This is a genomic window from Rhizobium sp. ZPR4, assembly GCF_040215725.1.
Classification (GTDB): Bacteria; Pseudomonadota; Alphaproteobacteria; order Rhizobiales; family Rhizobiaceae; genus Rhizobium; species Rhizobium rhizogenes_D.
Map to the genome: position 1 here is coordinate 804377 of NZ_CP157969.1, position 230686 is coordinate 1035062.

The 230686-nt window shown below is 58.9% G+C and carries 195 protein-coding genes and 4 pseudogenes (2 of these 199 cut by a window edge); 87 read left to right on the forward strand and 112 right to left on the reverse strand.

The genetic code is table 11. The features are described 5' to 3' along the window. The 4 genes from ABOK31_RS31430 to ABOK31_RS31445 form a co-directional block, all read right to left on the reverse strand. A protein-coding gene (locus tag ABOK31_RS31430; protein ID WP_349961548.1) for an adenine deaminase C-terminal domain-containing protein crosses the window boundary here: on the reverse strand, window positions 1-1709 show its 5' portion. It extends 70 nt beyond the left edge of the window; only the first 1709 of its 1779 coding nucleotides appear in the window; it begins with the start codon at window positions 1707-1709; its stop codon lies off the left edge, out of view. Beyond that, complete coding sequence (locus tag ABOK31_RS31435; RefSeq protein WP_349961549.1) at window positions 1699-2697, reverse strand: LacI family DNA-binding transcriptional regulator; 999 nt, start codon at window positions 2695-2697, stop codon at window positions 1699-1701. Before ABOK31_RS31435 ends, ABOK31_RS31430 begins: the two co-directional genes overlap by 11 nt. Window positions 2698-2833: 136 nt before the next feature. Next, window positions 2834-4666, reverse strand: a complete 1833-nt coding sequence (locus tag ABOK31_RS31440) for an ABC transporter ATP-binding protein (protein WP_349961551.1) — start codon at window positions 4664-4666, stop codon at window positions 2834-2836. Between the two features lie 32 nt (window positions 4667-4698). Then, window positions 4699-5895 carry an aminotransferase class V-fold PLP-dependent enzyme gene (locus tag ABOK31_RS31445; protein ID WP_349961553.1) on the reverse strand — a complete coding sequence of 399 codons (1197 nt, stop codon included), beginning with the start codon at window positions 5893-5895 and terminating at the stop codon, window positions 4699-4701. A 192-nt stretch (window positions 5896-6087) separates the two neighbouring features. Between ABOK31_RS31445 and ABOK31_RS31450 the strand changes: the two genes are divergently transcribed. Next, window positions 6088-6825, forward strand: coding sequence for an IclR family transcriptional regulator (locus tag ABOK31_RS31450; protein ID WP_349962836.1), 738 nt, complete (start codon window positions 6088-6090; stop codon window positions 6823-6825). A 10-nt stretch (window positions 6826-6835) separates the two neighbouring features. Here the strand turns inward: ABOK31_RS31450 and ABOK31_RS31455 are convergent, their stop codons facing one another. The 5 genes from ABOK31_RS31455 to ABOK31_RS31475 form a co-directional block, all read right to left on the reverse strand. Beyond that, window positions 6836-7333: a RidA family protein gene (locus tag ABOK31_RS31455; protein ID WP_075855065.1), complete on the reverse strand. Its 498-nt coding sequence runs from the start codon at window positions 7331-7333 to the stop codon at window positions 6836-6838. 34 nt (window positions 7334-7367) lie between these two features. Next, on the reverse strand, window positions 7368-8576 hold the full coding sequence (locus ABOK31_RS31460; protein ID WP_349961555.1) for an amidohydrolase/deacetylase family metallohydrolase: 1209 nt from the start codon (window positions 8574-8576) through the stop codon (window positions 7368-7370). After that, the gene (locus tag ABOK31_RS31465) at window positions 8577-9455 is read right to left on the reverse strand and encodes an ABC transporter permease (protein WP_174177312.1); all 879 of its coding nucleotides are present in this window, start codon (window positions 9453-9455) and stop codon (window positions 8577-8579) included. Beyond that, complete coding sequence (locus tag ABOK31_RS31470) at window positions 9455-10396, reverse strand: ABC transporter permease (RefSeq protein WP_349961557.1); 942 nt, start codon at window positions 10394-10396, stop codon at window positions 9455-9457. The genes ABOK31_RS31465 and ABOK31_RS31470 overlap by 1 nt, the downstream gene beginning before the upstream one ends. A 183-nt stretch (window positions 10397-10579) precedes the next feature. Beyond that, a complete protein-coding gene (locus ABOK31_RS31475) occupies window positions 10580-12106 on the reverse strand; it encodes an ABC transporter substrate-binding protein (protein WP_349961558.1) in 1527 nt (508 codons plus the stop codon). A gap of 179 nt (window positions 12107-12285) precedes the next feature. Between ABOK31_RS31475 and ABOK31_RS31480 the strand changes: the two genes are divergently transcribed. Continuing rightward, the gene (locus ABOK31_RS31480; protein ID WP_349961560.1) at window positions 12286-14706 is read left to right on the forward strand and encodes a glucan 1,4-alpha-glucosidase; all 2421 of its coding nucleotides are present in this window, start codon (window positions 12286-12288) and stop codon (window positions 14704-14706) included. A gap of 40 nt (window positions 14707-14746) precedes the next feature. Continuing rightward, window positions 14747-15487, forward strand: coding sequence for an ROK family protein (locus tag ABOK31_RS31485; RefSeq protein ID WP_349961562.1), 741 nt, complete (start codon window positions 14747-14749; stop codon window positions 15485-15487). Window positions 15488-15552: 65 nt separating this feature from the next. On the opposite strand, the gene ABOK31_RS31490 is transcribed toward ABOK31_RS31485, so the two are convergent. Both ABOK31_RS31490 and ABOK31_RS31495 read right to left on the reverse strand, forming a co-directional pair. Then, complete coding sequence (locus ABOK31_RS31490) at window positions 15553-16431, reverse strand: hypothetical protein (RefSeq protein ID WP_349961564.1); 879 nt, start codon at window positions 16429-16431, stop codon at window positions 15553-15555. A 210-nt stretch (window positions 16432-16641) separates the two neighbouring features. After that, window positions 16642-17568: a LysR family transcriptional regulator gene (locus ABOK31_RS31495; RefSeq protein ID WP_174177324.1), complete on the reverse strand. Its 927-nt coding sequence runs from the start codon at window positions 17566-17568 to the stop codon at window positions 16642-16644. Between the two features lie 54 nt (window positions 17569-17622). Between ABOK31_RS31495 and ABOK31_RS31500 the strand changes: the two genes are divergently transcribed. The 6 genes and pseudogenes from ABOK31_RS31500 to ABOK31_RS31525 all read left to right on the forward strand — a co-directional run. After that, the gene (locus ABOK31_RS31500; RefSeq protein ID WP_234910293.1) at window positions 17623-18240 is read left to right on the forward strand and encodes a chromate transporter; all 618 of its coding nucleotides are present in this window, start codon (window positions 17623-17625) and stop codon (window positions 18238-18240) included. Next, window positions 18237-18767 carry a chromate transporter gene (locus ABOK31_RS31505; protein WP_174177326.1) on the forward strand — a complete coding sequence of 177 codons (531 nt, stop codon included), beginning with the start codon at window positions 18237-18239 and terminating at the stop codon, window positions 18765-18767. The genes ABOK31_RS31500 and ABOK31_RS31505 overlap by 4 nt, the downstream gene beginning before the upstream one ends. A gap of 8 nt (window positions 18768-18775) precedes the next feature. Then, the gene (locus ABOK31_RS31510; protein WP_174177328.1) at window positions 18776-19045 is read left to right on the forward strand and encodes a hypothetical protein; all 270 of its coding nucleotides are present in this window, start codon (window positions 18776-18778) and stop codon (window positions 19043-19045) included. 77 nt (window positions 19046-19122) lie between these two features. Continuing rightward, complete coding sequence (locus ABOK31_RS31515; RefSeq protein ID WP_174177330.1) at window positions 19123-20019, forward strand: sensor domain-containing diguanylate cyclase; 897 nt, start codon at window positions 19123-19125, stop codon at window positions 20017-20019. A gap of 165 nt (window positions 20020-20184) precedes the next feature. Next, window positions 20185-21603 (forward strand): LLM class flavin-dependent oxidoreductase, encoded by a 1419-nt coding sequence (locus ABOK31_RS31520; RefSeq protein WP_349961566.1) that lies wholly within the window; start codon window positions 20185-20187, stop codon window positions 21601-21603. 214 nt (window positions 21604-21817) lie between these two features. Beyond that, window positions 21818-22087, forward strand: a pseudogene (locus ABOK31_RS31525) (BA14K family protein); the annotation flags it as partial. Between the two features lie 104 nt (window positions 22088-22191). Here ABOK31_RS31525 and ABOK31_RS31530 read toward each other — a convergent pair. The 6 genes from ABOK31_RS31530 to ABOK31_RS31555 all read right to left on the reverse strand — a co-directional run bounded on the left by ABOK31_RS31530 (window position 22192) and on the right by ABOK31_RS31555 (window position 28340). Continuing rightward, window positions 22192-22773 (reverse strand): NAD(P)H-dependent oxidoreductase, encoded by a 582-nt coding sequence (locus tag ABOK31_RS31530; RefSeq protein ID WP_174177333.1) that lies wholly within the window; start codon window positions 22771-22773, stop codon window positions 22192-22194. Next, the gene (locus tag ABOK31_RS31535; RefSeq protein WP_349961569.1) at window positions 22770-24179 is read right to left on the reverse strand and encodes an FAD-binding oxidoreductase; all 1410 of its coding nucleotides are present in this window, start codon (window positions 24177-24179) and stop codon (window positions 22770-22772) included. Before ABOK31_RS31535 ends, ABOK31_RS31530 begins: the two co-directional genes overlap by 4 nt. A 1-nt stretch (window position 24180) precedes the next feature. Beyond that, complete coding sequence (locus ABOK31_RS31540) at window positions 24181-25494, reverse strand: cytosine deaminase (RefSeq protein ID WP_349961571.1); 1314 nt, start codon at window positions 25492-25494, stop codon at window positions 24181-24183. Next, window positions 25494-26354, reverse strand: coding sequence for an ABC transporter permease (locus tag ABOK31_RS31545; RefSeq protein ID WP_349961572.1), 861 nt, complete (start codon window positions 26352-26354; stop codon window positions 25494-25496). Before ABOK31_RS31545 ends, ABOK31_RS31540 begins: the two co-directional genes overlap by 1 nt. Further along, complete coding sequence (locus tag ABOK31_RS31550; protein WP_349961574.1) at window positions 26354-27178, reverse strand: ABC transporter ATP-binding protein; 825 nt, start codon at window positions 27176-27178, stop codon at window positions 26354-26356. Before ABOK31_RS31550 ends, ABOK31_RS31545 begins: the two co-directional genes overlap by 1 nt. 145 nt (window positions 27179-27323) lie before the next feature. Continuing rightward, complete coding sequence (locus ABOK31_RS31555; protein WP_174177343.1) at window positions 27324-28340, reverse strand: ABC transporter substrate-binding protein; 1017 nt, start codon at window positions 28338-28340, stop codon at window positions 27324-27326. Window positions 28341-28524: 184 nt separating this feature from the next. On the opposite strand from ABOK31_RS31555, the gene ABOK31_RS31560 reads away from it, so the two are divergent. Continuing rightward, the gene (locus tag ABOK31_RS31560) at window positions 28525-29493 is read left to right on the forward strand and encodes a LysR substrate-binding domain-containing protein (protein ID WP_349961575.1); all 969 of its coding nucleotides are present in this window, start codon (window positions 28525-28527) and stop codon (window positions 29491-29493) included. On the opposite strand, the gene ABOK31_RS31565 is transcribed toward ABOK31_RS31560, so the two are convergent. The 3 genes from ABOK31_RS31565 to ABOK31_RS31575 all read right to left on the reverse strand — a co-directional run bounded on the left by ABOK31_RS31565 (window position 29481) and on the right by ABOK31_RS31575 (window position 34753). Then, complete coding sequence (locus tag ABOK31_RS31565; protein ID WP_349962839.1) at window positions 29481-30278, reverse strand: creatininase family protein; 798 nt, start codon at window positions 30276-30278, stop codon at window positions 29481-29483. The genes ABOK31_RS31560 and ABOK31_RS31565 overlap by 13 nt on opposite strands. Window positions 30279-30447: 169 nt before the next feature. Further along, entirely contained in the window at window positions 30448-31371 is a 924-nt protein-coding gene (locus tag ABOK31_RS31570; protein WP_174177345.1) for a response regulator, read from the reverse strand. Next, window positions 31364-34753 carry an ATP-binding protein gene (locus tag ABOK31_RS31575; protein WP_349961578.1) on the reverse strand — a complete coding sequence of 1130 codons (3390 nt, stop codon included), beginning with the start codon at window positions 34751-34753 and terminating at the stop codon, window positions 31364-31366. Before ABOK31_RS31575 ends, ABOK31_RS31570 begins: the two co-directional genes overlap by 8 nt. A gap of 230 nt (window positions 34754-34983) precedes the next feature. Here ABOK31_RS31575 and urtA point away from each other — a divergent pair, with 230 nt between their 5' ends. The 8 genes from urtA to ABOK31_RS31615 all read left to right on the forward strand — a co-directional run bounded on the left by urtA (window position 34984) and on the right by ABOK31_RS31615 (window position 46320). Further along, the gene (gene urtA / locus ABOK31_RS31580; protein WP_174177349.1) at window positions 34984-36273 is read left to right on the forward strand and encodes an urea ABC transporter substrate-binding protein; all 1290 of its coding nucleotides are present in this window, start codon (window positions 34984-34986) and stop codon (window positions 36271-36273) included. Between the two features lie 121 nt (window positions 36274-36394). Next, window positions 36395-37963 carry an urea ABC transporter permease subunit UrtB gene (urtB, locus tag ABOK31_RS31585; protein ID WP_349962841.1) on the forward strand — a complete coding sequence of 523 codons (1569 nt, stop codon included), beginning with the start codon at window positions 36395-36397 and terminating at the stop codon, window positions 37961-37963. Further along, on the forward strand, window positions 37960-39120 hold the full coding sequence (gene urtC, locus ABOK31_RS31590; protein ID WP_349961581.1) for an urea ABC transporter permease subunit UrtC: 1161 nt from the start codon (window positions 37960-37962) through the stop codon (window positions 39118-39120). The genes urtB and urtC overlap by 4 nt, the downstream gene beginning before the upstream one ends. Window positions 39121-39124: 4 nt before the next feature. Beyond that, window positions 39125-39880 (forward strand): urea ABC transporter ATP-binding protein UrtD, encoded by a 756-nt coding sequence (gene urtD / locus ABOK31_RS31595; RefSeq protein ID WP_174177356.1) that lies wholly within the window; start codon window positions 39125-39127, stop codon window positions 39878-39880. A 1-nt stretch (window position 39881) separates the two neighbouring features. Continuing rightward, window positions 39882-40577: an urea ABC transporter ATP-binding subunit UrtE gene (gene urtE, locus ABOK31_RS31600; protein WP_349961584.1), complete on the forward strand. Its 696-nt coding sequence runs from the start codon at window positions 39882-39884 to the stop codon at window positions 40575-40577. 279 nt (window positions 40578-40856) lie between these two features. Beyond that, window positions 40857-41057, forward strand: a complete 201-nt coding sequence (locus ABOK31_RS31605) for a hypothetical protein (RefSeq protein ID WP_174177360.1) — start codon at window positions 40857-40859, stop codon at window positions 41055-41057. Between the two features lie 849 nt (window positions 41058-41906). After that, a complete protein-coding gene (locus ABOK31_RS31610; RefSeq protein WP_349961587.1) occupies window positions 41907-43154 on the forward strand; it encodes an efflux RND transporter periplasmic adaptor subunit in 1248 nt (415 codons plus the stop codon). A 10-nt stretch (window positions 43155-43164) separates the two neighbouring features. Next, the gene (locus tag ABOK31_RS31615; RefSeq protein ID WP_349961589.1) at window positions 43165-46320 is read left to right on the forward strand and encodes an efflux RND transporter permease subunit; all 3156 of its coding nucleotides are present in this window, start codon (window positions 43165-43167) and stop codon (window positions 46318-46320) included. A gap of 124 nt (window positions 46321-46444) precedes the next feature. On the opposite strand, the gene ABOK31_RS31620 is transcribed toward ABOK31_RS31615, so the two are convergent. The 7 genes from ABOK31_RS31620 to ABOK31_RS31650 form a co-directional block, all read right to left on the reverse strand. Beyond that, the gene (locus ABOK31_RS31620; protein WP_349961591.1) at window positions 46445-47149 is read right to left on the reverse strand and encodes a hypothetical protein; all 705 of its coding nucleotides are present in this window, start codon (window positions 47147-47149) and stop codon (window positions 46445-46447) included. 215 nt (window positions 47150-47364) lie between these two features. After that, window positions 47365-48420, reverse strand: coding sequence for a sn-glycerol-3-phosphate ABC transporter ATP-binding protein UgpC (gene ugpC, locus ABOK31_RS31625; RefSeq protein WP_349961593.1), 1056 nt, complete (start codon window positions 48418-48420; stop codon window positions 47365-47367). Between the two features lie 21 nt (window positions 48421-48441). Then, a complete protein-coding gene (locus ABOK31_RS31630) occupies window positions 48442-49296 on the reverse strand; it encodes a sugar phosphate isomerase/epimerase (protein ID WP_349961595.1) in 855 nt (284 codons plus the stop codon). Window positions 49297-49327: 31 nt separating this feature from the next. Next, window positions 49328-50566: an ROK family transcriptional regulator gene (locus ABOK31_RS31635; protein WP_349961597.1), complete on the reverse strand. Its 1239-nt coding sequence runs from the start codon at window positions 50564-50566 to the stop codon at window positions 49328-49330. Between the two features lie 42 nt (window positions 50567-50608). Next, window positions 50609-51451, reverse strand: coding sequence for a carbohydrate ABC transporter permease (locus tag ABOK31_RS31640; RefSeq protein ID WP_349961599.1), 843 nt, complete (start codon window positions 51449-51451; stop codon window positions 50609-50611). Then, on the reverse strand, window positions 51448-52377 hold the full coding sequence (locus tag ABOK31_RS31645; RefSeq protein WP_174173750.1) for a sugar ABC transporter permease: 930 nt from the start codon (window positions 52375-52377) through the stop codon (window positions 51448-51450). The genes ABOK31_RS31640 and ABOK31_RS31645 overlap by 4 nt, the downstream gene beginning before the upstream one ends. Window positions 52378-52445: 68 nt before the next feature. Continuing rightward, window positions 52446-53744: an extracellular solute-binding protein gene (locus ABOK31_RS31650; RefSeq protein ID WP_174173749.1), complete on the reverse strand. Its 1299-nt coding sequence runs from the start codon at window positions 53742-53744 to the stop codon at window positions 52446-52448. 277 nt (window positions 53745-54021) lie between these two features. Here ABOK31_RS31650 and ABOK31_RS31655 point away from each other — a divergent pair, with 277 nt between their 5' ends. Continuing rightward, window positions 54022-55068 carry a Gfo/Idh/MocA family oxidoreductase gene (locus ABOK31_RS31655; RefSeq protein ID WP_349961603.1) on the forward strand — a complete coding sequence of 349 codons (1047 nt, stop codon included), beginning with the start codon at window positions 54022-54024 and terminating at the stop codon, window positions 55066-55068. A 15-nt stretch (window positions 55069-55083) separates the two neighbouring features. Here the strand turns inward: ABOK31_RS31655 and ABOK31_RS31660 are convergent, their stop codons facing one another. Next, the gene (locus tag ABOK31_RS31660) at window positions 55084-56220 is read right to left on the reverse strand and encodes an ROK family transcriptional regulator (RefSeq protein ID WP_349961604.1); all 1137 of its coding nucleotides are present in this window, start codon (window positions 56218-56220) and stop codon (window positions 55084-55086) included. A gap of 212 nt (window positions 56221-56432) precedes the next feature. Here ABOK31_RS31660 and ABOK31_RS31665 point away from each other — a divergent pair, with 212 nt between their 5' ends. Next, window positions 56433-59459, forward strand: a complete 3027-nt coding sequence (locus tag ABOK31_RS31665) for a glycoside hydrolase family 38 C-terminal domain-containing protein (RefSeq protein WP_349961606.1) — start codon at window positions 56433-56435, stop codon at window positions 59457-59459. 54 nt (window positions 59460-59513) lie between these two features. On the opposite strand, the gene ABOK31_RS31670 is transcribed toward ABOK31_RS31665, so the two are convergent. From ABOK31_RS31670 to ABOK31_RS31680, 3 genes are all read right to left on the reverse strand, one after another. Next, window positions 59514-60536, reverse strand: coding sequence for an ABC transporter permease (locus ABOK31_RS31670; RefSeq protein ID WP_349961608.1), 1023 nt, complete (start codon window positions 60534-60536; stop codon window positions 59514-59516). Beyond that, a complete protein-coding gene (locus ABOK31_RS31675) occupies window positions 60520-62040 on the reverse strand; it encodes a sugar ABC transporter ATP-binding protein (RefSeq protein WP_349961610.1) in 1521 nt (506 codons plus the stop codon). The genes ABOK31_RS31670 and ABOK31_RS31675 overlap by 17 nt, the downstream gene beginning before the upstream one ends. 150 nt (window positions 62041-62190) lie before the next feature. Beyond that, window positions 62191-63177, reverse strand: a complete 987-nt coding sequence (locus ABOK31_RS31680; protein ID WP_174173743.1) for a sugar ABC transporter substrate-binding protein — start codon at window positions 63175-63177, stop codon at window positions 62191-62193. Window positions 63178-63505: 328 nt separating this feature from the next. Between ABOK31_RS31680 and ABOK31_RS31685 the strand changes: the two genes are divergently transcribed. Then, the gene (locus ABOK31_RS31685) at window positions 63506-64513 is read left to right on the forward strand and encodes a LacI family DNA-binding transcriptional regulator (RefSeq protein ID WP_349961612.1); all 1008 of its coding nucleotides are present in this window, start codon (window positions 63506-63508) and stop codon (window positions 64511-64513) included. Window positions 64514-64662: 149 nt separating this feature from the next. Here ABOK31_RS31685 and ABOK31_RS31690 read toward each other — a convergent pair whose 3' ends face one another. The 15 genes from ABOK31_RS31690 to ABOK31_RS31760 form a co-directional block, all read right to left on the reverse strand. Beyond that, window positions 64663-65988, reverse strand: a complete 1326-nt coding sequence (locus tag ABOK31_RS31690; RefSeq protein WP_349961614.1) for an AraC family transcriptional regulator — start codon at window positions 65986-65988, stop codon at window positions 64663-64665. Window positions 65989-66751: 763 nt separating this feature from the next. Continuing rightward, on the reverse strand, window positions 66752-67249 hold the full coding sequence (locus tag ABOK31_RS31695) for a DUF995 domain-containing protein (protein WP_174173741.1): 498 nt from the start codon (window positions 67247-67249) through the stop codon (window positions 66752-66754). A 30-nt stretch (window positions 67250-67279) separates the two neighbouring features. Then, window positions 67280-68227, reverse strand: coding sequence for a glycosyl hydrolase (locus tag ABOK31_RS31700; RefSeq protein ID WP_174173740.1), 948 nt, complete (start codon window positions 68225-68227; stop codon window positions 67280-67282). 17 nt (window positions 68228-68244) lie between these two features. Next, window positions 68245-68781, reverse strand: a complete 537-nt coding sequence (locus tag ABOK31_RS31705; protein ID WP_174173739.1) for a DUF995 domain-containing protein — start codon at window positions 68779-68781, stop codon at window positions 68245-68247. Between the two features lies 1 nt (window position 68782). Continuing rightward, a complete protein-coding gene (locus ABOK31_RS31710; RefSeq protein ID WP_349961616.1) occupies window positions 68783-70195 on the reverse strand; it encodes a UDP-glucose/GDP-mannose dehydrogenase family protein in 1413 nt (470 codons plus the stop codon). Window positions 70196-70233: 38 nt separating this feature from the next. Next, window positions 70234-72063 carry a glycosyltransferase family 2 protein gene (locus ABOK31_RS31715; protein WP_349961618.1) on the reverse strand — a complete coding sequence of 610 codons (1830 nt, stop codon included), beginning with the start codon at window positions 72061-72063 and terminating at the stop codon, window positions 70234-70236. Then, window positions 72060-73046: a UDP-glucose 4-epimerase GalE gene (gene galE / locus ABOK31_RS31720; RefSeq protein ID WP_349961620.1), complete on the reverse strand. Its 987-nt coding sequence runs from the start codon at window positions 73044-73046 to the stop codon at window positions 72060-72062. Before galE ends, ABOK31_RS31715 begins: the two co-directional genes overlap by 4 nt. Continuing rightward, window positions 73046-74059, reverse strand: coding sequence for a UDP-glucuronic acid decarboxylase family protein (locus tag ABOK31_RS31725; RefSeq protein WP_349961622.1), 1014 nt, complete (start codon window positions 74057-74059; stop codon window positions 73046-73048). Before ABOK31_RS31725 ends, galE begins: the two co-directional genes overlap by 1 nt. Before the next feature lie 577 nt (window positions 74060-74636). Further along, entirely contained in the window at window positions 74637-74975 is a 339-nt protein-coding gene (locus tag ABOK31_RS31730) for a hypothetical protein (protein WP_075855018.1), read from the reverse strand. Window positions 74976-74992: 17 nt separating this feature from the next. Beyond that, window positions 74993-75547, reverse strand: a complete 555-nt coding sequence (locus ABOK31_RS31735) for an ATP-binding protein (RefSeq protein ID WP_349961624.1) — start codon at window positions 75545-75547, stop codon at window positions 74993-74995. A 4-nt stretch (window positions 75548-75551) separates the two neighbouring features. Then, window positions 75552-77912 (reverse strand): SpoIIE family protein phosphatase, encoded by a 2361-nt coding sequence (locus tag ABOK31_RS31740; protein WP_349961627.1) that lies wholly within the window; start codon window positions 77910-77912, stop codon window positions 75552-75554. Then, window positions 77909-79084 (reverse strand): methyltransferase domain-containing protein, encoded by a 1176-nt coding sequence (locus ABOK31_RS31745; protein WP_349961629.1) that lies wholly within the window; start codon window positions 79082-79084, stop codon window positions 77909-77911. Before ABOK31_RS31745 ends, ABOK31_RS31740 begins: the two co-directional genes overlap by 4 nt. Continuing rightward, window positions 79081-79590 carry a ubiquinone biosynthesis methyltransferase UbiE gene (locus tag ABOK31_RS31750; RefSeq protein ID WP_174173731.1) on the reverse strand — a complete coding sequence of 170 codons (510 nt, stop codon included), beginning with the start codon at window positions 79588-79590 and terminating at the stop codon, window positions 79081-79083. The genes ABOK31_RS31745 and ABOK31_RS31750 overlap by 4 nt, the downstream gene beginning before the upstream one ends. A 44-nt stretch (window positions 79591-79634) precedes the next feature. Beyond that, on the reverse strand, window positions 79635-81338 hold the full coding sequence (locus tag ABOK31_RS31755) for a bifunctional diguanylate cyclase/phosphodiesterase (RefSeq protein WP_349961632.1): 1704 nt from the start codon (window positions 81336-81338) through the stop codon (window positions 79635-79637). A gap of 412 nt (window positions 81339-81750) precedes the next feature. Next, window positions 81751-82938, reverse strand: coding sequence for a glycosyltransferase (locus ABOK31_RS31760; protein WP_349961634.1), 1188 nt, complete (start codon window positions 82936-82938; stop codon window positions 81751-81753). Between the two features lie 367 nt (window positions 82939-83305). On the opposite strand from ABOK31_RS31760, the gene ABOK31_RS31765 reads away from it, so the two are divergent. The 4 genes from ABOK31_RS31765 (at window position 83306) to ABOK31_RS31780 (ending at window position 90013) form a co-directional block, all read left to right on the forward strand. After that, complete coding sequence (locus ABOK31_RS31765) at window positions 83306-84589, forward strand: polysaccharide biosynthesis/export family protein (protein WP_234910187.1); 1284 nt, start codon at window positions 83306-83308, stop codon at window positions 84587-84589. A gap of 29 nt (window positions 84590-84618) precedes the next feature. Further along, window positions 84619-87876: a GNVR domain-containing protein gene (locus ABOK31_RS31770; RefSeq protein WP_349961636.1), complete on the forward strand. Its 3258-nt coding sequence runs from the start codon at window positions 84619-84621 to the stop codon at window positions 87874-87876. Window positions 87877-87880: 4 nt separating this feature from the next. Further along, window positions 87881-89188: a glycosyltransferase family 4 protein gene (locus ABOK31_RS31775; RefSeq protein ID WP_349961638.1), complete on the forward strand. Its 1308-nt coding sequence runs from the start codon at window positions 87881-87883 to the stop codon at window positions 89186-89188. A gap of 132 nt (window positions 89189-89320) precedes the next feature. Beyond that, a complete protein-coding gene (locus ABOK31_RS31780; protein ID WP_174173726.1) occupies window positions 89321-90013 on the forward strand; it encodes a sugar transferase in 693 nt (230 codons plus the stop codon). Here the strand turns inward: ABOK31_RS31780 and ABOK31_RS31785 are convergent. Continuing rightward, complete coding sequence (locus ABOK31_RS31785; protein ID WP_350019307.1) at window positions 90003-90137, reverse strand: hypothetical protein; 135 nt, start codon at window positions 90135-90137, stop codon at window positions 90003-90005. The genes ABOK31_RS31780 and ABOK31_RS31785 overlap by 11 nt on opposite strands. A gap of 281 nt (window positions 90138-90418) precedes the next feature. Here ABOK31_RS31785 and ABOK31_RS31790 point away from each other — a divergent pair, with 281 nt between their 5' ends. Continuing rightward, a complete protein-coding gene (locus ABOK31_RS31790) occupies window positions 90419-91963 on the forward strand; it encodes an oligosaccharide flippase family protein (protein ID WP_349961641.1) in 1545 nt (514 codons plus the stop codon). Between the two features lie 39 nt (window positions 91964-92002). After that, window positions 92003-92839, forward strand: a complete 837-nt coding sequence (locus ABOK31_RS31795; RefSeq protein ID WP_349961643.1) for a methyltransferase, TIGR04325 family — start codon at window positions 92003-92005, stop codon at window positions 92837-92839. Window positions 92840-92926: 87 nt separating this feature from the next. Here the strand turns inward: ABOK31_RS31795 and ABOK31_RS31800 are convergent, their stop codons facing one another. Next, the gene (locus tag ABOK31_RS31800) at window positions 92927-94645 is read right to left on the reverse strand and encodes a GMC family oxidoreductase (protein ID WP_349961645.1); all 1719 of its coding nucleotides are present in this window, start codon (window positions 94643-94645) and stop codon (window positions 92927-92929) included. Between the two features lie 213 nt (window positions 94646-94858). Here ABOK31_RS31800 and ABOK31_RS31805 point away from each other — a divergent pair, with 213 nt between their 5' ends. Further along, window positions 94859-96043: a DegT/DnrJ/EryC1/StrS family aminotransferase gene (locus tag ABOK31_RS31805; protein ID WP_174173722.1), complete on the forward strand. Its 1185-nt coding sequence runs from the start codon at window positions 94859-94861 to the stop codon at window positions 96041-96043. Window position 96044: 1 nt separating this feature from the next. Continuing rightward, entirely contained in the window at window positions 96045-96782 is a 738-nt protein-coding gene (locus tag ABOK31_RS31810; protein ID WP_174173721.1) for a 4'-phosphopantetheinyl transferase superfamily protein, read from the forward strand. Here ABOK31_RS31810 and ABOK31_RS31815 read toward each other — a convergent pair. From ABOK31_RS31815 to ABOK31_RS31835, 5 genes are all read right to left on the reverse strand, one after another. Then, entirely contained in the window at window positions 96752-98353 is a 1602-nt protein-coding gene (locus tag ABOK31_RS31815; protein ID WP_349961648.1) for a hypothetical protein, read from the reverse strand. The two genes, ABOK31_RS31810 and ABOK31_RS31815, sit on opposite strands and share 31 nt — an antisense overlap. 64 nt (window positions 98354-98417) lie before the next feature. Beyond that, window positions 98418-100901 (reverse strand): condensation domain-containing protein, encoded by a 2484-nt coding sequence (locus ABOK31_RS31820; RefSeq protein WP_349961650.1) that lies wholly within the window; start codon window positions 100899-100901, stop codon window positions 98418-98420. Next, complete coding sequence (locus ABOK31_RS31825; RefSeq protein ID WP_349961652.1) at window positions 100898-108982, reverse strand: amino acid adenylation domain-containing protein; 8085 nt, start codon at window positions 108980-108982, stop codon at window positions 100898-100900. The genes ABOK31_RS31820 and ABOK31_RS31825 overlap by 4 nt, the downstream gene beginning before the upstream one ends. Next, on the reverse strand, window positions 108979-110892 hold the full coding sequence (locus tag ABOK31_RS31830) for a non-ribosomal peptide synthetase (RefSeq protein ID WP_349961654.1): 1914 nt from the start codon (window positions 110890-110892) through the stop codon (window positions 108979-108981). The genes ABOK31_RS31825 and ABOK31_RS31830 overlap by 4 nt, the downstream gene beginning before the upstream one ends. A gap of 293 nt (window positions 110893-111185) precedes the next feature. After that, complete coding sequence (locus ABOK31_RS31835; protein ID WP_349961656.1) at window positions 111186-112151, reverse strand: glycoside hydrolase family 16 protein; 966 nt, start codon at window positions 112149-112151, stop codon at window positions 111186-111188. Window positions 112152-112178: 27 nt separating this feature from the next. Here ABOK31_RS31835 and ABOK31_RS31840 point away from each other — a divergent pair, with 27 nt between their 5' ends. The 4 genes from ABOK31_RS31840 to ABOK31_RS31855 all read left to right on the forward strand — a co-directional run bounded on the left by ABOK31_RS31840 (window position 112179) and on the right by ABOK31_RS31855 (window position 116771). After that, window positions 112179-113603 carry a hypothetical protein gene (locus ABOK31_RS31840; RefSeq protein WP_174173715.1) on the forward strand — a complete coding sequence of 475 codons (1425 nt, stop codon included), beginning with the start codon at window positions 112179-112181 and terminating at the stop codon, window positions 113601-113603. Next, a complete protein-coding gene (locus ABOK31_RS31845) occupies window positions 113600-114820 on the forward strand; it encodes a polysaccharide pyruvyl transferase family protein (RefSeq protein WP_349961657.1) in 1221 nt (406 codons plus the stop codon). The genes ABOK31_RS31840 and ABOK31_RS31845 overlap by 4 nt, the downstream gene beginning before the upstream one ends. 253 nt (window positions 114821-115073) lie before the next feature. After that, window positions 115074-115745, forward strand: coding sequence for a Crp/Fnr family transcriptional regulator (locus ABOK31_RS31850; protein ID WP_162747797.1), 672 nt, complete (start codon window positions 115074-115076; stop codon window positions 115743-115745). A gap of 258 nt (window positions 115746-116003) precedes the next feature. Further along, window positions 116004-116771: a response regulator transcription factor gene (locus tag ABOK31_RS31855; protein ID WP_069615132.1), complete on the forward strand. Its 768-nt coding sequence runs from the start codon at window positions 116004-116006 to the stop codon at window positions 116769-116771. Between the two features lie 468 nt (window positions 116772-117239). On the opposite strand, the gene ABOK31_RS31860 is transcribed toward ABOK31_RS31855, so the two are convergent. Genes ABOK31_RS31860 through ABOK31_RS31870 form a run of 3 tightly spaced genes read right to left on the reverse strand, consistent with a single transcriptional unit; the run spans window position 117240 to window position 118550 of the window. Continuing rightward, entirely contained in the window at window positions 117240-117665 is a 426-nt protein-coding gene (locus ABOK31_RS31860) for a hypothetical protein (protein WP_174173713.1), read from the reverse strand. A 5-nt stretch (window positions 117666-117670) separates the two neighbouring features. Further along, window positions 117671-118081: a helix-turn-helix transcriptional regulator gene (locus tag ABOK31_RS31865; RefSeq protein WP_174173712.1), complete on the reverse strand. Its 411-nt coding sequence runs from the start codon at window positions 118079-118081 to the stop codon at window positions 117671-117673. Next, window positions 118065-118550: a hypothetical protein gene (locus ABOK31_RS31870; RefSeq protein WP_075854996.1), complete on the reverse strand. Its 486-nt coding sequence runs from the start codon at window positions 118548-118550 to the stop codon at window positions 118065-118067. The genes ABOK31_RS31865 and ABOK31_RS31870 overlap by 17 nt, the downstream gene beginning before the upstream one ends. A 326-nt stretch (window positions 118551-118876) precedes the next feature. On the opposite strand from ABOK31_RS31870, the gene ABOK31_RS31875 reads away from it, so the two are divergent. From ABOK31_RS31875 to ABOK31_RS31895, 5 genes are all read left to right on the forward strand, one after another. After that, on the forward strand, window positions 118877-119950 hold the full coding sequence (locus ABOK31_RS31875; protein WP_174173711.1) for a hypothetical protein: 1074 nt from the start codon (window positions 118877-118879) through the stop codon (window positions 119948-119950). A gap of 27 nt (window positions 119951-119977) precedes the next feature. Next, window positions 119978-120406: a curli-like amyloid fiber formation chaperone CsgH gene (csgH, locus tag ABOK31_RS31880; RefSeq protein WP_349961659.1), complete on the forward strand. Its 429-nt coding sequence runs from the start codon at window positions 119978-119980 to the stop codon at window positions 120404-120406. Next, entirely contained in the window at window positions 120388-120915 is a 528-nt protein-coding gene (locus ABOK31_RS31885; RefSeq protein ID WP_349961661.1) for a hypothetical protein, read from the forward strand. Before csgH ends, ABOK31_RS31885 begins: the two co-directional genes overlap by 19 nt. A 40-nt stretch (window positions 120916-120955) precedes the next feature. After that, the gene (locus ABOK31_RS31890; RefSeq protein WP_349961663.1) at window positions 120956-121264 is read left to right on the forward strand and encodes a curli assembly protein CsgF; all 309 of its coding nucleotides are present in this window, start codon (window positions 120956-120958) and stop codon (window positions 121262-121264) included. Between the two features lie 164 nt (window positions 121265-121428). Further along, complete coding sequence (locus ABOK31_RS31895) at window positions 121429-122301, forward strand: CsgG/HfaB family protein (RefSeq protein ID WP_349961665.1); 873 nt, start codon at window positions 121429-121431, stop codon at window positions 122299-122301. 17 nt (window positions 122302-122318) lie between these two features. On the opposite strand, the gene ABOK31_RS31900 is transcribed toward ABOK31_RS31895, so the two are convergent. Further along, complete coding sequence (locus ABOK31_RS31900; protein ID WP_174173707.1) at window positions 122319-122609, reverse strand: hypothetical protein; 291 nt, start codon at window positions 122607-122609, stop codon at window positions 122319-122321. A gap of 195 nt (window positions 122610-122804) precedes the next feature. Then, window positions 122805-123146, reverse strand: a complete 342-nt coding sequence (locus ABOK31_RS31905; RefSeq protein WP_174173706.1) for a hypothetical protein — start codon at window positions 123144-123146, stop codon at window positions 122805-122807. Between the two features lie 283 nt (window positions 123147-123429). On the opposite strand from ABOK31_RS31905, the gene ABOK31_RS31910 reads away from it, so the two are divergent. Further along, complete coding sequence (locus ABOK31_RS31910; RefSeq protein ID WP_174173705.1) at window positions 123430-123939, forward strand: invasion associated locus B family protein; 510 nt, start codon at window positions 123430-123432, stop codon at window positions 123937-123939. Window positions 123940-124156: 217 nt separating this feature from the next. On the opposite strand, the gene ABOK31_RS31915 is transcribed toward ABOK31_RS31910, so the two are convergent. Beyond that, window positions 124157-125059: an alanine--tRNA ligase-related protein gene (locus tag ABOK31_RS31915; protein ID WP_349961667.1), complete on the reverse strand. Its 903-nt coding sequence runs from the start codon at window positions 125057-125059 to the stop codon at window positions 124157-124159. Between the two features lie 327 nt (window positions 125060-125386). Here ABOK31_RS31915 and ABOK31_RS31920 point away from each other — a divergent pair, with 327 nt between their 5' ends. Further along, window positions 125387-126007: a hypothetical protein gene (locus tag ABOK31_RS31920; protein ID WP_349961669.1), complete on the forward strand. Its 621-nt coding sequence runs from the start codon at window positions 125387-125389 to the stop codon at window positions 126005-126007. Window positions 126008-126186: 179 nt separating this feature from the next. Here the strand turns inward: ABOK31_RS31920 and ABOK31_RS31925 are convergent, their stop codons facing one another. Then, window positions 126187-127086 (reverse strand): DMT family transporter, encoded by a 900-nt coding sequence (locus ABOK31_RS31925; RefSeq protein ID WP_349961671.1) that lies wholly within the window; start codon window positions 127084-127086, stop codon window positions 126187-126189. 242 nt (window positions 127087-127328) lie between these two features. Between ABOK31_RS31925 and ABOK31_RS31930 the strand changes: the two genes are divergently transcribed. The 3 genes from ABOK31_RS31930 to ABOK31_RS31940 all read left to right on the forward strand — a co-directional run bounded on the left by ABOK31_RS31930 (window position 127329) and on the right by ABOK31_RS31940 (window position 128836). Then, a complete protein-coding gene (locus ABOK31_RS31930; protein WP_349961673.1) occupies window positions 127329-128057 on the forward strand; it encodes an MgtC/SapB family protein in 729 nt (242 codons plus the stop codon). A 65-nt stretch (window positions 128058-128122) separates the two neighbouring features. Then, window positions 128123-128674: a BON domain-containing protein gene (locus ABOK31_RS31935; protein ID WP_174173700.1), complete on the forward strand. Its 552-nt coding sequence runs from the start codon at window positions 128123-128125 to the stop codon at window positions 128672-128674. A 21-nt stretch (window positions 128675-128695) separates the two neighbouring features. Further along, window positions 128696-128836 carry a hypothetical protein gene (locus ABOK31_RS31940; RefSeq protein ID WP_349962871.1) on the forward strand — a complete coding sequence of 47 codons (141 nt, stop codon included), beginning with the start codon at window positions 128696-128698 and terminating at the stop codon, window positions 128834-128836. A 10-nt stretch (window positions 128837-128846) separates the two neighbouring features. Here the strand turns inward: ABOK31_RS31940 and ABOK31_RS31945 are convergent, their stop codons facing one another. Together ABOK31_RS31945 and ABOK31_RS31950 are read right to left on the reverse strand one after the other, a co-directional pair. Next, window positions 128847-129134 (reverse strand): hypothetical protein, encoded by a 288-nt coding sequence (locus ABOK31_RS31945; RefSeq protein ID WP_349961676.1) that lies wholly within the window; start codon window positions 129132-129134, stop codon window positions 128847-128849. A 73-nt stretch (window positions 129135-129207) separates the two neighbouring features. Next, window positions 129208-129525, reverse strand: a pseudogene (locus ABOK31_RS31950) (hypothetical protein); the annotation flags it as partial. A gap of 292 nt (window positions 129526-129817) precedes the next feature. Here ABOK31_RS31950 and ABOK31_RS31955 point away from each other — a divergent pair. Further along, window positions 129818-130174, forward strand: a complete 357-nt coding sequence (locus tag ABOK31_RS31955; RefSeq protein WP_349961678.1) for a hypothetical protein — start codon at window positions 129818-129820, stop codon at window positions 130172-130174. A 113-nt stretch (window positions 130175-130287) separates the two neighbouring features. Here ABOK31_RS31955 and ABOK31_RS31960 read toward each other — a convergent pair whose 3' ends face one another. Beyond that, a complete protein-coding gene (locus ABOK31_RS31960) occupies window positions 130288-130545 on the reverse strand; it encodes a DUF2934 domain-containing protein (RefSeq protein WP_174173695.1) in 258 nt (85 codons plus the stop codon). 142 nt (window positions 130546-130687) lie between these two features. Between ABOK31_RS31960 and ABOK31_RS31965 the strand changes: the two genes are divergently transcribed. Further along, complete coding sequence (locus ABOK31_RS31965; protein WP_349961680.1) at window positions 130688-131149, forward strand: YbhB/YbcL family Raf kinase inhibitor-like protein; 462 nt, start codon at window positions 130688-130690, stop codon at window positions 131147-131149. Here the strand turns inward: ABOK31_RS31965 and ABOK31_RS31970 are convergent. From ABOK31_RS31970 to ABOK31_RS31985, 4 genes are all read right to left on the reverse strand, one after another. Then, the gene (locus ABOK31_RS31970; RefSeq protein ID WP_349961683.1) at window positions 131137-131508 is read right to left on the reverse strand and encodes a hypothetical protein; all 372 of its coding nucleotides are present in this window, start codon (window positions 131506-131508) and stop codon (window positions 131137-131139) included. The genes ABOK31_RS31965 and ABOK31_RS31970 overlap by 13 nt on opposite strands. Further along, window positions 131490-133865 carry a phosphoketolase family protein gene (locus ABOK31_RS31975; RefSeq protein ID WP_349961684.1) on the reverse strand — a complete coding sequence of 792 codons (2376 nt, stop codon included), beginning with the start codon at window positions 133863-133865 and terminating at the stop codon, window positions 131490-131492. The genes ABOK31_RS31970 and ABOK31_RS31975 overlap by 19 nt, the downstream gene beginning before the upstream one ends. A gap of 19 nt (window positions 133866-133884) precedes the next feature. Beyond that, window positions 133885-135057, reverse strand: coding sequence for an acetate/propionate family kinase (locus tag ABOK31_RS31980; RefSeq protein ID WP_349961687.1), 1173 nt, complete (start codon window positions 135055-135057; stop codon window positions 133885-133887). A gap of 105 nt (window positions 135058-135162) precedes the next feature. Further along, on the reverse strand, window positions 135163-135861 hold the full coding sequence (locus tag ABOK31_RS31985; RefSeq protein ID WP_349961690.1) for a DUF4336 domain-containing protein: 699 nt from the start codon (window positions 135859-135861) through the stop codon (window positions 135163-135165). A gap of 61 nt (window positions 135862-135922) precedes the next feature. On the opposite strand from ABOK31_RS31985, the gene ABOK31_RS31990 reads away from it, so the two are divergent. Continuing rightward, entirely contained in the window at window positions 135923-136501 is a 579-nt protein-coding gene (locus ABOK31_RS31990; protein WP_349961692.1) for a TetR/AcrR family transcriptional regulator, read from the forward strand. A gap of 36 nt (window positions 136502-136537) precedes the next feature. Here the strand turns inward: ABOK31_RS31990 and ABOK31_RS31995 are convergent, their stop codons facing one another. Continuing rightward, window positions 136538-136915: a hypothetical protein gene (locus ABOK31_RS31995; RefSeq protein ID WP_174173689.1), complete on the reverse strand. Its 378-nt coding sequence runs from the start codon at window positions 136913-136915 to the stop codon at window positions 136538-136540. A gap of 197 nt (window positions 136916-137112) precedes the next feature. Then, complete coding sequence (locus tag ABOK31_RS32000; RefSeq protein WP_349961695.1) at window positions 137113-137337, reverse strand: hypothetical protein; 225 nt, start codon at window positions 137335-137337, stop codon at window positions 137113-137115. Between the two features lie 422 nt (window positions 137338-137759). Here ABOK31_RS32000 and ABOK31_RS32005 point away from each other — a divergent pair, with 422 nt between their 5' ends. Beyond that, window positions 137760-139400, forward strand: a complete 1641-nt coding sequence (locus tag ABOK31_RS32005; protein WP_349961697.1) for an FAD-binding dehydrogenase — start codon at window positions 137760-137762, stop codon at window positions 139398-139400. Between the two features lie 770 nt (window positions 139401-140170). Here the strand turns inward: ABOK31_RS32005 and ABOK31_RS32010 are convergent. The 4 genes from ABOK31_RS32010 to ABOK31_RS32025 form a co-directional block, all read right to left on the reverse strand. Further along, entirely contained in the window at window positions 140171-141904 is a 1734-nt protein-coding gene (locus ABOK31_RS32010; RefSeq protein ID WP_349961700.1) for a phospholipase D-like domain-containing protein, read from the reverse strand. Between the two features lie 101 nt (window positions 141905-142005). Next, window positions 142006-142680, reverse strand: coding sequence for a DUF2278 family protein (locus ABOK31_RS32015; protein ID WP_349961703.1), 675 nt, complete (start codon window positions 142678-142680; stop codon window positions 142006-142008). Window positions 142681-142697: 17 nt separating this feature from the next. Then, window positions 142698-143249 carry a histidine phosphatase family protein gene (locus tag ABOK31_RS32020; RefSeq protein ID WP_349961704.1) on the reverse strand — a complete coding sequence of 184 codons (552 nt, stop codon included), beginning with the start codon at window positions 143247-143249 and terminating at the stop codon, window positions 142698-142700. Window positions 143250-143274: 25 nt separating this feature from the next. Further along, the gene (locus ABOK31_RS32025; protein WP_349961706.1) at window positions 143275-143493 is read right to left on the reverse strand and encodes a hypothetical protein; all 219 of its coding nucleotides are present in this window, start codon (window positions 143491-143493) and stop codon (window positions 143275-143277) included. Window positions 143494-143679: 186 nt separating this feature from the next. Between ABOK31_RS32025 and ABOK31_RS32030 the strand changes: the two genes are divergently transcribed. The 10 genes from ABOK31_RS32030 to ABOK31_RS32075 all read left to right on the forward strand — a co-directional run bounded on the left by ABOK31_RS32030 (window position 143680) and on the right by ABOK31_RS32075 (window position 152536). Continuing rightward, a complete protein-coding gene (locus ABOK31_RS32030) occupies window positions 143680-144726 on the forward strand; it encodes a LacI family DNA-binding transcriptional regulator (RefSeq protein ID WP_349961708.1) in 1047 nt (348 codons plus the stop codon). A gap of 83 nt (window positions 144727-144809) precedes the next feature. After that, a complete protein-coding gene (locus tag ABOK31_RS32035; RefSeq protein ID WP_349961709.1) occupies window positions 144810-146417 on the forward strand; it encodes an ABC transporter substrate-binding protein in 1608 nt (535 codons plus the stop codon). Window positions 146418-146427: 10 nt separating this feature from the next. Beyond that, window positions 146428-147396, forward strand: coding sequence for an oligopeptide/dipeptide ABC transporter ATP-binding protein (locus ABOK31_RS32040; RefSeq protein ID WP_174173782.1), 969 nt, complete (start codon window positions 146428-146430; stop codon window positions 147394-147396). Beyond that, complete coding sequence (locus ABOK31_RS32045; RefSeq protein WP_349962842.1) at window positions 147389-148255, forward strand: ATP-binding cassette domain-containing protein; 867 nt, start codon at window positions 147389-147391, stop codon at window positions 148253-148255. Before ABOK31_RS32040 ends, ABOK31_RS32045 begins: the two co-directional genes overlap by 8 nt. An 11-nt stretch (window positions 148256-148266) precedes the next feature. Continuing rightward, the gene (locus ABOK31_RS32050) at window positions 148267-149193 is read left to right on the forward strand and encodes an ABC transporter permease (protein ID WP_349961712.1); all 927 of its coding nucleotides are present in this window, start codon (window positions 148267-148269) and stop codon (window positions 149191-149193) included. Between the two features lie 25 nt (window positions 149194-149218). Then, window positions 149219-150109: an ABC transporter permease gene (locus ABOK31_RS32055; RefSeq protein ID WP_349961713.1), complete on the forward strand. Its 891-nt coding sequence runs from the start codon at window positions 149219-149221 to the stop codon at window positions 150107-150109. Between the two features lie 39 nt (window positions 150110-150148). Then, window positions 150149-150946, forward strand: coding sequence for a glycerophosphodiester phosphodiesterase family protein (locus tag ABOK31_RS32060; protein ID WP_349961715.1), 798 nt, complete (start codon window positions 150149-150151; stop codon window positions 150944-150946). Window positions 150947-151030: 84 nt separating this feature from the next. Continuing rightward, window positions 151031-151354 carry a metalloregulator ArsR/SmtB family transcription factor gene (locus tag ABOK31_RS32065; RefSeq protein ID WP_174173676.1) on the forward strand — a complete coding sequence of 108 codons (324 nt, stop codon included), beginning with the start codon at window positions 151031-151033 and terminating at the stop codon, window positions 151352-151354. Beyond that, entirely contained in the window at window positions 151351-151782 is a 432-nt protein-coding gene (locus ABOK31_RS32070; RefSeq protein WP_349961717.1) for an SRPBCC domain-containing protein, read from the forward strand. The genes ABOK31_RS32065 and ABOK31_RS32070 overlap by 4 nt, the downstream gene beginning before the upstream one ends. 133 nt (window positions 151783-151915) lie before the next feature. Further along, window positions 151916-152536, forward strand: coding sequence for a YdeI/OmpD-associated family protein (locus ABOK31_RS32075; protein ID WP_174173674.1), 621 nt, complete (start codon window positions 151916-151918; stop codon window positions 152534-152536). 184 nt (window positions 152537-152720) lie between these two features. Here ABOK31_RS32075 and ABOK31_RS32080 read toward each other — a convergent pair whose 3' ends face one another. Both ABOK31_RS32080 and ABOK31_RS32085 read right to left on the reverse strand, forming a co-directional pair. Further along, window positions 152721-154280: a glycosyltransferase family 39 protein gene (locus ABOK31_RS32080; protein WP_349961719.1), complete on the reverse strand. Its 1560-nt coding sequence runs from the start codon at window positions 154278-154280 to the stop codon at window positions 152721-152723. A gap of 660 nt (window positions 154281-154940) precedes the next feature. Further along, complete coding sequence (locus ABOK31_RS32085; protein ID WP_349961721.1) at window positions 154941-155861, reverse strand: LysR family transcriptional regulator; 921 nt, start codon at window positions 155859-155861, stop codon at window positions 154941-154943. 73 nt (window positions 155862-155934) lie between these two features. Between ABOK31_RS32085 and ABOK31_RS32090 the strand changes: the two genes are divergently transcribed. Both ABOK31_RS32090 and ABOK31_RS32095 read left to right on the forward strand, forming a co-directional pair. Next, window positions 155935-156378: a VOC family protein gene (locus tag ABOK31_RS32090; RefSeq protein WP_349961723.1), complete on the forward strand. Its 444-nt coding sequence runs from the start codon at window positions 155935-155937 to the stop codon at window positions 156376-156378. Window positions 156379-156532: 154 nt separating this feature from the next. Beyond that, complete coding sequence (locus ABOK31_RS32095) at window positions 156533-157750, forward strand: MFS transporter (protein WP_349961724.1); 1218 nt, start codon at window positions 156533-156535, stop codon at window positions 157748-157750. A gap of 67 nt (window positions 157751-157817) precedes the next feature. Here ABOK31_RS32095 and ABOK31_RS32100 read toward each other — a convergent pair whose 3' ends face one another. The 4 genes from ABOK31_RS32100 to ABOK31_RS32115 all read right to left on the reverse strand — a co-directional run bounded on the left by ABOK31_RS32100 (window position 157818) and on the right by ABOK31_RS32115 (window position 164669). Next, window positions 157818-158402: a YigZ family protein gene (locus ABOK31_RS32100; RefSeq protein WP_174173669.1), complete on the reverse strand. Its 585-nt coding sequence runs from the start codon at window positions 158400-158402 to the stop codon at window positions 157818-157820. A 535-nt stretch (window positions 158403-158937) separates the two neighbouring features. Further along, window positions 158938-161034: a carboxy terminal-processing peptidase gene (locus tag ABOK31_RS32105; protein WP_349961726.1), complete on the reverse strand. Its 2097-nt coding sequence runs from the start codon at window positions 161032-161034 to the stop codon at window positions 158938-158940. Between the two features lie 420 nt (window positions 161035-161454). Then, the gene (locus ABOK31_RS32110; protein ID WP_349961728.1) at window positions 161455-162516 is read right to left on the reverse strand and encodes a porin; all 1062 of its coding nucleotides are present in this window, start codon (window positions 162514-162516) and stop codon (window positions 161455-161457) included. A 680-nt stretch (window positions 162517-163196) separates the two neighbouring features. Next, window positions 163197-164669: a nucleobase:cation symporter-2 family protein gene (locus ABOK31_RS32115; RefSeq protein ID WP_174173666.1), complete on the reverse strand. Its 1473-nt coding sequence runs from the start codon at window positions 164667-164669 to the stop codon at window positions 163197-163199. 342 nt (window positions 164670-165011) lie between these two features. Between ABOK31_RS32115 and ABOK31_RS32120 the strand changes: the two genes are divergently transcribed. The 3 genes from ABOK31_RS32120 (at window position 165012) to ABOK31_RS32130 (ending at window position 167949) form a co-directional block, all read left to right on the forward strand. Beyond that, on the forward strand, window positions 165012-165344 hold the full coding sequence (locus tag ABOK31_RS32120) for a hypothetical protein (protein ID WP_349961730.1): 333 nt from the start codon (window positions 165012-165014) through the stop codon (window positions 165342-165344). 294 nt (window positions 165345-165638) lie between these two features. Continuing rightward, a complete protein-coding gene (locus ABOK31_RS32125) occupies window positions 165639-167267 on the forward strand; it encodes a thiamine pyrophosphate-binding protein (RefSeq protein ID WP_349961732.1) in 1629 nt (542 codons plus the stop codon). Between the two features lie 241 nt (window positions 167268-167508). Then, entirely contained in the window at window positions 167509-167949 is a 441-nt protein-coding gene (locus tag ABOK31_RS32130) for a Fur family transcriptional regulator (RefSeq protein WP_174173664.1), read from the forward strand. 80 nt (window positions 167950-168029) lie between these two features. Here the strand turns inward: ABOK31_RS32130 and ABOK31_RS32135 are convergent, their stop codons facing one another. Genes ABOK31_RS32135 through ABOK31_RS32150 form a run of 4 tightly spaced genes read right to left on the reverse strand, consistent with a single transcriptional unit; the run spans window position 168030 to window position 171548 of the window. Next, window positions 168030-168875 (reverse strand): metal ABC transporter permease, encoded by an 846-nt coding sequence (locus tag ABOK31_RS32135; protein WP_174173663.1) that lies wholly within the window; start codon window positions 168873-168875, stop codon window positions 168030-168032. After that, the gene (locus tag ABOK31_RS32140; RefSeq protein WP_349961735.1) at window positions 168872-169732 is read right to left on the reverse strand and encodes a metal ABC transporter permease; all 861 of its coding nucleotides are present in this window, start codon (window positions 169730-169732) and stop codon (window positions 168872-168874) included. Before ABOK31_RS32140 ends, ABOK31_RS32135 begins: the two co-directional genes overlap by 4 nt. Beyond that, window positions 169729-170634, reverse strand: a complete 906-nt coding sequence (locus tag ABOK31_RS32145) for a manganese/iron ABC transporter ATP-binding protein (RefSeq protein ID WP_349961736.1) — start codon at window positions 170632-170634, stop codon at window positions 169729-169731. Before ABOK31_RS32145 ends, ABOK31_RS32140 begins: the two co-directional genes overlap by 4 nt. After that, on the reverse strand, window positions 170631-171548 hold the full coding sequence (locus ABOK31_RS32150; RefSeq protein WP_349961737.1) for a metal ABC transporter substrate-binding protein: 918 nt from the start codon (window positions 171546-171548) through the stop codon (window positions 170631-170633). The genes ABOK31_RS32145 and ABOK31_RS32150 overlap by 4 nt, the downstream gene beginning before the upstream one ends. 177 nt (window positions 171549-171725) lie before the next feature. Between ABOK31_RS32150 and ABOK31_RS32155 the strand changes: the two genes are divergently transcribed. Then, window positions 171726-173030 carry an Nramp family divalent metal transporter gene (locus ABOK31_RS32155; protein ID WP_349961738.1) on the forward strand — a complete coding sequence of 435 codons (1305 nt, stop codon included), beginning with the start codon at window positions 171726-171728 and terminating at the stop codon, window positions 173028-173030. 128 nt (window positions 173031-173158) lie between these two features. On the opposite strand, the gene ABOK31_RS32160 is transcribed toward ABOK31_RS32155, so the two are convergent. Then, window positions 173159-173443, reverse strand: coding sequence for an acyl carrier protein (locus tag ABOK31_RS32160; RefSeq protein ID WP_174173659.1), 285 nt, complete (start codon window positions 173441-173443; stop codon window positions 173159-173161). 97 nt (window positions 173444-173540) lie between these two features. On the opposite strand from ABOK31_RS32160, the gene ABOK31_RS32165 reads away from it, so the two are divergent. Continuing rightward, window positions 173541-174755: a beta-ketoacyl-[acyl-carrier-protein] synthase family protein gene (locus ABOK31_RS32165; protein WP_349961740.1), complete on the forward strand. Its 1215-nt coding sequence runs from the start codon at window positions 173541-173543 to the stop codon at window positions 174753-174755. A 113-nt stretch (window positions 174756-174868) separates the two neighbouring features. On the opposite strand, the gene ABOK31_RS32170 is transcribed toward ABOK31_RS32165, so the two are convergent. Further along, on the reverse strand, window positions 174869-175975 hold the full coding sequence (locus ABOK31_RS32170; RefSeq protein ID WP_349961741.1) for an LLM class flavin-dependent oxidoreductase: 1107 nt from the start codon (window positions 175973-175975) through the stop codon (window positions 174869-174871). A 127-nt stretch (window positions 175976-176102) separates the two neighbouring features. Between ABOK31_RS32170 and ABOK31_RS32175 the strand changes: the two genes are divergently transcribed. Together ABOK31_RS32175 and ABOK31_RS32180 are read left to right on the forward strand one after the other, a co-directional pair. Continuing rightward, window positions 176103-176660 carry a winged helix DNA-binding protein gene (locus ABOK31_RS32175; RefSeq protein ID WP_349961742.1) on the forward strand — a complete coding sequence of 186 codons (558 nt, stop codon included), beginning with the start codon at window positions 176103-176105 and terminating at the stop codon, window positions 176658-176660. Between the two features lie 134 nt (window positions 176661-176794). Then, entirely contained in the window at window positions 176795-177580 is a 786-nt protein-coding gene (locus ABOK31_RS32180; protein ID WP_349961745.1) for a methyltransferase domain-containing protein, read from the forward strand. 95 nt (window positions 177581-177675) lie between these two features. On the opposite strand, the gene ABOK31_RS32185 is transcribed toward ABOK31_RS32180, so the two are convergent. Continuing rightward, window positions 177676-178899 carry an MFS transporter gene (locus tag ABOK31_RS32185; protein WP_349961747.1) on the reverse strand — a complete coding sequence of 408 codons (1224 nt, stop codon included), beginning with the start codon at window positions 178897-178899 and terminating at the stop codon, window positions 177676-177678. 135 nt (window positions 178900-179034) lie between these two features. Here ABOK31_RS32185 and ABOK31_RS32190 point away from each other — a divergent pair, with 135 nt between their 5' ends. After that, window positions 179035-179628, forward strand: coding sequence for a TetR/AcrR family transcriptional regulator (locus ABOK31_RS32190; RefSeq protein ID WP_349961748.1), 594 nt, complete (start codon window positions 179035-179037; stop codon window positions 179626-179628). Between the two features lie 16 nt (window positions 179629-179644). On the opposite strand, the gene ABOK31_RS32195 is transcribed toward ABOK31_RS32190, so the two are convergent. Together ABOK31_RS32195 and ABOK31_RS32200 are read right to left on the reverse strand one after the other, a co-directional pair. Further along, the gene (locus tag ABOK31_RS32195) at window positions 179645-180295 is read right to left on the reverse strand and encodes a glutathione S-transferase family protein (protein WP_349961749.1); all 651 of its coding nucleotides are present in this window, start codon (window positions 180293-180295) and stop codon (window positions 179645-179647) included. Between the two features lie 141 nt (window positions 180296-180436). Further along, window positions 180437-181363, reverse strand: a complete 927-nt coding sequence (locus ABOK31_RS32200; protein WP_350019320.1) for a LysR family transcriptional regulator — start codon at window positions 181361-181363, stop codon at window positions 180437-180439. Window positions 181364-181498: 135 nt separating this feature from the next. Here ABOK31_RS32200 and ABOK31_RS32205 point away from each other — a divergent pair, with 135 nt between their 5' ends. Next, window positions 181499-182209, forward strand: a complete 711-nt coding sequence (locus tag ABOK31_RS32205) for an SDR family NAD(P)-dependent oxidoreductase (protein WP_349961753.1) — start codon at window positions 181499-181501, stop codon at window positions 182207-182209. Window positions 182210-182388: 179 nt separating this feature from the next. Next, window positions 182389-182655, forward strand: a complete 267-nt coding sequence (locus ABOK31_RS32210) for a WGR domain-containing protein (RefSeq protein WP_349962844.1) — start codon at window positions 182389-182391, stop codon at window positions 182653-182655. Window positions 182656-182714: 59 nt separating this feature from the next. Here the strand turns inward: ABOK31_RS32210 and ABOK31_RS32215 are convergent, their stop codons facing one another. Continuing rightward, on the reverse strand, window positions 182715-182918 hold the full coding sequence (locus tag ABOK31_RS32215; RefSeq protein ID WP_047631453.1) for a cold-shock protein: 204 nt from the start codon (window positions 182916-182918) through the stop codon (window positions 182715-182717). Window positions 182919-183255: 337 nt separating this feature from the next. Here ABOK31_RS32215 and ABOK31_RS32220 point away from each other — a divergent pair, with 337 nt between their 5' ends. Both ABOK31_RS32220 and ABOK31_RS32225 read left to right on the forward strand, forming a co-directional pair. Further along, window positions 183256-184914, forward strand: coding sequence for an acetolactate synthase large subunit (locus tag ABOK31_RS32220; RefSeq protein WP_349961755.1), 1659 nt, complete (start codon window positions 183256-183258; stop codon window positions 184912-184914). Beyond that, entirely contained in the window at window positions 184904-186295 is a 1392-nt protein-coding gene (locus ABOK31_RS32225; protein WP_349961756.1) for an aldehyde dehydrogenase family protein, read from the forward strand. Before ABOK31_RS32220 ends, ABOK31_RS32225 begins: the two co-directional genes overlap by 11 nt. Before the next feature lie 156 nt (window positions 186296-186451). Here the strand turns inward: ABOK31_RS32225 and ABOK31_RS32230 are convergent, their stop codons facing one another. The 6 genes from ABOK31_RS32230 to ABOK31_RS32255 form a co-directional block, all read right to left on the reverse strand. Further along, entirely contained in the window at window positions 186452-188386 is a 1935-nt protein-coding gene (locus ABOK31_RS32230) for a methyl-accepting chemotaxis protein (RefSeq protein WP_349961758.1), read from the reverse strand. A gap of 540 nt (window positions 188387-188926) precedes the next feature. Next, complete coding sequence (locus ABOK31_RS32235; protein ID WP_349961760.1) at window positions 188927-189907, reverse strand: ABC transporter ATP-binding protein; 981 nt, start codon at window positions 189905-189907, stop codon at window positions 188927-188929. A 3-nt stretch (window positions 189908-189910) separates the two neighbouring features. Next, window positions 189911-190735, reverse strand: a complete 825-nt coding sequence (locus tag ABOK31_RS32240) for a carbohydrate ABC transporter permease (RefSeq protein ID WP_349961761.1) — start codon at window positions 190733-190735, stop codon at window positions 189911-189913. Further along, entirely contained in the window at window positions 190732-191595 is an 864-nt protein-coding gene (locus ABOK31_RS32245; protein WP_349961763.1) for a sugar ABC transporter permease, read from the reverse strand. Before ABOK31_RS32245 ends, ABOK31_RS32240 begins: the two co-directional genes overlap by 4 nt. A gap of 56 nt (window positions 191596-191651) precedes the next feature. Further along, the gene (locus ABOK31_RS32250; protein WP_174173643.1) at window positions 191652-192929 is read right to left on the reverse strand and encodes an extracellular solute-binding protein; all 1278 of its coding nucleotides are present in this window, start codon (window positions 192927-192929) and stop codon (window positions 191652-191654) included. 68 nt (window positions 192930-192997) lie between these two features. Next, the gene (locus ABOK31_RS32255; protein ID WP_349961764.1) at window positions 192998-195331 is read right to left on the reverse strand and encodes a family 78 glycoside hydrolase catalytic domain; all 2334 of its coding nucleotides are present in this window, start codon (window positions 195329-195331) and stop codon (window positions 192998-193000) included. Between the two features lie 140 nt (window positions 195332-195471). On the opposite strand from ABOK31_RS32255, the gene ABOK31_RS32260 reads away from it, so the two are divergent. The 3 genes from ABOK31_RS32260 (at window position 195472) to ABOK31_RS32270 (ending at window position 198033) form a co-directional block, all read left to right on the forward strand. Further along, entirely contained in the window at window positions 195472-196491 is a 1020-nt protein-coding gene (locus ABOK31_RS32260) for a LacI family DNA-binding transcriptional regulator (protein ID WP_349962845.1), read from the forward strand. Window positions 196492-197153: 662 nt separating this feature from the next. Beyond that, the gene (locus ABOK31_RS32265) at window positions 197154-197531 is read left to right on the forward strand and encodes a lysozyme inhibitor LprI family protein (RefSeq protein WP_349961765.1); all 378 of its coding nucleotides are present in this window, start codon (window positions 197154-197156) and stop codon (window positions 197529-197531) included. Further along, window positions 197521-198033: a recombinase family protein gene (locus ABOK31_RS32270; protein ID WP_349961767.1), complete on the forward strand. Its 513-nt coding sequence runs from the start codon at window positions 197521-197523 to the stop codon at window positions 198031-198033. Before ABOK31_RS32265 ends, ABOK31_RS32270 begins: the two co-directional genes overlap by 11 nt. A gap of 15 nt (window positions 198034-198048) precedes the next feature. Here the strand turns inward: ABOK31_RS32270 and ABOK31_RS32275 are convergent. The 3 genes and pseudogenes from ABOK31_RS32275 to ABOK31_RS32285 all read right to left on the reverse strand — a co-directional run bounded on the left by ABOK31_RS32275 (window position 198049) and on the right by ABOK31_RS32285 (window position 201033). Beyond that, window positions 198049-199145 (reverse strand): annotated as a pseudogene (locus ABOK31_RS32275) (IS1595 family transposase). 96 nt (window positions 199146-199241) lie between these two features. Further along, window positions 199242-199856 (reverse strand): outer membrane protein, encoded by a 615-nt coding sequence (locus ABOK31_RS32280; RefSeq protein ID WP_174173640.1) that lies wholly within the window; start codon window positions 199854-199856, stop codon window positions 199242-199244. 262 nt (window positions 199857-200118) lie between these two features. After that, complete coding sequence (locus ABOK31_RS32285; protein WP_349961769.1) at window positions 200119-201033, reverse strand: LysR family transcriptional regulator; 915 nt, start codon at window positions 201031-201033, stop codon at window positions 200119-200121. A gap of 151 nt (window positions 201034-201184) precedes the next feature. Between ABOK31_RS32285 and ABOK31_RS32290 the strand changes: the two genes are divergently transcribed. The 4 genes from ABOK31_RS32290 (at window position 201185) to ABOK31_RS32305 (ending at window position 203922) form a co-directional block, all read left to right on the forward strand. After that, window positions 201185-202033, forward strand: a complete 849-nt coding sequence (locus ABOK31_RS32290; RefSeq protein ID WP_349961770.1) for a class III extradiol ring-cleavage dioxygenase — start codon at window positions 201185-201187, stop codon at window positions 202031-202033. Continuing rightward, window positions 202030-202401 (forward strand): glutathione S-transferase N-terminal domain-containing protein, encoded by a 372-nt coding sequence (locus tag ABOK31_RS32295; RefSeq protein WP_349961772.1) that lies wholly within the window; start codon window positions 202030-202032, stop codon window positions 202399-202401. The genes ABOK31_RS32290 and ABOK31_RS32295 overlap by 4 nt, the downstream gene beginning before the upstream one ends. Window positions 202402-202431: 30 nt before the next feature. Beyond that, window positions 202432-202854: a DoxX family protein gene (locus tag ABOK31_RS32300; protein WP_174173636.1), complete on the forward strand. Its 423-nt coding sequence runs from the start codon at window positions 202432-202434 to the stop codon at window positions 202852-202854. Window positions 202855-203022: 168 nt separating this feature from the next. Continuing rightward, a complete protein-coding gene (locus ABOK31_RS32305; RefSeq protein ID WP_349961775.1) occupies window positions 203023-203922 on the forward strand; it encodes an NADP-dependent oxidoreductase in 900 nt (299 codons plus the stop codon). A 143-nt stretch (window positions 203923-204065) separates the two neighbouring features. Here ABOK31_RS32305 and ABOK31_RS32310 read toward each other — a convergent pair whose 3' ends face one another. From ABOK31_RS32310 to ABOK31_RS32340, 7 genes are all read right to left on the reverse strand, one after another. Further along, the gene (locus ABOK31_RS32310; protein WP_349962847.1) at window positions 204066-205088 is read right to left on the reverse strand and encodes a LacI family DNA-binding transcriptional regulator; all 1023 of its coding nucleotides are present in this window, start codon (window positions 205086-205088) and stop codon (window positions 204066-204068) included. A gap of 108 nt (window positions 205089-205196) precedes the next feature. After that, window positions 205197-206204, reverse strand: coding sequence for a zinc-dependent alcohol dehydrogenase family protein (locus ABOK31_RS32315; RefSeq protein WP_349961776.1), 1008 nt, complete (start codon window positions 206202-206204; stop codon window positions 205197-205199). Window positions 206205-206214: 10 nt separating this feature from the next. Further along, the gene (locus tag ABOK31_RS32320; protein WP_349961778.1) at window positions 206215-206985 is read right to left on the reverse strand and encodes an L-iditol 2-dehydrogenase; all 771 of its coding nucleotides are present in this window, start codon (window positions 206983-206985) and stop codon (window positions 206215-206217) included. Between the two features lie 27 nt (window positions 206986-207012). Continuing rightward, a complete protein-coding gene (ugpC, locus tag ABOK31_RS32325; RefSeq protein WP_174173632.1) occupies window positions 207013-208125 on the reverse strand; it encodes a sn-glycerol-3-phosphate ABC transporter ATP-binding protein UgpC in 1113 nt (370 codons plus the stop codon). 9 nt (window positions 208126-208134) lie between these two features. Further along, entirely contained in the window at window positions 208135-208968 is an 834-nt protein-coding gene (locus tag ABOK31_RS32330) for a carbohydrate ABC transporter permease (protein WP_174173631.1), read from the reverse strand. 12 nt (window positions 208969-208980) lie between these two features. After that, window positions 208981-209889: a sugar ABC transporter permease gene (locus tag ABOK31_RS32335; RefSeq protein ID WP_174173630.1), complete on the reverse strand. Its 909-nt coding sequence runs from the start codon at window positions 209887-209889 to the stop codon at window positions 208981-208983. Between the two features lie 152 nt (window positions 209890-210041). Beyond that, window positions 210042-211355, reverse strand: coding sequence for a sugar ABC transporter substrate-binding protein (locus ABOK31_RS32340; RefSeq protein ID WP_174173629.1), 1314 nt, complete (start codon window positions 211353-211355; stop codon window positions 210042-210044). 284 nt (window positions 211356-211639) lie between these two features. Here ABOK31_RS32340 and ABOK31_RS32345 point away from each other — a divergent pair, with 284 nt between their 5' ends. The 3 genes from ABOK31_RS32345 to ABOK31_RS32355 all read left to right on the forward strand — a co-directional run bounded on the left by ABOK31_RS32345 (window position 211640) and on the right by ABOK31_RS32355 (window position 215267). Next, window positions 211640-212629, forward strand: a complete 990-nt coding sequence (locus tag ABOK31_RS32345) for a sugar kinase (protein WP_349961781.1) — start codon at window positions 211640-211642, stop codon at window positions 212627-212629. Continuing rightward, window positions 212626-213894 (forward strand): D-tagatose-bisphosphate aldolase, class II, non-catalytic subunit, encoded by a 1269-nt coding sequence (locus ABOK31_RS32350; RefSeq protein WP_349961782.1) that lies wholly within the window; start codon window positions 212626-212628, stop codon window positions 213892-213894. The genes ABOK31_RS32345 and ABOK31_RS32350 overlap by 4 nt, the downstream gene beginning before the upstream one ends. Window positions 213895-214469: 575 nt before the next feature. Further along, window positions 214470-215267 carry a hypothetical protein gene (locus ABOK31_RS32355; RefSeq protein WP_349961784.1) on the forward strand — a complete coding sequence of 266 codons (798 nt, stop codon included), beginning with the start codon at window positions 214470-214472 and terminating at the stop codon, window positions 215265-215267. 78 nt (window positions 215268-215345) lie between these two features. Here ABOK31_RS32355 and ABOK31_RS32360 read toward each other — a convergent pair whose 3' ends face one another. Beyond that, window positions 215346-216785 (reverse strand): sulfatase-like hydrolase/transferase, encoded by a 1440-nt coding sequence (locus tag ABOK31_RS32360; RefSeq protein WP_349961785.1) that lies wholly within the window; start codon window positions 216783-216785, stop codon window positions 215346-215348. A gap of 1 nt (window position 216786) precedes the next feature. Beyond that, window positions 216787-217836 carry a LacI family DNA-binding transcriptional regulator gene (locus tag ABOK31_RS32365; RefSeq protein ID WP_350019308.1) on the reverse strand — a complete coding sequence of 350 codons (1050 nt, stop codon included), beginning with the start codon at window positions 217834-217836 and terminating at the stop codon, window positions 216787-216789. Between the two features lie 150 nt (window positions 217837-217986). On the opposite strand from ABOK31_RS32365, the gene ABOK31_RS32370 reads away from it, so the two are divergent. From ABOK31_RS32370 to ABOK31_RS32395, 6 genes and pseudogenes are all read left to right on the forward strand, one after another. Further along, on the forward strand, window positions 217987-219423 hold the full coding sequence (locus tag ABOK31_RS32370) for a sulfatase-like hydrolase/transferase (RefSeq protein WP_349961788.1): 1437 nt from the start codon (window positions 217987-217989) through the stop codon (window positions 219421-219423). Further along, window positions 219420-220436, forward strand: a complete 1017-nt coding sequence (locus tag ABOK31_RS32375) for a formylglycine-generating enzyme family protein (RefSeq protein WP_349961790.1) — start codon at window positions 219420-219422, stop codon at window positions 220434-220436. The genes ABOK31_RS32370 and ABOK31_RS32375 overlap by 4 nt, the downstream gene beginning before the upstream one ends. A gap of 68 nt (window positions 220437-220504) precedes the next feature. After that, window positions 220505-221239: an ABC transporter permease gene (locus ABOK31_RS32380; RefSeq protein ID WP_349962850.1), complete on the forward strand. Its 735-nt coding sequence runs from the start codon at window positions 220505-220507 to the stop codon at window positions 221237-221239. Beyond that, window positions 221236-222028: pseudogene (locus tag ABOK31_RS32385) on the forward strand (ABC transporter ATP-binding protein); the annotation flags it as partial. The gene ABOK31_RS32380 and the pseudogene ABOK31_RS32385, both read left to right, overlap by 4 nt. Window positions 222029-222037: 9 nt before the next feature. Continuing rightward, entirely contained in the window at window positions 222038-223015 is a 978-nt protein-coding gene (locus ABOK31_RS32390; protein ID WP_349962851.1) for an aliphatic sulfonate ABC transporter substrate-binding protein, read from the forward strand. Between the two features lie 297 nt (window positions 223016-223312). After that, window positions 223313-223657, forward strand: a complete 345-nt coding sequence (locus ABOK31_RS32395; RefSeq protein WP_349961793.1) for a hypothetical protein — start codon at window positions 223313-223315, stop codon at window positions 223655-223657. Between the two features lie 11 nt (window positions 223658-223668). Here the strand turns inward: ABOK31_RS32395 and ABOK31_RS32400 are convergent, their stop codons facing one another. The 5 genes from ABOK31_RS32400 to ABOK31_RS32420 form a co-directional block, all read right to left on the reverse strand. Next, window positions 223669-224130, reverse strand: coding sequence for an N-acetyltransferase (locus ABOK31_RS32400; RefSeq protein WP_349961794.1), 462 nt, complete (start codon window positions 224128-224130; stop codon window positions 223669-223671). A gap of 95 nt (window positions 224131-224225) precedes the next feature. Then, window positions 224226-224759, reverse strand: coding sequence for a tail fiber protein (locus ABOK31_RS32405; protein WP_174173620.1), 534 nt, complete (start codon window positions 224757-224759; stop codon window positions 224226-224228). A 27-nt stretch (window positions 224760-224786) separates the two neighbouring features. Next, window positions 224787-225317, reverse strand: coding sequence for a tail fiber protein (locus ABOK31_RS32410; RefSeq protein ID WP_349961795.1), 531 nt, complete (start codon window positions 225315-225317; stop codon window positions 224787-224789). 36 nt (window positions 225318-225353) lie between these two features. Next, window positions 225354-225884 carry a tail fiber protein gene (locus ABOK31_RS32415; RefSeq protein WP_349961797.1) on the reverse strand — a complete coding sequence of 177 codons (531 nt, stop codon included), beginning with the start codon at window positions 225882-225884 and terminating at the stop codon, window positions 225354-225356. A 702-nt stretch (window positions 225885-226586) separates the two neighbouring features. Next, a protein-coding gene (locus ABOK31_RS32420; protein ID WP_349961798.1) for a putative Ig domain-containing protein crosses the window boundary here: on the reverse strand, window positions 226587-230686 show its 3' portion. The gene runs 1234 nt beyond the window's last position; the window shows 4100 of its 5334 coding nt (coding positions 1235-5334); its start codon lies beyond the right edge, outside the window — the gene reads right to left on this strand; it ends in the stop codon at window positions 226587-226589.

Sequence of the window (230686 nt, forward strand, 5' to 3'; positions counted from 1 at the left end):
ACGTGCGGGCCGGGATTGCAGGCAAGGCTTGCCCCGACGACTGCCTTGAAGGTGCGAATGGGCGGCATCCAGTCGGCGATTTCATCGGCTGCCGTGCGCAGCCTGGCGAAGTCGTTGGCCACCTCCCGTGCGGGCGCATCCGACAGTAAGCCGCAGACGGGCAGAGGCAGCACCGCGGTGACCTTACCATTGGCAGCCGTTGCCATGCCGCCGCCGGCTTCGATAACGGCATTGGCCGCCGCCGCCATATCCGTGGGGTCGCGGCCGAAGACGGTAAGGTTATGGCTGTCATGCGATATCGTCGTTGCCAGAGCACCGCGCCAATGGCCCCAGTCCTCCAGTATGCCGATGACGGGCGCCGGCTCTTTTCTGCCATGACGATGGATAACGGCCATCAGAAGCGTATTGTCAGGCAGGACGAGCTTGTCATCTTCGACCTTGACGATCGCCTCGCCCCATTTCGTGAATCGCGGGCTGACAACAGTGTTGACACGAGCCTCCGTCATGCCTGGCAGAGTGACGGTGAAGTCGGCGGCAGAAAGCTTTGTGAGCTTTACGGTGTCGCGATAGGCATCCGAGGACACGCTCTTGCTGCTTCCAATAAGGTTGCCACCTCTTGCGACCTCACGCCCCGATGCATAGACGCGGTCGACCACGATCTTTTCGAGATCGGAGAGAATGACGATATCGGCTCGGCGACCGGGTGCTACCAGCCCCAGATCATAGCGGTTCAACCACATGGCGGCGTTGAGTGTGGCGGCGCGGATGGCATCGACCGGCTTCATGCCATAGCCGACAAGGCGCCTGAGAACCGATGACATCGCTCCATCGTTCACGAGATCGTCGGGGAAGACGTCATCGGTGCAGATCGTCAATGTTTGCGGCAGATGCGGCAGCTTTTTCAATGCTTCGATCACACCCGGCAGGACATAATCATGGGAGCCGCGCAGCTCAATGGTCAGGCCTGCCCGCAATTTTGCAAGAAGGTCCTCGCCCGAGGTCAGCTCGTGATCGGATTGAATCCCAGCGGATACGAAGGCCTGCAATTCCGCGCCTTCGAGGCCGCGAGCATGGCCGCAGACACGCTTGCCGCTCGCAAGCCCGGCTTCGACGATGCCGCGCATCGGCTCGCTTCTCTCAAGGATCCCGCGCATGTTCATCACTTCGGCAACGCCGGAAATCTGCGGCCAGCTCAGCATAGTTGCCATTTCGCCTGAGCGGAATTCTGCGCCGGCAAGCTCCAGGCCAGGCGCCGAAGGCACGCAGGATGGCGCCAGGGTCAGGAAGCGCAGCGGCAATTGCCGTGTTTCCTCAAGCGCCCATCGAATGCCGTCGAGGCCGGCGACGTTGCCGATTTCATGCGGGTCCCAGCAGACCGTCGTCGTGCCCTGGGGAACGACCGTTTCGGCATATCGCCTTGGCGTCACCATCGAGCTTTCGACGTGCATATGCGTGTCGATAAATCCGGGTGCGATGAATTGTCCCGAAGCGTCGATGATCTGGTTTGCGTCCTTCCTCGTCCCGGAGGGATGAACGCTCGCAATCAAGGGGCCGACAAGGCCGATATCGGCCGACCTCGTTTCCGAGGTCGCGACATCGACGAGCGCCCCGCCGATGATAAGTACATCGAACGGCTCAAGCCCCAATGCCGCCCGCACGGCGCGATCGCGCAGCTCGGATGAATGGAGGTCATGGGGTTCATTCGGCATGTCTGCCTCCCTTGGCAAATGCGGATGGGCGCGCGGTTGACTGTCGCACGACGAGTTCCGTCGGGAATATTCCGCTGGTCCCGGTTTCCCCAGCAACGAAGGCGAGCGCATGGTTCGCCACCGCTTCCAGATCCTGCCGGACAGTGGTGAGCGGTGGAGAGACGATTTGCGCCCACATCAGATCATCGAAACCGGTGAGCGACATGTCTTCCGGGATGCTGTAGCCCCTGTCTTTGACGGCAATGGCAAAGCCGATGGCGAGAGCGTCATAGGCGGCTGCGCAGGCTGTAAAGTGCTGTAGATGAAGCTCGCGGCCGAGGGCGCTGCCGGCGTCGAAAGTTGCATCGCTATGTCGCAATGTCGGTTCGACGCCTGCTTGACGGAAAATTTCGCACATTCCCCCGACGCGCTCGTGCGCCACCAGCGAATTCTCTGGGCCGGCGAGGATAAGAAGCCGGTCATGACCGAACTCGAGCAGATGGCGGGCGATGAGACGTCCACCCTCGCGGTGATCGCTGGCGGCGACATTGCCTGTTGTGGCGGCGCTGTCGATGACGGCGACCGGCACCGTAACATCCTCGGGCATAACGGTCGTGCCGCGCGTCGGGATCACGATCAGCGCATCGACGCCGCGGGCGATCATGGTTCTGATTTCGAAATCCTGCTGCCGGGCGTCGCCTTGGCTGTCGCCGATCAGGACGGCGAGATCGCGCTGCTTTGCCGCGCGTTCGATGGCCTGGGCAAAGGCAGGAAACAGGGGTTGCCCGATGTTCGGGACCAGCAGGCCGACCGTATTGCTCCGGCCGGTGCGCAACGCGCGCGCCGTATGGTCAGGCACATAGCCGAGCCTGTCTGCTTCCAGACGAATCTGCGCCGCAAGGGCTGAAGACACCCGCCCCGTACCGCGAAGGGCATTGGAGACCGTCGCCGTGGAGACACCCAGCTTGGTTGCGATTTCGCGAATGGAAGAAGGACGTGCCTGGCTCATTCAAGAGTCCACTCTGATTTCTTTGATTAAACGATTAATCAAAGCGGTGTGCTTTTGCAAGAGTATCTTTGCAGTGCGTGGATAAAGCACGGTCTGCCGTGCTGGCGGCTGCTCAATTTACGGATGACGAAGGGCGTCAGAGCGCGACCAGATGATTGGGAGAGACGGTTCGATATTCGCGCGGCTTGACCAGGTAATCGACCGGCCGGATCGGGCTCTTCAGCTCATCGCTCGCCGCCATGCGCTTTTCGCGCCGGCGATCGGGGTCCGGTACCGGAACGGCCGCCATCAGCTTCTTCGTGTAGTCGTGCTGCGGATTGCCGAAGACGGCTGCGCGCGGGCCGATCTCGACGATTTCACCGAGATACATGACGGCAACCCGATGGCTGACGCGCTCGACCACGGCCATGTCGTGGGAGATGAACAGGAAGGAAAGGTTGAGGCTCTGCTGCAGGTCGAGCATCAGGTTGATGACCTGCGCCTTGATCGACACATCGAGCGCGGAGACGCTCTCGTCGGCGACGATCACCTTCGGCTGCAAGACCAGGGCACGGGCGATGCAGATGCGCTGGCGCTGGCCGCCGGAGAATTCGTGCGGGTAGCGGCTGGCCATATCGGGCGTCAGGCCCACCTTGCGCAGCATGTCGGCGACGACCTCTTTCGCCTCCCTTGCCGTTCCCATTCTGTGTTCGAGATAGGGTTCGGCGACCGCCTGTCCGACCGTCATGCGCGGATTGAGCGAGGCGAACGGGTCCTGGAAGATCATCTGCACGGATTTGCGCATCTCGCGCATGTCGCGCTTGCCAAGCGAGAGCATATCCCGGCCGTCAACGATGACGGAGCCCGACTGCGGCTCGATCAGCCGCATGATGGCGCGACCGGTGGTCGACTTTCCGCAACCGGATTCGCCAACGAGCGACAGTGTTTCGCCGGCAAAGAGATCGAACGAGACGTCTTCGACCGCATGCACGCGGCCTCTGAGCTTTCCGAAGAGGCCTGAATGGATGTCGAAGCGCTTGGTGAGGTTTTTCACCTGCAGGATCGGCTTTTCCTTTGCCACCGTATCGGGCACCTCGACCGGTGTGTCGGATTCTCCCGTTGCCGTATTGACGATGGGGAAGCGCAGCGGCCGTTCATATGTCTGCATCGAGCCGAGCACAGGCACCGCCGAGAGCAGTGCGCGGGTATAGGGATGCCGGCCGCGATGGAAGATGTCGGCCGTCGCACCCGTCTCCACCTGCTCGCCGCGATACATGACGACGGTACGGTCGGTGATCTCCGCGACCACGCCCATGTCGTGGGTGATGAAGAGGACCGAGGTTCCTTCCTCGTCCTGCAGCATCTTGATGAGGTCGAGGATCTGGCCCTGGATGGTGACGTCGAGCGCCGTCGTCGGCTCGTCGGCGATCAGCAGCCTCGGTTTCGAGGCAAGCGCCATGGCGATCATGACGCGCTGGCGCATGCCGCCGGAGAAGCGGTGCGGATATTCGTCGAACCGCGAGGCGGCCGAAGGGATGCGGACCTTTTCCAAGAGCCGGATCGTCTCGGCCCTGGCGTCCGCCGCCGACATGTCCCTGTGGCAGAGCAAGGCTTCGGAAATCTGGTCGCCGATGGTGAAGAGCGGATTGAGAGAAGTCATCGGCTCCTGGAAGATCATCGAGACATCATTGCCACGCACCTTGCGCATCTCATGCTCGGGAAGAGAAAGCAGGTCGCGACCGCCGAGCATGATCTTGCCCTCGATGCGGCTCGAATCGCTCTGCAGCAACCGCATGATCGAAAGCGACGTAACGCTCTTGCCCGAGCCGCTCTCGCCGACGATCGCCACCGTCTCACCCGGCGCGACCGAGAAGGAAACGTTGCGCACAACAGGCTTCCATGCGCCGTCCACCAGGAATGAGGTGGTGAGGTTCTCGACGGAGAGGATAGGTTCGACGGTTCCTGCGGCTTTTGCCTGTGACATGCTCATGCTTGTTCCCTTCTCGCGTTCCCTGCCACAGCTCAATCGGGCCAGTTCAGCATGCCATCGAAGCGATGCCGGCTGCGGTTTTCGATCGGCGTTGCGATGATCTCGTTCGAGGCGCGCGCTTTGTCGAGTTCCTCGGCAAGCCGCGTTGCGACGATCGTCTCCTGGCCGGGATGCAGGTTGCATGGGTCGAGATAGAAGTAGTGATGCTCTACCTCATGATCCCGTACGATGATCGGCGGGTTGCCGCGGCTGAGTGCTGCGGCGAGATCCCAGGCGCTGATATGCGCCTCGGGCGCCGAGATGATGACTCGCATGCGGTCGAGCGGGTTGTCGGTGGGGTCAGGCTCGATCAGGGCGGTAACGCCGGGACGGCCGTCGAGAGTCCGCTTCCACAGGTTCAGATAGCCGGTCTCGCGTTCGCGGATGCCGGCGTCATCGCGCTTTTCCCAGGCCTCCAGCGCCGCCATGGTGCCATAGATACTTTCCTTGCCGACCTTCATGCCGCGGCCGATGCCCATGTTCTGCAGGAAGGCGTTGCGCACCAGCTCCTTCTTGCCGGCGACGATGCCGGAGGTCGGGCCGCCGAGGAACTTATGGCCGGAATAGAGCACGATGTCGGCACCCTGAGCGAGAAAAAGCTCGAGGTCATATTCCGAAGCCGCATCGACGATGACGGGAACGCCCTTGGCATGGGCGATCTCGACGAATTCGGTGAGGTGCAGCAGGCCGTAATCGACCACATGATGAGATATGACATAGACGGCGGCGGCCGTTTTCTCGGTGATGGCGTTTTCCATATGGAAGCGGTGCGTCGACGTCGCCTGACCGATCAGGACGACCTTGCCGCCGGCAAGGCGGATTGCCTGATCCACCGGCGCACCGTAGCTCACCACATGGCCCATCTGCACGATGACTTCGTTCTTGTCCGGAGCGATATCGGGTAGTTTCTCGATGGCGAGAAGGTTGTTGCCGGTAATGGCGCCGGCGACTGCAAGGCTGATGCCCGAGGAGCAGGATGCCGTCACGAAGCCCGCCTCGCCACCCGTCAGCCGCGCGATGACGGCGCTTGCCTTGCGCTGGAGATCGTTGACCTCCACGAATTGCGGCAGGATTGCTGCCATTGCTGCAATGGCTTCGGGCACGACGATCGACGCGCCGAGGCTGGTCATGGTGCCTGATACGTTGATGACGGGCCTCAGGCCGATTTTGCTGCGGATATCATCGGACATTCTATCTCTCCAAAGTGACGACTGACTGCCGATTGCCATCGACAGCTATACCATAGTAATGTAATAGCTTCTCGAAATCTCACGAGGAGCGTTGATTTGGACGCCAAGACTCTACTCGCCGCACTCCCTGAAGACGTCGATTCCCCGGGGGAAACGGAAGCCAAAGGCGTACGCCGTTCGCGCGTAAGCGGCATCGACCGCGCGCTGCAGGTGATCGATTATCTCTATGAAACCGGCGCACCGGCTGGAGCCTATGCGATTGCCAAGGCGATCAAGGCGCCTCTTTCTACTGTCTATGTGATCATCGACGATCTGGTCGAAAAGAACATGCTCGGCCGCAATGCCGACGGCTCCGTCTGGCTCGGGGCGCGTCTTTATCATTACGGTCTCGCCTATGCCCGGTCGTTGGATTTCATGAGCGTCGCTACCCGCGAAATGCACGACCTTTGCCGACAGGCGAGCGAGACGGTGCAGGTCTGCGGCCGCGACGGCGACAACATGCTTGTGCTGGCGATGGCGGACGGACCAAGCCATTTCCAGGTCGCCTCTCGCGTCGGAACGCGCGTGCCGCTCAACTGGACGGCCTCCGGCCGGCTTCTCGTCGGCCACTTGCCGGAAGACGAGAGGATCGAGCTTTTCAAGCGCTGTGCCCGTACCTCGCCGACCGGCCGGGCCGAGGTCGATGCCGGTGTACTCTCCGATGCCGCGGGCAAGGCTTTTGAAGAGCGCTTGTCGGTTCAGGTGGCGGAGTCCGATTATGCGGTTGCCTGCATCGCCTCGCCGGTCGTGGACCGGGACGGCCAGTGTGTCGCGACCATTTCGATCGTGCTGCCGGAACAGAAAGTCTTTTCCGACGGCAACCATTATGGCGAGCAGGTACGCGCGGCTGCCGAGCGGATCGAAAAGTTGATGGGCTGGCGCAACCACTGAACACGTCTCCTCAGTCGTTAAGCGAGACGATCGCTTCGATTTCGACCGTGATGTTGCCGGGCAGCGAGCCAAACCCAACGGCCGAGCGGGCATGCTGGCCCGCTTCGCCGAAGACCTCGATAAACAGGTCTGAGCAGCCGTTGATGACGCTTGGATGATCCTCGAAATGCGGCACGGCGTTGACCATGCCGAGCAGCTTCACCACCCGCTTCACCCGGGAGAGATCGCCGAGCGCGCCGTGCATGACGGCAAGCAGGTTGATGCCCGTCAGCCGTGCGTGCTGATAGGCCCGGTCGACGCCGACGTCACCGCCGACCTTGCCGGAATGAAGATGGCCGTCCAGCTCCCGTGGCCCCTGGCCCGATAGATAGAGTACGTTGCCTTCACGGACATGGGTCACGAAGTTGGCGATCGGTGGCGGCGGCGGTGGAAGCTCGATCCCGAGCGCAGCCAGTCGCTGGTAAGGTGTTTGCGCTGCTGAAGCGGCCTGTGTTGGGGACGTGTTCACGTATGCTCCTGCTATGCGATCCTTGGTGTTTCGATTAGCGCCACGAATAACCGTGGCTGTGGCGGACAAGCTTGCGCGCGCGCGGTATGTAGCGGCTGGCGGCAATCGCCTCCGCGCCGATCACTGCGTAACGCGGCTCGAACAGCTTGCTCAGGCGCGAGACGTCGCCGTTTGAATCGGTGGCTTCTAGATCCGCATCCACCAGGTCGAAGATGGTGAAGTCGGCGCGCTCGCCGACCGACAGCCGGTTTTCCATCGAAAGCTTGATGACCGAGGCCGGCGCATGGGTGACGGCATCCACAACCTTGTCGAACGGCATGCCGACCGAGAGCAGCTTGGACATGGTGGTCGCGAGATCCCAGACCGGGAAGTTCATCGAATGCCCGTGGAGGTCGGTTGAGATCGAATAGGGCAGCAGGCCGCGCTTGATCGCCGCTTCCGCGACCTTGAAGGAGAAGGAGGCGCCTCCATGGCCGATATCGAGCCGGATGCCTTCGCCGGCGCAACGTTCGGCGAGATTGTAGAGGTCCTCGTCCTCCATGATGCTCGAACCGGCCTTACCATTGAAACAGTGCGTGACGACGTCGCCCGGTCCAAGGATTTCGAGCACTTCGTCGTAGAGCGCCGGCGGCTCGCCGACATGCACCATCATCGGCACTTTCAGGATCTTGGCGATCTTCTTGCCGAGCTTGACGGGCGTTACCCCCCAGGAGCCGGTGATGACGTGGCTGGCACGGACCTTGATGCCGACGATGTGCTCGCTGTTCTCAGCATAGCATTCGAGGATGCGGTCGAGGTCGATATCCTTGATATCGCGCAATTCTGGAACGCGATTGCAAGCAACGAGGCCGATCGAACCGAGATTGAGGAAGGCCTTGATGCGCTCCCTGGAGGGTTCGATGATATATTCGCGGAAACCATGAAAATTGGCTTCGCCGGCAGAACCTGCATCGACCAGTGTCGTGACGCCGCGCTCGGCGCCGCATTCGGACGGGCGGATCGAGATATCAGTGCCGCCATGCCAGATATGGACGTGCAGGTCGATCCAGCCGGGCGAAACCCAGGCACCCTTGCCATCGACGCGCTCGACATCGCCGGGAGCGGCGAGCTGCGGGCCGACAGCTGTGATCTTGCCGTCGGCGCCGATGAGGATGTCGATGACGCCGGTCGGCGTATCACTGCCGAAAGCCATAGGCTTTACATTGGTGAGGAGGAGCGGCTTGCCCGCTTTTTCACCGGTCATTTACAGGTCCTTTCGAAGTCTTGGATCGAGCATGTCCCGCAGGCCGTCACCGACCATTTGCAGCGAGAGCACGGAGAGAATGATGGCGAAGCCCGGGAAATAGGTCATCCAGTCGGCCTGGCCGATATATTGGCGGCCCGCGGCGATCATGGTTCCCCAGGTCGGGATTTCGGGGCTGACGCCGAGGCCGAGGAAGGAGAGCCCGGCTTCGGCCAGCATCGCGCTGGCGAAGAGAAACGAGCCCTGTACCAGGATTGGCGACAGGAGGTTTCTAAGGACGTGCCGCGTCATGATGTGAAACGTCGAGATGCCGAGAGCCTTGGCTGCCTCGACGTAAGGAAGCTCGCGGATAACAAGCGTCGAGGCGCGGACGATGCGGGCCAGCCGCGGCGCGTACACGATCGACAGCGCGACGATGACCGTCGTCAGCGATGGTCCGAGGGCTGCGACAAGCGCGATGGCAAGCAGGATGTCGGGAAACGCCATCATCGCATCGATCAGACGGGCGATTGGCGTGTCGAGCCTCTGGAAGAAGCCGGCGAGCAGGCCGAGCGTGACGCCGATCGCTGCCGACAATGCCACTACGGCCGCCCCGACGAGCAGCGACAGCCGTCCTGCATAGATGGTGCGGGAGAAGATATCGCGGCCGAATTCGTCGGTGCCGAACCAGTAGATCTGGCTTGGCGGCTTCAACCTGTTGACGATCGAAAGTTTCGAGGGCGAGTAGGGTGCGATCCATGGGGCGAGGATGGCAAGCAGCACGAAGATCGTCAGCACGATCAGGCCTGCGGTGACCGTCTTGCGCTTCAGAAGCCGGCGAAGGAACTTGCTCCGCTCGCTCGGCGCCTGTTTCTGTGTATCGGTTGCGATATCGGCCATCAGTAGCGTACCCTCGGATCAACCAGCAGGTAGAGCATGTCGATCGCAAAATTGATCAGGACATAGAGGCCGGCGATAACGAGCAAAGCCCCCTGGATCACCGGATAATCGCGGCGCAGCACCGCCGAGACGACGAGGCTTCCGACCCCCGGCAGGCCGAAGACGGTCTCGGTGACGACAGCGCCGGAAATCAGGACTGCGGCGGTCAGCCCAAGGACGGTGAGAATTGGAATGAGCGCGTTCTTCAGCGCATGTTTGAGGACGACGCGGCGCTCGATCAGCCCTTTCGCGCGGGCAGTGCGGATATAGTCGTCCCCGAGTACGTCGAGCATCGATGCGCGTGTGAAGCGCAAGATCAGCGCGGAGGAGACGAGACCGAGTGCGACTGCCGGCAGCGTCAGGTGATACATGCGGTCGAGGAAGCTTGCGCCCGGTCCGCCATAGCCGGACACCGGGAAGATCCCCAGGCGCACCGCGAAGAACTGCATCAGGATGAGGCCAAGCCAGAAGCTCGGTATGCTCGCCGCGAGCATACCGATCGCCATCGAAGCCTGGTCGACGAGCGATCCGCGCCGATAGGCGGCATAAATGCCGATCGGCAGCGCGATAACGCCTGCGATGAGAAGCGAGAACAGCGTCAGGAAAAAGGTCGGCTCGGCGCGTTCAAGAAGTGCGGAGGAGACCGGAATATTGAGAAAGATCGACTGACCGAGATCGCCCTTCAACAACTGCCCGACATAGAACAGGTATTGGATGAAGATGGATTGGTCGAGGCCAAGCCGGGTGCGAAGTTCGGCAATATCCTGCGCGGTCGCATCCGGGCCGAGCATGACGGCGGCCGGATCGCCAGGGGTCACGCGCACGATCACGAAGACGATCGTGACGACGAGAAACATCACGACGATCATGCCCGCAAGACGTTGAAGAATGTAGCGTATCATTGCGTCGGTTCCCAGAGTGGTTCCGCTTTTCTTCGAATCGCGGAACCACTCTATTTCTTTGTTCTCTCGCAATTCCGGACGGAAAACCGCTGCACACTTTTCCTGGAATAGCTCTAGGTCCGCAAACGGACAGGATCGGTAACGGGCGCCGGCCGTAGCCGGCGCCCGAGCGCCTTGGGAGGCTTATTTCTTGATCGATGCATTCCAGAAGTAGGGCCATGGCGCCGGGTCGACGCCTTGAAGCTTGGTGGAGATCGCCGCAACGGCGTTGAAGTCGCCGATCTTCATCATGGGAGCTTCGTCATAGATGGTCTTTTGAACGTTTGCCCAAAGCTCGATACGTTTCTTGGGATCGACCTCGGTGTTGAACGCGTCGATTGCCGCCTTGCTTGTCGGCGTCGTCCACCAGCCGGGAGAACTTGGCGACAGCGTGCCGATCAGCGCCGGTTCCGGCAGGAAGGGGCTGTGGCTGATGTAGATGTCCCACAGCGCCTTGTCGGTGCGGCGCTGGGTGAGTGTTGCCCAGTCGACCACTTGAAGGTCGACCGTGAAGCCCGCCTGTTTCAGATATTCGGCCGCGACCTGCGCCATCTTGTAGTGGAATTCGTATTGGCGGCTGGTCAGGATGCGGATCGGTTCGCCCTTATAGCCCGCGGCCTTGGCGGCAGCGGCAGCGCCTTCCGGATCGGCGATGTTGTAGTTGCCCTTGACGCCGGCATCCGTGCTCCAGGTATAGGGGGCAGGGTACATATTGCCGTCGACTGTATAGAAATTCGTGCTGCCGAAGGCCGCTGCCAGCATATCCTCCATGCTGAGCGCCTGACGGATCGCCTTGCGGATCGCGATATTCTTCGTGATGCCGTCGGCGGTATTGAAGACGAAGACCGGATAGCCAAACGGCTTCAGGAGCAGCGGCTGGGTTGCCGAGGAGGACTTCAGCTTGTCGAAGGATTCGACCGGAAGACTGTCGATGTAGTCGTACTGACCGGAAATGGCCGCCTCGACGCGGGTATTGGCATCGGGAACCGGAACGAAGCGGATTTCGTCGAGATATTGATGGCGGGCGCCGCCGTAACCGTTGCTTTCGCCATCGCGCGGTTTGTAGCCGTCGAAGCGCACCAGCTGGATATATTGGTCGGGCTTGCGCTCCTTCAGCATGTAGGGGCCGGTGCCGATGAAGTCGGTCATCGTGTCCGCCTGCTTGCTGGCCGGAATGATGATGGCGGCGGAGTTGTTGAAGGCAAGCAGCGAGGTGAGCGGGGCGTAGGGTTGCTTCAGCTTGATGATGACAGTTGTCGGATCCTGGGCGGTGATCGATTCAATGAAGCCGCCCGCCTGCTTACCGCGCGACGCCAGCTTGATCCAGCGGTTGAGCGAGGCGACCACGTCGTTGGAGGTCATGACGCTGCCGTCGTGGAACTTGATGCCGGTTCTGAGCTTGATCGTGTAGGTTTTGCCGTCGGCGCTGATCTCGGGCAGACTTTCGGCAAGCAGCGGCGTGACATTCCAGCTCTTGTCGAAGGTGTAGAGCGTTTCGAAGATGTGCTGCGTGACGATTCCGACGAGATCGGCCGTGGAGGTCATTGGATCGAGCGTCGGCGGCTCGCCGATCGTTGCGACGTTGATGACGCCGCCTTTTTCCTGGGCCATCAATAGCGAGGGGGCTGCAATCAAGGCAGCCGCAATCAGCAAGCTGGCACTTAGCTTCATTGATATTCTCCCATTTATGTTCCACAGTTATGTTATATAGAATTTTATAACAGAATACAGGACACGCGCGGGCTGTCAATGGCAGCAAAAACAAGACCGCATAGGCTCGAATGCAAACAGGTTCAGTCTTGCCGAAATACTTTGGTCGGAGCAGATTGCAGCGATAGAGGAGATAGTGCATGGCGCTTTACGATGCTTCCGGCTCTAACGTGAACGGTATCGAGCCTCGCTGGACGTCCAGCGCAAAGAGTGGAATTGGCACAGCACTTTCGCCAGCCTGCCGCATCTGGTTCACACTCAGTCATGGCATTCTGAACGAAGTCTACTATCCCCGTGTCGACAGCGCCTGTACCCGCGACATCGGATTGATCGTCACAGGTCCCAACGGTTATTTTTCGGATGAAAAGCGCGATACGGAGAGCGTCGTCACGACTGTCGAGGACGGCGTTCCGGCCTACCGGTTGATCAATACCGCAATCGACGGTCGTTACCGGATCATCAAGCGCATCATCGTTGATCCGATGCGCAGCAGCTTGCTTCAGCAGATATCATTCGAGCCGCTTGAAGGAACGATCCACGATTATCGTCTCTATCTGCTTGCCGCTCCGCATCTGGTCAACGCAGGTTACGGCAATACGGGCTGGGTGGGAGACTATAAGGGCACGCCGATGCTTTTTGCGACGGGCACAGGCGGCGTCTCGCTTGCACTTGCCGTCAGCGGCGGCTGGCGGACAGCCTCTGCCGGCTATGTCGGCATTTCCGACGGATGGCAGCAGTTGCGGAAGGCGGCTCAACTGGACACGTCCCTTGCGCGCGCCGCCGATGGTAACGTCGCATTGACCGGCGAAATCGATCTGACCGGTGGCAGCGACACCGTCGTCGTATCGCTCGGCTTTGGAAGCCACGCCAAGGAAGCCGGCTACAATGCTCTTGCCAGTCTGCAGGCCGGCTATGAGAGCGCCGAGCGCAGCTATGTTTCCGACTGGCGGACATGGCAGGATGGCTTGCTGGCGCTCGACGAACCGAGGGCACCGCCGCCCGAGCTCAATCGCTATCGGATATCGACAGCCGTTCTGGCAACGCACCGGCCTCTCTCCTTCGAAGGTCCCGCTGTGGCCTCCCTCTCCATTCCATGGGGTTTCGCCAAGGGAGACGAGGATCTTGGAGGATATCATCTGGTGTGGCCGCGCGATCTGGTCGAGACCGCCGGCGGCTTCCTGGCCGCGGGCGCCTCGCAGGATGCGCTGCGCATTCTGGCCTATCTGCGCGTCATCCAGGAGGAGGATGGGCATTGGCCGCAGAATTGCTGGCTGGACGGTGAGCCTTACTGGACCGGGATACAGATGGATGAGTGCGCTTTCCCGATCCTGCTTGCGGATGCACTGCGTCGCGAGGGAGCGCTAACGGGCAAATTGCTCTTGTCCTATATGCCGATGGTCGAACGTGCCGCGCGCTATGTGGTCATCAACGGCCCCGTCACCGGTGAGGACCGTTGGGAAGAGGATGGCGGCTTTTCTCCCTTCACGTTGGCGGTTGAAATCGCCGCCCTGCTGGCGGCAGCCGACATTCTGGAAATTGCCGGGCAAACGCACAATGTGGACTATTTGCGGCAGACTGCCGATGCCTGGAATGACCAGGTCGAGCGCTGGACCTATGTCAGCAGCGATGCGGAGAGCTCGGGCCTCGGGGTCAAGGGCTACTATGTCCGTATTGCGCCTCCGGAAATAGCCGATGGAACCTCGCCGGCCGATGGTTTCGTGCCGATCAAGAACAGGCCGCCTGCCGAATCCTTTTTGCCGACCGCCCGCGTCGTCAGTCCCGATGCCTTGGCGCTGGTACGCTTCGGGTTGCGTGCCGCCGACGATCCCCGCATCCTCGACACCGTCAGGGTTATCGACGCACAACTCAAATGCGACCTGCCGCAGGGCCGGCTATGGTACCGCTATACGGGTGATGGCTATGGCGAGCATGAAGACGGCGGGCCATTCGACGGCACCGGTATTGGGCGCCCGTGGCCGCTGCTTGCAGGCGAACGAGCCCATTATGAGCTCGCGGCCGGTCGACCGGAAGTCGCTTTGGAGCTGCTCAAGACACTCGAGCAGTCCGCAGGGGAGGGCGGGCTGTTGCCCGAACAGGTGTGGGACCAGCCCGATGTCCCGGAGCTGGGTCTTGTCCTCGGGAAACCTTCCGGCAGCGCCATGCCGCTTGTCTGGGCTCATGCCGAGCATATCAAACTCTTGCGCTCGCTGAGAGACGGGGCCGTTTTCGACATGCCGCCGCAGGGGGTCGAGCGCTATGTGAAAAACAAGGTTACGGCACCCTTCGTGCTCTGGCGTTTCAACAATAAGCTGTCGCAGCTTTCCATTGGCAAGCGTCTGCGGGTCGAGGTCATGGCCCGTGCCAGCGTTCGCTGGAGTCTCGATGGCTGGGCTAGCGTCAACGATACCGAAACGCGCCAAAATGGCTTCGGCATACATGTTGCGGAGCTGTCATGCGAGCGCCTGGCGAAAGGTGCGGTGATTGCCTTTACCTTTTACTGGCCCGACACCGACCATTGGGAAGGAGAGGATTTCTCCGTCTCGGTCTTTGAAACGCCATAGTACGAATTGTGCCGATCACGGATAGAAAGTGTGGACGAAGATGAGCCAGGTAACAGAGAGCCGCAAAGCAAACGCAAAATCGAAGAAAACCGTGGCTCCGGCTGCGACGGAAGATCTCGTCGTCTTGGCAATCGATCTCGGCGGTTCGCATGTAAAGATGCGTCTTAGCTCCGGCGGTGAGCGCCGCGCGGCGGTTTCGGGCCCAACCATGTCGGCAAAGGAGATGGTTCAGGCCGTCAAGAAGCTGACGGGCGATTGGCAATACGATGTTATCGGCATGGGATATCCAGGTCCGGTTTCGAACAACAGACCGGCGGCGGAGCCGCACAATCTCGGACCTGGCTGGCAGGATTTCGATTTTTCTTCCGCCTTCGGAAAGCCGGTCAAGCTCGTCAATGATGCCGTGATGCAGGCAATCGGCAACTATAAGGACGGCAACATGCTATTTCTCGGCCTCGGTACCGGGTTGGGTTCGGCTATGATCGCCAATCATGTCTGCCTGCCCATGGAACTCGCACACCTGCCCTACAAGAAGCGCGACACTTTCGAAGATTTTATCGGCGAACGCGGGCTTGAAAAATACGGCAAGAAAAAATGGCGCCAGTCGGTCGAGGAGATCGTGGAAAGGTTGCGGGCCGCGTTGTTGCCGCATGAAATCGTCATTGGCGGCGGCAATGCCGAAAAGCTCAAGGAGTTGCCCCCAGGTTGCCGTGTCGGCGAGAACGAAAATGCCTTCTTTGGGGGGTTCCGTCTCTGGCAGGATGCAACACTGAGCTTCTAAGCCTGCTTGTATCCTTTTGTCTTGAATGAGGCGCCGCCACTGTGACATTGACGGAGCGGCTGCCATCAAAGCTTCTTGTCGCGAATGGTCACGACCCCGAACGGATTGAATTTATATTCATCTTCGTCATAGCGGGTGTCGTCGGATAGAGTGGCCCGACGATCCGACAAAGACGCATCAACGCCTTCCCGCATCATTTGATCGCCGATCTCGTCAATCAGAGCGGCGATTTCAAGTTGCTCCTCATTGGTCGACGGTTGCCGATCGTCTTTCCGGATAAAGGTAACGAGTACATCGGGCAATCCGACCAGATGGTTCCCGACGCTTGCCATGCCCTCGGCATCGTCGCCGATGGGCCGGCGTGCAAAGGCCAGACGGCAGGTCTTGGCAAGTGTCAGCAGATCATGGGAATCGGCTGCACTGCGCCCCTGCTCGGAGAGCTCTTTCCATCGCCGTACGCCGTGGGCCACGCCTGCGGTCTCGCCCTTTACGGCAATCGCACCGTGATCGAGCATGTATTGCACGAACATCAGGGCTTTTGCAGATGTCGCAACGGCCGTTTCGGCCGCCATGGGCGGGCCGAGCACATAAAGGACGGATCCGTGCGTGGCGACGGCATCCTCGTCGGCCTCCTGATAGGCATTGGGGTCCACGCGGTCCCAGCAGATATTGAACGAACGGACCATGCGGTCGTCCGGCTCATTCTGCGAACCGTCTTCATCGGCGGTGAAACCATCGCCTAATTGGGCGATGGCGGCACGGGCATTCTGCAGGAGCGCCGCAAGACCATTTTCTTCGCCGAGAAAGCAGAGCACATGACGCGGTTTATAGCTGGAACGGGAGGCTGCAAACGCCGACGGCTGGCTCGAAGCTTGGCTGGGAGACGGTCTACCCAGAATGAGACTGCCGAAGAATGCAAGAATGCCGCGCCGCATCGAATTCATTCCGGTGTCCTCATGGTTCAAATCGGCAGAGTTGAAGGCATTCACAACGACAGGGCTACGCGCGCCATATCGCATTCGTTTTGTTTTCGTTGCAACCCGATTTTACTGCCATTTCAGCATCAGCGATTCTTCCAGCTCAGGAGCATGGCGTGAAGTTCGCGCATTGTGGGACAGGCTGCCCGATCTTTGCTCGTAAATGGGATAGCCGGCTCATGGGCTGTATTTCAACGACACTTTCTCCCGATGGACGATGTCGGCAAACAGCCGCAGCGCGCCACTTGGTTGTTCATCGCGCTGCGCAAGATAAAGTGGCGCTATGAGATTGGTGTGAGGGTCAAGCCTTAGATAGGCGATGCCGTTCGTTTCCAGTCGGGCGATCGATCCTGGAATGATCGAAATTCCGAGCCCGGCGGCAACCAGGCTGAGCGTTGACAGCAACCGGGGAGCTTCATGCCGTATTTTCGGGCTGAAGCCGGCGGCAAGGCAGGCAGCTATGATGCCGTCATATAGTCCGGGGCCTGATGGGCGCCGGTAGAGGATGAAGGCTTCGTTCGCGAGTTCTGACAATCGAATAGGTCGTGGCTTTTCGCTTTTCGCCATCGCGATCGGATGACGATCGGGAAGAGCGACCAGCATCTCTTCATCGAGAATTCTTGAAATTATCAGCCCGCTCGACTGTGCAACGGGAGAGCGCACGAATGCGACATCGAGAAGGCCGGAATGCAGCATGGCGATCAGATCGGGCGTACTGGCTTCCTCAAGCTTTAGCGTAACATCGGGTGACGTCTCGCCGAGTGACCGGACAGCCGAGGTGACCAGCGGATGAAATGCAGCCGAACTGGTAAAGCCGATGGCGAGGCTTCCCTCCTCTCCGCGGGCATTGCGTCTCGTCGCTTCCATCGCAAGGTCGACGTCATGCAGGATGGCCCTTGCCCTCTCCACGAAGGTTCGGCCCGCATCCGTCAGCTCGACGCCTCTCGGCAGACGTCTGAAAAGCGATGCACCGACGATCGCTTCCAGCTTGGCTATCTGCTGGCTGAGCGGCGGCTGCTGGATGCCGAGCCTTTCCGCAGCTCGGGTCATATGGCCCTCGTCGGCGACGGTTACAGCATAGCGAAGATGTCGAAGCTCGATCATGGCATATCTCAAATATATGAATACCAGTTAATCCATATATTGGACGCATGGTCGATGAAAGCCTATTTTGCCGCCTTGTTCGACATGAAGCACATAGGCCAAGATATGGACGCCATTTCCCCTCACAGCACCGTTCAACGCGAAAAGCCAACAGTCGCCGAACTCTTCTTCGGTTTTTTCAAACTCGGCCTCATCGGCTTTGGTGGGGTCTTGCCGCTCGCGCGCCGCATGGTGGTCGAGGATCGCAATTGGCTGACCGGAGAGGAGTTTACCGAGCTGCTTGGGCTCTGTCAGTTCCTGCCCGGCGGAAATATCATCAATATGTCGGTTGCGATCGGCTCGAAATTTCAAGGTGTGGCGGGCGCTTTTTCAGCTCTTCTCGGCCTGATTGTCGCGCCGACGGCGATCGTGATCGGTCTCGGCGTCATTTACGATCAGTTCAACAGCGATCCGCGCATCCAGCACATGTTTGCCGGCCTTGCCGCAGCCGCAGCCGGCCTGCTGATCTCGATGGCCGTCAAGATCGTCCTGCCGTTGCGTCGCAGGCCCGTTGCCCTGGTCATTGCTGCGATTTGCTTTGCTGCCATCGCCATCGTCGGATTGCCCTTGCTGCCGACCATGCTGGTTCTGGCACCTCTCAGCATCATCGCCACTTGGAAGCTTGAATCATGACCACGACCCTGCTCGCTCTCGCAATCATTTTCACGCAGCTTTCGCTGCTGGCCTTCGGCGGCGGTAATTCCATCCTCCCGGAAATGCACCGACAGGTCGTCGACGTGCAGCATTGGATGACGGCGCAACAATTTGGTGCGCTGTTCGCATTGGCGCAGGCAGCTCCAGGCCCGAACCTGATGGTTGTGCCTCTGGTCGGCTGGCATGTTGCCGGATGGGCGGGTGTGCTCGTGACTTCGGTGGCAAAGTTCGGTCCTTCTTCGGTTCTGACCTATCTGGTGCTCCATCTCTGGAACCGCTTCAAGGACAGGCCGTGGCGAAGGATCGTCCAGGCCGGGCTGGTGCCGATGACCGCGGGGCTCGTCACCGCCAGCGCGGCGGTCATTACCGAGGCATCAACTCAGGGCTGGATTCTGGCGGTGATTGCGGCCGCTGGCGCGCTTGTTCTCACAACGACGCGCGTCCATCCGCTCGTGGTTCTGGGCATTGGCGCATTGATCGGGCTGAGTGGCGTCGGCCAGGTATGAGCAGGTAGATGCCGGTGTCAGAATTGAGGCAAACACCTGTTCTGATTGCCGAGATTCATTTTAGCGAAGGGTGCGTTGCGCCCGTCGGTTGCTCCATGTATTCGCAAATACGTCTTTTGCTTGAAATAACCCCTTCTTTGGAGGCTCAGTCGCAAATTAGAGCTGTTGATATCGGCGATAATCGCAGTGCTCGTGCTTTTAGAAACCAAAATGCAAACAATCCATGCAATATTCCAGCGGGAAAGATTGCCGGCAATAAAGCCGCGATAATCTTTTGATCAGCTGGTGAGGGCCTCCAGTGTCTTGCGATGGAAATGCAATACTCGATCCACAGGCAATCGGCTCCCGCGAGTTCATGCATTTGCGTGAATTGTTTGATCGATCGTTCAAGGCCGCGCGCATCGGGGTATGGGAATGCAGCCTTCCCGACCAGACGCTCAGCTGGACGGATATGGTCTACGAGCTCTTTGATCTCGCGCCGCAAACGCCGCTGACAAGGGACGAGATCCTTAAACTTTATACCCCGGAGACCCGAAAACGCCTCGATGAGGTGCGCGAGAAAGCAATTCGCACCGGCGAGGGCTTCAGCCTGGATGCACAGATCATTACCGCAAGGGGTAATCGTCGATGGATCAGAATAACCGCCTGTGTCGAGTTCGCGAACGGAGCTGCGACTAGAATTTTCGGGATGAAACAGGATGTCACCGCCGAGAAGACGATGGTCGAGCAGCTTCGTCAATTGGCCGAGTATGATATGCTCACCGGGCTGACATCCCGTACCAGATTTGAAACGTTCTTCAACGAAATATGTGCAGCCGAGGGCCGAACCGGCAGGGCACTCCTGCTGGTGGATCTCGACGGCTTCAAGTCCGTGAACGATACTCTCGGGCATCAGGCGGGGGATGATTGCCTCAAAGCGGCAGGGCGCAGGCTTTCGCGCGCGGTGCCCAAGGCCAATATGGTGGCGCGAATTGGCGGCGACGAGTTTGCCGTTATCCACGAATGCCTCTCGATCGAGCATCTTGCAAAAATTGCCGATCGCGTTGTCAGGGGATTGAACTGGACCGTCTCCACGCCGGCGAAGACCATTCGCATCGCAACCTCCGTTGGCGCGGCGATAATCGTGCCCGGCCATTCGTCCAAGGACATATTCGCGAAAGCGGATCGTGGTTTGTACGAAGCGAAGTCGTCGGGGAAGAATGGCTTCCGGATCGCGCCGCCGACATGGCCCGCATACAAAGCTGCTCTTTAGATCGAGCCCGCCAATCGCTCACCATTCACAAGCATCGAATAGCGAATTGTCGGCAAGCGATGGGAAAAATATTTCTCCATAGAGTATATAGACATTATGCAATTACTTTTCGAGTAGCATTGCTGCCCGTAGCTTGATCGCCGGTCTAATTCGTCCGGAGCTGGCATGACAAGGCATATTCGATTCAACGCGTTCGACATGAATTGCGTCGCGCATCAGTCCCCCGGACTGTGGAGACATCCGCGCGATAAGTCGTGGAAATACAAGGATCTGGACTATTGGCAGGATCTGGCGCGGACGCTGGAACGCGGCATTTTCGACGGCATATTCATCGCCGACGTCATCGGCTACTACGATGTCTACAAGGGTTCGAACTACCATGCGATCGAGCAGGCCGCGCAGATACCGGTCAATGATCCGATCCAGCTCGCGGCGCCGATCGCGCTTGCGACCGAACATCTCGGTATAGGAATAACCGCCTCCACCTCCTTCGAGCATCCCTATACGTTTGCTCGCCGGCTCGCCACCGCCGATCACCACACCAAGGGCCGTATCGGCTGGAATATCGTAACCTCCTATCTCGAGAGTGGTGCCAAGAACATCAGTCAAGGCGGCTTGAAGACCCATGACAACCGTTATGAGATCGCCGCCGAATATGTGGAGGTTCTCTACAAGCTTTTAGAAGGAAGCTGGGAAGAGGGCGCCGTGCTGCGCGATGCCGAGCGCGGCATCTTCACCGATCCCACCAAGGTCCACGAGATCGGTCATAAGGGCAAGTATTTCGACGTTCCGGGCTACCATCTCTGTGAGCCGTCGCCGCAACGGACGCCGGTGCTTTATCAGGCAGGTGCATCCGGCCCTGGCAAGGCCTTTGCTGCCGGCCATGCTGAATGCGTATTCGTCGCTGCGCCGACGAAAAACCTGCTACGCGCCTACGTCGCCGATATCAGGCAGAGGGCTGCGGCGGCTGGCCGCGATCCGCGGAAGGTGCTGATCTATAATCTCTCGACGCTGATCATCGCGGAGACCGACACGAAGGCGCAGCAACTCTTCGAGGAGTATCAGAGCTACGCGTCCTATGACGGCTCGCTCGTATTCATGTCCGGCTGGAGCGGCATCGATTTCGGCCAATATGCGCCGACCGACGAGTTGAAGAAGGTCGAAACCAATGCCATCGTCTCGATGATCGAGCATTTCGGCGGCAAGGACCGGACCTGGACGGTCGAGGAACTCGCCAAATGGGGTGGGATCGGCGGAACCGGGCCGGTCTTCGTCGGCTCACCCTCGACTGTCGCTGATATCCTGCAGGAATGGGTAGAAGAGACCGATGTCGATGGTTTCAACCTCGCTTATGCCGTGACGCCCGACAGTTTTGAGGCGGCGGTCGATCTGCTCGTTCCGGAACTGCAGAAGCGTGGAGTGTATCCGACCGCCTATCGTCCGGGTACCCTGCGCGAAAAGCTCTTCGGCGAGGGACCTTATCTGCCGACGACCCATCCGGCCAATGCCTATCGCGATATCGAGGTAGTTAAGCGTCGGGATGCGGAACTGGCCACACCGTTGCGCCAGTCGGCCGGCGTCTAGGCTTTGCCATATCACCGATTCGGTTGAAGTATGCGCATATCCGGCCCGTTTTTGACGATGCCCTCAGGGCTGACGGGCCGGATTGATCCGAGAGATATTCCGCGCAGTCGGCTATTTAAAGTAGCAGCAGATTAACGCTCTGTTCACCTTAAGATTACTAAGGTTTCCTGATGAAAAGGAAGGAAGCCCAATGAAAAAGATCTTTGTTCTCGCCATGGCTGCGGTAACGCTGGCAGCGCCCCTTGCCAACGCGCAGGAATGGCCCCGTCATCATCGCGATCGTCCCGACGAAGTTCATCGCAAGATGCCGCCGCGGGGACCGGGACGTCCTGGATGGGGACCATATCGGGGTAAGGACCGTTCGGGTTACTATCACGGCTACAGAGGTTACCACGATCGCCGCCCGGGCTATCGCCGTCACAGCGATGGTCTTTGGTATCCTGCCGCAGCCTTCGCACTCGGTGCCATTATCGGCGGCGCTTTGAACAACTAGAGTTCTTCCGCTTTTCTAAGAATTGCGTGAAAACAAAGAGATAGAGCGGTTCAGAGATTCCGTGAAGAGCTGAACCGCTCTAGAAAAGGCCGCTTTTAAAACCGCTCCATCTCGCGGCCGACCTTTGCCAGAAATTCCTTACGGGACACGTCAGTTGAGCGGTTCATGTCGTAATGGGCGAGGAAGACGACCGGCGCGAAAGGCTTGATCTGGGCGCGGAGCACGCGCTTGACGATCTTCTTCGGCGGATTGCCGGCGACGAAGGCGCGAAATGGATCGGCGCCATAGGTCAGGACCGCACCAAGCTTGCGGATATGTTGCAGCTTGGAGCGTACCTTGCCATTTACGAGTTCGAAGGAAACGCCTGGAAGCCAGACCCGATCGAAATAGCCCTTGAGGATCGCTGGGAAGCCGAAGTTCCAGACCGGAGTGACGATCACGAGGGCTTCGGTACGCTCCAGCCGTTCGACGTAGGATTTCAGCGCATCGGTGTTTTCGGGATAGTCATGGTAGATGAGCCGATCATGGCGTGACAGGACGGGGTCAAAGCCTTCGGCATAGAGGTTGCAGTCATCGACATTGTGGCCGGCTTGCTTCAGACTTTCGATTGTTTGCCGATGCAGCGCGCCGCCATAGCTTTCCTCGACTGGATGGGAATGAAGGACGAGAACCTTCATGAAGCCTCCATCAGATCAGCAAGGCCGGGGAAGAGATAATTTTTACCCGATTTGAAGTCGAAATTCGGATCGTCCCACGCAATCATCTTGCCGGGATTGAGCAGCCCCTTCGGATCTGTCTCCTTCTTGAAGGCGAGCTGGACGGCATCCGTCTGCTTCATGCCACCTTCCTCCAGCGTATAGCGGTGCGGGTTGAAAATCGGGCAGCCGTGGTCCTGGTGAATCTTGATGATCTCCTCGAGCCGCGCCTCCGATGTATAGCGCACCAGCGGCAGGCCGGCGCATTGGATCTGCCCGTCGAACTTGATGAATTCGAGATGGCCGGGTACCTCGTCGCCGAAGATTTCTACCATCTTCTGGACCTTGGCGACATGATCCGGTCCTGGATACTGCACCTGCAGATAGGTGATCGACGGATCGACCTTGAGGGCGCGCAGCGTCGTGTGGTTCCAGGCGAGTTCGTACGCATGAGGGATGCCCTTCATGCTTTCCACCTTGTCGGAGCGGAAGGTGATCTCGCCTTTCTGCTGCCGGGTGAAGGCGATGAAGGGGTCCATCGCATGCGGTGCGATCATCAGCGCGACGATCGATTGCCCCTGGCGGATATAGGGCTTGTGGCGGGCAAAATAGTCTTGCGGAATGGGGGCGGCGATCGGGGCGATCTCCTTGACCAGAATGCCGTTGCATTTGGCGAGCGCATCGGAAAAGCGCACGGCATCCATGAAATCGTCGTATCCGACCAGCACGTCGACCCAGTCATAGGCCGGCGCCAGCGGCATTTCGATCTCGGTGATGATGCCGTTGGTGCCGTAGGCGTGGCTGACCTTGGTCAGATCCCAGCCGGTGAGATCGAGAACGCGCGGTTCGGCTTCCATCGTCACGACGCGTAGCCGCAATATATTGCCGAGATCGCGCAGGCCGCCCCAGGTAATCGAGCCGACACCACCCGAACCGCCGGCAATGAAGCCGCCGATCGTTGCCGTCTGCGCCGTCGAGGGATGAAAGCGCAGTTCCTGGCCGGAATGGGCCTTGGTCTGGCGGTCGAGTTCGGCAATGACGATGCCGGGCTCGCAGATGACGCGGCCGGGATGGATCTCCTTGATCTTGTTCATCGCGGCGAGGTTAAGCACGATGCCGCCGGAAAGCGGCATCGCCTGGCCGTAATTGCCGGTGCCGGCGCCGCGCGGGGTGACGGGCACGTCATGCGCGTAGGCGACCTTCAGCGTGCGGATCACCTCCTCTTCGGTCTTCGGGGTGACCACGAGATCGGCGGTGACATTGTCGAGCTGGGCTTTCAGGATCGGCGAATACCAATAGAAGTCGCGGCTCTTCTGGCGCACGAGCGCCGGATTGTCTTCGACGGCGATACCTTCGAGTTCTTTCTTGATGTGCTGATAATCCGGCATGTCAGGCTCCCATGACGCTGTCGAGTTCACGATAATCCGGCAGGCTGCGGTCGATCACCTTGCCCTTGCGAAGGACGACGCGGTCAGACTGTGGACGGGAAAGGAATTCGCTCCAGCGCCGGGCGCTGAAAAGCACGAGATCGGCCGGGCTGCCGACGGCGATATGCCCGATATCCGGGCGGCCAACTATCTCTGCGGGCGAGGTGGTAATGACCCTTGCGGCCGTATCCAGCGGATGGTCGAGATGCAGGATGCGCACGCTTTCCCGGAAGACTTCGACCGGATCGAGATCGCCATAGGCATAGAAGGGGTCACGGGTATTGTCGGAGGCAACCGCGGTTGGCACGCCGGCCTTGGCAAGCTCGTGCAAAAGCGTGACACCTCGCCAGCGTGGCGTGCGGCCCGCGTGGCGGTCCTGCAGATACATGTTGCACATCGGCAGCGAGACGATGGAAATCCCGGCCCTTGCGACGAGATCGATGGTCGCGCGGGCGACATCCTCGTCCTGCCGGGCAAGCGAGCAGCAATGGCCGGCGGTCACCTTGCCGGTGAAGCCGTTGCGAAGCACGGCTTCGGCGAGTGCTTTCAGCGTCAGCACCTGCTTGTCTTCGGTTTCGTCGACATGGAGATCGACGTCGAGGCCATTGTCGGCGGCAGCGCGCAACAACTTGTCGAGCTGAGCGTCGATATCCGGGTTCATCTGCGTGACACCGCCCATCAAGCCGCCGGCATCGCGCACGACGCCGAGCAGGTCGGCGAAAAAGGCATCGTCGACCATGCTGTCGAGCGGGAAAAGCGCGACGGCCTGCAGTGCGATCTTGTCCTTCCAGGCCTCGCGAACAGAAGTGAAAACCTCGAAGGAAATGCGATGCTGCGGCGCCAGCGAATCCAGATGGGTGCGGATCAAGCCGGTGCCATGGGCGTAAGCCGAGCGCAGCGAGAATTCCATGCGCTTGCGCACATCCTCGGCTGACCAGTTGGCCTCGCGATCGGCGCGCACTGCATCGAGTGCGCCCATGAAGCTGCCATCCGGGTTGGGTCGCCGCTCCCAAATGTGCCCCTTGTCGAGATGGGTGTGCATGTCGGCAAACGTCGGCCAGACCATGCCGTCCCGCATATCGACCTTGGCATATTCGACCGGTGCTGCGCCAGGCGCGAGAATGTCGCTGACGAGGCCATCGGCGACGACGATGTCGGCCTTGACGAGCCCCTCGCTGGCGGGCGCCTGAAATCCGGCGAGGGTCACGGCCGGGATGGTGGCATTGCTCAGCACGAAGCGGGCGGCATTCGGCGGCGACATGAAGGCGTGGGACATCAATTTTCCCGCTTGAGGCTGCTCTCATGCCAGCGATGCAGGCTCAGCCATGAGATGAAGGAGGTGAAGGCGAAGATGGCGACGCCGAGCGCCGAGAGCAGAAGCAGGGCTGCGAAGAGCCGCGGCATGTTCTGGCGGTATTGTGCTTCCAAAAGGCGGAACGCCAGACCTGAATTCGGACCGCCGGAGCCGGCCGCGAATTCGGCGACGACCGAGGCGATCAGCGACAGGCCACCGCCGATCCGAAGCCCTGTCATGAAATAAGGCTGGGCGGCCGGCAGCTTCAGATGCAGCAAGGCCTGCCAGCGCGAGGCGCCATAGAGATCGAAGAGATTAAGGAGATTGTGATCGACGCTTTTCAGGCCCTGCACCATGTTGGACAGGATCGGAAAGAAGGCGACGAGGAAGCCGCAGATTAAGAGCGCCGCTTCGCGCGTCGGCGCGTATATCAGGATCAGCGGCGCGATCGCGACGATTGGCGTTACCTGAAGGATGACGGCCAGCGGATAGAAGGCAAGCTCGATCCAGCGGGACTGCACGAGGAAGATCGCAAAGCCGACGCCGCCGATCAGCGCCAGGATCAGCGATATGAATGTGATTTCCGTCGTCACCCACAGAGCAGGCCACAGGATGCTCCAGTCGGAAACGAGTGCCTTGGCGACGGCAATCGGGCTCGGCAGGATATATTGCGGAATGCTGGCGCCGACGACCAGAAGCTGCCAGAGGATGAGAAGCACGAGAACGGTCAGGATCGGCACGAAGATGCCGAGGACACGCTCGAAATTGCGCTGCCTAGCGGCAGCGGGCACATCGACCGGTTCAATAGACAGAGTGGCGGGCAGGCTGGTGCTGTCGCTCATCAATGGGCCTCCGGCCAGCCGATGGCCTCGATCAGGGAGAGGGACACTTTTTCGCACACCTGCCGGTATTCTTCGGATGAGCGGTAAAGGGGATCACGCTCGCCGCTGGTTTCCAATGGAAAGTCGGTATGGACGCGGCCTGGCCGCGCCTTCATGACGACGATACGATTGGAGAGATAGGCGGATTCATAGACGGAATGGGTGACGAAGATGACGGTGATCCCCGTTGTCTGCCAGAGGCGCAAAACGTCGTCGTTCAGCTTCTGGCGCGTGATTTCGTCGAGTGCGGCAAAGGGTTCGTCCATCAAAAGCAGTTTCGGCTTCGTTACCAGGGCGCGGGCGATCGAAACCCGCATCTTCATGCCGCCGGACAATTCGCGCGGATAGGCCACGGCAAAGTCCTGCAGACCGACCGTGGCCAATGTATCCATGATCTGTTCGTGTGCCGCCGCCTTCGATACGCCCAACAGTTTCAACGGCAGATGAACGTTGCCGAAGACGGTCTTCCAGGGCAGCAATGTCGGCTCCTGGAAGACGAAGCTGATGTCGCCCTCCGGCAGGCCCTTGGCGTTGATGCGTGAACTCGGCCAGTCGATCCGGCCACCCGAGGCGCCGCCAAGGCCTGCGATGATGCGCAAGGCCGTCGATTTGCCGCAACCGGAAGGGCCGAGCAGGCTGATGAACTCGCCGCTTTCCACATTGAGCGACATGCCCGATAGCGCCAGCGTGCCGTTGGAGAAGATCTTGGAGACCTGCTCCATGACGACAAGCGGTCGCTTGCGCTTTTCCGTTCGATCCGTTGCAATGGTTTCCGATAGTGTCATCGTTCGGCTCTTTGTTGATCCACCCTCCCTTGAGGGGGAGGGTCGGAGCGAAGCTCCGGGGTGGGGTGATCCTCGTAATCTTCAGGTGTCACCCCCACCCGCCGCGTAGCGGCGACCTTCCCCCTCAAGGGGGAGGTGCAGGGACTTACTTCTTCAGCGACATCCCGACGCCCTTGCAGACGAACTGCGTGTCGAAGGCCTTTTTGTAATCGATGTCGGCATCGAAAAGCTTGATCTGCACCATCTCGTCGAAGAACTTCTTGTAGTGCGCCTCGGTGATGCAGCCGATACCCTTGTCGAGGGCATCGCCGGATTCGATGATGCCATATTCCTTCATCTTGGCGATGGAATAAGCGATCTGGCCATCCGTCATATCGGGATTGTCCTTCTTGATCAGCTCGTTGGCCGCCTTGTTGTCGCCGTAGAGGTAGTTGTACCAGCCCTCGATCGAGGCGCTGACGAAGCGTTGCACGAGATCGGGGTTTTTGTCGACCAGTGCTTTCTGCGCGGTGATCATCGTCGAATAGGGCGAATAGCCGGCGTCGGCGATCAGGAAGACTTTCGGCTTCCAGCCGGCCTGCTTCTCGATCTCATAGGGCTCGGAGGTTACGTAGCCCTGCTGTGCGGACTGCTTGTCGGCGAGGAAGGGAGCCGGGCTGAAATTGTACGGCTTGAACTGTTCATCCTTGAAGCCCGGGAAGTTTGCCTTCATCCACTCGAAATAGGTGATGTAGCCATCCTTGCTGAGGAAGAGCGTCGGCAGCTTAGCGAGATCCTCGAATTTTTCCACGCCGGCATCCGGGTGGGCAATCAGCACCTGCGGATCTTTTTGGAAGATCGCCGCGACATCGACGATCGGAATACCCTGCTTGACCGCATCGATCTCCTGCTGCGGTCCGCCCATGTAGAAGTCCAGCTTGCCGGAGACGAGCAGTGCCTGGTTGGCAGCGTTGGGGCCGCCCTGGACGATGGTGACATCAAGGCCGTATTTTTTGTAAGTGCCGTCGGCGATGGCCTGGTAGAAGCCGCCGTGCTCGGCCTGCGCAAGCCAGTTGGTGCCATAGGTGACTTTGTCGAGCGCATTTGCGGGCTCGGCCGCCATGATCGCGGCGGCCAGCCCCATGGCGGCGAAGAATGTTTTTGTTTTCAGAGCTTTATACATGGCTGACTGTTCCCTTTATCTGCCATGGGACGTCGTTGTTGGCGCCCATTTCCTGCATTTGAGCGGTTGCCTTGCTCTTTGAAAAGCATCAAAATTCGTGCGCATTGATGCCTTTTCGGCATCTGTTCCCGGGTCTGTGCCTAAATTGTGCGGCCTGGGCAAAAATTAAGCAATGGGAACGCGCATGCTGCACTCAAGACGGCTTCTCTACATCAACGAAATCGCCCGTTGCGGCTCGATCCGCAAGGCGGCGGCGCGGCTGAACGTGGCCTCATCGGCGATCAATCGGCAGATCCTGGCACTGGAAGAGGAAATGGGCGCCCCGCTCTTCGAGCGCCTGCCGCGCGGCCTGCGGCTGACGGCGGCCGGGGAACTCTGCATCGAGCACATCCGCGAGGTATTGAAGAATTACGAGCGGCTTGAGGGTCGCATTCGCAGTCTCAAGATGCAGCAGGCCGGCAAGGTCAGGATGGTCGCGACGGTCGGCCTTACGGGCGGTCCCTTGCCTGAGATCATCGCGCGCTTTCTCTCCGAACATCCAAGGGTCTTCATCCAGCTGCGCAATGATGCCGGCTCGACGACGATTGCGCCGGTGGTCTCGGGCGAGGTCGATATCGGGCTTGGTCTTAACATCCCGGCGACACCCGGCATCCGCTCGCTGGGCAATTTCGACATACCGATCGGCGTCGTGCTGCCGCCCGGTCACCCGTTGATCGGGCCGGGGCCGATCAACCTTGCCGACGTCGTCGAGGAGCGGCTGCTATTGGCGCAGCCCGGCACAAGCCTTAGAGATGTCATCAACCTGACGCTCGCCCGTCTTGCCGTCCAGGTCGAGCCGGTTCTGGAGAGCAATGCGTCGGAGATGCTGAAGCAGATGGTCAAATGCGGGGCGGGGCTGACGCTGCTCAATCCGCTCGATGTCATTACCGAATGCCGGCGCGGCGAGCTGGTATTCCGGCCGATCGCCGAGCCGCATTCGCGGCCTCAGCCGATGAAGCTCTTCGCTCGCACCCGAGCACCGCTCGATGCCGCTACCAGCCTCTTCGTCGAATACCTGCTTGCGGAGTTGGCCGGGATAGTCGAGGAACTGCAGGCGAAGGGGCATATCATCCCGCCGTCCGAGCGCCGCCGCGCGGACGCCTATTTCGAATAGAGGTTGGCAAGCGGATAGTCGCGCAGATCGCGTAGCATCTCGATGAAGCCCGCGACCTCATGACGGCAGATAAGCGCGCCCTTTTCCGCCGTGCCGTTGGCCGCATTGCCGACGACGCCGTTCGGATTGAGGTCGTGCGCGATCCAGGCGAGCGAATGCGGCGGCAAAGGCTGCAGATATTTTGAATGCTCCTTCATCCACTCGGCCTTGGAGGCGAAATTCTGAGCCTTGTCCATCCGCACGAGCTCGGGCCGGAAATGGAGCATGAGCGAGGTTTCGACATCACCGCCATGGATGCCGAAGCGCTGTTCATGTTCGTCGATCATACCATCGGGCGTACCGAAGCGGGTCCATTGCGTGGCGACCACGGCCATCCGGTAGCGTACGCGCAGCTCGCGCGCGACGATGCCCATGATATCGAGGTTTCCGCCATGGGAGTTGACGATGACCATCTTGCGGATGCCGGCCTCGGCCACCTTGGCGCCGATGGCGGTCCAGACCGGGATCAGCAGCTCTGCGCCGAGCGACAGCGTGCCGGGACCGTAGATGTGCTCGTTGGCCTTGCCGATCTCCTGCAATGGCAGGACGAGGAAATCGAGATCGTCCGGGCGTTGGACCTTCAGCTCCGCCAGCATGCCCTCAGCGATCGCGACATCGGTTGCGATCGGCAGGTGCGGACCGTGCTGTTCCGTCGAGGCGATCGGCAGGATCGCAATCGTGGTATCGGGCGAGAGACCGGCGAAATCATAGGTGTTGAGTTCATTCCAGTAGAAGGGCTTCGCCATTGCCATGTCCTCTCGTCAGCGTCTCGTATCATCAACGGATACGGCAAGGATGATGGCGGTGGAAAGCATCAATTTGCGGCCGTGCCGCTGCCTTTTTGCGTACGCTTGAGGCGCAATCGCCAAACCGGCTTTTTGCCGCTCCGACGGTCATCGGGCTTCGGCTTCATCACTAGGGCCTATGCAGGACGTGGGCCGCCTTCACCGCCGCGGATGCCCGGTTCTCGACGCCGAGCTTCACATAGATCTGTTCCAGATGCTTGTTCACCGTGCGGGCCGAAAGCCCGAGGATCTCGCCGATGTCGCGGTTCGACTTGCCCTTGGCGAGCCACAGCAGCACCTCGGACTCGCGCTGCGTCAAGGCAAAGCTCTGACGCAAGGTTTCATCGTCGGCGTTCTGATTGCTGGCCGTCAGGCGGAAGAGGTATTCGTCGGCCCCGATCGCGCCAAGGAAAGTGAATTGCAGGGCGGCCTGGCGGCCATTGCTGATCGAAAGAAGATTGTCGCGTGCCGGTCCGAGCCGTTCGCGTTCGAGCATGAAGGCAGCAATATGTTTGGACGCGAGCTCAAGGCCGTCGTCGCTGCCCGTGGCGGCATTGATGAGGCGGGTTGCCTGCGGCGTCGACCAGTGGATGGCACCATTGCCCTTGACCGCCAAGAGATGACGCCCGGCGGCATCAAGCGCCACTCTGGCGCTCTGGGCGGAACGGGCATTGCGCAGGTGCACACGGATGCGGGCGCGCAGTTCGTCGACATTGATCGGCTTGGTCAGATAGTCGACGCCGCCAGACTCCAGAGCATGCACCACATGCTCGGTCTCGGTGAGCCCGGTCATGAAGACGACCGGGATCTGGGCAATGCCGGCATTGGCTTTCAGCCGGCGGCAGGTCTCGAAGCCATCCATTGCCGGCATGACGGCATCGAGCAGGATGAGATCGGGCGTGATGCGTTCGACGATGTTCAGCGCCGCCAGTCCCGAGGTGGCGATCAGCACGGAGAAGCCGGATTGCTCGAGCGCGTCTGTCAGGAAGCCGAGCGCCTCCGGTGAATCGTCCACCAGCAAGACTATGTCGCGGGGATGCGTGGGCTCAGCCAATCTGTTCTACCTTTTCAGTATCGAAGCTGTGCAGCACATTCAAGAAGCCGTCGAGATCGAAGGCCTGGACATGGGCGCCCAAGGCATCGGTGAAGGGTTTGTTTTCTTCAAGCTTTGCAAGATCCGCAAGCTTTGCCTCGATACCCCTGACATAACCGATCTCGCCAAGCCGCAGCAATTCGCGGACATGCTCGATACCGGGGCTTTTCAGGGGTGGCGGCGGCTTCGGCGCGGCCGGGATGGAGGCATCGGCATAGAGCCATTTCAGCCCGAGATGCAGTGCAAGCTTGTCGCGAAGCTGGCGGATGTCGACCGGTTTGGAGATGGCGTCATTATGGCTGTCGTCGCTGTCGGTCGCCGCGGCGGCATCGCCGATATTGGCCGACAGCATCAGGATCGGCGCGGCCTGGCCGTTCTCTCTGAGCCGGGAGACAAGCTGCCAGCCGTTCATGCCGGGCATGGAGATATCGACTAGGAACAGATCGGGCTTGATGCCCTCGATCAGCGTTAGGCAGTCCGGCCCGCCGGCGGCGGTGAGCACGATGAAATCGAGTGGCGACAGGATTTCGCGCATCAGTTCGCGATGATCTTCATTGTCATCGACGACGACGACGGTGCGCCGCGGCCCCTCGTAGCCGACGATACGCTGTTCCTGCGCCGGCGGCTTCATCGGCCGGATCACGGCAGATAGCATCAGGCGCACCTTGAAGGTCGAGCCGACATCCTTCTCGCTCGTAACCGAGATCTCGCCGCCCAGTGTGTTGGTCAGCAATTGCGTGATGGTCAGGCCGAGGCCGAGGCCGGGCATCGGCCTGACACTATCGGCCTCGCCGCGCTGGAAGGGCTCGTAGATGCGGGTGATATCCTTGGTCGCGATGCCGCGGCCGGTGTCCGAAACCGTGAAGGTCGCGACCTGGTTTCGGTAACCCACCTCGAAGCGGACGGTGCCCGCATCGGTAAACTTGATGGCGTTGGAGAGCAGGTTGACGAGGATCTGGCGCAGCCGCTTCTCGTCGGTGCGGACATAGTCGGGCAGGCCGGACGAGCGCTCATGGATGAAACTCAACCCTTTCGCCTGTGCCTGCGGGTGAAACATGTCGACGATCTGGTCGAGGAAGTCGTGAATATTGATCTCGTTGGAATAGACCTGCAGGCGGCCGGCCTCGATCTTCGATATATCCAGCAGCCCGTCGATCAGACCAGACAGATGCTCAGCGCTGCGCCGGATGACTTTGAGGGAGGATTGCCGGGGTGCCGGAATGGTCTCGTCGCGCTCGAGGATTTGCGCATAGCCGAGCACGGCGTTGAGCGGCGTGCGCAATTCGTGGCTGAGGCCCACGACATAGCGGCTCTTGGCGCGGTTTGCCGCTTCGGCCGCCTCCTTGGCGCCCTGCAGGGCAGCGTCCGTCTTCTTGTGGGCGGCGATTTCCTTCAACAGTAGCGTGTTCTGGCGCGAGGACTCCTCCTCGGCGACCACGCGGCTGTCATGGGCAAGAACATAGAACCAGCAGGCGACACCGGCGATCACGGCAAAGACGAAGAAGACAATCAGGATCGTTCGATCGACGACAGCTGCCGTTTGGGGAGAGGCCGCGCCGACCTGATGCGCGATCATTGCGAGGATCGCACCCATGGCGGTCAGCGCCACCGCAACGGCGATGCCATAGCGGCCGAGGCGCGTGGCGAGCTTGGCGACGATGCTTTCCGGCAGCAGGGTCTTTGCGACCGTTCCGACCTGCGTATTGAGCCGTGCCTTCGGCTTGCACATGTCATGGCAGCGGCTGTCGAGCGAACAGCAGAGCGAACAGATAGGAGCGGCATAGGCCGGACACCAGGCCATGTCCTCCGGCTCGAACGGATGTTCGCAGACCGAGCAGGTGATGGTGCTGAGGTTCTTCCAGCTCTGCCGCGGCTTGCGGGCGAGATAATATTTGCCCTTGGTGGTCCAGGCGATGGCCGGCGAGGCGATGAATGCCACGATCAGGGTGATGTAGGGCGCAAGCGATGCCGCGACCGTGCCGAAAGCGCCGAAATGAGCGATGAGGGCTGTGGTCGCCGATAGTGCCATGGCGCCGAGGCCGACCGGATTGATGTCGTAGAGATGGGCACGCTTGAATTCGATGCCTGATGGAGCCAGCCCCAGCGGCTTGTTGATGAAGAGGTCGGCGGAGACGGTGCAGAGCCAGGCCATGGCGATGATCGAGAAGATGCCGAGCGTTTCTTCCAGCAGCCGGTAGATGCCGAGTTCCATCAGAAGCAGGGCAATGGCGACATTGAAGACCAGCCAGATCACGCGGCCGGGATGGCTGTGCGTCAAACGCGAAAAGAAGTTCGACCAGGCGAGCGAGCCGGCGTAGGCGTTCATGACGTTGATCTTCAGCTGCGAGATCATCACGAAGGCGGCCATCAACAGCAGCGCGGCATTGTGCCAGGGGATCATGTAGCCGAAGGCGGTCAGGTACATCTGTGCGGGATCGGCGGCGCGGTCGGCCGGCACGCCCGAGGTCAGCGTCAGGACGACGAGGAAGGAGCCGGCAAGCAGCTTTGGGGCGCCGATGATGACCCATCCCGGTCCGGCAAGAAAAACGGCGAGGCGGTGGCGCCATTTGCGGTGGCCGTCCGGCGGCAGGAAGCGCAGGAAGTCGGCCTGTTCGCCGATCTGCGACATCAGTGCCAGGATGACGGCGGAGGCGGCGCCGAACTCGATCAGATCGAAGGGGGCGGCGGTGCCTGATGCGCTCGCGGGATGATGGATGCCCGCAAACGCCCGCCACAGATCGAATTTTCCCCAGTCGGCAAAAGCGATGAAGACGAAGGGCAGGATGTTGAGAACGATCCAGAACGGTTGCGTCAGCAACTGGAACCGGCTGATGAGACGTACACCATGGGTGACGAGCGGGATCACCATGACGGCGCTGATGATATAGCCGATCCACACCGGTATGCCGAGTGTCAGTTCCAGCGCTCCCGACATGATCGAGGCTTCGATCGCAAACAGCATGAAGGTGAAGCTGGCATAGATCAGCGAGGTGATGGTCGAACCGATATAGCCGAAGCTCGCGCCGCGCGTCAGGAGATCGATATCGACGCCGTGGCGAATGGCATAGCGGCTGATCGGCAAGCCGACCGAAAGCATGACGATGCTCGCCACGATGATGGCGTAGAAGGCGTTGGTCGTGCCGTAGGAAAGCGTGATCGCGCCGCCGATCGCCTCCAGCGCCAGGAAGGAAATGGCGCCGATCGCTGTTTGCGAGATGCGCTGCGAGGAAAATTGCCGCGCGCTCTTGGCGGTGAAACGCAGGGCGTAGTCTTCCAGCGTCTGGTTCGCGACCCAGCGATTATACTCCCGTCTTACTGGAATGATGCGTTGCCGCGCAGCCATGCTTACCCTTCAGCAGTCCCGCCATTGTCACTCCGGCAGTTCAAAGACGTCGTAACATGGATCGATACGGTGCTTAAGGGCATGAGGATGCCCAAAGCTGCACATTTCGCCCCGGCGCCTACGTCATTTTACGTATGTGGTTTCGCAAGAGGCGGCCGGATAGTCGCTGAAGGCAACGGTTAATCCTTGTTTACCGGCCGTTGCGGCAGACAAAAAGAGGGGAACCACGGATGAAATTCAAGACTCTCGTCTCCGGCGCGCTGCTCGGCGCCATCATGTCCACCACAGCATTCCACGGCGCTTTCGCAGCGGATGACACCATCAAGGTCGGCGTCCTGCATTCGCTTTCCGGTACGATGGCGATCTCGGAAACGACGCTGAAGGACGCCATGTTGATGCTCATCGACGAGCAGAACAAGAAGGGTGGCGTTCTTGGCAAGAAGCTCGAGCCCGTCGTCGTCGACCCGGCCTCGGACTGGCCGCTCTTTGCCGAAAAGGCGCGCGAACTGATCCAGAAGGACAAGGTTTCGGCTGTCTTCGGTTGCTGGACCTCGGTGTCGCGCAAGTCGGTGCTGCCGGTCTTCAAGGAACTGAACTCGATCCTGTTCTATCCGGTTCAGTTCGAGGGCGAGGAGTCCGAGCGTAACGTCTTCTACACTGGCGCCGCCCCGAATCAGCAGGCAATTCCTGCCGTCGACTACCTGATGAAGAACGAAGGTGTGCAGCGTTGGGTGCTGGAAGGCACCGACTATGTCTATCCGCGCACGACCAACAAGATCCTCGAAGCCTACCTGAAGTCCAAGGGTGTCAAGGACGAGGACATCATCATCAACTACACGCCGTTCGGCTTTTCCGACTGGCAGACGGAAGTCTCCAAGATCAAGGCTTTCGGCTCGGCCGGCAAGAAGACCGCCGTCGTCTCCACGATCAACGGCGATGCCAACGTTCCCTTCTACAAGGAACTGGGCAACCAGGGCGTCAAGGCCGAGGATATTCCGGTCGTCGCCTTCTCGGTCGGCGAAGAGGAGCTTGCCGGCGTCGACACCAAGCCTCTGGTCGGACACCTCGCAGCCTGGAACTACTTCCAGTCGGTCGACACGCCGGCCAACGCCGCCTTCATCAAGGAATGGCACGCCTATACGAAGGACGACAAGCGCGTCACCAACGACCCGATGGAAGCCGCCTATATCGGCTTCAACATGTGGGTGAAGGCCGTCGAGAAGGCCGGCACTACCGATCCGGACAAGGTCATCGACGCACTCGTCGGTGTTTCCGTTCCCAACCTCACCGGCGGCACCGCCACCATGATGCCGAACCACTACATCACCAAGCCGGTCCTGATCGGTGAAGTGCAGGAAAACGGCCAGTTCGACGTCGTCTCGCAGACCCCTGCGGTGGTCGGCAAGGAATGGTCCGACTACCTGCCCGACAGCAAGGACCTGATCTCGGATTGGCGCATGCCGATGAACTGCGGCAACTTCAACGTCACCACCGGCAAGTGCGGCGGCAAGGGCTCCTGATATCAGCCGACGTAAGACCGCCGCGGGCAGGCTTTTCTGCCCGCGGCAGTTCGAGGGGACAACAATGTTCGACAAATTCGTTTACCGCATGGCCATGGCGCTGGTCGCCGGCTTCTGCCTGATGCTGGCGCTAACGGTTACAAGCCTGCGCGCCCAGGAGGACGCGCACGGCCTGATCAATTCGCTCGGCCAGGCCAATTTCCAGAAGGCTGGCGATATCGTCCAAAGTCTTGCGAAGACGGGCGATCCGAAAGTGGTGCCGGCATTGCAGGCCTTTTCCGACGGTGATCTTTATATAAGAAAATCGGACAATCAGGTTTTTATCGCCAAATCCTCCGGCGACATGATGGATCTGGTGGATCCCTTGACCGGGCAGGCGGCCGGCCAGGAAGCCAAGGACAATCTCGGCAAGATCAAGATCAACAACAATTTGCGCCGTGCGGTTCGCGCGGCTCTCGGCGGTCTGACGCTGATGAGCCCGGATCGTGCGACGCGGCTTGAGGCGGCGCAATCCATTCTGAAGGCGCCGAGCGCGGATTCGCTGGATGCCGTCGAGACCGCGCTTCAGAGTGAAAAGGATGCGGAAATTCGCGGCGTGCTCGAAAGAGCAAGGGCCGTTGCGATCCTTGGCTCCGACCGACCCGCAGAAGACAAGAAGGCGGCGATCGAGACGATCAAGAACGAAGGCGGGCGCGATGCGATCGGCATTCTATCTTCGGTTTCCGTGGATGACAGCCTCAAGCCTGAGGTCGCAGCTGCCATTGCCGGCATCCAGGAGCAATTGAAGTTCTGGGATGCTGTGCAGAATGTCTGGTACGGCCTGTCGCTCGGCTCGGTGCTGCTTTTGGCCGCCATCGGCCTTGCGATCACCTTCGGTGTCATGGGCATCATCAACATGGCGCATGGCGAGATGGTGATGCTCGGCGCCTATTCCACCTTCATGGTACAGAGTGTCATACGCAGCTCTTATCCGGAGCTTTTCGATTGGTCGCTGGCCATTGCCCTTCCGGTCGCCTTCATCGTCACCGGAGCTGTCGGCCTTATCATCGAGCGCGGCGTCATCCGTTTTCTCTACGGTCGGCCGCTGGAGACGCTGCTTGCCACCTGGGGCATTTCGCTGATCCTGCAGCAGGCGGTGCGCTCGATCTTCGGACCGACCAATCAGGAGGTCGGCAACCCCTCCTGGATGTCCGGCTCCTTCGATCTTGGCTATCTCTCCATCACCTGGAACCGGCTCTGGATCATCGTCTTTGCGCTCGGCGTGTTCGTCGCGCTCCTACTCCTTCTCAAGCGCTCGGCTTTCGGCCTGCAGATGCGGGCGGTGACGCAGAACCGGCGCATGGCCTCCTCGATGGGGATCCGCACATCCTGGGTCGATGCCTTCACCTTCGCGCTCGGGTCAGGTATCGCCGGCATGGCGGGTGTCGCGCTCTCGCAGATCGACAACGTCTCGCCGAATCTCGGCCAGAGCTACATCATCGATAGCTTCATGGTCGTGGTGTTCGGCGGTGTCGGCAATCTCTGGGGGACGCTCGTCGGCGCCTTCTCGCTCGGCATTCTCAACAAGTTCCTCGAGCCCTATGCGGGGGCAGTGCTCGGCAAGATCCTTGTCCTCGTCCTCATCATCCTCTTCATCCAGAAACGTCCGCGCGGCCTCTTCGCGCTCAAGGGAAGGGCGGTGGAAGCATGATCACGGCCTTTATCCTCCGCTCGCTCGACCGCCGCATCAGCATCGCCATTTCGATCCTGCTTGCCGTCGCGGTGCTCGTGCCCCTGTCGAACTTGGCTCTGCCGGAAACGAGCGCGTTGCATGTGCCCACCTATCTCATGTCGTTGTTCGGCAAGTATCTGACCTATGCGCTGCTCGCTTTGGCGCTCGATCTCGTCTGGGGCTATTGCGGCATTCTTTCGCTCGGCCACGGCGCCTTCTTCGCGCTCGGCGGCTATGCGATGGGCATGTATCTGATGCGGCAGATCGGCTCGCGCGGCACCTACGGCAATCCGATCCTGCCCGACTTCATGGTGTTCCTGAACTGGAAGGATTTGCCCTGGTTCTGGTACGGCTTCGATCAATTCTGGTTCGCGATGCTCATGGTCCTCGTCGCGCCAGGCCTACTTGCCTTCGTCTTCGGCTGGTTTGCCTTCCGTTCCCGCGTCAATGGCGTCTATCTGTCGATCATCACGCAGGCGATGACCTATGCGCTGCTGCTTGCCTTCTTCCGCAACGACATGGGTTTCGGAGGCAATAACGGCCTGACCGACTTCAAGGATATTCTCGGCTTCAATATCCAGGCGGATGGCACCCGCGCCGTGCTTTTCGCCGTGACGGCGGTGTTTCTCGCCCTCGCCCTGATGCTGTCCTCGGCCATCGTGCGGTCGAAGTTCGGCAAGGTGCTGGTGGGCGTGCGCGATGCCGAAAGCCGTACGCGTTTCCTCGGCTATCGCGTCGAGCATATGAAGCTCTTCGTTTTCGTCGTCTCGGCCATGATGGCAGGCATTGCCGGCGCACTCTATGTGCCGCAGATCGGCATCATCAACCCCGGCGAATTCGCGCCTGCCAATTCGATCGAAGTGGTCATCTGGACGGCCGTCGGAGGGAGAGCGACGCTGATCGGACCGATCATCGGCGCCATCCTCGTCAATGGCGGCAAGACTGTTTTCACCGGCCTGTTTCCCGATTTCTGGCTGTTCGCGCTTGGCGGCTTGTTCGTCGCCGTAACGCTATTCCTGCCGAGGGGCATCGTTGGCACCATCGCGCACTATCTCGGCAAGAAACGCCGGCCGGCAAGCCCGCCGCCGAAGGCTGCGAAGGATGACGCCCAGCAATCCGTACAGGCTGCGGAGTAGGACCATGATTCCGGACATCAAACCCAACAGCATGCTCTATCTCAACAATGTCTCCGTTTCCTTCGATGGCTTCAAGGCTTTGAACTCGCTGTCGATCGTCATCGAGCCGGGCGAGCTTCGCGCCATCATCGGCCCGAACGGCGCCGGCAAGACCACGATGATGGATATCATCACCGGCAAGACGCGGCCTGACGAGGGCGAGGTGTTCTTCAATGGCCAGATCGACCTGACGAAAAAGGACGAGGCCGATATCGCCCAGCTGGGCATCGGCCGCAAATTCCAGAAACCGACCGTGTTCGAAAGCCATACGGTCTGGGACAATCTCGAACTGGCGCTCAATCGCAATCGCGGTGTCTTTGCGACGCTCTTCTACCGCCTGACGCCTGCCGATCGTGATCGCATCAAGGAAATCCTCGAGACTGTGCGCCTGTCGCATCGGCGGGACGAGCTGGCGGCCAATCTTTCCCATGGCCAGAAGCAGTGGCTGGAGATCGGCATGTTGCTCGCTCAGGAACCGAAGCTGCTTTTGGTCGACGAGCCGGTGGCGGGCATGACGGATGCGGAGACGGCCGAAACGGCGGTGCTGCTGAAAGAGATCGCCAAGACACGCTCGGTGGTGGTGGTCGAGCATGACATGGGCTTCATCCGCGATCTTGGCGTCAAGGTCACGTGCCTGGCGGAGGGGTCGGTTCTGGCGGAAGGATCGATCGATTTCGTCAGCAGCGATCCGAAGGTGATCGAGAATTATCTGGGGCGGTGAGATGCTGACAGTCGAAAACGCAAATCTGCATTATGGCGCCGCCCAGGCGCTGCGCGGCATCTCCGTCAAGGCGGAGATGGGCAAGATCACCTGCGTCCTCGGGCGCAATGGTGTCGGCAAGAGCTCGCTCTTGCGTGCTGTCACGGGACAGCATGCGCTATCGGCGGGTACCGTGACCTTCAATGGTGTCACGCTGAACGGCATGGCGCCGTTTGCGCGCGCCAAGCAGGGGATCGGCTATGTGCCGCAGGGACGCGAGATCTTTCCGCTCCTGACCGTGAAGGAAAATCTCGAGACGGGTTATGCGCCGCTTTCCCGCCGTGACCGCAGTATTCCCGACGACATCTACAGCCTGTTCCCGGTGCTGAAATCCATGCTGTCGCGCCGTGGCGGCGACCTTTCGGGCGGCCAGCAGCAGCAACTGGCGATCGGCCGGGCGATGGTGACACGGCCGAAGATCCTGGTTTTGGACGAGCCGACCGAGGGCATCCAGCCGTCGATCATCAAGGATATCGGCCGGGCGATCCGCTATCTCAGGGATTCCACCGGCATGGCGATCCTGCTGGTTGAGCAATATCTCGATTTCTGCCGCGAGCTTGCTGACTACGTCTATATTATGGATCGCGGCGAGATCGTGCATGAGGGGGTGGCGGAGACGCTGGATACGCCGGAGGCCCGCCGCCATCTGACCGTCTGAGCAGGGATATTGCTCACGGCCAGTGTTCTGTATTGCCGACGGCTGCCGCTGCAGTTTCGGGGCGCATGTGGGCGGTTCCCCGCGGCTCTATCTCTCAGGCGACTTTGCTGAGGATCGTATGGACTATTTCGTACGATGATATCTGCTTCCATGGAAGCGACCCTCACGCATTTGTGACAGTTTCCCGAATTCCTGGGATATCTTTGCGACAAATCGCGACTAAAGTGCTGGCAGTCGTTCTATCTCTTGAAGGCGCCCAGACTTTTGAAAGAGAATCCCATGCAGCAACGTAAAAGCGTATCGGTCGAAGAACTCCCGGAAAATACAGCGCTTGCTATATATGAGCTAATCGGCGGTACGTTCCGCAACTATTCCGAGATCCTTTATATTCGCGTACCGGATGTGACGGATGACGGCAAGTCCATGGGTGGAATCGAAATTACCATTCGCAAGACAGCTTCTGCCACACCACTGCAATGAGTGCGGCTGAACGCATATAACAAACCTCTTTTCTCAGGTGAAATCCGGGCGTGTGCCAACGGTAGTGCAATGGTCATGCACAACTGGTTTCCAGCCGCATTGAAAGTATGCATCGACAGATGAATGGTGTGATCATTAACCCATGATCGCGCATGCATAAATGTCGATGCTTATGCGGTGATGCACATGAATAAGATTGACTAGATGATGATATGAAAAACCATATATCCTGACACACTTTGACTACATTCCGGCAAAGCTATGCGACAAACCAAGAGTAATCATACCGTCGGAGCGTACCAGATAAGGAGTAAGGCGGTGATCATCAACTTCATATCGAACCATCAGATATACAAGAAATTCAATTCAATCATAGGTAGTTATGACAGTATGCCCGCGATTCATTCATCCATTCTCTGTGATGTTGATGCAAGAATAACGGCAGAAATTGCCGATACTAACACTAACGTGATCACCCATGTGTTTGATCCAGGTACAGATTTTTGCTCAGATAGATCGGATCGTCACGAGAATATGTTCATTCAGCGAGAGCGATGAAAAACGTGAATCGCGGTCGATCCGCTGACTACACCATTATGGTCAATGGATTAAGAGCTTACGGTACAGGAGTGGCAGTCGCGAATGCAATTCGCAATCCAAGCAGAGCCTGGGCGGGAAGCTATCTGATCGCGCTAGACAAGCTGCTTTATGCCCTATCCGAGCAGACTTGACGATAACTTCTAGCCGCAGCGCGATGGTCGCGAATTTGCGCGGAGCCATGTCGCCAGGAAACAGCCCTTTCGCTCCCTCCTTCCCTTCAGATTTAGATCCGCACGCAACGAGGAATATATGAAACGACATCTAACGCGGGCCGTGGTTTCGGGATTCGTGGTCACATTGTTGGCTGGCTGCAACCAGCAACCGGCAGCACAGAATGGCGGCAGAACCGTGAAATCCGAGGTCAGTGCGATGACATTGCATCCGCAGTCGGTCGCGATCACCGCCGATTTACCCGGTCGCATCAGCGCCAATCTCGTCGCTGAGGTTCGGCCGCAGGTTGGCGGTATCATCCGCAGCCGCAATTTCAAGGAAGGCAGCGAGATCCGGAAAGGTGATGTGCTCTACGAGATCGATCCGGCCCCCTACCAGGCATCCTACGATAGCGCTGTTGCCGCTCTGCAAAGGGCGGAGGGTGCCATTCCCAATGCTCAGGCCCGGTTAGACCGCTACAAGGGTCTGAGCGCACAGAACGCCGTCAGCCAGCAAAATGCCGATGATGCACAAGCCACGCTGGTGCAGGCCCGAGCGGATGTGGCTTCCGCCAAGGCGGCACTGGAGACCGCTCGTATCAACCTTGATTATACAAAAATCCGGGCGCCGATTTCCGGGCGCGTCGATGCATCGACGGTGACGGTCGGTGCGCTTGTCACTGCCGAGCAAACGACGGCGCTGACCACCATTCGCCAGCTCGATCCGATCAATGTCGACGTGACGCAGTCGAGTACGAACCTCCTGCGATTCCGGCGTGCGGTGGAGGAGGGGCGCCTGAAGACAAGCGGAGACAATGTTTCGGTCCGTCTGACGCTTGAGGATGGCACCCAGTATAAGGAAACCGGCAATTTGGAATTTGCCGAGGCGGCCGTCGCTGAAACTGTCGGAACGCTTAATGTCCGCGCCATCTTCCCCAACTCGGAGCGTGTTCTGTTGCCGGGCATGTATGTTCGCGCGACTATTCAGGAAGGCATTGCCGAAAACAGCTTCCTGGTGCCGCAGCGTGCCGTGAGCCGCAACACGAAGGGCGAACCGATCGCATTCTTCGTCAATGCTGACGGCAAGATCCAGCAGCGTGTTCTGACCGTTCAGCGCAGCATCGGTAACAGCTGGCTCGTAGGCAATGGAGTAGGGGAGGGAGATCGCGTTGTCGTCGAGGGCATACAGCGCGTGCGTGATGGCCAGGAGGTAAACGTCGCGCTGGTGACGGTCGATGATGCCAGCGGAAATCTTGAACAGGCATCGGCGGCCGGCGCATCCCAATCCGGCCAGCAGAGCAAGGCCGACGGCACCGACAGGGGCGCTGTCACCGGTTCGACGAATTGAGGGGTAAAAGATGTCTCGCTTCTTCATTGACCGGCCCGTCTTTGCCTGGGTGATCGCCATCGTCATCATGCTGGCGGGTGCACTTTCAATCCTCACCCTGTCGGTTGCGCAATATCCCCAGATCGCGCCAACGACGGTGCGTATCACCGCCACATACGCCGGGGCTGACGCCGCAACCGTCGAAAACTCTGTGACCAAGGTCATCGAGCAGGGCATGACCGGCATCGACAATCTCGACTATATGGCCTCGACATCGACGGCGACGGGCCAGGCCTCGATTTCTCTCACCTTCACCAACAAGGCCAATCCCGATGTCGCGCAGATGCAGGTGCAGAACAAGCTGCAGCTCGTCACCGCTCAGCTGCCGCAAGTCGTTCAGAATACCGGCATCACCGTCTCGAAATCGACCAGCAGCTTCTTCCTGGTCGCGGCGTTCGTCTCGACGGATCGCAAGCTTATGCCGACCGATCTTGCCGACTATATCGACAGTACCCTCAACGATACTTTGAAGCGCGTTCCGGGCGTTGGCGATACCACGCTCTTCGGTGCGCGCTATGCCATGCGCATCTGGGTCGATCCGGACAAGCTCGTCAAATACCAGCTGATGACTTCGGATGTCGTCTCCGCCATCCAGGCGCAGAATGTTCAGGTCTCGGCGGGCCAATTGGGCGCCCTGCCGCAGCTCGGCGGCCAGCAGCTCAATGCGACTGTCACGGCTGGAAGCCGCTTCCAGACGCCGGAGGAATTCGAGAACATCATCCTCAAGAGCCAGCCTGACGGTTCCCTGGTGCGCGTCAACGATGTTGCCACGGTGCAATTGGGCGCCGACAGCTATGTCACGTCAGGTGTTTATAACGGCATGCCAGCGGCCGGCCTCGGCATCAGCCTTGCGACCGATGCAAATGCCATCGATACGGCAGCGAGGGTCGTGGCGACGATCGATAGTCTGCGCAATACGCTGCCGCCGAATGTCGAGATCGTTTATCCCTATGATACGACACCCTTCGTGAAGCTGTCGATCGAAGACGTGGTCAAGACGCTGTTCGAAGCCATCGTGCTCGTCTTCATCGTCATGTTCGTCTTCCTGCAGAACATCCGCGCCACACTGATCCCGACGCTCGCCGTCCCGGTCGTCCTGCTCGGCACCTTCGGCGTGCTGGCATTGTTCGGATACTCGATCAATACATTGACCATGTTCGGCATGGTGCTCGCCATCGGCCTGTTGGTCGACGACGCCATCGTCGTCGTCGAGAACGTCGAACGCGTGATGGAGGAAGAAGGATTGTCGCCGCGCGAGGCGACGATCAAGTCGATGCAGGAAATCACCGGCGCGCTGATCGGCATCGCCACCGTGCTGTCGGCCGTGTTCATTCCGATGGCCTTCTTCTCCGGTTCGGTCGGTGTCATCTACCGCCAGTTCTCGGTGACGATCGTTTCGGCCATGGTGCTCTCCGTCATCGTCGCTCTCATCCTGACCCCAGCCCTTTGTGCCACTATTCTGAAGAGGCCGGCGCACGGCGCAAGAGAGCGCGGCCTTTTTGGCTGGTTCAATCGCAACTTCGAACGGGGAACACGAGGTTATCAGCGAACCATCCATGGCATGATCCGCCGCGGCGCCGTCTTCCTGGTGATATTCGTTCTGATCGGCGTCGGCGTCGGTTATCTCTTCAATCGTCTTCCGAGTTCCTTCCTGCCGGAAGAGGACCAGGGGCGCCTTCTGACCAGTATTCAGCTTCCCCCTGGTGCCACGGCCGAGCGTACCCGCAAAGTGCTCGATCAGGTCATGGATTATTATCTCAACAACGAGAAGGATTATGTGGACGGCGTGTTTGGTAGCGTCGGTTTCAATTTCAGCGGTCAGGGCCAGAATGTTGCCGTTGCCTTCGTCGACCTGAAGGACTTCGATCAGCGCCGGACGCCGCAATCCTCGGCCCAGGCGATCGCCAGGCGCGCGATGGCGGCTTTTGCCAAGATCAAGGACGGGAATGTCTTCGCGCTGGCCCCGCCGGCAATCCCCGGCTTCGGCAACAACAGCGGCTTTGATTTCTTCATCAAGGACATCAACGGTTCCGGCCACACCTCATTGATCGCCGCCCGCAACCAGTTTTTGGGAGCGGCATCGGGGAGCACGAAGCTGAGCGGAACACGCCCGAACGGGCTGGACGACACGCCGCAATATTCGATCCATATCGATCAGGAAAAGGCCCGCGCCTTGAACATCGATCTGGCTGATATCAATGCAACCTTGTCGACGGCCTGGGGCGGCAGCTATGTCAACGACTTCATCGACCGCGGCCGCGTCAAGAGAGTCTATGTGCAGGCCGACCGCAAGTTCCGCATGCAGCCGGAGGATTTCGATCGTTGGTATGTGCGCAACTCCAGCGGCGACATGGTGCCGTTCTCGGCCTTCGCCTCAGGTATCTGGACCTTTGGTTCGCCGCGCCTGGAGCGCTATAATGGTGCTTCCGCCGTTGAAATTCAGGGGGCAGCGGCTCCCGGTGTTTCGTCCGGCGATGCCATGAACGAAATCGACAGGATCATGGCAACCCTGCCGCCCGGCTTCAGCCATGAGTGGACCAGCCTGTCGGCCCAGGAAAAGCTTTCCGGCAACCAGGCAAGCCAGCTCTATGCCATCTCGATCCTGGTCGTCTTCCTGGCGCTCGCCGCCCTTTATGAAAGCTGGTCGATCCCACTCGCCGTCATGCTGTCGGTACCGATCGGCATCTTCGGCGCGCTGCTGGCCGCAACCATCTTCGGCCAGTCGAACGACGTCTATTTCAAGGTCGGTCTGCTGACGACCATCGGTCTGGCGGCCAAGAACGCCATCCTGATCGTCGAATTCGCCATCGAACAGCAGAACCACGGCAAGGGTTTGATCGACGCCATGCTGGAGGCGGCCCGTCAGCGCCTGCGACCGATCCTGATGACGTCGTTCGCCTTCATCCTCGGCGTGCTGCCGCTGGCGATCGCCAATGGGGCCGGCTCCGGCAGCCAGAACTCGATCGGCATCGGCGTCATGGGTGGCATGATCTCGGCGACCGTCCTCGGCGTCTTCTTCATCCCGCTGCTCTTCGTTTCCGTCCGCCGTATCTTCAAGGGCAAGAGAGCGATCGATGCGACGGGACAAGAACCGAATGTTGCAGCCGCAACGCCGGATACGCGGTGAATGAGCATGCAAACAGGCCCAGCGATAAGCTGGGCCTGTGCAGCACGACGAACGCCTCACGAGAGCGGCCTGTGTCAGGAATACGGAAGGCCGGCAAGGCCTTCGGCTCAATCGGCTTCGGTGGCTATTTTGCTTCGAGAGCGCAAAGCACCCCGCACTCGCCATGTTCGAAGGTCGATTTGAACATGAGCGCTTTCGCGCGTTCTGGTCCGGTCAGAGCTGGCAAGATTGCCTCGGTTTGGGCGACCAGAGCCGCCCTGTCGGCGCGAGGGGTTGAAGCGGCCATGACCGAGGCGTTGTCTGCAAGCGCGCTCAACAGGATGCCTCGGTTGGCAGGGTTCAGACCCGGCGAGCGTACCATCAACGTCACGCTCGTCATCATCTCATTTATACCGAGGCGTACTTGCTGCAATCCTGCCCGGCGTGGCGCGGTCATTTCGGCGGCGGGAAGCGTGCTGACAAAGTCAGACATCGCCTCGAGCTCGGCTGCTTGAACCTTTAACAGATAGGCCGCGGCCCGCGAGACTTCGTCCTGATACTTCGAGGTATTGGCGGCTGTATCGGGCAGGGTTCCGGGCTGAGGTGCAAACAGCAGATAGGTCTTGTAAAGTGCGCTGGCGCGATCGCCGATCGTCAGAAGCGCCGGGACGTCGGACGATGTGTAGGGTGGGCTACCCAGTGTCGCCGTCACGTTCCAAAAACGTTCGAGGACCTTGGCGTGATCTGATATCGACCAGCGCGGCAGATCACCGTGCGCGCGGGTCTGGCGCGCGAGCGCATCAAGCTCTTGATATGAGGCCGCCGCTTCAGCCTGGTTTGACGGCGACATGCTTGCAGAGCCCGGCGTTGATAAAAGGCCACACCAGATTGCGACGAGAAGTGTTGGGAAGGCGTATCTCAAAAAATCACCCTGACGGTCTCGATAATATTGGTCACCTCGATATATGTTCGTATAAGTAGTGCGATCGTGATCCGCGACAACCGACGCCGGTCATGTGTTTGATGCCTTGTAAGCCGTTGTAACAAGCCATCCCGCCACGGCGGCTACCGAGTGTTCCCATCACCTATGCGCTGTCCGCTTTCGTCGAAGAGATGGACGGCGTTATGAGCCGGGGCGATGCGCAGGATATCGCCAGGCGCCGCCCTGATCCGCTCGCGGAAAACGCAAGTGATCGTCTGTGCGCCGAGGCGGGCGATGACCATCGTTTCGGATCCCGTCGGTTCGACGACGATGGTTTCCACTTCGATGCCGTCGGCAACCAGCTTGATGTCCTCGGGGCGAATGCCATAGGTGACGGCCGTTGGTGAGTTTTGTTCGCTCGGCAGCAAGAGCCCGTCGGTCGTGCGGAAGCCCTCGTTCGTCATGCTGCCCTTGATGAAATTCATCGCTGGAGAGCCGATGAAGCCCGCAACGAAGAGATTGGCCGGCCGGTCGTAGAGATCGAGCGGCGACCCCGACTGTTCAATCAGGCCGTCCTTCATGACGACGATCTTGTCGGCCATCGTCATCGCCTCGATCTGATCGTGCGTGACGTAGATCGTGGTGGTCTTCAGCCGCTGGTGCATTTCCTTGATCTCGGATCGCATCTGGACGCGGAGTTTGGCATCGAGATTTGACAAAGGCTCATCGAAAAGGAAGACGGCGGGATCGCGCACGATCGCGCGGCCCATGGCAACACGCTGCCTTTGCCCGCCCGACAATTGCTTCGGATATCGCTCGAGAAGAGTTTCGAGGCCGAGGATTTTGGCGGCATTGCCGACCCGCTGGTCGATTTCCGACTTTGGCATCCGCTTCAACCGCAAAGAGAAGCCCATGTTCTTGGCGACCGTCATATGCGGATAGAGGGCATAATTCTGGAAGACCATCGCAATGTCGCGGTCCTTTGGCGCGAGATCGTTGACGATATGCTTGCCGATCTGGATATCGCCTGACGTGATCCCCTCAAGGCCGGCGATCATTCTGAGCAGGGTGGATTTTCCGCAGCCCGAAGGGCCGACGAGCACGACGAACTCGCCGTCGCGAATATCGACAGACACGCCTTTGATGGCTTTGAACGCGCCATAATCCTTGCGTGCGTCATGCACTCTAACATGGGCCATTTCCGTCCTCCCCAATTGCTGCTAAAGCGCGTTCAAGACGCTTCTGAGGTAATCGAGACCAAGGCGCTCGCCTTCTTGCCGTTGGGCAAGATCCTTGCCCGGCCAACCGAAAGCGGCATCCTCATGCTCGATCGAAAGCGTGCCGTCAAAGCCGTCCGTGCGCGCCTGACGCAGGAAGCGCGGCCAATCGAAAAGGCCATGGCCCGGCAGCTTGTACTGCCACCACCCCTTGCCGTGATAGCCGACGGCCTGCTGAACGGCTGCATCGATCGCCGTATCCTTGGCATGAAGGATGGCAATGCGATCCTTGACCGCTTCCATGGCGACATAAGGATCGACGCCGATGCGGATGAGATGGGAAGGGTCGAATTCAAGGCCGAAACGTCTGTCGGGAATTCGCTTGAAGAGCTCCTGCCAGCCCTTCGGCGTGGTCCCGATGAAATTGTCTTTTGGGCCGGGCCAGTTCTCGATCGCGAAGATAAGCCTGCTCGAGGTCGCCCGGGCGATCAGCCGGTTGGCGAAGTCGGCGAAATCATCATAGTTGGTATCCTCGTCGGCACTGTCGTCGCGGCCGGGAAAGATTATGAAGATCGGCACGCCAGCTTCGCCGATTGCTTCGGCGAATTCCTCGGTGATGGCCCGAAGCTCGCCGCGTTTGGCGCGATCGGCATCGAGCTGATTGCCGAAAAAGGCAATCGAGGAGACGAAGAGGTTGCGATCGCGAGCAAGGGCGACTGCTGCCTGCACCTTGTCCGGTGTCTTGATATGGCCGCGGACATCGATTTCGATCGCATCGAAGCCGGCGGAGGCGGCGAAATCCACCACCTCCTCGAATGGCCTGTCATTGAACGTCGAGGTATAAAAACCGATCCTCATCAAAATCCTCCCTGCGGCCGTGACAGCCGGCTCAGTTGTTCAGGCGGTCCATGAATTTGAGTGGTGAACGCGTGCGCTGGACCTCGTCGGCCGAGGCGAGCATGAGCGCCGCCGCCATCGGCATGGCCGCGGCACCGATCGCGCAGGCGTCCTCGCCAAGCGAGGCACGATGGATCGATGGTAGCGCCGTATCCTCCATATCGAGATGCTCGTGGACATAGCGCAGCAGCTCATCGATCATGCGGATGGGCAAACGGCCGCCAAGGATGATGGCATCGGGATCGACGATCATGCCGATGTGCTTGACCGCGACGGCGAGATGCGCGCTCATCCCCTTCAGCCATTGCGAGACCAGCTTCCTGCCACGAGCATCCAGCGTGAGGAGGTCCGAGGGCACGCTCGTCTTGATCCCATGCTCTCCGAGAAACCTGTAGAGAAAGAAGAGCGAGAATATTTCGCCGAGAAGCTCGACCTTCTGGGTCCCTTTGTCCTGAGGATCGGCGATCGGCAGCCAGCCAATCTCGCCGCTCAAGCCCATGGCACCGCGATGACCATTGCCGTCGAGCACGAGCCCGCCTCCAGGGCAGGCATTGATCGAGATATAGAAGAAGCTGCGGCTTTCGGCGCCAAGCCCGAAATCGAGTTCCGCGAGCGCTGCCGCATTGGTTTCGTTTTCGATGAAGACAGGGTGCTGCGTCAGGTTCTCCAACGCGGCCCGCACGTCGAATTCCATCCATTCCCAATAGTCGTCAGGCTTGCCCATGAAGGCGATCTCGCCGAGCCAGTCCGGCATGGCAAGACCGATGCCGGCGAGATGCGCGTCGTCGATCAGACGGCTTCGCTGGAAGTGCGATATCGCATCGGCCGTCAGCTGCATGAATTCGCCCGGCAGGATGTAGCGCTTTTCGTGGTGGACGCGGGCGCGCACGTTGCCGACGGCATCGACGGCGAGGATGGTCAGATGATCGCGATCGATATTGATGCCAACAGCAAAGAAGGCGTCGGGGTTGATCTCGAGCTCGATCGCCGGCTGTCCCCTCAGGCCATGGCGCCGGCGCGCTTCAATGATCAGGCCTTCGTCGAGCAGGCGATCGACGATGCGGGCGATCGCCGGCTTGGTAAAGCCTGTCTGCCGTGCAATCTCGGCCCGCGAAATCGGCGCCTGGCGATGGATGCAGCGCAGAACGATGGCTCGATTGTGCTCGCCCGCATCCTCGACATTGGCTCCCGTCAGGTCGGGAGACAGTTTGACGCCGGTCGTTTGGTTCATCGTCGAAATCCCTTAATCAGCCACGGGCGCGTAAATCCGGCCTCATCCCTTTACCGAGCCGCTGGTCATGGAACCAAGGATCAGTCGCTGCAGCGACAGGAACGCCACGATCGCCGGTACGACGGAGATGAGGCAGGCAGCGGCCAGCAGCTGGATGGACGAGTCGGTTTGCATGCCACGGAAGTTAAAGATCCCGACGCCGATCGGCATCAAATTGTTTTGCGTGAGCAGCAGAAAAGGCACGAGGAACTGTGACCAGCCGGCAATGACCGTGATGATGAATACGGAGGCGATGCCCGGTGCCGACAGCGGCAAGACGATCCGCCAGAAGACCGAAAAGCGGTTGCATCCGTCGATCATCGCGGCTTCGTCGAGGCTACGCGGAATGCCGTCCACCGTGCTCTTCAAGAGCCATGTCGCAAGCGGCACGCCGAGTGCGATATAGACCATCGTCACGGCGAAATGCGTATCGAGCAGGCCAAGGCGGTTCATGTAGCGATAGAGCGGCACCATGATGACCAGCGGCGAGATCATCTGAAAGAGCAGAAGTCCCATCATCGACAGACCCTTGCCGCGGAACTGGAAGCGCGAAAAGGCGTAGGCAGCTGGCATGGCGACGATCAAAACACCGAAGCCACTGAGAGCCGCAAGCTTCAGACCGTTCCAGAGATAGAGCGGAAAGTAGCTGTTGTTGAGCACGGTGATGAAATTGTCGATGGTCGGATTGTGCGGGATATAGCGCGCCACGCCGCGATAAATCTCGCGTTTGTCGCGCAGCGCCATCGATAGCAGGTAGGTGAGCGGACCGGCGAAGAAAACGAACATCGCCAGCATCAAGAGATAGCTCAGGAAGTCGCCGAAGCGTGTGCCGGTGCGCCTGCTCATTGCTCGTCCTCCTTCGGCAGGAATGACGCATAGACGACGGCCAGTCCGAGGCTGATGATCAGCATCAGCACGGAAAGCACACTTCCGCCGGACAGATCGTAATTGCGGAAGACGATGTTGAAGACATAGAGCGATATGACCTCGGTCGCGCGCCCAGGCCCGCCGCCCGTCAGCGTGATGATCGCGTCGAAGGTGTTCAGCGTCATGATGGTGATGAGGATCATGTTGACGAGGATTGCGGCGCGCAGTTGCGGGATGGTGATGAAGAAGAACTGTTGCGAGCCTGTCGCGCCATCGACCTCGGCTGCTTCATAGAGCGAAGGGTCGATAGATTTCAGCGCGGCATACATGACGACCATCGAGAAGGCCGTTCCGCGCCAGATGTTCGAAATGAGAGCCGACCAAGGAGCGATGGCGGGATCGGAGAGCCATGCGACCGTCGGCAGGTGCATGAGCCGCAAAATGCTGTTCAGTGCGCCATAGGGCGCCTCCGAAAACAGCATCTGCCAGATGATGCCGCCGGCAATGCCGGGCACGACCCAGGCGATGAGCGCCGTGGTTCTCAGGATCGTCGTGCCGAACAGGCCGCGCTTTTCGCCGCGAACGACGACCACCGCGACGGCAAGGCCAAGGATCTGCTGGCCGATGACGCTTCCGCCGACGAAGACGAGGGTTGCCCAGAGGATATCGGGAAGCTGCGGCGAACTCAGCATGTTCGCAATCGAGGCGAGCGTGTAATCCTGATTGTCGCCGATCAGCGTCGCGTTGGTGAAAGACAGACGGAAGACGTCGATCACCGGATAGAGATAGAAAATGCCGATGACGATGATCACAGGCATGATCCAGGGCAGCGGCGCCCCGGCGAAACGGCGCATGAACGATCTGCTGTGCGGCCGGCTGGCAGCCTCGATGGCGATTGGGGTCATTGGGCTTCTCTGTCCGGGTTTGACACTGTCGGCGGCGCCCGCAAGGGGCGCTGCCGCGATCACAATCGTTAGAGACGCTTGTAAGCCTCCATCGTTGCCTTGAATGCCGCGTTCAAGGCCTCTTCCGGCTGCTTGGTTCCCGACAGGACGTCGCCCATCATGATCTGGATCTGGTTGGAGATTTCCGGATAGATCGGTGCGCCGGGACGGGCCTGGCCGTTGGCGAGAGCCTCGGCAAAGGTCTTGTTGGCTTCGGTCGCGAAGACCTCATACTTGTCGAAGAGCGACTTGCGCGTCGGCAATTGCTGCTGAAGCGCATTGCCCGGCCCCATATAGATGTCGCGGGCAAGGTTGGCGCACATCTCGACCTTGTCTTTGTCCTTGCTGAAGGAGGCGATCGTCCAGCCGCCGGTTCCGGTCGAGCGCTGATCGGCCGTCGGGCCGGGGATCGGCGAGAAGGTCCAGTTGGCGAATTCGTCCGGGTCCAGCGTCGCCTTCAATTGGGCGAGCTGCCAGTTGCCGCCGATGAAGAGCGCCGTGGTTCCGGCGGCCGCGGCTGCATTCAGGTCGTCATAGTTGCCGATCGTGGTCACGCGCTTGGGTGCGGCGCCGGAATCGACGAGATCCTTGTAATAGGTCAGTGCCTTGAGGAACTTCTCCTTGTTTTCGCCCTCGCCGAAGACAGGCTTGCCGGTATCGTCGACGAGCTTGCCGCCGAGCGCCCAGTAGTTCGCAAGCCAGTCGAAAGTCGAACCCTCATAGCGACCGGCATTGAAGAGAATGCCCTCCATGCCTTCCTTGACGGAGGCGACACCGGCCTTCTTCAGATCATCCCAGGTCTGCGGTGCATCGGGAACGATGGACTTGTTGCGGTAGAGCACGCGAAGGTCGGTATCCCACCACCAGGCACGGATCGTCTGGTCCTTATCGGTGATACCGTTGCGGATGAAGGGGAAGAGGTCGGCTATCTCGTCTTTCGAGAAATAGGGTGTGAAGTCGGCAAGCACATGGTTGACCATGAACTGCGACAGGACGAAGGAGTCGACGGCGGCGCAATCCGGAGCATTGCCGGCCTTCGCCTGTTCAAGCATTTTTGCCTGTTCGGTACCGATGTCAGCAGACATGAACTGCATCTGCAGCTTCCAGTCTGGATGTTTCTTGATGAAGTCGACGAAGAGCTTCTGATAGCCCTGTGCGATCGCCGGATCGGCATTGTTCTGACTATCGTTCGTGAGTCGGACAGTGAGTGTTTTCGGTGCGTCGGCAAGGCCGATCCTGTCCTTTGTCGCCAGTTCTTGGGCAAATGCGGCAGGCACTGAAAACAACATCGTGCTCAGCGCTAGCGCGCTGACGAACGCTCTCTTCATGTTGGGTCTCCTCCCCATTTTAAACGGATACAGCATGGTGGCCAGTTGACCTCTCCTCATTTCCATGCTGCATTAATTAGATTAAGTTACTTTGGTTTGATGTCAAGCCGCAGCTTGGGAGGATTAAGATGCTGGCGACATTCAACAGCAGCTAGCGGCCCCAAGCCGTATTTCCCGATCGCATAATAGTCGAGCCATTGCGGGTATCCGCGATGGGTGGCTGGGTTTTGCCCTGGCCGGCGGACGCTGGCCGAACTGGACATCTACGGAGGATCAGATGCGCCTACTCATTCTCGGCACTGGCGGAATGGCCAATAAGCATGCGGCAAGTTTCAAGGAGATCGAGGGTGTCAGCGTCGTGGGCGGCGTTGACGTTGTGCCCGAGCGATTGGCCGCCTTTTGCTCGGAGCATGGCATTCCCAATCATTTCGGCTCGCTCGAAGAAGCGCTTGCCTGGGGCGAGTTCGATGCCGTCGCCAATGTGACGCCCGACGCTGTTCACCATTCGACGACGCTGCAGGCGGTTGCGGCCGGCAAGCACGTCTTCTGTGAAAAGCCGCTCGCGACCGATGCGATCAAGGCGATGGAAATGACCGAGGCCATCGAGAAAGCGGGCAAGGTCGGCATGGTGAATTTCACCTATCGCAATTCGCCTGCCTTGCAGAAGGGTCGGCAGATGGTGCTTGCCGGCGAGATCGGCAAGGTGAGGCATGTCGAAGCGTCCCATCTGCAGAGCTGGCTGGTTGGCAGGCATTGGGGGGACTGGAAATCAGAGAGCAAATGGTTGTGGCGCCTGAGCAAGAAGCATGGTTCGAACGGCGCGCTCGGCGATATCGGCATCCATATCGTCGACTTTGCCTCCTATGGCTCCGGGCTCGACGTTGCCCATGTCTTTGCGCGGCTAAAGACTTTCGACAAGGCGCCGGGTGACAAGATCGGCGACTATGATCTCGATGCGAATGACAGCTTCACGATGAACGTCGACTTCACGACGGGAGCGATCGGCACGATCCAGGCGACACGCACCGCCGCGGGGCAGATGGATCAGCTGCGCTTGAGGGTCTATGGCGCGACGGGTTCGATCGAGATGATCTACGACACGGGAAAGTCGACGCTCCGCGCCTGCCTCGGCGAAGATGTCCACACGGCAACGTGGCGCGATATTCCCTTCGATGATGTGGAGACGAACTACCAGCGGTTCGTCCAGGCCGTCAGGGCGGGTAAGACGCAGGAGCCCTCGTTCCGCCGCGCGGCAAACATACAGAAAGTCCTGGACAAGGCACTCGCCTCGGACATCAGTCATAAAGACGAGGCACTTGCCTGAATCCGTCGGCAAGATTCAGCCGGAAATCGGCGGCAGCAGGGTATTGAGGAAAGGCAGGAGTGCCGCCCCCAGCGCCACGCCGCCGCCGCTGAAGCTTGCGGGCTTCATCGGTGAAATCCAGGGCGTCAGGAAGGGCCGCTTCGACGTGTCGCGGCGCTCGACGGAGAGCTGATGGATCAGCGCTTCAATGACGCCGCGCGGCAGGTCGCCGCCGATCATGATCACGCTCGGTGCGATGAAGCCGGCAATCGCGATGATAGGGTCGAGCAGGTGGCTTGCCGCCTCGCGTATCCACTGCGTCAGCAGCGGAGAAGCCGGCTCTTCGCCCTCAAGAAGGCGGTTGAATTCGTCATCGCTCACCAATCTGCGCAGCGCACCGAAGCCGACGACCGTGTTCAAACGGATATTGTCGGGGCCGGTGCGCATGTCGCCGATATTGCCCGCGCGTCCATGAACGCCCGAATAGGGAATGCCGCGAACGAGGAAACCGGCCTGGACATCCTCGTCGATAATAATCATCGCGAGGCCACCTCTCGGCGCCGATGTGCCGATCGTGCGCTCGGCGAGCAGGCTTGCCGTGCACTCGTTTTCGATATAGCTGCGCGGGAGTCTCGATGCGGCATCCAGCTGGTCGCTTTCTTCCGGGCTCCAGTCATTCGAGCCTATTCCCAAGCCGATGATCGGCAGGTCAGCGTGACGACTGATCATACCTTCGATGGTCGGTAGGATCGATGCGACCCTCGTTGTCCGGATGAGGGGAAAATAAACGCGGTCGTGAACCTGGCCGCTGAGATCGACGAGAACGGCTTCGCCGCGGCTTTGGCGGACCCTGACGCCGATCGAGAAGGCTCCTTCGGGCCGCAAGGCAAATTCCGTCGATGTCGCGCCGCCGCCCGCGCCGTTGCGCCGGTGCGATGTCACCAGACCCTCATCGCCAAGGCGGCGCAGAATGTTGGTGATACCCGGTCCGGTCAATCCGGAATGCTTGCCGAGCTCCATACGGGTCAACGGCCCGTGGCGTCGAATTGCCTCCAATATGACGCGGATATTTCTATCGGCGATTTCTCCCGACCGCAGACCAAGTGTCTTACCCCGCGTAACGTCCGTCTCCTCCGGCTGATGCCGCCGTGGCCCAGATCGAAGATACCGCATAGCCGATTTCCTTGCGTATCTTGACGCTTGTGTATCACGGACAAAACTCTCGCAACTTATTTCTTGTGTGCTTGACGCCAAAACAAAGTTACTTAATCTAAGTCGGGCTATGCGATCCGCTTGGAGGAGATGGGGCGCAGGGCCTGCGACCTATTTGCGCTGATATGTTCTCTCCTCCGCCGTCAGTTGCCGATTTTCCGATAGGACCCGCCATGTCTCTCACTATTGCCCAACGCCTTGATCGCCTGAAAGTCCGCACTGCAGAGCTTGCGCATTGGCGCGACAGGTACAGCCTCGCGATCGACGGTTGGACGTTTGATGGGGAGCCTATTGCGCATCATCAGGATTGGCCACACCGCAAGGGAACGGTTCACTTCGCTGCCAAGGCAACGGCGCCGCGGGACTGGCCACTCGAGCAGATCCGCCTGCAGCTTGATCTTGGCGGCGAGAGCCTGCTGACACTGCGTTATCCTGATGGCCAAACGGAGACGTTCGGCCTCGACCCCTATCATCAGGAGTTTCCGCTCAAGGGTCGGGACTTCCAGATCACGACCGAAAGCGTGGCGCGCTTTCCGTTCGGGGAGCCGAACAGGGCGCCGAAACTGAACAAGGCGCGATTGATCTGGCTGGACGAACCGGTCCACCGGCTGCATCTCCTGCTGCAGCAGATCTGCGAGGCGGGGGATATCCTCGACGGCCATGAAGCTGTGCCGCATCTGATCGATGCCGCCGAACAGGCGCTGCGCAGCATCGACTGGCCCTCGGACACGTCAGCCTATATTTCGCGCACGGCCGCCGCGGCGATGCAGCAGAAGATCTGGGAGCTGCCGGAACTCGAAGGAAACCCCGCCGGTCTTACCGAAACACAGAGCGCTTCGGCCGCCGCTGCTTACGATCACCTGCTTGCACAGCTGAAAGAGCTTCAGAAGCGCTTTCCGCAAAATGGCGAATTGCTGCTGACCGGCCATGCTCATATCGATCTGGCGTGGCTTTGGCCCTATGGCGAGACCCGTCGCAAGATGCGCCGCACCTTCAATACAGCCCTTTCGCTGATGGAACGCTCCGACGACTTCCGCTTCAATCAATCGACCGCCCACTACTATGCGCAGATGGAAGAGGATGATCCGGAACTGCTTGAGCGGATCAAGAAGAAGGTGGCCGAAGGCAAGTGGGAAACCGTCGGTGGCATGTGGGTCGAGCCCGATACGAATATGCCGACAGGCGAGAGCCTCGTGCGTCAGGTCCTTTACGGCCAGCGCTATTTCGAAAAGCATTTCGGCCTGCGCCATAGCGTCTGCTGGCTGCCTGACTGCTTCGGCTTTTCAGGCGCGCTACCACAGATCCTGCGGCTTGGGGGCATCGACAGCTTCTTCACCATCAAGGTGAACTGGAGCGAGACCAATCACATTCCATCCGACCTCTTCTGGTGGAAGGGGCTCGATGGCAGCAAAGTTCTGACCCATACGTTCGACAATCCCATGCAAGGCTATAATGGTTTCGTGCAGCCGGATTGCTTCGTACCGACATGGAAGAATTTCCGGGGCAAGACGGAGCATGACACCTCGCTGCTGGCCGTCGGCTATGGCGATGGCGGCGGCGGCGTCACGCCGGAAATGGTCGAGCGCGAAGTGCAGCTGCGGGACTTTCCTGCGATCCCGAAGGCACGCTGGGGCACGGTAAAGAGCTATTATGAAGGGGCTCATCGCGCTGCGGCGCAAAAGGAGCTGCCGGTCTGGGATGGCGAAATCTACCTTGAACTGCACCGCGCGACGCTGACGTCGCAAAGCGGGGTCAAGCGCAAGCACCGCCAGGCCGAACGCGCCCTGATAACGGCGGAGACGCTGGCCTCGCTTGCCCATATGCTCGGTGCTGCCAAACCTCAAAGCCTCGAGGCGGATTGGCGTGTCGTTCTGAAGAACGAGTTTCACGATATCCTGCCAGGCTCCAGTATTCGGGAGGTCTATGTCGATGCCGAGCGGGAACTCGATGGGGTGATCGACAATGCCAAGGTGGAGCAGGCAAACGCTCTGAAGGCGCTGTCGGCCCATCTTCCGGCGGGCGCCATTACGGATGCGCTTGTTGTCGTCAACCCGTCGCTTTCGCCGCGCCCGCTCACCGCAAGCCTATCGGATGGAACGGTCCTGGCTTCGGCCGATTCCGTCGCGCCTCTTTCCGTCGCGGTTTTCGATCGCAAAGCGCTGAAGCCCGCCGGTGGGCTCAAGGCCGATACCCATCATCTCGAGAACGAGCATCTGTCCGTTACCATCGGCAAGGATGGCGCCGTATCGAGCCTTGTTCACAAGGCGACGGGACGAGAAGCGGTTGAAGGAAGTGCCAACCAGCTCTGGGTCTATCCAGTCGACAAGCCGCGCAACTGGGATGCCTGGGACGTCGACGCCGACTATGCCGAGAAAGGCATCCGGCTCGATAAGCCGGAGAGCATCACTCTGGTCGAGGAGGGACCGCATCGCGCCGCGATCCGCGTCATCAATCGATACCGCAACTCGAGTGTCACCCAGCTTTATGTTCTGACGGCCAATGCCCGCAGGCTCGATATCGAGACGACGATCGATTGGCACGACCGGCGCACCCTGCTTCGGACCCTGAACCCGGTTGCCGTGCGGTCGCGCACCGCGACTTTCGAATGCGCTTTCGGCATTGTCGAGCGGCAAACCCACACCAATACGTCCTGGGAGCAGGCGATGTTCGAGGCGGCTGCACATCGCTTCGTCGATCTGAGCGAGCCCGGCTTCGGCGTCGCCCTGCTCAACAACGCCAAATACGGCCACAGCGCCCGCGGCAATATCATCGGCATGAGCCTTGTTCGGTCGCCGATCTATCCCGATCCGCTCGCCGACGAAGGCCAGCAGAGCTTCACATATGCGCTAATGCCGCATGAAGGCGCCTGGTATGAAGGCGGCGTTCTGCCGGAGGCGATCGATCTCAATCAGCCGCTGGTCAGCATAGAGGCAAGCGGTCTTGCGACCGGCACCTTGTCACCGCTTGGCATCGAAGGCATACCGGTCGCCTTCTCGGGCCTGAAGCCGGCAGAGGAAGGAGAGGGCCTTATTCTGCGACTTTACGAGCCGGCCGGCCGGCGTGGTCGTCTGTCGCTGATCTTGCCGTCGGGATGGCAGGCATCGGGGCCGCTGAACATCCTCGAAGAACCGATCGAGCGCAGCGGATCCGCCGACATCATGCCGTTCGAAATCCGGACCTGGAAGTTGCAGCGGGCCTGACGGCAAAGCTCGGTTTTGATGGACTGCACAGCCTTGCTCCGAAGAGCCGCTTCGTCAGCGGCTCTCCAATATCCGCATCAGCCGGCCGCGATAGCTGTCGAGAATGACGGCGAGCACGATGACGGCGCCGATGACGATCGGCTTGATATTGTCGTCGGCGCCGAGTAGCTGCAGCCCCGTGGACAGCACCTGCAGAATGCAGGCGCCGACCAGCGTCCCGATGATCGATCCCTTGCCGCCCGAAAGGCTTGTGCCGCCGATGATGACGGCCGCGATCGCGTTCAATTCATAGCCGATCCCGGCGACAGGGCTTCCGACATTGAGGCGGAGCAGGTAGACCATGGCCGCGATGCCGGCGGTCAGTCCGGAAATGGTGAAGACCGCGATCTTGTATCGCTTCGGCTCATGACCTGACAGCCGCACAGCCTCCTCATTCGTCCCGATCGCAAAGACGAAACGTCCAAACACCGTGTAGCGCAGCACGAACCAGCCGATGAGGACGACGACGATTGCGATCAGGAAGATCGACGGAAAGACGCCCCAGAAAATCAGATTGCCGAAATCGACGAAGGGTTGCGGCAGGCCGGTGATGGTGGAGTTGTCGCTGACGACGCGCGCGAGGCCACTTGCGACGTTGAGCATGCCGAGCGTGACGATGAAGGATGGAAGTTTCCACTTCTCGCAGATCCATCCGTTGATGGCACCCAGGACCGCGCCAGCACCCATCGAGGCGAGCGATGCGAGCGCGATCGCCTGCCAGGGAGAAAACCTCGGGTCGATCATGATCGTCGCGCCGATGACCGTGCAAAGGGCAAGCAGCGATCCGACCGAAAGATCGATGCCGCCCGTCAGAATGACGAAGGTCATGCCGGCGGCAAGCACCGTATTGATGGCGATCTGCACGAAGATCTTCAGGAAGTTCTCCGGCGTCGCGAAATAGGGCGCCGTCAGCGAGAAGAAGATCAAAATCAGGACGAGGGCGATGGTGACGCCGGCCTCTTTCATCGAGATCCGGATGAGCTTGTCCCAAGTGCTGGTCTCTTTCGCTTCGCTCGTCTTTTCAATGTTGCCGGACACGACTGTACTCCTTGTAGGCGAGTGAGAGGATCCTGCTCTCGTCAAATTGCTCCCGAGGTATTTCCCCGGCTATCTTGCCGTCCGAGAAGACGATGATGCGGTGGCAAATGCCCATGAGCTCCGGCAAATCCGAAGACACGACCAGGACGCCTTTTCCCTCGGCGGCGAACTTCCAAAGAAGCTCGTAGATCTCCGCCTTGGCACCGACGTCGATGCCGCGCGTCGGCTCGTCGAAGATCAGCACTCTGGGGCCGCGAAACAGCCACTTGGCGATGACCACCTTCTGCTGGTTGCCGCCCGAAAACGTCCTGACGGCCTGATGGATGGAGGGTGTCTTGATCCTGAGTTCGCGCACCAGGCGTTGCGAATGGCCGTCTTCCAGCTTGCGGATGATCAAGCCGTTGCGGGAGACCTTGCCAAGATCGGTTATGGTGGTGTTCTCGGCGCAGCTAAGGTCGAGCATCAACCCTTGAATCTTGCGGTCTTCCGTTGCCAGGCACAGTCCCGCAGCGACCGCATCCTTCGGCGACGTGATATCGATCGTCTCGCCGTCCACACGGATTTCACCGGCAGCCTTGGCGTCGGCACCGAATATGGCGCGAACCGCCTCGGTGCGGCCGCTGCCAACAAGCCCGGCAATGCCGACGATTTCTCCCTTGGCGACGGAAAATGACAGTTCCGGGCTGTTGCGCGTCACCTTCAGGCCGGAGACGCCAAGCGCCTCGCCGGATATGGTGCTGTCGCCGCGGAAGGCGTCGTGCTGGGCGAGTTCGCGCCCGACCATGAGTTCGACGATTTTCGGAATTCCGAGCCCTTCGAGCGGCCGCGTGATCACGTGCTGTCCATCGCGCAGGATGGTCACATTGTCGCCCACCTCGAAGATTTCCTCGAGCCTGTGCGATATGTAGAGCGTGGTGACGCCGCGCGCCTTCAGCCGCTTCAGAATCTCAAAGAGGCGATCAACTTCCTTGGAGGTCAAGGTCGCCGTCGGTTCATCGAGGACCAGAAGCTTGCTTTCGTTGGAGAGCGCCTTGGCGATCTCGAGCAGCTGGAGCTGGGCGACGCTCAAGCTGCTGGCAGGCGTCGTCGGCGCCACGTTGAGGCCGACTTCCGCCAAAAGTTCCGCCGCCCTGGCGTTCATCTGCTTGTAGTTCACCAGGCCGTATCGGCGCGGCAGATGCTCGAAAAGCAGGTTCTCGGCGACAGTGAGATTGGAAAGCGGATGCAGTTCCTGATGGATGACCCGGATGCCCGCCTTGAATGCCTCCAGCGGCGAGGACGGATGATAGGCTTCGCCGTCAAACAGGATGCGGCCGTCGTCCGGCTTGAAGACGCCGCCAAGCAGATTGATCAGGGTCGATTTTCCGGCGCCGTTTTCGCCGAGAAGAACGTGACCCTTGCCGCGGCCGATCTTTATGGAAACATCTCTCAGCGCCACGACACCCGGAAAGCGCTTGCCTATTCCTTCCAGCTTCAGGATGGAATCATCTGCTGTCTCTGGCATGTCCACCTCATGCGCGTTTTTGTTTCGAATTGGAGAGGGCGACCTTCCTCGCGCTGCCGCTCATCCTGAGCGGCCGGCAGGAGACCGATCGCGAAGCGGATGCGCCGGCATTTGCCGACGCATCCTTGTTCGCAAGACCGATAGTATCGGCTATTTGAGATCCTTGGCGGTGACGAGGGTGACATCCGTCTTGACCCAGCCGGTGAACTTTTCTCCGGCATATTCGCGAAGGCCGTACTTGATGCCCATGGCCGCCATTTCCGCGCCATACTGCTCGACGGTGGCAAGCATCTTGCCGTCCTTGATCAACGGCTTGACGGACGGAATGTTATCGAAGCCGACGACCTTGATCTTGCCCGCCTGACCTGAGGCATCGAGCGCCTTGACGACGCCGAGGGCCATCGAATCATTGGCGGCCATGACGCCCTGAATATCCTTATATTTCGTCAGGAAATTCGTCATGACGGTATTGGCTTCTTCGGTTTCCCAATGGGCGGTCTTGCTATCGAGAAGCTGAAGCTTGCCGGCCTTGATGGAATCCATGAAGCCTTCCTTGCGCTCCTTGGCGTTGTCGGCCTCAGGATTGCCTTCCAGGATTACGACTTTTGCGCCGGGACCCAGATCCTTGGCAAGCGCATCGCCGGCAAGCTTGGCGCCGGCAGTGTTGTCGGGGCCGAAGAAGGCGAGGTCGATACCGGCGGCCTTCTTGGCGTCGGCATCGAGCGGCACGTCGATGTTGATGACCTTCACGCCGGCCTTCACTGCCTTGGCAAGCGGCGTTGCCATCGCCTTGGAATCCGCCGGTGCGACGACGATGATGTCGTATTTCTGCGTCACGAAGTTCTCGACGGCATCGACCTGCGAAGCGAAGTCACGCTCGTCCTTCATGCCTACGGCCTTGAAGTCGAACTTGTCCTTGTTTTCGGCGGCATACTTGTCGGCGCCGGCCTTCATCTGCTTGAAGAACTCATTGGACAGAGACTTCATGATCAGCCCGACCTTGGGCTTGCCGGCCGCAAAGGCAGGCGACACGCCGCAGGACAGCGCAAGCACCAGGGTGCCGGCAAGTCCGAGTTTCAGCGCCGCACGCCGCTGCGCATTGATGAAGGCGGATTCATGCTTTTTGGAATTGGACATTTCTCTCCTCCCGAACGGTTCTGGGCTCAGCTCCACCTGAGTTGTCTGCGACAATGAACCGTTTCCACACATATTGGGTAGCATGCCATCGGGAATTGTCAAGGCGCCGTGATATGTGCTGAAAGCCAGCTGAAATTGTAACTTTACCAGTATTGGAAGATAGGTATGATGAACCGTTTCCATTTGGCGCAGCATTGTTCTTGCGCCGTGGAGGATCAGCTTGAGATGAAGCCCTTTGACTAAGGCGGGAGAGACCATTAGCTGAGTGCCTGTATCAGGCGCTTCCAAGGTGTCTCGGAAGGTGAAATGAAGGGATATTGGTTCCGTTATGCCAAAGGTTGGAATTCGAGACGTTGCCAAACTGGCGGGAGTTTCCACCGGGACCGTTTCACGAGTTTTGAATGACCATCCTTCCGTGACGGATGAATTGAGGGCGCGGGTCAGAGGCATCATCGAAGAGCTCGGTTATATGCCTGACCCATCTGCCAGAAGCATGCGCAGCAAGGTCAGCCGCCTCATCGGCATCGTCATTCCCGACCTCACCAACCCGTTTTTCTCGGAACTCGTCCAATTCACCGAACAAGCCGCGGCGCGACACGGCTACAACATCATCGTCATGACCTCCTTTGACCATGCGGCCAAGGAGGCGGACCGGATCGGCCAGCTGACAAGTCGGAAGGTGGATGGCATCATCCTTGTTCCCAGCAACGATTTCCATACGCTCAAGCTGCCGAAGGGACTGCCAATCGTCATTGTCGATCGCCTCCTGCCGGGATATTCCGGCATCGCCGCCGATCATCGCAGTGGCGTGCGTCTCGGCGTCGAGCATCTCGTGAAGCTCGGCCATCGCCGCATCGGCTTCATTTCAGGTCCGAAAGACTCCGTTCCCGCCAATGATCGTCTCCAAGGCTATCTCGATGCGATGAAATTGGCCTGCGATGGCGAACAGAATGCGGTGCCGCTGATTGCCGAAGCGGCTTTCGACTATGAAAGCGGCCGGTCCGCCGGAAACTATCTTCTCGCGCGCGCGCGCCACGAGCGCCCAACCGCCATATTCGCAAGTTCCGACCAGCAGGCGATCGGCTGCATGCGAGCAGCCCATGATTTGGGAATCCCAATCCCGGCTGCCCTCTCCATCGTCGGCTTTGATGGTATTCCGCTCGCAAGCATGACAACGCCACGCCTGACCACCGTGAAGCAGCCGATTCGGGAAATAGCAGCAGCGGCGGTCGCTGTTTTGTTGAGCAAGCAGGATGCCCCGGGACTCGGCAAACCACTCTTGTTGGCCTGCGAGATTTCGGCAGGGGAAACAACGTCTTCACCGCAGCCGGATTAAAAGGTGGTGATGTCGGTGATTGTAGATGGCATCACATCTGAATATTGATGAGCTGCATGCATCCTTCTATCCGCATGTATTGCCGCGGATATATCTTCAGCACTCTCTGAACGTGTCGAACTGTCTTGCCGCTGCGTAGCTTGTACCGGTCAAATGCCGAGTGTGTTAAGCCAGCCGCTGAAGGTGGATGTCTCCGTCATCCGTGGTATATGCTCCACCTTGCATTCTCCGGTATGCCTGCGGACTTCGCTTGGGCTGTAGCCGAACTCGTGCGTGAAGGCTCGGCTGAAGTTGGCTGCCGATTCGAAACCGAGATTGCTGGCGATATCTGCAATTTTCTGACCATTGCTCAGGTCGGCAAGTGCTGCGCGTGCAGCAAGAAGTCGTCTTCTGCGCACGTAGTTCAACACACCACCCGATGCCTGGAACAGTTCATAAAGCCTGGTTCGGGAGATTGCCAATTCACGGCTTAACGCTTCCGGAGTTAGATCCGCTGATCCGAGATTGCTCTGGATAAAGCGACGAGCTTTCGTCATCAGTCCGATCTCGGAGCTGCGATCGCCGGTCGCATGACCATCCACCAGCGGCGTGACGCTATGAAATATCATCTCTTGCAGCTGGTTGCGTACACCGTGCAGATCGTCCCTTGTCAAACGATCGAGGTTCGCTTCGAGAAAAGCGATGTAGTCAGCCAGCAGCTTGACGCGTGTGCCCCCCAGGACAATGTTGTTGCTTGCTCCGGGCAGCCCGCCGTGATCGGCAAACAGATCGCAAGGTAGAATGAGGGAGACGGATTGCGCGCTAATGGTGCGGCCGTAAAACGGGCAGCCCAGCGCCCGGATTTCCATCATGCCAGGCTCGTTTTCCACCACATGCCCATTGACGCTGGTCCATGTCTTGCCGGTGCGCAGGAAGGTGATTTGCCAATGATCTATGGCGCTGAAGCGGACTTTCTCCGGAGAGCGTTCATAGCTGAAGGCTGGCGTTTGTTGCTGGATGAGAAGCGCCCCTTCAAGATTCCAGACGGTTTGACTTGCTGCAAAACCATCTCCACCCTGAGCGCTTTCGGGAAGATAAGCGTCAATCAGTGGTGCCATACGCTCTTTCCAGGCCGAAAATTGCCGACCTGGAGCCTCGTTGGAGGTGGAAAATGGCAGCGAGACCAGCTCCGGCAGGTCAGTGGCGTTGCCGCAGAGCGGAGCCTCGGAGATGCGAGGCCACCGTCGCCGTTCGACAAAGGCTGGTTGCTCGGAGGTCGTCCCGGTCTTATTCCAAATCATCGCGGTGGCCTTTCGACAAAGCATGCCGGATTGGCTGATGGAGCTCGCGGCGTCCGTGCCGTAGGCGAGCATAAGCGCCGGTACCCGTTGGGGTCGAGCAATGCGGCGCAAAAGCGGGCCATGCGCGGAAAACGCAAGCCCCTGTCGTTGGCCGTTTTCTCCAAACGTCGCAAAACAGCCCGAATTTGAGTCCATCCGACCGCGCGTAGATCAGTGGATAGACGTAAAGGAAGCCACCGCACGGTATCGTGGGACATGAATTCCGGCTTGTAGCGTATGTCGGCCGACGAACCAAAGAAGTCTGTGGATGTCTGAGCGAAGGCTCTGTGCATCCGTGGAATGTCGCGCCAAATTATAACCGCTGCAGGCCGCATTGTTGCAGATCCCCGCCCGAAGGCCGTGAGGGGAAATTAAGCAGATTTCGTTAATATTTTCAAGATATTTATAGAAGTCGCTTAAATATTTTCCGCTGAAATACACGAAGCAAACTTGTCAAGGAGAGTAACTTATGGGTTTTAGGAAAAACTCTTGCAATCTATCCATTCGCAATCGTCGGATTGGTGTTTTTTTATCGTCAATACTTGCAATTGCATCTTCGGTAGTCATGGCTGAAAATGCAAATGCTACCGAGAATGCACATGTAAAGAATAAGACTGTTCAGCTGTATATGAAGAAGTATCAAAAGAACAACGTCGTCTTCTATAGCGGAAGTTCGCTTTCCAAAACGACTTCGATTTCCGCCGAAGATTACTTCAAGGGTTCTCCCTATATCTGCACGCCAAGCGGATTTGGAAGAACGTCGCATTGTTACAATCGCAGCGCATTTTGAGCTGAGCTGGCCAATGTCGCGCAGTGCGCGCGGCAAAGAATAGGGGCTTTCCCAGATAGCGGTTCGACGAACAGGTGAGACGCATGCCGCCCGCTATCCAAGTAAAAGCCCCTATGTTAGTATTCGACTTCAACCGGGCAAATGTCTGCGAACATAGTCGCCCGGCCGCAGTTTCAGAACTTCGTCATCGTGTTTAATCGGATTATGACGGAACACATACCATTTTCCGCCTGATGCTCGTTTCTGATAGATGATCCCGGCCTTCTTGCGATGCAGGAAGCAGGATACGTTGGGTGCGGCACTTTTCTTGCTGTACCAGACGGCGCTCATGCAGAGCCTACCGCGATCGGTCGCATACCAGATGCCCTTGGCGTAGGATTTTTGAGCGCCCGTGTGCGACCAGGCCGTAAATCGACGGTGATGACGAGAAAAGAAGCCGGCCCCGTCCTTCCATATCCAGGAACGTCCCGAGTAGAGCTTTTTCAGTTCCTTGGCGCTCATCGGCATGGCTTGATGTGCCGCACGCGCCGTCATGCGATCGATTTGATGTTGCGTCGCCGCGCTCGCGGTGCCGACCAGCAGCATCGCGAACATGGCATTCAGGATGATGAAACGGAACCAAGACATGTGTTTCTCCTCAACCTTTCATCATCACGGTCAATTCAAGAGGGGCGGTGTGGCAACGCGCCAATCCGGCCTGCCCAGACCATCCGGCCAGGGGTACACTTCACGGTCGTTGAAGTAGACCACCGCTTGCAGGTCAGGGAATTCGGAATGCGGCTTGTTGGCTTCTTCGGCCCATGCGTGAACGTAGGCCTCATTTCCCTGGTAGCCCAATTCCGCGATCACGATGGGTTTCTTGAAGCGCTTCACACGATCGTAGCCGGGTTTGGTCGCTTCGACAAAAGTCGAATCCCGCCCGAGCTTGTGCTGATCGAACGGCTGGTAACCGAAGACCGACAGCCCGACGACGTCGACGAATGAATCCCCGGGATAGTAAGCCTCGAGCCCGTCCTTGCCCATCGGCGACCACATGTATTTTGCCGTGGGAAGGCTCTTGCGGCAGACGGTGACGGCGTGCCTATAGGCTTTCACGTAATCATCCGCTTTCCAGTAGGCCCAGGTGAACTGCCCGTTCTTCTCGTCCATTTCCTGAGCCCAGCGAATGGTGACGGGCGCATTGAGCTTGGCGGCCGCAGAGCAGATCGCCGTCATGTTGGCATCGTAGTGACCTGCCAGAATTCCGTTGAGAAGATCGGTCGGTGTGACACGCCAGTTGCGGGCCCATGACCAGGGCTCGATGGTAATCAGCAGTGAACGCCCGCGCTTGCGAGCATAATCGTCTGCCGTGCTCAGCGTCGACAGATCGACATCTTCCCAAGGCAGGAAGAGGTGTTCGATCTTCGGATTGGGGTCATTGGAAAAGTCCCCGTTGGGATCATAGGCACCCGCCGGCAGCGATTGGGGTGTGATGATCGGCCTTTTGTCGTTGAAGAGAGGCCGGGTCTCGGCCCTCGCGTCCAGACCGTTGCTGGCAGCGTATACGCCTCCGCAGAGGGCGCCAGCCGCAAGCAAGGCCGTCGTTAGTTTTGATAGAGTTTTCATCGCATTGCCTCCTTCCTCTATTCGGTCTTGCGGACGGTCAAAGAGGTCTTCAAGGCCTCCAGTCGTTGTGAGACCAGATCATCGGCGATCAAGTTTGTCGCCTCATCGGTTTTCTTGGTGATGGGATGGCGAAACACGAACCATGCTCCGCCAGTCTCGCGTTTCTGATAGATCGTTCCATCGAGAATGCGATGGATGAAGCACGTCTTGGCCGGAAACTGGCCGTTTGCAGCATGCCAGGTTGCGTCAAGACATAGGCGGCCGGTGTCTGTCACGACCCAGCGGCCCTCGGCCCAGGACTGTCCGCCGGTACCATCGACCCAGGCTGAAAACCGTCGGTCGGTATTCTGCATTCGGCCCGCGCCATCGGGCCACCGCCAGCTTTTGTCGTGATAGAGCATGTAAAGCTCGGTTGCCGTCATCGGCCTTGCGCCGTCAGGCACCTTGGTGGTTGTCGCGGCTGCGGCCGCATTGCTCCCCGCTGCAAGTCCAAGCACGATCGCACATGCCAGCGATGCTGCAAGGACTGGGGAGGTCTTCCTTGATGGTTCCATATTATTTCTCCCGCATTGTGACTGGGACGAGCTTTGGCGTTGCCGCCTTCACGGCTCGCTGTCGGTTTCGTCGTTTGGCAATGTCACGCAGGCTGCTATGCGTGCTTGCCGACTTGCCTATGGCACAGACGCGAAAGCCGATCTGCCGGGCGGCCTCCGTGTCCAGCGCATTTCGCAGATCTATGAGAACAGGCTGGCGCAGCTTCTGCTTGAGCTGGGCCAGGTCGATCTTTCGGATGGCGTCCCATTCCGTCATGACGACGACGGCATCCGCATTTCTTGCGCATTCATAGAGGTCCTCGTAGAAATCGACGCTGCTGAGGACCTTTGCCGCATTCTCGATGCCGACAGGGTCATATGCCCGGATGTGGCCGCCCAGCCGCTGCAGAGTTTCGATGAGCGGCACGGACGGCGCATCGCGCATGTCATCGGTATCGGGCCGGAAGGTCAGGCCGAGAACGGCAATCGTCAGGCCTTCAATATCGCCGCCGAGTGCCTTGGTGACCTTGCGTGCCATGCGCCGCTTGCGCGTCTCGTTGACGGCAAGAGTTTCTTCGACGATACGCAGCGCCACGCCATGGTCCTGCGCCGTCTGCAATAGTGCGAGCGCGCTTTTGGGGAAGCATGAGCCGCCATAGCCGGGGCCGGCGGCAAGGAGGCTTGCCCCGATGCGCTTGTCGAGCCCCATGCCGAGAGCCAACTCTCCGACATCGCTGCCCATCTCCTCGCAAAGATCGGCAAGCTCGTTGATGAAGGTGATCTTCGTGGCGAGAAAGGCATTGGCAGCATGCTTGATCAGCTCAGCAGTCCGACGCATCGTGACGATGACAGGCGTATTCTGCCGCTCGAGCGGGACATCGTAGAGCTCGACAAGCCGCTTGCAGGCCCACTCTTCCTCCACACCGAGAACGATGCGGTCCGGAACTAGAAAATCGTGCACCGCAACGCCTTCGCGCAGAAACTCCGGATTGGAGGCGACGGCGAAGGTGCCTGCCGTCCGGGCCGAGCTGATGATCCTGTGCACGGCGTCGCCGGTTCCGACCGGCACCGTCGATCTTATCACCACAACGCTATCGGTCGAGATAAGCGCAGCAAGCTCGCGTGCTGTCTGGTAGATGAAGGAAAAATCAGCATCTGCTTGGCCTGGATGCGGCAGAGCAGCGATCGCTATGAAGACGATAGCTGCGCCTTCGACTGCCTTTGCGATGTCGCAGGTGAAGTCCAGCCGTCCTGCGGCATAGTTTCGTTCCACCAATTCGTCGAGACCCGGCTCGTAGATCGGCATCCTGCCGTGACGAAGAGCGGCGATCCTATCGACGTTCTTGTCCACACAGACGACACGGTTGCCCCATTCGGCGAAGCATGTGCCGCTGACCAAGCCCACATATCCGGTTCCAATAACAGCTATCTTCATGTGCGTTCCCGCCAATAGCGTCCTTCCCGTCATGAACCTCAGTTGTCCGTGTCACTCACGTGCCAGTGTGGATTGAGCACCATTCTGTGCAGTCCACGCCCGCCAATTCCTGCGCCCGCCACCGAAAAGCGGTTGTCGAACAAGACGTAGCCGTCGGTGTCCCAAATCAGTGATTGTACTCCGGCACGGCCATGCTCCATGATGCCGACAAATGGCAGGGCAGTCAGAGCAAGCAGAGCGCTGGCGAGCGCCGGCCGATAAAAGCGCTTGTTTGTGCTGAGCGTGTTTTCACGCGCATGCTGGACGATGATGACCAGCAGCAGCAAAGTGTAGATGGCGGCGTTCATCGTCGCGAAGATATAAAAGCCGCTACTCTCTTCCGCGCTGACGGACAACACCGGCAAGATGGAGATGAGAGAGAGCATGGCATAGGGTGCAAGGACCCGGAACGGTAGCGGATCGACATCCGACGTACCTTTCGGCGTGACACGGAAATCCACGAATGATCCGGTCGCCCAATCGCGAATGGCCGCTAAAGCTCCCACAAGCGCCCACGGCCAGCGGGCAAACAGGAACAATGTCATCTCCCAGCTCAAGATCCTGGCATCGACCGGTCTGAACGTATGCGTGCTACGCCAGCGATAAGCGAAGAGGATCAGCAGAACGGATTGCGGCACAAAGTGCAGCAGGAAGTCGGGATAAGAGACATCGACGAAGGTCTTGCCTCTGCCAAGCGCGATGATCGGCATGATGAACATCAGCGCCATGAAGAGCGAGAAGAGGGAATACCAGAGCTGCGAAAACAGGAACTGTATCTTGAGGCGCAGAGGCAGCCGTTTGATCAAGTTCGGCGAATATTGCAGCAGGATCATCATCAGGCTGCGCGACCACTGAAACTCCTGGGTGATGAGATCGGTAAAAGTGCGTGGGCCATCGCCATGCGCAATGGCATCGAGCGCATGAATGCCACGCCAGCCATGTGCATTCATCATCAGCGTGGTGGAGTGGTCTTCCGCCAGCTCTGGCCCCAGCCCACCAATGCTCTTGAGAGCCTTGGTGCGAACGGCATAGTGCGAGCCGATGCAAAGCGGCGACAGCCCGTGATTGAAGCCGGCCTGAAGCGATCCGTGCATGCTGGCTTCCGCATAGAGACGGCCGCGTGCAGACCAGCTTTCACGGGCATTTTGATCGCAGATGCTTGGCGCGGATACATAGCCGACCGCCGGATCGGCGAAAGGGCGAAGCATCTGGAAAAGATAGCCTTGTTCGGGCACGTGATCGGCATCGAGCTGCACGACGTAATCATAGCCTTCATAGCCATAGTGATCGTAGAAGAAGGCAAGATTGCCTTCTTTGCAGCGGGTGCGCCGCGGCCAGGTCTGGCGGTGATAATCTTCCCGTCCCTTCCGGGTGGAAACCTGGACGTCATGCTTGCGGCACCAATCGAGCGTCGACGGTGACGGATCTTCATCCGCGAGCCAGGTGTCGTGCGGCACCTCCTGTGCCAGCATGGCACCCAACGTCCGGGCCACCACGGCAAAGGGCTCCGATGGTGCCTTGGTTACCACCATGGCGATGCGGCTGCCGGCGGGTAGCCGCAATTGTCCTGTCGGCTTTTCGGCGCGAAAGAAGACGATGATGAAATAGGCCGGAATGATCGTCACCCAGGCAAGCACCAGGGTCAGCAAGACCGATCCCATGGGGTCGACATGGTGTGCGGGCGTAAGCCACCAGCTCCAGAAATAGACAAGTGCCGCAAGCCACAGGGTGGCACAAACGATATATTCCGCGCGCTGGCGGCCCTGCAGGATGGGCGTCATCAGCGCCCTGTCCTTCATTGCTTCAGTCCGTGTCCGGATCGATGTCATGCTCGCATCTCCAGCCCGAAGAAGGGAGCTGCGGTCCGGATGATCGTTTCGATGTCCGAATGCAGAGCGCGGAAGCCGAGCTTTTCGGCAGCAAGATCCGAAGCGGCATAAAGGGCAGGCGGATCGCCCGGTCGCCGCCTGCGCATGGAGACAGGAACCTTGCGCCCGCAAACGCGCTCGATCGCGCCGACGATCTCCTTGATCGACGTGCCGTGCCCGGTCCCCAGATTGACAGCGAGATTGTCGCCGCCAGCCAACAGATATTCGACTGCCAGGACATGCGCCCTGGCAAGATCCAGCACATGGATATAGTCGCGCACACAGGTGCCATCCGGCGTGTCGTAGTCGTCGCCATAGACTTCCAAGGTTTCGATCGCGCCGGCTGCCGCCAGCAATGCGCGGGGAATGAGATGTGTTTCGGGATCATGCCATTCGCCGAGCTCCCGCTCCGGATCGGCGCCAGAGGCGTTGAAGTAGCGCAGCGCCACATAGGAAAGCCCGTAGGCCGCCGAATAGTCGCCAAGCATATATTCGGCAATCAGCTTCGTTCTGCCGTAGGGATTTATCGGTTGAGGCGTCTCGCATTCGCGGATCGGCAGTCGGGCCGGAATTCCGTAGATCGCGCAGCTCGATGAAAAGATCAGCTTATCCGCTTGCGTGCGGCGGCATGCCTCCAGAACCGACAGCGTGCCGTTGACATTGTTGGTGTAGTATTTCGCAGGATTTTCGACGGACTCGCCGACATAGGCCGAGGCGGCGAAATGTATGACTGCCGCGGGCCTGTGGTCCTCGATCGCCTCAACAAGACGGGGCGTATCGAGAATATCTCCTTCCACAAAAGGCCCCCAGCGCACGGAGGTCAGGTGGCCCGTCGAGAGATTGTCATAGACGACGGGCTCGAAGCCCTGGCGATGGAGAAGTTTCGCGGTGTGGCTGCCGATGAAGCCGGCGCCACCCACGACGAGTATTTTTTGCCTGGCCATCACGCAACCTCGAAAAGCTCACTGCTTGGACGAACCAGCTGGCGTTCGAAGTAGGCGATGGTGGACTTGAGCCCATCCGCCAGGGCGACTGATGGTTCCCATCCCAGTTCGCGTTTTGCGATGGTGATGTCGGGCCGGCGCTGGCGCGGATCATCGATCGGCAAGGGTTTATGGACGATCTTTGAGTTGGAGCCGGTGATGGCGATGACCTGTTCGGCAAGATCACGCACGGTAAATTCCGCCGGATTGCCGAGATTGACCGGCGTATGGATGGACGTTTGGTCGGCCATCAGGCGAACGAAACCATTGATCAGGTCGGCAACATAGCAGAACGAGCGCGTCTGGGAGCCATCGCCATAGACGGTGATATCCTGGCCCTTCAGTGCCTGGACGATGAAATTGGAAACGACGCGGCCGTCGTCGGGGCGCATGCGCGGCCCATAGGTGTTGAAAATGCGGGCAATCCTGATGTCGACGCCGTGCTGGGCGTGAAAGTCACGGAAAAGCGTTTCGGCGGAACGCTTGCCTTCGTCGTAGCATGAGCGGGGGCCGAAGGAATTGACGTTACCCCAATAGTTCTCCGGCTGCGGATGCACCAGGGGATCTCCATAGATCTCCGAGGTCGAGGCCTGGAAGATGCGCGCTTGGTGAAGTGCTGCAAGCTCCAGCAGATTGAGCGAGCCGAAAACGCATGTTTTCATCGTGTGGATCGGATCGGCCTGATAGTGCGGTGGAGATGCCGGGCAGGCCAGATTGTAGATCTCGCTGACAGGCAGATCGAGGGACGCTATGACATCGTGGCGGATAAAGCTGAACGTATCGTAGCGAAGCAGGTGCCATAGATTATCCATCCGCCCGGTTGAGAAATCATCCACGCAGATAACTTCGTGACCATCCTGCAGAAGTCGGTCGCAGAGGTGTGAGCCGAGGAACCCTGCGCCTCCCGCAACAAGAATCGTACGTCTCTTCGTATTTTTTGGAGCTACACTTGCAGATTTGAACGCTATGCCCATCAAACCCTCCCGGTAATTTAGACACGCAGCCGAGTATTCAGGGCGAAGTAAGACTTCCGCCCCTGTGCAAGGCTTTTACAACTGGGAATTATTGCTGCAATTTACAGTTATAGTTTACTAATGTTTAACTATGCTGTCGTTATCAGGGAATGCAGAAGTTTTACATTCTGTCCATTTTTATGGGCGCAAGTATAAGTGCGGAAGACGAAAATAATATACGTTAAATTATTTGGATATCCGTCAATTATTATTCAGAAATTGATATATACTTTTATATTTGAAGATAGATAGAGTATATTTTTGAATATTGTAATTTATGCTCGCTCGGAAAGGCCGATAGGCGTAAGGGGGAGCTAACCGAAATCCGGTTTCCAACAACCCGCGCAATATGTTGTGCCACGACGCGCCTCTTTTCCAGCAAGCTTTCGTTGCCCGAGCGCGGCGCAACAGCGACAAAAGCGCAGTGGCTTATCTGAGATTTTGTAGGCGGATATCCCCATAAGCCGAATGTCCGAGCGGATGAACTCTCGGACACCCTGAGGGAGCACCCAGGATCAGCGGCGTGAGCGTTTGCGGCCTAGGTCAGGCGCAAATCCAGGCGTGGATGCAGCTTTTTCAGGTTTGGCAACGATTTCATCTGCCAGGGAATTTGCGAGGAGCCACAGACGGTGAGGTGGATATCCGGATGCTTGCGTGCCTCTATCGTCAGTTTGGCAAGCAGGTTGATGCCGGAAGAATTCAAGAATTGCAGGCCGGTCAGATCGAAAGTTGCTTTGCCTCCACCCCCATGAAGGATCGTTCTGGCCAGATCATAGACCGGCGCATAGGCGTCGGGACCAGCCAGACGCATGGTGCCGTCAAAATATAAAGTACTGCCTTCGGACCAGACGCGGAATGCTTCTTCTTTGATTTCCATAAAGGCCTCTCGCGGGTTCACGCCGATGAAATCGCCATCGCGGCATAGGTTTGCAGTCTAATCCGCTTGTGCGGACCATCCTCATCGAAATGCCAGGCCAATTGAACCTGGTAGTCGCTCATCAAGGTCAACAGTCCTAACCCGGATGCATCGTCGCCGGCAAGAACGCTTGCCTCGATCTGCTCTATCAGGAGATCGCCGGGATCACCGGCCGTAACCCTAAGCAATAATTGCTGGAAACGGTCAGTCGCTTCACGGTCGATCAGGTTCACGATCCGCATCCTGAAATGATGGGCATCTCTCAGCGCTTCGATAAGGATCTCGCCCGAGGCGCGGAACTTGATGGAATTTTCGATGAGCTCATTGGTCAGATAACCGATGTCGTGCCGCACCGTCTTGTATTGGCGCTCCGAGTCACGGAAACCGAGCGCCATCGTCTCCGCGATAAAGTCGGATGTCATGGCCGAATGGCGCCATGCCAGATGAAGGGGGCCGTCGAGCAGGCGAATGCGAAGGGCATTGGTGCCGTCGAACGAAACCAGATGTTCCTTGCCGAAAGTTGCTGTTGTCATCTCCTCACCTGTGCCGCATCACCACAAGGGTAATATCGTCATGGATCTTATGGGTCCCGATGTAAGCCATCAAATCGTCGAGTATGCCCTCGACGACTTCTTCCGCAGTCCCGCCATGCAGGCGGCGGGCATCCTCCAAAAGCCTATCGAAGCCGAACAGTTCACCCTTTGAATTTTCCGCTTCGGTGACGCCGTCGGTATGCAGGACAACCATGTCGCCTTTTTCGAAGGGTATTTGCCGCGTATCGATAAAGGGGGCTATGTCAGGCTCGAGGCCGACGGGAAGACCGAGATCGCCGGTGTCTATCCGCTCCACCTTGCCGTCCTGGCGAATGATGATCATATCCTCGTGCTGGCCCGATATGGTCAATCTCTCGCCGTCATAGTCGAGGAAGGACAAGGTAAGATGCTTATCCGTCCTTGTCCGTTCGATGTTCTTGAAGATCGCGCGGTTGAGATCGGTCAGGAATTTTGCCGGGTCCATCTCGCCTGCTTCCTGCAGGGCGCGGGCGATCGATTGCACCATCAGCATCAGCACGCCGCTCTCCAGCCCATGGCCAGTCACGTCGCCGATGCCGATCTTGAGGTTGTTTCCGTTCTGCAGAACATCATAGTAATCGCCGCCGACTTCGTCGGCCGGGCGCATGTAGGCGGCTATTTCCAGATGCTTGATTGCCGTCAGTTCCTTGGCCCGCGGCAGGACCATGAGCTGGATTTGCTTGGCGACATTGAGCTCGGCACCCAGCCGCAGGTTTTCGTTTTTCAGCTGGTTGTTGAGGGTCGAAATCTCCTCCTTGGCCGCCTCGATCTCCTTGGTTCGGTCCGAAACGAGCTTTTCGAGGTTTTCGGTGTGAAAGCTGATATCCTCTGCCATCCGGTTGAATGCAACGCCGGCCTCGGCCACCTCGTCCCTGGTCGAGATATCGACCCTGACCGAATAATCCTTTGCCTGTATGCGCTTGGCAGCGCTCGCCAGCGCACTGATGCCGCTGGTGACGCGCTTCGAGGCTGCGAAGACCGCCGCCGTGACGATCATCAACGACACCAGGACAGCCATGATCTGGTAGAGCAGGATGCGGTTGGTCGCCCGCGATATCTCATCTTTGGCGGCAATGAGCGAGGCATAGATCTCGCGCTCTGGAACGACTATCCCGAGCGACATGACTTCGCGTTGAACCGGCCCATCCACCCAGAGATTGGTCGGGTGCAATTGCTTGACGACCACGAGGTAGGGAACGTCCTCTCCCCCTTCGCTGAGGGTGATATGTTGAATTACGCCATCGGCATCGAGCGGCAGCTTGGTGATCGCCGTTTGCGTACTGTTGCGCAGGGATCGATCGACGCCGGTGACGCCCTTGGCGGCAGCATCGTTGGCGGCGCGCAAGCCGATGACCTTCTCGCCCACGGGATTGATTGCGACGACATTGCCATTCGACATGGCGAGGAAGCCGAACCCGGTCTGGGCGACTTTCACATGCTCAACGATTTCGGCAAGTTGTGTGAGCGTGATATCGGCGCCGGCCGCACCGGCTACATGATGCCGATCCGGCGTCCAGAGCGGATGAAAAAAGCTGACGATCAGCTTGCCGGTGATGGCGTCGGTATAGGGAGCCGTCTGGGTGATATAATCGGCAACAGGGCGCGATGACGGGTTGGAGGCCCATTGCTGCCAGGATTCGTAGAGGCCGGGAAAGAAGAATGTCCAAAAATCAGAACTGTTGTGGCCGGGATAGAGCCGGTCGAACGTCTGGGCCTGCGTCGTATAGGGCGCGGTCCGGAAAATCGGACGTTCCCTTGGGCCGATATAATACATCTGAAGCTTCGAGGCGCCATTATGCAGCAGGGAAGGGGCGACCAGATCAAGCACGGCGCTCCATTCAATGTCGGCCTGTACCTGAGGCAGGGGGCGGTGATCCTTGTCCAGCAGGTAACCCCAGACGCTGACGACCGAGGGCGTTCCGGGTAGGTTTTGCGCCCATTGGCCGGTCGGATCGTAGGTCACCGTTACAGCGCCTGGAGAAGCCTTGCTCATGGCGGCGCCGACATCGCCGCTCCTTGTCGGATTGTCGATCTGCCCCTGCAGCACGCCCGCCAGCGCCTTCACATCGGAATGGACCTGGTCGATCAGCAAACCGGCTTCTGCAGCGGTCGAATCCGCATAGGAGCCGATGTAATCCTGGCTCGCTTTCTCAAGGCCTTGTCCTACCTCCGTCGTGGCATTGCGCGAAAGACGCTGGACGTTCCACAGCGCGAGGCCGCCGCTGACGAGCAGGTCGAAGAGAACGGCTCCTCCGACGACGAGCAGAAATTTGGCGCGAAAGGAGCGTAGGCCCAGCCGTTGCTTGGCGATTGGCGCGTCTGTCATAGCGGTTTCTGTCCCGAAGAAGCCCAGATCGGCCAGCCGGCATAGCCTCTTGGATGGAGCGCGGCAAAAATATGATCGGCAAAACCTTGCTTGAACCGCTCGATAAATGCGGCCGAATCCCCTCTTCTGACCGCCATTTCATCGGCATAGACATTCTGCCATGCCGTGATGATGTCGGCGAAATCCTGGGGATCGCCATCGAGATTGGTGACCATGAAGCTTTCCATCCGCACATCCTTGAAGCCGGCATCCAGCAGCATGCGGCGGCCCTTGGGACCCATTTCGACATCCATATCGAAGTGAGCGAATAGCTTCGCGACCTCGTTATAGGTCCATTGGATGCTGTCGGCTCTGGGCTCGCCAAGACAATGGGAGTTCTTCTCGTTGGTGATGTAGACCCTGCCGCCCGGCTTGCAGATGCGATAGAGCTCCCGAAGCAGAACATCCGGGCGGTCGAAGATCTGCAGTGAATGCCGGCAAGTCACGAAATCGAACTGGTCGCTGTCGAACAGCATCTGGGATGCATCGCCATAGGTATATTCGATGTCCTGGACGTCGAAATCATCAGCGACTTTGCGGGCATATTCCAGGCTGGGCACCGAATGGTCGAGGGCAACGATCCGCGCCGGTTTGAAATCCTTTCGCAGCAGCATGGCGAAATCGCCGATGCCGCAACAGATGTCGGCAACATGCAAACCCTCGCGAAGGCCGTGCCGCGGCAATATCTCGCGCTCGTGCCGCCAGGTCATTTTCGTCTGGGTTCGGAGGATCGGGATGAAGCTCTGGTTCTCTACGAAGGTCTGTCCGGGATAGAAGGCGGAATCGTAGATCTCTACGATGATGTTGGGCGACAGATCGCTCAAATGGCGAAACAGTCGCGATGCCCATGCAACGACGCTCGAGGCGATGACTGTCAGTTTGAGATCCGGCCTCGACCGCGTGGCATCGAGAAGGACATGCGTCAGGGCACGGAACGCCGTATTGTTCATGTGGGTGACGCGCTTCAGATTGATGTAGCAGACGCCGTTCACCGTCTCGATGCCGTTGCGTAGCAGGGCGAGATCATCAGCAAGCTCGGCAACCGAGTGCGGTCTGAGGACTCCCGACAGGGAGAATTCCTGATTATTGGCATCGAATTGCGCCGTGAAACGGCTAACGGAGAGGTTGCTCAATTGAGTAGCCTTTCGAGCGCGAGATCCACCACGAAAGTCATCATTCCTCTATCCTGACCGGACAGCTCGATATTGGCATCGTAATTGACGGCAAGGCCTAAAAGGATCGCATGCTCGGCACGCGCGGCATCATCGGTGATGACATCGAGATAGTTCGTAAGCGCCTGGCCGTTTCCGATGCGCTTGACGATCGCCTCATATGAGTTGCATTGCTCGGCCGAGCAGGGAAAGGTCAATTCGATCCGCTCGGTCGGGCCGTTTCGATAGAAGCGGCAGGTAAGAGCACCGTCGCTCTCTCTGGTGTGGAACGACATCTCGAAGAGTTCGTTCAAGGCTGCCGAAAGCAGGTTGGCATGGCGGATGGGATCGTGGCGATCGTGGCTGACCATGCGGGCCACATAAGCGGCGCATTGGTCGCAATGCGACCAGTCCGCCACCAGGGTTGCCATCTCCATCTGCAGTTCAAGCAATGGCTTGAAAGCCGCGTCCACTTGCACCTCCTCCATGGTAACCCCTCGAGAAATTCCCGAATGAAACGCGCTTCAGAAACTCACGGACTGGCGTGATATTCGTCGAATGTCGCGGCCGATTGACTGCGCGCACCCTGCCTTATGAAATCATCGAGCTTGTCGGCGCTGAGCGGAGGGCTGATGCTATAGCCCTGCAAGCGGTCGCAGCCTTCCTGCTGGAGCCAGGCCGCCTGCTGCTGCGTTTCGACACCCTCTGCGGTCACCCGCATGTCCAGACCGTGGGCGAGGCCGATCACGGAGCGCACGATGGTTTGGCTTTTGCTATCCTGCAAAAGATCCCTGATGAAATAGCGATCGATCTTGATCGTATCGAAGGGAAAATTCTTGAGGTAGCTGAGCGAGGAATATTCCGTGCCGAAATCATCAAGGGAAATCTGGATGCCGAGCACGTTCAGCGTGTTCAGCGTGTCCAGATTGTTGGTGGTGCGTTCCAGAAGCACGCCTTCGGTGATTTCCAGTTCCAGGCGTTCGGCCGGGAATCCGACGATATCAAGCGTTTGAGAGATGCGATCGGTCAGGCCTGGCGTCAGGAACTCCGCCGGAGAAAGGTTGACCGCAAGCGTATAGTGGGCCGGCCATGCCAGGGCCTCGCGGCAGGCTTCCTCCAGCATCCACTGGCCGATTTCGCGCATGAGGCCGTCGGCTTCCGCCATGGGAATGAAAGCGGCCGGCGGAATGATCCCGAGGGTTGGATGCCGCCAGCGCAGCAGCGCTTCGAAGCCGACCACATTGGACGTTGGCTCCACCAGCGGCTGATATTCGATGAAGAACTCGTCACGCTGCAGCGCGACGCGCAGGCTGCGCCGCAGAAGCTCCCTTTGTTCGACCACGATCAGCATGGCCGGATCGAAAGTCCGCGCCCGTCGTCGTCCCTCTTTCTTGGCGGCATAAAGGGCGACATCGGCAGCCTTCATCAGCTGCTCCCCCTCATTGCCGTCGCGCGGCGCGATTGCGATCCCCACGCTGACACCGACGAAGAGGGAGATGCCGTTGACCGTGAACGGCTTCTTGAATTCGGCCACCAGCGCATCCGCCAGCCGCTCCGCCTCGAAGGCCCGCTGTGGACCGACCTGGATGATGGCGAACTCATCGCCGGCGAGACGGTAGACAGTCCCGCGATGGCCGAGTGCTTCCTTGATTCTTTCAGCCGCGAGCTTCAGCACGATGTCGCCGGCGCCGTGGCCCAGAGTGTCGTTGACGGGCTTGAAGTCATCGAGGTCGAGCTGCATCAGCGCCGGCCCAATCTTGCCGCTCGCCGGCAGCAATTGCGCCAGCGCCGCGCTGAATTGGCGGCGATTGGGCAATCCGGTCAATGCATCGTGCGTTGCCTGATGGATGAGCCGCGCTTTTTCATTGTCTTCGGATGGTTGGCTCTCATTCGTGCCTGCTCCATTGATTTCGACAATCAGGAGCCCCACCCGGATATAGGAGACGAGGAAGTTGCGTTTTCCACGCCTTGGATCGTCGAGCGGGATCGTGCGCGGTTCCCCCGTATCGATTACCTGATGGATGAGCTCGGCAAGCGCCGGTTTTGCAAGCGCCGGGTAGGCCTCCCACAGAGTCACCTCGTTCCGGGGCGGAAGGCCGATATGATCTTTGAAGCTCTTGGAGGAATCGAGCAGCTTGAGATCGAGATCCCAAAGCGAAATCACCGCCTCTAAACCGGTGTCGGATTCGGACTCATATGGAATTCGCTGCGACCGATCCACTCGGTTCTCGGGCATATGGCCTCGTCCTCCCCAAGCCGGCCACGCAAAATCCGGCCATTGTCCAGTTTGAACTGGTCCGTTCGCATCGGAGCATGCATATCAACGATCGCAGTCTCATCGAGCGTGCGGGCGCAAGTCATAACTTACCAGAAGGCGACAGCCGCTTTAAGCGAATATATTACGAGATCTTCATATTTAGCAATGATTGCTAAGACATGTGCAGATTAAATCGACCGCGGCGACATCATCTGTTTCATTCCGAGCGCAAGAAGATTGTATTCCTGGAATGGAGGCAGTGCGGCGGTTGTAGCGCTTCCGTTGGGTGGTTTCGATTGCTCCGTGGTTGATTCGCGGACCATGCCTCGCCGTCAGCGCTTCTTTTGCGGTTCGTTTCCGATCGAGGCCGGGTAGCCGGTGCCCCAGGCTTTTACTGAAGCGTCCTGCTGTGCGGCTCCATCGCAAGTACTGGCAATTGCGTTTCGCGACCTGTTTGAACGGCAGGGTGGCTCCGCAGCCTTGCGGCCTTGCGGATCAGCAGCTCCTCATTGATGATCGCTTGCATGGCTGCGATGAATTTGCGCTGGCTGAACTGTTCCGCATGCGATTGCAGTGTTTCCGGGTGAAAGCGGTGCTGTATGGCCTCGAAATCGATCACCGCCTTGATCAGGGCGTCGACAGACTGCTGATCGAAGAGAATGCCGGTCACCCCCGGTGCGACGGTTTCCAGCGCTCCGCCGCTTCCGTAAGCGATAACGGGCCGCCCGCTTGCCATCGCTTCCACCGGAACCATGCCGAAGTCTTCCTCGCCGGGGAAGATCAGTGCACGGCAGCGCGCAAGCTTTTCCTTCAATATTGGAAATGGGGTCCTGCCGAGGAAAGTGATCGAGGGACCGGCGATGCGCTTCAACCCCTCTGCTTCGCTGCCTTCGCCGATAACGACCAGCTGGCGATTCATCCGGGTAAAGGCCTTCACCGCCAGATCGATCCGCTTGTAGGGAACCAGCTGGCCGGCGCAGAGATAAAAATCCTCGGTCGATGGCGCCGGCATGAAATCATCGACATTGACGGGCGGATAGACCACCGTCGCGGGCCGCCGATAATATTTGCCGATGCGGTCGCAGACATGATGCGAGTTGGCGACGAAGCGGTCGACCCGCATGCTCGTATTGACGTCCCAGGAGCGCAGCAACGGCGCCAGCATCGGCAATAAGAGCCGGGATGCTAGGCCCGCATGGGATCGATAGAAGTGATAGTGATCCCAAAGATAGCGCATGGGGGAGTGGCAATAGCAGACATGCGTTGCCCCCGGCGGCGGGATAATGCCCTTGGCCGGGCCTGATTCGCTGGAAATGATCAGATCGTAGCCGGTAAGGTCGAAGCTCTCCAATGCGAAGGGCATCAGCGGCAGCAGCGATTGGTAGGTCTTGGCGGCGCCCGGAATCCGCTGAAGGAAGGAGGTGAAAATCTTGTGTCTGCGGATCTTCTCGGAGACACGGCTTTCATCATAGACGAGAGTGAAGATATCGGCGTCCGGATACATGTCGCAGAGAGCCTCGACCACTTTTTCTCCGCCCCGCATCGACACCAGCCAATAATGCACGATCGCTACCCGCATTGCTCTTCCCTCCATGGGCCGAAACAACATTGGGCAGCCGGCAACTTTTGCGACAGGGCCTACATCGGTTCACTGCGGCATACAAATGGCCGAAGGGAGTAGCCAAAAGATTTAGCCGCCGGTGCGCGCCTGCACACAAGGATATGCCCATCCGACCAAGAGACGGCAGCGTCGCCTACCTCCCTGCCAGAAATGATAAGCCCTGTTGCTTCGGTAGGGGATTTACACGTTATGCGTTCAGCTGCTGATCTCGCTGCATGGCGCCTTGTTCCGCGTGATGGCGCAAGCGATCAAGAAAGCGAGATTTCGACTCATGTCTAGAGTGTGCGCTTCAGCTTACCATTCCATCTCCAGGCCGTCTCGGCTCATGGCGCCCTGGTTGTTGGCGTTGCTTCTTTCCGGCGTGGCCATGCACGGCATAGCGAGCGCCGCGGCCAACGACGTCTATCGTGTCGGGCCTCAGGCGCGGATCAAGGTCGCCATCGTCGAATGGATCGCTGCAACAGGCGAATACAAGGAATGGACGGCGCTAAACGGCGAATATGTCGTGTCGCAATCGGGTTCGATCTCAATCCCGATGATTGGAGAAATGCAGGTCGGCGACAAGACCGTCGAAGACATCAGTGCCGATATCGGCGAGAAGCTGAAGCAGATCACCGGTCTGGCGCTTGCGCCGACTGCCTCGGTCGAGGTCGTCAAATATCCGATGATCTATGTGTCCGGTGCTGTCGAAAAACCAAGCGAGCTGGAGTTCAGGCCCGGCCTGACGGTGAAACAGGCCATCGCCATGGCGGGTGGGCGGGAGCGTCGGTCCAGTCAGACCGGCGACTACTCGGAGGCGCAGCAGGTCAGCTATGCCGGCGAGATCAGCCGGATGGAGCTGCAGCTGAAACAGCTTGGCGCCCGGCGGGCCCGCCTCATGGCCGAACTCAACGATCAGCCGGCGATTTCATTTCCGCCCGAGATCAAGGCCGCTCCCGAGGGATCGGCCGTCTCGCAGATCATGACGAGCGAAGTCGACCTGTTCAATGCCAGGGCGGATGCTTTGCGTCAGCAACTCGCCGCCGCCGCGGATCTGGAAGTGCTGTTGCGTAACGAAATCAACATTCTTGATGAGAAAATGTCGTCGCAGGACGAGCAGGTGAAGATCGCGCAGGACGAGTTGAGCGACATTTCCAAGCTGGTCGACACCAAAATCCTGACCACCTCGCGGAAGACCTCGCTGGAGCGGATCGTCGCTGAGATGCAGGCAGGCAAGCTGGATCTTGTCGTTGCTTCGATGCAGGCGAAGCAGAAGCTGAGCGAGACCCAGCGCGATGCGCTCAATCTCACGGGTCAACGCAAGACCGATGCTGGCCAGCAGCTGCAGACTACCGAGACCGAAATCGAGGATACGAAACTAAAGCGAAACACGACGTTGCAGCTGCTGCAGCTTTCAGGCGCTTCGCTTTCGAGAAGTCAGAGCATGAAGGCGCTCGATCTCCAGCCGATGGAATACTGGATCACCCGCAACGGCGACGAAGCCAATGCGATCAAGGCATCGGAAGCGACGGCGCTACAGCCGGGAGACGTTCTGGACGTGCGCTACAACATTTCCGGAAGCCTGGACGGCACGGCGCTTTCATCCGCCGACACCGGCCAATCTCAATAGTGATAAGCGAGCAATGTGGGGCGACAATCATGGCAATTCACGAGATCGGTAAGGGCTTGCGCAGCATTCCTTCGAGCGCCAAAGGTACAGGGGGCAGCGAATATATCTCCTTTCGCGACGTCTGGCGTTTCCTGCAACGCCACTGGATGATCTTCGCACTGTTTACGGGGGCGGGTCTCGGTATCGGCGGCTTCTATATGGCGACGACCCAGCCGGTCTATTTGGCGACCACGCGGCTCGTCATGGATCCCGACCAGGGGCGCATCGTCTCACAGGATGCCTTCACCGGAACGGTCATCATCGAAGCGGCGGAAATTGCGAGCCAGGTCGAGATCGTCAAATCCGAGGCGATTGCGCGCGCGGTCGTGCAGAAACTCAATCTCACAGAAGATCCGGAGATCGTAGGCGGCATGTCCTGGCAGGCTACGCTGCATGACAAGCTGCGTGCAATCTTCAGTTTTTTCAAGCATGGCGATGATGGCAGCGCGAAAGCGGAAACCACAGAAGATGACCTCATGCGCCGCACCATGGCCTCCTTCCTCTCCAGGGTCGAAGTTACTCGCGTTGGTCAATCTTACATTCTTGAGATCGGATATAGTTCGGTCGACCCGCAAAAGGCAGCGGACGCGGCGAATGCGATTGCAGAGGCCTATATCAGCACCGGTCTGTCGGAACGGGCTTCCGCAGCGCAGAGCGGAGCCAAATGGCTGGAGACACGTTTGATCGAAGTCGGACGGCAGGCACGCGAGGCCGCGATGAATGTCGAGGAGTTTCGCGCCAAAAACGGCATCATGGAGATCAGCACGTCGTCCTCTCTCGATCAGCAGCAACTATCGGAGATCAGCAGTCAGGCAGTTGCAGCAAAGGCGCAAACGGCAGCAGAATCGGCCAAGCTCGAAACGCTCAACCAGCTGATGTCGGGTGGCAAGATCCAAGGCGACGTCGACGAGACGATGAACAATCCGCGCATACAGAAGCTGCAAGAGGATCTTGGAACTGCCACAATCAAATTGAACAATCTCACCAGCAGATATGATGCCGACAATCCCGCCATTATTGCTGCCCAGCAGGAAATCGATCGAATAAAGGGAGATATGCGCAAGGAGTTCGAGCGCATCCAGGCGGTATACAAGGCAAATCTGGAAGTTGCCAAAACCCGCGAAAAGCTCCTCAGCGACGAGTTGGCCTCTCTGAAAGACGCGGGAACGGACAAGAATCTGGCAAGGGTGGAGCTGTCGGAGATGGAAAGCCGCGCCACCACCTATCGACGGATGTATGAAAGCATCCTGCAGCAGCTGATTGGCGCGCTGCAAAAGGAATCGTTTCCGCTTGGCAATGTCCGCGTCGTGACCGCGGCCGCCGTGCCGCTGGCAAAGACCTGGCCGAAGTCCTCCTTCGTCATGCCGTTCACGGCCATGCTCGGCCTTGCAGCCGGCGTCATGGCAGCGCTTTTGCGGGATGGCCTGGACCGCCGCGTCAGTTCCAGCGAAAAGTTGCGGCGGGAATTGGGGATCAGTTCTCTCGGCCACGTGCCCGTCTACATGAGCCCGTCCTTCCTGCCGGGGCGCATGGCGGTCGCCAATGCTGGCTGGCGACGAACGATGCTGCCGTTGAGATCCGTGCTCGATACGCCCTATTCGCAATTTTCCGAAGCCTTGCGTGGCGTCAAGCATTCGATCGATTCCGCCTTCCCGCCGAACGCACCCATGGTGATCGGCATCACCTCGGTCGGTACCGGCGAAGGCAAGACCACGATCGCAACCAATCTCGCACAGCTCTACCAGCACGAAGGTGCATCCGTTGTGCTCGTCGACGCCGATTTCCTCAATGCGAGACTGAGCTGCGTGGTGACCGAAGCCGGCACCGATTTCGGCATGGAAGCCTTGAGCATCAACGATGTGCCGCGCCGCTATGCCGTCGCCCATGAGGGTGGCCTGCTTGTTGCGAAGGCCGAGCACGAGCCCGAGGCGGAAGTCATGCAGGCCCATGGCGGCGTTCCGGTCGTCACCGTCGACGAGACCGAAAAATCCGTTACCGCTTTTCAGCGCTATGGGCATCTGCCCGCACTGAAGGCTGAGATCGACTTGTTGCGCCGGCGATACAAGGTCGTCATCGTCGACATGTCCGCTTTCGAGGATTCTGCCGATACACGTGTCATCTGCACCTATCTCGAGGGCATTGTCGTCGTCGTCGGGCAGACGAACAAGATGACGGTGGAGAGGCTGTCGGACGCACTGGCAAGCTTCGGCACGACCACGATCAATATTCTCGGCATCATCGCCAATCGCAGCCACGAAAGGCGCCACCACCAGGATAAGCGTCTTTGGCGCCGCAGGCAGGATCGGCGCCAGGTGCGTGCATCCGCAAGGCGGCTTACGGGTGGCGTAGTGGGTCGTCCCTTGAAGGTTACGCTTGGTATCGCAAGCTCCGGCCGCCGCGATATCCTATCGTCCATCCTCCCGCATGTTGCCAGCCAGACCCGGAAGCCGGACGAGATCGTCGTGTGCCTTTCCTCGCCGGAAGACATCGATCCGAGTTGCCTGCGAAATCTCGACATTCCGGTGCGCGTGCTTATCAGCGAGCGCGGGCTTTGCCGTCAGCGCAATCGCATCCTCGACAGCGTTCAGGACGCGGATATCGTCCTTTTCCTCGATGACGATTTTCTGATGACGCCTGCCTATATCGAGGAAACGGAACGGCTGTTTCAGCTGCAGCCGGATGTCGCCATGTGCACCGGAACGGTCTTGGCTGACGGTATTACAGGACCAGGTATTTCCGTTCGTGATGGCTTACGCTTGGTCGATGCGGGACGCCGGCGTCGCTCCGAGCCCTCAATGCAAATCCGATCTGTTTACAATGCCTATGGCTGCAACATGGCGATCCGCATGGCCATCGTCAAAGCCGCGGCCCTGCGTTTCGACGAGAACCTGCCCTTCTATGGCTGGCTCGAGGATGTCGATTTCAGCAGGCTCGTGGCCCATTATGGCCAGGTTGTCAGCGTCAAACAGCTCGAAGGCGTTCATCTCGGCACGAAAGGTGGCCGATCGGGTGGTGTCCGTCTCGGCTATTCGCAAATAGCAAATCCACTTTATCTCATGCGCAAGCGCACGATGAGCGTGCCGCAGGCAACGATGCAGATCGGCCGCAATCTTGCAGCCAACCTCGTCAAGGTCTGGCGACCGGAGCCCTGGGTCGACCGCAAGGGTCGCCTCAGAGGCAATGTCATCGCGCTTCGTGATCTGCTCAAGGGCAGGTTGGCACCGCAGAACATCGAAGCATTGGAATAGTCCGGTGGCGCGCTCCTCTGGCCTCGATCGCGTTGTCGTCATCAACGACCGCTCCGCCAAGATAGGCGGAGCGTCGAATCTGGCGATACTTTCAGCCACTTTGCTGCAGGAAGCCGGGGTCGCCGTGACCTACTTTGCTGGCGACAGCGCAGGTTCCGAACGGCCGGCATCCGACACCATCAATCTGGCAGCGCAGCCGCTGATGCAGCAGCCGCGTCTCAGCGCGCTTGCCAGCGGCCTTTACAGCCGTCAAGCCTATGACGGCCTGAATGCCCTCATGTCGCGCGTCGACAGCCGGGGCACCATCTATCACGTTCATGGTTGGTCGAAGATCCTGTCGCCGTCGATTTTTCGCGCCTTATGGCCGGTTCGCGACCGGGTGGTCTTGCACGCTCACGACTATTTCCTCTCCTGCCCGAACGGAGGATTTGCCAATTACCGCAGAAGCCAGGTCTGCCCCTTGACGCCGATGTCGCTCGGCTGTCTGGCGACAAACTGCGACAAGCGCGGCTACCATGAGAAGATCTGGAGATCGGCCCGCCATATGGTGAGGGAGCATTATTATCCCATCCAGCAATTTGCAGCCAATATCATCGTTGTGCATCAACGCATGAGTGAGTATTTCGCCCGCGGGCAGATCGACATGGGCAACATCGAGACAATTCGCAATCCGGTTGAACCTTTCCTCGCCCATCCGACGGAACCCTGGAAGAAGCGTGACTTTTTCTTTGTCGGTCGGCTGGAGCCGGAAAAGGGATTTGAAGATGCCGCGATCGCGGCACGGCTCGCCGGTGAGAAGCTACACGTCATAGGCGATGGTGCCGGCCGCGCTCGCCTGGAGCGGGACTTTCCGGAAGTCGTCATTCATGGCTGGAAGTCCAAGGGCGAGATGCGGGACATCCTGTGCGATGCGCGCGCGCTCGTCATTTCCTCCCGAGTGCCCGAGCCTTTCGGGCTGGCGGCGTTAGAGGCCGTGACCAGCGGCATACCAGTGATCTTGCCGGACACGGCGCTTCTCGGCGACGAGCTTTCGATGCTCGGATGCGGATTGACCTTTCAGGGCGGCAAGGTGGAAACGCTCGCAAGCGGAATACGCCGGCTTGCCAGCGATGACATGCTGCTTCGCCTCATGAGCGTGAATTGCCTCCGCCGGTCAGGCGAGCTGGCGCACACACCGGTCTCATGGCGTGACGCATTGCTCGCCCTATACGATCGCGTTCTCGACCGTGCAAACGCCGCCGGCATGAACTTGCGGTCGACCCTGAATGACGACTTTTCAGCCGCCCATCGACTGATCGACGAGGCAGGCTGAGGCTTGTGGGTAGCTCTGTGTCCGGCTCTCTACGCCAATGGGACTAAGCCAATGTCCGCAGGGTCAATTGTCAAGGATTGGGGCAGCTGGCAGCCTTTGAAGGGAGCATGATAGTGGTGAGGGGTCTGGAAGATGTTATCGACTTTTGACAGCATTGCCCATCGCGAGCGATCTCGCCGTGAGGCGAGGCGAACGGAACGGCTCGGACGGGCCAAGCGTATTGTCGACCTTGTTCTTTCCGGGTTCGGGCTGTTGTTTCTTGCGCCGGCGCTGCTTGTCATCGCGATTGCATTGCTTCTGGTCGACGGCCGGCCCATCATCTACCGCCATACGCGCGTCGGCCGCGATGGACGCCCGTTCGATTGCTTGAAATTCCGCACGATGCGCAAGGATGCCGATCGGCAGCTGGCGGAGCTACTGGCGCGTGACGAGATGCGAAAGCAGGAATGGCTATCGACGCAGAAGTTGACGAACGACCCGCGCGTCCACTGGTTGGGGAAGTACCTGCGCATGAGCAGCGCCGATGAGCTACCACAATTGGTGAACGTTCAGCGCGGTGACATGAGCCTGGTCGGACCCCGACCCGTCGTCGCCGCCGAGCTCGATCGCTACGGAGCCAATCTCTATTGCTATCTGGGGCTGCGGCCGGGGATCACGGGTCTCTGGCAGGTCAACCGCCATGCCGATACCACTTACGAGGAGCGTATCCAGTTCGATCTGGACTACTTCCACAGTCGTTCATTGCGCACCGACTTTGCAATTCTCGTAAAAACGGTCGGCGTCGTGCTGCTCGCACGCAACGAAAAAGAACGTCTCACCAAATGAAAAAAGCAGCGACGGCCATCCAAACGATAAGGCAGAAGATCACCAGAATCCAACGAAGCAACAATTTCTGGCGCAATCCACCTGGCTGTCCCGAGGCGATGCGATCTTGGTTCTCGTCTTTCATAAGCGGCTCTGCGTGGTGTTTCATGACAATTGCCGGCAAGCCCCCCTTCTATTGCCGAGAATTTCGATCGGACCCTGACGTTCAGGGTAATAACTTCTCTGAAACAAAATCGAACAATTCCGGCACACCCCGCTTGCAGGCAGCGTTTCATTACACGGAATCATGTCCTGAATGGGAACGCTATAGACTTTATCTGGTGCAAGGCTGGAAACAACTGTGGATTATCATGTTATTTTTCAACGGAATTTCTCAACCGGGCGATGCGAAGGCCGGATTTGCTCGTGTTTACTTACCGCGACGGTGCGCTGATGGATAGCTTTCCGCTTCGCCCCAAGCGCACTGTCTGGACGAGCCTGCGTCATTGGCTGCGCGCCCGCATGCCCGCGATCATCGGTGACGGAGCCTCGACGCTCGTTTCGAAAGTCGTATCGCAGGTCGTCCAGCTTCTCATATTCCTCGTCGCCGCCCGCGTGTTGGAATCGGCCGAATTCGGTCTCTATGCGTTCAGTTCCGCCATCGTCGTCATGCTTGTCGTGATCTCGGAAGGGGGATGGGGCGAGTTCGTCATGAAGGCCGAGTGCACGGATCGGGAGCTCGACCAGATCGGCACGATTTCGATCATCGCCGGCGTGCTGGTCACGATCGTCGGACTGATGGGTGCCGCCATTGCCTGGCTCGTTTTCGGCCGGCAGCATGAGGCGCTTCTCCTCGTTCTTTTCAGCTGCTGGTTTTTGCCATCGTCTCTTTACGCGGTTTACGATGGGTTGTTGGTCGCGCGCGGCCTGCTGCGCAAACAAGCCGCTATTCGGATAGCCAGCGAAATTGCCGGGCTCTGCGTTGCGATGCTGGGGCTGTGGCTTGGCTGGAACGTGTTTTCGCTCGCGGCCGGTCGGCTCGTTTCGCAACTGGTCTGTCTTGCCGGCTCGGTGGCCGTGCTCGCCTGGCGTCCCAGGCTGCATCTCACCTGGCCTTTCGCACGCGAGATTCTCGAATTTTCGAGCCATATCCTGTCGAACCGGCTGATCCTCTTTCTCCGCTCCTATTCCGGAACGCTTGCGATCGGCAGCTTTCTGGGCCTTGCGGAGGCGGGCTATTATCGCGTCGCGGAACGCATCGTCGCGGCATTTTCCGAACTTATCGGCGAACCGGCGCGAATGCTGGCCTGGACGTTGTTTCGCCGTGCGGCGATCGTGATCGGAGTGGACGGTAGGCAGGTTCGCGACGCCGGCCCCTCCGCAACCGTCTTTATGACGGTTCTCATGGCAATCTCCACGCCGATCTATCTCGGCCTTTCGCTGATATCGTCCGATTTGATCGACATCGTGCTCGGCGAAAAATGGGCGTCAGCGGCAATTCTCGTCGCGATCCTGTCGGTGAAGCAGATCCTGTTGATGCCGGGCTACGTCACGGAAGCCCTTCTATCCCTGTCGGGCAACATCAGGCGCATGCCTCGCACCCTGCTGCTGAATGCGGTGGTCTCCGTCTCCCTGATCCTGCTTCTGGCGCCTTTCGGTGTGGTCGCTGCCGCCTGGGGACAGTGCCTGGCGTCGCTGATCTCCTTCTTCACGTCGATGCATCTGCAAAAGAACTATGGCGGCCTTCGGTGGGGACGCGTGCTGCGCAAGAGCGGTTATCTGGCCGTTGCCGTCGCGTTGATGGCGTCAGCGGTTTATGGGCTCGGCTATTTCGCCGGATCGCTCAGCATGCAGCGCGTCCTGACTGTGTTGCTGCAGGTGGTCTCGGGCGGTGCAATCTATATCTGCACGCTTCTGGCTCTGGAGAAGATGAGTGGAGGCGCGGTTTCGATTCTTTCGGGCAGGCGATGATCGGCGACGACAGGATAGATACGGATAGGGGGATGCAGGATGACGGCTTCGGTACAATCCAATTTGTCATGGTCGGCGCATGCACGCTCGGTTTTGAAGAGCGCCGCACAGACGGCCGCCCAGGGGCTTTCGCCACTGCGCCTGGCCAGAGGGCGGTTGAACTATCTCTTGCCCTTTCCACGGCGGTTTACGGGCGCCTATGGCACCTATGAGGCTGCCATGGCTGCCGCCCGCAGGCAGACCATGGCCGGCTATGATCACGATGAGATCGCGACCGTTGCATTTGCCAAAATGTGTGAGGTGGCGCCCTGGGACTATCCGGTGTTGTTCTGGGTCCGCAATTTGCTGCACGAGATCGATGGCCTCGTCGACGCCGGTGGGCACATGGGCACGAAATATCGGGCCTTCCGTCCTCTGCTGCCGCTCGACGGCGCATTTCGTTGGGTCGTCTACGATCTGCCGGCCATCGTCCGCGCCGGACAAAGCCTGGCCGAGAAGGAAGGCCTGACGAGCCTGTCCTTTGTCGATCGGATGGGAGATGCAGGTGAGATGCCATTGTTGCTCGGATCGGGGCTGATGCAATATCTCGATATGCCGCTGTCCGGGCTGCTGTCGCAAATGCCCTCCCGGCCGCGGCACCTGATCCTCAACAAGGTTGCGCTCCGCAAGGGCAGCACGGTCGTCACACTCGAACGTATCGGCAGGTCCTATGTCCCCTATCACATGCGCGACGAGGCGGACTTCATCGATGATATTGCAAGGCTCGGCTACAAGCAGGTCGACCGCTGGTCCATTCCCTCTCTGTCGCACGCCATAGATACCCACCCGGAGCTCGGCCGTAGCGAGAGCGCCGGTTTCTATTTTCGGCTGGGCTAGGGCAATTCCAGGAAAGGTGCATGGCGGTTTTCCGTCAGGAATTGCATAAAAAAGGCCGGAGCATTTTCGCGATACGAGCGGGAGGCTCTAGCCATGAAGGAGCGATAGGCCCGGCTCGCTCCGATGCTGCTGCCTGTGCAATTGAGTGGCCGCGTGTCGTTGCTTGAGGTGATCGGCAAGGCGGATAGACAGGGCGAGTAGCATCAGCGTCGGATTGGCGTGGCCCGGCGTCGGAAACACGGAGCTGCCGGCAACAAACAAGCCATCGATGCCGTGAACCATGGCGTCGGTGTCAACGACGCTCGTTCGCGGATCGGTCCCCATGCGGGTGGTGCAGGACGGATGGGCCATATCCATGAAGACGGGCAGGGTGTTCTCCCTTGCCGCAATCCAATCCGGCAGGGCTGGATTCGGTAAGCCAACGCGAACGAATTCGTCCGAAATCAATCCTGCAAGCCGTTTGACGCTGGCTATTTCGCGCCGACCAATCTTCCAGTTGATCCGCGGCAATGGTTGACCGAAGCGATCGCGCTGCTGCGTGAGCGTGATGCGGCTCTCGGGATTGAGCTGTTGTTCGACCATGACGTCGAAGCGCAATTCCGTCGAGCGATGCGGCAGGCCGCGCTTGCGCACGAGGCGTTGGTAGAGCCCGGAGGTGATCATATCAGCCGATTTTGCGACCGTCGCAAGATCTCCCATGACGGTATTGCCCGCGCCCTTCGTCAAGCGCTTCAGCGCCGCCCAGGGATCATCCGGAGCGTGGATCTGCACCGGATAGGCGGCGCAGTTGGTAAGGCCTTCGCGCGCTTGAATTTCCGGGCTCAAGGACAGGCCCCTGAGATAGAAATGCGTGTGTCCGCCGTGGCTGAGGCCATAGAAATTGAAATGCCGTGCGATGACGTCGATGTCATGCCTCGCAAAGTGGCAGAGCGATGTGCGGGGATGGTCGCAGAGATAGCGGCCGACAACGTCATGCCTATTGCCTAGGCCCGCCGGCAGCAGCGAATTGGATGCGAGCATCAGGCGTGCATTCTCGACGCCACCGCCGCAAAGAACGACCGTGTTTGCATGGACAGTTGCGCTCCGGCCGATGGGGCTCCGAAGATCGAGGGAGGTTACTCTCCGGCCTTGGCTGTCGACATTGATTTCGGTCACCGTGGCATGCGTCAGAAAACTTATGTTCGCCGCCGCGATATCGCCCGCAAGGCGAGCAAAGCGTGTCGGCTCGGCACGTGGATGGCGCATGTGGCTGAATTGCCAGAAGAAGGGCTTGAGAAGTTGCTTGTCCAGACCGAGATCGTCCGGGCGTGAATGCAGCAGCGCGAAGAGGCGTTCATCGTAGAGGTTGGGGCCGAGGTTGAGCAGTTTGCCGGCGCGATCGAGGGCAGGCAGCAGCTGTTTGCGATCGATCGGCCAACCGGAAAGCGGCAGCCAGGGTCGCTTCAGGAAATCGATGTCATCGAAGGCGGCGCATTTGCCGATCCAGGTATGGCTGCTGCCGCCAACCATACGATTTCGCAGCTCGAATGCGGGAATGTCGTTCAGCCATGCCAGCCTGCCGGTATAGCCCCGCCCTTCGGGCACGGCATTCGCCGAAGCGAAGGGCTCACCAATGTTTTCGACGGAATTCAGCGCCTGAATTTCCGCCTCGTAATCTTTGCCGCCGCTCTCGATGACAAGGACACGAATCCGGGTATCCGCAAACTCGCGGGCGATCGCAATTCCGGCCGGTCCGCCACCTATAATCGCAATATCGGCATGTATTTCAATCCCTTCCGGCATAGATCTCAAGTCACTGGTTATCATGATCGTTTTCCCGCCCGTTTTCCCATTTTTTACCAGCATCGCGAGCGTGCGGATAATTGTTCGATTGGCATAGGTGCGGACGATATCTACCGATTTCGGATAGGTGATCTGATCGGTTCCGACGTTCCTTTCAGTCGGAAGTCCATGCTGAAAATGCGGCAATCACAGGCTAGGCTCTCCAGCAAATGCTGAGTTTCCTGGGGAGCGAAAATCATGGCCAAGGTGGGGTTACGGGAGTGGTTGGCGCTCGCGCCGGTATTTGCCTCGGGCAAATTGGCGCGCTACAGCGACGAGACCGGTGGCCCGCTGGGACGCTTCGAAGCCGATTTTTCCACCAAGTTCGGTGTGCGCCATACGTTGGCCACGAGCAGCGGGACGGGTGCCTTGATTTCGGCGCTGGTTGCCGCCGGCGTCGGCCCCGGAGATGAAGTGCTGGTGCCGGCCTATACCTGGATCGCAACTGCCGCTGCTCCACTGGCCGCTGGCGCAGTGCCGGTCCTGGTCGATATCGACCACACGCTCACCATGGACCCGCAGGACATCCTGCGTAAGATCACGCCGCAGACGAGGGCAATCATTCCCGTCCACATGTCGAACATGGTGTGCGATATGGACAGCATCATGCGCATTGCCCGCGAGAACAACCTCGTCGTCATCGAGGATGCCTGCCAGGCCGTCGGATTGCACTACAAGACCAAGCGGGTCGGAACGATCGGTGATTTCGGGGCCTTCAGCTTCAATCAGTTCAAGAACATCAATTGCGGGGAGGGCGGGGCCGTCGTCACCAACGACGGGCGGCTGTTTGCCCGTGCCCGCATGTATCACGACATCGGCTCCATGTTTCGCGGCCATCTAGACAATGCTAACGAGCCGCCCATGCTGGGGGTGAATTTCAAGGCGAGCCAGATTCAAGGCGCCATGCTGAACGTGCAGTTGAAAAAGCTGGATCCGATGATTGCCCGCATGCGTGAGCGCTATGATGTGATGAGCGAAATCTTCGCCAAGAGCGCGTGGATCATGGTGGGACCGCACAACGATGTCGGCAATGCGGCAGGCCTCCACGTCATCTTCGAGACGTCGGACGAGGCCAAGAGATTTGCCGAGGAAAACAAGCGCGGTGTCTATCGGCTCTTCGATTCGAGCCGCCATGTCTATACCAACTGGCAACCTGTTTTGCAGCAACGCACGGGCCATCCGGCGATGAATCCCTTCCACTGGACCGATCGAAAGATCGAATATACGCCGGAACTTTGCGCGCAGACGCTCGATATCCTGAAGCGCAGCTGCCGCATCAGCCTTGGAGAAAACTATCCCGTCTCATTGGTCGCCTATATGGCCAAGCGGATGTCGCGGCAGGCCAAATCGAAAAACGCCAATCTCTTCTACGCCACGATCTGACATGGAGAATATCGGGCCTGACACAATCGATGTCTGGCACTGGAAGCTGGACATGCCGTTGCCTGATCTCGGCATGTACATCGCGTTGCTGTCGCTCGACGAATGCGTTCGGACCATTCGCTTCGTCCATGATCGCGACAGGCATCGTTTCGTCGCCGCCAGGACCGGAATGCGGGTGATTCTCGGACGTTATCTCGGCATTCCACCGCGGTTGATAGGCTTCGACTATGGTGACAACGGCAAGCCTTATGTCGCGATCGGCGGTGCCTGTCCCATCCATTTCAATCTCAGCCATAGCGCCAACCTGGCCGTGCTTGCTATTTCCGATCGTTATGAACTCGGCGTCGATATCGAGGAAATTCGATTCCTGAAGGAAGATATCGCCAAATGGTTCTTCTCCCGCAAGGAGTATCAGACGCTTCGATCCCTGCCGGCTGATGGCTACCTGGATGGTTTCTATCGCTGCTGGACGCGCAAGGAAGCGTTCATCAAAGCCCATGGTGCCGGCTTGTCGCTACCGCTCGATAGTTTCGATGTCACGTTCGACAGATCGAAGCAATCGCGATTGGAACGGCTGGAGGGGGACGAAGATGCACCACAAAACTGGACCATCCTGGAACTTGCGACACCGACCAACTTCGCTGGTGCCGTTGTCGCCTCGACCGGCGGGCACCAAGTATGCCTGCGCTACCGCAATGGAAATATCAGTCAGATGGTCAATCGCGCATCGAGAATGTAGCGCCCGTCCGTGGCATCGAAATGATGGCAACCACGAAGCCCGGCCTTGAAAGCGGGGGTAACGGTGCGGATGCGGCGCTCGCAATAGTCATCGAGCGTCAGTTTCTCGATTTCCATGATGTTGAGAGCATAGCCATAAATGCCGTGCGCATTGTGCTGCGAGGGTCGCAAGAGCCTGCCGCCACGTTCGAAGATGCGCCCTGCGCCTCGCGCCTCGGTGCTGCCGATGACGACGGGATTCCGCTTGTGGGGTCTTATGCCCGTAAGCGCCGGGCCGTCGACCTCGAACAGATAGAGCTCGCTGCAATGGTCTTCATAGGCATGAAAATCCGACAGGTTGGTGAATAGCCACCACCTGCCGTCGTGACGGATCAAGACGCTATCGGCCGGCGATTGACCCTCGAAGGCCGTAGCATGGAGCTCCCATTTCAGCGGAAACTCACGGCAGCGCCAGACCTCCAGCCGCCGTGCCTGATGCGTTTCCGGTATCATGAAGATTTGGTCGCCATCGCGAAATACGAATGGGTAGGAGAGATGGTAAGGGCGCTCCAGCGCCACCCCGACCTGTGTGAGTGCATCACCGTCGAAACGGCCGACCGCGATATGCGCCTTGCGGTCGCCATGGGAATAGGCCTCGTAGAACAGATAGCATTTGCCATCCTCTTGAAACAGGAACGGATCGGCCTTGATGCTGTTGTCGGAAGGTGGAATTTCGACCGCTTTGCTCGGATCGAAATCATCGATGTGACCGCGTCCCGTATAGAGCGTCCATATTGCCGACTCGGCGCGGAGCTTCGTCCTGATCGATTTGAATGCCTTGACCGAGACCGATCCCGCGACAACGCAGCTGTAGCGAAAGAGGTCGCCGAGCGATGGTGGCTGATCGGCAACCGCGCCAGCGAAGGCAGATGGCTCGAACCGCCTGGTGTCGGCGAGCCGCGTCAGCTCCCGCAGCAGAAGGGTGACGCTTCGCTCCCGCACGAAGGCGCTCAATCGCGCAGCACTCGGCTTGATGTTGAATGACGCCCGCGCAATCTCGAGCCTGCCGGCCTTGCCGCCGCACTTGGCATAGAGAACCAGATCGGCAGTCGACGCGCGGGCAAGGACCTCGGCATAGCCGTACCAATCCACGTCGGCCGATCGCCGGTCGGAGAGGTTGAAGGCCCATTCTCCGAATGGGAGAGCGGCGATCGCGTCGTCGGCCATGCTCATTGGAACCATGCGGATGACGAGGTCGAGCTTCAGACGGCGCAGCGATGCGGCCGTGATATTGTCGGGGGTGCATGCCTTGTCGTCATCGGATTCGTAGCAGTCGATGAAGTGACGCCGGCTATTGAAGTGTTTTGGCAAATAGGCGGGTTGACGCGCAAGGGCCTGGGCCTCCAGTCGCGCACTCCAGGATAACAGCTTTGAAGCCTTGCCGTCGCCGAACGGACGAGGATGGGTCAACACGGCTGCAAGCTCCAGACCCGGCGCGGCCAGAATCCGGTCCAGGATCATCAGCTCCCAGTTTTCGAGCGCATGCCTGCGCGCGACGAGAATACCGACCCTCAATGGCTTGGTCTCGTTCATGACTGTTTCCTCTTATGGCTCGACCATTTGCCGGAGATTGTTGTTCCAGGGCATTGGCGCCTACCTAGTCGGCGGCGAGTTTTCCCGAGAGCGTCGACGCCAGGTCGCGGATACCGTTGCTGGTCAGCGAATCCTCGTGCCAGCCGTCGATATCGACCACCATGCAGTCCTCTCCAACCGCATCACCCCATCCAAACCGCATTTTTCGCGCCCGAGGATGGGTTGCGCTGCTTCGCAGCAGAACGACGCTTTCATCCTTTGTCTGCGGCGGCTTGTAGCGACGCCCTGCCGTCACCAGCAATTTGGTAACAGCCTCGTTCGCCTCCTCTTCGGGGGAGTATTGACCGGCCTTGACGCCAAAGATCTTCAGAAGCGACAGCGAGACTTCGAACTCCTTGAGATAGTCGATCAGCCGGATACGGCGGGACAGCAGTTTCCGGGTGAAATAGGCAAGACGCTTGCGCCGCCGCTCCCGGTGCCATCGCGCTTGCTCCCGCTTGGGCAGGGAAGCGAAATAGCCTGGAGCCCAGGCATCGATGATGGCCGTGACGCCGACATCCACGCCTCTTTCGCGCAATTGCCGGCTGATTTCCATCGCAAGGACGCCATTGACGCAGAGACCGACGATGGCAATGCGTCCCGCGGCCTTGTCGATCCGCATGGCATCGATCGCATGGCTGGCGATATCCTCGATGTTGAGACGATCCAAGCCGCCCGTCAGATCCGCATGGAACATGTTGACGTTGTATACGGAGATCTCGTCCGGCAATTCATTGGCAAGGCGATAGTACAGGAATGGATGGTTGAGAGTATAGACCGCGCCGGTCCCCACGCCATGTTTGCAGGTAATCAGCTCCCACGGGTTTACGGCTTTTTCCCGCGGTTTCTCGACCTCTTCGCTATCGAAGATAGCAGCTGCAAAGCCCGCAAACGTCGGCTGCTTGAATAGAAGCTGCAATGTCGGGCTTGCATCGAATCTTGCGCGTATTTCCGATAGTAGCCGGAGCGCGAGAAGCGAGTGGCCACCGAGCGCGAAGAAATCATCATCCGGGCGTATTTGCGGAACCTGTAGGACTTCCTTCCAGATTTCAGCAAGCGCTTCCATTCGCGTATTCGGTGGCGATTTGCCTGTGACGGCGCCATCCATCGGCGCAGTCTTGGCGGAAGCTGCCAGGTGCCGTTCCGGCGCAACGAGCGAAGAAAGCGGCGCCTCAGGGCGATCGAGAGCAATTTCATAAGCGTTCCTCCATAGTTGCAGGAGGCTTTCGATGGTGCTGGCTTCGAACAGGTCGGCATTGTATTCGATCGACATGCGCCAGCCGGTCGGCCGTCCGATCATGATGAAGCTGAGGTCGTAGATGACGCCGGGGGATTGCGAAGGCGAGCTGATCAGCTCGAAGCCGCCGTAGCGACGATCTTCCAGAAAAGCCTTCTGCAGATTGAAATTGACCGAAATCAGCGGGTTGCGCGCCGGATCGCGCACGGGATTGACCAGTTCCACGAGCTTGTTGAACGGCATGCGCTGATGGTTCAGCGCTCCTTCGATCGTCGCACTGACGGAACGAATATGCTCGGCAAAGCTGAGATCGGAGCCGAAATCGAAACGCAGCACCAGATTGTTGATGAAGACGCCGATCATATCCTCCAGATCGCTATGTTCGCGGCCGGCAATTTGTGAGCCGAAGAGCACGGTCGGGGCCTCGGTCAAGCGATGAAGGGCTGCGCTGAGGACGGCGGCGCCGAAACTATATTGCGAGACGCAATGCGCGCGCGCGGCCGCATCCATGCGATCGGTAAAGGCGGCTGGCTGAGCGATGGAAAGAATATTGCCGTGATTGGTTTTAACCTGACCGCGAGGCCGGTCGGAAATGACTTCGAAATAAGGGGCGCCAAGCAGAGTTTCGCGCCAGAAGGTTTTTTCCGTTTCGAAGCCGTAGCTCTGCAGATATTCCTGCTGCCAGAGGGCATAGTCGCCATATTGCAAGGGCAGCTCGGGCAGGGCCGGTGCACGCCCCGCATCGATTGCTGCGGCTATTTCGCCGACCTCCCGCCCGAGGACGCGGATCGACCAGCCGTCGAAGCAGCTTTGATGAGCTGTAATCAGCAGGAAGCCGCGCTCGTTTTCTGCCATCAGCAATGTGACGCGGAAGAGGCCTGGCGTGTTGAGATCGAAGGGTGCCTGCGCGGTCTCCTCGCCGATCGACAGGATCCGTGCCTGGCGCTGCTCCGGCGGCATGCCGCGCAGATCGATCACCGACATCTTGAAATTGACGTCACTGGCGGCCTGTTGGAAAGGCCTGCCGTTCTTCTCGATAAAGCGCGTTCGAAGGATCTCGTGACGCTGAATGATCTTTCGAAAGGCCGCCTCAAGGGTCGAGACCCTGAATACCCCCCGGATCTCCCACCGGACAGCGACGTTGAGCGCCGGGTTGCCGGGATTGAGCTGATCGAGAATCCAGCAGCGCAGCTGTGTCTGCGTACAAGGAAATTCACCGATGATCTGCGGTTCGGCGAGCGAACTGCTTGGACTGTTATCGACTGTGCTCATAGAGATGCCCCCAGGCCGCGGCGTGCGCCGTTACGAAAATCTCGCAGTGATGGAATGTGAAGATGCACGGGATCAGATGGATCCTCTCCCTGGGCATCGGCAAAGGTCGCCAGCGCGGCAATCGTCGGATGGCGCAACAGATGCTTCGCCTCGAGCGGTAGGCCGTTGTCGCGCATGCGGGCAGCGATGCGGAATATGGCAAGGGAGTCGGCCCCGAGCGCATAGAGATTGTCGTCGACGCCGATATCGCCAAGGTTCAGGACATCCTGCCAGATCGCCAGCAGCCGTTGTTCCATCTCGGTTTTTGGCTGGACCTTGGTCGGCGCGGCACCGCGCTGCGGCACGCCGCGCTGCTGCAAGGTCTTGCGATCGAGCTTCCCGTTGCCGGTCTGCGGCAGCTCGCTTTCCATCACCCAGAAGCTCGGCACCATATGTGCCGGCAGATTGGCTTTGGCATGTGCTGCGATATCGGCTGCAAGTGCATCGCCACCCTCCGCAGCCGGCACGATGTAGCAGACCAGAGAACGATCGCCCCTGGCGTTCTCGGCAACGACGGTCGCACATTGGCGCACGCCCTCCACCTTGGAGATCACGGCCTCGATGTCGCCGAGCTCGATGCGGAAGCCGCGCAGCTTGATCTGCTGGTCACGCCGCCCGAGCAGCTGCAGCGACCCATCGGCAAGCCGTCGTCCGACATCGCCGGTCTTATAAAGCCGCATCGGCCTGCCGATGGCAAAGCAATGCGGAACGAAAGCCTTCTCGGTCAGATCGAGACGATCGAAGTAGCCTTCGGCAAGTCCGTCGCCGCCGATGTGCAGCTCGCCGATGACACCGACCGGGGCGACATTCTCGCTCGGGTCGAGGATGAAGAGCTGGGTATTGGCGATCGGATGGCCGATCGTGATCGGCTGATCGGCATCGGTGATGCGCTGCAGCGACGACCAGATCGTCGTTTCCGTCGGGCCGTACATGTTCCAGAGCTCGCCGCCGATCTGAAGCAGGGAGCGTGCCAGTTCCTTGGGCAGGGGCTCGCCGCCGCAGAGCATTTTCAGTGCCGGCCGATCCTTCAGACCCGCCTCCACCAGCATCTGCCAAAGCGTCGGCGTTGCTTGCAGTACCGTGGCGTCGTGATCGCAGACGAGTCTTGCGAGAGCGAAACCATCTTGCACCTGGCTGCGGCTGGCGATGACAACCTTTCCGCCCGATATCAGCGGCAGATAGAGCTCGAGGCCGGCAATATCGAAAGAGATCGTTGTGACGGCGACGAGTGTGTCGCTTGCGCTGAAACCTGGTTCCTTCGCCATGGAGAGAAGGAAATTCGTCAGGGATCGATGCGAAACCTCCACACCCTTCGGCATGCCGGTCGAACCGGATGTGAAGATGATGTAGGCGGATGCCGTGGTATCGATGGGCAGGGTCTTCAAGGGAAGGCCGGTCATCGAACTGATCGCCTTGGCGTCCTGATCGAGCCGGATAACGGGAACATCCGGCGCCGCAAGCCGAGCCATGTCGTCGCTGTCGCAGATCAGGCCACGGATGCGGGCGATATCCAGCGTCTGCCGCAGGCGCGGCTCCGGATGCGCCGGATCCATCGGCACGTAGGTATGCCCTGCCTTCATGACGGCGAGGAGGGCGATGATCATGTTCAGTGACCGTTCGATCAGGATTGCGATGCGCTGATCGGGGTCAGGAAGCGCCATCTGGAGGTAGAGTGCCAGCTGGTTCGATCGGGTTTCCAGCTCGCCGTAGGTAATCGACTGGCCGTCATGCTGAGCAGCAACGGCATCCGGATGTTCGGCTGCACGCCTGGAGAAAAGCGAGAAGACGAATTGATCGTGATCGTAAGGCATTGCCGTCCGATTGAGATCGTCGACCAGCCAGGACTTCTCCGCCGCAGAAAGCAGTGGCAGCTCGCTGACCTTGTGATCCATATCCTTGGCCAACGCTGCCGCCAGCGTCGAGAAATGGCCGATCCATCGTTCTACGGTCGTGTGGTCTAAGACATCGGCGTTGTAGTCGACGTCGATGCGGATGTGGTCGCTCGCCTCGATCATGTTGAAGAACAGGTCGAAGTTGGAGAAGGCCTTTGCATTCGGCTCAATGGTCGGCTTGAGGCCGCCAAACGACGATCCGCCGGCCATGCGTTCCAGGTTGAACTGGATTTCAGTGAGCGGCAGACGGCGCGGATCGCGTTTCGTATCCAGTTTGCGCACCAGCGTGCCGTAGGTGTAATCCTGATGCTCAAAGGCCTGGAAGACGAGCTGCTGCGTTGCCTTCAGATGGGCGGCAAACGGCTCCGTCAGCGATACCGCCTGACGCAGCGGCAGCAGATTGACGCAATGGCCGACGAGGATCTGGCCGTCGAGCAGGCTTTGACCGGCCGAAGGAATGGCGATGACGATATCATCCTGGCCCGATAGCCGCGATATCATCACCTGGAGGGTCGCGAGCAGGGTGGAAAATAGCGTGGCGCCCGACTTTGCCCCCCTTTTCTTCAGCGCCTTGTAGACCTCGGCGCCGATATAGCCGGTGCAGCTGCCGCCGGCAAAGCTGCGGTATTCCGGCCGTGGACGATCGAGCGGCAGATCGGGAAGATCGGGAACGGTCTTGAACTGATCGAGCCAGAATTGCTCGGTCGCCTGCGATTTCTCCGGCCTGGGCGAAAGGTCGGTCGAATAGGTGGCAAAGGAAAGCGCCGGCCGGAACTCAGGAGCATTGCCGGCCTTATAAGCCTCGTAGGCGGTCGCCAGCTCTTCGACGAAGGTATTGATCGACCAGCCGTCGCAGATGATGTGATGGGCTGTGAAGACCAGCACATGCTTTTCGGACGCCAGCTTGACGATGCTTGCGCGGACCAGCGGCCCGTTGATCAGGTCGAAGGGTGTGCGTGCTTCATCGTCGATGAGCTCGGCGAGGCCTTTTTCATTGAGGCCTTCGAGGACGGGCAGGTCGAGCTTGAAATCCGGAATGAACTGGAAATGCTCGCCGCCGCGGTCGAAGCGAATGTGGAGTGCGTCGTGGCGGGCGATGACCGCGTCGAAGGCTTTCTGGATGGCTTTCTCATCCAGCAATCCCTCCAGCGTCAGCGAAAAGGATTCATTGAACGAGCAGGAGGCTTCGTCACCTGCCTGAGCTGCAAGCCATATTTCCGTCTGCGCCTCCGTCAGCGGTGCGGATTGCGCCCGTGCAACAGACGCTTCTATCGGCATTGCAGGTTGGGATGGCTCCTTGATCGCCGTGAATATGCCGACGGCCTGCATGGCATCGAGACTGTCGCGGAAGGCCTTCGCGATGAAGCGGAAGTCATCTTCGCTATGGGCCGTCGTCAGGAAGCAAGGGTAGCCGTCCTGAATATGGACGCCATTCAGCCGCATCTGGGCATAAAACAGTGCGCCAAGCGGGTCCTGGCTGGAGAAGTCGGTGGCAAACCAGCTCTTGTAGCCATGAACGACGTCGGCAATGCCGCGTCTGGCGAGATCTGCCTTGATCTCGGCAACCAGCGCCTCCGTTCGCTCGGCGACGCGGCCATAGAGGGCCGAGCCCTCTCCCTTGATGTGGTGCAGCACGGCTTCGGCGGCGGCGAGCACCAGCGGATGACGGACGAAGGTGCCGGCAAAGAATGTCGGTGCCGTCATCGGAACGGAATTGTCGCCGTAAGCCCAATGGCCGCCGTCGAGCGCATCCATGAAACGGGAGGTCCCGACCAGCACGCCGATCGGCATGCCGCCGCCGACGACCTTGCCATAGGTTGCCATGTCGCCCTTGATGCCCCAGATCGCCTGCATCCCGCCCGGATCGACACGGAAGCCGGTGACGACCTCATCGAAAACGAGGGCGAATTCCGACTTGGTGGCGATATCGCGCAGTTCCAGGACGAATTCGCGCGGCTGCAGCTCCGGATGACGGCTCTGGATCGGCTCGATGATGACGGCTGCTATGTCGGCTGCGTTGGTGCGGATGAAATCGAGGCTTTCCGGCGCGCCATAGCGCAGGACCGTCATGTTCGACACCGAGGCCATCGGAATGCCGGAGGCAACCGGCAGGGCAATCGGCTTGTCGGCACGATTGCGGCCCTTGACCAGAACTTCATCGAATTGGCCGTGATAATCATTGGCAAAGACCACGACCCGATCGCGGCCGGTGACGGCGCGCGCAAGCCGCATTGCGGCCATGACGGCTTCCGAACCGGTGTTGCAGAAGGTGACGCGCTCGTGGCCGGTCACGTCGGCAATCATTCTTGCGACATTGCCTGCAAGCGGCGTCTGCGGACCGATGGCAAATCCGCGGTCGGCCTGAGCTTTGACGGCGTCGATGACGAAATCAGGTGCATGGCCGAAGGCCGTCTGCCCGAAGCCGTTGACCAGGTCGACATATTGGTTGCCGTCGATATCCCAGATATGGGCGCCCTTGGAATGATCGCAGACGATCGGAAACACCATTTCCTTCCAATCGGCGCGGAAGCCCGATGCGGATCGGGGGTCGGCCAGGTATCCGCGATGCTCCTGCGTGAATGCCTTGGATTTGGCATTCTTGGTTTCATAGGCCTTGGTGAGATCAGTGATGAAATCCTGCTTGGCGGCGGAAATCTCCGATGTCACGCTCTTGGCATTCGGGCGATAGAGCTTGATGCGCTCGGTGCCGAAGTCGCTTTCTGCGGGAGCCGCTGCGGCGGGGGTGGGCAAGGGCTGGCTTGCTGCAGCTTGCGGCGCCGGCAAGACGGGCGCTGCGGGAAGCGCGCTTGGTGCGATGGCAGCCGGAGCCCCACCCTGCATGGCTTGCAACATCAGCAGTTGTTGGGAAAACAGCGTTTGTGCCATCTGGATCTGTGATTGCAGCACCGTGGCGAGATCCGACGCCGCAGCCGGCATCGATGCGACTTGCGGAGCGGGCGCCGTCATTGGTGCGGGTGCCGATACTGGCGTGATCGGCATCGCCGCGGCGGCGATGGGAGAGGCCGCCGGCAACGGATCGGCCGTCTTCACAGGCTCAGGAGGCATTTGCTGATCGAGATGAACGGCCAGATCGGCGACGGAAGGAATATCGCTCAGCAATTCCCGGAAGGAGATTTTGACCTTGAAGTCTTTTTCGATGCGTTGCGCAAACTGGCCCACGAAAAGCGAGTCGAAGCCGAGCTCCAGGAATGTCGCTGCCCGCTCGTCCGGCCCAAGCGTTTCGCCCGACATGTCGCTGAGCAAGGTCAGAAGCGCCGTTTCCAATTGCGGCAGACGGTTAGAGGTGGGAATGGGTGCTGCAACATTCATTGCTCGATTCTCCCCGGTAAGGTTGAGGTCAGAGACAAGGGATTCGGCTTTCGGCCGATTGTCCGGTTCGGCATTGGGGCGTTGGGTGGATGCACGACGCGAAGATGGCGGGGCATCGATCCAATGGCGCTGCCGCTGGAAGGGATAGGTGGGCAGGGACAGCCGCTGCCGTGCCGCTGATGGAAGAGCCGGCCAGTTGAGGCGGCAGCCGGCCATCCACAGCTTGCCGTGAGCCTCTGCGAGCGTCGCCGCGGCGGCGGCGGCCCGATCATGCTCGGGCAGGGATTGCACGACGACGGCAAGATTGTCGCGTGCGATCGTCTGGGCGGCAAAGACCGACAGCGTGCGCCCTGGCCCCACTTCGAGAAGAATCGGCTTGCGATCGCGGCAAAGTGTTGCCAGCCCATCGGCGAAGCGGACGGCGTCACGGCAATGCATGGCCCAGTAATCCGGGGAGGTTGCCAATTCGGCGGTCTGCCAGTCACCGGTGACGCCGGAAATGAAGGGGATGGTCGCCGTACCGTAGGTGACCTTCTCGGTTTCCTGGCGTAGCGCCAGAGCCGCATCATTCATCATCGCGGAATGAAAGGCGTGCGATGTGTGCAGCCGGCTGAAGGCGATCTCAGCTTCCGAAAGTGCTGCGCAAACCGTTTCGATATCGGCAAAGGGACCGGAGATGACACAGAGTTTCGGGGCATTGATCGCGGCGATCTCCACCTCGCCTCGCAGATAGGAGGCGGTCGTTGCCGCATCGGCGCGAACGGATACCATCGCCCCCTGTGGTTGATGCTGCATCAGCCGCCCGCGATTGGCCACGAGACGCAGGCCGTCTTCGAACGAAATAACGTTGGCGAGCGTAGCGGCAACAAACTCGCCAACGCTGTGACCGATCATGGCGTACGGTTTGACGCCGCGGCTCAGCCACAATCGGGCAAGCGCATATTCGACAAGATAGAGACAGGGCTGAGCGATGCGGGTTTCGCGCTGCTCGTCGGTGATGGCCTGGGTTGCGGGGCCGGTGTGGCAGATGTAGTCGCGCAGATCGAGCCCAAGCGTCATCTTCAAAAGGTCGGAACCGCGGTCGATCCAGCGGGCAAACTCCGGTTCAGAGCGGTAAAGCCCGGCACCCATGCCGACATATTGCGCGCCTTGGCCGGGAAACATGAAGGCGACGGACGGCTGATCGGCGGCGAGAGGCTGGTAGCTCTCTGCCGTCAGCTTGAGGATCGCTTCCTCGACATTTTCGGCGGCAACGGCCAGCCGGTGGCCGAACTCGCGCCGTCCGGTTTGCAGCGTGTGGGCGAGCTGCGCTATCGAAAGCTCCGGGTTTTCGGCGAGATGATTACTCAAATTGGTGCGCATCTCGGCAAGTGCCGGCTTGTTGCGAGCCGAAAGAGGGAGAATGTAGTGGCCCTCTACTTCTTTCGACTTAGCCGGCGGGTAGGGGGGTTCCTCCAAAACGACGTGAACATTTGTTCCGCCTACGCCGAAAGCGCTGACCCCCGCTCTTCGCGGCTCCTGTCCTTGCGGCCACTCCGTTGCCGTCACCGGAATATAGAAGGGGCTTTTCTCAAGATCGATGCGCGGATTGGGCTGGTGATAATTGGGCATCGGCGGGATTTTTGCGCAGCGCAAGGCAAGCGCTGTCTTGATGAGGCCTGTCACGCCAGCCGCGGCGTCCGTATGGCCGATGGTGCCCTTGACCGACCCAAGCGCGCAATTGGCCGAACCCGACGCATCCTGCGCGAAGGCACGCGTCAATCCGTTGAACTCGATAGGGTCGCCGAGCGGTGTCGCCGTGCCGTGGCATTCGATATAGCCGATGGTCGAGGGATCGACCGCCGCATTGGCGAGAGCCGTGGCAATCGCTTCGGCCTGGCCTTCCACACTCGGCGCCGTGAAGCCGACCTTGTCGCTGCCGTCATTATTGATGCCGTAGCCGCGAATGACCGCATAGATATGATCGCCATCCTTGAGCGCGTCCTCATGCCGCTTCAGGAGGACGACACCCGCTCCGCTGGCAAAAACCGTTCCGGCGGCGTCGGCGTCGAACGGCCGGCAGGTTCCGTCGGGCGAGGCCATGCCGCCTTCTTGGTAGATGTAGCCTCGCTTTTGCGGAATGGTAACGGAAATGCCGCCGGCCAGGGCCATGTCGCAGCTATAGGTCAGCAGGTTCTGGCATGCCTGAGAAACCGCAAGGAGCGAGGTTGAACAGGCGGATTGCAATGTGAAAGCCGGACCGCGCAGGTTGAATTTATAGGCGATGCGAGTCGCCAGCGTGTCGTTGAGGGCGCCGACAAGCTCATGGAAGCAGCCGATCTGGTAGTTCGATGTGAACTCTTCCGCTTTGGCGCGATCACGCAGAACATTGTTGATCAGGTAGGTCGGCATCGAGGAGCCAGCGAAAACCCCGATCAGGCCGTCATAGCGTTGCGGATCGTAACCGCCGTCCTCGAGGGCTTCCCAGCATATTTCGAGGAAGATCCGGTGCTGCGGATCGGTAACCGCAGCCTCGCGCGGGAACATGCCAAAGAACTCGGCGTCGAACATATCGGCACCGTCGAGATGGGGCCTTGCGGCGACATAATTCGGCTGCGCCCGCTCCTCGTCGGTAAAGGCGTCTTCGAGCTCATCCGGCGTGAAAAGCGAAAAGGCGCTCTTTCCTTCGAGTACAAGCTGCCAGAGCGCCTGCACCGAGGGCGCCCCGGGAAAACGGCCGGACATGCCGACAATGGCGATGTGTCCGGAAATTTGCTCGCTTAGCTCCTCATTGTCTTCGACATCACGCTGTTTGCCATTGTCCTGGTGATTCCCTTTCATAAGGAGCTCCTGCGGATATGAGAGATCGCCTTCTTCTGCAACGCGGCGCGTTGCGCGGCGGCGGCAAGACGGGTCGGACCGGGGGTACGTCCATCCAGGTGAAGTGCCAGTTCGCGAATGGTCGGATGACGCAGCAACGCGACCACATCGATCGCGTGACCGAGTGTCTCTTCGAGACCGGCATGAATTTCCATCAGCTGAAGGGAAGTACCGCCAAGATCGAAGAAGTTCCGGTCGAGATCGACGCCCTCGAGCCCCAATGCCTCCTGCCATAGCGTCGTCAGCAGTTCCTCGGTCCGGCTCCTGATATCTGCAGGCCTTGTCTGGGTTTCGACCGGAGGAGGTAGCAATTTCGAACGATCGACTTTACCGGCCGGCGTCAGTGGCAAGGCATCAACGATGACCGTGGCATTGGGGATCATATAGGCCGGAAGAGCCGCGCGCAGCGTCGCCATGACGCCTTGCGCCAGATCGGCGCCAGCGCCCACATGGCTCTCCTTCGGGCATAGATAGGCAACGATGCGTTTGAGGTTCTCGCCCTGTATGTGGCAAAGCACGATGCCGTCGGCAAGGCGCGGATCGCGGCGGAGCGCGGCCTCGATCTCATCGAGCTCGATGCGCTTGCCGTTGATCTTGATCTGTCGGTCGCGGCGTCCCTTGAAGGTGACGGTGCCGTCCGGCTTCAGGCAAGCCACGTCGCCCGTCAGATAGAAGCGTGTTGCGCCGTCCTTGGTTTCGACGGCGACGAATTTCTGTTCCGTCAGTTCCGGTCGCTTGAAATAGCCAAGAGCGAGGCCGTCGCCGGATATCGCCAATTGGCCTTCAATGCCTGGAGGAACGACACGCAGCTCCTCGTCCAATATCGCGATTCCAGTATGAGCAATCGCCTTGCCGATCGGCAGTTCGGTGCCTGAAAAACTCGGCAGGACCTGAAAGGCGGTGGCAAAGACCGTCGTTTCGGTCGGCCCATAGGCATTGGTGAGCCTGCAGCCCGGGTAGCGCTCCAGAAAGCGGCGGGCGTGAACGGCCGAACCGACATCGCCGCCGAAGAGGATGTGACGAAGCTTCGGCAGGGTTGCGCGGGCATGATCGGCAAAGAGATTGAACAGCCCTGTCGTCAGGAAGGCGATAGTGACGCCGGTCTCCTGCATGAAATCGGACAGGCGTGAAATCGAGAAATCGGTATCAGGCATGACTGCCAAAGTGCTGCCATTGAGAAGCGCGCCCCAGATTTCGAGTGTCGATGCGTCGAAGGAGATAGTGGCCGTGTGCAGGACGACGTCATTGCGGTGGAATTCGACATAGTTCTGATCGAGAACGACGCGTGAAATACTGCGATGGCAGATCATCGTTCCCTTCGGTCGCCCGGTTGAGCCGGACGTGTACATGACATAGGCAAGATCACCGCCCGTTATCTCCAGGGACGGCACGGTCGCGCTGGGTCGATGTGCCATTTCTGTGATAATGGCATCCGCTTCGATGACCCTGCCGCTCATGCTCGGCACGCTGGCGAGCTTCTCGCCATGGGCGGAGTCAACGAAAATGACCTTGGGCGCACATTCTGCGATAACGAAGTCGAGATGCTCCACGGGAAAGGCCGGATCGAGCGGGAGATAGGCGCCACCGGCTTTCAGTATGGCCAGGGTGCAAATGATCGCATTGACGCTGCGCGGCAGAAAGAGGCCGACAATATCGGCCTTATGGACGCCTACTCTTATCAGATGCAACGCCAGCGCATCGGATATGCGATCAAGGTCACGGTAGTTGATATGAGTGTCGCCGGAGACAAGGGCCGTTGCCTCCGGTGCTGCTCTAGCCTGTTCGCGCAGCATTTGATGAAGGCAAAGATTGCGATCGTAATGCATGCTTGCTGCGCCAATTGCGTCTGCCTGCGCCTCGCGGTCAATCATTATCGCTCTCCGGGTTGTCCTGCGATGGATGACGGCATGTTGTGAAATGCTGCATCGTCGATCGCAGAATTTCATGCTGGAGCAAAAGCACCAGCTGGTCATTGGGATGATTGTCCGCACCACCGAAAGTCGTAAGTCATAAGGGCGCGTAGCCATTTTGTCGGAAAGGTCTGCCATGGCGGCCGTAACCCGGCCGAAAGCATTATGAGCAGCGCCAATCTTGCCGATCGGGCAAAGGCTGCGTGGTAGCTACAGTTCGGGAAGAATTGCCGGAGGGCTGGATGATGAAGAGGCTATTTGAACTGATAGGCTCTGACGTAATCAACGAACATGAAGGATGGGTCGGCCGCAGCCATCTTGGATATGCCGTCGACGATACCAAGGTCGATGAGCATATACATCGGCTGGCGATGTTCCGGCGGGATCTTGGTTTTCCAGACAAGATTGCCGTCGAAATACATACGGATGAAGTCGGAATCGATCTTCACGCCATAGGTGTGCAAATCAGCGGGGCTTGCAGTGGAAAACACGTTGACGCGGGAAAAAGCAGAATCATGCCGCCCATCCCGATGCCAGACATGGACCGTCGAAGAGTAGGCGCCAGGCTTGTCGCCATAATATTCGATGACATCTATCTCGGCGGTAGCCTTTGATCGATCCTTGCCGATAAGCCAGAAGGCTGGCCAGACACCTGGGCCGTCGGGCAACCGCGCCCGCATCTCGAAGTAGCCATATTGCTGAGAAAAGCCATTTCCATGCTCATCAACAGAGGCGATCAAGCCGGAGCGCCATAGACCTTTGCTGTCGCGTGCAGCAGTAATGCGCAGCATCCCGTCCTGTATTGCAAAGGGGAAGTCGCCGCTCGGATCGGAGAAGCGGGCGCCGCCAAAGTCGCCATTCCATGGTGTGTGGGAAATCCAGCGGGTACCAGGCCCCCAGGCGGAGATGCTGAGATTGTCGAAAGCATCCTCGAAGGTGAGTGTCATGCTGCTGACATCAAGCGCATCGCCGGTGTCACCGGCATGAGCAATTCCTATATCCATGATCGAAACGAGTGCAGCCGCAATTGACGCGCGAAGAAACACGCGGCGGTTGCTCATGCATCGAACATTAGATATCGGCGAGAACTGATCCATGCATGTAAGCATGAACGGTACAATTTCTGCGGTATAGAACGTATTTCGGCCAGAACGTCCACCAAAAGGCTTAGGCGTGGCGGAAATACAGCTGCATAGTGCCGTGGTAGCTTGCGGCGACATTGAGGCAGAACAACCGGATTGCCAGACATGAATGCCATGGGGCTCGTAACGCTGATTGTAGGAGTTGTTGCGCTGACCGCGCCTGTGCGATGGTCGTTCATCATCATGGTTCTGTCGACGGTATTCGGTGCGGCTGCAGCCTTCAGCATACCCGGTCTTGGCGGTGCATCGGTACTCGTTCCGAGCCTGTTCCTGATATTCTTCGCCGCGCGGCTATTTGCGGCCTATGGGGAGGGACCGTTCCTTGGCGCCCTGGCTCCCTGGCGTCCAGGTTTCTTTCTGCTGCTGCTGACGGCCTTCGGCGTCTTCACGGCGATTTTCTTCCCACGCATGTTCCAGGGCATGACGCAGACGATGACGGTTGAACGATCGATTGGAGCACATAGTCTGATTGCGCTGGTGCCGCTGCATTTCTCCTCAAACAATATCACTCAATCGGTCTATGCGGTGGGCGGCCTCATTTGCTTCATAACAACCTTTGCTTTCTTTCGGCGTCAGGGTAGTCCTTCGGCTTTCATCAACGGCATGCTGGTCGTCGTCGGTGTCAATCTCGGCTTCGCGCTCGCTGATATAGTGACTCATTTCACCCATACGGATTTTCTGCTGAGTTTCGTGCGGACAGCCAATTACGCGCTCCTGACTAATGCCGAAAAGGGTGGGCTGAAGCGCATTTCAGGAACTTTTCCAGAGGCTTCGGCCTTCGCCGATTTCACGCTCGTACTTTTTGCCATTGTCACCAGCCTCTGGCTTGGAGGCATCCGTTCGAAGGTCACCGGCACTTTCGCGGGTCTGCTGCTGGTCGCGCTGATCCTGTCGACGTCGGCGACCGCACTTGTCGGGCTCGCCGCCGTCCTGCCGATCCTCAGCCTGCAGTCCTTTCTGGCCTCCCGTCGTGAGCCTGGCGCGGGCCGGCCCGTTCTGATCGTGTCCATTCTGGCGAGCATGCCTCTTGTCATCTTCTTCGTTCTCATCGTCATGCCGGATCTCGCGCATAATCTGCATGATTTTCTTGACGAGATGCTGTTTTCGAAGGCCGATAGCCAGTCGGGGCGCGAGCGCTTCATGTGGAATGCCATGGCTTACCAGGCCTTTCTGGATACGAGCGGCTTTGGCGCCGGCCTTGGGAGCGCCCGGGCATCGAGCTTTGGTCTGGTGCTGCTGTCCAATATTGGCATTTTCGGCACACTGTTCTTTGCAATGTTTGTCGCTCGGCTGCTCATGGCCGACATGCGCGGCCTCCATTCATCATCGCGGGAAACCACCGCGGTTCTGCGTGCCGCCAAGGCCGGGATCATCACGGTTCTCATTTCTGCGGCCACGTCCGGCACGGTGTATGACCTCGGACTGATGTTCTACATCCTCGCGGGCAGCATTTCCGCGTTCAGTGCGGGAGCGCAGCAGATCCGGAGTGACTACAGCCCACAGCTGCGTACCATCGGAGAGCTGCAATGAGGATTGTCGTCTTCAACGTCAAATACAGCGAAAATCTCGGCGACGGGCTGCTTGCGGAATGCGTCGAATCCGCCTTGGCGAGCGGCAGGGATGACGTCGAAGTGGAGACGATCGACCTTGCCGGGCGAGAGGCTTTTGCGACGGGCCATGGCGGCCGCAGACGGCTCGTGCTGGGATTGCTCCATCGACTGCCCGCAGCCGCCCGTCGACGGCTTGTTCGCGCGGTTCTGGAGCGCAGGCTGCGCGCGCTTCGCGGACAATGGGAAGAGAAGGTTGCGGTTGCCGATGCCGTCGTGATCGGCGGGGGGAACCTGTTTCAGGATGATGACCTCAATTTCCCGCTGAAGATCGGTGCTGTGCTTGATTGTGTCGTGCGATACGATCGGCCGCTGGCGATCTATGCGGTTGGCGTCGGCGGCCATTGGTCGGAGCCTGCATATCGTCTCTTTGCCAGACTGAAGCAGGCGCGTCTTGTTCATCTTTCGGTGCGCGACGGCTTTGCGCAGGATACCTGGCGGGAGCATTTTCCCGATGGGCCTGGTGCGAAGATCGTGCGTGATCCCGGATTGCTGATCCAAGCCTCGCCGGCGCATCGAGGCGCGCGCGCTCCGTCCAAAGGTCCCTTGACCATAGGTCTATGTGTCACCGATCCCATCGTCCTGCACCGGCATGGCGCCGTTCATGCCAATGGTATTCCCTTTGCCGATATCGAGGCCTACAGGGATCTGATCGAGCTTCTCCTGGATGACGGCCAGCACGTGGTCTTGTTCTGCAATGGAGCCAAAGAGGATCAAGCCTTTGCGGAGCGTATCCGCGCTTCGGTCGCCAAGCATCGCATGGTCACGTCCGGCTCCCTGGATATTTCCCGGCGCCCGCGGCTTCCGGGCGATCTTATCCACATCATTCAGTCGCTGGATGTGGTTCTGGCTCACCGATTGCACGCATGTATTGCCGCCTATGCGCTCGGGATTCCGCATGTCGGCTTGGGTTGGGACAAGAAGGTCGAAGGCTTCTTCAATTCCGTCGGGCGCGAAACCTACTTCATAAAGGGCGCATCGCCGCCGCCGAAGCATGTCGCTCTGTTGCTGAAAGCAGCACAGCAAGAAGGGATAGAGGCGCGCCGCCATCAGGACACGATTTCGGAAGCCCGGGCCGGCATCTCGAACATGCGGCGGCATCTGGTCGAGCGCGACCAATGCGTTATGTCACGAATATAGCTGCACGCAGCACGATACAAGAGGCCATTAGTATAGAATATGTGATACTGACGGAGATACTAAAAAATATACATAAAAATGGCAGATATTGTGCCGCTGTCGCGGTAAAAGTTCGAGGAAAAACGGATATCGATTTGCAATAAAGACATCGTGGATTTTCTATGGTATTAAATACTTGGAACTCACGAAAAATATATTTTCGAATGGCCCATAGAGCATTCGAAATATGCTTTTCGTCCGAGGGGATGACGGCATGGCAGCGCAGCTTTCGATTGAGCATATTCGCAGCCTTGGTGGTGTAGCGCGGACCTTTGTTGCAGGTAGTGCGATCTGCGACTACGACAGCGATACGCCACGTCTTCTCTTTGTGCTCGATGGCTGGGCCTCGTGCAGCAAGATGCTGCCGAACGGCACGCGCTTCATGACGGAATTCGTGTTGCGTGGCGATATGATTTCGACATCCTTGACGGCGCTTTCGCGTGAGACCGTGCGGGCGATCACCAATGTCACGGTGATGGTTTTCCCGGACTTCACCTCGCTGCCGAAGATCGAAGCGCCAACGTTTTTTTATCGCATCGTCATTGCCGAACTGGTGCGACATCAGGCGCGCATGTCTGAGAGGCTCGCCAATATAGGGCGCCGCGATGCTCTGGAGAAAACCGGCTACCTGCTGCTCGAGCTCGGAGCACGCATCGGCACCTCGCGGGACTATGCAAACGCGGAATATTTCGATTGTCCTTTGACCCAGGCGGACATCGGTGACGCCGTGGGCCTGTCGACCGTGCACATCAACCGCGTTCTCAGGGACATGCGTGAAGCTGGCCTCCTGTCCTTCCGCAACGGCATTGTCGCCTTTCTCGATCGGCCGCGTCTAGCCGATCTCGTTGACTTCGACGAGTCATGCTTCGACACAACTATGGTTTGAACAATACTTTGCCTCCATTACTAATGGCGCAAGAAAGAATTATTTTATCCAATATTTAAATTCATTATTAACATATGTTAATGCGCGGAAAAACAAAATAAGCAATTACTACGATAACATAAACCTAAAAAGAGGGGAGAGATATGGGAACTCAAGAAAAGCCTCGGCTTAAACGGATGTTATTCTCTTTAAATCGAGTAAATACTCTAATAGTTGCAAGAAATACAAAGGCCATTTTAAAAGTTGGGGGTAACGGCCATGATTGGACAATCGCTCACAAGTGAAAAATTCACGTCAGATACGGGCGCACGCATCATTTCAGTTCGGACATCCGACACCTTGAGGCCATTCATCGCATCCGGCACGCCCGGCATCGATGAATGGGAAGACTACATTCTTCTCATAGATTCTCGCGCTCTTGATCGCGAGTGCCTGTCGAAAAGTCTGACCGAATGCGACAGCGCAATGCATATCGTCACGGTGGGCTCGCTCGACGAATGGCAGATGCGCAATATGCAAGTATTACCGTCCGCAGTTCTTTTCATGATCGGCGGCCGCAAGGTCTCCGATGCGGATGTGAGCGCCAAGATCTGCGCTCTGGTGGAGAGATTCCAGACCAGCCCGGTGATCGTGGGCGCCGACGGCGACGAGCTTGCACAGTTGCTGCACGCACTGGAGTGCGGCGCCCGCGGCTATATCCCGACCAGTGTCGGAATCAAGGTTGCCGCCGAAGCGGTAGCTCTCGCGCGCGCAGGCGGTGTCTTCGTGCCGGCAAGCAGCCTGCTGGCCGCCAAGGAGGCGATCGCACCCGTGGCCAGCCGCAACTGCTGCCTCGACAGCCTGTTTACCCCGCGCGAAGTCGTCGTCGCGGAGGCTTTGAGGCGGGGCAAGGCAAACAAGATCATCGCCTATGAGATGGATCTTTGCGAGAGCACGGTCAAAGTGCACATTCGCAATATCATGAAGAAACTGAACGCGACGAACCGAACGGAAGTTGCCTACAAGATCCGGGAACTCGTTCGATAATACGCTCCGGCCACGGCCGCCGATCATGCGAACAATGCCGGGAAGCGCCGTGTCGCTTCAGCTAGAAGCCACCGGCCCCGGCACCGGAGCGGGCAAGTGCCCTGCAAGACTGGCCCAATGAGCCTTCGGGCTTTTGAAGTTGTGGTCGGTTGATGGAAAAGCGCCGGCGGCTGATTGCCGCCGAAAGGTCACAGGCGAAGGCGGAGATTTCCGCATGTTCGAACCACCCTGCCCGGACCTTGAGGGGCCAGCGGCAGGCATATTTCCCGACATTCGAGCTTTGTGGCACTGGCGCGACGAGCGCCGCAATACCCGCGCCCGCTACGACGAAATATCGAAGAGCGACCGAAGAGTTCGCGCAGGTTGCGGCAACTCCAGCAAAAGGGCGCAGTGGCTTTGCGTCCGGAATTGCGCGGAAACAAAGGGATGAAGCGTTTCCCTGACTTCGTCTAAAGCGGAAATTCTCGATCAGCGTTGGGCGACGCGCAGGGAAGCGATCTCCGCTGGCTTGTCGTCGATGATCGCACTGACGGTCAGGAGGCCGGGCTGACGCAATCTCAACGGTGAAAAGACAAGGCTGGCGCCGACGACGACATTGATCGGAATGCCGCTCGTGTCCGCATCCTCCACGACATCCTTCTGCTCGCTGAGTTGGGCGGCATCCAATCGTTCTTCAAGAAGCGGCTGACGGTCGCCAGGCGCGATGCAGCGTAAAACGATCGATCGGTAGGGTTCCGTCGCCAGGGTGATCAGATTCACATGCACACAGAACTTCGGCAGTGAAAAAGGAAATTCCGGCAGCATCAGCACGCCGCTATAGACGCCGATGAAGCTGAGCTTTTCGCCGATTTCGGTGCGAACGTCGTCGCAAAAGATGCAATATCCATAGCGCATGTGTTTCAATCGTCCCGATCGTTGTTGCCGCGAGCAATTATCGTGCGGATGGCCCTCGAAGAACTCCAGGAAACGGCTCCGCCGGGACGAACGGGATGGATAGCTGCCCGCGTCTCCGGTTCGGAGAGGTAACTGCCGTCTGCTGCCGACCCCTTGGGATCACGCAGCTCAATATGGATCTCCTTGTCGAGCGCCCAGGCGAGATCCGCAATCGAACGAAGCGGAAGCTCTGTCTGTCCGCAGAGATAGCGATTCAAATCCTTTCGGCTGACGCCGACCAATTCCGCAAGCCGCTGCTGAGTAAACCCTTTCTGTGACCGCCTTTCGAGGACGGCGGCAGCCAGGTCGCTGCGAACATTCGCGATAAAACGGCTGGCTGCTCGCGCCCGCGCACCTATCTCAAACCGAAATGACATCTTCCGGATTTACTCCCTCTACGCACAACGCATCATCCACACCGAGCGTGCGGCGCAATCGGCGCACCTCCAGCCGATAGCCGCGGTAAAGATCATGATCCTTCACATGGTCGGCCCAATCTCCAAAGACAGCGACAAAGCAGTCGCGCATGGCGAACCAGCCGAATATGCGGAAATCGACAGTCTTCAATTCCCAAACTGCATTTCGTTCGACCCGGATTGCCCGGAACTGTCTGCAATGAATGAGCGGTTTCCCTGAAACGAATGTATAGAAAAGAAAGTCCAGCTGCTCGACAGGTCTGAGGACCGCACCGAGCGAAGATGGTTCGTCCTTGCTTACGCGTTCGCTCAGCCAATTCACAAAGCTTGGTGTCGCGAAAAGCAGTCGCTTGGGTGACTGTTTTCGACCAAGCTGAATCTCAACTTTAACGATTGCTTCGGATGCCACGAGACTGTCAAACGTAGCCATAGCTGTCAACTAATCCATTATCATGTGGCAAGCCTTTCATCGAAGCTATCTATGGGTAGCATGAATTGCTGCACACTTGGATTGTATTTATCTAGCTTTCATATGGGTTAGAATGCCTAATCAAAGAAGAGTATAGCTCATACGCCATAGCGATACACATCTAATCATTTACTCATTTCGAGGTAGGCGATTTATATTTCACATAGTCCTGCGTTGCTGCCCTAGTCCGAACGGTTCTCTTGTTCGGCTCTCCATCGGCGGCCTATTAAAAGGCTCGAGGGCTGCGAATGGTCGCTTGCCCCATCATGGAGAACAGGGAGGATCACATGAGGACGATTGGAGCTCTCGCCATCTTGCTGGCAAGCACGTCTTTGACACTTGCCGGGCCCCCGTCGCCGCCAGCCGAAAATGAATCGTTTATCGGCCAGGTGGGTGCGTTCAACGGTGCTTTCGTCAGTCAGAACACTGGCAACAATGATGCTCTGACATTCCAGAATGGCGTCGGCAACTTCGCCGTCACCAATCAGGACAAGGCCAAGTCCAACACATCAGCCATCCTGCAGTTCGGTGATGGCAACGTCGCCTTCGCCGACCAGAAAGGCAAGACCAACGACCAGAGCACGTTCCAGGCCGGCGTCATGAATTTCGCCTCGACCCTGCAGCGGGACGGTGCGGACAACAACTCGACGATCGCCCAGTTCGGCTTCGGCAATTCCGCCTTCGCGGATCAGTCCAAGGGAGACAATTCCCAGAACACTTTGCAGGTCGGCGGCCTGAACTTCGCCTCGACGAACCAGACCGATGGCAAGCATGGCGGAAACGACTCCAGTACCATGCAGTTCGGCTGGGGTAACGGCGCCATAGTCGGCCAGGACGGCGGCGGTAACGATCAGACCACGCTGCAGGTCGGCGCCGGCAACTTTGCCGTCACCTCTCAGTTCGGTGTCATCGGCTTCAACGGCAATTCGTCGTCGACGACCCAGTTCGGTTGGGGCAACATATCCTTTGCCGATCAGGCGGGCGGCAACAACTCGCAAGACACGTTCCAGGCCGGCGCGCACAACTTCGCCATGACCGGCCAGTCGTCGTTCTTCGGCACGAACAAGGCGACCACCGCGCAGTTCGGTGTGGGCAACACCGCTCTGACATCCCAGATCGCCAATCCGCTCGGCTCCAACAATTCGATGATCGTGCAGGCCGGCTATCGCAATACCGCGATCGCTTCGCAATCGGGGCTGCAGACCGTATTCCCCGTCAGCGGCTCGAACCTTCAGGGAACCATCCAGATCGGTTCGGGAAACTATGCCGTTACCTCTCAGACCAGCTCGAGCGGGCTGACGAACACGTCGGTTACAGCGCAGTTCGGCTATCGCAACACGGCCGTTACCGTCCAGCACTGAGTGAGCCTATGGAGGAGGCGAAAGCAAATGTTCGCCTCCTCCTCCTTTAACCGGATTAAGCCAGTCATCTATGCTGGTAGCAATCGCAGACGATCAGCGTTTTCTTTATTTCTGCATTCCTTTCTCTTTTCGATGCTGCTGCTTCCGCGCATCGCTCCCGCCTCGCAGACCGGGATCGAGTGCCTGGTAACGGCAGATAAAAGGGAACCATTTCTTGTTGTACGGGCGATCGCAAGATCAGATGTACCAGTATCCGGGACATACAAGCTGGTTCTCATCAAGCATAATACGGAAGGTACGAGCCACAGCATTCAGCAAGGCAGTTTTGACTTGCAGCCAGGTTCGGACAATCTCCTTGCCACGACGATGATCGATGCTGGCGGTGATGCTGAACTGATTGCAAAGCTATTGATCGAAACCGATCGAGGTACGTCACAATGCGAATTACCGGAATGAAATGTCTGAAGAGTTCGAAGATATTATCAAGTGCGATTATCGCATTGAGCACTTCATTCTACGTGATGACGGCAGAATGCAGAGCCGAAACGGCCTATGTCGCTCAAATTCCGGTTAATGTGACCACACCGGTAACATTCAACGATGTTACCACTCAGCCACTACCGGAGAGGCGTCATCCATCGGTAAATTACGCCGGGACGGGCGCTATAAATGTGCCGGAAGCGAATGTTGGGTCACGCGGTAATAATATAGCGCAGACACTGCAGATTGGTATGCGTAATAGTGTGTATCAGCTCCAAGGCGGGTCAGGTAATATATCAACTGCAGGAATCATAGGAAATTACGGAAATATAAACGTACTGCAAGCCGGAAATAACCTTAGATCGAATGTCGTATTGCTGAATGGGGCGGGCTTGAATGTCAGTGTTCTTCAGCCTGCAGGTTCCGCACCGGTCAATGTGCTGATCGCACGCTTGCCGGGTGGTGGATTGCTTATCAAGCGCTGAGTGGGCGCGGCCATGTTTTCGGGCAACGGAGAAGATGCCAATGATGATATGTAGGGCGATCGCTGCAATCGGTCTGATTGCAGCAATGACAATGTCGGCTTCCGCCGGGCAGTTGGTCTATCAGCCGACCAATCCGACCTTTGGGGGCAATCCGCTGAATGGCACGTTCCTGCTGTCGACGGCGCAAACGCAGGGCGATGGCGTCAAATCCGGCCAGCAGCAGACACCGGATCTATCCGGTCTCAACAATGCGTTGGGCAACCTTGGAAATGTCAATCAAGGCACGGGTTCAACTGGAACATCTCCGGTCATCGTAATCCAGAGCGGCCAGGTGCCGGCTAATCCTTGAGCCAAATTGATTGCGTCATCGTTCGGTGTTGTTGGGAGCGATTTATTCGAGCGGCCATGTCACATGTTGGTTTTCCTGTTGCAGCCATTCTATGCGGGTTGGGTCTTACTGGCTGTGCTGCCGCGGGCAGCAGCCTTGACCCGATGAGTGCTCCGGCAACCCTCATGCCCGCCACAAAGTCGGGCGTGGCGTTGGAGAGCCTTCCGCCGCCCATACAAAAGCTTGATGTGGCAGTCTATTCGTTTCCTGACCTGACTGGGCAGAACAAACCCAATGAAAACTTCGCCGAATATTCCCGCGCTCTGACGCAAGGCGGCGCGCAGTTGTTGACTGATGTGCTGACCAAGGCCGGTAATGGCAACTGGTTCAGTGTCGTGGAACGCACGGACCTGCAATCGTTGCTGCAGGAACGGCAGATCATCCAGAACACGAGGTCGGCGGTTTACGGCGCCAAGGCTGGCGGCATCCCGCCGCTCCGGTTTGCCGGCGTGCTGCTCGATGGCGGTATCATAGGCTATGATTCCAATGAAACGACGGGCGGTATCGGTGCCAACTATCTCGGGATTGGCGGAAATACGCAGTATCGCAAGGACATTGTAACCGTATCCCTGCGGGCCGTCAGCGTCAGTACGGGGCGTGTGCTGGCCTCGGTCAGCACGACCAAGACGATCTATTCCGTCCAGCTGCAGGGATCGGCGTTCCGCTTCGTCGGCGTCGACCAGCTGCTCCAGATCGAGGGCGGCATTACACGAAATGCACCCACGACTTTGGGCGTCCAGGAAGGCATTCAGCTCGCAGTCTATTCACTGATCTTCGAAGGCGTGAGGAACGGGCTGTGGCAATTCAGGGATGCGGCCGCCGGCGCAGCATTCATGCGATATCTGGACGAGCATCAAAGAGCCATGACGTACAAGCTCGATGCCAACGGCCGGCCGATCGGCCCGGCGGTCACGGTTCCCGCCGCCAGCGCAGCGCAACCGGCCGTCGAGGCTGCGTCCCAGCCCATCCTGGTCAAGGACAAGCCGAAGAGCTCATGATCGTTGCCGACGCCAGATCATTTCTTCCGGCAGATTTCCGATTGTGCGTTGTCAGGCCCGCAGGTTACCGCCCCGTTCTGGTTGCTTGCATTCGAATTTGGTTTGGCGGGAGCCTTCGCGGTAGGTCCCTTTTCCAGGTTACCGTTCTTCCTCACCGGAATACGTCCTTTCACCTGGGGAATTTGAGTCTCTGAAAATCCGGCACGCCGGATGATGGGTTGGCTGCTTGCTAGAACATCTGCTGAGCCAAGCGTGCCGGCAAGAAGCAGGATAGTCGTAACAGCAATGATTTTCTTGGGATGCATCATGTCGATACTGCTCCTAAATCGCAATCTCGAGCCGCTATGGAATTGTCGGCTCCGAACATGCCGCTCTCGAAGTTTCAACTGGCCGAAAGCCCTTCGGTTCCATATTTGCTGCCGCTCTTATCGGCGGTCTCGCTCTGGCCGGGCGCACGAGGCGATCGCCCGGTGCATATCTCATTGTTCGCCGTCGAAACGCAGTCAGCGTGACACTGTCCCTGACCCGACAGTCGGCAAGTGGCCATCGGTCGGTGCGGGTGCGACCCGCTCGGTAACGCCATTGCCGACATTCGGAAAGATGCTGCTTACCAATCGGACTTTCGCCTGTGCTCGCGAAGCCTGCCTCTGCTTGTGCGGTGTCGCCCGGCGATTGGTCGGCGGCTGGTGCGCGGGCATGACGGATGTCTCCGGCAACTGTTCGACGAAGGCAGGATTTGCTTCCGCGGAGGGCGCTTGTTGCAGATAGCTTTCGTCGCATACGGCGCCATCGGTCAGCGCGAGCATGACGATCAGGGAGTAACCGGCAACGAGCTTCGATGTCATCGGAATCGGTTTCCTTGTGTGTTATTAAATATTATTCGCCTATATTTAATATATAAATTGAAAATTTATCGAATTTTTATCTGTTTAATAAAATTAAAATCACTATATATTCGACAATATTATCACTTTATTGTAGAATTGCAAATTAAATCGGGAGGAGATGATGAATTTATATTTGAGGCCATCCGTGTTTTGTGCGGCTTTCTTGCTCTGGGGAGCAGGTGTTTCCTCGACGCTAGGGGCCGATAATAGTCCAGGCGCGCCGCCATCGGGGTCTCAAAATGTGACGCCGGATGCCGGCAAGGTCGATCCATCCAAGGTCCCAGCGCCGGCTCCAGATGCATCCGCGCAGGCCACTCCGCAGATTACCGAACAGAAGTTCGATGCGTGGACATTGCAATGTTCGGCCGACAAAACGATGAAGCCGCGCTGCCAGATCGTCTATCGATTGACGTCACCGGATCAAAAGCAAGTATTCATGGTCATCAGCATGGCGCGTTCCGCGGACAAAAAGGTTGGCATGCAAATGGCTCTTCCACTCGGGTTTGCTATTCAGGGTGGTGTGAAGATTGGCTTCGGCAGCAAGTATTCGACGATGGCGAAGGTATCGCGCTGCACTACGCAAGGATGCCTGGTGGAGGGGCTGTGCCCACCCGAAATGCTTGCCGCCTTGATGAAGGAAAAGTCGGGAAAAGTCTCGATCCGGATGATGCAGGGAAACATGGCGGAGCTTCCGATTTCTCTGACCGGGTTCGGCGCCGCCTTCCAGGCAATGCAGGCAGATAGCGGGTGACGATTGAGGCGATCTGCCTTGCGTCATGACTTCGCCGGCGGCAAAGAGAGATCTTCCGATATCGTTGCTCATGGAGGCTTGGTGATCTCCGGAAATTCAGGATCGCTCCCGACTTCCCGTGGGTTTGGCAGGCTCCACGCCGCTTGCGCGTTTCCTGCAGAGCGGCGAAGGAGGCTGCTCGCACGATCTCCTTCGCCGCTTTTATCATCGGTCGAACCTACTTTGCATTCATCGCCTGCAGGTAGGCAATATCGATGCCGTGCGTGTCAAACCACCACTCCGGCGGCATGTCGGGATATTTTTCGCGAAGGCGCAAATATCTGGAGCGCAATCGCTCCTGACGCTCGACTTCCTGTTCGAAATAGGGATGGTCCAGCATTCCCCCCATCACATGGATACGACGCAGGAGCTTTCGCAAGACGTATCCTTGCTCCTTGTTTCCCGGTTCATAGCCGCTTTCCACGATCGTCGTGACGGTGTCGCACAGCGTGCCGAGCGCATTGGCGGGCAGGGTGCCGTTCAAGATCATGTCCAGGCGTTCGGCGCCGAAGCCGACGTCGATACAGGTCCCGAGCGGATTGACGATGTTCCCGATCTCGATGCTGTCCTTGTAGAACTCGGTGCAGTATCCGCTGATGCTGCCGTCGCTCCAGGTGCATTCGTCATCCGGGATGATGGGAATGCGGCCGCGATAGAACGGCGTCCATTCCTCGAGGCGATCCGGATGGATCGTGACATGATCGGGCATGAGGCCAAGGGTTCCGAGAAACTCGAGCCAGAAATCGATAGCGTCACCGACAGCCATCTCCCTGAACGAGAAAAGCCCCAGCATCGTGAAGTGAAGGAAATGCGTTCCGTCCCCGATCTCGTCGAGATCGCCCATTCTCAGGCAGGCCTGAGTATTGGCGACAGTACCAATATGGTAAGGGTCGGAGAAGAGGGGTTTGTACTGCTGCATCCCAGCGCTGCAGAAGAGCGTGGTATTATCATGCGGCCTTACGGAGTCTGTGCGTGTGAATTTGATGCCTTTGGAAAGGCAGAAGTCTCGGTATTGCTGGATCAGGCGTCCCGCGATGACATAGGCAACCTCCTTTGCTGTTCGTGTGCCTTCTCGAAACATAGCGAGAGGATGCGGGATCTGCAATGCGAAGATCCGAGTTTCACCTCGCTGGGCAGAAAAGGGCACGCTGCTTCAAGTCGTGGATCTTCTTCACCTTTGCTACATGCCTGTCTTGTTCGTGCTGTAGATCAGGCTCCGGTGCGCTGATGGCTATTTTGAACGGGAGCGGCGAGATTGCTTCATCGATCGGTTTGGTGTACGGCCTTGGCCCATAATGATCACAAGCGATCGCCGTAGTACGGTCGTTGCTTTCAGAGAATGCCAGCCTCTTATCAATGCTGATTGTCAATCACCTGCGCTCCATCGTCGAGCACACACTGAAACATCATGGTTAAACAGACAAAGCCCTTCATCATCGAAATCAAAACCTCCCGCCGCGCAAAAGCAAAACCGGTCGAATCGGCAAGATCGATCTGGGGGGAGCTTGCCGCCGATCTCAAGCAGACCCTGGCAATGGAGCAGGAAACACATGCAAGTCCGTCTGCGCAAGCGGATTGTGCTGAGCGGCCGGCGCCTGATTCCACAGCGGTGTTCGATCATGATGAAGCGACGGCTTCGCAGCCCGGGTTTCAGTTCCTTGAAAAATGGATTGCAAGGAAGGCGGAAAGGCCCAGGGCCGGCGCGCAGGGTGTGGTTGAGACGTTTCTTGCACGGCTTGACCAGCAAAAGATCTTGCTTGCGGAGTTCCAGTCGGATCCCGACGGTTTCAAGCGCTGGCGCTCGGCATGGTTTCGCAAGATAGCCGGTGGTTTCGGTGTAAGCGTCAGCCATGACCTGATCGATGCTGGCGGCGGTCTGCGATATGTCGTGGTCGATACGCTTGATGGCGTCTCTCAGTTTCTCGATGATCTCCGTCACCACGCGCAAACCGACCGGGATTTTCAGCGGGCTTTGGAAGCGAACCGCATGCAGCGTGCAGCCCGGCTGGCGGGCGGCAAAGCAGTGTGATGACTTTTCGGGACAGCTGTTGTCTCAAGTCGAAGGCCCGGAGTGCGGCGCGATCCGGCAGATCGGCTTCGGGCACTTAACGGCCTGATCTTCAGTATCGTTGCCATAAAGCAGCCGCGTGCTTTCGCGCGGCTGGCTTGCGGTTTTCGAGAGAGACCGGGCCACCTACGGGTAGCGTCTCAGTATTTCACGTTCTTACGGTGGGCACCCTCCATGCGACGCTCCCACAGGATGAGCAGGAAGCTTGAGGCGATGATGAGGAGGGCGCCGGCAAAGACATTGGTCGCCGGAACTTCGGCCCAGATCACGTAGCCGTACACGAAAGCCCAAACGAGGCCGCTATATTCGATGGGCGCCAGCGTCGAAGCAGGTGCGTAGCGGAAGCCTTCGTAGAGCAGAAATTGCCCAATGGTGGAGATGACGCCGAGGGTCAGCATCAGCGCCCAGCCGCTTGCATCCGGCGTCTTCCATGTCCATGGGAATGACAAGGCGCAGGCAATGCCGAATATCAGGCTCGTGGCATACATCTGGGTGAGCGTGGTCTCGCTTCGGCTGACAAGCCGGATCAGAATCGTGCTCCAAGCCCAGCAGAAGCCCGCGACGATGCACATGGCGGCGGGCAGGAGATTGGGCGAATGGCTTGGATTTGCCGCGATCGTCACGCCGATGAAGCCGCCTATGCAGGCGGTCCAGCGGCCCGCATGGACCTTCTCCTTGAGAACGAAGATCGATAGAACCATGACGATGATCGGCGCCGAGAAATAAAGCGTCGTCAGTTCCGCCAGCCCCAGATAGCGGGCCGCGTTGTAAAATAGCAGCCAGGCAAGCAGCATCAGCCCGGCGCGCAGGACGACCGTGCCGCGATAGGGGCTCTTAAAAATTGACGGATGGCGTCGATAATGGACGAGCACTCCTGCGACGAGCACGATGACCAGGCTGCGCATGAAGAGGATCTCCGGCACTTCATAGCTGGCGACCAGCCACTTCACCATCGCGTCCTGAAGCGAAAAGCAGGCATATCCTGCGCAGGCGAGTGCGATCCCGGCAATGGGTCCCTTCTCACGGCTTCCGGAAATCATATGGCCTCGCAGGGTATGTCGAATCGATATGGGCGCTTCCCATTGCAGGAAGCGGTTCGCGGCGCAATGCACGCGATCTCCTGGCTAGGCGCTTTCCCACGAACTGACAAGAGAGCCGGAAATTATCATGCTGCTTCTATTGTGCTTTTCGTGAGCAGTTCCAATAGAGGATGGAACGAAACGCCGTCTGCGATGTTCCCCAACTGAAAAATCCCGGTGGTGACACTTCCTGGGAGGACATCTTGCCTGACCTGAGCGATATCATGCGGATGGATGTAGACTGGCTGGATATTGTCGTCCGTCTGGTGCTGGTCACCGTCGCCGGGGGGCTGATCGGCATCAATCGAGAGATGGGCGGGCATGCGGCCGGGTTTCGCACGACGATCCTCGTCGGGCTTGCCGCGTGCCTGTCGATGATCCAGGCCAATCTCCTGCTGTCCACATTGGGCAAGACGCCACAGTCCTTTGCCTCGATGGATGTGCTGCGCTTTCCGCTCGGTGTGCTGACCGGCGTCGGCTTCATCGGTGGCGGTGCCATTCTCAAGCGCGGAGATCTCGTCAGCGGCGTAACCACGGCTGCGACCTTGTGGATCATGACGGCCATCGGCCTGTGTATCGGCGGCGGTCAACTCATTGTCGGCTCGGCCGGCGCCATTATTGCCTTTGTGGTGCTATCGCCGCTTAAGCGGTTCGACAGGCTGATCCCGCGCAGGCAGAAAGCGCGTATCGTGATAGAGCTGCCTTACGATGCCGGCGTTGGGATTACCGATATGCAAGCAGCGCTTGAACCGCCCGGATATGTCTTCTCCTTTATCGGCAAGGCGGCGGGTCCGACCGAGGCCGCTGCGCATATATCCTACGAGGTGCGATGGCGGCAGGCAGGGCCGGATGGCGGCGGCGCGCAACTGCTGACATCCCTGCAGGAGCATCACAGGGTCGTATCCTTCGAAATGCTGACAACTGGAACTTGATACAAGCCCATATCGGAACATTCCGGAGCGGTACAAGTTTGCCCTTATCAAAGAGGGAGAAGACGATGACCGAAACCAAGCAACAGACAATGGCAAAGAATTCTCCAGATCGCGGCGACATGCGCACTCTTCAGGCGCTTGATCAGGCTGCCGGTGGTTCGGGGGATATTGTGGCCGAGGAGGCGAAACAATATGCGTCGGCGGAAATCCGGCCTGAGCACGGTACCGATGATGCGCGCTGCGAGGATTCAGCCGAATGTGACCTGCAGCGCGAGCAAACGGCCGAAGAAATCTCTGTCAGGGTTTCCAATATCAGGACGGTTTCCGGATCAAGGGAAGCAGGTGATGGCACGATGCCTGAAGACTGGCCCGCGAATACCTCTTCGCTGACGCAGGAACGGACGGATGTGGAAATTCGCACGGAGATCGAAGGCAGGCTGAAGGCCGATCAATTGCTCAATGAGGCAAGCATCTTCGTCACCGTCAGTCGCGGGCGTGTCATTGTCGAAGGATCCGTTGAAAATCACGAGGCCAAGCAGCGCGCCGAGGCGATCTCCCGGCAAGCCAGCGGCATAGTCGGACATGACAGCAATCTTGCCGTGCGCAAATCCTCATAGCATCAGGACTTCGACATGCGAATGCTGCTGCTCGTCATTTTCGGCTTGATGATCGCATCCATCCTGGCGATTCTCGTCATCAAGCCGTTTACGTCGAGCGATGGTCGAGACTCTGGGGCCGTGACGCGCGGCCCCATAGAGCAGCCCGAACCAAAGCCATGAGAGATGGGCATTATTTGTCTGGCTGTTGGCCGTTCTGCTGTTCTTTTTGCTGATCGCCGGGCTTGATGACGGGCATGTTGCCGACCTGCGGCGCGGGCTTCTCCATCTTGCTGTCGCCAACGGCCGGCGGCTTCAGCACGCCGCCGCAGTCGGACAGTTTCTGACTGGGATTATCCGGCGTCGGCGACGCCTTTCCGTTTTCCGCCTGCTTGTTGTCGGTCTGCCGATTGGTGTCTTCCGCCTTGCATGGATCATTGTCCGGTTGCTGCTGCGCGAATACGAAATTCGATGACAGCACGGTCGCGACCGCCGCTATCAGCAGGAAGCGGCCGCATTTGGTCAGGCTCTGGCCGCTCGAACGGCACGGCCAATCAGACCTGGGTCGAGATGATGGTGTCGACGCCGATCGTTCCTTCGACGACACCGCGTTTACGATATTCCTTGCCATTGTGCACCTCTATGACGGTATAGAGTTTCTCGTTGCGAAAGACGCTTGCCATCCTCGTCGTCTTGTCTTCTGCGGGCGCGGCATCGATATCCATGAAATCCAGTTCCCTTTCGGCTGCCACGATACGGGCATCGCCCGCGGTGCGGGCGGCAACCAGGACCTCGCCATGCGATTTTGCATCCAGCCAGTTGGGGTCTTGGTCGGCTGCGATTGGGACCAGACGGTAAAGCTTCAAAGGCTCATCCATCTTCCATCTCCTTGAACGTTGGCTCCTTGAACGTTGGAAGGCTGCAGATCGGATGGATAGGAAGCTCGTCTGCCGTTTCGTTGGCTACGGAGAGAAAGCGGAAAAATCTCCATATTCTTCAGCCCCATCGCGTCCGCTTGGCACGATCTGTAACCTCATGAGGCTAACGTCGGGCTTTGCGCATTGTTCCGGTTCCATGCCAATCGCATGCGGTGCCCCTCTGTGGAACCATCTCCCGGCGTCACGGTTAGGCCCATATGGCATCCCCAACAAATGGAGGTTTGCAATGGCATTTCAGGAACCGAAGAACCCCTCGGAACAGAGGAAAACATTGTCCGCAACCGAGGCCCGGCAGGGAGTGCGCGGTACGCACCTGTTCGCCGTCCTGATCTCGGCGTTGGTTCTGGCGGCAATCGCATGGGCTGGTGTTGAGGTCTGGGGTCGTTATATCGAACCAAACAAACCGCAGAGCCCGGCGCCGACGATAAGCTCCTCCAGCGGGCAGCCGCAGGCAGGCACGATAGACAATACGCCGCCGGCAGGGCAATCGGCACAGCCCGCCCCGACCGATCGCACGGAAAACAATCAGCAGGGCACGAAGAGCACGCCGGCCCAACCAAATCGTGACGGAACGCAGAACTAGCAGGTCGGCTTTCGAAATTTCGGGGGGATCAAGATGTATTGCGGATATCCGTTCGTCTTGCAGAGGATCGGATATCGGAACGGAACAGCTCGGGAACTGCCGATGATTGGAAATTATCCGAGGCGCCCGTCGTCGGAGTGCGCGTTTTCCCTGGTTTCCCGAGCATCATCCTCGGATGGCCGTATTGCAGTCGTCCGTCGAAATCTTGCGAGCACTTCTTCGCCGTCGACGGATGCGCGCGTTCTCTCCATGATCTCGCGCTCCTTGGCGGCCTGGTCCCAGTGATGCTGACTGCGTCCCCAGGGACGGCCGGCCGCTTCCCAAATGGCGTAGGCCCGTTTGCTGATCCACTCGAACCGTTCATCCGTCATTTTTTCCTCCTTCGTGGACGCTCGAACAACTGCGGGTGAGCGCGAATGTTCCCTGTGGGGAACAATAATGATTCTGACGTGTTCCACCTTAGGTTCAGAACTTCACAGGCTCATGAATCCATGACAGCAAGAGGAGGATCGAATGGCTTTGACGTTGATCAGCAAGGCCTTTGCTGAGGATGCGCCGATACCGAGCAAACATGCGCTGGACGGGGAAAATGTATTCCCGCCGCTTGCCTGGGGTGGCGCCCCTGAAAAGACCCAAAGTTTCGCCTTGATCATCGAGGACCCGGATGCGCCGGGTGGCACGTTCCGCCATTGCGGCATCGCCAATATTCCGGCGGAGTGGAGCGGCCTGGTTGAAAACGTGGATACGATGCAGGAGCAGGCGCTGCGCTTTTATAAGAATGATTTCGGCAATGCCCGTTACGACGGTCCGCAGCCGCCGGACGGCGACCCTCCCCATCGTTATGTTTTCCGGCTCGCCGCCCTGAATGTGCCGAGGATGACGCTCCCTGAAGCCGTCGGAGCCGAAGCAATGTGGCAAAAGGTGAAGAAACATATGCTTGCAGAAGCAAGCCTTACCGGCACCTATCGGTCGTAAGCCATAATCTGCGAGCAGACATGATCGGCGGGTTTTGCCGCCGAGGGATGGTTGCGATGAGCAGAAGAGATCAAGGTGATCCAGACAAGCACGAGCCTCGGACATTTTCCGCCGATGATGTCCGCCAAGGCGAAATCATTCTCAAGCGACGGTGGCAGCGTCTGACATTTATCGTCGGGCTTGCCGCCGCCGTGCTCGTGATCCTGCTGGTACGCTTCGCTGGCTAGGCGCAGGAAATTGAGCACCCGATCATGTCTGGAAGGCAAAATTGTAATTGGTCGCCGCCGGTGCGGCGATTTCGCATGGTTTCTTCGATCGCGCATGATGGGCGTGACTGCGCCTATCGCTTCCAGCGCCAATCCCTGATTTCAGGCATGTCTTCGCCGTGCCGCCGGACGTAGTCGTGATGTTTGACGAGCTTTGCTTTCAGGCCGTTGACGACGTCGGGCACTTTGTCCGCCAGGCCCGGAACCCGGTCGATTGCTTCAAGGGCGAGATGATAGCGGTCCAGCTCGTTCAGCACGGTCATGTCGAACGGCGTGGTCGTCGTGCCTTCCTCGATAAAGCCGCGCACATGGATGTTGTCGTGATTGGTCCTCCTGTAGGTCAGCCGGTGGATCAGGTAAGGATAGCCATGATAGGCGAAGATCACCGGCTTGTCCGCAGTGAAGATCTGATCGAAGGCCTGATGATCGAGGCCATGCGGATGCTGCTCCGGATCCTGCAGAGCCAAAAGATCGACCACATTGACCGTGCGAATCTTGAGATCGGGGATCGCCTCATGCAGCAGCATGACGGCGGCGAGCGTCTCCATGGTCGGGACGTCGCCCGCACAAGCCATCACGACGTCAGGGGCGATCGTGTTGTCCTCGTAGCTCGCCCAGTCCCAGATGCCGGCGCCGGCTTTACAATGGGCGGTCGCCTCATCCATGCTCAGCCATTGCGATTCCGGCTGCTTGCCGGCAACGATGACGTTGACCCGGTCATAGGTTCTGAGGCAGTGATCGCCGACCCATAACAGCGTATTGGCATCCGGCGGCAGATAGATACGCACGATGTCGGCCTTCTTGTTGGCAACGAGATCGACGAAGCCGGGGTCTTGATGGGAAAAGCCGTTATGATCCTGGCGCCAGACATGCGACGTCAAAAGATAGTTCAGCGATGAGATCGGCTTGCGCCACGGCAATTCGCGCGAAACCTTCAGCCATTTGGCATGCTGGTTGAACATGGAATCGACGATGTGGATGAAAGCCTCATAGCATGAGAACAACCCGTGCCGGCCGGTAAGCAGATAGCCTTCCAGCCAGCCCTGGCATAAATGCTCGCTCAGGACTTCCATTACCCGGCCATCCGGGGCCAGATGGACGTCATAATCCTCGATCGCCTCCATCCAGACCCGATCGGTGGCTTCGAAGACGCTGCCGAGCCGGTTCGATTCCGTCTCGTCGGGACCGAAGATGCGGAAATTCTGCTCGGGATTATTGAGCTTCAGCGTGTCGCACAAATAGTGCCCAAGGATTTCCGTGGATTGCACCTGCTTGCTGCCGCGCTCGCCGATCTCTATGGCGTAATCCTCGATGGGGGGAACCAGAAGCTCCTTGCGCAGCACGCCGCCATTGGCGTGGGGATTGGCGCCCATGCGCCTTTTGCCGTGCGGTGCCAACGCCTGCAGCTCGGCCTTCAGCCGCCCGTTATGATCGAAAAGGTCGTCCGGATCGTAACTGCGCATCCAGTCTTCCAGGATCTTGCGATGACCCTCGTCGCCGCGGCAATTGGCGACCGGCACCTGATGTGCCCGCCAGAAGCCTTCGACCTTCTTGCCATCGACTTGCCTGGGGCCGGTCCAGCCTTTCGGGCTCCGCAGCACGATCATTGGCCAGCGCGGCATGCCTTCGGACGAGGTCTTTTCGCGCGCGTTTCCTTGTATGTCGCGGATGCGGTCGAACACCCCGTCAAACGCGGCGGCCATTGCCTGATGCATGGCGGATGGTTCATGTCCCTCGACGAAGAAGGGTTCGTAGCCATAGCCCCAAAACAGCTTGCGGAGATCGTCGTCGCTTTCCCGGCCAAGAATCGTCGGGTTGGCGATCTTGTAGCCGTTGAGGTGGAGGATCGGCAGTACCGCGCCATCGCGCGCCGGATTGAGGAACTTGTTGGAGTGCCAGCTCGCCGCCAGAGGTCCGGTCTCGGCCTCGCCATCGCCGACGACGCAGGCAACAATCAGATCGGGGTTGTCGAAGGCGGCGCCATAGGCATGCACGAGCGCATAGCCGAGCTCGCCGCCCTCATGGATGGAGCCGGGTGTCTCCGGTGCGGCATGGCTCGGAATGCCTCCGGGGAAGGAAAATTGCTTGAACAGCCTTTGCATCCCCTCCGTTGTCTCGGAGATATCTGGATAGATTTCGCTATAGGTGCCTTCGAGATAGGTATTGGCGACCATGCCGGGGCCGCCATGTCCGGGGCCGCATATGTAGATGAGGTCGAGGTCGCGCGCCTTGATGATGCGGTTGAGATGCGCGTAGATGAAGTTCAGACCCGGCGTCGTGCCCCAGTGGCCAAGCAGTCTCGGTTTGATATGCTCCGGTTTCAGCGGTTCACGCAGCAGCGGATTGTCCATCAGATAGATTTGGCCGACCGACAGATAATTGGCCGCCTTCCAGTAGCGGTCGATCAGTACGAGCTCTTCGGGTGAAGGCGGTGTGCTAACGGCATTCATCTGCGTCTCCTCGTTTTCGTCAAGCGATGAGGGCAACGGCCTCGTCGGCGATCACCCGTTCCTCGTCGGTCGGGATCACGAACAGCTTCACGCGGCTGGAGGCCGCGTCGATTGCGATCGCGTTGCGCATGTTCGCGCCTTCATCGATCTCAATACCCAACCATTGCAACCTTTGTGCAACGCGGGTCCTGATCTGCGGCTGGTTTTCACCGATGCCGGCGGTAAAGATGATGGCGTCGAGGCCGCCGATCGTGACGCTTAGCCGCCCGATCTCGCCTGATATGCGCAGGCAGAGCAGATCTATAGCTTCTGCCGCTTCCGGGCTCTCGTCATCGAGCAGAACCCGCGTGTCGCCGCTGATGCCTGAAACGCCGAGCAGGCCGCATTCATGGTACAGGAAGTCCTCGATCCGTTCGGCCTGCCGCATCCCTGTCCTCATAAGGTAGAGCAGGGCACCCGGATCCAGCCAGCCGGGGCGCGTTGCCATCGGAATGCCGTCCAGTGCCGAAAATCCCATGCTCGTGTCGCGGCTGATACCGTTTTCCATCGCGCAGAGGCTGGCGCCACTGCCGAGATGGCAGGCCACGACCCTGCCTCTTGCAGCTTCGGGATCGATCTTTCGAAGCTGCGAGGCGATATATTTATAGGAAAGCCCATGAAAGCCGTAGCGGCGTATGCCGTCGTCATGCATGGCGCGCGGAATTGCCAGCCGCCGCACCAGGTCGGCTTGCGATGCATGAAAGGCCGTGTCGAAGGAGGCGGTCTGCAGGACGTCGGGCCGCAGCGCTGCCATCGATCGGATGGCACGCAGTGCCTGGGGTTGGTGCAGGGGAGCAAGGGGCACGAGCGTCTCGATCCGCTCGATGGCAGCGTCGTCCAGCAGGGTTGCCTCCGGAAACGTCAGGCCACCATGGACGACGCGGTGAGCGACCGCGAGGAGCCTGCCGGGAAGGTGAGCCAGCATATGATCCAGCGTTTCGGAGATGACGGAGACGAACTGTGCACCGTTGTCGCCCCTGATCGCCTTCTCGTATCTATCCGGGCCGATGGAATAGCGAAGCATCAGTGGGCTCTGATCGAAATCGATCTTGCCGCGGCCGACATTCCTTGGCCCCTCGGTCGCCAGTTCGAAGACCCCGATTTTCAAGGTCGAGGAGCCGGCGTTGAATGTCAGCAAGACATCGTCGGACATGTCAGCCTCGAATGAAGAGTGTCGACTACCGCAAGTTAGTGCGTTCGCCTGCGGAAGCAACTATGCAGACGGTCGCAGGCGGCTCTTTCTCGCCAAATGAGGCCGTCATTCACCGGCAAGCCAGCGAAATGCGCGCCGAAGAAACACCTGACCATTCGCGGTGATCGGGGTCCCGTGCGCCATCAGAACCTTTTTCGCGGGCCAGGCCAGAATATGGTCGAGCGCCGCGCGAGCGACCTGACGATGGGTAAAAGCCACACGAAATTTGCGGGGCACGGAGGGTTCTGGCGCCACCATGAGATCGAGCCGGGCGACGAGGCCCCGCCATCCCCTGAACCAATCCCGCGGAAATTGTTGGAGGAGATCGGCAAAGATCGCCGTCTCGCTGCGGTAGTGAAAGAGGACGGCTTCCGTCGTTATCCTGTTTCCCTCGACGATGGCGATATCGATCTCTCCCGTCCAGGCGGAGATCGGCGTGTCACGGCGAAGGTCCTCATCAAAAGCGATATCCCTGCGCTTTTCCCGCAGGCCGGGCGGTGCATAGATTTTCGCCTCCGGAAAAGCTTCCCGCCATTCGGCAAGCCATGTGTGATGCAGCGAGTTCGGCGGCACGAGGTGTCGCACGACGCCCAGCGCTTCGATCGCGAAGCGAAGGTCGCTCGAGAGCCTCACCGGCGACCAGAGGACCAGATCGTGGTTGCGCAGTCGGATGACGGCCATGCGCGTGGGATAGTGAAATCCCGCTGCGGCCGTCACGACCGGGCCATCGGCAGTCCAGATATCGGGGCCGAATTCCTTCAACATGACAGCATCCGATTTTATTTACACTCGTGTAAAATTACACTAATGTATAAAAATGACAATCATGAAGCGCAGGGAACGATCGAGGAAACTCATCCTTGATGCCGCGGGCGCGGCTTTCAGGGAACTTGGATTCGCGGAGACCTCGATTGAGGAAATAGCTGGCCGTGCCGGCCTGACGCGCAAGACAGTCTACAATCTTTTTCGCTCGAAAGAGGACATTGCGCTCTGCCTGATCGCACTGGTCGAAGCGCAGGATGCCGGCTATCGCGTGAGAATGGCGGCAAACGAGAATGTCCTGTCCCTGCTCGAACTGGTGCTTCTCGACAGCGCAGGCTGGTGCCTTGCCAATCCGTCGCTTGCAAGGCTTGCTCTCAGTCCCGCCGTCCGGCCATCGCTCGACCCGCCGTCCGGTCGGCCTTCGTTCCAGGGGCTTGTGAGGGACATTCTGGCTCTTGGCCAGCGGCAAGGGATCATTCGCAAGGACGAGGATCTCAATTTCATGACCCTTGTCTTGCTCGGGGTTTTTGGGCAATCCATGCTGACGGCACTGTCGACGGGATCGTTCAGCGGGCAGGAAATCAGGCGCATTGTCCGCATCCTTGTCGAAGGCATCGGCTCGGCCGCGCAGCCCATAAGTTGACGGCCCTCACGAGGCTCGCCACACGTCCGCGTGGCGTCAAACTTCCATCACGTCTTCGAACGCTTCGGGAAAGCTTTCGCGCGCCAGTTTCTCGTTGATGACGAGCATGGCTTCATAGGAGACCGGATCGAAATCCTTGTCGGCCGGCAGGACCTCGCGCTCAAAAAGCAGGTTCAGGCGTGCGGCGTCGAGATTGCCGCGCTCGAAGGGTTCGGGTCCGAAATAGTGCCAGAGCGCGTGCAGGAATGCGGCGTCGATCCGGTGTTCCTGCGTTCCCGGCCGCGCGCGGCGCGGCAGCTTTTTGATCGGCGTCACGCCTTTCGGGTTCGCGCGGCGAATGGTGAATTGGACGCCGGTTCCCGGCATGCCGGAAGGAAAGCCGCGATGTTTCGTCATGTCGGGAAGCTTGCCCATGGCTGCTGCTCCTCTCTCGTTAAGCAATCGAATGGCCTCTTCCGATGTCAGGCAAGCCGATGCGATGGAGAAGGCCGTGGGGATGCACCTTGTCGTGATTTCCTTCTTCCAGTCAATTGCGAGCCCAGGTTTTTGCGCTCCGCCGAAAGGATGTCACACAGGCTCGATAGCGGGAGGCAATCGACCCCAGGGCAAAACTATCGCTCGTGCATGAACGGAGCGATTCCGGGAGCAGAGCCATGCACGGAAAAGTTCAATTCCACATCAAGCAAGTGATAGATGAGTGCGGCCAGTGCGACAAAAAAGACAGCGCCTAGAATGAAACGAAGGAATATCGGCCAAAGATAAGCGCTGATGATCGGCGCGAGGCGGGCTAACAGCGCAAACCAATCGACAAGCGTGGGTATCTTGCGTTTATACATGATGCTTTCCCTACGAGACTTGGCACTGTCGTTTGGCATTGCCCGTCTCCGCTCGGAGCCCGATGCCTGCTGAAGGCTCTTTCGCGGTGACAGCGGCTGCCTCATTGGAAAACGGGCGACTGGTCGCCTGTCGGCATCGGAAGACAATATGAATATGGTGCAGGTTTCGTGGATATGGGATGCAGGCTTGGTGGATGCCGCCGTTCGATCCATTGCGATGCCGGCTATCTAATCGTGTTGGACGCTGTTCGGGCGCCGTTGCGTCCAGTGCGCAGCCCGAATGCGCTGCAACGGAAAGCGGTATTGAAGAGAAGCATGAAGTCGTCGAACGATAGACCCCTGACGCTCATCAGATCCGTTTTACTTTTACGTAAGCTTCACTAAACTTCCAGGTGAGTACGCTATTCGCCGGGGGAGAACAAATGAGCAGTCGTGCAGATGTCGTCATCGTCGGAGCAGGCTTGTCCGGTCTTGTTGCCGCCTGCGAGCTGATAGAGCGCGGGAAACGGGTGATCGTTGTCGATCAGGAGCCGCGGGCAAGTCTTGGTGGTCAGGCCTTCTGGTCTCTTGGTGGGCTGTTCATGATCGATACGCCCGAACAGCGGCGGATGCGAATTCGCGACAGTCTCGATCTCGCCCGTCAGGATTGGCTGGGCGCTGCCGCCTTCGACAGGCTTGAGGACTTCTGGCCACGTGCCTGGGCGGATGCCTATCTCAATTTTGCCGCCGGCGAGATGCGCAGCTGGCTGCACGGGCTCGGCATGCGCTGGTTTCCCGTCGTCGGCTGGGCTGAGCGTGGCGGAGGCCTTGCCGACGGGCATGGCAATTCGGTGCCGCGCTTCCATCTCACCTGGGGCACGGGTCCCGGCGTTCTCGATCCATTCCTAAAGCGGATTCTGGCGGCAGAGAAGCAAGGCAAGGTCGAGCTGTTGTTCCGTCGGCGGGTGACGCGGCTGATCGGTGATCACAATGGCATAACCGGCGTGGAAGGTGAGATCCTGGCTGAGGATGGTATCCCCCGTGGTCGGCAGTCGAGCCGTGATGTCGTGGGGGACTTCCGCATCGAGGGTGCCGTTATCGTGGCGAGCGGCGGCATCGGCGGCAATCCAGAACTGGTTCGCCGCGCCTGGCCCGTCGACCGTCTTGGCACGCCCCCGGAGCGGATGCTGAGCGGCGTGCCCCATCATGTGGACGGCTTGATGATCGGTCATGCCGAGGCAGCCGGCGCGCGGCCGATTAATGGCGACAGGATGTGGCACTATACCGAAGGCATTGCCAACTGGGACCCGATCTGGCCGAACCATGGTATTCGCATTTTGCCAGGTCCGTCTTCGCTCTGGTTCGACGCCAATGGCAATCGCATGCCGGCACCTTGCCTGCCGGGCTTCGACAGCCTTGCGACGCTGCAGCACATCTGCAAGCTCGGCCATGGTTACAGCTGGTTCGTGACCACGCAGAAGATCGTCAAGAAGGAGTTTGCTCTTTCGGGCTCCGAGCAGAATCCGGATCTTACGGGACGCGATATCGGGCTCCTTCTGCGCAGCCGTCTTGGCCGGTCGGCTCCCCCGCCGGTGGAAGCCTTCAAGGCGAAGGGCAAGGATTTCATCGTTGCCGAAACGTTGGAAGAGCTGGTCGCCGGCATGAACCGTATCGGCGACCACCCGCTCGATTTTGGCCATCTGCGCACCCAGATCGAAGCCCGCGATCGCGAGTTGGATAATCCCTTTGCCAAGGATGCCCAGATCGTCGCGTTGAGACAGGCGCGCGGATATCTCGGTGATCGCTTCATGCGCACGGCCCCACCGCATCGCATATTGGATGTAAAGGCCGGCCCATTGATTGCCGTGCGCCTCAATATTCTCACTCGCAAATCTCTGGGCGGGCTTGAAACCGATCTGAATAGCCAGGCGCTTGGGCAGAGCGGCGTGCTCATACCGGGATTATATGCCTGCGGCGAGGCGGCAGGCTTTGGTGGCGGTGGATATCACGGCTACAATGCGCTGGAGGGCACGTTCCTGGGAGGATGCATTTTCTCCGGCCGCAAAGCGGGACGGGCGGCATGAACCGGTCGAAATGGACGCTCTTCTCAGAGAGGGTGTCCGACGACACTGCGAGGGCATGCAGTCTCGTCGGACGCTGCAATCGCCGGCTCGGGGGTGGCATCCAAGCCGGTAGAGTAAGTCATAGCATCTACCAGAGGTTTATTTAACCTACCCGAATGGACGGCTGGAAACTCGGGCAGCGAGCGAGAGCCAGCGGCGTGTTTGCGCAAAGAGTAACTGTCGCTCGTCTATTGGCGTTATCTAAGCAAATGCGGCGGGATTATTCATGTCCGGCAGTCGACTTGCGAAGGTTCGCTAGGAGCTACTTTTCGCCAGTGGCGCGAACGCAGAAGGTATAGAAGGATTCTCGATCTTTCGAAATAGCCAGGCGTTGCGGGCGAGCTGCCATCGTGTAGGGAAGCCTGGCGGAACTCGCTACCGAAGCGGAGCGGCGCGGCATTGCCGGCAATCTCATGTCCTGCAATAAGCTGCCGTTCGGGTATGCGACGAAGCACGCCTGCAAGCGGCCCGTGATATTGCGCGACCATTTCGTCCGACCGGTCCCTATGGGTTTTGACGATGACGAAAGCCCACTCCGTAAGCGCCAAAGCGCCGACACAGAGAAGCGTGGGAAGGATGCAGCGAAGCAACATTTGGGAATCCAGATTGTTGCCAAGCCACTAGAAGTCGAAGATTGCGTCGGCATTACAAATGCCTGAGCAAGTCGAACCATGCCCGCAGGGAGGATCGCAGTGGGTTCGCTGCGATCCGGGGTTGATGCGCGTCAGGTGTCAGGCATTGTCATTTTTGCCGAACCAGAAGTCGAGCTCGCGTATGCGGCGTTTGTCATAGGGTTGGTCGGGCGATTTGATCTGCCAGTTGTCATCATCGGCAAGACCGGTCCACTTGGGCGCGCCGCCCTGTTTCTGAACGGATTGCCGCCAGCGATACTGGGCATAGATTTCCATGATCTTGCCGGCATATTGGCTGGCAAGATCGCCGTTGCCGGTGATGATCACCAGGTTTTCGTCGTTCACGCCGCTCGCCTTCGGACCCATATTGTGGGAGCCGGTCATCACGACGGGATTGGGACCATACGGATCGATGATGACCACTTTGCTGTGGACCATGGCGTGGGCAGTCGGCAGCTTCAGGACTTCCTTCTGCCAATAGGCAAAACGGCCGGGGATTGCTGCGGGCAGGACGACATCGGCGTTGGCATCGATCCGTTCGCCTCTGTTGAACAGCACGACAGGGTTCTTTGCCGTGCCGGGGTTCTGGTTGACCACGCCCTGGATGTAGAGATCGGGCTTGAACGACGGGCTCGACGGAGAGGCAAGCTCGATGATGTCGTTGAGAAGCGTACCGCGAGGCCCTGGATTGAACATGGCGAACAGGATGCCCTGTTGGGCGCCGCGGATCAGCTCGCCTGCCTGTTCGAGATCGAGCCCCTCACGCATCGGCGTGAACCAGACCGTCGTATTTTTGGCTTTCGATGTCGTCCTGGGTTCGGCATTGCTCTGGTAGAGAGCAGGCGGGGAATCATTGCCATCGGAGGCAAGCGTCTTCCACTGGTCAAGGTAGAATTCCGCCACGGCCGGGTTGTCGATCAGGAGCGCATTGTTGGCCTGGGTGCAAAGGCCGGTCATCGTCCAGTTCGTGCTGCCGGTCCACACGGCTTGAGGCGCCTTGTCTGCATCGCAGATGACCAGGAATTTATTGTGCGCCAGTGCCCGCGGCGCGCTCATGCGATCCTTGACATCGCAGGAAGACAGCGCGGATCGGGCATCCTCGTTTTCGTCCTCGCCCTTTTTCTTCACGCTGCCATTGCCAAGCACGATATGGGCACGCTTCTTGAAGCCCTGCAGCAGAGGTATCAATTCGGGATCGTCCAGCTCGAACAGGGCGGCATAGATATGGCCGCTATTCGATCGCGCATCGTTCAAGAGCGATACCAGCTTGTCGCGGATCGGCCCCGCGAGAAAGCGGCGGATCGGATCTTCCGGGTTGGCGATCGCCTTCTTGAGTTTGGTGGTTGGAGCCTCTTCGGGCAGCACGCGTGCCAGCCATTGGCTGGCAACGATGCCTCGATTGAAATAGCAGCTGACATGGCCGCTGGTTTCTGCCCCGATCTGCAGGGCATCGCTCCAGTCCGATACGTGATCGGCCGATTCCTGCAGCGCCGTCTCAGGCCCGGTCATGGCGGAGACCCTGTAGGCGACGACATCGCCGGGATTGACGGCGAAATCGGACCAGAGATATTTCTGGATCGGCCATTCCGTCGTCGGCTTGCGCGTGCCTTCTTCGACGGCCGGCCCATCGGCGAAGCCGACCCAACTGGCAACGATCTCCTCATGAAAGCCGTCGGCGTCGACATCGGAGACCGTATTCGGGCTTTGCGGGCTTCCAGCCGCGCGCTTGATCTTCCGTCGCAAGGCAAAACCACGGCACTGGTCGATAAAGTCGCTGCGCCAGGCAATAAGAGCACTATCGACACCGGGATGCACGATCAGACTTATGTTCATTGTACCTCTCCCTGGATGGTTGCTTCAGTTTCTGCATTTGCTGTCGACCATGGAATTTGCGCTGTTCTCCGATCGCCGCGAGACGTTGACCGAAAGGCCCGTCAGGCGAGTGGGGCGCCGGTCTGATCGTCGGTCTTGAGCGACTGAACGCTGAAGCGCACGAACAAGGCTATGGTCTCGCCGCCGGCAAATCGGATGAACAGGCCGCCATCGCCATGGACGCGATTGTCGTCGGCGAAACTGCCGGAGTTGCCTTGCATGAAGTGGATATCGTGGACGCCGCGTTCCGGGCTGAAATGAAAGGTTTCGTCGCTTCCCTGGTCCTGAAAATATTCGCCGAAGGCAACGATGACAGCGCCGGTATCCGCCTTTGCCCGTTCGATTTGTCCGTCCAGCATGTTGGCCAGCGACAGCTGCGCACCTTCGACCGGAATGGCGGTCATATCCTCGATCGGGAAAAGCGTGTCGCGAATATAGTCCAGGCCCTCGCCGTCCGGTCCTGTCTGCAAGGCCTTGAAGCCTGCCGGGCCCTGGGCAAGCCCGGCAATATCGTGGCCGCTATTGTCCTTGAACTCCGGGTCGTAGTGAACCAACACTTCGCTGCCATCAACCGATTGGACGTTGACGGCAATCCGGAAATCATCGTCGCCTGCTTTGACCCAGATCTCATAATGCGGCGAGGAACCCGACGGCTTCATTGCGCCATCGGTAACCCTGCCGACGAGGACTCCGTAGGTGCGCTTGGCATTTTTGGGTTTCCGGCGTTCACGTGTCATGAGTGGGGCCTTCATTTTTAGGGCTGGAAAATGCTTGCCTGATCGCCCGCCAGAACCTGTTGCGGCACTTGGAGGAGATGCCAGGCCGGATCCGGCGTCAGCACGAAGATCATGTCGAATCGATCATCGGGCCAAACGGGCGCGTTTATAGCACTTTGCGTCAACGCCGTGACGATCTCATGAATTGCCTTGTGCTCCCAGGCAATGAGCACCACACCCGTTTGATTGAGGACGGCCTTTGCCAGTTCCGGTTCTTCGCCGCGTGCGTGATCGATATTGACGGTGAGCCCCGTCAGGTCAGCCAGTGGCTGAAGGGTCGATCGGGTGCGGTGGCTGCGATGCTTGTCGTCGGGATGCGCCGCATAGAGCAAGGTCGGCCGTTCGATAGCGCCTTGGGTGCCGCTCTTGCCAAGCGGGCAGAACAGGCGAACCAAGGCGCCTGCCCGCTGCCATCCCCTCACGGTCAGAAAGTTCTCGTTCGGCGTCCCGTCGAGCCGGACCCCCTGGTCCTTGCCGTCGTCCATCGGACGTTCGGCATGGCGAATGATCATGATCTTGCGTGGTGCCAAGGAAGAGCCCTCAAAAATTTGGATTTCAATGAGCTTCAGCAAGCCCGGACGTATCGTTGTCGATCGTTGCTACAATTTTGGGAAGGTCAAATTTCGTGGTTTCACTATGCGCATGAACAAAACAAACTGCCATCGCATAGGGAACCGCGGCTTCAATCTCGAAAGAAAAGCTCGGCAAGCGCCTGAGCTGCGTTTCCATTGTTGGTTGATCTGTGGCATTTCGGTTCCCGTTGTCTGCGTCCATTTTTGACACCCGCAGCTCGCCAAATGGCAGACAGCTGCTTCTCATCCTGCTTCGGCTTCATGTTCACGCCCGCCTCTGAAAATCTCACTGAAACCGCAATGTAAGCTTGCGTCTTGAATGAAGTGAGGCAAGAGTTCGGAACCCTCGGCGCCGGGTCGGCGCGAAGGGAGGAGTTTCGCAGCCAGTATGAAAGCACCAAAGAGAATCGGCATTCTCGACGTCGCCAGGCTGGCTGGCGTGTCCGCGACCACGGTATCCCGCGTCCTGAACGGCCAGGCTGACAGCCGCATCAGTCCGGAGACGCAGGAGCGCGTCAGGGCAACGGCGAGCAGCGTCGGCTATGTCGTCAACCGTCTGGCGACATCGCTGAGGACACATAGGACCGGCGTCTTCGGGGCGATCGTCAATAGCCTGTCGGGCCACTATCAGCCGCATCTGACAAGCCGCCTCCAAATTGTGGCGCAACGTCGTGGCGTGGAACTGCTGGTCGCGCAGGCCAAGGCAGAGGCCGGCGAGATCGCTGGCCAGTTGCGCCTGTTTCAACAGGATTTCTTCGATGGCGTCATCATGGTCAGCGACCTGCCGGGCCAGCAGGCGCTTTGCGACCATCTCGATCTCATCGGCAAGGCGCATGTGACGCTCGGCGCCGGGCTGACGGGGCCGCTTCCCGCGGTTCTCACCGACGACCGCCAGGGCATACGACTGCTGTTCGACCACCTGGTAGAGCTCGGCCACCGCCGCATTTCTTTCGTCTACCGCGTCAGTCGCAGCGCGCTTCGCGATCGGCTGTCGATTTTCCAGGATGCTGTTGCCGGCAGTGCGGGCTTGGTCGTCGGTGATGTCATTTCCTTTGAGAAGGGCGAGCGCGACCGCAAGCTCTTTGGGGATCTCCTGGTATCGCCGCAACGCCCGACGGCACTGATCTGTGGCAGCGATGGGCTTGCGATCGAGGTCGTTGCATTCTTGCGCGATCTCGGCCTGCGGATACCTGCCGATATTTCCGTCGTCGGCTATGACAACGTGCCTGACACCGCCTATTGGGCTCCGCCTCTGACGACGGTCGCACAGCCGACGGATGCGCTGTGCGAAGCATCGCTCGACCTCCTGGTTGAACTTTCCAACCTCCCGGTAGACGCCCGCGTTGCAATGCGTCCGATGCGGTTCGTTACCCCTGAACTTGTCATACGTGCGTCATCGAGCTCGCCTAGCTTGCGGCCATTCTCCCTTGCATAAAAGAAACGACAGTTCTGAATGCAAGTGGCCGTTTTTCATTTGCGCAAACGTTTGTGCATAAGCTTTGATAGGAAAGTGTGCCGATGTCTGAATATCTGCTCAGCGGCTTCAACAGCCCGGTTACCCGCCGCACGACCCTTCTGCTGGGAGCTGCGGCCGGCCTCTCCGCTTTCGTCCCGGCGCTGTCTGCCTCAGCTGATGACAACGCCGACAAGAGGCCGGAACTGCGCATCGCCGTTCAGATGAATCCGGTGTCTCAGGAACCTGTGGATGCCGCCAGCAACGTTGCCTTCCGCAACAACTATTCCATCCACGAGACCGTGCTTGCGCTGGACATGCGCGGCGATTTCTCGGTGAAACCTAATCTCGCTACCTCGTGGACCTGGATTTCGCCGACCGTGCTCGAAATGAAGCTGCGCCCCGGCGTGATCTTCCATGATGGCCGCGAGATGACCGCCGAGGACGTCGCCTTCTCCTTCGGCCCTGAGCGGCTCCTGAACAAGGATGCGCCGGGCTATCCGACCTATCGCACCAACTTTACCAGCCTCGACCATGTCGAAGTGGTCGATCCCCTGACGGTCCGCTTCGTCACCAAGTTCCAGGACCCGATCTTCCTGCAGCGTCTTGCATCCTATGCCGCTGTCGTCATCAGCAAGGATGCCTGGCAGAAGAACGGCGGCAACTGGACGACCTGGCGGCAGAAGCCGGTCGGCGCCGGTCCCTATAAGGTCGAAAGCTATACGGCCAATGAAAGCGTCGTGCTGGTCGCCCACGATCAGGCCTATCGCGGCAAACCGGCCGCCAAGCGCGTGACCTTGCGCATCGTGCCGGAGGTTTCTTCGCGCATTGCCGGGCTGTTGGCCGGCGACTACGACATTGCCACGGACCTGCCGCCGGATCAGCTTTCGGTCGTCACCGCCAGCACCGATCACGAGATCGTCGGCGGCCCGGTTCCGAACAACCGCATCCTGTTCTTCGACAAGAACAATCCGGCGCTGAAGGACCCGCGCGTCCGTCAGGCACTCATTCTCGCCATCGACCGTCAGGCGATCGTCGACACGATCTGGAATGGCCGCACGAGGGTGCCGAACGGCCTGCAGTTCGAGCTCTATGGGCCTGTCTACCTCAAGGACTATCCGGCCTACAAATATGATCCGGACCAGGCGATGCAACTCCTGAAGGATGCCGGCTACAATGGCGAGGAGATCGAAGTCCGCTCGCAGAACAATTACTACACGGCGGAAAACCCGGTCACGCAGGCCGTTGTCGCCATGTGGCAGGCTGTCGGCGTCAACGCCAAGATGAAGTTCGTCGAATCGGGCAAGCTGTTTGACAACTCGCCGACCCGCGCCATCGGCAACTGGTCGAGCACCGGGCAGATCCCCGACCCCTATATCTCCTTCTTCACGCAGTTCAGCGCGGCCGGCTCGCTCACCTCGTTCAAGATCTGGCAGAATGCCGATTTCGATGCGCTCGGTGCGAAAATGGAAACGGCGGTCGATCCCGCCGACCGTGCCAAGATATTCCGTGACATGCTGCATCTGATCGAATGGGAAGATCCGGGCGTGACCGTCCTGCATCAGAATGCCGTCTTCTTCGGCATTCGCAAGGGCATCAAGTGGCAGCCCCTGCCGGCCTTCCAGATGGATCTCGGCGCCGGCAGCCTTTCCTTCGAAGAACAGAAGAGCTGAGCTGTTGGTAGTGGCGACACCTGTCCTTTCGGTCGACAATCTGAGCGTCTCGTTCAGAACGGGCGCCGGGCGGTTTCATCCGGTCAACAACGTATCTTTCGACCTTGCCGAGGGCGAGATTCTCGGCATCGTCGGAGAGAGCGGATCGGGAAAGAGCCTCACCTGCCTTGCGCTTGCAGGTCTTCTGGGATCGACCGCCAGCGCGACGGGCTATATTTCCTTCCAGGACGCCATGTATGATGCGGCCGAGCTTGGTCGGCGGTCGCGGGTGAAGCTGCCGCCGATCGGGTTGATCTTTCAGGAGCCCGTCTCCTGCCTCGATCCGGTGCGCACCATCGGCTCCCAGATCGCCGAGGCGGCCATCAGCGCCGGCATGTCGGCAAAGGAGGCAAGGGACGAAGCGCTCCGGCTTCTGGCGGAAGTCGCCATTCCGCAACCCGAGACGCGCTACAATGCCTATCCCGCGCAATTTTCCGGTGGCATGTGCCAGCGCGTGATGATCGCGACGGCCCTCGCCATGCAGCCGCGATTGATCATCGCTGATGAGCCGACAACGGCGCTCGACGTCACGGTACAGGCGCAGGTCGTCGCTCTCCTGGTCAAGGCGGTGCGTGAGCGTGGCATCCCCATGATCTTCATCAGCCACGATCTCGATCTCGTCTCGGAGGTCTGCGACCGTATCGCGGTGATGTATGCGGGGTCGCTGGTCGAGATCAATCGCACGGATGATCTCTACGACAATCCGCGCCATCCCTATACGCGGCTGCTGCTGGAGGCGATGCCTGGACGGGGCAGGCCGCTGGAGAGGCTCGCGGACATTCCCGGTGAGCTGAAATTGCATGATGACCTGCCGCAGGCCTGCGCCTTCGCACCTCGCTGTCCGCGCGCGGAACCGAATTGCGCGACGATGGTTCCGCCGTTGATTGCCGGTGCGGCAGCGCTTGCCTGCTTCAATCCATGGAGCTCCCATGATGCCTGAGAAGCAAATGCCACCCGATGCGCGTATCGCTGGCGCGGCACTTGCCGCCCGCGATCTGCAATTTTCCTATGCGCCGGGCTTTTCCCTTTGGCCGGGACGGGTGAAGGGATTTCACGCCATCAAGGATGTGAGCCTGGAGTTGAAGCCCGGCGAGACCCTGGGTCTTGTCGGCGAGTCCGGTTGCGGTAAGTCAACGCTTGCCTCGCTGCTCTGCGGCGACCGCGAGCCGACGTCAGGCGAAATCACGCTGTTCGGCCAGTCCTTCAAAAGCCTGATGAAGCCGAACCGGCGTGGTCTGGCAAAACATCTCCAGGTCATTTCGCAGGATACGATGGGCGCGCTCGATCCGCGCCGGAGCGTCGGTCATCAGATGGTGGAGACGCTGGCAATTCACGGCATCGGCTATCCGGCCAGCAGGCTCGATCGCGCGGCGGAGACGTTCAAAGCCGTCAGCCTGCCGGTCTCCGCCTTGCAGAAATTTCCGCATCAGCTCTCCGGTGGCCAGCGCCAGCGCGTCGCCATCGCCCGTGCCCTGGTGGTCGAGCCGCAAATTCTGCTTTGCGACGAGCCGGTCTCGGCGCTCGATGTCTCGGTGCAGGCGCAGGTGCTCAATCTCCTGCTCGAATTGCAGCGAGCCCGCGGCCTGTCGCTGCTTTTCATCAGCCATGACGTGCGGGTGGTCCGGCATGTCTCGCATCGCGTGGCGATCATGGAGGCGGGCTCGATCGTGGAAACCGGTCCGACGGAAGAGGTCTTCGCAAACCCGGTCCACCCCTATACCGCAAAGCTCCTCTCCGCCGTTCCCCGCGGGCGGCGCGGCAGGGTGCGACAGGCCGCGGCCATGCTCGAAACGCTCTGAAGGAACAGGCAATGCTTCAATCCATCCTGCGGGCGTTTCTAAGAGCACTCGTGACGCTGTTCCTGGCGATGACCTTCACCTTCGTCATTCTGCGCGTCAGCGGCGACCCGTTGCATTCTCTGTTGCCCATCGAGACGCCGCCGGAAGTGGTGGCGCTGATGCGGCAGCAATGGGGTCTCGATCAGCCGCTCTACATCCAGTATTTTGCCTATCTCGGCCATCTTCTGCGCGGCGATTTCGGCACGTCGCTGCTGAATGGGCAGGACGCGCTGACACTGGTCATGTCGAAGGTCCCGGCGACGCTGGAATTGATGGGTGCCGCCCTGATATTGGCGTTCGGCGCCGGCGTGCCCTTCGGCATTCTGGCCGCGCGCAATCGCGGCGGCTTGATCGACCGTTTCGTGATGGCGCTTGCGGTGCTGATGCATTCGCTTCCGAATTTCCTGATCGCTATCCTGCTCATCCAGCTTTTCGCCGTCTCCCTGCGGATATTGCCTAGCGGTGGGGGATCGACGATGGCACATCTCGTCATGCCCGTTCTGGTCATCGGTCTCTACAACGCCGGCATCATCGCCCGCTTCGTCCGCTCAAGCGTGCTGGAGGTGCTGGGACAGCGTTTCATATTGGCGGCGCGCGCCAAGCGCATCGGTGAAAGCGCCCTTCTTTGGCGGCATATCATGCCCAATGCAGCCCTGCCGCTTCTGACGATGCTCGGCTTTCTCGTCGGCGGTATGATTGGCGGCGCGGCCGTGGTCGAGAGCGTCTATGCCTGGCCGGGTGTCGGCCGCTTTCTCGTCTCCTCCGTCGCGCAGCGCGATCTGAACATCGTGCAGACGATCGTATTGCTCATCACCGCGACGATGGTGACGGCCAATCTCATGATCGATTGTCTCTACATTCTCGCCGATCCGCGTCTGCGGCATCGCGCATCGGCCTGATTGGCCGCCTCGAAAGGTATCAGCCATGGCGAATGCAGCGACCGGCGCCGACGTTTCCCAAAAGGTCAGATCAGAGAAAACCTTCCGGCCCAGCCTTCGGTTCGATCTGATGACGGCGGTTTGTGCCTTCATCCTCGTGACCTTCATTCTGGTCGCGATCTTTGCCAATGTGTTGGCACCCCATGGCTTTGCACAGATCGATCTTCATGCCCGCAAGGCGCCGCCGATCCTGTTCGGCGGCTCGTTCAAGCATATTCTCGGCACCGACGAGCTCGGTCGCGATATTCTGAGCCGGATCTTCTACGGCTTGCGCACCAGCCTGCTGATCGCGCTCGGCGCTTCGGCGATCAGCCTGGCGCTTGGCACGGTGCTTGGGCTGCTTGCCGCTTTTGGCCGCGGATTTGCCGACATGCTGATCCGCGTCGCCGTGGATTTTCAGGCATCGATGCCGTTCCTGATCATCGCGCTCGCCGTTCTCGCCTTCTTCGGCGATAATCTCTGGCTTTTCATGGCGTTGCTCGGCCTCTACGGCTGGGAGCGTTACGCGCGGCTGGTTCGGACCATGGCCGGGCTGGAGCTCGAGCGCGGCTATGTCGCGGCGTTGAGGCGCAATGGCGCCGGAACAGGACGCATCGCCTTTTTGCACGTCCTGCCCAACATCCTTTCCGTCGTCCTCGTCAACCTGACGATCGTCCTGCCGGAAATCCTTTTGCAGGAATCGGCGCTGAGCTTCCTCGGCCTCGGCATCCAGCCGCCGCTTGTCAGCCTCGGCAGTATGGTCGGTGCGGGCCGCGACTATGTGATGACCGAATGGTGGATCGCGATCCTGCCGGGCATCGTCATCTTCATCCTGTCGCTGTCGATCAGCCTGATCGGCGATTATCTGCGCGACGTTCTCGATCCGACGCTTCGCTAGATTGCCCCCGTAAAGACCTGACTTCCAAGGAGACTTGCATTGCCTTTGCCCCTTCACGCTGCTCGTCATGGTTCGCTCCGCATTGCCGCTCACCGCGGCTTCAGCCGGCGCTTCCCGGAAAACACTATTCTCGCCTTCCAGGAGGGTGTGAACGCAGGCGCCAACGAGTGCGAAATCGACCTCATGCTGACGCGTGACGACCAGATCGTCGTGATCCACGACAGAACGCTTGGTCGGACGACCAGCGGCTTCGGCTTCGTTGCAGATCATGATCTCCAGCACATTCTTTCGCTTGATGCCGGGGCGAAATTCGACCCGTGCTTTGCCGGGACCCGCGTGCCGACGCTTGCCGATACGCTCCTGTGGGCCAAGCAAACGGATACCCGCCTTGCGATCGAAATGAAGGAGCCCGAACGTCCCGATCGCCTCATCGATATCATGATCGGCACGTTGCGAGAGCTCGACGCTTTCGACCATGTTGCCATATCCTCCTTCGACCATATCGACCTGATGCGCGTGAAAGAGATAGAGCCGCGCCTACAGACGGAAGCGATCCTTCACCATCGCCCTGTGGACATTGTCGCCTCGATGCGCGCCGGCGGCATTGATGGTGTCTCGCTGGAATTGAACCGCTTTCACCGCGCCGACGCCGAGGCGCTGCAGGAAGCCGGCATTGCCGTGCGCCTGAGCCTGCCGCTGCCGGAAAAGCTTGCCATCTTCTGGCAGGGCGGCAGGGACCCGCTGCCGATGATCCGGGACTGTGTCAGGGACCGGCTGGTCGATGCTCTTATCGGCGACGATGTGGATTTCCTCCGGATGCTGGGCGCGAGTGCCTGAGAACAGCGTGGCTGATCCACGCTTGACTCATTCATAGCCTGTCAGCTATTGATCAAATCAATAGCCGCAGAGTTATGAATTGCCATGGCAAATACCCATGATCCTATTTTCCGAGCGCTCGCCGATCCGACGCGGCGGGCGATATTCGAGCGATTGTGCCGTGGCGGCGATCAGACCGTCGCTGCGCTCACGGCTTACGCCGGGGTCTCCCAGCCGGGCGTTTCAAAGCATCTAGCCGTTCTGAAACAGGCGGGGCTGGTGTGTGACCGGCACGAAGGACGCCAGACGCATTATCGCGCACAACGAAACGCTCTTGCCCCATTGCTTGACTGGACGAGCGAAATGGCCGGTTTCTGGGAAGACAAGTTCGACGATCTCGAAGGCTTGCTCGATCGGATGGATCAATGAAGGCGGCGTCGGGCGAAGTGCGCGCTGTCGTCGTCGAGCGCGAAATTGCGCATCCGCCGGCAAAGGTCTGGCGCGCACTCACACAGCCGCATCTGATGGCAGAGTGGCTGATGAGGAACGACTTCGTTCCCGTCCTGGGCCACCGGTTTAGCTTTCACAGCGACTGGGGCGGTGTCCTGGATTGCGAGGTGCTCATCGTCGAGCCGAACAGCAGGTTGTCCTATCGATGGAATTTTGCACATGATGATCCGGCTTTCGATCTGAAGAGCGTCGTGACCTTCACGCTGATGCAGACGGATAAGGGAACCCATCTGCGCATGGAGCAGGTTGGCTTCCGACCGGACCAGAAGCAGGCCTATGGAGGGGCCAACGCGGGATGGCGGCAATTCCTTGAAAGACTGGAACAGGTGCTGGCGGAAGTGAGTTGAGAGCTATCGCTGGCAAGCCCCGGGGTACAATCATGCGAGTATGGTCCGGCCGCTTGCTTTCGTCAGGTTTTTATCCTGCTCGGGCTGATGGCATGGATGCGTCAAATAGCCGGACTACGAAGTGGATGAGGAAATGATCACCGATATCGAGGACTTCTTTACCAAGGGATGCGGACGATGCGAACGCTTTGCGACGCCGGACTGTTCGACGAGGCTGTGGATTGACGGTCTGAACAAACTTCGCCGAATCTGTCTGGAGGCGGGGCTCGTCGAGACGGTCAAGTGGGCGCATCCATGCTACATGCATGAGGGCCGCAACATCGTGATCATTGGTGCCTTTCGCGGCGATTTTCGCGCCAGTTTCTTCAACGCGGCGCTGATGAAGGACCCTGAGGGCGTGCTCGAAAAGCAAGGGCAGAACACCCAGCATCCCGATATGATCCGCTTTGTGAGCAATGACGCCGTCGCGAAGATGGAGCCTGTCATCCGATCTTATCTGAAGGAGGCGATGGGTTATGCGGAAGCTGGCATCAAGCCGCCGAAGGAGCAAAGCGAAGTCGAATTGCCAGACGAGTTGATCGAGGCGCTGGATTCCGATCCCGAGCTGGCGGAGGCTTTCCATGATCTGACGCCGGGGCGAAAGAAGAGCTATGTGCTCAATCTGAATTCGGTGAAGAAGTCCGAAACACGAAGCGCGCGGATTGCGAAATTCCGCAATCATATTCTTGCTGGAAAGGGTGCGCTGGAGCGGTAACCGGCAATTCGCGAGCAACTCGCTTCCAAACTGGATATTCGAGACATGTACGGCGTTTCATCGCCGGGTGATGCTCGGCGGAAACTGCTTACGATTGAAGCTGCCCGGACGAATGTGCAGCGGAAACTTGCCGCGCCTCAATCATCTCTTCATCGATGAAGTCGCGCGGCTGCAGTGTCGCAGGTCAGTTCGGCTTCGGATAATACCACGCATAGCCAAAATGATAGCGATCCGGGTCCTTCCCGTAATAATAGGGTAGGGCAATATCCTGCTGCGATGGCAATTGCGCCGTTGTTCCGAATTTCGACGTGAGCCATAGCTTCAAGGCGTTCGGCATGCTTGACTGATGCCCGTCTCGCTCGTTCCAGACCAACAGGACCGGCCCATCTCCTATAACCTGGCGACTAAGGTCCGAAGCAGGATATTCCGTTGATATCACGGCTGTGTGTGGCATGTTCACACGGAGATTGCCCGCCTTGTGCCAGGTCGTCGTCACGACTGCCGAGGGTTGTTTTCCTTCTGCGGCAACGATTTTGTCCACGAAGGTCGCATAGGGCGTGTTCAGATGCTCATAAGAATGGAAAAACCGAGCGAAGAGGATGCCTCCCGCCAATATCAATGGCAGTGCCACCATCATGACGATGGGTAGATAAAGGAATTTCTTTATCTCAGTGCCAAGTTGCTCGCCCGCAGCATCGAGTTTCAGACAGAAGTAGGCGGGCAGCAGAAACAGGAAAGGGAGCAGCCAGCGGTCGCGAAACTCCGTGAGCGTTATCACCAGTATCAACACCAGCAGAATCGCGACCGTGCTTAATAGTATCCTTCCGACGAAATCGCTCCACTCGCTTCTGGCACGCAGCGAACGCAGGAACGATTGACGGAAGAACAGCAGAAAGATCACGCTCGTAGGCGCGACGATCGCGATGCTCGTTTTGACCAGTTCGAGAAGTCCGAAACCGATGTCGGAAAGCTTTCCGCCGGCGCCTTGTTCCGACATGGTGTTTACGGTCGTTGTCAGGACGCGGTCCATGTTGGACACCATCCATACGGCATGCGGCAGGAACACGAGACCGGCGATCACGAGCGTCAGCAGAAGGCGCCAGTCCAAAAGTCTTTTTCGTCCTTCGGGATGAAAGAAGGTCGCGACGAGGACGCTGACAATGACCAGAGCGAAGTTGTATTTCGTGAGCATTCCAAGCCCGGCCCAGAGGCCGATCAGCGCATAGGAAATGACCGTAGGGCGGCGAATGGTCGCAATGACGAAGTAGATTAGCATCAGCACCGCAAGCAGAGTGCCGACGGTATGCGTCAGGTCTCTCTGCGCCTGCCAGAACATCTGCGGCATCGTCAAGAGCGACAGCGTTCCGACCGCCGCCAGCTTTTTGTCGGTCACGAGCAGTCCAAGAAGCTTGTAATAAGCGAAGTAGACGAGGAAGAGCAGAAGATTCTTCACTATGACGAGCGATGCGACAGTCGTGCCGAAAATTTCGAAGATGCCGTACTGAATCCAGTTGTAGAGCGGCGGTTGGGCGTCATATCCCCAGGCGAGCCATTGGCCCACGAGAAACTGCTGTGCTTCGTCGATCCGCAGCGAGTTGGAGATAGCGATGCGGACTAATGCCTGCACGATGAAATAGATGGCCAGGCTCCCAGGCACCCACCAATATTCGGAGGATGACCTGCTGTCGATTGACGCAGCCTGCTGATGCGCACCCGCAAAACTGTCTTTTCCCAGAAAGTTCATCCGGTTCTCCGTGCGATTGCCACTATCGTCGCACGCGCCATGTCATAGATGTCGCGACGGCACAATCGTTTTCAGTAAGATTTCAAGGGGGCGGCATCTCGAGGGCAGATCTGATTTACCAGATATCATTCCTTGGGTAGCCAGGTCGTCAAAGCATCCTCGTCGTTCGTCGCGTTCAGCGCTTCCGTATTACGCTGGGCGAATCCGCCTAGTCAAATAACTGCCTATGGCTGCGGGAATATGAATGCCGTGCCAAGTACCAACAACAATTTTTTTCCAGATGCTGCCTTAATCCGCATCGAATTGGTTGTCAAACATACCGAATGTATGTATATAGGAGCCAAGCACGGACGAGAGGACGTTTTCAAACGTCCGCGTCCGACCGGCATCCGACACATTGTGTCGGTAGCAGCAGCCCATCGTTCCAATCCGATGCGGCTGCCCACCCCGATCGGTTGACCTCCGATCAAGACGAGAAGGATTCGGCTTTCCCTCCGAATCCTTCTCTTTTTTAGCTGCGTGGACCTTCGACAATATTGTGGAGCTTATCCGTCGGTGATCCGGGTCGGACAAGCGTGTACATTGCCGGCTTTACACCGAAAGGGGCCGATCCGAATGAACTTGCCTTTCGACTTGATCCAGAGGTCTAGCGCCTGCGTTTCATGTCGCCTGCCGCACCAAGTCCTCGATCTGCCCGCGGAGCCAACGATGCGCCGCATCCCGATCGCGGCGACGATGCCAGGTCTGGACGAAGGGAAAGCTCGGCAGGGCGAAGGGCACGTCAAGACATAGAAGACCCTGGTCCGACAAATGTTCTATGCTGCGTCGTGCCGCGGTCAATATGAGATCGGTGCCGCGTACGAGATCCGGTGCGGTCGACCAATGTGGAATCTGAACGGCGATCCGGCGCTTGTGACCCAGTCGCAAGAGTGCTGCATCGATCTCGCTGCTGTCCTGCAGCGCGACGGAAACCTGAACATGAGGCCGCGACAGATAGCCGGTGAGGTCCAGGGGCGCAGGTGCGGACTTCGCATCCACCAGGCAGGCGAAGCTCTCCTTGAACAGTAGCGTGCTGTTGAGATCGCGATGACTCGGCTGTTTCAATGTCGGATAGACGCCGACGGCAAGGTCGAGCTCGCCATCCGTCAAGGCGGCAAGAGCTTTCTCCCTGCCATAGGAGACGACGGTGAGATCGACGAGGGGGGCGCATTGCCTCAGCCGCGAGACAAGGGCCGGCAGGAGAATGGCGGCGCCATAGTCCGATAGCGACAGGCGGAAAAGGCGCTCGGTCCGCCTGATATCGAATAGTGGCTGTTCCACCAGGGAGCGCACGAGCGCAAGCGCTTCCGACAGCGGCTCGGCGAGCTGCAGCGCTCGTGCCGTCGGCTGCATCCCATCGCCGCCTCTCACAAGTAGTGGATCGTTGAAGATATCCCTCAGCCTTGCCAGTGCGTGGCTGACGGCCGGTTGCGAGCGATTGAGCCGCAGAGCCGCGCGCGAGACGTGACGCTCCTCAAGCAACGCCTCCAGGACGAGCAGAAGGTTCAAGTCCGAGGCGGCGACATTATTCATTTCGTGCATGATTTTTATATCATATCTCGATTTCCATTCTCAGTATCAATGCTTCAGACTGAAAAGGAAAGGAGAATTGACCATGAGCCAATCAACAAACACGGATCTGGGATTATCCCATGTCGCACTGCTCGTGCGCGATCTCGACAGGAGCATTGCCTTCTACGAGGAATTTGCCGGTCTTCAGGTGATCCATCGCCGGGACGCAAAGGCGCCGCTGGACGCGGTCGCATGGATGGCGGACGGCTTGCGCCCGTTTGCGCTCGTTCTCGTCGCATCGCACAGCTTCCAAGATACGCCGTTGGGACCCTTTGGACATCTCGGCATCGCCTGCTCCACGCACGAGGAGGTGCTGCGGCAAGCCAACGAAGCCGAGCGCCGGGGCATATTGAGATCCAAGCCCCGGGACGACGGCCCTCCCGTCGGTTGCTGGACCTATATTGCCGATCCCGATGGCAATACGCTCGAATTGTCCTTCGGCCAGGAAATCGCGTTCACGACGGGGCAGCTGGGAGCGCAGGCATAGGCCACGCCTCTCTAAACATATGGGAACCTTTTGCCGTCCAGTGCTTTTCATTTGACGATTTCAGGAACCATATGGTTGTCACTTGTCGCGCTCATCTCCCCTCGACCGGCATCAAGCCCGAGCTCTCATCCCACTTGGACTTCTGAATTTCTTCATGGCCGATGTGCAGGCGGGTATCGGACCCTTCCTCGGGGTTTTCCTCGTCGCCCATGGCTGGCAAAGCGGATCGATCGGCTCCGTCATGACGATCGGCGGGATTGCGGGCATGGTGATGATGGCTCCCGCCGGAGCCTTCATCGATGAGACGACGCACAAGCGCACATGCGTGATTGTGCTTGGCATCTGCACCGTCCTTGCCTCGATGATCATATTGGTGTCGCAGCTCTTCTGGGTCGTGGCGCTGTCGCAGGTTGCGACCGCTATTGCCGGCGCCGTGATCGGGCCTGCTCTCAATGGCATCACTCTTGGAATTGTCCGGCAGGCGGGCTTCAATCGGCAGAATGGTTACAATCAGGCATTCAATCATGCCGGCAATCTGGTCGGCGCTGGACTGTCGGGATGGCTCGGCTGGATGTTCGGGCTTACCGCCGTATTCTGGCTATCAGCCGTCTTCGGCGTGTTGACCATCATTTCCGTGCTGATGATCCCGCCCGATGCGATTAACGATGACGAAGCGCGTGGTGCGACCCTTGCCGCCGTCGATCCGCTGGGCGAGGCGGAGCCTGCCAAACACCGCAAACCGAGCGGCTTCAAAGTGCTTGCCGAATCGAAGCCCTTGCTCATCCTGGCCGGTGCGCTTGCATTGTTTCATCTTGGCAACGGCGCGATGCTGCCGCTGTTCGGGCTGGCTGTCGTCTCCGCCGGTCAGGCCGATCCCGCGGGTTTCGTCGCCCTGACCGTGGTGGTGGCGCAGGGCACGATGATCGTCACCTCCTTGATCGCCATGCATATGGCGGAACGGCGAGGGCAATGGCTCGTGCTGCTGATCTCGTTCGTCTCCTTGCCGATCCGCGGCTTCGTCGCGGCGCATCTGATCACATCCTGGGGTGTCTATCCCGTTCAGGTTCTCGATGGTATCGGCGCGGGTCTGCAGAGCGTTGCCGTGCCAACGCTCGTCGCCCGCATCCTGAACGGAACCGGCCGAATCAATGTCGGCCAAGGCGTCGTCATGACCATGCAAGGGGTCGGCGCATCACTGAGCCCGGCGATCGGCGGCTGGCTGGCGCAGGAGATCGGCTATGGCGCGATGTTCATGATCCTCGGCAGCTTCGCGCTCGGGTCGATTGCGCTTTGGGTTGGATTTCACGGCATGCTGCGCGTGGCCGCTTCAGTGCCGGTGTCATCTCGGGGCGTTGTATTCTCTGGTGATTGATTGCCTGTCCTCATCGATCACTGGGACAGGAGAGTATCATCGTTCTGTGCATTTCTGAGTGCTCCGATCAATCCAACTTGACAGTAGCTCGACCGCTTGTGAGATCCTGGATATTGTCAATGACCCGTTCGACAATCGAGGCCGCTATGGTCACACCGAGCACGGCTCCGGATTCGGTGAAGCGTTCCTCCAGAAGCTGCACGCCTGTCTCGGCGAGAAGTTTCGCTTTTACGAGAGCAAGATGTGAGAACTGCACATCGATCGTTGCCGCAACGGTTGGGAGTATTTCTCTTTTCTCCGCACCTTGCAGGCATATTGCGGCAGTGCCGCCATAAGCACGGATCAATCCGCCTGCGCCCAACAGCGTGCCGCCGAACCAGCGTGTCACGACGATCACCACCATGTCCAATTCGAAGCCGTCGATGGCCTGGAGGATCGGCTTGCCGGCCGTGCCGCTCGGCTCGCCATCGTCGCTGAAGCGATAGTTCTGTCCGATGCGCCAAGCCCAGCAATTGTGATTGGCATCCATGACCGAGTGCTGTGCGACAAATGCCTTAGCAGCCTCGATATCGGCAATCGGAGCGGCCGTCGCAACGAACCGGCTTCGCTTGACGTCCTGATTGGCGGTGGCGATCGAAACAAGCTCAAACATATGGCCTCTTAGCCAATTTCACGCTCTATGCGAAGAGGCAGTCGCCGCCGTCCGGAAAGACATGCGGTGGCGCGCTGTGGGGGTGAAATGAGACCAGTCCTGCCGCCTTTACCAGGGTGAATTGAGATGGCCGACGAAGGGTATCCAACGCCTTCGATGGCGAAGCCAAAGCTCGCCAAGCGTAATCCAGACAAGGAAAGCTCTGCCTCATTGTCGTGAGGCAGAGCAGAGAGCCTTATCGGCGCCTCGTGCGACACTTTGTTGGGGGCGCAAGTATTCGCACGCATTTAACTTACAACGGCTAGCTGAAATGTAGCTGAGGGCCTGGGACCGGATGATTTCAGGTCTATTCGGTCTAAATTCTGAATTCGCTCTGAAATCAAAGAAATAGAGCAAGGGGCCGCCCGAAAACTGTCCACACGTTTCAGTATTCCGCTCTAGCCGCGGCCCTGTGCACCCGCAGCCAGCGAGCCGGTCGACGTCACGGCAGCGACGTCGACCCACCGGCCGTGAGCGACACGATGCAACTTCGTGACTATTTTGCCGCGGCCCGCGACATGCCGGCCTGCAGGTCCGCCTCGTCGGCAACGATGGAGGCCGCCTCGTTCTGCAGGATATCCTTTGCGTTCTTGCGGGCTTTTTCGATGGCGATATCGGCGCTCAGGCTGCGCTCATTGGCCTGCAGGCCATCATCTTCGCCGGTATCGATGCCATCATTCACCTGTCCGCGCGACTTGAGACGGTTTGCCTGGGCAGTCAGCTCGTTGCGGCGTTCGGCTTCGTTGAGGGATATGACCTTCTTGTCGCGCTGGTCCTTCAGCGTGGTGACGTCTTCCACGAAGCGCTGGTATTCCGGATCATCCTTCACTCGCGCGTCATGGCGACTTTGCAATTGCGGCAGCAGCGCCTGGATGTCACCCCAGGGCTTGTAGTTCGCGGGTTTTACCTGCGTCCACGGCAGCGCGTTGTCGTAGCTCGACTCGCCAAAGGTCTTGAGGTCGGAAAGTCCCGGCAGGCTGATATCCGGCGCCACGCCGCGCAACTGTGTCGTACCGCCGTTGACGCGGAAGAATTGAGCGACCGTCAGTTTCAGCTCGCCGAATTTCGGCTTGGCATTATGGGCGACCTGATCGAGATTGACCACTGTCTGCACCGTACCCTTGCCGAAGCTCGGCTCGCCGATGATGACGCCGCGACCGTAATCCTGGATCGCTGCGGCAAAGATCTCGGAGGCCGATGCCGAGCCGCGATTGATCAGCACGCCGACCGGGCCGGTCCAGGCTGGGGCGGCAAGATCATCGCTCTCGACCTCTACCTCGCCGCCTGCATCGCGCTGCTGGACGACCGGACCCTTGCCGACGAACAGGCCCGTCAGGTCGATCGCTTCGGCCAGCGAGCCGCCGCCATTGTTGCGCAGGTCGATCAGGACGCCATCGACCTTCTCCTGCTTCAATTCACCGAGAAGCTTGGCGACGTCGCGGCTGGCGCTGCGGTAATCCTTGTCGCCCTTGCGCCGCGCTTCGAAATCTTCATAGAAAGCCGGCAGCGTGATCACACCGATCCTGCGCGTCGTATTGCCGTCTTTCACCGACAGGATCGTTTGCTTGGCAGCCTGTTTGTCGAGGCTGATCTTGTCACGCACGAGACTGATGATGTGATGCTTGCCATCCGGCCCGGCATCACCAGGCAAAATGTCAAGGCGCACGACCGAGCCCTTGGCGCCGCGGATCATCTGCACGATTTCATCGAGCCGCGTGCCGACGACTTCCTTTATCGGGCCGTTCTCGCCTTGGCCGACGCCGATGATGCGATCGCCGACCGCAAGTTTGCCGGACAGTTGTGCCGGGCCGCCAGCGACCAGTTCGCGGATCGTGGTATAGTCGTCCCTTTCCTGCAGGACCGCGCCGATACCGACCAGCGAGAGTTTCATCGAAATATCGAATTCGGCCGAGGCGGTCGCGCCGAAATAATCGGTATGCGGGTCGACGGACGTCGTATAGGCGTCCATGAATGTCTGGAAGACATCGTCGTTTTTGTACTTATAGGCGCGCTCGAGGGAGTTTTCGTAGCGCTTGTCGAGCGTATCGCGAATGGCGGCATCATCCTTGCCGGCAAGCTTCAGGCGCAGCCAGTCGTTCTTGACGCGCTTGCGCCAGAGATCGTTGCTTTCCGCTTCGGTTTGCGGCCAGGGCTCCTTGTCGCGCACAAGCGAGTAGTCTTCCTTGGTGGTGAAATCGAACTTCTGATTGAGCAGGCTGCGCGCATAGGTCATGCGGTCGACGACACGCTGCTCGTACACATTGAAAATGGAAAACGGGATATTCAGGTCTTCCTGATTGATGGCGTCATCGATCTTGGTGCTGCCCGCCATGAACTTGTCGATATCGCTCTGCAGAAAGATGACACGATCCGGATCGAGGGACTTGATGAAGCGATTCATGATCCTGGCGGACAGGACGTCGTCCAGGGAAACGGGCTTATAGTGGAAGCGCTGCAGGAATTGCGCTGTCAAATGAGCGGCTTGCGCCTGCTGCGGCAGCGGTGTCAAAACTGGCGGTGAACCGGCTTCCAGAGCATAAGCCGATGAGGCAAATGCCAGGAACAGGCAGAGGAAACCATATTTCGTACGCATCAAGTCTTGGCCCGATTCTCAACGTTAAATGTTCAATCTATAATCTAGGTGGAACAATTATGGTTTTTTGGCAACCAGACAGATGCTTTCCTTCGGGAAAGATTCTCGAAACATTTGCGTGAAGCGAGTGTGACGACCGTCGACAAGTCGATGAATTCGAAGCCAGGGGCGCCAAAGTCGACCTTCGAATGTCAGAGGGTGCCGCGCAAGCCGTTCGGTGGCTGCGCCGCCGTAGGCCCGGCGGAATCATCGTCGGATCGGCCCATTGGTGATCGGCGACCCATCCGGTCGCGCGATTGGCGCTTGCCTGCCATGCGGCCTGGAATGACCGCCCAAATACAGCTGCAATGAAATAGAAGAAGACCCGGAGGGAAACCAGGTCTTCTTCCGTCTCTGATCGGAGGTCTAGTTCAGATCAGATTAGAACGTACGCTCGAAGCGGATGATACCAGCCCACTGGTCCTGATTGATGGAGTCCCAGTTGGTGTAGGTAACTTCCGGCTCGACCAGAAGGTTCTTGACCGGCTTGAACTTGAGGTTCGTGGTTGCCGAGAAGATCTTCGAGTCGGTGTAGGCGACCTGGAAGTTCCACTTCAGCTTTTCGTTGATCGGAACGCTTGCGCCGCCCCAGAGTGCCCAGTCGCCCCAGCCGATGCCGGAGGCAGCGCCAGCGCCGTTTGCACCGGCATACTTGTTGAGCTTGGAGCCATCGGTATTCCAGCCGCCCATGACGAAGGCCGAGAAGACACCGAAGTCAGCGTCGACACGAGCCTTGATGGCGCCTTCTTCAACGATCGAGTCGTAACCGCCGACGACCTTGAAGCCCCATGCGCCGGACTTGAAGCCAGCACCGGCGACAACGTCAGGAGCGTAGTGATCCGAGCTGTCTTCGCCATTCGAGCCAGTTGCGCCCGAACCGGAGTTCGTGTCTTCGAGCGAGATCACAGCCGAGAAGCCGTTGCCGGCGTCGTAGTTGTAGGTGATCTGGTTCAGTTCGTACGGGCCGTCATAGACCACGTCGTCGTTGATGACGTCGCCGGCGTAACCGGTGAAGACGTTGAACTGCGAGTCTTCCTTACCAACGGTGAAGCCGCCGAGGCTGATGCTGGCGTGCAGCAGGTTGGTGGAGGTAGCGCCGCCGTCATTCCAGTCCCAACGCAGCTCGGTGTTGGTCTTCAGCGGGCCGTATTCGGTGTCGGTTGCCGTCTGCAGCTGCAGCTCAGCGCGGGTGTGCCACTTCGTGCCGAAACGAGCGCTCGGGTTGTAGGCATCGTACCACTGACCTTCGGTACGAACCTTGCCGCCGATCTTGAGGCAGGTTTCGCTGCCCGGAATGAAGAAGTAGCCAGCACCGTATGCGTCGCAGATACGGACATATTCCAGGGGCTCCGGCTCGGCAGCGACAACAGCGTCAGCCGCGTGAGCACCGGAAACTGCCACAAGCGCAGCAGCGGAGCCGAGAAGAAGGCTCTTGATATTCATTTTTTCTCCAATCGATTTGCCGGATAAGAACGCGGCCGGAGGCTATCCGCTACGTTCGTCAATTCGGCCGTTCCCTCTTGTCGAAAGCCCGAAAGACTTTCGTGCAGGCACGCTATCGGGACTGACGATGTATCGAAATATAATAATTCTTGGACGCCATGTATTTCTCGACATAAATCCGTCACAGATGCAAAAATGCAGCAGAAACTAAGAATAACTTAATAATTTTTACCAGTATATTAGGAGGATATACTTAATAAACATACCAGATGTATATTACTTATGGCAAAAACATCAAAAGTAGTAAGTTTTGCATACAAACTATACATTGGAAGCGCATGAGGCGAATCGTGCGGCGCCGGCTCCGATCGGCCAGTGTCGGCTTACGCAAAGTCGCGAAGAATGGCTTGTCAAAGGAAAAGAACAGGCCAAGCCGATGGCCTGCCGGTTTGCGTGCGGTCTGTGAAAGACCCGCCCGGCGCAGTGCCCAACGCCAGACTGGCCCGGGACCTATTTGCGAACCAGCGCAACGCCTCATCAGACCGTGCCCGCTCCGGCCCGGACGGCTGGGGGTGAGATGGTCGCCGGCATATCCATCAGCAGCGGCGACCTGATTTTACAAAAAAGCGGCTCCAAAACGCCGAAACGTTTTGAAGCCACCGAAGCTGATACGGTCGTATCTAATGGGCTTCTGCAGAGATCAACGGCACCTCCGCGCCCTTGACGTCATAAAGCTTGCCATTCAGAAAATAGTCGCCCTCGTGCAGGCCGGCGATATCCTGATACCGGATCAGGCGTTCCGTTCCGGCAACGAAGACCGATTGCTGATCCGAGTTGCCAGTTGTCAGATGGTTGAATAGCAGATTCAGCATGATCGCCATCAAGGCTGCTGAACTGATGCCCGAGTGGAAGATGGTGACCACCCATGCGGGAAAATGCTCGTAGAAGCCCGGCGAGGCGATCGGGATCATGCCGAAGCCGATCGAGGTCGCCACGATGATGAGGTTCATGTTGTTCTCATAGTCGACCTTGGCGAGCGTGCGGATACCGCTCGCAGCGACTGTCCCGAACAGGACGAGGCCTGCTCCTCCGAGGACTGAACTCGGAACGGCAGCGACGATGCGGCCGACGATCGGTAGCAAGCCCAGGGCGACGAGAAAGAGGCCGCCGGTTGCCACGACGAATCGGCTCTTGATGCCGGTCACGGCCACGAGGCCGACATTCTGGGCAAAGGCGCTCTGCGTGAATGAGCCGACGACGGGAGCCAGGATGCTGGAGAGCATATCTGCGCGCAGGCCGTTGCCGAGCCGGCGCGCATCGACCTTGGTGCCGACGATTTCGCCGACGGCGAGAATATCCGCTGAGGTTTCGACCAGCGTCACCATGATGACGATGCACATCGAAATGATCGCCGCCGTATCGAATACGGGATAGCCGAAATGGAAGATCTGCGGCAGGGCGACGACCGGGCCGTTCATCACCCGAGAGAAATCCGCTATCCCGACCGCATAGGCTATGCCTGTGCCGATAATAATGGCGAGCAGGATCGAGAGCCTCGATATGGCGGAACTGCCGAGCTTGCTGAGTAGCAGCACGATCACGAGCGTTACCCCCGCAAGCAGGATGTTGGACTGGCTGCCGAAATCCGGTGCGCTTCTGTTGCCGCCCATGGCCCAGCCGGCGGCAACCGGCATCAGCGTCAACCCAATGGTCGTAATTACGATGCCGGTGACGATCGGCGGAAAGAAGCGGGTGATGCGTGAAAAGACGGGCGTGATGAGGAGCCCGATGAACGATGCCGCAATGACTGCGCCGAGAACGGCCTGGATGCCTCCATGTCCGGTAATGGCGATCATCGTCGCAACGCCGGAAAAGGATACGCCCTGTACAAGGGGGAGGCGGCTGCCGAAGAACGGTATCCCGATCGTCTGCAGGATGGTCGCGAGACCGCCGGCAAACAGCGATGCGGTCACGAGCAGGCCGACGTCGGCCGGCGTAAGACCCGAAGCCTGGCCGACGATCAACGGAACGGCAACGATGCCGCCATACATGGTCAGAACATGTTGAAGGCCATAGGCCAGATTGGCGCCAAGGCTGAGCTTTTCATCTTCAGGGGACAGGCGTGCGGTATTTTCCTCTGCGGCTGCTGCCAAGGTAATCTCCTCCATACCTTTGCGTTTCTCGTTTCCTCCAAACGAGCCTTGCACGTTACGGTGTGTGCCGTCTCATGACTTTATAGAAAAATGCGAAACACCTTACCGGAAGGCCGCGCCCGCTGTGGTCTGGTCGGCAGACTACGTCTTTTGCCGGTGGAATTGGGAGGCGGAAAGGCCTCATGCCGTCGCGACCGGGCAGCAACTTTATGTCGGCTCGTGTCGACGCAACTGGCGATCTGGCCATCGAAGCCGGTTCAGTCTCGGGAAAGAATATATGGGCAGAAACATATAGTCCATTTTCCGGTTCGGGTATCATTCAGAAGATTTGGGTGGGGTATAATGAGCGAATATCAAAACAAAGCAGTCAGGCTGCTGGCTTCGAGCGTCGGCGACGAGTCCCTGCTGGATCTGAATGATCGTCGGGATGCGTTTTTGTATCGGGCTCTGGAGCTCTATTTCGCAGCTGACGGTGCCGAAGATGCAATCCAGCCGATTGTCGAAAAAGTCTATTCGCAGAACAAGACGCGCGTCGATATAGCCGTTGGGCATGTGCTTTATAAATTGGCCGGCATCGGTCACGCTGCCGACATCGATATTATACAAGCAGCTTATAATAAGCTTGACGACACGAAGCAGAAACTTGCAGGCGAGAGCCCGGATCTTTTCCGATAGGAGCGTTGGTTTCCCTTATCGGCGGCTGCAGAGTCGTGTGAAAAAATCGTTCGATCCCCTTTATACCTCGTGTCCCAAAGCCGCCTGTCCATCTTCCTGATAGAATGGTGGGCTCTGGAGATGCCGTGGACTCCTGGCGATAAACGCACGTATCGTGCATCTTCTTCTGCATAGTGGCAATTATTGTGCGCATCGATAGGCTTCCCATTCGGAACTTGCGCACCCCTTGTACGCTCTTGCTGATATTCTGAGCATCAATGGCTCGAAGCGCTGCAGGAGGAGAAAATACTCAAGATGACCGAGAATGCGATCTATGTTTACCAGTCGATTGCGCGTGCGGTTTGTGATCACGATGTCGGTACGATGTTCGGTCTCATGGGGGATGCCAACCTGTTCATGATCGACCATTATGTGCGCGGATGCGGCGGTCGGTTCGTGCCGGCAGCTCATGAGGGAAGCTCGGTCCTGATGGCGCTCGCCTATGCCCATGTCTCCGGAAAGGTAGGTGTGGCGAGCGTGACCCATGGTCCGGCATTGACCAATTGTGTCACAGCGCTCACCGAAGGTGCCCGCGGCTCCATCCCCATGGTGCTTCTGGCGGGCGATACGCCGGTCGTCAACCCGCACCATCTGCAGAGCATCGACCAGCGCGAGGTCGTCAAGGCCACCAGCGCCGGCTTCGAGCAGATGCGCTCGCCGGAAACCGCAACCCGGGACGTTGCCCGCGCTTTCTATCGTGCCCGGGTCGAGCGGCGTCCGATCGTCTTGAACATGCCGGCCGATTTCATGTGGTGCGAACAGGCTCATGTGCGGGCCGTGTTCGAAGTCTTCGATGCTCCCGGATATGTGCCTGAGGGCGATGGGCTGGACAGAGCCATCGGCATCATCGCTTCGGCAAAGCGCCCGCTCATCCTCGCCGGAGGCGGGGCTTGCGGTGCGCGCGATCAGCTTATCCGCCTGGCCGATCGGCTGGAAGCGCCGCTTGCGACGACCTTGAAGGCAAAGGGACTCTTCAGCGGCCATCCCTATAATATGGACATTTTCGGCACGCTTAGCACGCCTGCCGCCTATGATCTGATTGCCAAGACGGATTGCCTGATCTGTTTCGGAGCGGGATTGCATGATTTCACCACTGACAGGGGCAAGCTCCTGAAGGGTAAGCGTGTCGTCCAGATCGACATGGATGCACGCGCCATCGGCAAGAACATTCATCCGGATGCGGCCCTGGTGGCCGATTCGGGCCTGACGGCAGACAATTTCGTCCATTGGCTGGATGCCGCGGAGATTCCGCCGAGCGGTTTCACGCACGAACTGGATGTCCCTTCGCTCACCACCCATCCACGCGACCAGCGCAGCAAGACGAATGCCGGATATGTGAACTACATCTGGGCGCTCGAAGAGCTGGAAAAGGCCTTGCCGAAGAACCGGGTACTTGTGACCGACGGCGGGCGTTTCATGACCGAGGTCTGGTGCCGGATTTCCGTCAGCGACCCGCGCAGCTTCGTCGTGACGGCAAATTTCGGCTCGATCGGCCTTGGCTTGCAGGAAGCAATCGGCGCCAGCGTTGCCGCGCCGGATCGGCCGGTGGCGCTTTTCACCGGGGATGGCGGTTTCATGATGAGCGGTGTCAACGAGTTCAACACCGCCGTGCGTCTCGGTCAGGACCTGATCGTCATCGTCTGCAACGACTCGGCCTATGGGGCCGAACATATCCAGTTTCGCGATCGGAAGATGGACCCGGGTCTCACCCAGTTCAATTGGCCCTCATTTGCCGAGGTCGCGACCGCGCTCGGCGGACACGGCGTTACGGTGAGCTCGGTAGACGAGCTTGAAAGCGCTCTTGATGCCATCCGGAACCGCAATCGCCCTGTATTGATTGAGCTGCGCCTCGATCCCAACGACGTGCCGCGAATGCGCATCTGATGATCTTTTTCGAAGTTCCGAGAGGCAAATCGCCTGCAAGGGGTAAGGTGACGATATCAGCCGGTGATCTGGCGATAAGCTGGCGCGTGCGCGGAGACGATTATCGAGACGTCTCCGCCGGATCGTTGCGACGCAGTGTCGATGACTGTAAAGCAGATGGGATTGCGCCTAGGCTTGGCGTGGAATATCGCCGCAGGCTCACGATAATTGCGGTGCGCCGAAGGTATTTGGGTTCTGATCCATGGATGAAAAAAAAGATATTGCCGGGCTTTGCAAGGAGAAGGGGCTGCGCCTGACGTCTCCGAGACAGGCGATAGCCAAGGTTTTGTCCGAGGCGTCGGATCATCCCGACGCGCTGGAAATTCATCGCCGCGTCACCGCGATCGATCCCGGCATCGCGATCGCCACCGTCTACCGGACTTTGAGCATCCTTGAGGAAAATGGCATCCTCGAGCGTCATTCCTTCGGAAATGGCCCCGCGCGCTTCGAAACTGCAGATCAGGAGCACCACGACCACCTGATCAATCTGGAGACCGGCACGATCATTGAATTCCGGTCCGATGAAATCGAGCGCCTTCAGGAAGAAATCGCGCGAAAGCACGGTTTCGAGATTGTCGGGCACAAGCTCGAGATCTATGTCAGACCCTTGAAAGGAACGCGTGGCCGCAAAAGAACGGGATAGTCAGACCCGCTTTGGACCTGCCGGTCAAAAATGGGAAGTGTCCTCGGGGCGGCATCGTACCGCCTCTTCCGACGGAGGATCTATCTGACGTCATCTGCCTCGACCAATGCCGCTCTGCGGGTGGCGCGCACGAAGGCAAGAATGAAGAGCGCGGCAAGCAGAAGCACGATGGTCGGCGCCGGTGCGCTGTCGATGAAGAAGGACAGATAGACGCCGGCAAAGGAGCCGATCACGGCGATCGCCACTGCCAGAAAGAGCATCGTGCTGAACTTGCGGGCAAGCAGAAAGGCGATCGCTCCCGGCGCGATCAGCATGGCAACCGCAAGGATGAGGCCGACCGCCTGCAGGGCACCGACAATGGTCAGCGAGATCAGCCCCAGCAACCCATAATGCAGCAGCTTCACCCGCAGGCCGACGGCGCGTGCTTGGGCCGGATCGAACGCATGCAGCAGAAAGTCCTTCCACTTGATGCCGATGATGGCTGCTGTGATCGCGGCGATGACGGCCGCCATGCCGATATCGTGCCGGGAAACGCCGAGCATGTCGCCGAACAGGATATGATCGAGATGCACCTCGGAGCGGACTTTGACATAAAGGACGAGACCGAGGCCGAACATGCCGGAGAAGACGACGCCCATCACCGTATCCTGCTTGATGCGGCTATTGTCCTTGAGAAAGCCGGTGGCGATGGCGCAGAACATGCCGGCAGCGAATGCGCCGATGGCAAAGGGAAAGCCGGCAATATAGGCCATGACCACGCCGGGGAAGACCGCGTGGCTGATCGCATCGCCCATCAGCGACCAGCCCTTCAGCACCAGGAAACAGGAGAGAAGCGCCATCGGCACGGCAACGAGCATCGAGATTGCCAGTGCATTGACCATAAAATCGAACCGGATGGGGGAAAGGATGGTGTCGATCAAGCTCATCGTTCATCCTCCAGCGCATGCACCGCTCGCCGGCGTGCCGCCAGCATGCCATGCTTGGGTGCAAGGAAGAATGCGATCAGGAAGATCGCCGTTTGCAGCACCACGATGATGCCGCCTGTGGCACCGTCGAGGAAATAGCTCGCATAGGCGCCGACGAAGCTCGTCAGCGAGCCGATGGCGACGGCGATCGCCAATAGTTTCGGGAAGCGGTCGGTGAGCAGATAGGCTGTCGCGCCGGGCGTCACCACCATGCAGATCACGAGGAAGGCGCCGACCGTCTGAAGGGCTGCAACCGTCGAGGCCGAAAGCAGGGTGAAGAACATCAGTTTGAGCGCCGTCGGATTGAGCCCGATGGAGCGCGCATGACTTTCATCGAAGAAGGTAACCATGAGGTCCTTCCATTTCACCAGCAGGATAGCCAGGGAGACGAAGCCGATGATCGCGAGTTGTAGCGTGTCACCGGGCGTAATGGCGAGAACATTTCCGAGAACGATCGTCTGTATGTTCACCGCCATAGGTTTCAGGGATACCATGAACAGGCCGAGCGCGAAGAAGGAAGAGAAGGTCAGGCCGATAATGGCATCCTCCCGCAGCTTGGTTCGTTGATTGAGAAAAAGCATCGCGGCGGCGGCGAGACCGCCGGAGAAGAAAGCGCCGAGAGAAAAGGGGAGCCCGAGCATGTAAGCTCCTGCGACACCCGGTACGATTGCGTGCGAAAGCGCGTCGCCGATGAGCGACCAGCCCTTGAGCATGAGATAGCAGGATAGGAAAGCGCAAACGCCGCCGACAAGCGCGGAAACCGACATGGCATTCAGCATATATTCATAGGCAAAGGGTTCGAGGATGCCGGTCATCATTCGCGGCGCCCTCCGTCGACTTCGGCTCCTTGGATGGCCGCTCTGCCATCTTCGAGAACCATCGGGCGTTCGTCGTCGCCGAGCACGCGGACCGCCGCCTTCGCGCCATCTTGTGTCCTGTTCAGCACGAAATGACGCAGCACGCCTCCGAATGTTTTCTCGAGATTCTCTTGTGTGAAGGTACCGGCCGTCGGCCCGCAGGCGAGTACGGTGCCTTTGATGAGAACGGTCCGGTCACAGAACTCCGGCACGGAGCCGAGATTGTGGGTCGACACCAGCATCACGCGACCCTCGTCCCGCAACTCGCGGAGGAGCTTGATGATCTGCTCCTCAGTCTTGACATCGACGCCCGTGAACGGCTCGTCCAGGAGAATGACGCGGCCGTCCTGCGCCAGCGCACGGGCGAGGAAGACCCGTTTCTTCTGGCCGCCGGAGAGCTCTCCGATCTGACGCTTGCGAAACTCGCTCATGCCTACGCGGGCAAGCGCGGCGGCGACCGCTTCGCGGTCGGCCACCTTGGCGATGCGCATCATGCCCATATGGCCATAGCGCCCCATCATCACGACATCCTCGACCAGAACCGGAAAATTCCAGTCGACCTCTTCGGCCTGCGGTACATAGGCGACAAGGTTCCTGTGCAGCGCATCTTCGATCGGCATGCCGAGCACGCGGATTTCGCCTCTCGCAAGCCGGACAAAGCCCATGATGGCCTTGAAAAGGGTGGACTTTCCCGAACCGTTTACCCCGACCAGCGCAGCGATCGTCCCTTTGGGAATGCGAAAGCTGGCATTCCGAAGGGCCGTATGCCCGTTGCGATAGGTAACGGTGGCATTCCTGACCGTGATGCCGGAGCCCGCATCGTCGGATGCGGGCCGGTTAGCGCCATTGCCGGAGGCGCTCATTGCGGCAGACCTTCGCTCAGACCCTTGGCGAGTGTCTCGGAGGTCACTCGCAAAAGGTCGAGATAGGTCGGCACCGGACCATCGGCCTCGCTCAGGGAATCGACATAGAGCAAGCCGCCATAATGGGCACCCGTTTCGCGGGCGACCTGTCGGGCTGGTTTATCGGAAACCGTACTCTCGCTGAAGACGGCGGGAATCCGGTTTTTCCTGACTGTGTCGACGACCTTGCGCACCTGCTGCGGTGTCCCCTGCTGGTCGGCATTGATCGGCCAGAGATAGAGTTCCTTCAGACCGAAATCGCGGGCCAGATAGGAAAAGGCGCCTTCGCTCGATACCAGCCAGCGCTTGTCCTCAGGGATATTGCCGAACGTTTCGCGGATCGGAGCGATCGTCGCCCTGATCCTTTCCTTATAGGTCTCGGCGTTGGCCTCGTAGGTATTGGCGTTTTCCGGGTCGTATTTGGCGAAGGCGTCGCGGATATTGTCGACATAGATGATCGCGTTCTCGGGTGACATCCAGGCATGTGGGTTGGGTTTGCCTTCGTATGGGCCTTCGGCGATGCCCATCGGCTCTATGCCGGTCGAGACGACGACATCCGGAACATCCTTGAGATTCCGATAGAATTTCTGGAACCAGAGTTCCAGATTGAGTCCGTTCGAGAAAATGAGCTTTGCCCCCTGCGCCCGCTGGATATCTCCTGGCGTCGGCTGATATTCGTGGATCTCCGCACCCGGTTTGGTAATGGATTCGATGGTCGCAGCGTCGCCCGCAACGTTCCTTGCCATGTCGGCGATGATGGTGAAGGTCGTGACCGCCTTGAATTTTTCTTGAGCAGCGACTGGGGCCGCTGCCAGTGCGACGGCAAATGCGCCCGCCATTCCTGCCAGGACAGACCGTCTCACCTTATCGAACATACTCACCTCCTGATTAATATTCAGACTTAATTGCATCTGGCGGTCGGTCTTGTCCTTTTTTGCAATTGATAATGATTAGCAAAAAGGGTTGACGCCCGCCCGATTTCCCATATCGTGCAATTAAGAATGAGTTGCAAGTAAAAATCAGCGACAGACCCCTCAGGCTGGAGAAATGCGATGACGGAAATAGTGAGGCAGCCGACATTGTCGGAGCGGACGGATGAGCAGATCCGAGAGGTGCTTGCCGGACGGCGGCGAGGCATCCGCGCGATGCTGCTTTTTGCCGGCCCCGCCATGATCGCCTCCATCGCCTACATGGACCCCGGCAACTTCGCGACGAATATCCAGGCCGGCTCCAGCTATGGCTATTCGCTGCTATGGGTGGTGCTGATGGCGAATTTGATCGCCATGCTGTTCCAGGCGCTGTCGGCCAAACTCGGCATCGTCACGGGCCGCAATCTCGCCGAAATATGCCACGATCAGTTTTCGACGCCGGTTCGCATCGCGATGTGGATTGTCAGCGAGGTCGCGGCCATGGCGACCGATCTTGCCGAGTTCCTCGGCGGCGCCATCGGGCTATCGCTGCTTTTCCAGATGCCGCTTCTGGCGGGGATGGCGGTAACCGCCATCGTCACCTATGGCGTCCTCCTGTTCGAGGGACGCGGCTTCCGGCCGATGGAGCTCATCATCGGCGCTTTGGTGGCCGTCATCGGCCTTTGCTACGTCATCGAAATGTTCATTGCGCCGGTGGCCTGGGGACAGGTTGGCATGGGGCTGATAACCCCATCCATGCCTGATATGACTGCGCTGACCATCTCCGTCGGCATTATCGGCGCAACGGTCATGCCGCATGCCGTCTATCTGCATTCCGGCCTCACGCAGCATCGCGCGCCGGCCCGCAACGATTTCGAGCGGCAGAAGCTGGTCCGTTTTTCGAATTGGGAATGCATCATCGCGCTGGCGGTGGCGGGCGCCGTCAATATCGCCATGGTGGTCATGGCGTCCGCTGCCTTTCATGCCGGCCATCCGGAGGTCGCCGAGATCGAGACCGCCTATCATATGCTGACGCCGCTTCTGGGTGGCGCGGCAGCTGCCGTCTTCCTCGTATCGCTGATGGCGTCAGGCATTTCGTCGTCGGCTGTCGGTACCATGGCGGGCCAGATGATCATGCAGGGCTTCGTCGGCTTCCACATTCCGATCTGGCTGCGTCGTCTCGTGACGATGCTGCCGGCCTTCGTGGTCGTCCTCTTCGGCGTCAACACGACCGACGCCCTGCTTTACAGCCAGGTCGTCTTGTCCTTCGCGCTGCCGGTTCCGATGATCGCACTCGTCATGTTCACGCGCAATCGCGCCATCATGGGGAATTTCGCAAATGGCCGGCTGACCGATATCGCCGCGATCGTCGGAACGATCGTCATCCTGTGCCTGAACGTGGTCCTGCTTCTCCAGACCTTCGGCATTCCGCTCCCCGGGCTCGGCTGAGCCCGTCGCGCCCGGCCTGATAGAGAAGGCCAGCTCGAAAAGCATCACATCATTCGGCAGGAAGGGCGGCAGGCCGACAGCTCGCCGCTCGATGACGATACGCGTCGCGTCTCAACTAAAGGATTTCTTCAGCCGTTCGATGCTTGCTTTTGATTTGCCGCAATCGCGTATTCTTCTGCGAGACGATAGATGTCTCCAATACAGTCGATCTTGCCGCGGAGTTCGGTGGGGCTGGCGGGGATTTCAAGGCCTGTCTTATCTTCAATGAGATACAGAATTTCGATGAAATCGAACGAGTCGACATTGAATTCTTCCAGCTTCCGGTCTGGCGTCAATTCAGCAGGCGGAACACCGAGAAAATCCGCGATCAAATCGCGCAGCTTGTCGGCGATGGGGGGGTGTGGCTCAGTCATTTATCTCTCCACAAAACTGGGTTGCGGGAAGCCGGTTATTCCATCGCAAGATTAAGCTGGGCTGAAATGTTGATGTCGAGACGCTGAGGAGAATAGCATGCGCAGAGTAGCGATTACCGGTATGGGCGTCGTCGCTGGGACGGGCAATGGAGTTGAGCCATTCTGGCAGGCCGTCAAAAGTGGACGGCACTGTTTCGGCCCTCTGGAAGGCTTCGACGAAAGTCGCCTCAATATCCGTCATGGCGCAGTTGCGCGTGATTTTCAGCCGGACCAGCAGATCAATCGCAAGAAACTCGGCTATCTCGATCGCTTCGCGCAACTGGCATTGTCAGCCGCTCACGAGGCGATAGGGGATGCGGGTATTGAGTGGACCGAGACGCTCAAGCGCAATACGGGCGTCATAACCGGCTCGACGATCGGCGGGCAGGCAACCCAGGACGAAGCTTTTCTGAGGCTCTATGGCAGCACGGTGCGGCCCGTCAATCCGGTTACCATTCCCAAAGTGATGCCTTGCGCTGCGACGGTTGCGATTTCGATAGATTTCGGTCTGACCGGGCCGTCCTACACGCTTTCGACGGCATGTGCTTCATCGGCCCATGCGATCGGTCAGGCCTTCTGGATGGTGCGCCAGGGCACGCTGGATATGGCCATTGCCGGGGGAAGCGAGGCGCCTTTCAGCTTCGGCTATCTGAAGGCATGGGACGCGTTGCAGGTCGTCGATCCCGAGCCTTGCCGGCCTTTTTCCAAGGACAGGCAAGGCCTGAACCTCGGCGAGGCCGGCGCAATACTGGTACTGGAACCCCTTGACGACGCCATCGCTCGCGGAGCCAAAATCTATGCCGAAATCGTTGGCTTCGGCATGTCCGCCGATGCGCATCATCTCACCCAACCGCAGCTGGACGGGCCGGTCAGGGCAATGCAGTCGGCTCTGAAGGATGCTGCGCTCGAGCCGGCGTCCGTCGATTACATAAATGCACATGGCACCGGCACGCCGACCAACGATGCGATGGAATGCCGCGCGATCCGCACGGTTTTTGACACCCGGGCGGACCAGATCGCGGTCAGCTCGACAAAAGCGGTGCACGGCCACGCACTTGGTGCTGCCGGAGCTTTGGAGGCGATCGCCACGGCGCTTGCCATAAAGACCGAAACAATACCGCCGACCGCCAATTTTACCGTGGGCGATCCGGAATGCGATCTCGACGTCGTGCCCAACGCGGCTCGCTCTCAGCCGATCCGCGTCGCATTGAGCAACTCCTTTGCCTTTGGCGGATTGAATGCGGTCCTCGCTTTCACGCGATATGATGCCTAGCTTCATTGGAGGCCGGAGAGAATAAACCTTCTCTCCGATCGGCGTTTCTGTGAATGTTCTGATCCAAAATGACGCCATTTCCGATGACGGGCAGGGGTGAACCTGGCCCGTCCTTATGCTGACGCATCCGCCGCCGTCGAGACTGGCCTGCGAATGCCCGCCTGCTCCAGCAGCGGCAGCACCTGATCGCGGAAATACGGGAACTCCGCATTGTAGTCGACGAAGGAGAGGGTCGTCCCGCCGAACCCGGCCTGATGAAGGGCAAGCAGGCCCTCCGCAATCTGCTCGGGCGTTCCGACGAGCGGAAAGCCACCATGCCCCGCCGCCATCCGGTCGCGGATCAAGGCCAGCAGGTCATGCGGAAAGGATTGGGCATGGGCAAATTGCAGGCGCACCAGATTGTCGACGGCTTCCCAATCGGCATTGTCCTTCCCGAAATGCTGGAGATAGTCCCGAGCCTCCTTCTCGCTCGGCCGGCACACGACATGGGCGAAGGTGAGAACACCGAGATTGCGGCCGGCGGCCTTGCCCTGTTCCTTGAGCTCGGCGATTTCAGCCGCCGAACGGTTCAGGTCGATCGCCGGCGTAAACAGGAAGTCGGCGTTGCGCACGGCAAATGCGCGGCCTTGGCCGGAGCCTGCCGCATTGAGAATGGGAGCGCGACGCTGCGGGCGGGGATCGCCGAGCACGTTCTTCAGGTGAAAGAACCGTCCATCATAGTCGAAAGCCTGATCTCGCTCCCACAGGCTCTCGACGACATCGAACCATTCCTCGGCATAGGCATAGCGGCTTTCATGATCGGCCGGCAGATCAAGCCCCAGCGCCTCATATTCCGGCTGGTTCCAGCCGGCCACGACGTTGAGGCCGATGCGGCCGCCGCTGATCTGATCGATCGTCGCCATCTGCTTGGCGACTACGACCGGATGATTGGCGGCCGTGTGAATGGTGGCAAAGACGTTGATGTTGGTGGTGCTGGCAAGCAGGCCCGCCGCCCAGGTCATCGTTTCCAGCACATTGCCGTGAAAATTGGTCTCGCCGCCATAGCCAATCCATCGGGCGATCGGCAGCATGAAATCGATGCCCGCCTCGTCCAGCTGGCGGGCCAGCTTCAGATTGTTGTCCCAGGAATTGACCCAGCGCTCGTTCACTTTGGTGACGCTCATGCCGCTGGAGCAATTGCTGGCAAAAGTGCCAAGCAAAAACTGCCCTGCGGCGAACATGGAGTTCTCCGACATTTCGTTCCCTTTATTTTTTGATATAATTTACGATAGAAATTCTATTTGAAACTTCAAATTTGTCAACGCTTGCCGTCTCGGCATCATTTCAAACATCCTGAAAAGGAAGCATATGAGCACTGAAGCAGACGACCAGAAGGCCCAGCCGCAGGGTCTCGACCGGAGCTGGCACCTGGCGAAAACGCCTTTGCAAGTGGAGCTGACAGAGCTGGAATTCGCCCTCATGCGCGCATTCGAAGCCTTCGGACGTTGGCAGACCGAATGTCTGGCATCGGTTACGGGCCTTGCGGCGAGCGGTCCGGAAAATGCCATGCTGCATATCATCCGCATGCATGATCGGCCGAAATCCATCAAGGATCTCGCCCGTCTCGCCAATCGGGAAGACATCCCCAACATGCAATACAGCCTTCGAAAGCTGGTCGGCGCAGGCTTGGTGGAACGGAAGGGCAGCGGCCGTTCGGGCGTCACCTACTCAGTGACGGAAAAGGGCAGGGATGTCACGGACCAGTATGCCGCCGTGCGCGCGGCTCTTCTGGTGAAAGCCGTGCAGAGTGTCCCGAACATGGGACGGCGCCTGGAGGAGGCGGCAAGCACGCTCGACCTGATGACCGGCATCTACGAGCATGTGGCGAGAAGTGCGGCGACCCATCGTCGCTTTCCGGAGGAGTAGCTTTTTGAACCCGTCGAAAACAGACGAGGTTCATCAAGGCGAGCTGGTGCCCCTTCCTCGCAAAGCGTCTCTTCCGCTCGCGTTGCTTCTCCTTTATAGCTCCCGGTCCCGTAATGTCGGGCAGGAGGATGATCATGAATGCGAATGACGTCGCCGCTCATTGGGAAAGTAACGCCGAAACCTGGACCATCTACAGCCGCGCGGGCTACGACAAGTACCGCGATGCGTTGAACACGCCTGCCTTTCTCAACATGCTGCCGCCGGTCGCCGGTCTAAAGGGGCTTGATCTTGGTTGCGGCGAGGGTAGCAACACCCGGGCAGTCGCGCGCCTGGGTGCGCCCATGACGGGACTCGATATTGCGCCCACCTTCGTCAGATATGCCCGAGAGACGGAGATGCAAGATCCTCTCGGTATCGACTATGTGCTGGGCAACGGCCAATCTATCGATTTTCCGGATGCCAGTTTCGATTTTGTCACGGCCTTCATGTCAATGATGGATATGGCGGACCAGCAAGGCGCGTTGAAGGAGATAGAGCGTATCCTTCGTCCCGGGGGCTTCCTCCAGTTTTCCATTTTGCACCCTTGTTTCGTGCCGCCGACCCGCAAGAACATCCGCAACGAAACCGGAGAAGCGGTCGCCGTGCAAATCGCCGACTATTTCGACGAAAGCACCGGTCGGATCGATCGCTGGATTTTTTCCACGATCCCGGCCGAGGAGCGTGCGCAGTTGACGCCCTTCTCGATCCCTCGTTTCCATCGGACGCTCACAAGCTGGGTCTCGATGATCGTCAATGCTGGCCTGACCATCGAGGCCTTCGGCGAGCCGATGGCAAGCAGCGAAGTGGCGTTGGCAGAGCCGATAGTTGCCGATACACGTATTGCCCCGATCTTTCTGCATATCCGGGCGCGCAAGCCCTGACTTGCAAAGATATCGTTCTTGCTGGGTATGTGCCTCCCACTTGTGGGAAGCCCTAGGCTCTAAGGGCACGCTTGCCGATCTCCGCGCCAGTCCGCTCATTCCGCCAGCTGTGTGACGGTGGCCGGACTGGACGCTCGCGTTCCGGAAAGGCTTGTCTGGCCGAGCGTCACGACCACGACGGTTGTGATGCTTGCCGCGACCGAAACCCAGAAGCCGTTTGCAGGCCCGAAGCTGTCCACCACCCAGCCGGTGACGAAGGCACCGAGCGCCATGCCGATACCGATGCCGGTCATTACCCAGGTCACGCCTTCCGTCAGCATGGCTTCGGGCACGCGGCGTTCGATCAGGCCGAAGGCGGTAATGAAGGTGGGGGAAATCGCAACGCCGCTGAGGAAGACGGCAAAGGCTAGCAGAGCGACCGAGGTACTGGCAGCGAGAAGCGGCAGGGAGGTAAGGGCGAGAACGCTGACAGCAACCAGCAATTGGCGCTGCAACGGCATCTTGAGGTTCAGCGCTCCGATGATGAGACCGACGACGAAGGAGCCGAGGGCATAGACGCCGATGACGATGCTGGCGGCACCCGGTTGACCGAGCTGCTTGGTGATGGCAACGGCACTGACTTCCGCCGTGGCGAAGGTGGCACCGACGAAGATCAGGGCGAGCGTGATGATCTGGACCGGCCGCAGCCAGATCGCCGAGTGTTGCACGCCTTCGGAGCCGGCTGCGCGCACCTTGGGTTCGGTCGATCGCTGCATCAGAAAGGCTGCCGATCCAAGCGCGAGAAAGATGGTACTGGCAATCATCCCGGCTTCCGGGAACAGCGAGACCGCAAGCCCGACGGAAAGGGATGCGCCGGTGATGTAGACAAGCTCGTCGGCTGCCGATTCGAACGCGAAGGCCGTGTTCAACTCGGGTCGGTCTCGGAAGATCTCCGTCCAGCGGGCGCGCACCATGGCCGGTATGCTCGGCATGACCGCCGCGAAGAAGGCCGAGGCAAACAGCGTCCAGGCCGGCCAGACCCGGTTTGCCGCGATGACGAGAATGATGAAGGCGATGACCGAGACGATGGTGGCCGGCGCGACGACCGTACGCTGGCCGAGCCGGTCGACGAAGCGCGATATTTGCGGCGAGACGACAGCATTGGTCAGGGCGAAGGTCGCCGAAACGGCGCCGGCCAGCCAATATTCACCGTGTGTCTGCGACAGCATGGCGACGATGCCGATCGGAGCCATGGCAAGCGGAAGGCGGGCGAAGAAAGCTGCGGCCGAAAAACCCTTGGCGCCCGGTGCTCGGAAAATCTCTCTGTACGGATTGGACATCGGAACATTCCCTGGATTGGACGAAGTGACCCCACACATACGCGGCGTATGTGAATGAAATAATTGCATACGCTGCGTATGTCAACTAATATACGTGGCGTATGCAAATTAATGTGAGTGATCGACGGAAACGCAATGCGCAAACCTCGCAGTGAAATGATCGCCGAGACGCGAGCCAAGTTACTCGCCGCCGGTCGTAAGGCATTCGGCAGCGTCGGCTATGCCGAAGCATCGATGGATGACTTTACGGCCGCCGCCGGATTGACGCGAGGTGCACTTTATCATCATTTCGGCGACAAGAAGGGGCTGCTGCAGGCGGTTGTCAGCGAGATCGATGCCGAAATGGCTTCGAGGCTGTGCGCGCTTTCGTCGAAAGCGCCGTCGCGCTGGCAGGGCCTGGTCGACGAGAATGTTGGCTACGTCGAAATGGCGCTGGAGCCGGAAATCCAGCGCATCATGTTTCGCGACGGTCCAGCCGTGCTTGGCGATCCCTCTGGGTGGCCAAGTGCCAATGGCTGCATTGCGACGATCACCGAAAGCCTTCGTTGCCTTCGCGACGAGGGGATGATCGTCGATATCGACCCGGAGGCGGGCGCCCGCCTCATCAATGCGGCAAGCATTAGTGCCGCGCAGTGGATTGCCAATTCGGACGATCCAGAAGCGACGTCGAAACTGGCGGTCGGCGCTTTTCGGACGTTCCTAGAAGGCTTGCGGATCGAGAAGGACTGATTGGCCTTGCGCCCAGTCAGTCGCTCGATGCGGCGGTGAAGACTGCGAGCTGAGCTGCGAAAGCCCGTTTATATGCGGGCCTGGCTTCGCCGCGGGCGATATAGGCTGAGAGGTTCGGATAGTCCCGCAATAGGCCCGAGTCCTTCACTCTGAGCAGGACTGATATCATCATAAGATCACCGGCGCTGAATGCCTCCTCGAGCCAATCGGCACTGCCGAGGCGATCGGAAAGTGCCTTCAGCAGCTGGCGGATGCGTTCGTCGACCATGGACAGGCGCTGCTCATACCAACTCTGATCGCGCTCCTGGAACCTTGCGGTCGCGCGCTCGATGATCGGCGGCTCGACTGTGGAGAGAGCCGCAAACATCCATGTGATCGCCCGTGCGCGCGCGTTGGCATCGTCCGGAAACAGGCCGGCGTGGCGCTCTGCGATATGGAACACGATCGACCCCGATTCGAACAAGGCAAGGCCATCCTCTTCATAGGTCGGGATCTGCCCGAAGGGATGAAGGGCAAGATGCGCAGGCTCCTTCATCGCCTTGAAGGAGAGGAGGCGCACTTCGTAAGGCTGGTCGACTTCTTCGAGCGCCCAGCGAACGCGCATGTCGCGCGCCAGACCCCTGCCGCGATCCGGCGATTTTTCAAAGGCGGTGATCGTTATCGTCATTGCTGATCTCCATGACCTATCTGCCTTAAAGACGATTGGCCGAACGAAATTCCGACACTCCATTTTCAAGATAGTTTCCACGGTCGGGAACGACGTGGGCGAATGCTTCTCATTTTGCAGTTCACCGACTGCCGGATCAATTCATGGATAGGCCGCGCGGCAGACGCGCGTGATGATATTGCGCAGCCATCTATGGGCGGGGTCGGCGTCGACGCGCGGATGCCATATGGCGGCAATGAGTATTTCCGGCGTTTCGAACGGCAATTCAAAGCTTCGAACACCAAACTCGCCCACCGGTTCGTTCAGCTTGCTCTTGCCGAGGCAGGAGAGGGGGACAGCCGCGATGAAATCCGTCGAAGCGGCAATTCTCATTGCATCCGGAAAGCCAGGCACCACAACGCGGATTTCCCGCTTCAGACCTTTCCTGTCCAAGGCCTCGTCGACCACTTCGGCAAATTCTCCCCTTCTGGAAGCGGCGATGTGGGCGCAGGCGGCATAGCGCTTTGCTGTTATCGCCCCGCCCGTCAGCAGAGGATGGCCTTTCCGCGCCACTCCAACCAGCCGATCACGAAGCAGAAGTCGCGTGCGCAGCTCCGGCGCAGGCACACCCAGCACGCCGATTTCGAGATCGATCAGTCCTTCCCGCAGCATATGCGGCTCCTTGTCCTGCTTCAGCGCGAAGCGGACACGGACATGAGGGGCGGCTTGCGTGATAGCCGCGACGAGGGGTGCCGACAAAAGCTCGAGAAAGGCTTCACTCACGCGGATCGAAAACGTGGTGTCCAATGTGGTGACATCGAGTTCGCCGGCCGCAGCAGGCCGAAGAATGGCGCGCGCATCCTGCGTGACGGCGTGAACACGATCTTGAAGGGTCTCGGCAAACCGTGTCGGCACGAGGGATCTGCCCGCTCTGACGAGCAACGGATCACCCGTCACGGCACGTAGCCGCGACAGTGTGCGGCTCATGGCGGAGGGGCTCAAGCCGAGACGCTTCGCTGCTTCCGTCACGCTCCCCTCGGCAAGCAGGACATCAAGGGCGACGAGCAGATTGAGATCGATGTCTTCCATGGCAATTGGGTAGACCAGATCGATCAGCATGCCTAGCGTCTAACGCAACTATTCTTTGCATCCTGTGCGTCTGGCGAAATCCAGACCGGGCTTTCATATTGCTCGCACAACAAACAAACAGAGGAGGCATGCTCCATGCCGTCATCATCATCGTCCGCCGGCGGCATCCTGATCATCGGTGCGTCGCGCGGGCTCGGCCATGCCATGGCCGAGGAATTCTTCAAGAAAGGCTGGTCCGTCGTCGGCACGGTGCGGGCATCGGCAGCAAGGACGAAACTGCACGATCTGGCAGACCGTTCCGAGGGGCGTGTCGCCATCGAAACGCTTGACATCAACGAACCGGAACAGCTCGCCTCGCTGCGCGCGCGGCTCGACGACCGCGTCTTCGACATGCTGTTCGTCAATGCCGGGACGACGAATGTCCCGACCGAAACTATCGCGGAGGTGACCACCGAGGAATTCGTGCGTGTCATGGTGACGAATGCGCTGAGCCCGATGCGAACCGTGGAATGGCTGCAGGACCTCGTTTCGCCCAAGGGGCTGATCGGCGTCATGTCATCGGGGCAGGGAAGCGTCAGCAACAATACGACGGGCATGCGGGAGGTCTATCGCGGCAGCAAGGCTGCCTTGAACACATTGATGCGCAGCTATGCCGCCCGGCATGCAGATGATGCGCGTGCATTGGTGCTCATGGCCCCCGGTTGGGTCAAGACCGATCTGGGCGGTCCCGACGGGCGGCTGACGATCGAGGAAAGCATTCCAAACCTGGTGAATGTGCTTATCGGCCAGCAGGGGAAGCGCGGCCTTGAATATCTGGACTATCTGGGCCGAACGGTTCCCTGGTGATCCGTCGCCAACGCAGCACATGAGCCTTGAGGCATTGCTAGGCCGGAGGCGGCTCCAGGCCGCTTCGGCTGACGATTGTTCGGCGGATCGCCGAATACATAACGGAAATGAATCGAAGCTGGCCGACCGATTCAAAACACTCGTTGGACCGCAGCCGCGTGATCGACGATTCTTCCGGCATGCTCACTCAGCCCTATCATCTCTACATCGAACGCACCAATGCTGCGAAGAACATGGCCCGCTACTACGCGCTGGAGATATCGACGACATTGTTCGGGGACACCTGTCTCACCCGACGCTGGGGCCGCATAGGTTTCAGCGGACAGACGATGGCGCATCATTTCGAGGATGAGAGGGATGCCGTCAGAATGTTTCTCGCGCTGACGCGGCAGAAACGGGCGAAAGGCTACCGCCCATGCCCACTACAAGGCAGGGCGCTCAGATGAATTCTCATCGCGCCCGAGTGCACTACCCGAGATCTCGGGTAGTGACGTGTCCATAATGATTAGAGCGGTCTGACGTTTTCCGCCTTTGACTTGCCGGTCTTCCGGTCCTGACCCAGATCGTAGGAGACAGATTGCCCCTCCCTGAGCACGTTGCCGTATTGCAGAGCGGAGACGTGAACGAAAACGTCAGGTCCTCCGCTTTCCGGCGTAATGAAGCCAAAGCCCTTATCGGTGTTGAAAAACTTAACCGTGCCAGTTGGCATGATATCCCCATGTCTTTGCAGTTGATCGCGGCGGCAACCTAGCGGGCAACTGCTGTCAGATCAAGCACATCTGCTAATAGTGCCCGCCAAGTCCTGTGATCAAACGTGTTTTTTTGCACCAGATCGTCTTTGAAGCCTTGGCATCAGCGATAGCCATCCCTTCCGTGACTCGGCTTCGCCTGCTTTCGTCGAGCATTCGCGCGCAGCTCCGGTCATCTGCGGTAACTGGAATCTGATACAACTATGATGGACTAGCCCGTAAAAGGATCTATTCTTGCGGCCTGCCTCCCCGTTTTGGAGGCATCAATCGATCTGCCAACAAGCACGAGCTCCATCCATGACCAAAGGCTCCGATCTCCTAGTGGCCGCACTTGAGAACGAAGGTGTCGACCGCATTTTCGGTATTCCAGGCGAAGAAAATCTCGATGTTGTCGAGTCCATCCGCAAATCATCCATTCAACTGGTATTGACCCGGCATGAGCAGGCGGCCGCATTCATGGCCGCGACCTATGGCCGGCTGACGGGCAAACCGGGTGTCTGCCTGACGACGCTCGGGCCGGGCGCCTTGAACCTTTCGACGGGCGCGGCATACGCGCTGCTCGGAGCCATGCCAATGGTGATGATCACCGGCCAGAAAGGGATACTTTCGTCCCGGCAGGCCCGGTTCCAGGTGGTCGACGTGGTGGCGTCGATGAAGCCGCTCACCAAGCTTGCCCGGCAGATCGTCTCGCCGCAGATGATCCCGACGATGGTCAGGGAAGCATTCCGGATCGCACAGGAAGAACGGCCGGGGCCGGTCCATCTCGAGCTTCCGGAGGACATCGCCGCCGAGGAATGCGAACCGGTCGCCCTCATCGCCCCGCATCAGCTGGAGCTGCCGATCGCCAGTGACGCGGCGCTTGATCGCGCAGCTGGGCTCATCATCGCGGCGAAACGCCCGTTGCTCATGCTGGGCGCCGCAGCCTCGCGCCCCCGCTCGACATCGGACATCGCACAATTCGTCATCCGCACCGGTATCCCGTTCTTCACGACCCAGATGGGCAAGGGAACGGTCCCAGGCGGGACTGAGCTCTACATGGGCACCGCCGCATTATCGGAGCGAGACTATGTCCATGAGGCGATCGAACAGGCCGATCTCATCATCACCATCGGCCATGACACGATCGAGAAGCCGCCCTTCATCATGGGCAAGGGCGGTCCGAACGTCGTCCATGTCGGATATCAGCCGGCGACCGTCGAACAGGTCTATTTCCCGCAATCGGAAGTCATCGGCGACATCGGCCCATCGTTGAAGGCGCTGGCGGATCGTCTCGAAGGCAAGCTGCCGAACGCCCAGGCCCTGCTTCACCTGAGGGAACGCATCCTTGATCGCATCGCAGATCGAGCCACGGAGGATCGCTTCACGCCCCAGCGGCTGGTCCACGACATCCGCGAGGTCATGCCGCATGACGGCATTCTGGCGCTTGACAACGGCATGTACAAGATCTGGTTCGCACGGAACTATCGGACGCGCATGGCGAACACTCTGCTGCTCGACAACGCCCTTGCAACGATGGGCGCGGGGCTGCCGTCGGCCATGGTCGCCTCGATGCTCTATCCCGAGCGGCGCGTCATGGCGGTCTGCGGTGATGGCGGCTTCATGATGAATTCGCAGGAAATCGAGACGGCCGTCCGGCTGAAACTCAACCTCGTCATCCTCGTCATCGAGGATGATGCTTATGGCATGATCCGCTGGAAGCAAGCGGTGGACGAGTTCCCGGACTTCGGAATGACGTTCGGCAACCCGGATTTCGTGAAATATGCACAATCCTATGGCGCCAAGGGAACGAGGGTCGACGACATCAGCCAGTTCAAGCAAGCTCTCGAAGATGCCTTTTCCAGAGGTGGCGTTCATGTGGTGAACGTCCCCGTCGATTACTCGGAAAACGAGCGTGTGCTGGTGAAGGAATTGCGCGAGCGGCTTCCCGCCATTCTGGAGGATCAAGATGACGCCTAACCTGAAGGTCTATCAGGCATTCGATCGCGAGCTCATTGCGGAAATCCCGGCCGATGATGCGGGAGCTCTCGAGCGCAAGCTTGACGTCGCCGCGAGGGCCTTTGCCGACCGCGAGGGTTGGCTGCCGACGCATCGCAGGATGGCTATCCTCAGAAGGGCGTCCGAGCTTCTCGCGGAGAACCGTGACCGCTTTGCCATCATGATCGCCCGCGAAGGTGGCAAGCCACTGACGGATGCGATCATCGAGGTCACGCGCGGGATCGACGGTCTCGTCAACGCGGCAGACGAGCTGCGCAATTTTGGCGGCAAGGAAATCCCGATGGGCCTGACTGCTGCAAGCAGCAACCGATGGGCCTTCACCACCAAGGAGCCGATCGGCGTCGTGGCGGCAATATCGGCGTTCAACCACCCCCTCAATCTCATCATCCACCAGATTGCGCCGGCCGTGGCCGTCGGCTGCCCGGTCATCGTCAAGCCGGCCGCGACCACGCCGATCTCCTGCGTCGAGATCGTCAAGCTGTTCTGGGAGGCGGGACTGGACGAGCGCTGGTGCCAGACCTTCATCACGGAGGACAATGCGCTTGCCGAGAGCTTTGCTACGGATCAACGCGTTGCCTTCATGAGCTTCATTGGCTCAGCAAAGGTCGGCTGGTATCTGAAAAGCAAGCTGCCTCCAGGCACGAGATGCGCTCTGGAGCATGGCGGAGCAGCCCCCGTCATCGTCGATCGCAGCGCCAGCATCGAGGCAATTGTCGGGACGATCGTCAAAGGCGGCTATTATCACGCAGGGCAGGTCTGCGTGTCGGTGCAGCGCATCTTCGTACACAATGACATTCGAACCAACTTCACCGAGGCGCTCGCCACCAAGGTCGCAAGCCTCCGTGTGGGTGATCCCACGCTGAAAGAGACGGAGGTCGGGCCGCTGATCCTGCCGCGCGAGACTGAGCGTGTCGCAAGCTGGATCAAGGAAGCGACCGATGCCGGAGCAAGGCAATTCGGTGGAGGGCGACTGTCTGAGACTACGCTCCTACCTTCTGTCCTGCTCGATCCGCCGGCGGACGCCAAGGTGTCGCGGCTCGAGGTCTTCGGACCGCTGACCTGTGTCTATGGCTATAGCGACGTTGATGAGGCGATCGGCATAGCCAACTCGCTGCTGTATGCATTCCAGGCGAGCGTTTTTTCTGCGGACATAGCCGTTGCGCTCAAGGCTGCAAGGCATCTTGATGCATCAGCCGTGCTCGTCAACGACCACACTGCCTTTCGAACCGATTGGATGCCTTTTGCCGGGCGCAGGCAGTCGGGATATGGTGTCGGGGGTATTCCATGGACGATGGAAGAGATGGCCGACGACAAGATGGTGGTATTCAACGGGGTCAGCTAGGCGAACCCCGGAAAAGCGTCATCACCGGACTATCCGGCGATGGTGTTGCAGCAACCAATGGGGCGCTGTCTCGGTGCGACAAGATCGCGGTCAGCTTGACCGCGATCCTGATTGTGAAGCCTGGCAATCCTTTTAGGATTGGAGAAGACCTAAAGATCAAAACTCTTCCCAGGACGCCGATGCGGCTGCGGCCGCGCCGGAACCACCGAATGCGCCGGCGATTTTGGAGCGGAGCGCACGCGCAGGCGATGCGGCAGGGCTGGATCGTTCCGTTGCAGCGGCCGGTCGCGCATGGCTGCGGCCATTTTGCAGGTTGAACTGTCTGAGCAGCTCATTCAGGGACGTTACCTCCTTGGCAAGGCTGTAGCTTGCCGCGGTGGATTCTTCGACCATGGCAGCATTCTGCTGTGTGCCCTGATCGATGCTGTTGACGGCCGTGTTGATCTCCTGCAGGCCGGTCGCCTGCTCGCGGGCTGCCTCGACGATCGCTCGCACGTTGCGGTCGATTTCTTCGACTTCCTTGACGATCTGCTGGAGCGATTGCCCGGTTCTGGTGACGAGGTTGACGCCACTGTCGACCTGCTGGCCCGATGTCGAAATCAGCGCCTTGATCTCCTTGGCGGCCGTGGCGGATCGTTGCGCCAGCTCGCGCACCTCCTGCGCGACAACGGCAAAGCCCTTGCCCGCTTCGCCCGCCCGCGCTGCCTCGACGCCGGCATTGAGAGCAAGCAGGTTCGTCTGGAAGGCGATATCGTCGATAACGCCGATGATGTTGCTGATCTCGCCCGAGGACTTTGAGATAGCCTCCATTGCGGCAATCGCTTCCTGCATGACTTCGCCGGATTTTTCGGCGCCGATGCGCGCGCGTCCGACCAGCGAGCTCGCTTCCTCGGCGCGCCGGGTGGAATCCTTGACGGTGGTGGTGATCTCCTCAAGGGCGGCCGCTGTCTCCTCGACGGAGGCTGCCTGCTGCTCGGTGCGCTTGGAGAGATCATCGGCGGCGGAGCGGATCTGGCTGGCGCCGGCGGCAATGGCCTGACCTCCCTGGCCAACGGAACGCAGCGTTTCCTCCAGTTTCGCCATCGAGGCGTTGAAATTCGCCCTCAGGCGGTCGAGGTGATCGACGAAGGGCTGCTCGATGCGATAAACTAGGTTGCCGTTCGAAAGCTCGGCCAGGCCGCCTGCCAGGCCATCGACGGCAAATTGCGTGTCCGCCGCATCCTTGGCCTTCTGCGCTTCGCGTTCAAGTCTTTCCTTCTCGGAGAGGCTACGATTGGCGCTCGCCTCCTGTTCCAGTCTTATTCGCTCGATGGCATGGTCGCGGAAGATGGAGACGGCCGCAGCCATCTGACCGACTTCGTCTTTGCGCCCAATGCCGACGATCTGCTCATCGGTATTGCCGTCGGCGAGGGAAACCATGCGCGCCCGCAGCCGTTCGATGGGGGTGGCAATGCCGCGAGTGGACGCGAGAACGGCGATCGCAATGGCCGCGGCAAAGAGAAGGCCAAGCGCGATCAGAGCATTTGTAATGGTGCTGCTCGCATGTTCCGCCAGCATGTTGCTCTTGTCATTGATGTTCTTATTGAACGTATCGAGCCACTGGCGAACCGAAACCACCTCGTCATTGATCATCGGATCCACCTGCTTCAAGAGCTTGGCGGCGGTGTCGTTGTCATCGACCAGACCGGCTTTTACGGCTTGATCCGTAAGGACGATGATATCATTGGCCCTTGAGGCCAGCTTTTCCACGGCATCCGCTTCAGCGGGCATCAACTGTTTAACGTTCGCGAAACGCTGCAGAAGAATTTGCTTATTCTCCTCATAGTCCTTCGAAAACGTCGCCATCTCCGGGTCCTTGGCTGTATATTGCAGGATCTGGTAGGCGTTGTAACTCATGGCGGTTATGCGCTGGCTGGCTCTCGACATTTCCACCGCTGCCGCTTCATTTTTGGCAATGAAATTCGAGTAGGTGGCAACCGTGTCCCTATAGTGGTTCGATACGACAAGGACACCTGCGATCCCGATCAGACAGATCGGAATGATGATGGAGAGCACCTTCGTGCGGATCTTGGCGTTCTGAAAGAATGACATGGCGGCTCGTTGATTTTTAGCGAGCTGGCGGCTGCCTACACCACGAAGATTGATATAGGTCGGCGATTGCCTGCTCTGAACGTCGGGAACATTGCAGGTAAGGAGCATCCTGCTCGTCGCATTCGGCGCTGCAATATTAAAGAAGCCAGATATGTCTGAGAAAATAATTAACGATGACCAACATTAAATAATTTTATTGAAATAATTCATAGGCTTGAGCGGTAACTTCAAATTGTATAATTCGAAATTATTTGCAAATCAGCAGTAGTTTCTTGACTGAAACGAAGTGCATCTGCTTGCAACATACAGTGCGGGAATAGCAAGCTTGCGTCGAGATGCAGTTCTTGATTGTCGTTATTGCGTGGAAGAGCGAACAAACTGCAACCGCCTCCTACATTAGCGCATGCTATAGCCTTTTAACTGGGTCGTCTTGGCGGCCATATCCCAGTCGGCGCATTTCTTGACCTTGGCGATGAGGTTGCCGTCACCACGGATTTACGGCCCGGCATCTCTTGAATCAAGATTAATCGTGGCTCGCTCCTATGAGAATCTGTGCTCCTTGCCGGTCAACGGCGTGGCGAACAAAGTCTCGCCAATCTGGATCGGCCGATCGCCATCGGTGCGTGCGACAAGCGATACCAATTCGGGGACATCCAGATGGACGACCGTGTCGGCCCCGAGCCGTTCGATATGGCGCACTTGCCCTTGCCATTTTCCTTCCGCCGCGGAAAGTGCGATATGTTCCGGCCGGATTCCGTAGGTCCCGCACCCCTCCCTGGCAGCGATTTCGCCTTCAAACAGGTTCATCTTCGGCGATCCGATGAAGCCTGCGACGAAAGGTGTGGCCGGGTTATGATAAAGGTCCATCGGCGTTCCGATCTGTTCGATCCGGCCACCGTTGAGCACGACGATCTTGTCTGCCATAGTCATGGCCTCGACCTGATCATGGGTGACATAGATCATCGTTGCTCCGAGTTTGGCATGGAGTTCGGTCAGTTCCATCCGCATCTGCGACCGCAAGGATGCGTCGAGATTGGAGAGGGGTTCGTCAAACAGGAAGACCTTTGGATTGCGAATGATTGCCCGGCCGATCGCGACCCGTTGCCGTTGACCGCCGGAGAGCGCCTTCGGCTTTCGATCCAGCAGATGCGAGAGCTGGAGAATATCGGCCGTCTGCCGAACCTTTTCCTCAATCTCAGCCCTGGGGCGCTTGGCGAGCGAAAGACCGAAGCCGATGTTTTCGCTGACGGTCAGATGCGGATAGAGCGCGTAGGACTGAAACACCATCGCGATGCCGCGTTCCGAAGGCTCGGCGTCCGTCACATCCTTGCCGTCGATGGAGATCCGGCCCGAGGTCGAGGTTTCCAATCCCGCGATCATGCGCAGAAGAGTGGACTTTCCACAGCCGGACGGGCCGACGAAGACGCAGAATTCGCCTCCTTCGACGGTCAGATCGACACCGTTCATCACGGTCAAACTGCCGAAGTCCTTGCGGATATTTTGAAGAACGACACTTGCCATGGTTCATCCTTTCACTGCGCCGGCCGTCATGCCTGCTACGATCTGCCTGTTGAAGAACACGAAGACGATGAGCGGCGGGATCGTCACCAATAGAATATTCATGAAAAGAAGATTGTACTGCGTTTGAAACTGTCCCTGAAAATTGTAGAGCGTCAGCTGTACCGTTACGTTTTCTCTGCCAGGCAGGTAGTAGAGAGGGTTCGTGAAGTCGTTGAAGATGGCGATCGACTGCACAACGATGATGGTCACGGTCACGGGCTTCAGCAGTGGCAGCACGACGCGAAAGAAGATCTGCAACGGCTTTGCTCCATCGATGATCGCCGCCTCATCGAGATCGCGTGGGATTGTGGCGATGAAGCTACGGAACATGAGGACGGTAAAGGCAAGACCATAGGCAACCTGAATCAGTATCATTCCCGATATGGACTTGAAGAGGCCGATCGACTGCAGGACCCAGATGGTTGGCACAACGGCAGGCGGAATCATGAGGCCGGCGAGAACACAACCGTAGATAATTCTATTCCAGCCGGATGGGCGACGCTGCAGGATGTAGCCGACCATGGCACCGAGCAGAACGAGAAGCGAAACGGCAGCAACAGTGATAACGGTCGAATTGAAATATGCTAGTAGAAGCATATAATTACGCGTTTGAATAACCTCGATGAAATTCTGCAGCAGGTGCCATTCCTGAGGCAGGGTAAAAGTCAATGATGCAGCATCCTGCTTTGTCTTGGCAGCGGTTATGAAGATGAACAGGAAGGGCAAGACGAATATCAAGCCACAGGCAACCAGGGATGCAATGCCGGTATAAAGCTGACGGCGTGTCAAAGGTCCACCTCCCTACGGTTAAACCAGGCTGTTATCGGTAGAATGATCGCGCCGATGAGGATGAACAGGATGACATTCCCGGCCGTCGACAGGCCATAAAATCCAGCCTGATACTGCTTGTAGATAACGCTTGCCAGCACATCCGAGGAGAAGCCGGGCCCACCGCGCGTCATTGCCCAGATCAGGTCGAAGCTGCGCAGTCCACCGATCAGCGACAGGGTTACGACGGTAATCGTTGCCGGTTTCACCAGCGGAACGGTGACGCGGAAAAACATCTGGCGACGTGTCGCACCGTCGATCCTGGCGGCTTCGTAATAATCGGGGCTGATCGAGGCGAGACCGGCGATGTAGATGACGGTCGCCAGGCCGATGCCCTTCCAGAGATCGACGAAGACAATCGAATAGAGCGCCAGGGCCGGGTCCGTCAGCCAGCCGGGTCCGTGAATGCCTATGGCGGCAAGCGTGACGTTGATCAGGCCGCGGGTCGGATGCATCAATACGGAAAACGTGATGCCGACGCCGATCGTCGATACGAGAACCGGAAAGAAGATCACAGTGCGCAGCAAGCCCTGCGCCCAGATGCCCGAGGTCAAAAGGACTGCCAGCAGCAGACCCAGGATCGTCTTTGTGGCGGAGGTCATCACCGCATAGATGATCGTGTTGACCAGGCCCTGGATCAAAAATGGTTCCCGGAAGAACTGGCGATAATTGTCCAGGCCGATGAACTGGGTGGTAAAGAGATCCCAGCGTGTCAGGCTGAACCAGAAGGAAGCGGCAGTCGGCACCAGAAAGAGAACCGTGAATATCACGGCCGCCGGTAGGACGAACCAGTAGGGATAAGGTGATTTGCGTGTGGCCATGGAGCTACCTTGCGCCCCCACCCGGACCGGTGCCGGGCGGGGGATCGGCTGGGAGGTTACCAGTTGGGCAGTCCAAGTTGTTTGGCCTGCTTTTCGACATCCTGATCATAGAGAGCCGCGGCGTCCTTGGCGGAGCGAATTCCGGTCCCGACCTCGACGGTGATCTGCTCGAGGGCCGGCCCCTTGATCGGCGACAAAAACTCCAATGCCGGAGTTGCGTGTCCTTCTGTCTCGAAATACGGCAGCATGTCGGAGACGACGGGCGGAATGTCTTTCGGCAGCTCGCATCCCCTAACGAGATAGGGACCTGAAGGAACGGCCTTGGCCATCAGCTCGCAGGCTTCCTTGGAACCGACCCAGTCGACGAATTTCTTGGCCTCCTCGACATGCTGCGATTTCGCGGAGACATAGAGTGCGGCGGGCATCCAGACAGTGAGGCCATTCTTGGCAGCATCTGTTCCAGGAAGCGCAAAGAAGCCGAGATCTTTCAGATTGTCTGGAAAATTCTGCTGTATGTTTCCGATACCGAAAGTGAGATTTGGATAGTGCGCGGCTTCGCCCGTGGCGACCATGCGCATGCCGTCGTCGAAGGTTGCTGCGCCGAAATCGGCATTGAAAAATCCGCCTTTGGCGACCTCTTCGAGATGCTCGAACCCTCGCAAGGCGGCCGGCGTATCGGCGTATTTCTGCTTGTTGGCAGTGTAGTTGGCGGCAAAATCCGGGATTTCCGCCTGGACATTGTGGAAATCGGCGAGCACGAAAAGCTGTGAGGTCCAGGTCGTGCCGTAGGTCTGTGCGATCGCCACCTTGCCTGCCGCCTTGATCTTCTGATTGTTGGCCATGAATTCCGCCCAGGTCTTGGGCGGCGTAAGGCCGAGTTCGGCATAGATCTTGCGATTATAGAAGATGCCGCCACCCATGGCCGGACCGAATGGGATGCCGCGAACGTGGCCGTCCGGGCTTGTGACCACTTTTTTGAAACTGTCGAGAATTCCGGCTTCGGAGGCAAGATCGTTCAGATCCGCCATTGTTCGTTCCGGCTTCAAGGCCTGGAACAGTGAACCGCTATTGTATTGAAAAATATCGGCCATTTCGCCGGTCGCAAGACGAGTCTTGATGATGTTGTCACCTTCCGATCCGCCGGCACGCTGTTCGACATCGAAGCTCACATCCGGATGCTTTTCCGTATAGGCCTTGGAAACGGCGTCGAACGAGGCGATGGATTCGGGATTGGTGTCAATCAGGACGCTGAGCGTCACGTCGGCATGCGCGACGCCCGCCGCCAGCGACACCGAGATTGCGGCGAGGACGCACTTCATCATTCTCATAGTCATTTCCTCCTCCTGAAGACCGGAATGAATTGAGCTGCCTGCTTGCGGGTAAGGTGCCGCAAGCTGTCGTATCAGATGGCAAAGGTGATCGTGTGTTCCCCCTTGGTCAGTTTGAGTTCTCCGCCTGGTTCGATCCCGGCGCCATCCACGTTTAGCGATCTTCGATTCTGTCCCGCTTCCAGGCGGGCCGTTATGCCTTCCGGCAGCAACAGACGGCATGTGACGGTTTCTCCCTTCACCGTCCATCCAGTCTCGATGCGTCCGAACCGCGTGTCATGCCAGGCTGAGACCGGCGATAGTGCCGGCAGGATGGTGGGGTCGAATGAGATTTCTTCGAAGCCCGGCGCGTCCTCCAACGGTTTGATCCCGGCGACGTCTTCAAAAAGCCATTGGCATACGGCTCCATAGGCGTAGTGATTGTAGCTGTTCATGTCAGGATCGTAGATCGTGCCGTCCTCGGCAAGCGCGTCCCATCGCTCCCATATCGATGTCGCGCCGTGGTCCACCTGGTATAGCCAGCCTGGCACCTTGCGATTGAGGAACATCTTTTCGGCAAGATCATGCATGCCGAGCCGCGTGAGAGCCGGAAGCAGTGCGGGGGTTCCTATGAAGCCCGTGCCGATGACGCCGTCGGTTTCTTCCGAGACGCGCCGGAAATAGGCGCGGGCAGCCTCTTCATGCTCCGGTGGAACAAGGCCATATAGGAAGGCCAGCGCCCATGATGTCTGATCATTGTGTGCGATACGACCGGACGGCGTAAAGAACTCGGTCTTGAAGGCATTCCGGATCTCCTCTCTCCGGATCTCCAGACGTTCAGCCTCCTGATCTTCGCCGAGAATGCGGGCGATCTTTGCTGCCAACTGGGTAGAAATGAAATGATAAAGGGTCGCCGCGCAATCATCGGCCACTGTCGGGCGCGGCTTGCGATTGTCGCCAGCGGGCTGCAGCCAGTCGCCGAAAGTAAAGCCGTGCGCTCCCCACACGGCCGGCGGCCGGATAATCGGTCCGTTGGAAATGCCCCACAAATAATCGAGCCAGCGCCGCATGGCCGGAAAGCATTCTCTGAGCACGGCGGAATCGCCATAGTGAAGGTAGAGCTGCCAAGGGATGATGACGATGGCGTCCCCCCAGCCGGTCGAGCCCGCCCAGTCACCACGGCCGTCGATCGGATGAAGCCGTGTCGGGTCCGGCGAAAAATGCGAAACCGCCCCATCGGCGCGTTGGTCATGCATGACATCGCGGAGGAATTTCATAAGGAAGGATTGGCTGTCCGCCAGCCAGCAGGCTGTTCCTGCGAAAACCTGGGCGTCGCCGGTCCAACCCAATCGTTCATCGCGCTGCGGGCAGTCCGTCGGCACCTCGATGAAGTTGGAGCGCTGCGACCAGATGGTGTTTTCGACCAGACGATTGACTGCCTCGACGCCGCAGTTGAAACCGCCGGCGGCCACGGGAACGGACGATATCGGGACCATGGCAATGCTGACCAGTTCCGCCTGGCCGGTGATGCTGACGCGCGCATAGCGGAAGCCCATGAAGGTGAAGAGCGGCGCGTAGACCTCTTCGCCTTCTCCGGCGAGCGTATAGATCAACTCGGCGCGTGCGCTGCGATAGTTGCGATTGTCGAAAAATCGCCCAGGGCCGAGCACTTCCGAATGTTCGATGCAAAGCTTGGCACCTTTCTCGCCTTTCACACGGATGCGGATATAGGCGCCGGCATTCTGGCCGAAATCATAGACGTTGCTGCCGCCGTCCTCGATCCAGCTGTCGATCGGTGTATGCTCGGGGAGTTCCTTGACGGCGCCCGTCTCGTGCGGAACGAGCAATCCCTTGTCGAAGGCCAAAAGTTCGACGCCATGGCTGTCGTGCGGCGCGATGCGAGCGTCGTAATCCTCTCCATAGTAAATGCCGTTGCGGGCGACCGGCGTGAAGCCGCTCTTCCAGCTGTCGTCGGTCTTCAAGAGCAGCCGGCCGTCGCCATTCAGCTCCGCAATCGCCGCCACCCGTTCGCCCCAGCAATTGAAGACCGGGTTAGGCGCCCACATCAGCTGGCTGCGGTACCATCCGTCCCCGAGCCAGATCTCGATGCGGTTCTCGCCAATGCGCAGATGTTCAGTAATGTCGTAGGTCTGGTATGCGATCCGATCATCATAACAGGTCCAGCCCGGCGTAAGCAGATCGTCGCCCACACGTCTGCCGTTGATGAAGGCGCGATAGAGCCCCAGCGCAGAAATACGCAGCGTCGCTTCGGTTGGCAGTTTTTCCAGCGTGAATTGCCGGGAGACGAATGTCCCTGCGGTTCCCTGGCCGGCATCGCAGGCGGGCGCGATCATCGATGCAGCAAATTGGAATGCGGAATCGACACGGGTCTTGGCCACGGCGGCGCCGTGGTCTGAGCGAATTGTCATTGCATGCCTCCTCAGCCGCCTGTCCTCCGGCGGGATACGATTTTGTGTATCGTTCTATGTATATCATTCTACACAATCGATTGCGGCGCAAGAGTTTTGTGCCTATAATTTGGCGAGATCGGGGATTGAGACGCTTTATGATGAAAAATCAGACTGTTAACGCGGCGCAGGAGAGGGTGACCATCCGGCATGTGGCAGAAGATGCGGGCGTATCCGTAGCGGCGGTATCGAAAGTCCTGCGCAATGCTTATGGCGTCAGCGGCAGCCTGAGAGGCAAGGTGGAAGCCTCGATCGAAAAACTCAATTACCGTCCATCGGTTGCCGCGCGTGCGATGCGTGGACGGACGCAGACGGTTGGTGTTCTGGTGATCGAGCTGTCGAATCCGTTCCTTCCGGGCGTCATTGAAGAGGCCAATGCCGCGCTGTCGGAAAATGGCTTCAAGGCATTGATCGGCATTGGGCGCTCGGCAAGCTCGATCGAAGCGTCAATGATCGAATCGATGATCGACAACCGGATGGATGGCGTCGTCATCATTGCCCCGCGCATATCCGGCAAGGTTCTCGAGCGCTATGCGCGGCAGATTCCGATCGTCGTCATCGCGCATCATGAGCCGCAGGCCGAGACCTATGATACCGTCAATTCGGACGACAGGCGGGGTGGATATCTGGCTGTCGAGGCGGCCCTGCGCGCCGGCTATCGGGATATCGCCATGCTGAGCTATGATCTCCTGGATTCGCCGGCGACCATCGTCGCGCTGCAGCGCGAGGAGGGCTACCTCGACGCCATGAAGCAGGCCGGGCTCAAGGGACGCATCATCCGGCTGCCGCCGGTCGCCGTCGACCGCGAGCGGGCGATCCGGAATTTTCTCGATTCAAAGGACCGTCCGCGCGCAGTCTTCGTATGGTCCGATCTCGATGCCGTGCCCTTGATCAATGCCGCGCGGACAAGCGCAATTCGGGTGCCTGAAGATCTTGCCATCATCGGCTACGACAATTCTCCGATGGCCGCCATACCGCTTGTCGGTCTGACGAGCGTCGATCAAAATCAGATGCAACTCGGGCGGACGGCTGTGGAGGTTCTGCTCAGCAGGATTGATGGCCGGCGTGACGCCAGGCATCTGTTGATCGAACCCCACGTGGAATTGCGCGGCAGCACCTGACACGTGATCCGGACGAAAAGGTGGAGAGGCAGGCTATGACCGCGTCCGGCTCTCCTGTTTCAGCACGGGCACAGCTGGATTTTCGTTCCAGCCGGATAGCCGGGTGATGTTTGCAAAGGCAGGCCGGGAACATGCTGGTATCGGCAATTGAGCCGAAGATTTTCTCTTGAGCCCAATTGCCGGTTTGTCTGCCGGTCTTGGCCGGCACCGCTTACTGTTCGTGGCCTTTATCAACCAAAGACAGCCACGGCGGATTTGATATTGATGCCGCCGTCGTGGCTTCGGCGCATTTGCCGGCCTGACCCCGGAACGATATCGAAGGACGAATGCCGAGTGGACCAATCACGTACCCGAGCCAAACATGTAAATTTTCTTCTATATCGTTTTTTCGGCTCCTTATTGTCATCCCGTGTTGCCTGCACTAATGATTATAGATCGGCAGATATCGGCGATCCCTCCGCTGCATTGCTCTTGGCCGGCAGCTTCTTGCGGACCGCAAACAACAGGAGAAGCTGATATTGGAGCTCCCGTCATTTCAGAGCGATATCGATGCAATGGCACGCCATATCTCGAGACCTCGCAGTCGCCCGCACCGTTGGGCACGCCCAGGACGCCGCACATCACAGGCCCTATACCTATGGGTCCTAATCGTTGCAGCAGGCATGTTGCCTTGTACTCAAAGCTTTGCCGCCGCCCCTGCTCTCTGTGCCGAGGCGCCGAATCAGACAGCTAAGACCCTCTGTGCGGCCGGCAAGCTGAAGACTGCGGAAAGCGCCCTGGATCAGGCCTATGCAGCTCTCGACGCCAGGCTCGAACCGCTTGGCAAGCGCAATCTGAAGCTCGCGCAGGAAGCATGGCTCAAATTTCGTGACCTCGAATGCAACCTGGAAACTGGAAGCGATCCGGATCGCCTCGGCCGAGAGGGCACGATCATGTCGATGCTGCTCGGCGAGTGCGCGATCGCGCTCACTGAGCAGCGGACCCGCGATCTGACCGAGCAGCTCAAGTGCCCAGGCGGCGATCTGTCCTGTGAACCATGATCGCGACAGCCGGATCATCACCGAGACGGTTTCGGGCAGCACCGCCATCGCACAACGCCTCAGCCTCTCCCTGCTCATGGACAAGCCGGAGTCCGAGGACATTTTGATCGTGACCAAGCTCGATCGGCTCGGCCGTGACGCCATTGATGTCAGTACAACCGTCAAGGCTCTCGTCGAAACGGGGGTAAGGGTCTACTGTCTGGCGCTCGGCGGCGCCGATCTCATCAGCTCGTCCGGCACGATGACCATGCAGGTGCTTAATGCGGTAGCTCAGTTCGAGCGAGATTTGCTGATCGAGCGAAGTCAATCCGGCCTCAGGCGCGTAAAATCAGAAGGTAGGACGCTCGGCCGGCCGTCCACACTCAGCCAAGAACAGAAACAGGATGTGCGCGATGATCTCGCGAAGGGCATCAGCGTTTCTGCGATAGCCAGGAAATTCGCGACCAGTCGACAAACTGTTATGTGGGTTCGAGACGAGAGCTCACGGCCTGCCCCAGCTTAGCGTACGCGGCCTTTATCAACCAAAGACAGCCACGGCGGATTTGATATTGATGCCGCCGTCGTGGCTTCGGCGCATTTGGCGGCCAGTGGCAGCACGGAACACCTGGAGTAACTGCAGCGCAAGCGGCACCCGTGACCAGAGGTTTTTCATGCTTTCCTTGCCGCTTCTGCTCTTTCGCACGGCTTGGCCGGTGACAATACGCTGGGACCAACGGAAGCCGATTTCATGAAAATAAAGGTCTGCAAGTTCTGGGCTGATGTGATGAAAAACACCTGCGATGGTTCGCCGAACTCGAGCGTTGAACCCTTCAACTGAATTGACGTGGACGGAATCCCGGACATATTCGCGGCTGGAGTGGTTGACCGTCTCGTGTGCGGCAAAGCTTTCGCCTATGGCCACGAACGCCTTAGCCTCATCACTCATCAAGTGTGCATGCAGCTCAACTTGTGTTGCCATTGCGTTCACGGCAGCACGCAATGAAAGGCCGGTTGCGACAGCGGCGCGGGCGTCACCCGCTTTGGACCCGGGAGTGACGTCTGCCGGTCGCTGCACGATCCCCACGACCGGCGTCTTTTCCGTTTTTGCCTGCCCCTTGCGGCCTCGCCCCGGTGGCGGCCCATCAGGCTGCTTTCTTGGCCCTCCACCAAGATAGAAATGGTCAACTTCCACCGTGCTATCGAGCATGTGCTCGCGCGCTACCATGAGGCGCAGCGCATGACCGATCCGCCAGGCGGTCGGTTGGCTCACCCCGAGTGTCTCGGCGAGACGGATCGAGGACAAGCCTTTGTCCGATTGCAGCAACAGCCACATCGCCTTGAGCCATGTGCGCAAGGGAAGTTTCGTGGCATGCAGAGGCGTGTGCGTTGTCACCGTGAACTGGAAACGGCAATCACTGCTGGAGCATTGATAGAGGCCCGGACGTGCACGGTGCTTGCCTACGTCCCGGCCAGCTATCGCGATCGAGTGTTTGTAACCACGGCCGGGCAGATCCTACCATTCGGCCACACCATGCCCTCCAGCAAACGACAGCAATGTTCTTCGTCTCGGAATGCAGCAATCATGTCTTCAACTGTTCGAGTATTGGAAAGCGTTGCCACTATCATTTCAGACATAATCGTCATCTCCGGAGCGGACCGAAGAATCGCACCGAATATCCTATATTAAAAGGAATTTGCTGTCTTTGGTTGATAAAGGCCCTGTTCGTTCTTTCAGAACTTATAGCTTGCGCCGACAAGGACCTTGTTCTGAGTGGCGCCGAAATCCCCGATCGCCGACCCGAAATCCTTGTTTCCGAAATCGGAATAACGGTATTCGCCGCGAACGATGACATTATCGGTCAGGGCGTGCTCGATGCCGCCGCCGGCGGTCCAGCCGATCAGAATATCGTCCTTTTTCCCGACGCCAGAAACATCAACCTTGCCGCCGGCAGCAGCGACACCGGCTGTCGCGAAGAGCAGCGTGCGGTCCAGGGCGTAACCGACGCGAGCGCGGCCCGACGCATCCCATTCGAGATTCGCTTCCTTCTTGTCCTTGAAATTGTAGTTGAAGTCGTTTTCGATACCGTAGACGATATTGCCGGATTGGAAATTATATCCGGCATGAACGCCGGCCGTGCCGCCGTCGAGATTGCTGTCGGTGCCCAAAACGGTCCCCTTGTTCCAGACATAACCGCCCTGTCCACCGAGATAGAAGCCGGACCAGTCATAGGCTGAAGGACCCTGCTCGGCGGTTGGCGCGGGATGTTCGTAGGTGAGATCGGCGGCGAGGGCCGGAACGGCCAGGAATGACGCCAGAGCGCCGACGACGAAAAGCTTGATATGCATAATGGCAGTGCCTCATGTTCTTGCACCAACAGAAGGGCGTTCGCGTGTCGCATCGGCCCGGCTCATAGGGTGACTATGCCGTCCGCAAGATTGCTGTGTGTGCTTTCATATTCAGTTTTGTTGCAGCGGCGAAAAGCACCGGAGGAGCGTCAAAAAGCGCAAGGTCGACCGGTTGCCGGATATGACAATGGTGCCACGCGTTCGCCGCCTCCAAAGCCGCAAGATTTCGCAGGAAACATCCAGCTGAAATGGGGCTATGCGGTCAGCGGTCTTCAGCTGCTTCCGAGCACAGGTTCGGCCGCGAAGCGAGGAAGTCGATGAAGGTTCGAACCTTCGCGGAAAGATATTTCCTGCTGGGATAGACCGCATGCAGTGTGGCGTCGAATGTCACGGCTTTCGGCAGCACCATCTCCAATCGGCCATCGGAGATATCGGTTTGCGTCATCCACATCGGCAGGAAAACCAGCCCCATGCCCTCGAGCGCAGCCAGATGCAGCATGATTTCGTTTTCGCTTTGCATGACAGGACGGAAGTTCACGGTCTGAGTGCCGTCCTGCCCGGCGACAGCTATGCTGCCGTTCGCGTTCATGCCGCTATAGGCCAGTAGCGAGTGACCATTGAGATCGGCCAGCGCTCTCGGCCGGCCTGTGCGTGACAGATAGGCCGGAGATCCGACGAGATGAAAAGCAAGGCGCATCAATGGTCGGGCGATGAGATTGGGATCGAGCCGCTCGGGGGAGGTCGCCCGCAGGGCGAGGTCGAAGCCCTCGTCGACGAGATTGACGATCCGGCCGCTGAGATCCATGTCGAAGCGCACGTCAGGATAGCGCTGGTGATATTCGGCGATCATCCGCGCGACAAGCGCGTTTGCCGCCCATACCGGTGCGCTGAGCCGCAAGGTTCCACGCGGCATGACGGTGACGTTGCTGACGGCCGCCTCCACCTCGTCCAGTCCATCAAGCATCTGCCGGGCCTGATTGAAATAGAGCATGCCGCTCTCCGTCATACTGACATGCCGGCTGGTTCGGTTCAGAAGCCGGGTTCCCAGCCGGTTCTCAAGATGCATCACATGTTTGCTCGCCATTGCCGGCGAGAGGCCAAGCCGATCGGCTGCCGCTGTGAAGCTCTTAAACTCCGCCACTGCGCAAAAGACCCGCAAGCTCGTTAGCGTATCCATGGATCATCAACTCGTAGGAAATGTTTCTTCAATGTAAGCTGCATTGATCAATAAATGAGAAAAGTTAGCTTGGCCAGATCACACGGCCTGGCACATCACCCTCTCCGGTTTCGACTTTGATGGTGAGTGCCCCGCGACAAGGATGAAACACGTGAACAAGCTTCGTCTTCCGACCTACTTCATCAGTCACGGCGGCGGCCCCTGGCCTTACATGAGCGGTGAATTCCGCAATAATTTCGACAAGCTTGAGCAATCTCTGATCGAGATGCGTGCCGAGCTGGGGAATGCGGTCCGGGCGATCCTGGTTGTCTCCGGCCATTGGGAAGAACAGGGCTTTTCCATATCGTCGGGCGCCCATCCGGGGATGGTTTACGACTATCATGGCTTTCCGGAGTATCTCTATCACATCAAATATGGCGCTCCGGGCGAACCTGAGCTTGCCAAGCGAGTACAGGCTTTGCTGCATGCGCGCGGGGTCGAGGCAGGGCTCGATCCGACCCGCGGCTTTGATCACGGGACTTTCAGCATCCTGAAGCCGCTTTATCCGGAGGAAAGCATTCCGGTCGTTCAGCTGTCTCTGGATGTTGGCTACGATCCGGCCTTGCATCTCGAGGTTGGGCGGGCGCTGGCGTCACTGCGCGACGAGGGTGTGCTGATCATCGGAAGCGGTCTCAGCTATCACAATCTGCCGGCGATGCGCGGGAGAGAGGGCTGCGAGCCGTCCCGCCAGTTCGACGCCTGGCTCCAGCAGACGCTGGTTCATTCATCTCCTTACGAGCGCGCAAAACTCCTGCTCGAATGGGAACAGGCCCCGTCAGCCCGCGCAGCACATCCGCGCGAGGATCATCTCATTCCGCTGATGGTGGCCGTTGGTGCCGCAAGGGACGAACCCGGCGCCGTCACCTACCATCAGACTGACTTCGCCGGCGGGCTTACTGCCTCGAGCTTCCGCTTCGGCGATGCGCCCGTGCCGGCAACAGTCGATAGAGACGCAAGATGAGCGAGCCGTCGAAGCCGGTTATCTACGTCAAGAGGAGTTGCCCGTTTTGTCTCAAGGTGAAGCTGTTCCTGCTGGAGGCCGGCTTGATGGATGCCGTTGCAATTCACGAATTCGAGCCGGGATCGCAGCTGGAGGATGACATACGCTCCGAACTTGCCCGGCAGCTCGACAAAGTGAGCTTTCCCGCCGCTCAGCTCGAGCCAGATCGCTATCTGACCGAATCCGATGCGATCATCGCGCTTCTTGCCGCCAGGGTAGGTCGTGATCCCGTCGATATGCCTGTGCTCACCAGTTATGTCGAAGGCGCGCTCAAGCCGATGATGGCGCTCTGGAAGGAAAATTTCGAACTCAAAGCCACTGCTGCCTGACGATCTCGGCGGCCATTCAGGAGAAATACCATGTTGAATACCACGAAATGGACCCCTCACGTTCTTGCGATCCTGCGGATCGTGACCGCACTGCTGTTCCTCGAACATGCAACTATGAAATTCTTCCAGTTCCCGGCAGCAATTCCGGGCGTGACCTATCCGTTGCCGGCCATCATGCTTGCCGCCGGCGCAATCGAGATCGTCACCGGATTGCTGATGACTGTCGGCCTCTTCACGCGCATCGCCGCTTTCATCGCCTCCGGCGAAATGGCAGCCGCCTACTGGATGGCGCATGCCCCGCAAGGCTTCTGGCCGGCACTCAATATGGGTGAGGCAGCGATCATGTTCTGCTTCATCTTCCTCTTCATTGCCTTTGCCGGCGCCGGTAGCTGGGCCCTGGACAATGTCCTGCGTCCGTCTTCGAAGCAGATGTCGCTGACCGAAGGCGCATAAGGCAAAGGTGCTCTCGTCCTGCGACGAGAGCACCTTGCCAAGGTTGAGCCCTGACAGCCGGCGTAGCCGTAGCTGCCGATGCGATTAGGCTTTCGTTCCAAACGTTGCCGTCGTTCCGCAACAGGGCCGAATTGCGTGAAATCAATAGAGAGCCCTTGGAGACGAGTGATGAAGGCTGTGCTTCTCAAATCATATGGCGGTATCGATCAATTCGAGATCGGGGATATCCCGACGCCAAAGCCGGGTGCCGGCGAGGTTCTGATCAAGATCGAAGTATCCGCAGTCAATCCATTCGATCTCATCCTGCGTCAAGGCTTCATGGCGCAATACATACCGCTTTCGCTGCCGGCAGTATTGGGTGGAGATGCTGCAGGCACGATATCGGAAATTGGCGAAGGCGTGACGGGTTTGGCGGTCGGTGACCGGGTTGTCGCCGATTTCCCACCAAATGGCAAAGGCGCCCATGCCGAGTTTGGTGTCGTTCCCGCCACCTCGGTTGCCAAGTTGCCGGCCGCGCTGAGTTTTGAGGAAGGGGCAGCCTTGGTAAAGGCAGGCCTTACCGGACGGCAGACCGTGGAGGCGCTCGGGATTGGCGCAGGCGACCGCGTATTGATCTCGGGTGGCTTGGGTTCTGTCGGCCGGGCGGCAATCCAATACCTGAAGCAACTCGGCGCTGAGCCGGTGGCGGGTGTTCGACCGGAGCGGCTGGATGAGGCCCGTGAGCTGGCTGGGGAGGCCTTGGATATCACCGTCGCGGCACAGAAGCCTACCTTTCGATATGCCATTAGCGCTGCGGCTCCCGTGGCCGGAAACCTGATCGGACACGTTGTCGATAATGGACAAGTCGCGAGCATCGTTCCGGTGCCTGACAGCGCTAGGAACAATCGCGTTACCATCCACGAGCTCTACCATCGAACGGATGCTTCCACACTCGACGCGGTACTCGATGCTGCAGCCCGGAAGGTGCTCATCATACCCATATCGCATTCTTTCGAGTTAAGAGAGATCGGTGCGGCGCACAGCGTGCTTGCTGCCGGAGCTCAAGGCAAAATCGTACTAAAGCACTGAATGTAATGAGCCTCGCTCAAACCCCATGGGAAGGAACATGGGGATGGGATGACGAAGGCAAAAGCTGCGATTGGGGCGGTCAGCGACGCGTTGAGCAGGCCATATGGCAGCTTTCCGCCCCCGGTTTATGCCGAGCTTCGTTACTAGGCCGATTCGCGCAGCATGAGGTCGGCGGATAATAGAAAGCGCGCAGTCGAGGCCGCATCGACTCTATTATCGCTCTCATCATTGTCGCCGAGCATGCTGAGAAGCATATCAACAGCCCGTCTGCCGATTTCGCTGACATTCTGCGCGACCGTCGTGATCGGCGGACATGCGTATCTCGACAGGGGATGATCGTCATGTCCGGCAATGCGGATGTCGGACGTCGTACCATGTCCAACTTTAAGACCCATCTTGTAGGCAGCGGCGATCGCACCGAACGCAATTCGGTCGTTTGCGCAAAGAATGGTTTTCGTCGGCAATCGTTTCAGGTCGGTGAGCCGCATCATCTCGTCGAAGCCGAATCTTTCGAAATCCCAAGTGCGGATTTTTGCCGTAGGCAGGATGTGTGGCGTCAACCCGAACCGCATCATCGCGTTGACATATGCAGCTTCGCGCGTACGGGCGTTCGTGTTCACATCGGGCATTCCGAGATAGCTCGGTGGCTCGCCCGACCGGCATAGATAATCGACGATCAGCCCAAAGCTTTGCTGATTATCGGTACCGACGAAAGCGGAAGTGTCATCCAATGGCGAATCCACGTAAACAAGCGGAACACTTCTGCCGTATTCCGCCAGAGTCTGCTGGTGGGACTCCACCCCAAGCGGCGCGATGATCGCACCGGCCACGTTCAACGATTTGAGGGTGCGGATCGCCCTGTCCTCAAGGTCGGACTGCCCGTCCGTCGACAAGACAAGTGGGAAAAACCCCGCTTCTGTCGCCAGCGCTTCAATCCTTCGGGTGAGCGCCATATAAAACTGGTCGATCGAATTTGGAATGACGATCCCGACGATATTGGTCCGGCGCCGATTGAGGTTGACGGCAAAGAGGTTTGGCCGAAACCCTGATTTCTTGAGCGCAACTTCGATAGTCTCGCGCGTTTTCTTTCGGACTGAACTCGGATCGTTGAAGTATTTGGACACTGTGGGGCGAGAAAGGCCGACGAACTCCGAGAAATCCTCCATTGTCTTGATCGGTTTCGGCACGACTTTGTCTCCAGACTCTATAGAAAAGTGTCTATCCGACTCTTTCTCGAGGGAAAAGAGAGTTCCTCCCGGTGGGAGGAACCGAGATTATTCCGCGACAAATTGCACTTTCATCGTGGGCGTGCCGCCGCGCTTGGTGAAAAAGGGCAATACTTCCTTGAGCGGAAGTCGATGTGAGATGAGGCGAGCCATTGTGCCGTTATCCTTACGAAGCAAATCAAGGGCGGCAGGCAGATTCTGATTCAACGAGTGCGAGCCTGCAATCGTCAGCTGACGCCGGAAGATGTCGAAGGGGGATATCGGGACCCGAACGCCGGGAGCACATACGCCGAACACCAGGATCGCGCCGCCGTCCTGTGCAAATTCCGGCATGCTCTCCACGACTGTCGGAACACCCGTCGCATCGGCAACAAGATCGAAAGCTCGTTTACGGCTCTCGAGTTCCGGGGACGCAGGATGCACGGCATCCAATCCCAGCTCCCTGGCAAAGCTCAGGCGGCTTTCATCGATATCGGCAACGACGACGTCGCTGACGCCCTGCGCCCTGATCGACAGGGCAAGCAGCAGCCCGATCGGGCCGCCGCCGAATATAAGAGCGTTTTCCGCGCGCCGCACGCCGGTTGTCAGGCCGATATTGCCGAGCCCGTTAAGGACACAGGCGAGCGGCTCGGCCAAAGCCGCGACGTCGAATGAAAGATCGCCGATATCGTGGAGGTGAGACACCCTGACGATGTTGTATTCGGCAAAGCCGCCATCTTGGGTGACGCCGTAGGCCTTCAACTCCTTGCAAAGATTTGTCAGTCCCTTGCGGCACAGATTGCAGGTGCCACAGGGCAGGTTGGGATCGACGGCGACCCTTGCGCCCGGCCGCAAACCGGTGACATCTTCGGCGACCGCCTCGACCAAGCCTGCATATTCATGGCCGGGAATCAGAGGAAAGCGCCCTTCGCCGTAGCGGCCGTGAAGAACGTCGATATCCGTGTGGCAGAGCCCCCCAGCCTTCACGCGGATGAGGGCATGTCCCGGCGCCAAAGCGGGCAACGGCATATCGGCCAGCCCCGCAACGCCTTTTTCGGTGAAACATATTGCTTTCATGTCGGATCACTCAGCTCATCCAGTTGCCACCATCGACATTATAGGTCTGCGCGAGGATGTAATCGCTGTCCGAGGACGCAAGAAACACCGCAAGACCCTTGATATCGTCGGGCGTTGCGAACCTTCCGATCGGAACGGACCTGGCAACGGCAGCCTTCTTCTCGCCCGGCTTCAGGCCTTCCCACTTCGCGAAGTGGGCATCGACGATATCCCAGTGCTCGCCATCGACCACGCCGGGCGCGATGGCGTTTACGTTGATGCCGTATTTCACCAGGCCCAAGGCCGCTGATTGTGTTGCCGAAATGATGGCTGCCTTGGAGGCGCAATAGAGCATCACCAATGCTTCGCCACGGCGCCCGGCCTGGCTTGCCATGTTGATGATCTTGCCGCCTCGGCCGTGGGCAATCATGACGTTCGAAACGGCCTTCATCATGAAGAGGGGGCCCTTCAGGTTGATCGAAAACACCTTCTCGTAGCTAGCCTCGGTGATCTCGTTGATCGGAGCCATGTCGAAGATGGCGGCATTGTTCACCAGAATGTCGATGCCGCCATAGGCCTGGTCGATCTCCTTGACGACAGCGTCGATGGCATGGAGATCGGTGACATCGAGTTTCATCGCGGCGGCGTTCGGCCCGAGTTCTCGGGCGGCCTCGGATGCTCTTTCGATATTGATATCGACGATGATGACTTTCGCGCCTTCCTTGATGTAGGCCTCCGCAAAGCCAAGTCCGATGCCACGGGCACCGCCGGTGATGAGTGCGACTTTGTCTTTCAGCTTCATGATATTCCTCCCTGACAGAGGTTGCGCCTAATGCGCAACGTTGGTGGTGATATGGTTGGCTTCGAGCCTGCGCAGCGCGATGCCGTTTTCATCGAAGAGATGGCCGTCTGATGCATTGAACGCCAGAGAGACCGTTTCATGCAGGCGATGGCTGTCGGCTCCATCCGTCTCTACGATGACCAATCGCCCGGGGGCGATCTGCACATAGACATAGGTGTGGCCGCCAAGCCGCTCGACGACCATGATCTCGCCTGAGATGGGGCCGTCTTGGGCGATGCGGAGATGTTCCGGCCTGATGCCGAGCGTCATGGTCGCGCCGGAGCTGACCGTGCCGGAGGCTGGAACCTCCAATGTCGAGCCACCCGGCAGCGACACAGAGACGCCGGATGCGCCGGCGCTCGACGCTGTCACCGGGAGGAAGTTCATGGCTGGCGAGCCTATGAAGCCCGCGACGAACTGGTTCACCGGACTGTGGTAGAGCTCCATCGGTGCGCCCACCTGCTCGATCCGGCCATCGCGCAGAACCACGATCTTGTCGGCAAGCGTCATGGCCTCGACCTGATCGTGGGTGACGTAGATCATCGTCGCCCCGAGCTGGTCATGGAGGCGTGCCAGCTCTATGCGCATCTGCACGCGCAGCGCGGCATCCAGGTTGGAAAGCGGTTCATCGAACAGGAAGATGCGTGGCGAACGAACCATCGCGCGCCCGATGGCGACGCGTTGGCGTTGTCCGCCGGAGAGTTGCTTCGGCTTGCGATCCAGCAGATGCCCGAGCTGCAAGAGGCCTGCGACCTCATTGATCTTGGCGTCCCGTTCGCCTTGAGGAATGCCGGCCAGCTTCAGCGCAAACCCCATATTATCCTTGACCGACATATGCGGATAAAGCGCATAGGTCTGGAACACCATGGCCAGGCCGCGCTGATCGGGTGGGATGTCGTTGGCATGATCACCATCGATAACCAGATCACCGCTGCTGATATCCTCGAGCCCCGCGATCATGCGCAGCAGCGTCGATTTCCCACAGCCCGACGGGCCGACAAACACCACGAATTCCCGGTCGCTGATATCGAGATCGACACCCTTGATGACGTTGACCGCGCCAAAGGTCTTCTTCACTTCCTTGAGACTGAGAGTAGCCATATGCGTTTCCTATTTGACTGCGCCGAAGGTCAGACCGCGCACGAGCTGGCGCTGTGTCATCCAGCCGAAGACGAGGATGGGTGTGATGGCGAGCGTCGAAGCCGCCGAGAGCTTCGCCCAGAAAAGTCCCTCGGGCGATGAAAAGGATGCGATGAACGCCGTGAGCGGACCTGCCTTGGAAGCAGTGAGATTCAGGCTCCAGAAGGCTTCGTTCCAGCACAAAATGGTGGAGAGAAGTGCAGTGGATGCGATCCCTGGAAGCGTCAGGGGAAGGAGCAGGTACCAGATCTGCTCGAAGGTACTTGCGCCATCCATACGACTGGCTTCAAGGATTTCATGCGGCACGTCCTTGAAGAAGGAGTAGAGCATCCAGACCACGATCGGCAGATTCGACAGCGTGAAGACGATGACGATCGCTGTTCGCGTATCCAGAAGACCGCTGTCTCGGCACAATAGATAGATGGGAACCAATACTCCGACAGCGGGAAGCATCTTTGTCGAGAGCATCCACATCAGGAGATCTTTGGTTCTCTTGCCCGGAAAGAAAGCGGCCGCATAGGCAGCAGGAATGCCTATTGCGAGGCATAATATAGTCGAGCCGATGCTCTCGACGACACTGTTCAGTGCATATTGGACGTAATTGGCACGGGCATTGACATCAACGAAGTTTTCCAGCGTCGGCGTAAAGAAAATCTTCGGAGGGGTCGCTACCGCATCAATCTCGGTTTTGAATGATGCCATGAGCATCCAGAGGATTGGAAAGAACATCAGCAGAGCTGCAGTCCAGCCACCGATTCCGCACCAGAGCTTCTGAGAATGAAGGAGGTTGTTTCGTCTTGCCATTCTCGTCTCTCCTCAATTATCCAGATTGCGGGCGACAGTGCGGATCAGGAATGCCGCGACGACATTGGCAAGGATGATCGCAAAAACGCCCCCAGCCGATGCAGCTCCGACGTCCCACTGGAGAAGGGCCTTGTTATAGATGAAATAGGTGAGCGTCGTGGTCGCCGTACCTGGCCCGCCCGTCGTCGTGACCTGGATTTCGGCGAATACTGCGAGCAGAAAGATGGTCTCGATCATGACGACGACTGAAATCGGTCGCAAAAGGTGCGGCAGTATGATGTGACGGAACGTCGACCATCCTCTCGAACCATCAAGCCGAGCTGCTTCCATCTGTTCGCGGTCGAGCGACTGCATAGCGGTCATCAGGATAAGCGTCGCGAACGGTATCCACTGCCAGGCGACGATGATGATGATGGAAGTCATCGGGATCTGCACGAACCAGTCGATCGGCGTCAGGCCGACGAGCTTGGCAAGATAGGCAAAGAGCCCATTGACCGGGTGCATCAGGAGGTTCTTCCAGATCAACGCAGTAACCGTCGGCATCACGAAGAATGGGGCGATAATCAAAAGCCGTGCAATTCCGCGCCCGGCGAATTCGACATCGAAGAGCAGCGCGAACACCACTCCGAAGCCGATAGATAGGGCAAGGGCGGCGAAAAGAATGATGAGAGTCCTGAAGATCGCCGCCAAGAGACCGCCATCGGTCAGCAGATAGGAATAGTTGTCGAGACCGGCGAAACCGGCGCTCAATGGATCAAGCAGATTGTAATACTGCATCGAGAACCAGAGCGTCAGGGCGAGCGGAACGATCATCCAGGCCAGGAGAAGGCCGACAGCTGGCGCAAGAAGCGGGCCGGTTCGGATCGAACGGCCGGAACGCTTCGGTGTCCGCCGGATGAATTCACGCGAAATCGTTGTCATCGAAAACCTCTTCGCCGTGTCTTGGCCGCCGGCTGGAGGCGATCGGACGGAGCGATTGGGAAAGGAAGCGAGCCGGAGTTCCGGCAGCGGGCGCTGCCGGAACCCTCCGGGAGGAAGCCCGCGGTCGCGACACCGCGGGCGAGGCGGCTATCTCACTTGGGGTAGCCGGCCTTTTTCATCTCGCGCTCGACCTGCTTCTGGGCATTGTCGAGAGCGGCATCAACGGTTTGCTGGCCAGCAAGCGCCGACGCGATCTGCTGACCGACGATCGTTCCGATCCCCTGGAATTCCGGGATCGCGACGAACTGGACACCGGTGTAGGGAACCGGATCCTTGGTCGGATGCGCCGGATCGGCAGAAAGGATGGCCTTCAGCACGGTGCCGGCAAAAGGAGCGGCCTTCTGGTATTCGGGCAGGTCATAGGTCGACTTGCGGGTGCCGGGCGGAACGGCAACCCAACCCTCCTTCTCGCCGACCATCTTCACATATTGCTTGGAAGTGGCCCACTTGATGAAGGATTTGGCAGCCTCTTCCTTGGTGGAAGAGGTTGGAATCGCGAGGTTCCACGACCACGACCAGCTCGATCCGTTCGGCGTCACATTGACCGGCGCGCGCGTGAAGGCGATCTTGTCGGCCACCTGGCTCTGCTTGGGATCGTAAACGCGGCCGGCTGCCGAGGTCGCATCGATCCACATGGCGCAGTGACCGGTCGAAAACAGGGCCTGGTTCTCGTTAAAGCCATTTGACGTCACGCCGGGAGGGCCGTCCTTCTTCATGAGATCGACGTAGTCGGTAATGGCTTTCTTCCACGGTTCGGAGTTGATCTGCGGCTTCCAGTCCATGTCGAACCAGCGGCCGCCATAGGTGTTGATCATGGTTCCGAGGAAGGCCATGTTCTCGCCCCAACCCGGCTTGCCCCGCAGGCAAAGGCCGTATTGCTCCTTGGACTTGTCGGTGAGCTTGTCCGCAAATTCCTTGATCTGATCGTAGGTCGGCTGGTCGGGCATCTTGAGGCCCGCCGCGTCGAACAGATCCTTGCGGTAAAGGGTAAACGAGCTTTCGGTGTAGAACGGCACGGCGTAGAGCTTGCCGTCGACGGTCAGGCCGGATTTGATCGGCGCCAGCAGGTCGCCGTAGTCGTAGTCGTCGCCGAGGTCGTCGATCGGCTGAAGCCAGCCCTTCTTGCCCCAGATCGGCGCCTCATAGCCGCCGATGGTCATGATGTCGTATTGGCCGCCCTTCGTCGCGATATCCGTGGTCAGCTTCTGGCGGAGCACGTTTTCTTCGAGGACGACCCAATTGAGCTTGTTGCCCGTCTCTTTTTCCCACTCGGGGGAAAGCTTTTGCATGATGATCATATCGCCATTGTTGACGGTGGCGATCGTCAGTTCCTCAGCCTGAGCCAAGCCTGCAGCCAGCGAGCAGCCGGCGGCCGAAGACAGCATTACAGCAAGAATCCTCTTCATCGTCTCGCTCCTCCTTACGAGCGTTAGCGCACAATCTTACGTGCGTAAATATTTAATTATTTAGTATGCGCTCCATGTCAATCAAAATTTATTGACAAAAAGCGGCGCGACTTAGTGCTTTGTCGATATCTTATTGAAAATAAAGTATATTATTTCGCGGTCTGCTTCGAAGCGCCGACTTGCAATCAAAGTATGCATCTTCTTAAAAATTTTCATGCGTAAAGTTATGATTGACGCGAGCCATTGGAAGACGTACCGATCAATGCAGCAGGGAGGATGAGCACATGATTGTTCACAATGGGCGCATAGCCCCGGAAAGCCTCGGCCCGACGATCACGGTCGGCGAGATACTCGTCGAGATCATGGCGAGCACCACCGGGTTCGGATTCAAGGAGCCTCAGACGCTCATCGGCCCGTTTCCGAGTGGCGCACCCGCAATTTTCATCGATCAGGTCGCCCGTCTTGGCGGCGCGGCTGGCATCATTGCAACGGTAGGGGCCGACGACTTCGGCGCTGTGAATATAGAGCGCCTCAGGCAGGACGGCGTAGACATCTCGGCCATATCCATCTCGCCTGATAGGCCGACTGGGAGTGCGTTCGTTCGCTATCGTGACGACGGATCGCGAGACTTTATATTCAATATCATGCATTCGGCAGCCGGCTCGATAACCCTTACGTCGTCGGCAGAGACCTTGATTGCCAAGGCCGGACATATGCATGTAATGGGGTCTGCCTTTGCAATCCCGGGAGCTGGCAATGTGATCGATGCTGCCATCCGTTCGGTTCGCTTCCGTGGTGGATCGGTCTCGTTCGATCCGAACATCCGCAAGGAACTCCTCGGTTCAGGAAATTTCCGGAGCCAATTCGAGGCCATGATCCGCAATGCTGATCTTCTGTTGCCGTCTGGCGAAGAGCTCTTTGTAGCCGCGGGAACAGACGGAGAGGCCGCGGCCGTCAAGGCACTCCAGGCTCGTGGTGTCGGCGAAATTGCGTTGAAGCGTGGCAGGCAGGGAGCCACCTTTTTTGGGGCCTCCGGCGCGAGATATGATTTCCATGGGTTCGAAGTGGACGAAGTCGATCCAACCGGTGCAGGAGATGCCTTTGGCGCGACTTATTTGACGTCGCGCCGGCAGGGTCTTGGCCCGGAGGTCTCATTGGAACGGGCAGCCGCGGCCGGGGCCTATAATGTGACACAGCGGGGGCCCATGACCGGCCTGCCCGACATCGCACGACTTGATTTTTTCCTTTCCACCAATCCGCGGAGAGCAGCATGAACCTCTTTCTTAAAAGCCTTGCAGATGCTCGCCGCGCCGGCAAGCCGGTTGGAATTACATCGGTGTGTTCGGCGCACCCGCTCGTGCTTGAAGCAACGATGTCGCTGGCTAAACGGGAGGGCGGTCCGGTCTTGATAGAGGCTACCTGCAATCAGGTTAATCAGTTCGGCGGCTATACCGGAAAGACGCCGGCGGATTTTGCTGGAGATGTTCTCGCGCTCGCCGAGGCCAACGGGGTCGGGACTTCCGAGGTAATCCTCGGCGGTGATCATCTCGGACCAAATCCCTGGCGGCGAGAGACCGCTGCGGCGGCGATGGCCAAAGCCGAGATCATGGTTGCTGAATATGTGAAAGCGGGCTTCACCAAAATCCATCTCGACGCATCCATGGCCTGCGCCGATGACCCATCTGCCCTCGACGATGCGATCGTGGCTCAAAGGGCGGCAAGGCTTGCCAAAGTCGCCGAGCAGGCTGCGCGGGACGTCGGCACCGAGCCGCTCTACGTGCTGGGGACGGAAGTTCCAGTCCCGGGGGGCGCGGACCATGCGCTCGATGTCGTCGAGCCGACCGGGGCCGAAGCTGCGAGGGCCACCATCGAGACCCATCGCGAGATTTTCGCAAGGAAGGGGCTGTCGGAGGCATTCGACAGATGCATTGCCTTCGTCGTCCAGCCGGGCGTGGAATTCGGCAATGAAAACGTGGTTGACTACAGACCGGAGCTTGCAAGGAAGCTTACCGGTGTGCTCGATCAGGAAGTCGGCCTGGTTTTCGAAGCGCATTCGACCGACTATCAGTCGGAGGGCGCGCTGACCGCACTGGTGCGCGATGGGTTTCCAATTCTGAAGGTTGGGCCTGGATTGACGTTTGCACTGCGAGAGGGCCTCTTTGCGCTTGACTTGATCGCAACGGAACTTGATCCGGACTATGACCGCAACCTTGCCGTCGCCATGGAGCGCCTCATGCTGAAGCATACAGGCGACTGGGCAGGACATTATCACGGCAGCGATGAGGCTATCCGGCTTCAACTCCGCTACAGCTACAGTGACAGAATCCGTTACTATTGGGGTTATCCTGAAGCTGTTCGCGCCGTTCAAAAGCTCACCGATACACTTCATGGCCGCGAAATCCCACCGACGCTGGCAAGCCAGTTCCTTGGGCGAATGGCGGATAGGGTCGGCGTGAAGGACAGTGTAAGCAAGATCGTCAAGACGTTTGTCGGCGATGTCCTCGAAACATACGGCCGTGCATGCAAGCAAGCGGGTTGACCGATCCGGAAACGGTTCTGCTGCCGCATATTCTGTTCGCCATTGCTATCCAAAGCACGAAGGGCCTCGCAATATCGGGGTCCTTGCCATTTATGGGCTGATGGAAGGATCACGCATGTTGTGTGCCCATATCCGCGAGCCATTTCTGCCGCTGCTCGATCGGCAATCGCGGAGATAAGATTTTTCGACAAGCGAAAATCCGGTACAGATTGAGCAAGGCTGCGGCTTTTGAGTAAGGGGCTTTCGATAGCCCGTTTTCTGCGCTCCAGGACAGTAATCTTCGGAACAATCAAGCCCTCTGATTTTGGCCCGACTTTGTCTTGGAGGTCCCAAATGCTGACGTCGGATCAGCATTTCGACAGTGCTCATTCCAACGCTCAAGGATGAAGCCAGCGCCAGACAGGCGTCAGCTCTCTTGAAGGCACGCAACTTCCGGTTATCTATTTGCCAAGTCCGTGCGTGAGGCGTTTTGCCGAAGCGGTGAAGAGCCTGATGCATCCATTTGCAGAAACTGCCGCATTGTTGCAATTGACTGTCATGCCGACCCTGGTTGCATGCGGGAGAGGGAAGAATGAATGGCCGGCCCGACTGAGCATTCCTATCAGAAGACGTTCCTCGGGGCGGTGGCGATCGCGTTCCTGTATCTGCTGCTGACCTTGGTGTTATCACGACAGGTGCAAGACGAACTTAGTGCCGGAAATTGGGGTCGTGTGCTTGGACCGCCCATTTTCGCGACGCTGATCGGCACGCTGATTGCCGGTTACTGGACGCGCAAATCATCAAATGCCGTTTCGTCCGCACGCGGGGCAATGCGAGGCGGCGCGATCGCCTTGACGCTGCTCGTGCTGATGCGCGTTGGCGATTTTGCCGAACAGCAGGAACAGCAGGAAATCCAGGCCAAGGCGATCGCGCAATGGAAACTCGAACCGATGCCGGTGCAGGTGACATGGCCGAGTGGATGGCAGGTGGCGCCTGTTCAGTTCAATGACAAACTGTCCGGTTTCATGCAGGCGGCCAACAGTCAAACGGACGCAGCGACAAGCTTCGTATCGCTTGTCTGCGCGCATCCCTCATCGCCCTCCGCCAACCAGCCACTGGATGAATTGCTGAAGCAAACGGCAGACGGATTTTTTGGACAGTTCAGGAAGGAGAATATCGAACTTGTTGCCGGTACATCGGGCGATGGCGCACTCGGTGGCTATCCCGGACGGCGACTTGAATTCAACAGCAAGAGCGATACGCTCATCCTGCACGGAGAAATCGTTGCTGCTCATGGGCCGGCGTGCTTGCTACTGACGATTGCCTATCATGCTGGCGAGCCCTACGGCACGATGAAGGAGGTCATCGACCGCTTCGAGGCTTCCATCAAATAGCCCGGCAAGATGCCGCACGCCTGTCCGGGTTACTTTGATAGGCAGGCATCAGGCTGATCAAGGCTGAGCCGTTCCCGCTCATGCGATCGCCTCCGTCCAGCCTTGCGTCTTCAAGTCGCTGCGGATGCGCCATTTCAGGATTTCATCAATCAGGCGACGTTTGACATCCTGATAAGCGGGATCGCTCCATAAATCGTTGACCTCATTTGGATCGGCAGACAGATCGAAAAGCTGGCCTTCGTCACTCTCGACGAAGTGGACCAGCTTGAATTGCCTGTCGCGGATCATCGTCATGAATTCCGTGCCGCTCAAGATTCTGTCGCCCGCATGTTCGGAGAAGACGAACTCGCGCGGCGTGATCTTGGTGCCCGTAAGGTAGGGAGCCAAGGAACGGGCCTCCATCCATTTTGGCACTTCAAGTCCCGCCATCTCCAGGATCGTCGGCCCGAAATCGAAAAGCGAGACGAGGTCGCCGACGATATTGCCGCGCTCGACACGGTTCGGCGACCAGACGATTGCCGGCACGCGCACGCTCGGCTCGTACATCGTCCATTTCTGGCTGTGCCCGTGATCGTTCAGGCAATCGCCATGGTCTGACGTGAAGATGATGATGGTGTCGTCGAGAACGCCGCGGCGCTCTAGCGCTTCCATGAGCTTGCCGATCTGCGTGTCGATCATCGAGACATTGGCGAAATAATGCTCGCGCTGGCGGCGCAATTGCTCCGGTGTCGGATTTTCAAGATGCACGACCGCATCGTGATCGACGCTTAGATGTTGTTCTCTGAGCTTCTTGAGCGCCGACGGCTGCTGGTCCATCGCCACTTGGTCGCGGATCGCTTCAGGCAGATCGCGATCCTTATATTTGTCGATATAGTCCTGTGTCGGATCATAGGGCGGGTGCGGGCCGGGGATGCCGATCTGCAGGAAGAATGGCTCGCGGCCCTGGTAGCGATCGAGCCACATGGCGGCGAATTCTGGAACGAAATTGTCCGAATGCAGATCCTCCGGCAGATCCCAGACGAAGGCACCAAGCCGTTCGCGATAATCTTCGAGCCGTCGGTATGTGACGCGGCTCGGTTTTTCGATGCTCCGGCTCCAGAAAGCCTTGTCCCAGTTGTCGAGATAGAAGGGCAGGCGCTCGGTCGCTCTATCCTTGTTTTCGACGACATGCCTTTCGTGAAAACCGAAGGAGTCTTCGAAGGGAGATGTGTGCATCTTGCCGACGTTGACGCAGCGGTAACCGGCATCGGCAAGGCGACGCACCCAGCTGTGCGTCCAGCGCTCATCGTTGCGGAATACACCGTTGGTGTGCGGATAGAGCCCCGTGAACAAGCTTGCCCGAGAAGGCGCGCAGGAAGGGGACGTCACGTACATGTGGCTGAAACACGTGCCTTCCCGAACCAGGCGATCAAGATTCGGGGTGATCATATAGTCGAATCCAGCTGCCGCGATCGTATCGAAACGCTGCTGGTCGGTAATGACGAAGACGATGTTGGGCCTCTTCTTTGCCTCTGTCACGTCAATCTCCATTCAGGGATTTAAGGGGCGGGCGGGTACTGTTGCGTGCGAGCAGCTCCCAATCGACCACGTTCGTTCTCGGTTCCTCGCCGTTGATCCGCGCAACGATCAGCTCGGCCGTAAGCTCGCCGATCCGATGGCGATCGGGCTTGACCGTGCTGAGCGACGGGGTGACATAGTTCGCCGCTTCGCTGTCGCCGAAACCGATGACGCCGATATCGCCCGGCAGCTTTCTGTCGCGTTCATGCAGCGCCTTCAAGACACCGAAGGCGACGACGTCGCTGTTGCAAATGATCCCGTCAATCTGAGGATTGCCGTCGAGCAGTTCATGGGTGAGCACTTCGCCAAGCGCCGGCCGGCCGCCTTCCTGTCGAACAGCGTAGACGAGATCCGGCAATCCCGCCGCAGCAATGGCGCTGGCCGCCCCGCGGGCGCGTTTCCTGGCGCGCATGTCGTTTTCGCGCCTGCTGCCGAGAAAGGCGAGATGCCGGTAGCCGCACGCAATCATGTGATCGGCCTGCGCCCTGCCGGCCCCCTCATGATCCATGCCGACGGCAGAATCGATGATGTCGCCGCCGACATCCCACATCTCGATGACCGGAACCCCTGACGACGTCAGCAGCTCGGTGACTTTGGCCGGATGGTCGACACCGATAATGGCAACCGCCGCCGGGCGCCAGCTGAGGATCGAGCGCACGAGCGTTACTTCCTGATCCGGATCGTAGCGCGTATTGGCGAGCATGACCTGAAGATTGTCTTTGAGGAGCGCCGATTGCAGGGCATCGATGATGGAGGCAAATTCCGAATAATAGAGCGATGTCACCACGACGCCCACGATGTCGGATCTCGTCCCCGACAGGCCGCCGGCGAGACGGTTCGGCACATAGTTCAGCTCGTCCATGGCCTTGGCGATCTGTCGCCGCAGCTCCGGTCGCACCGTGTTGGGCGCGCGTAGCGCCCGCGAGACCGTATTGACCGAAACGCCGACCCTGACTGCGATCGAGGCCAGCGTTGGCGTACCGCCCTTTTCTCGCTCCTCCGCGTCCGACACCATTCCTCCTCGCAAAAATTTGCTCAAGTGAGCGTTGCGTTACCGTTAACTTTATGTCATTTCTCAAGTGAGGAGACAAGAGCGCAAAAATTTTTCCAGCGAAACTTTCGATCGAAATTTGTGTTCCGGCAGCAGGGAAGGACGTAGAGCGTGGCCGACCGCCCCAATATCATCCTGATCATGACCGACCAGCAGCGGTACGACTCCATCGCCGCGCTTGGATTTCCCTATGCCGTTACGCCTAATCTCGATGCGCTCGTCGAAAAGGGCGTGACGCTGACGGATTGCCATATCAACGCTCCCAGTTGCGTTCCCTCGAGAGCCAGCCTCTTCACGGGTTATTATCCGCATACGACCGGCGTGCTCGCCAATGGCCAGCACTGGCAAAGGACATGGGTCGAGCAGTTGAGGGATGCCGGCTATCGCTGCGTCAACGTCGGCAAGATGCACACCATTCCCTATAATTCGGACTCTGGTTTCCACGAACGTTATGTCGTGGAAAACAAGGATCGTTACATGGAGGGGCGCTGGTATTTTGACGAATGGGACAAGGCGCTTGCCGCAAACGGCCTCGTCAAACAACAGCGCGAAACCTACCGCAAGCGGGAGGATTACCGCGAACGTCTTGGCGCCTTCGATTGGGAATTGCCGGAAGAGCTGCATTCCGACGCCTTTGTCGGCAATATGGCAAAGTGGTGGGTCGATACATATCCGCAGACGGAGCCGCTTTTCCTGCAGGTCGGCTTCCCCGGCCCGCATCCGCCCTTCGATCCGCCGGCGCGCTATTCTGAGCCCTATCTGAAACGTAACGACCTGCCATTGCCGAAGCCGTCGCGGCAGGAGCTTGAGTCCCTGCATCAGGAATTGAAGGAGAAGCGACAGCACGATGTCGAGGTCGATCATGACTCTGTCGTCTGGAACCTCGATCCATCGCCTGAGCAGATGCAACGTCTCTGGGCTCACTATCTCGGCAACGTGACGCTGATCGACGAGAAGATCGGCGAGTTGCTGGAGGTCTTGAAGGCGCGCGGTTACCTGGAGGATGCGATTGTCATCTTCACCTCCGACCATGGCGAATGCCTGGGGGATCACGGCCTGATCCAGAAATGGTCGATGTATGACGTCGTCACGCGCGTCCCCACAGTCATCTGGTCGACGGCCAATCGGTTCGAGGGTGGCCGGAAGTTGAATGGCCTCTGCCAGCTTTTCGATCTCGGCCCGACCATATTGGAATATGCGGGGATCACGCCGCCGAAGAGCTTTGAGGCGCGCAGCCTGAAGTCGGCACTGGAGACGGGTGAATGGACGCCCCGTACTCATGTATTCTGCGAACAGATCGGTGACGTCGCGATGAGCGGCGGCGTGGAGTTCATGACCGGCGTGCGCAGCGATGGCTGGAAGCTGGTCCATTTCAAAGGGTCGAGCGATGGGCAATTGTTCGACCTCAAGAACGACCCCGGCGAGGTGCACAATCTCTGGAGCAATCCCGCATACGAAGAGCAGAAACGCGAGCTTCTCGATGTCGTGCGGGATTGGCTGATCGAGTCGAACTACCGCACGCGTGACGTCATGGCGGGTGCGCGATGATGGGCTTTCAGCAGGCGACTGCAACCAGATTGACCCTGCCTGCAAAGGACGGGATGGTATGGATCGAAGGCGGCAGTTTCCTGATGGGATCGGGGGATTTCTATCCCGAGGAGGGCCCCGTTCATCGTGTGAGGGTCGACGGCTTCTTCATGGATGCCACGCCGGTCACGAACCGGGACTTTTCGCGCTTCGTTGCCGACACCGGTTATGTGACGATCGCGGAGCAGGCGCCGGACCCATCGCTTTATCCGGGGGCCGATCCGGCCATGCTGCAGCCGGGATCATTGGTCTTTCAAGCGCCGAAGAGCCCTGGCGGCATGCGCTTCTGGGGCGATTGGTGGCACTATATGGCGGGCGCATGCTGGCACCGGCCCGATGGCATCTCGCCTCTGTCGGAGGAGATGATGGATCATCCGGTGGTGCAGGTCTGCCATGCCGATGCCGAGGCCTATGCGCGCTGGGCTGGGAAGGCGCTGCCGAGCGAGGCAGAATGGGAGTTCGCCGCCCGTGGCGGCATCGAAGGGGCGACGTTTGCCTGGGGAGAGGAGTTCGAACCTGACGGCCACAGGATGGCCAATGTCTGGGACGGCAATTTTCCGATGGCCAATCCTGCAGGCAAGGCCAAGTTCGGCACCACGCCGGTCGGAGCCTTTCCCGCAAACGGCTATGGCCTCTCCGATATGATCGGCAACGTCTGGGAATGGACCGACGATTACTGGACGGACCGGCATCCGGACGATGCAGCGAAACCTTGCTGCATTCCGATCAATCCCAGAATTGTCACGGCTGAGCAGAGCTACGACCCGCGTCAGCCGGCGATCCGCATAGCGCGCAAGATACTGAAGGGTGGGTCGCATCTTTGCGCGCCAAACTATTGCCGCCGCTACCGGCCGGCAGCCCGGCATCCGGAAATGATCGACAGCGCTACCACGCATGTCGGCTTCCGCTGTGTCCGTCGTCTGGCCGACAAATCTTGTATCGAAGCATGTACAGTTGAAGGCGAACGGCAATGAGCATCGCAGCGAATGCATCCGCGCGTTCTGACACGGTCCGACGCCCTTTGCTGGCAACATCGGCAGCCATGCTGGTTCTGAATGCAGCTGCCATCGTTGTCGGGATCGGCCTCTGGTGGCTGGTGACGGCCGAAGGGCTGGTCGGTCTCCCAACGCCGGCCCAGGTGGCTGCGGCTGCTGTCACCGAGGCCAGAAACGGTATCCTGCTCAGCGATGCGCTCGCCAGCCTCGGTCGGGTCATGACGGGCTTCTGCCTGGGCCTGATCGTCGCTATTCCCGTCGGATTCCTGATGGGATGGTATCGCATCGCCCGGGGCATCATCGAGCCCTATGTCCAGTTCTTCCGCACCATTCCGCCGCTTGCCATTATCCCGCTCGCAATCGTGACGATGGGCATCGACGAGACGCCGAAGATCTTCGTCATTTTCCTGGCTGCCTTCCTGTCGAGCGTCGTTGCGACCTATCAAGGGGTGATCAGCGTCGACAAGACGCTCATCAACGCCGCCCGCGTATTGGGGGCGGGCGATTTCACCATTTTCCGGCGCGTGATCATTCCGGCCTCGACACCCTATATCATGGTCGGCGTGCGTATCGGTCTCGGCTCGTCCTGGGCCACCGTCGTTGCGGCCGAGCTCATCGCCGCGCAGTCCGGCCTCGGCTATCGCATGCAGCAGGCGCAGCTCTACTATGATCTGCCGACGATCTTTGTGAGCCTGATCGCCATCGGTGTCCTCGGCTTGCTTATGGATCGGATCGTCATGATGGCCGATCGTATTCTCACCGCATGGCAGGAAAAGCTATGACGCCGAAGATCTCGTTTCAAAACGTTTCGAAAAGCTTCGATCTTGCCGGTCAGGCAGCGTTTAGCGCATTGCAGAACCTCAATCTCGATATCGAGGATGGCGAGTTCATCACCGTGGTCGGCCCTTCCGGCTGCGGTAAGTCGACGGCCATGAATATCGCCGCCGGACTGACGCCCCCATCGTCGGGGCAGGTATTGGTCGACAATATGCCTGTGAAGGGACCGGGGCCTGAGCGTGGCGTCATCTTCCAGCAATATGCCCTGTTTCCATGGCTGACCGTGCGGCAGAATGTCGAATTCGGGCTTCAAATCTCGGGGCGCTCCAAGGATGAGCGCCGCAGGATTGCCGATCACTTCATCGAGCTCGTCGGTCTGACGGACTTTGCCGACGCCCTGCCGAAGATGCTTTCGGGCGGCATGAAACAGCGCTGCGCCATTGCGCGGGCCTATGCGGTCAATCCGAAGATATTGTTGATGGATGAGCCCTTCGGAGCGCTAGACGCTTTGACGCGCGTGCAATTGCAGGACCAGCTTCTCACCATGTGGAGCAAGGAACGCCGCACGGTGATGTTCATCACGCATGATGTCGACGAGGCGGTCTATCTGGCGAGCCGGGTCATCGTGATGGCGGCCCGTCCGGGTCGGCTCCACAAGATCATCCCTGTGGATCTGCCCTTTCCCCGGACGGAGGAGATGCGGCTTTCGCCGCAGTTTTCCGAGCTGCGCAACGAGGTCTGGCGGGCCGTCTATCACCCCGCCTCAAACTGAAGATCAGCAATCACAGGAGGAAATGATCATGCTGACGAGACGCAGTTTATTGACGACGGCCGCGGCTCTGACGGCCGCCGCCACGATGCCTATAATCGCCAGGCCAGCTCGCGCGGCCTCAAAGCCGATCAGGATCGGCTATCTCTCCGACTTTCCCAATTCGAGCCTGTTTGCGATCGCCAACGATCAGAAGCTTTGGCAGGCTGAGGGACTGGAACCGGACCTGAAGGTGTTCACCAATGGTCCCATCCAGATTCAGGCCATGGGTGCGGGGAGCCTCGATTTCGGGACGATCGGGCCGGGCGCGCTCTGGCTTCCGGCCAGCGGCCATGCCAGGGTGCTCGGCGTCAATGATATCGGGTTCAGCGACCGCGTCATCGCCCAGGCGGCCTTCGCGTCGATCGCCGATCTCAAGGGCAAGAAGGTCGGTGTTCCGCAAGGCACATCCGGAGAGATGATCCTGCGCATGGCGCTCGAAAAGGCCGGTATGTCGATCAAGGATGTTCAGGTCGTACCGATGGATCCGAGCACGGTCGTTGCCGCCTTCTCCTCCAAGCAGATCGATGCGGCGGGCATCTGGTATCCCTTGATCGATGCGATCAAGCCGCGCGTCCCCGATATGAAGGAACTGGCGTCGAACAAGGACTTCTATCCCGATACCTCGTTCATCAACACCTTTGTCGCGCGCAACGAAACGATTGAGAACGATCCCGATCTTGCCAAGAGCTTTCTGAAGGTCATCAAGAAGGCGATGGACTACCGGGTTGCAAATCTGGATCATGCGATCGAGTTGACGGTCGCCTTTACGCAATCGCCGCCCGATGCGACTGCCAAGGTTGCAAAAAGCCGCAAACTTTTGACGAGCGCCGAGCTGAACAAGTTCACCGAGGACGGCAGCGTCACGAAGTGGCTAGGCGAATTCAACAAGATGTTCGTCGATTTCGGAACCATCAAGGATCCGCTGCCACCGGAGAAATACTTCGATCCGAAATTGTTCCTCTCAGCCTGATTGACGGATCTGTTTGGCGGCAAGGCTGCCGTGTGATGCGGCAGCTGCTGTCAAACGTGTCGGTTTCTCCTACTGGACGTGGTCGAATGTCCCACGTTCGGCAGCGGATGAATGCGGTTCCCGACTACCCGCGGGTGGCGACAAGGTTCGTGGTTCCGCCCTCTGGTAAGATTGACCGAAGCCTCTCGTGCCGGTGTAGGTCCCGATGCGCTATTGCGGCATCGACTCATGCGCGAAGACAAAGCCAGGGGAAGCTTCTTGCTTATCTTCAAGCTGTTGATAAACTTCAATTGAAGAATGAAATATAAGCATCCGCAATCGAGGCGCGAACAGGCAATTGAGGTTGTGATGGTGACTATAACGCTGGATCATTTCGCTCGTTGTGTCGGGGAGGGCTTCGAAATCGATATAGGTGCGGCGTCTCTTGTTCTTACGCTGACTGAGGCTCGGCCTCTGCCCGAACGGGGCTTTAAAGGAATGATGAGGGCGCCGTTTGCATTGCTGTTTCGCAGCATGTCAAAGGTTCTGTTGCCACAGCAGATTTATAGGCTGAACAACGCCTCGCTTGGAATTCTCGACATATTCTTGGTGCCGGTCGCCAGGGACAAGGATGGGATCATTTATCAGGCGATCTTCAATTGATGTCTCAGGGTTCATGCGCCGCCGGTTAGGAGCGGGCGCCACTCCATGCCTATGTGGGTATCGCTGGTTTCCGTGACCGTAAATCCGAAGGCTTGATAAAGCTCGTAAGCGCGCCGGTTGTTTCGATCGACATGCAGGGCGATTCCCAGACTTTGTCCTGTCGTTGCCGCATCTTGAATGGCTTTCAGCGTCGCGGAGCCCAACCCCTGACCACGCCATTCGGTCAGAAAGCCGATATCGATGATATGCCAGGTATCCGCGCTGAGATCGATGTAAAGGCGGCCGATGGAGGTGCCGTCCTTTTCGATGATCAGGAAGTCTGCTCGCGGAAAAGCGGCAGCGTAATAGCGATGTTGGAAATTAAACTGCTGGTCCAGAAATACCTGCTTGTCGTCTCGCGACCAAGGTATCGGGGCCAGCTCATCCTCGCGGAATGAACGGTAAAGTTCTCGCAGAAACGGCAGATCGGCCAACCTTGCGGGACGCAGGATGCATGGAGGAACGCTAGGCAGGCGATGGCCTTCCAGCCCGGGAAACTCCGGTAGAAGGCCTGTGACGATGCCCGTCATCAATCGAATGTTGGATATGCACCGCTCAATGCAATGCAGAAGTTGACGGCCAAATAAGGCTGGCGGTTTTCATGTGGTTGGCTTCCGCCGCCCGTGCCGATGACGGTCGATGCAAACTGCGTGTTCGGCTGGGCATTGGGGAGAAACGGGCTGCTCGAATCCGGCAGGCTGAGCGCATCGCCGGTGCTGGGCGAGGCGGCACGCTTGGATGTATCGCCCTGATTGTAGAGGGTCAAGGAATGCCTGTGTGCCGGCATCTCCGCCTGCGTCAGCGTGATCTCGTTGCTGCCAAAGGTGTCGCCGGCGATGCGTGGCGTCAGGCCGATGCCCTGGCCTTGGTTGCAACCTGCGCGGTTGGCAAAGTTGGGCAGCTGGAACGTGGTAGAGCCATTGCCGCCATACTGGTTGCCAAGCAGGGAAAACAATGCGGCGTTCTGCATGACGGGCAACATTGCGCCGCTACATGATGCCCAACCGAGAGGAGCAAAGTCGAAAGCGAACAGTTGGATCTCGCCGAGAAAAGGTTGTGTCATGGCAATGTCCTTTGGCTGAGGCGCGGTTCATCTCGATGAAGGAAAGATACCCGTCCATGCGATGCAATACTGCACTGTCAGTGTCGGCATCGTATTGTCATGCATGACCGTCGACCCGGTTGTCTGCGTCGCAGTTTGTGATGTTGTGATCGGAGTGGCTCCGCTTATGTCCGTCGCATACATCGTATCTCCGCTAAGTGAGGCGAGTTCGACCGATGAGCTTATGGATGTGGCGTTGGCTTCACCCGTGGTCGCATTATACGGATGCGTGTGCGATGGCATTTGCGTAGGCAGAAGCGTTATGTTTTCGCTGCCGCTGGATTGACCGATCACATAGGCCGACAGGCCCGGTCCGGTACCCTGATGTATCGGTACGCGTCCGGAAAGATTGGGGGTCGCAAATGTGGTTATGCCATCGCCGCCATATGTCGTGCCGATAAGCATGAACAATTCGTCATATAGGGAAATAGGCTGCAGGGAATTGTCGCAGGGCAGCCATCCGCTCGGCACTCGGGAGAAGCCAAAAAGCCGGATTTCTCCGAGAAAGGGAGTGCTCATCGTCGATCCTCCGAACAATGGGTTGATAAGGCGTAATCAGCTGCTGGAGGGAAAAACTCCCGACAGCGCAATGCAATAACTTATCACGTCGTAAGGCTGCATATTGTCATGCGGCTGGCCATTGCCCGCCGGCGTTACAGTCTGGTTCGCCAGCACGACCTGACCGCCGCTGGACGCGCCGTAGATATCGGCGCTATTGGTTCCATAAAGGGCATTGCCGGGGTTGCGTACGGTGCCGTTGCTGGTGGTTCCAGTTGCCAGATGAATGTGCTGAGGTAATTGCTGTTCAAGCAAGGTCACACTTTCAACGCCACCAGTTTCACCAATCTCGTAAGGCGTAGGCTGCCACGCGGGATCGCGGGAGGATCCAAATCCGACAGGCGTACGGCTCTGCAGATTGGGCAAGGCAAAAGTCGTCACTCCATCACCGCCGTAATGCGTGCCCAAGAGGGAAAACAAGGCCTGATTCTGGCTGACGTTCAGGAGCTGACCGTCACACAGAGCAAAGCCTCTGGGCGCAAACGGAAACCCTGTGAGCATGATCTGGCCGAGAAAATATTCTGACATACCATACCTCTGAATATTCCAATGATATCAAATGCCATCATCATTCAATCATGGCGATAAATGCAAGAACAAATTAGACCATCTAAGGTGTAAAAGTTTTGATCGGAATTTCAATTTTTTAATACTTCGAGTTGTGTATCAGATGAAGACATGCCGAAACGTCGTTTGGCAAATAGCTACCGCGCATTAAGTATAGAGCCGCAGATATTCCCAAGCCCTGGATGTAATCGGGTTGTAAAAAGGCGGGTGACTGCGTGATCCCGCAGATCTTTTGACCATCCACTTCTCGGGATGACGTTTTCGATCGGCCTGGTTTGAACGCTTGCTCCAAGCGATACTCGATTATGCTCAAACAGGCGGTTCCCCAAATGGGCTTCCACGTGCCGGCTCCCTGCACGATGTAACTGGCGAAGGAAGACAGGGTGAGCCGCCGTGATTGAATCGGCAGAAAAATGCTATCCGGTCGATAACAATGCGCCGTACTTGCCGATTTAAGCACGGGGTCAACGTTCGATACCGTCTTTCAAGGCGGAAAGAGGGACGTTCTACCACCGGCAAATGACTGCGAGTGCAGGCGTTTGCTTACGTTGGGCTCAAACGAACATGACCAGCCGCAATCGGGTAACCTGACGCAGCACGACGAGCCTATTCAAGAAGAAGCCGTCGGGAATGATCGGTCCGGACCGGGATTTGAGGCATCGCTTAAAACTTCTTGGCTGCAGCGACCTTGGCACCGACGGATTTCTGCCCGTCACCCTCGATGTTGAAGAGCAGGCTTGTATCGAGCATCCAGAAGTTCATGGTCTGCAGCTGCAATCCGGCTGTAACGGCACCGAAAGCGCCGGCGCCGTCGAGGCCAGAGAAGCCACCGGTGAGGCCGAGCTTCGGTGTTAGTTTGCTACCGCTCTCCAGCACGAAGGAGCGCGCGATCTCAGCACCCAGGCTGACACGGAACTGGTCCTCGTTGAAGCCGTCGATGGCGATAGCGTCACCGGAGCTATTCTTGACGGTATAGTCGTCGACCTTTTCCGAGAAGTAGATCGCACGCAGTTTTGGCGAGATCGTCGTGTCCTCGTCAAGGTTCCATTGACCTTCGATCGAAGTGTCGGCCATCCAGCGTGTCGTCTTGAAATTGCCGTCCCAGAACTGGGTGTTGATCGTGTTGCTGGACCCGCCATAGCGCAGGCTGCCGTTCCAGAACACGCCCTTGCCGATCTCCAGTGAGGCATAGGGTCCCGCAAGCCAGCCATTGCCTGTCAGCTCGGCGTCCTCATCGGTCGGATCCGTCATGCGGTCATAATGGAAGGACAGGCCGATCAGCGCATGGTCGGAGATCAGATAATCCGCCCCCATGTTGATCATGGCAAAGCTGCCCCACTTGCTGGTGCTGTCGTTCTTGTTCTTGTCGTCATGAGCGAGGAATGCGCCGCCGATCCAGACGTTGAAGGGCGCGGAAGCAGCATCGGCATCGCCGCCGGCCGCCCGCATCTGCGCCAGGCTGGTGGAAAAGCCGAGCGTCATGCCCTCTTCGGACGGCATCATGCGTGCGGTGATCGGATCGGTCGCCTTCTGCATCTGCCGGCGCTGCAGGAGCCCCGGCACCTCGATGGTATTTGCGATCATGTTCTGCCGGGACCGCACGAAATCATGCACGAGATTATCGATATCCTCGGCCACCTTGCCGGCATCATAGCTGACATTATAGGTGATCGTTGCCGTATTGGAGGTTCCGAGCGCGCTGACGAGCTTGTAGCCGACGCGTATCTGGCCGGAATAGGCTGGGTTCAGCGTATAGTGCAGATACCAGCCAACCGGAGCCGCGGCAGGTCCCGCCTGCGCCAGCTGTCCCTGGATGATCGTCGCGGTGCCGGCATTGGCAGGCTCCACAAACGCGAGGACCCCGGAGGTGAACGGGCCGCCGGTCGCGCCACGATTGAGGTAGACGTCGGGAGGCGTCGATCCTGCCGGCACGTTGACGACCATGTCAAGAACGGTGACGGATTGGGTCCTCACCTTCAACGTATAGGAGGCTGTTCCCGTCGCGCCGTTGCCGTCGCGAACTTGGACGGTGAAGCTGTAGTCGCCTTGCGTGCCGGTCGCCAGCGGGCCGGTCAACTGACCGGTCGAGATATTGAGCACCAAGCCGTTCGGTAGACTGCCCGAGGCAAGACTGTAGATCTTCGTACCGGTTCCGCCGGTTGCCGAGATCTGCTGGCTGTAGGCCTCGCCCGCCATGGCATCGGTCAGCGCTCCGCCGGCTGGCGAGAAGACGAAGGTGGTCGGCGGCGGTGCAATCGCGATCGTATAGGCGGCAGACGTCGTGGCGCCGTTGGCGTCGGTGGCTGTGACGGAGAAACTGTAATTGCCTGAGGTCGTCGGTGTGCCGGTGATTGCGCCCGTCGAGTGGTTGAGTGCAAGCCCGGGCGGCAGCGTACCCGTGGCGCTGTAGCCGTAGGGGCTGGTTCCGCCCGAAGCGGTGACTGTCTGGCTATAGGCGGTGCTGACCATGCCAGCCGGCAGGGCACCGCTCGCCGGCGAGAATGACAGTGTCGGTGGCGTGATGGTGATGCTCACCGTCGCTGGCGGCGAGGCGCCGGAGGCGTTGGTTGCGGTATAGGTGAAACTGTCTGAACCGCTATAGCCTGATGCCGGCGTATAGGTAATGGATGTTCCCGATGCGATCGCCGTCCCATGGCTGGCTCCGGTTGCGATCGCGACCGAGGCCGCCACACCGCCCGTGATGTTGAGCGTGATCGCATTGTTTGATGAGTTGGCGGCAACGGATGACGCAACGTTGCCGGCGACCGGTGGTTGGACGCCGACCGTGAGCGTATAGGCTCTGGAAGCGGTGAAGGGGCCAGAGCCGCCCGAGCTATCGGTTGCCATGACGGTGAAGTTGAATGTGCCGGATGCTGTCGGCGTACCGGAGAGGATGCCGGCCGAGGAAAATGCTACGCCCGGCGGAAGGGCGCCGGCCGACAGGCTAAAGGTGTGCGGGCTGGTACCACCCGCAGCCGTGATCGTCTGGCTATAGGCAGCGGCCACGGTCGCGGCGGGAAGCGTTGTCGGCGCGATCGTGATTGTCGGCGCGCCGATGGTGATGCTGTAGGCCTGTGAGCCTGTAAACGAGAGGCTGTCCTTTGCGGTGACGGTGAAGTTGAAGGTGCCGCCTGTGCTTGGTGTCCCTGAGAGTACACCGGCGGAGGAAAGCGCCACACCCACCGGTAGGGTGCCTGCCGTTAGCGAATAGGTGTAGCCACCGGTACCGCCCGAGGCTGTGAGGGTCTGACTATAGGCGGTTCCGGCTGTACCCGCCGGTAAGGTAGCCGGCGCAATCGTGATCGTCGGCGCGCCGATAGTGATGCTGTAGGCCTGTGAGCCGGAAAAGGTGAGACTATCGGTTGCTTTGACGGTGAAGTTGAAGGTGCCGCCTGCGGTCGGTGTGCCCGAGAGCACGCCACCTGAGGAAAGCGCCACACCCGCCGGCAGGGTACCCGTCGTTAGTGAATAGGTGTAGCCGCCGGTACCGCCCGAGGCCGTAAGCGTCTGACTATAGGCGGTCCCGGCTGTACCTGCCGGCAAGGTAGCCGGCGTGATCGTGATTGTCGGCGCGCCGATAGTGATGCTGTAGGCCTGTGAGCCGGAAAATGTGAGACTATCGGTTGCTTTGACGGTGAAGTTGAAGGTGCCGCCTGCGGTCGGTGTGCCTGAGAGTACGCCACCTGAGGAAAGCGCCACACCAGGGGGAAGGCTGCCAGTCGTCAGGCTGTAGCTATAGCCGCCAGCGCCGCCCGAGGCCGTAAGCGTCTGGTTATAGGCGGTTCCGGCTGTACCCGCTGGCAACGTTGCCGGTGCGATCGTGATCGTCGGTGTGCCGATGGTGATGCTATAGGCTTGGGAACCGGTAAATGCGTGACTGTCGGTTGCAGTGAGGGTGAAGTTGAAGGTGCCGCCTGTGGTCGGTATGCCTGAGAGCACGCCGCCTGAGGAAAGCGCCACACCAGGGGGAAGGTTGCCAGTCGTCAGGCTGTAGCTATAACCGCCGATGCCGCCGGAGGCCGCAAGCGTCTGGCTATAGGCGGTTCCGGCTGTACCCGCTGGCAATGTTGACGGTGTAATACTGATCGTCGGTGCCGAGATGGTCAGTGTGTAGGCCCGCGAGCCCGTAAAGGGGCCGGTGCCTGTGGAACTGTCCGTCGCAGTGATAGTGAAATTAAAGGTCCCGGCAGCGGTCGGTGTTCCGGAAAGCACGCCGCTCGAGGAGAGCGCTATGCCCGCCGGAAGGAACCCGGAAGTCAGACTATAATTATAGGAGCCGGTACCGCCCGAGGCTGTGATGGTCTGACTATAGGCTGCCTCCGCCGTCCCGGAAGGCAAAGAAGACGGGCTAACTGCGATCGTCGGCGCAGAAACGCTCAAACTGTAAGCCCTCGAACCGGTGAACGGCCCGGTCCCGGTCGAACTATCTGTTGCCGTGATGGTGAAGTTGAACGTGCCTCCTGCTGTCGGCGTGCCGGAAAGAGCACCTCCGGATGAGAGGGTCAAGCCGGCAGGAAGAGTACCCGCGGTGACCGCAAAGCTATAGGAGCTGGTGCCGCCCGATGCTGTGACGGTTTGGCTGTAGGCCGCCGCCACGGTCGCTGCTGGAAGCGTCGTCGGTGCAACCGCGATCGTCGGGGCCGCAATGGTCAGGCTGTAGACCCTGGAGGCGGAGAATGGTGCACCGGTCCCGGTCGAGCTATCCGTTGCGGTGACGGTGAAGCTGAACGTGCCTCCCGCCGTCGGCGTACCGGAAAGAGCAC

Excerpts from the sequence above, each read along its gene's own strand:
- ABOK31_RS32110 (WP_349961728.1), bottom strand. The coding sequence starts at position 162,516 with ATGAATATCAAGAGCCTTCTTCTCGGCTCCGCTGCTGCGCTTGTGGCA.
- ABOK31_RS31800 (WP_349961645.1), bottom strand. The coding sequence starts at position 94,645 with ATGATAACCAGTGACTTGAGATCTATGCCGGAAGGGATTGAAATACAT.
- ABOK31_RS31510 (WP_174177328.1), top strand. The coding sequence starts at position 18,776 with ATGCCGGTGTCAGAATTGAGGCAAACACCTGTTCTGATTGCCGAGATT.
- ABOK31_RS32090 (WP_349961723.1), top strand. The coding sequence starts at position 155,935 with ATGAGCCAATCAACAAACACGGATCTGGGATTATCCCATGTCGCACTG.
- ABOK31_RS31885 (WP_349961661.1), top strand. The coding sequence starts at position 120,388 with ATGCGAATTACCGGAATGAAATGTCTGAAGAGTTCGAAGATATTATCA.
- ABOK31_RS31770 (WP_349961636.1), top strand. The coding sequence starts at position 84,619 with ATGGCAATTCACGAGATCGGTAAGGGCTTGCGCAGCATTCCTTCGAGC.
- ABOK31_RS32170 (WP_349961741.1), bottom strand. The coding sequence starts at position 175,975 with ATGTTCGCCGCAGGGCAGTTTTTGCTTGGCACTTTTGCCAGCAATTGC.
- ABOK31_RS32015 (WP_349961703.1), bottom strand. The coding sequence starts at position 142,680 with ATGACACGTGAACGCCGGAAACCCAAAAATGCCAAGCGCACCTACGGA.
- ABOK31_RS31470 (WP_349961557.1), bottom strand. The coding sequence starts at position 10,396 with ATGATACGCTACATTCTTCAACGTCTTGCGGGCATGATCGTCGTGATG.
- ABOK31_RS31865 (WP_174173712.1), bottom strand. The coding sequence starts at position 118,081 with ATGTCATTTCGGTTTGAGATAGGTGCGCGGGCGCGAGCAGCCAGCCGT.
- ABOK31_RS31995 (WP_174173689.1), bottom strand. The coding sequence starts at position 136,915 with ATGGGCAAGCTTCCCGACATGACGAAACATCGCGGCTTTCCTTCCGGC.
- ABOK31_RS32205 (WP_349961753.1), top strand. The coding sequence starts at position 181,499 with ATGCCGTCATCATCATCGTCCGCCGGCGGCATCCTGATCATCGGTGCG.
- ABOK31_RS31680 (WP_174173743.1), bottom strand. The coding sequence starts at position 63,177 with ATGTCCAATTCCAAAAAGCATGAATCCGCCTTCATCAATGCGCAGCGG.
- ABOK31_RS32245 (WP_349961763.1), bottom strand. The coding sequence starts at position 191,595 with ATGGCCACACGCAAATCACCTTATCCCTACTGGTTCGTCCTACCGGCG.
- ABOK31_RS32375 (WP_349961790.1), top strand. The coding sequence starts at position 219,420 with ATGATGGGCTTTCAGCAGGCGACTGCAACCAGATTGACCCTGCCTGCA.
- ABOK31_RS31895 (WP_349961665.1), top strand. The coding sequence starts at position 121,429 with ATGCCCGCCACAAAGTCGGGCGTGGCGTTGGAGAGCCTTCCGCCGCCC.
- ABOK31_RS32230 (WP_349961758.1), bottom strand. The coding sequence starts at position 188,386 with ATGTCATTCTTTCAGAACGCCAAGATCCGCACGAAGGTGCTCTCCATC.
- ABOK31_RS31890 (WP_349961663.1), top strand. The coding sequence starts at position 120,956 with ATGATGATATGTAGGGCGATCGCTGCAATCGGTCTGATTGCAGCAATG.
- ABOK31_RS32160 (WP_174173659.1), bottom strand. The coding sequence starts at position 173,443 with ATGACTGAGCCACACCCCCCCATCGCCGACAAGCTGCGCGATTTGATC.
- ABOK31_RS31850 (WP_162747797.1), top strand. The coding sequence starts at position 115,074 with ATGGCAGCGCAGCTTTCGATTGAGCATATTCGCAGCCTTGGTGGTGTA.
- ABOK31_RS31730 (WP_075855018.1), bottom strand. The coding sequence starts at position 74,975 with ATGGAAATCAAAGAAGAAGCATTCCGCGTCTGGTCCGAAGGCAGTACT.
- ABOK31_RS31565 (WP_349962839.1), bottom strand. The coding sequence starts at position 30,278 with ATGGCGAAGCCCTTCTACTGGAATGAACTCAACACCTATGATTTCGCC.
- ABOK31_RS32135 (WP_174173663.1), bottom strand. The coding sequence starts at position 168,875 with ATGAGCTTGATCGACACCATCCTTTCCCCCATCCGGTTCGATTTTATG.
- ABOK31_RS31540 (WP_349961571.1), bottom strand. The coding sequence starts at position 25,494 with ATGTCCCACGCCTTCATGTCGCCGCCGAATGCCGCCCGCTTCGTGCTG.
- urtC (WP_349961581.1), top strand. The coding sequence starts at position 37,960 with ATGATCACGGCCTTTATCCTCCGCTCGCTCGACCGCCGCATCAGCATC.
- ABOK31_RS32195 (WP_349961749.1), bottom strand. The coding sequence starts at position 180,295 with ATGACGATAACGATCACCGCCTTTGAAAAATCGCCGGATCGCGGCAGG.
- ABOK31_RS31815 (WP_349961648.1), bottom strand. The coding sequence starts at position 98,353 with ATGAACGAGACCAAGCCATTGAGGGTCGGTATTCTCGTCGCGCGCAGG.
- ABOK31_RS31920 (WP_349961669.1), top strand. The coding sequence starts at position 125,387 with ATGGTTAAACAGACAAAGCCCTTCATCATCGAAATCAAAACCTCCCGC.
- urtE (WP_349961584.1), top strand. The coding sequence starts at position 39,882 with ATGCTGACAGTCGAAAACGCAAATCTGCATTATGGCGCCGCCCAGGCG.
- ABOK31_RS32145 (WP_349961736.1), bottom strand. The coding sequence starts at position 170,634 with ATGAGCGCCTCCGGCAATGGCGCTAACCGGCCCGCATCCGACGATGCG.
- ABOK31_RS32065 (WP_174173676.1), top strand. The coding sequence starts at position 151,031 with ATGGCAAATACCCATGATCCTATTTTCCGAGCGCTCGCCGATCCGACG.
- ABOK31_RS32000 (WP_349961695.1), bottom strand. The coding sequence starts at position 137,337 with ATGTATAAACGCAAGATACCCACGCTTGTCGATTGGTTTGCGCTGTTA.
- ABOK31_RS32120 (WP_349961730.1), top strand. The coding sequence starts at position 165,012 with ATGAGCGAATATCAAAACAAAGCAGTCAGGCTGCTGGCTTCGAGCGTC.
- ABOK31_RS31960 (WP_174173695.1), bottom strand. The coding sequence starts at position 130,545 with ATGACGGATGAACGGTTCGAGTGGATCAGCAAACGGGCCTACGCCATT.
- ABOK31_RS31490 (WP_349961564.1), bottom strand. The coding sequence starts at position 16,431 with ATGAATTCGATGCGGCGCGGCATTCTTGCATTCTTCGGCAGTCTCATT.
- ABOK31_RS32010 (WP_349961700.1), bottom strand. The coding sequence starts at position 141,904 with ATGAACATAAGTCTGATCGTGCATCCCGGTGTCGATAGTGCTCTTATT.
- ABOK31_RS31965 (WP_349961680.1), top strand. The coding sequence starts at position 130,688 with ATGGCTTTGACGTTGATCAGCAAGGCCTTTGCTGAGGATGCGCCGATA.
- ABOK31_RS31905 (WP_174173706.1), bottom strand. The coding sequence starts at position 123,146 with ATGACATCGAAGCTCGTTGCCGGTTACTCCCTGATCGTCATGCTCGCG.
- urtB (WP_349962841.1), top strand. The coding sequence starts at position 36,395 with ATGCTGGCGCTAACGGTTACAAGCCTGCGCGCCCAGGAGGACGCGCAC.
- ABOK31_RS32005 (WP_349961697.1), top strand. The coding sequence starts at position 137,760 with ATGAGCAGTCGTGCAGATGTCGTCATCGTCGGAGCAGGCTTGTCCGGT.
- ABOK31_RS32380 (WP_349962850.1), top strand. The coding sequence starts at position 220,505 with ATGCTGGTTCTGAATGCAGCTGCCATCGTTGTCGGGATCGGCCTCTGG.
- ABOK31_RS32300 (WP_174173636.1), top strand. The coding sequence starts at position 202,432 with ATGTTGAATACCACGAAATGGACCCCTCACGTTCTTGCGATCCTGCGG.
- ABOK31_RS31545 (WP_349961572.1), bottom strand. The coding sequence starts at position 26,354 with ATGAGCGACAGCACCAGCCTGCCCGCCACTCTGTCTATTGAACCGGTC.
- ABOK31_RS32085 (WP_349961721.1), bottom strand. The coding sequence starts at position 155,861 with ATGCACGAAATGAATAATGTCGCCGCCTCGGACTTGAACCTTCTGCTC.
- ABOK31_RS31475 (WP_349961558.1), bottom strand. The coding sequence starts at position 12,106 with ATGAAGCTAAGTGCCAGCTTGCTGATTGCGGCTGCCTTGATTGCAGCC.
- ABOK31_RS32350 (WP_349961782.1), top strand. The coding sequence starts at position 212,626 with ATGAACCTCTTTCTTAAAAGCCTTGCAGATGCTCGCCGCGCCGGCAAG.
- ABOK31_RS31975 (WP_349961684.1), bottom strand. The coding sequence starts at position 133,865 with ATGAATGCCGTTAGCACACCGCCTTCACCCGAAGAGCTCGTACTGATC.
- ABOK31_RS31925 (WP_349961671.1), bottom strand. The coding sequence starts at position 127,086 with ATGATTTCCGGAAGCCGTGAGAAGGGACCCATTGCCGGGATCGCACTC.
- ABOK31_RS31855 (WP_069615132.1), top strand. The coding sequence starts at position 116,004 with ATGATTGGACAATCGCTCACAAGTGAAAAATTCACGTCAGATACGGGC.
- ABOK31_RS32320 (WP_349961778.1), bottom strand. The coding sequence starts at position 206,985 with ATGAAGCTGAAAGACAAAGTCGCACTCATCACCGGCGGTGCCCGTGGC.
- ABOK31_RS31445 (WP_349961553.1), bottom strand. The coding sequence starts at position 5,895 with ATGTCCGATGATATCCGCAGCAAAATCGGCCTGAGGCCCGTCATCAAC.
- ABOK31_RS32310 (WP_349962847.1), bottom strand. The coding sequence starts at position 205,088 with ATGGAGGATTTCTCGGAGTTCGTCGGCCTTTCTCGCCCCACAGTGTCC.
- ABOK31_RS31780 (WP_174173726.1), top strand. The coding sequence starts at position 89,321 with ATGTTATCGACTTTTGACAGCATTGCCCATCGCGAGCGATCTCGCCGT.
- ABOK31_RS31635 (WP_349961597.1), bottom strand. The coding sequence starts at position 50,566 with ATGAACCAAACGACCGGCGTCAAACTGTCTCCCGACCTGACGGGAGCC.
- ABOK31_RS32105 (WP_349961726.1), bottom strand. The coding sequence starts at position 161,034 with ATGCGTACGAAATATGGTTTCCTCTGCCTGTTCCTGGCATTTGCCTCA.
- ABOK31_RS31760 (WP_349961634.1), bottom strand. The coding sequence starts at position 82,938 with ATGCGGGTAGCGATCGTGCATTATTGGCTGGTGTCGATGCGGGGCGGA.
- ABOK31_RS31795 (WP_349961643.1), top strand. The coding sequence starts at position 92,003 with ATGACGGCTTCGGTACAATCCAATTTGTCATGGTCGGCGCATGCACGC.
- ABOK31_RS31650 (WP_174173749.1), bottom strand. The coding sequence starts at position 53,744 with ATGAAGAGAGCGTTCGTCAGCGCGCTAGCGCTGAGCACGATGTTGTTT.
- galE (WP_349961620.1), bottom strand. The coding sequence starts at position 73,046 with ATGGCCAGGCAAAAAATACTCGTCGTGGGTGGCGCCGGCTTCATCGGC.
- ABOK31_RS31810 (WP_174173721.1), top strand. The coding sequence starts at position 96,045 with ATGGAGAATATCGGGCCTGACACAATCGATGTCTGGCACTGGAAGCTG.
- ABOK31_RS32055 (WP_349961713.1), top strand. The coding sequence starts at position 149,219 with ATGGCGAATGCAGCGACCGGCGCCGACGTTTCCCAAAAGGTCAGATCA.
- ABOK31_RS31660 (WP_349961604.1), bottom strand. The coding sequence starts at position 56,220 with ATGCGGTATCTTCGATCTGGGCCACGGCGGCATCAGCCGGAGGAGACG.
- ABOK31_RS31520 (WP_349961566.1), top strand. The coding sequence starts at position 20,185 with ATGACAAGGCATATTCGATTCAACGCGTTCGACATGAATTGCGTCGCG.
- ABOK31_RS31935 (WP_174173700.1), top strand. The coding sequence starts at position 128,123 with ATGACCGAAACCAAGCAACAGACAATGGCAAAGAATTCTCCAGATCGC.
- ABOK31_RS32155 (WP_349961738.1), top strand. The coding sequence starts at position 171,726 with ATGACGGAAATAGTGAGGCAGCCGACATTGTCGGAGCGGACGGATGAG.
- ABOK31_RS32345 (WP_349961781.1), top strand. The coding sequence starts at position 211,640 with ATGATTGTTCACAATGGGCGCATAGCCCCGGAAAGCCTCGGCCCGACG.
- ABOK31_RS32405 (WP_174173620.1), bottom strand. The coding sequence starts at position 224,759 with ATGACACAACCTTTTCTCGGCGAGATCCAACTGTTCGCTTTCGACTTT.
- ABOK31_RS31900 (WP_174173707.1), bottom strand. The coding sequence starts at position 122,609 with ATGATGCATCCCAAGAAAATCATTGCTGTTACGACTATCCTGCTTCTT.
- ABOK31_RS31675 (WP_349961610.1), bottom strand. The coding sequence starts at position 62,040 with ATGCCAGAGACAGCAGATGATTCCATCCTGAAGCTGGAAGGAATAGGC.
- ABOK31_RS32050 (WP_349961712.1), top strand. The coding sequence starts at position 148,267 with ATGCTTCAATCCATCCTGCGGGCGTTTCTAAGAGCACTCGTGACGCTG.
- ABOK31_RS32130 (WP_174173664.1), top strand. The coding sequence starts at position 167,509 with ATGGATGAAAAAAAAGATATTGCCGGGCTTTGCAAGGAGAAGGGGCTG.
- ABOK31_RS31725 (WP_349961622.1), bottom strand. The coding sequence starts at position 74,059 with ATGGGCATAGCGTTCAAATCTGCAAGTGTAGCTCCAAAAAATACGAAG.
- ABOK31_RS32220 (WP_349961755.1), top strand. The coding sequence starts at position 183,256 with ATGACCAAAGGCTCCGATCTCCTAGTGGCCGCACTTGAGAACGAAGGT.
- ABOK31_RS32080 (WP_349961719.1), bottom strand. The coding sequence starts at position 154,280 with ATGAACTTTCTGGGAAAAGACAGTTTTGCGGGTGCGCATCAGCAGGCT.
- ABOK31_RS32190 (WP_349961748.1), top strand. The coding sequence starts at position 179,035 with ATGCGCAAACCTCGCAGTGAAATGATCGCCGAGACGCGAGCCAAGTTA.
- ugpC (WP_174173632.1), bottom strand. The coding sequence starts at position 208,125 with ATGGCTACTCTCAGTCTCAAGGAAGTGAAGAAGACCTTTGGCGCGGTC.
- ABOK31_RS31700 (WP_174173740.1), bottom strand. The coding sequence starts at position 68,227 with ATGAAAACTCTATCAAAACTAACGACGGCCTTGCTTGCGGCTGGCGCC.
- ABOK31_RS32140 (WP_349961735.1), bottom strand. The coding sequence starts at position 169,732 with ATGATGACCGGCATCCTCGAACCCTTTGCCTATGAATATATGCTGAAT.
- ABOK31_RS31845 (WP_349961657.1), top strand. The coding sequence starts at position 113,600 with ATGAGGATTGTCGTCTTCAACGTCAAATACAGCGAAAATCTCGGCGAC.
- csgH (WP_349961659.1), top strand. The coding sequence starts at position 119,978 with ATGTTCGCCTCCTCCTCCTTTAACCGGATTAAGCCAGTCATCTATGCT.
- ABOK31_RS32215 (WP_047631453.1), bottom strand. The coding sequence starts at position 182,918 with ATGCCAACTGGCACGGTTAAGTTTTTCAACACCGATAAGGGCTTTGGC.
- ABOK31_RS32260 (WP_349962845.1), top strand. The coding sequence starts at position 195,472 with ATGAAAAATCAGACTGTTAACGCGGCGCAGGAGAGGGTGACCATCCGG.
- ABOK31_RS31555 (WP_174177343.1), bottom strand. The coding sequence starts at position 28,340 with ATGTATAAAGCTCTGAAAACAAAAACATTCTTCGCCGCCATGGGGCTG.
- ABOK31_RS31435 (WP_349961549.1), bottom strand. The coding sequence starts at position 2,697 with ATGAGCCAGGCACGTCCTTCTTCCATTCGCGAAATCGCAACCAAGCTG.
- ABOK31_RS31875 (WP_174173711.1), top strand. The coding sequence starts at position 118,877 with ATGAGGACGATTGGAGCTCTCGCCATCTTGCTGGCAAGCACGTCTTTG.
- ABOK31_RS31615 (WP_349961589.1), top strand. The coding sequence starts at position 43,165 with ATGTCTCGCTTCTTCATTGACCGGCCCGTCTTTGCCTGGGTGATCGCC.
- ABOK31_RS31695 (WP_174173741.1), bottom strand. The coding sequence starts at position 67,249 with ATGTCTTGGTTCCGTTTCATCATCCTGAATGCCATGTTCGCGATGCTG.
- ABOK31_RS32185 (WP_349961747.1), bottom strand. The coding sequence starts at position 178,899 with ATGTCCAATCCGTACAGAGAGATTTTCCGAGCACCGGGCGCCAAGGGT.
- ABOK31_RS31840 (WP_174173715.1), top strand. The coding sequence starts at position 112,179 with ATGAATGCCATGGGGCTCGTAACGCTGATTGTAGGAGTTGTTGCGCTG.
- ABOK31_RS31620 (WP_349961591.1), bottom strand. The coding sequence starts at position 47,149 with ATGTCGCCGTCAAACCAGGCTGAAGCGGCGGCCTCATATCAAGAGCTT.
- ABOK31_RS31645 (WP_174173750.1), bottom strand. The coding sequence starts at position 52,377 with ATGACCCCAATCGCCATCGAGGCTGCCAGCCGGCCGCACAGCAGATCG.
- ABOK31_RS32180 (WP_349961745.1), top strand. The coding sequence starts at position 176,795 with ATGAATGCGAATGACGTCGCCGCTCATTGGGAAAGTAACGCCGAAACC.
- ABOK31_RS31805 (WP_174173722.1), top strand. The coding sequence starts at position 94,859 with ATGGCCAAGGTGGGGTTACGGGAGTGGTTGGCGCTCGCGCCGGTATTT.
- ABOK31_RS31990 (WP_349961692.1), top strand. The coding sequence starts at position 135,923 with ATGAAGCGCAGGGAACGATCGAGGAAACTCATCCTTGATGCCGCGGGC.
- ABOK31_RS32280 (WP_174173640.1), bottom strand. The coding sequence starts at position 199,856 with ATGCATATCAAGCTTTTCGTCGTCGGCGCTCTGGCGTCATTCCTGGCC.
- ABOK31_RS31575 (WP_349961578.1), bottom strand. The coding sequence starts at position 34,753 with ATGGCTGCGCGGCAACGCATCATTCCAGTAAGACGGGAGTATAATCGC.
- ABOK31_RS32285 (WP_349961769.1), bottom strand. The coding sequence starts at position 201,033 with ATGGATACGCTAACGAGCTTGCGGGTCTTTTGCGCAGTGGCGGAGTTT.
- ABOK31_RS31535 (WP_349961569.1), bottom strand. The coding sequence starts at position 24,179 with ATGCCGGATTATCAGCACATCAAGAAAGAACTCGAAGGTATCGCCGTC.
- ABOK31_RS31750 (WP_174173731.1), bottom strand. The coding sequence starts at position 79,590 with ATGGAGGAGGTGCAAGTGGACGCGGCTTTCAAGCCATTGCTTGAACTG.
- ABOK31_RS31985 (WP_349961690.1), bottom strand. The coding sequence starts at position 135,861 with ATGTTGAAGGAATTCGGCCCCGATATCTGGACTGCCGATGGCCCGGTC.
- ABOK31_RS31940 (WP_349962871.1), top strand. The coding sequence starts at position 128,696 with ATGCTGCTGCTCGTCATTTTCGGCTTGATGATCGCATCCATCCTGGCG.
- ABOK31_RS32415 (WP_349961797.1), bottom strand. The coding sequence starts at position 225,884 with ATGTCAGAATATTTTCTCGGCCAGATCATGCTCACAGGGTTTCCGTTT.
- ABOK31_RS32265 (WP_349961765.1), top strand. The coding sequence starts at position 197,154 with ATGTTGCCTTGTACTCAAAGCTTTGCCGCCGCCCCTGCTCTCTGTGCC.
- ABOK31_RS32255 (WP_349961764.1), bottom strand. The coding sequence starts at position 195,331 with ATGACAATTCGCTCAGACCACGGCGCCGCCGTGGCCAAGACCCGTGTC.
- ABOK31_RS31710 (WP_349961616.1), bottom strand. The coding sequence starts at position 70,195 with ATGAAGATAGCTGTTATTGGAACCGGATATGTGGGCTTGGTCAGCGGC.
- urtD (WP_174177356.1), top strand. The coding sequence starts at position 39,125 with ATGATTCCGGACATCAAACCCAACAGCATGCTCTATCTCAACAATGTC.
- ABOK31_RS31820 (WP_349961650.1), bottom strand. The coding sequence starts at position 100,901 with ATGAGCACAGTCGATAACAGTCCAAGCAGTTCGCTCGCCGAACCGCAG.
- ABOK31_RS31870 (WP_075854996.1), bottom strand. The coding sequence starts at position 118,550 with ATGGCTACGTTTGACAGTCTCGTGGCATCCGAAGCAATCGTTAAAGTT.
- ugpC (WP_349961593.1), bottom strand. The coding sequence starts at position 48,420 with ATGGCCCATGTTAGAGTGCATGACGCACGCAAGGATTATGGCGCGTTC.
- ABOK31_RS31655 (WP_349961603.1), top strand. The coding sequence starts at position 54,022 with ATGCGCCTACTCATTCTCGGCACTGGCGGAATGGCCAATAAGCATGCG.
- ABOK31_RS32330 (WP_174173631.1), bottom strand. The coding sequence starts at position 208,968 with ATGGCAAGACGAAACAACCTCCTTCATTCTCAGAAGCTCTGGTGCGGA.
- ABOK31_RS32175 (WP_349961742.1), top strand. The coding sequence starts at position 176,103 with ATGAGCACTGAAGCAGACGACCAGAAGGCCCAGCCGCAGGGTCTCGAC.
- ABOK31_RS31495 (WP_174177324.1), bottom strand. The coding sequence starts at position 17,568 with ATGATCGAGCTTCGACATCTTCGCTATGCTGTAACCGTCGCCGACGAG.
- ABOK31_RS32030 (WP_349961708.1), top strand. The coding sequence starts at position 143,680 with ATGAAAGCACCAAAGAGAATCGGCATTCTCGACGTCGCCAGGCTGGCT.
- ABOK31_RS32340 (WP_174173629.1), bottom strand. The coding sequence starts at position 211,355 with ATGAAGAGGATTCTTGCTGTAATGCTGTCTTCGGCCGCCGGCTGCTCG.
- ABOK31_RS31860 (WP_174173713.1), bottom strand. The coding sequence starts at position 117,665 with ATGCGCTATGGATATTGCATCTTTTGCGACGACGTTCGCACCGAAATC.
- ABOK31_RS31460 (WP_349961555.1), bottom strand. The coding sequence starts at position 8,576 with ATGACCGGTGAAAAAGCGGGCAAGCCGCTCCTCCTCACCAATGTAAAG.
- ABOK31_RS31765 (WP_234910187.1), top strand. The coding sequence starts at position 83,306 with ATGGCGCCCTGGTTGTTGGCGTTGCTTCTTTCCGGCGTGGCCATGCAC.
- ABOK31_RS32025 (WP_349961706.1), bottom strand. The coding sequence starts at position 143,493 with ATGGACGCAGACAACGGGAACCGAAATGCCACAGATCAACCAACAATG.
- ABOK31_RS32305 (WP_349961775.1), top strand. The coding sequence starts at position 203,023 with ATGAAGGCTGTGCTTCTCAAATCATATGGCGGTATCGATCAATTCGAG.
- ABOK31_RS31610 (WP_349961587.1), top strand. The coding sequence starts at position 41,907 with ATGAAACGACATCTAACGCGGGCCGTGGTTTCGGGATTCGTGGTCACA.
- ABOK31_RS31505 (WP_174177326.1), top strand. The coding sequence starts at position 18,237 with ATGACCACGACCCTGCTCGCTCTCGCAATCATTTTCACGCAGCTTTCG.
- ABOK31_RS32335 (WP_174173630.1), bottom strand. The coding sequence starts at position 209,889 with ATGACAACGATTTCGCGTGAATTCATCCGGCGGACACCGAAGCGTTCC.
- ABOK31_RS31465 (WP_174177312.1), bottom strand. The coding sequence starts at position 9,455 with ATGGCCGATATCGCAACCGATACACAGAAACAGGCGCCGAGCGAGCGG.
- ABOK31_RS31630 (WP_349961595.1), bottom strand. The coding sequence starts at position 49,296 with ATGAGGATCGGTTTTTATACCTCGACGTTCAATGACAGGCCATTCGAG.
- ABOK31_RS32150 (WP_349961737.1), bottom strand. The coding sequence starts at position 171,548 with ATGTTCGATAAGGTGAGACGGTCTGTCCTGGCAGGAATGGCGGGCGCA.
- ABOK31_RS32410 (WP_349961795.1), bottom strand. The coding sequence starts at position 225,317 with ATGAGCACTCCCTTTCTCGGAGAAATCCGGCTTTTTGGCTTCTCCCGA.
- ABOK31_RS31605 (WP_174177360.1), top strand. The coding sequence starts at position 40,857 with ATGCAGCAACGTAAAAGCGTATCGGTCGAAGAACTCCCGGAAAATACA.
- ABOK31_RS32295 (WP_349961772.1), top strand. The coding sequence starts at position 202,030 with ATGAGCGAGCCGTCGAAGCCGGTTATCTACGTCAAGAGGAGTTGCCCG.
- ABOK31_RS31530 (WP_174177333.1), bottom strand. The coding sequence starts at position 22,773 with ATGAAGGTTCTCGTCCTTCATTCCCATCCAGTCGAGGAAAGCTATGGC.
- ABOK31_RS31500 (WP_234910293.1), top strand. The coding sequence starts at position 17,623 with ATGAAAGCCTATTTTGCCGCCTTGTTCGACATGAAGCACATAGGCCAA.
- ABOK31_RS32075 (WP_174173674.1), top strand. The coding sequence starts at position 151,916 with ATGATCACCGATATCGAGGACTTCTTTACCAAGGGATGCGGACGATGC.
- ABOK31_RS31640 (WP_349961599.1), bottom strand. The coding sequence starts at position 51,451 with ATGAGCAGGCGCACCGGCACACGCTTCGGCGACTTCCTGAGCTATCTC.
- urtA (WP_174177349.1), top strand. The coding sequence starts at position 34,984 with ATGAAATTCAAGACTCTCGTCTCCGGCGCGCTGCTCGGCGCCATCATG.
- ABOK31_RS31560 (WP_349961575.1), top strand. The coding sequence starts at position 28,525 with ATGCTGCACTCAAGACGGCTTCTCTACATCAACGAAATCGCCCGTTGC.
- ABOK31_RS31980 (WP_349961687.1), bottom strand. The coding sequence starts at position 135,057 with ATGTCCGACGATGTCTTGCTGACATTCAACGCCGGCTCCTCGACCTTG.
- ABOK31_RS32045 (WP_349962842.1), top strand. The coding sequence starts at position 147,389 with ATGCCTGAGAAGCAAATGCCACCCGATGCGCGTATCGCTGGCGCGGCA.
- ABOK31_RS32210 (WP_349962844.1), top strand. The coding sequence starts at position 182,389 with ATGCTCACTCAGCCCTATCATCTCTACATCGAACGCACCAATGCTGCG.
- ABOK31_RS32235 (WP_349961760.1), bottom strand. The coding sequence starts at position 189,907 with ATGGCAAGTGTCGTTCTTCAAAATATCCGCAAGGACTTCGGCAGTTTG.
- ABOK31_RS32200 (WP_350019320.1), bottom strand. The coding sequence starts at position 181,363 with ATGGAAGACATCGATCTCAATCTGCTCGTCGCCCTTGATGTCCTGCTT.
- ABOK31_RS31550 (WP_349961574.1), bottom strand. The coding sequence starts at position 27,178 with ATGACACTATCGGAAACCATTGCAACGGATCGAACGGAAAAGCGCAAG.
- ABOK31_RS31785 (WP_350019307.1), bottom strand. The coding sequence starts at position 90,137 with ATGAAAGACGAGAACCAAGATCGCATCGCCTCGGGACAGCCAGGTGGA.
- ABOK31_RS32395 (WP_349961793.1), top strand. The coding sequence starts at position 223,313 with ATGAAATATAAGCATCCGCAATCGAGGCGCGAACAGGCAATTGAGGTT.
- ABOK31_RS31830 (WP_349961654.1), bottom strand. The coding sequence starts at position 110,892 with ATGATTGACCGCGAGGCGCAGGCAGACGCAATTGGCGCAGCAAGCATG.
- ABOK31_RS31825 (WP_349961652.1), bottom strand. The coding sequence starts at position 108,982 with ATGAAAGGGAATCACCAGGACAATGGCAAACAGCGTGATGTCGAAGAC.
- ABOK31_RS31835 (WP_349961656.1), bottom strand. The coding sequence starts at position 112,151 with ATGTCGCCGCAAGCTACCACGGCACTATGCAGCTGTATTTCCGCCACG.
- ABOK31_RS32355 (WP_349961784.1), top strand. The coding sequence starts at position 214,470 with ATGGCCGGCCCGACTGAGCATTCCTATCAGAAGACGTTCCTCGGGGCG.
- ABOK31_RS31515 (WP_174177330.1), top strand. The coding sequence starts at position 19,123 with ATGCATTTGCGTGAATTGTTTGATCGATCGTTCAAGGCCGCGCGCATC.
- ABOK31_RS31740 (WP_349961627.1), bottom strand. The coding sequence starts at position 77,912 with ATGACAGACGCGCCAATCGCCAAGCAACGGCTGGGCCTACGCTCCTTT.
- ABOK31_RS32250 (WP_174173643.1), bottom strand. The coding sequence starts at position 192,929 with ATGACTATGAGAATGATGAAGTGCGTCCTCGCCGCAATCTCGGTGTCG.
- ABOK31_RS31705 (WP_174173739.1), bottom strand. The coding sequence starts at position 68,781 with ATGGAACCATCAAGGAAGACCTCCCCAGTCCTTGCAGCATCGCTGGCA.
- ABOK31_RS31735 (WP_349961624.1), bottom strand. The coding sequence starts at position 75,547 with ATGACAACAGCAACTTTCGGCAAGGAACATCTGGTTTCGTTCGACGGC.
- ABOK31_RS32035 (WP_349961709.1), top strand. The coding sequence starts at position 144,810 with ATGTCTGAATATCTGCTCAGCGGCTTCAACAGCCCGGTTACCCGCCGC.
- ABOK31_RS31665 (WP_349961606.1), top strand. The coding sequence starts at position 56,433 with ATGTCTCTCACTATTGCCCAACGCCTTGATCGCCTGAAAGTCCGCACT.
- ABOK31_RS31690 (WP_349961614.1), bottom strand. The coding sequence starts at position 65,988 with ATGGACTCAAATTCGGGCTGTTTTGCGACGTTTGGAGAAAACGGCCAA.
- ABOK31_RS31955 (WP_349961678.1), top strand. The coding sequence starts at position 129,818 with ATGGCATTTCAGGAACCGAAGAACCCCTCGGAACAGAGGAAAACATTG.
- ABOK31_RS31440 (WP_349961551.1), bottom strand. The coding sequence starts at position 4,666 with ATGAGCATGTCACAGGCAAAAGCCGCAGGAACCGTCGAACCTATCCTC.
- ABOK31_RS32315 (WP_349961776.1), bottom strand. The coding sequence starts at position 206,204 with ATGAAAGCAATATGTTTCACCGAAAAAGGCGTTGCGGGGCTGGCCGAT.
- ABOK31_RS31915 (WP_349961667.1), bottom strand. The coding sequence starts at position 125,059 with ATGTTTCGAGAAGGCACACGAACAGCAAAGGAGGTTGCCTATGTCATC.
- ABOK31_RS32070 (WP_349961717.1), top strand. The coding sequence starts at position 151,351 with ATGAAGGCGGCGTCGGGCGAAGTGCGCGCTGTCGTCGTCGAGCGCGAA.
- ABOK31_RS31715 (WP_349961618.1), bottom strand. The coding sequence starts at position 72,063 with ATGACATCGATCCGGACACGGACTGAAGCAATGAAGGACAGGGCGCTG.
- ABOK31_RS32165 (WP_349961740.1), top strand. The coding sequence starts at position 173,541 with ATGCGCAGAGTAGCGATTACCGGTATGGGCGTCGTCGCTGGGACGGGC.
- ABOK31_RS31685 (WP_349961612.1), top strand. The coding sequence starts at position 63,506 with ATGCCAAAGGTTGGAATTCGAGACGTTGCCAAACTGGCGGGAGTTTCC.
- ABOK31_RS32125 (WP_349961732.1), top strand. The coding sequence starts at position 165,639 with ATGACCGAGAATGCGATCTATGTTTACCAGTCGATTGCGCGTGCGGTT.
- ABOK31_RS31755 (WP_349961632.1), bottom strand. The coding sequence starts at position 81,338 with ATGCCCGAGAACCGAGTGGATCGGTCGCAGCGAATTCCATATGAGTCC.
- ABOK31_RS31485 (WP_349961562.1), top strand. The coding sequence starts at position 14,747 with ATGAGCCAGGTAACAGAGAGCCGCAAAGCAAACGCAAAATCGAAGAAA.
- ABOK31_RS32095 (WP_349961724.1), top strand. The coding sequence starts at position 156,533 with ATGGCCGATGTGCAGGCGGGTATCGGACCCTTCCTCGGGGTTTTCCTC.
- ABOK31_RS32100 (WP_174173669.1), bottom strand. The coding sequence starts at position 158,402 with ATGTTTGAGCTTGTTTCGATCGCCACCGCCAATCAGGACGTCAAGCGA.
- ABOK31_RS31480 (WP_349961560.1), top strand. The coding sequence starts at position 12,286 with ATGGCGCTTTACGATGCTTCCGGCTCTAACGTGAACGGTATCGAGCCT.
- ABOK31_RS32225 (WP_349961756.1), top strand. The coding sequence starts at position 184,904 with ATGACGCCTAACCTGAAGGTCTATCAGGCATTCGATCGCGAGCTCATT.